The sequence below is a fragment of the Kineococcus rugosus genome (genome assembly GCF_050871975.1).
Classification (GTDB): Bacteria; Actinomycetota; Actinomycetes; order Actinomycetales; family Kineococcaceae; genus Kineococcus.
Genome location: NZ_JBJLSJ010000001.1, coordinates 1 through 205,462, shown reverse-complemented (window position 1 = coordinate 205,462; position 205,462 = coordinate 1). Strand labels below are relative to the sequence as shown.

Genomic DNA, 205,462 nt, shown 5'->3' with positions numbered 1-205,462 from the left:
ACGCGAGCTGGGTTTAGAACGTCGTGAGACAGTTCGGTCCCTATCCGCTGCGCGCGTTGGAAACTTGAGAAGGGCTGTCCCTAGTACGAGAGGACCGGGACGGACGAACCTCTGGTGTGCCAGTTGTTCTGCCAAGGGCATGGCTGGTTGGCTACGTTCGGAAGGGATAACCGCTGAAGGCATCTAAGCGGGAAGCCTGCTTCGAGATGAGGTTTCCGTGCCCCGTGAGGGGTGGGAGGCTCCCTGGAGATGACGGGGTTGATAGGCCGGGTGTGGAAGCAACGACTAGCGAGTTGTGGAGCTGACCGGTACTAATAGGCCGATCACTTGTCTACCACGCACCAGTCACCACCAGCTTGCTGGCTGGGAGATGGGTGTGGGAGTGCAACGAGTACGAACGAGTGTGAACGAGTGAAGACACTTCACTGCTGTGAGTGTTCGCGTCCATTGTGTGGTTCTCGGGAGAGAACCCGCGCCGCCGTCGTCTGCGCCTTCGGGTGGCAGGGGGTGGGTGGTGTGTTCGATCCTGGCCTGTGTGGTCCGGTGGTCATAGCGGTGGGGAAACGCCCGGTCTCATTCCGAACCCGGAAGCTAAGCCCACCAGCGCCGATGGTACTGCCCGGGAGACTGGGTGGGAGAGTAGGTCACCGCCGGCCACTCACTCTTGCAGTGAGAAAAGAGAAGGGGAGATCCCTCTTGCGTGCGTGAGCGCGCAGGACGGGGTCTCCCCTTCTCTGCGTCTGCCTACGGTCCAGACGACCCCGGCGTCCTCGCGGTCCAGCGCCCTCAACGCAGCCTCAGCACCGTGCCTGCAAGAGGCTTCGGGCGGAACGACGTCGTCTTGCGGCCCATCACGTGACCGTCCTGAACCGCTTGCAGCAGGGCGGAGAACGACGGCCGTGGGAGGAGCACCGCCGCTCCGGGATCCACCGACGTCCAGACGCCGTCGAGGTCGTACTGGTAGCGCACCGCTTCGGATGCGGTACCACCCGCGCGGATGATCGCGTCGACCCACGCGCCGCTGCCGAGGGCTCGACCGGACCCGTTGAGCGCCCCTTCGACGACGACGGCGCGGCTGGGCAGCAGGACCAGGGCCTGGTCACCGCCCAGGCCGTCGGTGATCCGACGGGCTGCCTCGAGGCTGGTCACCGTCACTCCTCGCCGTCGGGGAGCGTGCTCGACGACCTCCTGAGCGGCGACCGCGGGCAGCACCCGGTGCAGGGGCTGCAGGTCCACCGGCTCCAGGCGCTGGTCCACGACGGCCACGAGAAGACCTGCGGGACGCTCGGTCCGCCGGGCGATGCGCTGGACCGCGGCGAACCGGTGGTGCCCGTCAGCGATGAGGAAGCGGTGGTGGGCCGAGGCGGCCGTCAGGGCCTGCACCGTCGCGGCGTCGCGCAGGCGCCAGACCTCCAGTCCCGGGGCCCCGTCGTCGTGCGGGGTGGTGCCCACGAGCCGGCCCAGCTCCTCCGGACGCGTCCACGGGACCGGCCAGGGGGCGTCGTCGACGAGCAGCACGGGTTCGGAGTCGACCCCGGTGGCGTCCAGGCGCTGCACGCGTGCGGCCACGGCCTGGTCGAACACGTCCTCGTGGGGGTGCACCCGCTGGTCGTCCGCGGTCACGGCGAGGCAGGCGAGCAGGAAGTGCTGCGTGCGCCCGTCCCGTCGCTGCCGCACGACGTAGAACGACGACGGGTCCTGGACGAGCACCCCGGTGTCCAGCCACCGGTGCACCTCCGGCCCGGCGCCCGCGCCGTACTCGGGTCGTTCCAGGTGCGTGACCACGTAGGGGGACGACGCCAGGAAGGCCGCCCGGTGCGACCGGTCGAGCTCGGTGTGCGGGGGCGCCACCAGCGAGGACAGGGGGCCGGCGACGGCCGGGTCGTACCGCAGGCCGGGGAAGGGCTCCAGCAGCGGCCCCGGCGGCGGTGGAGCGAGCACGGCGCCGTCGCGCACGTCGACGGAGGCGCGCGCCCCCGTGCGTGCAGCCTCCACCCGTCGCATCCTACGGTCGGGGTCCGCGGCGTCCACGTGACCGGGTGCCGCTCGACCCCCGATCGCACCGGAGGAGGACCGTCCGTGTCAGGAGCCGTCGGCAAGCCGGCCGGGGGACCGTACGAGTGGCTGCAGCGGGGACTCGCGCTGCTCGAGACGGGCGAGGCCGCCGCCGCCGCCACGTTGCTGGCTCGGGCGCACGCCGAGGAGCCGGCCTCGACCGGGGTCCTCGAGGCCCTCGCCCGGGCCCGGTACGACGCCGGCGACGTGGCCGGGGCGGCGGAGGCCTTCCGGGCCCTCGCCTCCGCCCGTCCCGCCGACGACTACGCTCACTTCGGGCTGGGGCTCAGCCTCAGCCGTCTCGGTCAGTTCGGCCTCGCCGCCGAGCACCTGGCCATGGCGCACGCGATGCGCCCGGACAGGCCCGAGTACGCCGACCGCCTGCGACAGGTCCGCGCCACCATCCGGGCGCGGCAGAGCCCGGAGAACCCGTGAGCACGCCGACCACCGCCACCCTGCTCCCGTCCTCCGGGACGCTGCTCGACGAGCACGACGTCCTCCTGCTCGACCTCGACGGCGTCGTCTACGTCGGTGCCGACGCGGTCCCGCACGCCCCGGCGGCGCTGCGCCGGGCCGTCGAGGCCGGTCACCGCCTCGGGTTCATCACCAACAACGCCTCCCGCCCGCCCGAGACCGTCGCCGCGCACCTGCGGGACCTGACCGTCCCCGCCGCCGACGAGGACGTCGTGAACTCGGCGCAGGCCGCCGCCGACCACCTCGCCCTGCGGTTCCCCGCCGGGTCGCCGATCCTCCTGGTCGGCACCACGGGCCTGCGGGTGGCGCTGGAGCAGGTGGGGCTGCGTCCCACCGAGGACCGGCACGAAGCCGTCGCCGTCGTCCAGGGGTTCTCCCCGGACCTGGGGTGGCGGCAGCTGGCCGAGGCGACCCACGCCGTCCGCTCGGGCCTGCCCTGGGTGGCGACCAACCTGGACGCGACGGTGCCGACCCCGGGCGGCCCGGCGCCCGGCAACGGCCTGCTGGTCGACCTCGTGGCGCGTGCCGCGGGCCGCGCGCCCGACGTCGTCTGCGGCAAGCCCGAGCGCGCGCTGTTCGACGCGGCGGTGCAGCGGCTCGGGGCCGAGCGCGCGGTCGTCGTGGGTGACCGCCTCGACACCGACCTGCAGGGCGCGCGGACGGCCGGGCTGCGCGGTCTCCTCGTGCTCACCGGGGTCACCGGGGTCCGGGAGCTGCTCGCGGCGCAGCCGCACGAACGGCCCACCTACGTGGGACAGGACCTCCGCTCGCTCGAGGACGCCCACCCCGAGGTGGTGGTCGAGCTCGCCGACGGGACCGCGACGGCCTCGTGCCGGCGGGCCCGGGTGAGCGCCGGCCCGTCGGGGCTCGACGTGCGCGCCGAGGAGACCGGCCCGGACGGGCTGGACGTCCTGCGCGCGGCCACCGCCGCCGTCTGGGGCGTGCGCGACGCCGGGACCCCGTGGGGGGCCGAGGTCGTCACCGCGGCGGTCACCGTCGTGGAGGGGGCGTTGCGGACGTCCGCCTGAGAGGCCGGACGCGCGGTTGTGGACGGTCTACCGGGCGATGTCCGCGACGGCTTGTAGCGTGACGCCCGTGACCGTTCCCGAGGGCCCGTCGACCCCCGTGCCCGTGCCGCCGCGCGCACCGGCGCCCACGCCCGAGCCGACCGGTGAGCCGGACCGGGTGCTCGACGACGCGCTCGCACGCCTCGACGGGCTCGACGCCCTGGGCGTCCACGAGCACGTCGAGGCCTACGCCGCCGTCGACCGCGCGCTGCGCGAGCGACTGGCCGGCGCGGAGGGCTGACGTGGGCGCACGCCGACTGCGGCTGGACGCCGAGCTGGTGCGCCGCGGGCTGGCGCGCTCGCGCGAGCACGCCGGTCAGCTCGTGACCGCGGGGCGGGTGCGGGTCGCCGGGGCGACGGCCGCCAAGCCCGCGACCCAGGTCGACCTGGCCGCCGCGATCGTCGTCGAGGACTCCGGGGAGCAGGACGAGTACGTCTCGCGCGGAGCGCACAAGCTCGTCGGCGCCCTGGACGCCTTCGGCGTCGACGTGACCGGTCGTCGCTGCCTGGACGCCGGGGCCAGCACGGGCGGGTTCACCGACGTCCTGCTGCGCCGCGGCGCCGGCCACGTCGTGGCGGTCGACGTCGGGTACGGGCAGATCGCGTGGTCGCTGCGCACCGACGACCGGGTCACCGTGCTGGAACGCACGAACGTCCGGACCCTGGAGCCCGAGGCGGTCGCCCCCGCACCCTCCCTCGTGGTCGCCGACCTCTCCTTCATCTCCCTGGGCCTCGTGCTGCCGGCGCTGGTGCGCTGCGTCGCGCCCGACGCCGAGCACGTCCTGATGGTCAAGCCCCAGTTCGAGGTCGGCCGCGAGGCGCTCGGCGCCGGCGGGGTGGTCCGCAGCTCCGAGCTGCGGGCCGAGGCCGTGCGGGGGGTCGCCGCCGCGGCCGCCGCCCTCGGCCTGGGGGTCCGGGGCGTCGCGGCGAGCCCGCTGCCCGGGCCCAGCGGGAACGTCGAGTACTTCCTGCACCTGGCCGCCGGCGCGCCGGGGCTGGAGGAGGGCGACCTCGCCCGGGCCATCGCCGAGGGCCCGCAGGCGGGGCTCGCGTGAGCGGCGCCGGGGGCGCGCCGTCCGCCCGCAGCGTCCTGGTCCTCGCCCACACCGGCCGCCCGCAGGCGCTCAGCGCCCTGACGAAGGTGGTGCACCGCTTCCACGAGGCGGGGATCCGCACCGTCATGACCCGCGAGGAGGCCGCCGCCCTCAGCGTGGCCGACCGCGCCCTCGTCGAGGAGTGCGAGCTCGAGGGCGCCCTCGACGGCGCGGAGATGGTCATCGTCCTGGGCGGGGACGGGACGATCCTGCGCGCGGCCGAGCTCGTCCGCGGCACCGACACCCCGCTGCTGGGGGTGAACCTCGGGCACGTCGGGTTCCTCGCCGAGGCCGAGCGGGAGGAGATCGTGGGCACCGTGGCCCGCGTCGTGGCCGGCGACTACCGCGTCGAGGAGCGCATGACCCTCGACGTGCGGGTCAGCGTCGAGGGCCGCGTCGTCGCCTCCTCGTGGGCGGTCAACGAGGTGTCGGTCGAGAAGGCCAACCGCGAGCGGCTGCTCGAGCTCGTCGTCGACGTCGACGGCCGGCCGCTGAGCACCTTCGGCGGTGACGGCGTCATCGCCGCCACGCCGACCGGGTCGACGGCCTACGCGTTCTCCGCGGGCGGTCCCGTGGTCTGGCCCGAGGTGGAGGCCCTGCTCGTGGTGCCGATCAGCGCCCACGCCCTGTTCGCCCGTCCGCTGGTGATCGCCCCGACCTCGGTCGTCGGGGTCGAGGTCCTGTCCGGGACCGGTGGGGGAGGCGTCCTGTGGTGCGACGGGCGCCGCACCTTCGCCGCCCCCGCCGGAGCGCGCGTGGAGGTGCGCCGCTCGGCCCTGAGCGTGCGGCTGGCCCGACTGAGCACCGGCGTCTTCACCGACCGCCTCGTCGCCAAGTTCGGCCTCCCGGTGGTCGGCTGGCGCGGGCCGCGCTCGACGGACGGGGGCTGACCGTGATCGAGGAGATGCGCATCCGCTCGCTCGGCGTCATCCGCGACGCCCGGCTGCCCCTGGGCCCGGGGCTGACCGTCATCACCGGTGAGACCGGTGCGGGCAAGACGATGGTCGTCACCGGGCTCGGGCTGCTCATGGGCGAGCGCGCCGACGCCGGGGCCGTCCGCGCCGGGGAGGACAGCGCCGTCGTGGAGGGCCGTCTCCAGGTCGCCGACGACGGCCCCGTCGCGGCCCGCACCCGCGAGGCCGGGGGCGAGGTCGACCACGGCGAGCTGCTTATCGCCCGCACGCTGTCGGCCACCGGCCGCAGCCGGGCGCACGTCGGCGGCCGCAGCGCCCCCGTCGGGGTGCTCGCCGAGATCTCCGAGCACCTCATCGCCGTGCACGGCCAGACCGACCAGCTCCGGCTGCGGTCGGGCACCCAGCAGCTGCGCGTCCTCGACGCCTTCGCCGGGGCCGGGCTGACCGACGACCTCGCCACCTACCAGCGCCTCCACGCCCGCTGGCGCGCGGTCGGCGCCGAGCACGACCACGTCGCGGCGCACACCGTCGAACGGGCCCGCGAGGCCGAGCTGCTGCGCCTGGGCCTGGAGGAGGTCGAACGGGTGGACCCCCAGCCGGGGGAGGACGGCGCGCTGCGGGAGGAGGCCGAGCGCCTCGCCCACGTCGAGGTCCTGCGCGCCGCCGCCGCGACCGCCCACGAGGCCTTCAGCGGTGAGGGCGCCGACGGGGTTCCCGAGGGCGGCGCGGACAGCCGGGTCGACGCCGCCCGCCGGGCCCTGGAGCAGGCCGGGGACCACGACCCGGCGCTGGCGGCCCTCGCCGCCCGGGCGCAGGAGATCTCCTACCTCCTGGCCGACCTCGCGACCGACGTCGCCGCCTACGCGCAGTCCCTGGACGCCGACCCCCTGCGGCTGGAGGTCGTCCAGGAGCGGCGGGCCCAGCTGGGCGCCCTCGTCCGCCGGTACGCCGCCGACCCGTCCGAGGGGGTCGCCGGGGTGCTCGCCTGGACCCAGGACGCCTCCCGGCGCCTGCTCGACCTCGACGACGACGGCCGGCTGGAGGCGCTGGCGAAGGAGCGCGACGAGCTCGAGGCGGAGCTGCGCGCGCTCGCGGGCCGGCTGAGCGCCGTGCGCCGCTCGGCCGCGGCCGACCTCGAGGAGCGGGTCGCGACCGAGCTGGTGGCCCTGGCGATGCCCAGCGCGCGCCTGCAGGTCGCGGTGCGCACCGGGCAGGACCTCGGGCCGGCCGGCTGCGACGGCGTCGAGCTGCTGCTGGCGGCGCACTCCGGCGCCGCGCCGCGGCCGCTGTCCCGCGGGGCCTCCGGCGGTGAGCTGTCCCGCGTCATGCTCGCCCTGGAGGTCGTCCTGGCGGGCGCCGACCCGGTGCCCACCATGGTCTTCGACGAGGTCGACGCGGGGGTCGGTGGGCGCGCCGCGGTGGAGATCGGCCGGCGCCTGGCGCGGCTGGCCCGCAGCACCCAGGTCGTCGTCGTCACCCACCTCGCCCAGGTCGCCGCGTTCGCCGACGCGCACCTGACCGTGGTTAAGACCGACGACGGCAGCGTCACCGAGTCCGGGGTCGTCCGGCTCGACGACGACGGCCGGGTCGCGGAGCTGGCGCGCATGCTCTCGGGCCGGGGTTCGGGCACCGAACGCGCCCACGCCGAGGAGCTCCTGCGCTCCAGCCGTGCCGAAGCGGTGCAGGACGAGCCCACCGGGCGGCCCACCCGCGCGCGCGGCAGCAGGGGCGCGCGGTCGGGCGGCCCGCGCGTGGGACGATCGGGGGCGTCCCCGGGCACGGGCGGGGGACGACGGGCACAGGGGTGAGGGGGAACGGACCGGTGGCGAGACGTCGGCGGGGGCACGGTGCCGGCGCGTCGGGAGCGGCGGCCGGTTCGGCCACCGACGCCGACGGGGCCCGCGGCACCGTCCGCGTGGACCGCCGGACCAAGCGCCTGACCAAGCGGCTGCGCCCCGGCGACATCGCCGTCATCGACCACCTCGACCTCGACCGGGTGTCGGCCGAGGCGCTCGTCGCCTGCGCCCCGGCCGCCGTCGTGAACGCCTCGCGCAGCACCTCCGGCCGCTACCCCAACCTGGGCCCCGGCATCCTCGTCGAGGCGGGCATCCCCGTCCTCGACGACGTCGGTGCCGACGTCATGACCGAGCTGTCCGAGGGGGCGACCGGCACCCTCACCGAGGACACCCTGCTCGTCGACCAGCGCGTCGCGGCCCGCGGCCGCCGCCTCAGCGCCGACGTCGTCGCCGCCGACATGGAGACCGCCCGCGCCGGGCTGTCCCTGCAGCTGGAGGCCTTCGCGGCCAACACCATGGAGTACCTGCGCCGCGAGCGCGAGCTCCTGCTCGACGGGGTCGGGGTCCCCGACATCCGCACCGACCTCGACGGCCGGCACGTCCTCATCGTGGTCCGCGGGTACCACTACAAGGAGGACCTCGTCACGTTGCGGCCCTACATCCGCGAGTACAAGCCGGTCCTCATCGGCGTCGACGGCGGCGCGGACGCGATCCTCGAGGCCGGGTACAAGCCGCAGCTGATCGTCGGGGACATGGACTCGGTGTCCGACAGCGCGTTGCGCTGCGGCGCGGAGGTCGTCGTGCACGCCTACCGGGACGGGCGCGCACCCGGCCTGGAGCGGGTGCGCTCGCTGGGCATCGACGCCGTCGTCTTCCCCGCGACCGGCACCAGCGAGGACGTCGCGATGCTGCTGGCCGACGACAAGGGCGCCACCCTCATCGCCGCAGTCGGCACGCACGTCACCCTGGTGGAGTTCCTCGACAAGGGCCGCGCCGGGATGGCCAGCACGTTCCTCACCCGGTTGCGGGTGGGCGGCAAGCTCGTCGACGCCAAGGGCGTCTCGCGGCTCTACCGCTCCCGGGTCTCCGACGCGCAGGTCCTCGTCCTCGTCCTGGCCGGGGTCCTGGCCCTCGTGGCGGCGCTGCTCGTGACCCCCACCGGGCAGGCGATCCTCGCGGTGACCGGCGCGCGGCTGGAGGACGCCTGGGCCTGGGTCGCGGGGCTGTGGCCGGGGCAGGGCCCGTGACCGGGCCCGGCCACCCCCGCACCCGCACCAGCCCCGACCGACAGGACACGCAGTGATCGACTTCCGGTACCACGTGGTCTCGCTGGTGTCGGTGTTCCTCGCCCTCGCGGTCGGCATCGTGCTCGGCGCGGGCCCGCTCAACGAGGGCATCTCCACCGGCATCACCGACCAGGTCAGGCAGCTGACCGAGGAGAAGAACACCCTGCGCACCGAGCGGGACGACGCGCTGCGCACCGCCGAGCAGCAGGACGCCTGGGCGCAGGCCGTCGCCCCGGCCCTGGTGGCCCGCCAGCTCGGCGGCCGCAGCGTCGCCATCGTCGAGCTGCCCGGCGCCGACTCCAGCCAGGTCGACGCCACCGTCGACGTCCTGGAGGCCGCGGGAGCCTCGGTGTCCTCGCGGGTCACGGTGCAGGACAAGTGGTTCGACGCGTCCTCGACCGCGGTGGCCGACCGTCGCGCGACGGCGGCGGGCCTGTCCGGGCAGCCCGCGCCGACCCCGACCGACGACGGCGGCACCGACGGCAGCACCGACGGCGCCTCCGACGGCACCGGCACCGCCGGGGTCGACGCGCTGCTGGCCACCGAGCTCGCCCGGTCGCTGGTCAGCACCGAGCTCGCGCAGGCCGGTCCGCCCGACCAGGCCGCGCAGACGGCGCTGAGCACCCTGGTGGACGCCGGGCTCGTGGAGGTGAGCGGCGGGGCCGACTCCGCCGCGGCCCGCGGCACCCTGGCCCTCCTCGTCGGCGGGGCGGCCGACACCGACGCCACCAGCGCCGCGCAGGAGTCGACCGCCGACGCCCTGACCGCGCTGGCCCGCGAGCTCGACGCGGCCAGCGCCGGCGCGGTGCTCGCCGGTCCCGTCGAGGCCGCCGCCGACGGCGGTCCCGTCGCGGTCCTGCGCGCCGACGGGGACCTGAGCGCCGCCGTCAGCAGCGTCGACGACCTCGACTCCCCGATCGGGCAGGTCAACGTCGTCCTGGCCCTGCGCCAGCAGCTGTCCGGCGGCGCGGGGCAGTACGGCACGTCCGACTCGGCCACGGCCGTCAGCCCGCCGCTGCCGGCGGCCGCGCCGTGAGCCCGCTGCTGCGCACCGCCGCCGCCGCCGCCGCGGCGCGCGGGGCGGGCCGGCGGGCCGGGGAGCTGCTGCGGCGGCGACCGCCCGGCGGCGCCGCGCGCTGGGACCGCACGAACCACGCCGGGCGGACCGTGACGCTCCTGGAGGGGCCGACGGCCGCGCTCGCCGTCACCACCGGGACCCTCGCCGCGACCTCGCCCTGGGGGGCCGCCGGGGCGCTCGCCGCGGTGGGCGCCGCCGGCTTCGGCGCCCTCGACGACCTCACCGAACGCGCCGGCGACCGGGCCGGTGGCGCCCGCGGGCTGGCCGGTCACCTCGCCGCGCTGCGCCGCGGCCGGCTGACGACCGGCGCCTGGAAGGTCCTGGGCATCGGGGTCACCGGCCTGGTGGCCGCCGCCGTGGCCGAACGTCCCCGCACGCCGGTCGCCGTCGCCGACACCGTGCTCGGCGGCGCGCTCGTCGCGGGCTCGGCGAACCTGCTCAACCTCTTCGACCTGCGGCCGGGACGGGCCGCGAAGGTCGCCGCCGTCGCCGCCCTGTCGCTGTGCCCGGGGCGGGCCGCCGGCCCCGCCCGTCCCCTGGCCGGGGCCGTCGCGGGCGCCTGCACCGCCGTCCTGGCCGACGACCTCGCCGGTCGCAGCATGCTCGGCGACACCGGCGCCAACGCGCTGGGCGCCGTGCTCGGCGTCGCCGCCCTGGCCCGCTGGCGCCGTCCGGGCCGGGTCGCGGCCCTGGCCGTCGTCGTCGGGCTCACCCTGGCCTCGGAGAAGGTGAGCTTCAGCCGGGTCATCGAGGCGCAGCCGCTGCTGCGCGAGCTCGACCGGCTCGGGCGCCCGTGACGGCACGGACCCGGTCCGTGGCGGCCGCCGCGGCGTCCGTCGCGATCCTCACGGTCTTCGCCCGTCTCGCCGGGTTCGGCCGGGTCCTCGCCTTCAGCCAGACCGTCGGCGAGACGTGCCTGGGCACCGCCTACACGACCGCCAACCTCGTCCCGAACGTCCTGTTCGAGGTCGTCGCCGGGGGAGCGCTGGCCGGGGTCCTGGTGCCGCTGCTGTCCTCCCGGCTGGCCTCGGCCGACCCCGCCGACCGGGCCGCCGCCTCCCGCACCGCCTCGGCCGCGCTCACCTGGAGCGTGCTGGTCCTCCTGGTCGTCGCCGCGCTCACGGCGGCCCTGGCCCGGCCGGTCATGGCGCTGCTGCTGCAGGACGGGGCCTCCGGCGGCTGCGGGGACTCCCTGCTGAGCACCGGGACGGTCATGCTGTGGGTGTTCCTGCCCCAGGTCCCGCTCTACGCGGTCGCCGTGGTCTTCGCCGGGGTGCTGCAGGCGCAGCAGCGGTTCACCGCCCCGGCCGCCGCCCCCCTCGTCTCCAGCCTCGTCGTCGGCGCCAGCTACCTCCTCGTCGGCGCGCTCGTCCCGGCGGCCGTCGTGCGCGCCGGGCTCGCCGACGTCCCCGCGGCGGGGGTGGCCGTGCTGGCCGGCGGCACCACCCTGGGCGTCCTGGCGATGGCGCTGACCCAGGTGTCGGCGCTGCGCGGGCCCGTCCGCTGGCGCCCCGCGCTGCGCCCGGCCCCCGGTGACGGTCCCCGGCTGCGGACGCTGGCGCTGTCCGGCCTGGCCGTCCTGCTGGCCCAGCAGGTCGTCACGGTCGCGGTCGCCGTCGTGTCCAACGACGCCGGCGAGGGTGCGCTGAACCGGTGGAACTACGCCTGGACGTTGTTCCTGCTGCCGTACGCCGTCCTCGCCGTCCCCGTCGCGACCGCCGTCTTCCCCCGCCTGGCCCGGGCCGCCGACGCCGGCCGCGCCGAGCTGGCCGGCCTGCTGGCGCCCTCGGTGCGGGTGGTGCTGCTGGTCAGCTCCCTGGGGGCGGCCGCGCTGGCCGCCGTGGCCGTCCCGGTGGCCGTCGTCTTCGTCGGCGGGGCCGTCGGGTCCGGCCGCACGGGCGACCTCTCCCTCGCGCTGGTCCTGTTCGCCCCCGCCCTGCTCGGCTACGGCCTCGTCGCCCTGCTGACCCGGGCGCTGTACACCCTCGGCGCCGGCCGCAGCGCCGCCACCGGGGCGGTCGCCGGCTGGGCGGTGGTCCTCGCCGGCCTGGTCGCGCTGCCGCCGCTGCTGCCCGACGACCGCGTCGTGGCGGCCCTCGCGCTGGCCCACACCCTCGGCCTGAGCACCGCCGGGGCGCTGCTGCTGCGGTCGGTGCACCGCGCGGTGCCGGGGGCGCTGCGGGGCGTGGGCCGCACCCTGGCCGCGGGGCTGCTGTGCGCGGCCGCCGGCGGCGCCGTCGGGGTCGCGCTCACCGCCCGGTGGCACCTCGGGCACCCCGTGGCGGCCGTCGGGCAGGGCGTCCTGGCCGCCGTCGTCGCCACCGTCGTCTGGGTCGGCGTGGCCCGGCTGAGCGCCCCCCGCGAGCTGACGGCGCTCGCGGGCAACCTCCGGCGGGTCGTCCGCCGGTGAACCCGGGAGGCACCGTGGGACCGGTCGTGTTCGTGCTCGGCAGCAGCGCCGGCGGGGTCGGGCGGCACGTCGCGGCGCTGTGCGCCGGGCTGCGCGCCGACGGCACCGACGTGCGCGTGGCCGCCCCCACGCAGACGTTGCGGCGCTTCGCCTTCGGCGTCCCCGCGACCGCCGTGGAGATCGGCGCCAGCATCGACCCCGTCCGCGACCTGCGGGCCGCGCGGGACCTGCGCCGGGCGGTCCGCGCGGCGCCGGGGGCGCTCGTGCACGCCCACGGCGTCCGCGCCGGCTTCGTGGCGGCGCTCGCGCTGGGCCGCCGCACCCCGTTCGTGGTGACGCTGCACAACGCCGTCCTCGGCTCGGGGCCGCGGGCGCGGCTGGGCGCGGCGGTGCTGGGCGTGGTGTGCCGCCGCGCCGACGTCGTCCTGGCCGTCTCCGGGGACCTGCTCGCCCGGGCCCGCCGGGCCGGCGCGGGCGTCGCCGACCGGGCCCTGGTCCCGGCGCCGCCGCTGCCGGCCGGGGACGCCGCCCGGGGCCGGGCCGTCCTGGGCGCGGGGCCCGTCGCGCTGGCCGTGGCGCGGCTGGCGCCGCAGAAGGGCCTGGGGACGCTGTTGGAGGCCGCGGGCCGCAGCGGTGTCCCGGTCGCCGTGGCCGGGGACGGCCCGCTGCGCGCGCAGCTGGCCGCGACGATCCGCGCGCAGGGCCTGCCGGTGCGGCTGCTGGGGCGCCGCGACGACGTCGCGGACCTGCTGGCCGCCGCCGACGTCGCCGTGAGCGCGAGCGTCTGGGAGGGCCAGCCCGTCTTCGTCCAGGAGGCCCTGCGGGCCGGGGTGCCGCTGGTGGCGACCGACGCCGGGGGGACCCGCGAGGTGACCGGCGAGGCCGCCGTCCTGGTGCCGGTGGGCGACGCGGCGGGCCTGGCCGGCGCCCTGCGGCGCCTGGCCGGGGACCCGGCGGAGCGGGCGGTGCGGGCCCAGCGCTCGGCCCAGCGCGCCGCGGAGCTGCCCACCGGGGAGGCCGCGCTGGAGCAGGTCCGGCGGGTCCACCGCGCCGCGCGCGGCTGAACCGGTCGTCGCGGTGTCGGCGGCAGGGGCCGTCGGGTACGATCGAACCCCGTGGCGAACCGCAGCACCCCCGAGTCCCAGACCCAGCACGTCTTCGTCACCGGGGGGGTGGCCAGCTCCCTCGGGAAGGGTTTGACGGCCTCCAGCCTCGGTCGCCTGCTCCGCGCCCGCGGTCTCCGCGTGGCCATGCAGAAGCTCGACCCGTACCTGAACGTCGACCCCGGCACGATGAACCCGTTCCAGCACGGTGAGGTCTTCGTCACCGACGACGGGGCCGAGACCGACCTCGACATCGGCCACTACGAGCGCTTCCTCGACGTGCGCTTCGACGCCTCGGCGAACGTCACGACCGGGCAGGTGTACTCGTCGGTCATCGCCAAGGAGCGGCGCGGGGAGTACCTCGGCGACACCGTCCAGGTCATCCCGCACATCACCAACGAGATCGTCGACCGGATGCGCGCCCAGGCCCGCGACGACATCGACATCATCATCACCGAGGTCGGCGGGACCGTCGGCGACATCGAGTCGCTGCCGTTCCTCGAGGCCGCCCGCCAGGTGCGCCAGCGCCTCGGGCGCGACAACGTGTTCTTCGTCCACGTCTCCCTGGTGCCCTACATCGGGCCCAGCGGGGAGCTGAAGACCAAGCCGACCCAGCACTCGGTCGCCCAGCTGCGCAACATCGGCATCCAGCCCGACGCGATCGTCTGCCGCGCCGACCGGGAGATCCCCGAGGGCGTGAAGCGCAAGATCGCCTCGATGTGCGACGTCGACGACGAGGCCGTGGTCGCCGCCATCGACGCGCCGTCGATCTACGACATCCCCAAGGTCCTGCACCGCGAGGGCCTGGACGCCTACCTCGTGCGCAAGCTCGGCCTGAGCTTCCGCGACGTGGACTGGTCGACCTGGGACGACCTGCTGCGCCGCGTGCACAACCCGCGCCGCCGTGTCGAGATCGCGCTGGTCGGCAAGTACATCGACCTGCCCGACGCGTACCTGTCGGTCACCGAGGCGCTGCGCGCCGGTGGTTTCGCCGAGGACGCCAAGGTGGACATCCGCTGGGTCCCCGCCGACGAGTGCGCCACCCCCGAAGGGGCGCACAAGCAGCTGCACGGCGTCGACGCGGTCTGCGTGCCGGGTGGTTTCGGTGTCCGCGGGATCGAGGGCAAGCTCGGCGCGCTGCGGTGGTCGCGCGAGAACGGCGTCCCGACGCTGGGCCTGTGCCTGGGCCTGCAGTGCATGGTGATCGAGTACGCCCGCAACGTCGCGGGTCTGGAGGACGCCAGTTCCACCGAGTTCGAACCGGACGCGCAGTACCCGGTCATCGCGACGATGGCCGAGCAGCGCGAGATCGTCTCCGGTGAGGGCGACATGGGTGGCACGATGCGCCTGGGGTCCTACGAAGCGTTGCTGCAGAAGGGGTCCGTCGTCGCAGCGACCTACGGCAGCGAGCGGATCTCCGAGCGGCACCGGCACCGCTACGAGGTGAACAACTCCTACCGCGACGAGCTGTCGGCGAAGGGGCTGGTGTTCTCCGGCACCTCCCCGGACCGCGAGCTGGTCGAGTTCGTCGAACTGCCCGCCGAGGTGCACCCGTACTACGTGGGCACCCAGGCGCACCCGGAGTTCAAGTCGCGCCCGACCCGCTCGCACCCGCTGTTCTCCGGCCTGGTGGCCGCGGCCCTGGACCGCCAGCGCGAGGGGCAGCTCCTCGACGTCGAGCCCGAGCCGGTCGCCGAGGTCGGCGAGGAACTGACGGAGGCGAACGCGTGAGCTTCCCGGCCGAGCTGGAGGTCCCCGTCGTCGACGGGGCGGACCTGTCCGACGCGCCCGTCGAGCGGCGGCTGGCCGGGTCGGACGTGGTGTTCACCGGCCGCGTCTGGGACGTCGTGCGCGAGGAGGTCGAGCTCCCGGGGGGGAAGACCGTCGTGCGGGACCTGCAGCGCCACCCCGGCGCGGTGACGGTCCTGGCCCTCGACGACGACGAGAACGTCCTGTTCATCCAGCAGTACCGGCACCCCGTGCGGCGGGAGCTGTGGGAACTGCCCGCGGGCCTGCTCGACGTCGACGGCGAGTCGCCGCTGCTGGCCGCCCAGCGCGAACTGGCCGAGGAGGCCGACCTGGTCGCCTCGGACTGGGCGGTCCTGACGGACTGGTTCAACTCCCCGGGCGGGTCGAGCGAGGCGAACCGGATCTACCTGGCGCGGGGCCTGTCGGCCGTGCCCGAGGCGGACCGGCACGTGCGCGAGGACGAGGAGAAGGACCTCGTCCCCGTGCGGGTGCCGCTGGCGCAGGCCGTGAGGGCGGTGCTGGAGGGGCGGCTGGCCAACCCCGGCACCGTCATCGGCGTCCTCGCGCTGCACGCGGCCCGGGCCACCGGGCTGGACGCCCTGCGCCCGGCCGACGCCCCGTGGCCGACCGGGCTGAGCACGCCCTCGCGCTGAGGCTCAGGACCCCCGGACCGTCGCGACGAAGCCGGTCACCTGCTGCTGCAGGAGACCGGCGACCTCCGACAGCCCGGTGGTCCCGGAGCCGCCGGAGACGGCGTCGGTGATGGCGCCCACCTCGGCGTCCATCCCCTCGATGCTGCGGGCCACGCCCTCGATGACGCCCACCGCCTCCTCGGTCGCCCGCTGGGAGGCGGCGACCTGCGCGGCGATGACGGCGTTGGTCTGCGCGGCCTGGTCGGCCAGGCGCTTGACCTCCTCGGCCACGACGGCGAACCCGCGCCCGGCCTCACCGGCGCGCTCGGCCTCGATGGTGGCGTTGAGCGAGAGCAGCCGCGTCTGGGCCGCGACCTTCTCGATGAGCTTGACCGCTTCCTCGATGCGGGCCGAGGCCTCGCGCAGCGACCCCACGGTGTGCACGGCGCGCTGCGCTTGCTCCACGGCGTCGCGGGCGGTGCGGGCCAGCTCGGCCGCCCCCGACCCGGCGCTGGTGGCGCCGGCGCTGACCTGCTCGGAGGCCGAGAGCACGGTGCTCTCCAGCTCGTCGGCCAGCGCCAGCCGGGCCGCGGTGGCCCGGTCGAGCTCGGCGCCGGCGTTGGCGCTGGCCTGCCGGGCCGCGTCCAGGACCCGGGCGCCGTTGCGGAACGCCCCGCGGGTCCCGCCGAGCAGGAACCGGCGGTGGAAGCGGCCCTCGCTGGCGGCCGTCAGCGTCGCGGAGGCGTCGCGGACGAAGGCGTCGGTCATGTCGAGCTGGTGGTTGAACGCCGTCCGCAGCTCCACCAGCAGCGGGTCGTCGCCCAGGTGCGGGACGCGGGCCTCCAGGTCGCCGTCGGCGGCCCGGGAGGCGACGGCGACGACGGCGCGGACGGCCTGTCCGTAATCGGTGCCCCGGGCGGTGGCGTTGCGGCGCAGGCGGTTCACGCGGCGTCCCCCAGCGGGATGAGCGACCAGACGAACTCGTCGTAGGTCTGGCCGGCCAGTCGTTCGGTCAGCAGCGCGCGGGAGGCGGCGACGGCGTCGGCGGGGCGGGCGTGGCCGGCCTCGACGGCCAGCAGCTCCTCGTAGAGGCGGCGGACCGGGGCGACGGCCGCCGGGGCCGGGGCGCGGCGGCTGGAGTGGTAGCCGAGCAGCCGGCCCGTGGCGTCGAGGCTGGGGGTGACGTGCGCCAGGACCCAGTAGTGCGCGCCGTCGGCGGCCAGGTTGACGACGTAGGCGAAGATCTCCTGGCCGTCGCGCAGCGTCTCCCACAGCAGGTCGAAGATCGCGCGGGGCATCGCGGGGTGGCGGATGAGGTTGTGCGGCTGTCCGACGGCCTCGGCCTCGGTGAGGGCGGAGACGCGCAGGAAGACGTCGTTGGCGTAGGTGATGACGCCCCGGGAGTCGGTCTTGGTGACGATGAGCTCGTCGTCGCCGAAGCGGCGTTCGACCCCGGACGGTGACGTTCTGGACGGGCGCATGCCGCTGTTCTCGGCCGGACGGGTGACGGCCTTGAAGGGACCTGCGACCCTGGTCCCCGCGTGGGGCCCGGCCCCGGACCGGGTCGGTCCCCTAGGGTCGTCCACGTGTCCGCACCGTCCCTCGCCACGCGCCCGGGTCCGCCCGAGGGGGAGGAGCCGGCAGCGCTGCACCGGGCGGTCCGCGACTACCTCGGGCACCTGCAGGTGGAGCGCGGCCTGTCGGCGAACACCCTGGGCGCCTACCGGCGGGACCTGGCCCGCTACGTGCGCTTCCTCACCGCCCGCGGGGTGCTGGACCCGGCCGCCGTCGACGAGGCCGCGGTCAGCGCCTTCGTCGTGGCGCTGCGCTCCGGCGGTGACGGCGGCGCGGCGCTGACGGCGAGCTCGGCGGCGCGCGCGGCCTCGGCGGTGCGCGGCTGGCACCGCTTCCTGCACGCCGAGGGGCGCAGCGAGGGCGACCCGGCGGTGGGCGTGCGCCCGCCCACGCCGCCGCGGCGGCTGCCGACGGCGCTGACGCTGGAGGAGGTCGAGCGGCTGCTGGCGACGGCCGGCCTGGGCGGGGACGGGGCGCTGTCGGCGGTGCCGCTGCGGGACCGGGCGCTGCTGGAGGTCCTGTACGGCTGCGGCGCGCGCATCAGCGAGGCCGTGGGCCTGGACGTCGACGACGTCTCGGCCGAGGTGCTGGGGGAGACCGGGGTGGTCCGGCTGCGGGGCAAGGGGTCCAAGGAGCGGGTGGTCCCGGTGGGGTCGTACGCGCAGCGGGCCCTGGAGCAGTACCTGGTCCGGTCCCGGCCGCAGCTGGTCGGTGCCGGCCGGGGGACGCCGGCGCTGTTCGTGAACACCCGCGGCGGGCGGTTGTCGCGGCAGAGCGCGTGGGCCGTGCTGCAGTCGGCGGCGCGGCGGGCGGGCATCACGCGGGCGGTCTCCCCGCACACGCTGCGGCACTCCTTCGCCACGCACCTGCTGCGCGGCGGGGCCGACGTGCGCGTGGTGCAGGAGCTGCTGGGGCACGCCTCGGTGACCACGACGCAGGTGTACACGCTCGTCACCGCCGACGACCTGCGCGAGGTGCACACCGGGTCGCACCCGCGGGCGACCGGGACGGACGGTCCGCGCTCGGATCCTCACGACCCGTCGACCCCGGTCGGCCGGACGGACGACTAAGGTCACCGCAGACCGTCCTGACCGCAGTACGCCCCCGACGACCGCCCGAGGAAGTGCCACCTCCCGTGACCAGCGAGTTCCCGCCGCCCGCCACCGCCTCCCCGTCCGTCTTCGGGCCCGGCGTCGACGCGTTCCGTGAACGGGCGTCGCAGCCGCCGGTGCCGCGTCCGGTCGCTCCCGGGCAGCTCGCGCCGGAGCCGGTGGTCGCCTCGGCGGGGCCGCCCGCGTCGCCGCCCGCGGAGCCCGCCGAGCCCGCGCCGCCGGCCCCGGTGGCCCCGGTGGCCCCGGAGGCGGGTGCGTCCGGCGGTGAGGCGCGGGCCGTGCAGTCGCAGATCGAGCTCGGGCCGCAGGACGGTCCCACCGGGCGGCCGCTGCCCTCGTTCCCGGTGCCGGCCCGGCTGGAGCACCACGGCCCGGCCCGGGTGATCTCGATGTGCAACCAGAAGGGCGGGGTCGGCAAGACGACGACCACCATCAACCTGGGGGCGGCGCTGGCCGAGTACGGCCGCCGGGTGCTGCTGGTCGACTTCGACCCGCAGGGGGCGCTGTCGGCCGGGTTGGGCATCAACCCGCACGAGCTGGACAAGACGGTCTACCAGCTCCTCATGGAGCGCGGCACGGACGTGCGCGAGGTGATCCGCGAGACGTCGGTGGAGGGGCTGGACCTGCTGCCGGCGAACATCGACCTGTCGGCCGCCGAGGTGCAGCTGGTGGGGGAGGTGGCGCGCGAGTCGGTGCTGGCCCGGGCGCTGCGGCCGGCGCTGGCCGACTACGACGTCGTGCTCATCGACTGCCAGCCGTCCCTCGGGTTGCTGACGGTGAACGCGCTGACGGCCTCGCACGGCGTCCTCATCCCGCTGGAGTGCGAGTTCTTCGCCCTGCGCGGGGTGGCGCTGCTGGTCGAGACGATCGAGAAGGTCCGGGAGCGGCTGAACCCGGCGCTGGAGATCGACGGGATCCTGGCCACGATGTACGACGGCCGGACGCTGCACAGCCGGGAGGTCGTGACGCGCGTCGTGGACGCCTTCGGCGACGACGTGTTCCACACCGTCATCGGCCGCACGGTGAAGTTCCCCGACGCGACCGTGGCCGCCGAGCCGATCACGACGTACGCCGGGTCGCACCCGGGGGCGGAGGCCTACCGGCAGCTGGCGCGCGAACTCGTGGCCCGCGGCGACGCGGCCTGAAACCTGCCACCACGGAAGGGTTCTCGGCGTTCCCGACCCGTGTTCCGCCACTCCTCGTGGCCCCCGAAGAACCCTGGGTAGCAGATCATCGACCAGTCGGAGAGATCTGACCCGGAACGGTTCCACTCGGCCGAACGACGGCCCCGGTTCGGGCTATGGTTCGGCCACACGAGACCGGATCTTGCGCCGGTCGGGGGAGGGGGCTCACCCGTGGGGGGCAACGCAACGAGGGGCGTCGTGGACGAGGGGTTCACGAGGTTCTCCGAGGAACACGCGCAGGGTCAGCTGGTCCCGCGCATCGTCGACGTGGCCCTGGCCCGCGCCGACCAGGTCGTCGCCGCGGACGGCACGACGCGCCTGCGGGGAGCGGACCTGCTGGTCCGGGCCGCGCGGGTGCGCGAGGCCGTGCTGGCCCACCACGCCGGGACCGGCGCGCCGGCCCAGGACCTGCCCGTCGCCGTGCTGCGCGGCCACGACGTCGGTGCCGTCGCCGCCGTCGTGGGCGTCATCGCCGCCGGCCACCCCGTCGTCGTGCTCGACCCGACGACGCCCGCGGCCCGCCTGCGGCACTACGTGCAGGCGGCCGGCGCCACGCTCTGCGTGAGCGACGCCGACCGCCGCCCCACCGCCGCCCAGGTCGCCGGCACGGTCGTCGACCCCGACGGCGCGGCGGTCGCCGGCGCCGACCACCTCGCCGCGGCCGCCGCCCTGCTGGGGACCACCGCCTCGCCCGACGACGTCGCCGTCATCGTCTACACCTCCGGGTCCACCGGGGCGCCCAAGGGCGTCGCCTGCGACCACCGCTCGATCCTGCACGACACCTGGGTCAACTCCGAGGGCACCGGCGCCTACCGCGCCGGGAGCGTCGTGGCGCACCTGCTGCCGATGGCCTTCAGCGCCGGCACCACCCCCACCCTGGCCGGCCTGCTGGCCGGGGCCCGCCTGGAGCTGTTCGACCCCCGCCGCCGCCCCGTCACCGACCTGCCCGGCTTCCTCGCCGAGGTCGGCGCCGACGTCCTGCTCGCCTCCCCGGCCATCCTGCGCGGCCTGGTCACCGCCCTGGGGCCCGCGGGCCGCCTCGACGGGTTGCGCACCGTCACCATGGCCGGCGAGACCGTCCACGGGGCCGAGCTGGCCGCCGTGCGCCGTGCCGTCGGGCCCGAGTGCGTGCTGCGCAACCGGTACGGCTCCACCGAGACGTGGCTGATGACCGAGTACGCCATCACCGGCGACGACGAGGCGCCCGAGGGCGCCACCCCCGTCGGCTGGGCGGTGCCGGGGGCGCGGCTGCAGGTCGAGCTGGAGGACGGCACGCTGGCCGACACCGGCAGCGGCCGCATCGTGGTCACCTCCCGCTGGCTCGGGGCCCGCTACTGGCGGAACCCGGAGAAGACGGCCGAGGTGTTCACCGACAACCCGGACGGCTCGCGCAGCTTCCGCACCAGCGACGTCGGCACCCTCGGGGCCGACGGGTGCCTGCGCCTGCTCGGCCGCCGCGACCACAGCGTCAAGATCCGCGGCCTGCTCGTCGAGCCGGGGGAGGTCGACGCGCTGCTGTTCGCCCAGCCGGAGGTCCGCGAGGCCCTCGTCGTGGGCCGGGAGAACCCGCGGACCGGGCGGATGGCGCTGGTCGCCTACGTCGTGCCCGAGGGCCCCCGGCCGCAGGCCTCGGCGATCCGCGCCACCGTCCGCGAGAACCTGCCCTCGCACATGGTCCCCGAGCACGTCGTCTTCCTCGACGCCCTGCCCCGCACCGAGCGCGGCAAGCTCGACCGGTCCCTGCTGCCCGAACCGCCCCGCAGCAGCGCCCCGTTCGAGATCCCCCGCTCCAGCTGGGAGGAGGTCGTCCACGAGCAGTTCTGCGCCGTCCTCGAGCTCGACGACGTCTCCGTCCACGACGACTTCTTCGAGCTCGGCGGCGACTCCCTGGCCGCCGAGGCGCTCGTCAGCCGCATCGAGGCCCTCGGCGACGCCCAGGTGAGCACCCGCGGGGGGACGTCCCTGCTCGCGCAGGCCCCCACGGTCGCCTCGTTCGCCGCGGCCGTGCGGTCCACCACCCGCAGCGCCCGGCCGACGCTGGTCCCGCTGCGCGCCGACGGCTCCGAGCGGCCGCTGTTCCTCGTCGCCGGGGCCGGGGGAGCCGCGCTCGCCCTGCGCACCCTGGCCCGCCGGATCACCCCCGGCATCCCCGTCCTGGGGCTGCAGGCCAACGGCCTGGAGAACCGGGCCCTGCCGGACTGGTCGGTCGAGCGGATCGCCCGGCGGCACGTCGCCACCGTCCGCGAGCAGCAGCCGGCCGGCCCCTACCGGCTCGCCGGGCACTCCCTCGGCGGGCTCGTCGCCCTGGAGATGGCCCACCAGCTGCGCCGCGCGGGGCAGGAGGTCGAGCTCCTGGCCGTCCTGGACTCCTTCCCGCCGGACCCCGCCCTCATGCCCGTCCCGCAGTACCCCAGCACCCTCGCCAGGGTGAAGGAGGGGATCTCGCTGGCGCTGACCGGCGTCAAGGCCCACGCCGGCCTCGGGCACTACGTCCGGTTCTTCCGGCAGGGGAACTTCCTGCAGCGCAGGTACACCACGGACGTCTACGACGGCCGGACGCTCGTCCTGGTCGCCGCCGACGACGTCGACGCCCGCGCCCGCCGGCAGTGGGAGCCGCACCTGTCCGGGTCGTTCCAGGTCGTCCCCGTGCCCGGTGAGCACATGTCGATCCTGCGCGAGCCGCGGGTCGGCCTGGTCGCCGACCTGCTCTCGCAGTGGCTGCGGCCCGAGGTCGTCGACCTGCGCGGCACCCGTCCCGCGCCGGGGCACGCCCACCGCTGACCCACCGCTCGACCACGGGGGTCCCGCCGGTACCGGCGGGACTCACCCGATGCGACCACGCAGCGCGACGGCGGCCTGCGCGAACCGGGTGACAGGGGGACCCCGGACGGCGCAACGGCGACTGCGGGGAGCAGCGACCCGCCGCCCGCGGCTGGCACGGTCGTCGCCATGCCCACCGCTGCCCCGGCGACGCGACGCGCCCCGAAACCCGTACCGACCGCCCCCGGCGCGCGGCTGCCCGGGCCCGTGCGCGAACGGCGTCCCGCCCTCGTCGCGTTCGGCCTCGTCCTCGTCGTGGGGGGCGCCCTCGGCAGCGCCCTGGTGGTGCACCGCAGCGGCGACCGCGTCGACGTCCTCGTCGCCCGGCACGACATCGCCCCCGGCGACCTGCTCACCGCCGACGACCTCGGCACCGCCCGCGTCGCCGCCGAGGGCGCCGCGACCGTGCCCGCCTCGGCGCTGGGCAACTTCGTCGGCACCTACGCCACGACCCGCATCCCCGCCGACACCCTCGTCAACCGCACGATGTTCCTCGCCGGCGACACCGTGCCCGCCGAGGCCGCCGTCGTCGGTGTCGTCCTGGGCCCCGAGCAGCGCCCCACGGCCGCCCTGGCCGCCGGGGACGTCGTGCGCGCCTACCTCGTCTCGGCCGACGGGGCGACCACCGTCACCGGCCAGCCCGCCGGGACGGTGCTGCTGGGGGCCGCCCGCGTCGTCGCGGCCGGCGGGACGTCCGGCGGGGCCGTCACGGGTCCGGTCACCAGCGACTCCGGCACCGTCTCGCTGCTCGTCCCGACGGCCGACGCCGCCGGTGTCGTGGCCGCGGCCGCCGCCGGCCAGATCGCCCTCGTCCGGCTCGCCGACGCCACCACCCCGCCCGTCGACCTGGTCCGGGAGTGAGTCGTGGCCGTCGTGACCTTCCTGTCCGCCAAGGGTTCCCCGGGCGTGACGACCACCGCCCTGCTCGCCGCCGCGCTGTGGCCGCGCCCGGCCGTCCTCGTGGAGGCCGACCCCGCCGGCGGTGACCTCGCCGCCCGCGTCCCGGGCCCCGACGGCGCGCCGCTGGACGCCGACCGCGGTCTGCTGCCGCTGCTGACCACCGCCCGCCGCGGCCTGCGCGCCGCCCAGGTCCTCGACCAGGCCCAGGTCGTCGCGGGTGGCTCGCGCGTCGTCGTCGGCGTGGGCGGGCCCGAGCAGTCCGCCGCCGCCGGGCCGGTGTGGTCCGCGCTCGGGGGCGCGCTGCGGGAGCTGGGCCAGGGCCCCTCCCACGACTCCGCCGGGCCCTTCGACGTCCTCGTCGACGCCGGGCGGGTCGGGGCCGACCCGGTCCACCTGGACCTGCTGCGCGCCAGCGACGTCGTCGTCGCGCTGGTCCGCTCCGAGGTCGCCGCGGTGCTGCACGCCCGTGAACGGCTGCGGGTCCTGGGCGGTGCGCTGCGCCGCCCGGACGGGTCGTCGCCGCGCACCGGCGTCGTCGTGGTCGGCGACCTGCGCCGGGCCGCGCGCCGCGCCGACGACTGCGCCGGGGTCCTGGTGGGCCCGGCGGTCGAGGACCTCGGGCGGCTGCCGCTGGACCCGGCCGGGGCCGCGGTGTTCGCCGGCGCCGGGACCGCCCGCCCCGAGCGGACCGCGCTGGTCCGCGCCGGGCGCACCGTGGTGGCGACGCTCGCCGCCGCCGCGGAGGCCACCGCCACCACCGCCGGGCGCGTCCCGGCCGGGGCGGGCGCCGCGTGAGCACCACCACCGCCACCCCCACCCACCGCGAGCGCGTCGACCACGACCTCGTCCGCCGCCTGCGCGGCGCGGTCGCCGAGCGCCTCAGCGCCCAGCGCCGTCGCGACGACGACGCCGGCCGGCGGCCCATGTCCGGCGCCGACGAGCGCCAGTTCGCCCGCTCCCTGGTCGTGCAGGTCCTGGAGGACCACGCCCGCGCCGAGCTGGAGGCCGGCCGCACGCCCCCGTCGGCCGCCGCGGAGGAGGCCGTCGCCGCGGCGATCGTCGCCGCCCTGTTCGGGGTGGGCCGGTTGCAGCCGCTGCTGGAGGACCCCGACGTGGAGAACGTCGACGTCAACGGTTTCGACCGGGTCTTCGTCAGCTACGCCGACGGCCGCGAGGAGCTGCACGGCCCGGTGGCCGAGTCCGACGAGGACCTCGTCGAGCTCGTCCAGGTCCTCGCCTCGACGGTGGGGCTGACCAGCCGCCCCTTCGACGCCGCGAACCCGCAGCTGGACCTGCGGCTGCCCGACGGGTCCCGCCTGTCGGCGGTGATGGGTGTGTGCCAGCGCCCCGCGCTGAGCATCCGGCGCGCCCGGCTGTCCAGCGCGTCGCTGGCCGACCTGGTGCGTTCGGGGTCGATGACCGAGGACCTCGCGCAGTTCCTGCGCGCCGCGGTCCGCGCCCGCAAGAACATCATGATCGCCGGGTCGACGAACTCGGGGAAGACGACGCTGCTGCGCGCCCTGGCCGCCGAGATCCCCCCGCACGAGCGGATCATCACCGTCGAGCGCGCGCTGGAACTGGGGCTCGACACCCAGCCCGAGCACCCCAACGCCGTCGCGTTCGAGGAGCGCCTGCCGAACTCCGAGGGCGTCGGCGGGGTGACGATGGCCGAGCTCGTGCGCCGGTCGCTGCGCATGAACCCCAGCCGGGTCATCGTCGGGGAGGTCCTGGGCGACGAGATCGTCACCATGCTCAACGCGATGAGCCAGGGCAACGACGGGTCGCTGTCCACGATCCACGCGAACTCCTCCGCGGAGGTGTTCAACCGCATCGCCACGTACGCGCTGCAGGCCGAGGAGCACCTGCCCGTGGAGGCCAGCCACATGCTCGTCGCCGGGGCCGTCGACTTCGTCGTGTTCCTGGACAAGCAGAACACCTACCACCTCGGCGGCGGGCTGCGCCGCGTCGTCGCCAGCGTCCGCGAGGTGACCGGCGTCGACGGCCGGGTGCTGAGCTCGGAGGTGTTCGTGGCCGGGGCCGACGGCGTGGCCCGGGCGCACGCGCCGCTGCAGTGCGCCGACGACCTCGAGGCCGCCGGGTACGTCGCCCCCGTCGTGGAGCGGTGGGGCGCGTGAACCCCGGGAACCCCGTGAACCCCCTGGCCGCGGTGGCCCCGGAGGTCCTCGTCGCGCTGACCGCGGCGGCCGCCGGGCTCGGGGTCGTCGTCACCGTCCTCGGTGTCCGCGGCCGGGTCCCGGGTCCCAGCGGCCGGCCCGGCCGCCGGGGCAGCGCCGGGCTGGGCCGGCAGGCGCTGTTCGGCCTCGGCGCGGGGCTGCTCACCCTCGTCCTGACCCGCTGGGTGGTGGCCGGGATCGGGATCGGGCTGCTCGTGGCCGGCTGGCAGCGACTGCTCGGCGGCAACGCCGAGGAGAACCGCGGCATCGCGCGGCTGGACGCCCTGGCGAACTGGACGGAGTCGTTGCGGGACACCATCGCCGGGGCCATCGGCCTGGAACAGGCGATCCCGGCGACGGCGGGCACGTCCGCGCCCGCGCTGCGCCCGGCGCTGAACCTGCTGGTGGACCGGCTGCGCATCCGCGAACCCCTCCCGGAGGCGCTGCAGCGGTTCGCCGACGACGTCGACGACCCCAGCGCCGACGTCGTGGTCGCCGCGCTCGTCCTGAACGCCCGCCTGCGCGGGCCCGGGCTGCGCGACGTCCTCACCGCGCTGGCGACGTCCACCCGCGAGGAGCTCGACGTCCGCCGCCGCATCGAGGCCAGCCGGCGCAGCATCCGGCGCAGCGTCCAGATCGTGCTGCTCATCGTGCTGGGCGTCATGGGCCTGCTGGCGGTGTTCAACCGCGACTACGTCGCGCCGTACTCGACGTTCTCCGGCCAGCTGGCCCTCGTCCTCGTCGCGGCGCTCATGGTCGCCGGGCTCACGTGGCTGCGGCGCCTGGCCCGGGTGGAGACCCACGAGCGGTTCCTGCTCGGGGCGGGGGGTGCGCGGTGAGCGACCTGCAGCTGGCGCTCGGGACGGGCGCCGCGGCCGCGGCAGGACTGGCCGTGCTGTGCGGTGCGCTGGTGCGCCCGCGCCCCTCGGTGCCGGTGCAGGTGGCCCGCTACGACGGGGCGCGCCGCTCGAACCAGCGCACCGTGCTGTCCGCGGCCGAGGCCGCCGCCTCGGCGGCCCCCGACCGCGGGTTGTTCGGGATCTCCGCCGCGTTCGGGCGCGGCATGGCCCGGGTCGCCGACCGGCTGGAGGTGCTGGCCGCCGAGCGGGGCTGGCGGCTGCGCCGCACCCGCGCCGACCTGGCCGTCCTGGGCCGGCGCACCGGTGAGTTCCTGGCCACGAAGGTGGTGGCCGGTCTCGTCCTGCTCCTGCTGGCCCCGGTGTGCTGGTTCGTGCTGCGCGCGTTCGGCGTCCCGCTGCCCGGCGGGGTGCCGCTGTCGCTGGCGATCGTGCTGGGCGGTGCCGGTTTCCTCGTGCCCGACCTGGCCCTGCGCGGCGAGGCCGCCCGCCGGCGCAAGGACTTCCGGCGGGTCGTCGGGGTGTTCTCCGACCTCGTCGCGATGAACCTCGCCGGCGGTCGCGGTCTGCCGGAGGCGCTGCTGAGCTCGGCCTCGGTCAGCGACTACTGGGCCCTCGTCCGGATCCGGCAGGCGCTGTCGGGGGCCCGGCTGTCCGGGAACACCCCCTGGCAGGCGCTCGGGGAACTCGGCACCGAGCTCGCCGTCACCGAGCTCACCGACATGGCCGGGGCGCTCGCGCTCGCGGCCGACGACGGCGCGAAGATCCGCGCCTCGCTCGCGGCCCGTGCGGCCACGTTGCGGCGCAAGGACATGGCCGACGTCGAGGGGGAGGCGGGGGAGAAGTCGCAGTCCATGCTCGTCGCCCAGCTCGTGCTGTGCACCGCGTTCATGGTGTTCCTCGCGTTCCCCGCCGTCCACAACCTCATGGCCACCTCGTGAACGACCCCTTCGAAGGAGAAACCGATGTCCTCCACGTTCCTCGTCCGCTGCGCGCGGATCCTCTCGGCGCGGGCCCGGCGGGCGGCGGCGACGGGCCGCGACGCGGGCGCCTCGGCGCTGGAGTGGGCGATCATCGCGGCCGTGGTGGTCGTGGCGGCCTCGCTCATCGGCGGCGCGATCTACAAGATCGTGGGGGACAAGAGCAAGGCGCTGGAGAAGTGCGCGGCCGTGGCCGTGGGCACCGCCTGCAGCTGAGCGGGGACCGGGGTTCGGCGGCGCTGGAGATGGCGTTCATCGCCCCCGTGTTCCTGCTCCTGGTGTTTTTCGGGATCCAGGTCGGGTTGTGGGCCTACGGGCGCTCGGTCGCGCTGGCCGCGGCCCGCGAGGGCGTCGCGCAGCTGCGCGTCGTCCCCGACGAGCAGTTCGCCGCCGCCGCCGACCCCGTCGTGCGGGCCCACGTCGAGCAGTTCGCGACGAGCGTCGGCCGGGAGTCGCTGCTGTCCCCGCGGGCCGGCACGAGCTGGAGCGCCGACGGGACCTCGGTGACCGTCCAGGTCACCGGGCACGTCGTCAGCCTCGTCCCGGGCCTGGACCTGACCACGACCCAGCGGGCCACCGGGACGGTCGAGCGGTTCGGGAACACCCGGTGAGGCGGGACGAGGGGTCGCTGGCCCTGGAGTTCACGCTGGTCGCCCCCGCGCTGCTGCTGCTCATCGCGCTGCTGCTGGCCTACGCGCGGGTGTCGACGGTCTCGGCGACCCTCGACACCGGGGTCCGCGACGCCGCCCGGGCCGCCACCACGTCCCGCTCGGCGGACGCCGCGGCTCAGCGCGCGTTCGCCGTCGTGCACGACGCGGTCGGTCCTGGGGACTGCGCCGACAGCCTCGTCGTGGAACCGGTGCCGGAGTTCGCCGCGGGCCGGCCCGTGACGGTCACGGCCCGCTGCACGTACTCGGTGGCCGACCTGGGCCTGCCCGGCCTGCCGGGGCACCTGAGCGTCAGCAGTTCGTTCTCCTCGCCGCTGGACCCGAACCGGGAGCTGTCGTGAACCGCCTGCGCGGCGACGAGGGCTCCATCGCCCCCGCCGTGCCCGTCCTGGCCCTGGTGCTGCTGCTGCTGGCGGGACTGGTCGTCGACGCCTCCCGCCAGCTCACGGCCCGCGGGCGGGCCGTCGCCTACGCCGAGGAGGCCGCCCGGGCCGGGGCCGCGGCCATCGACCTGGACGCCGACGACCTGGAACTGCTGCCCGAGGGGCAGGTCGCCGAGCGGGTCACGGCGTACTGCCGGGCGGCCGCGGCCTCCGGCGCCCCGATCGTCGACCCCGGGAACTGCTTCCGGGGCACCACGGCCACCGGCGACCCGGGAGGTCGTCGCATCGTCGTGCAGACGCACGTCGAGATCGTCCTGGCGCCCACGCTGCTGGGCATCGTGGGCGTGGAGGAACTGCGGGCCGCCGGTGACGGCCGGGCCCGGCCCTTCGAAGGAACCCGAGAGGAGGACGCGCAGTGAGGAACACCGTGAAGGCAGCCTTCGTGCTGCCGCTGCTCACCCTGGCCGCGTGCTCGCGCCCGTCCGACGTCGCGCCCCCCGTCGCCGCCGCGACCCCGGCCCCGGTCACGGCGTCGGCGAGCCCCGCCCCGGCGACGGGCCTCGACGGCGACGCCGCGGTGGTCGCCTTCCGCGGGTACCTGCGCGAGCAGGCCCTCGCGGTGAACGCGGGTTCGGCCGATCCCGCGGCCGTCCCGGGGTTCACCGCCACCCTCACCCCGGCCGCTCGGTCCTGGGCGCTGCCGCTGCTGGCCGACAACCTCGGCGACCGGATGCCGGGGCCGTACCCCTCGGGCGTCCTGGAGTTCCAGCGGCCCGCCGACGACCGCGTCGAACTGCGGGTGTGCCTGCAGGACAGGGGGTGGCAGGTCGACCGCACGAGCGGGCAGCCCCTGAACGCCGAGCACCACGGCACGGCGCGGGCCGTGGTCGTGCGGGTGGACGACCGGTGGCTGGTGGACGACGTCGTCGCCGACGGCGGCGAGTGCACGGCCGCCGACGTCGTGCCGGAGCGGTTCTGATGCGCCGGCTCGGCGCGCTGCTCGGCGCGCTCGCCGTCGTGGCCGCCACCGCGGGGACCGTCCCGGCGCAGGCCGCCGAGGCCGGCGGCGCGCGGCTGCTGTCCGGTGCCGCCGGTGACGGTTTCGGCTCGGTCGGTGCGTGCAGCTACCGCACGAGCGCGACCGGCGGGTACTGGATGCGGTGCTCCGGCGGGGGAACGGCGCGCAGCTACCGCGAACTGCTCGCCGGCGCCCCGGTGCCGACGTGCTGGTTGCTGCCCCGCGGCAGCGAGGCGAACCTGACCCCGAAGGACGCGAAGCCCCCCGCGCCGCCCTCCGCCCGGCCCCTCGTCCGGTCCGCGACCCAGCCCACGCCGACGCCCGACCCCACGGGAACTCCCACGGCGACCCCCACGGGCCAGCCCACGGCACCCGTCCCGCCGACGCCCACCGCAATCCCCACCGCAACCCCCACCGCAACCCCCACCGCAACCCCCACCGCAACCCCCACCGCAACCCCCACCGAGATCCTCACCCCCACGCCCACCGAGACGGTCCCGGTCGAACCCCTCGAGACGTTCCTGGAGGCGTGCCTGACGACGTCGCCGAACCCGGTCACCCTCGCCCCCACGTACGACCTGGGTTTCACGACCCGCGAGGTCGAGTTCCGGCGCAGCGACCCGACCCGGCCGCCGTTCTGGTCCGAGCTGACCACCGGGCAGCGGGCCTACCTCGACCGGGTCGAGCGGCAGGGCAACATCGACCGGGGGACCCTGGTGACCTCCCCGTCGCGCACCCCGCGCATCGGGCAGACCGTCGCGTTCTCCGTCGTGGGGGCGGACGGCCGCCAGATCGAGGCCGGCCTGTCGCGGATGCGCGGCGTCCTGGACCACCTGGAGGTGCGGACGGGCGAACCGGGCCGCCCCTCCGTGCGGTGCACCGGGTCCGGACGGACCCTGGAGGCCGGCGCCACCGACCGCACGGGCGAGGACGTCTGCTCGTTCGCCTACCGCCAGACCTCCGCCGGGCGCAGCACCACGCGCCCCGACACCTACCCCGTCCGCGGGACCGAGCACTGGCGGATCCAGGTCAGCGCCGACGCCGGCGCCACCTGGGACGACGTGCGCGCCGTCGAACGTCCCGTCGAGCTGGACCTGCGGGTCACCGAGATCCAGACCCTCGTCGTCCCCCTCGCCCCCTGAGCACCCGGAAGGCCCCGACGTGAGCACCGCCACCCCGACCCGAACCGGCCGCCGCCCGGCGGCCCGGCTGCCCCGCGCGCCGCTGACCCCCCGTGAGCGCGCCGGGGAGGTCGTGCGCGGTCTGGCGGCCGCCGCCGTCCTGCTCGCCGTCCTGGCCGGGGTCCCGTGGGCCCTGGCGGTGCTCGTGGGGAACCCGCTGCCGGGCACGCTGCCCGAGCGCGGGTGGCTGGACGCCGAGCTGTCCGCGACCGCCGTCCTCGACGTCCTCGCGGTCGTGCTGTGGGGGGCGTGGGTGCACTTCGCCGTGTGCGTCGCGGCCGAGTTCCGCGCCTGGGCCGTCGGCGCCCGCGCCGCCGCCGTGCCGTTCGGCGGGGGCAGCCAGCTGCTCGCGCAGCGGCTGGTGGGCGCGGTGCTGCTGCTGGCCGCCGGCGCGGTGTGGGTACCGGGCACCGCGACCGTGATCGACGCGGTCGCGGTCAGCGCGTCCACGTCCGCCACCACGTCCGCCACCGCGGGCGCCACCGGCGCCGAGGCCGGCGCGGCCCGGGCGGCCGCCGCACCCGACGTGTCCTGGTCCGCGGCACCGTCCGCCGCCGACGCGGCCGCCCCCGTGGTGTACGTGGTGCAGCCCCCGCACGGGCGCCACCACGACTGCCTGTGGGACATCGCCGAGCGCACCCTCGGCGACCCGCTGCGGTACCCCGAGATCTTCGAGCTGAACCGGGACCGCGTGCAGCCCGACGGCGCCCGCCTCGTCGACGCCGACCTCGTCCGGCCCGGCTGGACGCTCCTGCTGCCGGCCGACGCGACCGGCGCCACGGCGGCCCTGCCCGCCCCGGCCGCCGCCCCGGCCCCTGCACCCGCCCCCGCACCGGCCCCCGCCCCGGCGCCGGACCAGGACGCGCCGGAGTCGCCGGGCGTCCTCGAACGCGGCGCCCTGTCCGGGGGGCTGGTCGCCGTCGGCCTGCTCGCCGCGACCCGCCGCACCCGCCGCGACCAGGTGGCCGCCCCCGCCGAGCGCGGGCTGGACGACCCCGACCGCGCGGCGTTCCTCGACCGCGCGCTGCGCCACCTCGCGGCCGCCGCCGACGCGCAGCGCGCGGTGCTGCCCGAGCTGCTCGCGGCCCGCCTCGGGGCCCGGGCCCTGCACCTGCACTTCGCCGCCGTCCCCGCGCTGCCCGCCCCGCCCCCGTTCACGGCTCGGGGGACGACCTGGACGGTGCAGCGGCAGGAGCTGGAGGCGGCCGCCCCGGTCGCCGGGCGTCCCGCGGCGCCCTACCCCGCGCTCGTCGACGTCGCCCGCGCCGGCGAGGAGGACCTGCTCGTCGACCTGGAGGCCGCACCGGGCCTGGTCGCCCTCGGCGGCGACGACGCGACCGCCCACGGGCTGGCGCTGTCGGCCGCGGCCGAGCTGGCCGTCAACGCCTGGTCCGACGGCGTGCAGGTGCACCTGGTGGGCTTCGCCGACCCGCACGCCGACCTCGCGCCCGGCCACCTGCGGGACGTGCCCGCGCTGGCCGGCCTGCTGCACGAGCTGGAGCAGGTCGCCGCCGAGCACGAGCGCACCGCCCGCGCCCTGGGCCTGGACGGCGTCCTGCTCGGCCGCCGGTCGCGGGAGGCCACCCGCCCGCGCCCGCACGTCGTGGTCCTGTCCGGCCCGCCCTCACCGGCCGACGCCGCACGGCTGGACGCGCTGGTCGCCGCCGGGCGCACGCCGTTCGCGGTGCTCGTCGTCGGTGACGTGCCCGCCGCGCGCTGGCGGTTCGGCTGCGGCGCCGACGGGTCGGTCGACCTCGGCGTCCTGGGCGTGCGCGGCCGCGCGTTCACCCTGACCGAGGCCGACTACGCGCAGCTGGGCCGGCTCGGGGACTGACCGCGGTCCCCGCCGGCCGCGTCAGCCGTCCGCGCGCGGCGCACCTGCGACCGGCCGTCCCGGACCCGCGCGACAGGACCGGCCGCGGTCGGCTCCTCGTCGACCGCCCACCGAGCCGCGACCTGCCCGGCGCCGTTCCCGGTCGCGCTCCGCCGCCGCGGCAGCCGCCGGGACGCAGCAGGACGAGGTCGCGGCCGTCGCGGGAGGCCGCGTCCACCTCCCGGCCCACTCCAGCGCCGCCCTCGGCAGCGTCACCCCGCCGACCAGGACGGCCGGCCCGGCGCGCGACGACCGCACCCGGGACGGGTCCACGACCCGACCCCGGAGCGGCCGCCCCGGGAACGCGACGGTCAGGGCAGCAGGACCTGCACGCCCTCCCCGGACCCGCCGCGCACCAGGAAGCCCCGGCCCGGTGGGCCACCGAGCACGCTGCGGGACAACCGCATCCCGAACAGGTCGCCGTCGTTGACCGACCGCGGCGTCAGCAGGATCCCCGAACGGCCCCGCTTCAGCGCCGTCACCGGCCCCCGGTACATCGCCTGCAGCTCCTCCAGGCCACCGGCCCCCACCACGAGGCACCCGGTGTCCCGCAACGAGTCGAGGTGCGCGCTCACCGCGTCGGCCAGCACGCCGTCCTGCCCCAGCAGCTCCAGGTCGTCGACCAGCAGCACCGACGGCGCGAGCCCCGCCCCGGGCGCCAGCGCCGCCGTCGCCGCCGCGACGGCCTCCCGGTCGGACTCCGTCGTCAGGCACGCCAGGACCCCGGCGCGGTCGGCGAGCCCGCGCAGCGGCGAGCGCCGGGCGGTCACCACGCCCACGCGGAACCCCCGCTCCAGCGCCTGCTCGGCCAGCGCCAGCAGCACCGTGCTGCGCCCCGACCGGCGCGGGCCGGCCACCAGCAGGCCCGGGCCGTCCTCCAGCGGGTCGAAACCCCGCAGCCCCAGCGCGTCCCCGCCGACCGCCACCTCCAGCCGGTCCGGGCCGCCCGCGGCGAACTCCGCCCGGGCCCGCGGCAGTGTCAGCCGCGTCGGCAGCACGTCGACCCGGAACGGTCGCAGCGCGGCGGGCAGGTCCCCCGCCCGGGCGCTCGCGTCCCGTCCGAGCCGTTGCAGCGCAGCGACCTGCTCGGTGCCCGCGGGGTCCTCCACGAGGAGGTGGACCTGCGTCTCGACGGGGTGCTCGGCGGTGGGGGAGGCCCGGAAACCCCGGCCGGCGGGCACGGTCGCGGGCACCTGGCGGCTCGGCAGCCCGATGGCGCCGTAGTCGCCCGGGTCGGTCAGGCGCAGGACCAGCTTGTCGTCCAGCAGCGTCGAGACGCGCCCCACCAGGCCGGTCCGGTCGACGGTCGCCACGACGCTGACGCCCATCGCGCCGCCCTCGGCGAGGACCTGCAGCCAGGCGTCGACGAGGCGGCCGCCGTCCAGCGGCTCGAAGGCGGCGACGAAACCCTCCCACCGGTCCAGCAGGACGAGCAGGTGCGGCAGCCGGTCGTCGGGGTCGGCGGCCGCGCGCTGCTCGGTCACCGAGGCGAAACCCAGGTCGGCCAGCAGCGCCTGCCGGCGCGCGATCTCCGCGCGCACCCGGTCGGTGAGCCGCGCGACCCGGTCGACCTGGTCGCGGGTGACGACGGCCCCGGTGTGCGGCAGCGCCGTCAGGGGCAGCAGGGCTCCGCTGCCGCAGTCGATCGCGTGCACGTGGACGTCGGCCGGGTGGCAGGTCGACGCGACGGCGCCGGCCAGGGCCCGCAGCACCGAGGAGCGCCCGGACCGGGAGGCGCCCACGACCCCCAGGTGCGAGCCGGAGGTCAGCGAGAACACCGCGTCGTCGCGGCGCTGGTCGGCCGGCAGGTCGACCGTGCCGAACCGCAGCCCCGGCACGGTGCCCCGCACGACCTCGCCGCCGGGCAGGACCGAGCGCTCGGGCAGCGCGGGCAGCCACGGGCTGCGCCGGGGGCCCAGGCCCAGCGAGCCCGCGGCGGTGCGTACCCCGCTCACCAGCCGGGCCAGGTCGGTCGGGCCCTCCTCGGCGTCGGGGTCCGGCGCGTCGCCGGGGTCCGCCGGGCCGGCCGCCAGCGCCAGCGCGCCGACGCGCGTGCGGGCCCCCGCCCCGGCCCGGCCCCCGACGCGGGCGGCCTGGAACGCCGTCAGCGACGACGTGCCGGACCGCGAGTACGCCCGGCCCGGGGTGGTGCGGGGGATGCGCGCCGCCTCCGGCCCGTCCAGCACGTCCTGGCTGTCCTGGACGTCGGTGACGCGCAGCGCGATCCGCAGCGCCGTGTTCGACCGGATCTCGGCGCTGACGACGCCCGCGGGCCGCTGGGTGGCCAGCAGCAGGTGCACCCCCAGCGAGCGGCCCCGCCGGGCGATGTCGACCAGGCCGGTGACGAAGTCGGGCAGCTCGGCGGCGAGCGCGGCGAACTCGTCGATGACGATGAGCAGCCGCGGCACCGCCTCCAGGTCCCCGTCGCGGTCGCGGGCCGCGGTGTAGTCCTCGACGTCCTTGGCGCCGGCGGCGGCGAGCAGGTGCTCGCGGCGGCGCAGCTCGGCGCCCAGGCTCACCAGCGCCCGGGTCGTCAGGTGCCCGTCGAGGTCGGTGACCAGGCCGACGGTGTGCGGCAGGTCCCGGCAGTCCTCGAACGCCGCCCCGCCCTTGTAGTCGACGAGCACGAACGTGAACTCGTCGGGCCGGTTCCCCACCGCGAGCGAGGCGATGATCGTCTGCAGCAGCTCCGACTTGCCCGACCCGGTGGTGCCCGCGACCAGGCCGTGCGGGCCGTCGGCGCGCAGGTCCAGCACGTGCACGCCGTCGGGGCCGTGCCCCACGGGGGCCAGCGTCGTGCGCCCGCCGGCGCCCCAGCGGCGCACCAGCTCCCCGGGCAGGGCGTCGGCGCCCAGGTCGAGGCCGAGCAGGTCCAGCAGCCGGGAGGACGTCGGCAGGTTCGCCGCGAGGTCCTCGCGGGAGGAGTCCCGCAGCGGCGCCAGGGCCCGCGCGACCCGCTCGCACCACCCCGGCGCGACCTCGTCGAGCCGGACGTCCTCGACGACCTCGGCCCCCGTCACGGTGACGGTGGCCGCCCCGCCGGCGGCGAACTCCACGACGGCCGCGCACTCCTGGGGCAGGGCGCGGACGTCGTCGTCCAGGCACAGCAGCCGCACGCCGACCGCCGGGCCGTCCTGCAGCAGGGTGATGACGCCGGGCAGCGCCCGCAGCCGGTGCGCCCCGTCGAGGACGACGAGGACGTCCGGGCCGGCCGGGGCGGCGTCGCGGTGGCGGCCGCGCACCGCCTGCCGGGCCCCGACGAGGTCGGTCAGCTCGGACACCCGCGCCGCCCAGGACGCCTCGTCGACGCCGGCGGCGACGCCCGCGCCGGGTCCGGCGTCCTCGCGGTGGGCGTGCGGGAGCCAGCGCACCCAGTCCCACCCGCGGGTGTCGGCGGCGGTGCTCAGCAGCACCACCCGCAGGTCCGCCGGGCTCGTCAGCACCGCGTGCTGGGCCAGCACCCAGCCGGCCACGGCGCCGCGCCGGCCGGCGGGACCGGCCAGGCCCAGGACCCCGGCGGTGGCCAGGTCCACCACGACGGGCACGTCGGGGGCGCTCCAGCGCAGCGGGCCCTCGTGGGCGGCGCGCGCCGGGTCGGCCAGGGTGACCTCGCTGGGCTGGTCGGCGGTCCCGAGGCGGGTCGCGAGCCGGTCGGGGTCCTCGCGGCGGCGTTCCCACAGCCGCGCCCGCGGCCCGACGGCCGTCAGCAGCACCGTCGCGGGGTCCGGGGCCGCGGCGTGCCGGGCGCGCTGCTCGGCCAGCAGCGCGGCGTGCGCGTCGGCCCGGACGGCGGCGGAGCGGGTGCGGTGCGCGGCCAGCTCCCGCCGGTACCGCCGCGACGCCTGCCGGCGGGAGGTGGTGACGTTCCCGATCGCCATCACGGGGGACAGGACGGCGAAGGCGAGCGTGTAGGGCGAGCGGGTCGCGGCGTACAGCGCCAGCGACAGCACCAGCGGCGCCAGGACGGTGAGCCACCCGATCGCCTGCTTGTCGGGGCGGGCGGGGACGGGCGGCAGGGCGAACCCGCTGGGGCGGGCCGGCGGCAGCAGCCGCGGCGGCCGGTTGACGTCGACCGTCGCGCCGCGGGGGGACGGGCCGAGCACCGCGTCGGGGGTGCTGTCCGCGGCCCGCAGCTCCAGCACGGTGCCGGGGCCGTCCTGCCCGCCGACGACGAGCTGGGCGCCGGGCGGCCACGGCTGGGACGGGGTGAGCGGGCGACGCTCGAGGCTGAGCAGGGGGCGCCCGGCGTCCGGGTCGAGGGTCTGCACGGGGTCGGCGGGGCCGGTGCGCGCGGCCCGCCGCCGCCCGCGGCGACCGGTGGGGGCGAGGGCCGGGGCGGGCACGACCAGCGGACCGGGCAGCCGTCGCCGCCGCGCGGGGGCCGGGCGCAGCGCCGCGGTCAGGGCGGTGTCGGCCTCGACGCGCACGGCGCCGTCGGCGGCGACGGTCAGCCGCACCGCCCGCGGCGGCCCGGCGCCGAGGACGACGTCGGCGGCCGGGTCGGACCCGACGTGCACGGTCCCGGTGCGCAGCCGGTGGACCCGCCCGGCGCCGGGGCCGGAGACGACGCGCAGCTCCACCACCCCGTCGGGTTCGGTGAGCACGTCGGGGACGGCGGCGCCGGTCCCCAGGACGACGCCGCTGCGGACCCGGCTGAGCCGCAGCGGCTCGGCCGGGTCGAGGGCGTCGGCCCCCAGGAACAGGGGGGCGTCCTGCACGCCGAGCGCGCGGGCCAGGTCGCCCACCGCGGCGTCCTCGCCCACCTCCACCGCGACGTCGCGCGGTGCGCGCCCGGCGGGCGGCAGCAGGGTCAGCAGGAGACGCACCCACCCATGCTGGGCGCCGCCGGGGCGCCCGGCGCCGGGCCCGGCGGCCGGACCACCCGGACGCACGCACCGACGGTGACCGGCTTCACCCGTCCGGTCGCTACCGTGGGGGCCGTGAGCGCACCGCCCCGGACCCCCGCCGCCCCCGGGCCGGACGCGCCGGCGACGACGGGCGGCGCGGCCCCGCCGGAGGACTCGGGCGGGCGGCGCGGCTTCACCGTCACCCTCCCGAACTTCACCGGCCCCTTCGACCTGCTGCTGGGCCTGATCACCAAGCACCAGCTCGACGTCACCGAGGTCGCGCTGGCCGGCGTGACCGACGAGTTCATCGCGCACATCCGCGCCGCGCAGGAGGCCGCCCGGCAGGGCGGGGCCGACTGGGACCTGGACGAGGCCAGCGAGTTCCTGCTGGTGGCCGCGACCCTGCTCGACCTCAAGGCGGCCCGGCTGCTGCCGGCGGCGGAGGTGGAGGACCCCGAGGACCTCGCCCTCCTGGAGGCGCGGGACCTGCTGTTCGCCCGGCTGCTGCAGTACCGCGCCTACAAGCAGGTCGCGCAGCTGCTGGCGGACCGCTTCGCGCAGGCCTCCCGGCGGGTGCCGCGGGCGGTGGCGGTGGAACCGCACTTCGAGAAGCTGCTGCCCGAGCTGGTGCTGCGGGTCAGCCCCGAGCAGTTCGCCGCGCTCGCCGCCCGCGCGCTGACCCCCCGGCCCGTCCCGGCCGTCGCGCTCGACCACCTGCACGCCAGCTCGGTGAGCATCCGCGAGCAGGCGCTGCTGGTGGTGGACCGCTTGCGGCGCAGCGGGACCGCGTCGTTCGCCGACCTCGTCGCCGATGCCGGGGACGGGGAGCTGGGCACGCTGGTCGTCGTGGCGCGGTTCCTGGCCGTGCTGGAGCTGTTCCGCGAGCGGCGGGTGCGGCTGGAGCAGGACGAGGCGCTGGGGGAGCTGACCGTCCGCTGGGACGGGGACGCGGCGGCCGGGCCGGACGCCGCGGCGGCCCTGCCGGCCGGGCTGGACGAGTTCGAGGGCAGTCCCGCCGGGACGGCCGGCGGGGGACGGACGGAGGGGGGCGCACCGTGAGCGACGTCGACGACGCAGACGCAGGCGCAGGCGCAGGCGCAGGCGCGGGGCGGGGGAGCGGCGCCGCGGCGCCGCCGGAGCACGACGACCCGGGCCGGCGCGTGCGCGGCGCCCTGGAGGCGGTGCTGATGGTCGCCGACGAGCCGGTGACCGCGGCGGCGCTGGCCCGGGCGACCGGTGAGCAGCCCGACGAGGTGGACCTGCTGCTGCGCGAGCTGGCCGGGGAGTACGACGAGCAGGGCCGCGGGTTCGAGCTGCGCGAGGTCGGCGGGGGGTGGCGGGTGTACTCGCGCGCCGACCACGCCGACGTCGTCGAGGCGTTCCTGCTGGACGGGCAGACCGCGAAGCTGACCCAGGCGGCGCTGGAGACGCTGGCGATCGTCGCCTACCGCCAGCCGGTCAGCCGGGCCCGCGTCTCGGCCGTGCGCGGCGTCAGCGTCGACGGCGTCATGCGCACCCTGCTGACCCGCGGGCTGGTCTGCGAGGCCGGGGTGGAGGCCACCTCCGGGGCGACGCTCTACCGCACCACGGAGGAGTTCCTGCAGCGCATGGGCCTGGACTCCCTGGAGGACCTGCCGCCGCTGGCGCCGTTCCTGCCCGACGAGGTGTCGGTGGAGGACCTGGAACCGGCCGAGGTGCTGGCCGGGTCCGCGCCCGCCGGGGCCGGGGAGGCGGCGGCCGGGGACGGACCGGTCGAGCAGGCCCCGGAGCTGAGCGACAATGGTGGGTCGGACCCGGCGCACCCGCCGTCCGACCCGCAGCAGAACCCCCAGCAGACGGAGGACCAGTCATGAGCCCGCAGGCACCCCGCGCAGGCGGCGGCCGAGGGCAGGGCCGCCCCCAGCGACCCGCGACCGGCCGCGGCCAGTCCCCGAAGAGCCAGTCCCCGAAGGGCCAGTCCCCCAAGGGGCAGGGCACCCGCGGGGGCGCGCCCAAGGGCGCGGCCAAGCCCGGTCAGCGCCGCGGCGCGGCCCAGCGGATGACGGACCGGATCGCGCCGGCGCCGCAGCCGCCCCGCCGCGGTCCCGCCCAGCCCAAGGCCCGCCCGGGCGTCGACGTGCACGACCCCGAGGGCGTGCGCCTGCAGAAGGTCCTCGCCCAGGCCGGGGCCGGGTCGCGCCGGGCGTGCGAGGAGATGATCGCCGCCGGTCGCGTCACCGTCGACGGCGAGGTCGTCACCGAGCTCGGCGTCCGCATCGACCCCGCCCGCCAGGTCGTCCACGTCGACGGCATGCGGTTCAGCATCGACGACGAGCTCGTCTACATCATGGTGAACAAGCCCAAGGGCGTCGTCTCGACCATGTACGACGAGCAGGACCGGCTGAACCTCGCCGACATGGTGGGCCCGCGCGAGCAGCGCCTGTTCCACGTCGGCCGCCTCGACCTCGACACCGAGGGGCTCATCCTGCTGACCAACGACGGGGCCCTGACGCACCGCCTGCAGCACCCGTCCTTCGGGGTGAAGAAGACGTACCTCGCCGAGGTCCGCGGCCCGGTCAAGCGCGACCTGGGCAAGAACCTGCGCGCCGGGGTGGAGCTGGAGGACGGGCCCGTCGCGGTCGACTCCTTCCGCCTCGTCGACTCCAAGCCGGGCTACGCGCTCGTCGAGGTCGTCCTGCACGAGGGCCGCAAGCACGTCGTCCGCCGCCTGCTGGAGGCCGAGGGGTACCCCGTCCTCAAGCTCGTCCGCGTCCAGATGGGCCCGATCGTGCTGGGTGACCTCAAGCCCGGCAAGAACCGGCGCCTGACCCGCGGCGAGGTCCAGCAGCTCATGGCGGTCGCGGGTCTGTGACCGGGCCGGTGGGGGCAGCCGGTACCCTTCGGCCCGTGTCGGTGCGGGCGGTTCGTGGTGCGGTGCAGGTCGACGTGGACGAGCGCGAGGAGGTGCTGGCGCGGACCCGGGAGCTCGTCTCGGAGGTCATCCGGGTCAACGACCTGACGCTCGACGACTTCATCAGCGTCATCTTCACCTCCACCGCCGACCTGAACTCCGAGTTCCCCGCCGTCGCCGCCCGTGAGCTCGGCATGGGGGACGTGCCCCTGATGTGCGCCCGCGAGCTGGAGATCACCGGGTCGATGCCCCGGGTGATCCGCCTGATGGCGCACGTGGAGACCACCCGCCCGCGCAGCGAGGTCCGGCACGTCTACCTGGGTGGTGCGCAGGCCCTGCGGCGCGACATCGCGCAGTGACCGACCGGTGATCGCGCAGTGACCCTCGACGCGGCCGCCCCGCCCCGCACCGCCGGCACCGTCCGGGTGGTCGGGACGGGGCTGCTGGGCACCTCCGCGGCCCTGGCGCTGTCCCTGCGCGGCGTCGACGTCGTGCTCACCGACCCCTCCCCGACGGCCGTGGCGATCGCCCGGGACCTGGGCGCCGGGCGCTTCGCCGCCGACGGCGACGACCCGGCGCTGGTCCTGGTGGCCTGCCCGCCGGACGTCGTCGCCGACGTCGTGGCCGACGAGCTGGACCGGTTCCCCGCCGCCGTCGTCACCGACGTCGCGAGCGTCAAGGGCGGCCCCCTGGCGGCGCTGCGGGCCATGGGGGCGGACCTGTCGCGGTACGTCGGCTCGCACCCGATGGCCGGCCGGGAGCGGTCCGGCGCGGTGGCCGCCCGGACCGACCTGTTCGCCGGCCGGCCGTGGGTCGTGGCGGCCACCGGGGACTCCCGGCCCGCTGCGGTGCAGGCGGTCCACGACCTCGCCGTCGACTGCGGGGGCGTGCCGGTGACGATGGCCGCCGACGCCCACGACGAGGCCGTCGCCCTCGTCTCGCACGCCCCGCAGGTCGCCTCCAGCCTGGTCGCGGCGAGGCTGCGCGAGGCCTCCGAACCGGCCGTCGGGCTCGCCGGGCAGGGCCTGCGCGACGTCACCCGGGTCGCCGGCAGCGACCCGGCGCTGTGGGCGCAGATCCTCGCCGGCAACGCCGGTCCCGTCGCCGACGTGCTGGAGGCGCTGCGCCGGGACCTCGACGACGTGATCGGCGCCCTGCGGGCCCTGGCCGCCGACCCCGCGGCCCCCGGGGCCCGCATCCGGCTGGCGCGGGCGATCGCCGACGGCGGCGCCGGCCGCGACCGCATCCCCGGCAAGCACGGCTCGGCCCCCGCGCTGTACACCGCGGTCGTGGTCGTCGTCCCCGACCGCCCGGGGGCGCTGGGGCGCCTGCTGACCGACGTGGGGGAGGCCGGGGTGAACCTGGAGGACCTGCGCCTGGAGCACTCCGAGGGGCAGGCCGTGGCGCTGGCCAGCATCGACGTGCTGCCCGCGGCGGCCGACCCGCTGACCGAGGCGCTGCGCGCGCGGGGCTGGACCGTCCCGGGCTGACCGGCGGCGGGTTCCCGGGGAGGGGGCCGCGTCGACTAACCTCGTCCGGTGTCCTCCACCCCCACGCCCAGCGGTCCCGTCGCGTCCCCGGACGCCACCGACGAGGTGCCCGTCGTGACCGGCGCGCTCGTCGTCGCCGTCGACGGCCCGTCCGGCAGCGGGAAGTCCAGCGTCAGCCGGGCCGTGGCGCGGGCCCTGCGGGTCGGGTTCCTGGACACCGGGGCGATGTACCGCGCCGTGACGTGGTCGGCCCTGCGGGCCGGCGTCGACCTGGACGACGCCGCGGCCGTCGCCGCGCACGTGCGCACCGTGGCCCTCGCGGTGGGCACCGACCCGGACGCCCCGACCGTCGCGGTCGTGGTCGACGGGGTGGAGACCGACCTGACCGAGGCCGTCCGCACGGCGGAGGTGACCGGGCACGTCAGCGCCGTCGCCTCCGTCCCGGCGGTGCGGCAGGACCTCGTCCTGCGCCAGCGCGCGCTCATCGAGTCCGCCTGCCTGGCCCCGGCCGCCGGGCGCGCGCCGGGCGTGGTGGCCGAGGGGCGCGACATCACGACGGTGGTGGCCCCCGAGGCGGACGTGCGCGTGCTGCTGACGGCCGAGGAGTCCGTGCGGCTGGCCCGCCGCGCCCAGCAGGACCTCGGGACGGCCGACGAGGCGGCCCTGGCCGCGACCCGCCGCGGGGTCGTGGACCGCGACCGGCTCGACTCCCGCACGACCGCGTTCACCACGGCCGCCGACGGCGTCGTGACCGTCGACTCCACCCACCTCGACTTCGAGGGCACCGTCGCGGCGGTCCTCGAGGTCGTCGCGCGCGGGCGGGGGGCGGGCGCGTGAGGCTGCGACCCAACCGCGCCCCGGCCGACGGCGGCGTGCCCGGCGCCCCGTTCGCGTGGACCCGCCTGGTCGGCAAGGTGCTCGCGCACGGCGCCTGGGACTCGACGGTGCTGGGGGCGCAGAACGTCCCGGCGACCGGCCCGGTCCTGTTCGCCGCGAACCACGCCTCGATCATGGACGGCCCGCTGCTGTACGGGGTGACGCCCCGCCCGGCGCACTTCCTGGTCAAGCGGGAGATGTTCGAGGGGCCGCCGCTGAAGCGGTTCGTCGGGTGGGCCCTGCTGCAGGCCGGCCAGATCCCGATCGACCGCAGCCGCGGCGACCGCGACGCCCTGCAGTCGGTGCTGGCGGTGCTGGCCGCCGGGGGCGCCGCCGGGGTGTTCCCCGAGGGCACCCGGGGCCGCGGGGACGCGGCCAGCGTCCGGTCGGGCATCGCCTGGATCGCCCTGCAGTCGGGGGCTCCGGTGGTGCCCGTGGCGTGCCTGGGCGCGCACCTGCCCGGCGAGCCCCGCCGGTCGGTGCCGCCGGTGCGCCGAAAGCTCACGTTCTGCTTCGGCGAGCCGTTCACGGTCGTGCGCGCCCCCGGCGTCCCGGGCCGCGTCGCCCTCGCCGAGGCCGTGGAGCAGGTCCGCGTGAAGCTCTCCGGTCACGTGCTGGAGTCCTTGCAGCGCACCGGGATCGCTCTTCCCGATGACGAAGCCGCCGACGAGCTCGGGCTCGGCGAGATGGCGTCCGACGACGTGCCAGGAGGCACCCGGTGAGTTCCACCGACGACACCCCCCAGAACACCACCCAGAACACCACCCAGGACGGCCCGCAGGACGACCCCCGGGACCCCGGTGCGGTCCCCGACGAGAACGTCGAGCAGGCGCTGCGCGTCGGCCTGCAGGAGTACGACCTGTCCGAGGAGGACGTCGCGCTCCTGGACGCCGACGGCGCCCCGGACGAGGAGGACGCCCCCACCGGCCCGCTGCCGGTGCTGGCCGTGGTCGGCCGCCCCAACGTGGGCAAGTCGACGCTCGTGAACCGCATCATCGGCCGCCGCGAGGCCGTCGTCGAGGACGTCCCCGGCGTCACCCGCGACCGCGTGGCGTACCCGGCGAACTGGGCCGGGCGCGACTTCACCCTCGTCGACACCGGCGGCTGGGAGGCCAAGGCCGAGGGGCTGAACCTGGCCGTGGCCGACCAGGCGGAGCTGGCCATCGAGCTGGCCGACGCCGTGATGTTCGTCGTCGACGGGACCGTCGGCGCGACCGCCGGGGACGAGCAGGTCGTGCGCCTGCTGCGCCGCTCCGGGCGTCCCGTCGTCCTGGTCGCGAACAAGGTCGACGGCCCCAGGCAGGAGGCCGACGCCGCCGAGCTGTGGTCCCTGGGGCTGGGGGAGCCGTTCCCCGTCTCGGCCCTGCACGGGCGCGGCACCGGGGACGCGCTCGACGCGGCCGTGAAGGTGCTGCCCGCGGTGTCCGCGGTCGGTGGCGGGCTGCTGCCCGAGGGCGGCCCGCGGCGCGTGGCCCTGCTGGGCCGGCCCAACGTCGGCAAGAGCTCGATGCTCAACCAGCTCGCCGGCTCCGAGCGCGTCGTGGTCCACCCCACGGCCGGCACGACCCGCGACCCGGTCGACGAGCTCATCGAGCTGGGCGGGCGCACCTGGCGCTTCGTCGACACCGCCGGCATCCGCCGCCGCGTGCACCTGACCAGGGGCGCGGACTTCTACGCCTCGCTGCGCACGCAGACGGCGCTGGAGAAGGCCGAGGTGGCCGTCGTGCTCGTCGACGCCAGCGTGCCGATCGCCGAGCAGGACATCCGGATCATCTCCACCGTCGTGGAGTCCGGTCGCGCGCTCGTCGTCGCCTACAACAAGTGGGACCTGACCGACGAGGAGCGCCGGCACTACCTCGAGCGCGAGATCGAGAAGGAGCTCGTCCAGATCCCGTGGGCCCCGCGGGTGAACGTGTCGGCGCAGACGGGCCGGCACATGGAGAAGCTGGTGCCGGCCATCGACCAGGCCCTGGAGTCCTGGGAGACGCGCATCCCCACCGGCCGGCTCAACGCCTTCCTCGGGCAGATCGTGGCGGCGCACCCGCACCCGGTCCGCGGCGGCAAGCAGCCCCGCATCCTGTTCGGGACGCAGGCCTCGACCCGCCCGCCGCGGTTCGTCGTCTTCGCCAGCGGCTTCCTGGAGGCCGGGTACCGCCGGTTCATCGAGCGCCGGTTGCGCGAGGAGTTCGGTTTCGTCGGCACGCCGATCGAGCTGAGCGTGCGGGTGCGGGAGAAGCGCAAGCGATGAGGTAAGGTTCTACCCGGCTCGCAAGACGGGGGCCGGGTAGTACCAGCACCATCGATTCGGGCTGTGGCGCAGCTTGGTAGCGCACTTGACTGGGGGTCAAGGGGTCGCAGGTTCAAATCCTGTCAGCCCGACCGGATCGCAGCGGGTGTCCACCTCACGGGGTGGGCACCCGCTTCGTCGTTCCCCCTCCCGGCGCCGCCTCAGGCGCTCAGCGGCCACCAGGACGGCACGAGCCGCGCGAAGGCCACCAGGAAGTCGTCCGCGTCGCGCACCTCGCGGGTCAGCCACACCGACAGCGCCCCGGCCGTGCCCTCGGCCACGTACCGGGCCACCAGGTCGACGTCGGCGACGGGGGAGCGCAGGGCGCCGCGCTCGGCGAGCAGCAGGATGGAGGCGTGGAAGTGCTCCGACAGCAGCGTGCGCAGCGTGCCGTCGGTGGGGCTGCCCAGGCTGCGCAGGTAGACGGCGCGGTGCCGTTCGAGGTGGGCCAGGACCTCGAGGGTGGTGGCGCGCACGGCCGCGGCCCAGTCCCGGTCCCCGCCGCCGCCGAGGTGGCGCTCGCGGGCCTCGTCGAGCTCCCCGCGCAGCACGGCCCGCAGCAGCGCGGACGGGGACTCGCTGTGCTCGTAGAACGTCGAGCGGTGCACGCCGGCGGTGCGGGCGACCTCGGCGACGGACAGCGTCTCGGGTGCGCCGTGCGCGGCCAGTTCCAGCACGGCGGCCGACAGGCGCCCGAAGCTCCTCTGCGCCCGTGCGTCCACCCCGGAACCCTACCCACGGCGGCGGCGGCGGTCAGCCGGGACGGGGCGCGTACATGATGAGCGCGATCCCGCCCAGGCACACCAGGGCGCCGGCGACGTCGTACCGGTCGGGCCGGTAGCCGTCGACGAGCGCGGCCCAGGCCAGGGACCCGGCGACGAACACGCCGCCGTAGGCGGCCAGGACGCGCCCGAAGGAGGCCTCGGGCTGGAAGGTGGCGACGACGCCGTACAGGCCCAGGGCGATGACGCCGGCCCCGACCCACACCAGGCCGCGGTGCTCGCGCAGGCCCTGCCACACCAGCCACGCGCCGCCGATCTCCAGCACGGCGGCCAGCGCGAAGAGCACGATCGAGCGCACGGTGTCCACCCCGGGACGGTAGCGGCGGCCGTCCGGGTGACCCTGCTGCTTCAACCTTCAAGCAGGACGGGGGTCGGGCCCCGACCGGCCCCCGCGCCCGGATAGGGTCGCGCCATGCCCAGCGAGCAGCCGTCCGACCTGCCCTTCGTGGCCGTCAGCGACGCCTGCAAGACCTACGGCAGCGGCCAGCGCGCCGTCCAAGCCCTCGCCCACGTCGACCTGCAGGTCCCGCGGGGCCGGTTCGTCAGCGTCATCGGCCCCTCCGGCTGCGGCAAGTCCACCCTGCTGCGGATGATCGCCGGCCTGGAGGAACCCGACCGCGGGACCGTGCGCATCTGCGGGCGCACCACCGCCCAGGCCCGCGCCGCGAAGGTCGTCGGGTTCGTCCCGCAGGCCCCGGCGCTGCTGCCCTGGCTGGACGTCCTGGGCAACGTCCGGGTGCTGGAGAAGGTCAACCGGCGGGCCGGGCGCGGCCGCGAGCCCCAGCGCGGCCTGGCCTCGGACCCGGTGGCGCTGCTGACCCGGCTGGGGCTGGGCGACGTCCTGCACCGCCGCCCCGGGCAGCTGTCCGGCGGCATGCAGCAGCGCACCGCGATCGCGCGGGCCTTCGCCCTCGAACCCGACGTCCTGCTCATGGACGAGCCGTTCTCGGCGCTGGACGAGTTCACCCGCGAGTCCGCGCAGCTGCAGCTGCTCGACGTCTGGCAGGAGCTGCGGACCACCGTCGTGTTCGTCACCCACTCCATCGCCGAGGCCGTCCTGCTCTCGGACACGGTCGTCGTCATGGCCGCCGCCCCCGGCCGGGTCGCCGGGGTCGTCGAGGTCGACCTCGACCGGCCGCGCCACCACGGCCTGCTGGACTCCACCGCCATGCACGACCACGAGCACCGCGTCCGGCAGATCCTCGAGACGGCCTGGAACCCGCTGGCCGGTTCCGGGCGGGACGTGGCGTGAGCGGCGCCCTGCGCGGGGCCCACCCGAGGTTCTGGCTCCCCACCGTCGTCGCGCTGCTGGCCGCCGCGGCCGCCTGGACCTGGGTGGCGCGCGAGAACCCGTACGTGCTGCCGACCCTGCCCAGCGTCGGGCGGCAGTTCCTCGACCAGCCCGAGCTGTACCTGTCGAACGCCTGGACGACGCTGCAGGAGGCCCTGCTGGGGCTGCTGACCGGTGGGGTCGCGGCCGCGCTGCTCGCGGTGCTGGTCTGCGAGTCGACGATCTTCCGGCGCGGGCTGATCCCGCTGGCCGTCATCCTCAACGTCACCCCCGTGGTGGCGATCGCCCCCGCGCTCGTCGTGGCCTTCGGGTTCGGCGTGCTGCCCAAGGTCATCGTCACCGGGCTCATCACGTTCTTCCCGGTGCTGATGAACACCGTCACGGGACTGCGCTCGGTCGACCGCCACGTCCTGCAGGTGTTCCGGACCGTGGACGCCTCCCGCCTGGACGTCCTGCTGCGGCTGCGGTTCCCCAGCGCCCTGCCGTACCTCTTCTCGGCCCTGCGCGTGGTGTTCCCGCTGTCCCTGGTCGGGGCCATCGTCGCGGAGTTCTCCGCCGCCGGTGCCCAGGCCGGCCTCGGGACGCTCATCAGCGTCGCCAGCTCGAACTCCCAGCTGGACCGGGTGTTCGCCGCGATCGCCTGCCTGGCCGCGATGGGGTCGCTCATGCTGCTGGTCGTCACCACCGTCGAGCGTCGTGCGCTGTCGTGGCACGAGTCCCAGCACCGCTGACCGTCGAGCACCAGGAGAGACCCGTGAACCGCCTCCGCACCGCCGTCACCGCCGGCGCGACCGCCGCGCTGCTCCTCACCGCCTGCGGCGGCCCCGACGAACCCGCGGGGGGTTCCACCCCCACCGGCAGCCGCGGGTCGGCGGTCACCCAGGAGCGGTGCCGGGACAACGAGGCCGCCGGGACGATCACCTACGTCACGGGGTTCCAGTACCAGGCCTCGGCCAGCATCCTCGACCCGATCGCGGCGCGCGCCCTGGGCTACTTCGACGACCTCTGCCTCGACGTCGAGATCCAGCCCGGCACGGGGGAGACCGCGCAGAACGCGCAGCTGGTCGCCGCCGGCACCGCGCAGGTCTCCTCCATCGCCGGCAACGGCGACGTGCTGGTGAACGTCGCCAACGGCGTCGACGTGCGGGCCGTCGCGATGTTCGGTCACGTCCCCGTCGCCACCCTCATGACCGAGCCCACCACCACCGACCTGAAGCAGCTGGAGGGCACCACGCTGGGCCAGAAGGGCGCCCTGCCGGTGACCATCGAGGCCATGCTGCGCACGGCCGGCGTCGACCTCGCGCAGGTCACCCAGGTCGTCGTCGGCTACGACCCCACCGTCCTGGTCCGCGGCCAGGTGCAGTCGCTCACCGGGTACAAGTCCAACGAACCCCTCACCCTGGCCGCCAAGGGCGAGGAGGTCACCCAGTGGAACCCCGAGGACTACGGCGTCCCCGGCTCGATGGCCACCACCATCGTCAACCCGCGGTTCCTCACCGAGCACCGCGGCGCCGTCGAGGACTTCCTGCGCGCCCAGCTCAAGGCCTACGCCTACTGCGAGGAGCACGCCGACGAGTGCGTCGCCGACGCCGCGGAGCTGTCCCAGGCCGGGTACGACACCGACCACAACGTCCAGGTCTGGCAGACCGAGGACCGGCTCGTGCGGGACTCCCTGCCCGCCGGGCAGGTGCTCGGGCAGATCGACGAGGCCGCCGTCCGCACCGAGGGCGACTTCCTCGTCCGGATGGGGCAGATCCCCGCCGTGCCCGACCTGTCGACGGTCGTCGTGCCCGACCTCGTGCCCTCCCTGTACGACGGCGACCGGCTCGTCTGGCCCGTCCCCTGAGCGCCTCCGCCCGGCGGCGGGCCGAGCCTCAGGCCACCGGCGCGGGGAAGCGGTACGGCACCCAGGTCGACCCGCTGTCGGTCCCCAGGACGGTGCCGTCGAACGCGTGCCGCTGCGAGCTGAAGCGGGTCACGAGGTAGCGGTGGAAACCGGCCTGCTGGCCCGGCGCGCACGCCTTCTCCCGCAGCAGCCCGGCGCGGTCGAGCAGCACGTTCTTCAGCACGACCGGCGCGGAGACCGACGTGGCGCCGGCGGGGGCGACCGCGTCGACGAGGTAGCCGTTGTTGTACCAGGGGGCCCCGCCGAGGTCGCCGGTGGCGACCCACCCGGCGTCGGTGCCGGTGCCGGGCACCACCTGGCCGCCGGCGAAGCAGGCCACGGACAGCCGGCCCCCCAGCCGCGACTCGACGTAGGTGTTCCCCGGCAGCGCGGCCAGCGCGCTGCGGACGCTGAGGGCACCGCCGTGCAGGACGACGGAACTGCTCACCCCGGAGCTGCCGGCGGTGGCGTGCGCCGTCTGGGCGCCCGCGGCGGCCAGCCCGGTGCCCAGGGCCAGCGCGGCGGCGGCGCCCAGCGCCCGCCGGGCGACGGTGCGGGTGCGTGCGTGGACGACCATGGTGTCTTCCCCCCAGAAGATCGTGATGTCGTCACCCCCCGTGACGACGGGACGCAGCTTGGCCCGTCCGGGGGAGGCCGCACAAGCGGAATGACCGGATCGGACCCGCGAGAACCGCACGGAGGGTGAGGGACTGGTCCGAACGGGTGGGGCCGGCGCCCGGGCGCCTAGACTCGACGGGCCATGTCCTCATCCTCCTCGTCGTCCCCGGCCTCGTCCTCCCCCCGTTCCCGTTCGCGGTCCCGCAAGCGCCCCTCCCGCGACGTGGCCCCCCGCCGCGGGGCACCGGCGCGGGCCCTGCCCGACGACCCCCGCGCGCTCGACCTGGCCCAGCGCCTCGGTGCGGTCTCGCTGCGCGAGGAGGACCGCGTCCGGCGCCGGCTGGCCGGGCTCGCCCGCCGGCCCCGGGAGGCGTTCGAGGCCGAGCTGCCCGCCCTGGAGGAGCTCACCGCGGCCGCCGAGGCGCGCACCGCCCGCCGGGCCGCGTCGGTGCCCGCGGTCGACTACCCCGAGCAGCTGCCCGTCAGCCAGGAGAAGGACCGGATCGCCGCCGCGCTGCGCGAGCACCAGGTCATCGTGGTGGCGGGGGAGACCGGGTCGGGCAAGACGACCCAGCTGCCGAAGATCTGCCTGGAGATCGGCCGCGGGGTCCGCGGCCGCATCGGGCACACCCAGCCCCGGCGCATCGCCGCCCGCGCCGTCGCCGAGCGCGTCGCCGAGGAACTGCGCACCGACCTCGGCGGGACCGTCGGGTACGCGGTCCGGTTCACCGACACCGTCGGCGAGGACAGCCTCGTCAAGGTCATGACCGACGGCATCCTGCTGGCCGAGATCCAGCGCGATCCCGAACTCCTGCAGTACGACACGCTCATCGTCGACGAGGCGCACGAGCGCAGCCTCACGATCGACTTCCTGCTGGGCTACCTGGCGCGGCTGCTGCCGACCCGGCCCGACCTGAAGCTGGTCATCACCTCCGCCACGATCGACCCCGAGCGGTTCTCCCGGCACTTCGGCGGGGCGCCGATCCTGGAGGTCTCCGGGCGCACCTACCCCGTCGAGGTCCGGTACCGGCCGCTGCTGGCGGCCGAGCTGGCCGAGGAGCTCCTGGGGACCGACCTCGACGAGGCCGGCGACTCCCTCGACTCCGACGACGCGCTGGAGCAGCTCGTCGGCGACGACCGCGACCAGACCGGGGCGATCCTCGACGCCGTCCGCGAACTCGGCGCCGAGGGACCCGGCGACGTCCTGGTGTTCCTGCCCGGTGAGCGCGAGATCCGCGACACCGCCGACGCGCTGGCCGACCTGGTGCGGGAACGGGAGTTCCGCGGCACCGAGATCCTGCCGCTGTTCGCGCGGCTGTCGGCCGAGGAGCAGCACCGGGTGTTCCGGCCGCACGGGAACCGGCGCATCGTGCTGGCCACGAACGTCGCCGAGACGTCCCTGACGGTCCCCGGGATCCGGTACGTCGTCGACGCCGGGACCGCCCGCATCTCGCGGTACTCGCACCGCACGAAGGTGCAGCGCCTGCCGGTGGAGCGCATCTCGCAGGCGTCGGCGAACCAGCGCGCCGGGCGGTGCGGCCGCGTCGCCGACGGCATCTGCATCCGGCTGTACTCCCAAGCCGACTTCGAGTCGCGGCCGGAGTTCACCGACCCGGAGATCCTGCGGACCAACCTGGCCGCGGTCATCCTGCAGATGGCCTCCCTGGGGCTGGGCGACATCGCCGCGTTCCCCTTCGTCGAACCCCCCGAGCAGCGCGCGATCACCGACGGCCTGGGGCTGCTGGCCGAGCTCGGCGCGCTGGAGGAGGCGCGCCCGGCCGACCGCGGGGTGCCGCGGCTGACCCGGACCGGCCGGGACCTGGCCCGGTTGCCGATCGACCCGCGGCTGGGGCGGATGGTGCTGGAGGCCCAGCGCAACGGCTGCCTGCGCGACGTCCTGGTCGTCGTCGCGGCGCTGTCGGTGCAGGACCCGCGCGAACGTCCCCTGGAGCAGCGCGACCGGGCCGCGCAGCTGCACGCTCGGTTCCGCAACGAGACGTCGGACTTCCTGACGTACCTGAACCTGTGGTCCTACCTGCAGCACCTGCAGCGGGACCTGTCCAGCTCGGCGTTCCGGCGCCGGGTCAAGAGCGAGATGCTGCACTTCCTGCGCATCCGCGAGTGGCAGGACACCTACGCCCAGCTGCGCCGCGTCGTGCGGGACCTGGGGTTCGAGGTGGAACGGCCCGAACCGGCCGAGCCGGGCGAGGACGAGCTGTTCCCCGACCCCGGGTACGACGCCGACGCCGTCCACCGGTCCCTGCTGGCGGGGCTGCTGGGGAACATCGGGCTCAAGGACGTCCGGGAGGAGCAGAAGGGCCGGCGCGAGCAGCGCCGGCCGCAGGTGGAGTACAACGGCGCGCGCGGGGCGAAGTTCGCCGTGTCGCCCGGTTCGGCGCTGGGCCGCAAGAACCCCGACTGGGTCGTGGCCGCCGAGCTCGTCGAGACGTCGCGGTTGTGGGCGCGCGTGGTCGCCGGGATCGACCCGCGCTGGATCGAGCCGCTGGCCGCGCACGTCGTCAAGCGCACGTACTCCGAGCCGCGCTGGTCGCGCAAGCGGGCCGCGGTCGTGGCCGACGAGCGGGTCACCCTGTACGGCGTCCCGGTCGTGGCGAGCCGGACCGTCCCCTACGGCGCGATCGACCCGGAACTGTCCCGCGACCTGTTCCTGCGCAACGCCCTGGTCGAGGGCGACTTCGAGACGCGGCACGCGTTCTTCCACCGCAACCGCGAACTGCTGGCCGAGGCCGAGGAGCTGGAGCACCGCGCCCGCCGCCGCGACATCGTCGTCGACGACGAGGTGCTGTTCGCGTTCTACGACGCGCGGATCCCCGCCGACGTCGTCTCCGGGCGGCACTTCGACGCCTGGTGGAAGGACGCCCGCCGTCGCGACCCCGACCTGCTGACCTTCGACCCGGCGATGCTCGTCACCGAGGAGGACGCGGTCAGCGAGGAGCAGTTCCCGCTGTCCTGGCGCCAGGGGGACCTCGACCTGCGGCTGGAGTACGTGTTCGACCCCGGGTCGGCCGCCGACGGGCTGACCGTCGACGTGCCCGTCGAGGTCGTCAACCGCTTCGACGACCGGGACCTGCTGTGGCAGGTCCCGGGGTTTCGGCACGACCTGGTGACGGCGATGATCCGCTCCCTGCCCAAGGAGCTGCGCCGCAACCTCGCCCCGGCCCCGGACAAGGCGGCCCGGTTCCTCGAGCGGGTCCGCCCGCACGAGGAGGGGTTCTGGCCCGCGTTCGAGCGGGAACTGCCGCGGCTGGGGGACGGCACCGAGATCTACGAGCAGGACGTCGACTGGTCGAAGGTCCCCGCGCACCTGCGGCCCACGTTCCGGGTGCGCGGCGCCGACGGGCAGGTCCTGGCCGCCGGCAAGGACTTCGCCCGGTTGCGCGCGCAGCTGGAGCAGACGGTGGAGCAGACCCTCACCGAGGCCGCCGACGAGGTGCAGCGCACCGGGGAGACGTCCTGGGCGAACCTGCCGGCGGAGATCCCGCCGACCCACACCAGCGTCGTGCGGGGCACCGACGTGACCTCGTTCCCGGCGCTGGTCGACGAGGGGGCGACCGTGGGCCTGCGGACGTTCCCGACCGCCGCGCAGGCCGCGGTCGCGCACCGCGAGGGGGTGCTGCGGCTGCTGTCGCTGGCGCTGCCGTCCCCGGCGAAGGCCGTGCTGGACGGCCTGGCCAACGACGCGCGCCTGCTGCTGGCCCGCGCCCCGCACGGCGACGCGAACGCCGTCGTCGCCGACGCGGCCCGCGCCGCGGCGGCGCACCTGCTCGACGAGGCCGGCGGGGCGGACGTCCGGACGGCCGCGGGGTTCGCCCGGCTGGTCGAGGCGGTGCGGCCCCGGTTCACCGCGCTGACCGCGACGACCGTCGACCGGACGTTGCGGGTCCTGCGCACCGCCGCCGCGGTGGAGAAGAACATCTCCCGGACCGGCAGCCTGGCGCTGGTGCCCTCGCTGGCCGACGTGCGCGAGCAGTTCACCGGCCTCGTGCACGCCGGTTTCGTCGCCGAGACCGGCGTCGACCGCCTCCCGGACCTGCTGCGGTACCTGCAGGGCATCGACCGCCGGCTGGCGACGATGCCCGACAACCCGCAGCGGGACCGGGTGCGGATGGCCGAGTTCACCCGCGTCCGCGACGCGTGGGCGCAGCGGGTGCGCCGGGCGGGGACCCCGGTGCCCCCGGACCTCGCGCGGATCCGGTGGACGCTGGAGGAACTGCGGTTGCAGAAGTTCGCCCCGGGGATCCCGACGGCGCACCCGGTCAGCGACGAGCGCGTCCTGAAGGCGCTGGCCGCGTCCTGAGCGCCTCCGGTCAGCGGGCCGCGTAGCCGCCGTCGACGAGGTGGTACGACCCGGTGACGAAGCTCGCGGCGTCGCTGGCCAGGAACGCGGTCAGCGCGGCGACCTCCTCGGGGGTCCCGAGCCGGCCGGTGGCGTGCTGGGCGGCCAGGGCGGCCTGGGCCTCCTCGGGCAGGTTGGCCTCCAGCAGCGGGGTGCTGATGAACCCCGGGCCGATCGCGTTGACCCGCACGCCCCGGGCGGAGTACTCCAGCGCCGCGTTCTTCGTGAGGCCGACCACGGCGTGCTTGGAGGTGACGTACGCGCTGGAGCCGGCGATGCCGACGCCGCCGAGCACGGAGGCCATGTTCACGATCGAACCGCCCCCGGCGGCGACCACCGCGGGGATCTGGGCCTTGAGGCCGTAGAACACCGCGTTGAGGTTGACGTCGATGACCCTGCGCCAGGACTCCAGGGAGTAGTCGGCGACGGGCACGGCCTCCCCGCCGATGCCGGCGTTGTTGACGGCGACGCGCAGCGGGGCCAGCTCGCCCGCCGCGGCGACCATCGCGACGTTCGCGTCGTAGTCGGTCACGTCCCCGGCGAACGCCCGCGCGGTGCCGCCGGCGGCGGTTATCTCGGCGGTGACCGCCTCGGCGGCCGCCCCCGACAGGTCGGCGACGAGGACGGCGGCGCCGTTGCGGGCCAGTTCGAGGGCGACGGCGCGGCCGATGCCGGAGCCGGCGCCGGTGACGACGGCGGAGCGGTCGGCGAGGTCGTAGGTGGGCACGGTGGTCTCCTCCGGGAGTTCTCTTCGACAGGTGTCGGACTGCATGGCGACTGTACGCCTGGCGGACGGCCCCCGGGCCCCGGGCCGTAGGCTGAGCCGTCCGACGGGGTCCGGACGGGTGAACGGGGGCGGGCGGCGTGACGACGGCGGACGGTCAGGTCGTCAGCGACCGGGTCCTCACGCTGCCCAACGCGCTGAGCTCCCTGCGCCTGCTGCTCGTCCCCGTCTTCGCGGTTCTCATCGTGGCCGGCCACGACGGCTGGGCCCTGGCGGTGCTCGCGGTGAGCGGGGCCAGCGACTACCTCGACGGCCACCTCGCGCGGCGCTGGAACCAGGTCACGCGGCTGGGGCAGGTGCTCGACCCCTTCGCCGACCGGCTCTACATCCTCACCACGCTGCTGGGGCTGGCCTACCGCGGGCTCATCCCCTGGTGGCTCGTGGCCGTGCTCGTGGCCCGCGACGCGACGATGCTGGCCACCCTGCCGGTGCTGGCCCGGCTCGGGCACAGCGCGCTGCCCGTGCACCTCCTCGGCAAGGCCGGGACGTTCTGCCTGCTCTACGCCTTCCCGCTGCTGCTGCTCGGGGAGGTCTCCCGCACCCTGTCCCTGGTCGCCGGGGCGCTCGGCTGGGCGTTCGCCCTGTGGGGCACCGGGTTGTACTGGTGGGCCGGGGTCCTCTACCTGCGGCAGGTCGCCCAGCTGCGGCGCGAGCACCGGCGGGAGCAGGGGCGGTGAGGCGGCCGAGGCTGCCGGCGCTGCCCGTCCACCCCGACCCGCACCGCGACCCCGCGGCCAGCACCCGGCTGCTGACCGAGGTCATGACCCGGCCGCTGGACCCCGGGTACGCCGCCGCCGCCGAGCACCGGGCCCGGACGGGCGCCGGCCGCTCCGCCCCGGCGCGGGCCGGGACGGTCCTGGCGCTGCTGGCCGTCGGCGCGCTGTTCGCCGTCGCCGGGGTGCGGGCGGCGGCCGCCGAGCCCGCCGCCGACCGCGGGCGCGCCGCGCTGGCCGAGCGCATCGAGGACAGCACCGCCCGCGCCGACGCCCTCGGGGCCCGGGCCGCGGAGCTGCAGGCGGGCAACGCGGAGCTGGCCGCCCGGCTCGGGGGCGCGCCGGCCGCCTCGGCCGACGCCGAGTCCGCCGCGCTGTCGGTCGCCGCGGCCGGGACGGCCGTGACGGGCCCGGGGCTGGAGGTCGTCCTCGACGACGCACCGGCCACCGACGGGACCACGGGCACCTCGGGGCGGGTCGTGGACCGCGACGTGCAGCTCGTGGTGAACGGCCTGTGGGCCGCCGGCGCCGAGGCGGTCGCGGTCAACGGGCAGCGGCTGGGGGCGCTGTCCTCGATCCGGGCCGCCGGGGAGGCCGTGCTCGTCGACTACCGCCCGCTGACGCCGCCGTACACGATCTCCGCCGTGGGTGACCCCGCGGCGATGCAGACGGCGTTCGCGACCTCCGTCGCGGGCCGCTACCTGCAGGTGCTGCGGGACAACTACGGCGTCCGCGCCCGGGTCGGCGCGGCCGACGACCTGACCCTGCCCGCCGCGCGGCTGGACCTGCGCTCGGCCCGCAGCGCGGACGGGGCCCCGGGGCCGGGACAGTAGGGTCTGCCGTCGTGATCGCCGCCGTCGGACTCCTGGTGGGCATCGTCGCCGGGGTGCTGCTGCACCCCGAGGTGCCGGTGTTCCTGCAGCCCTACCTGCCGATCGCGGTGGTGGCCGCGCTCGACGCGGTCTTCGGGGGCCTGCGCGCGGTGCTCGACGGGATCTTCGACGACAAGGTGTTCGTCGTCTCGTTCCTGTCCAACGCCGTCGTGGCCGCCGTCATCGTCTACCTCGGCGACCAGCTCGGCGTCGGGTCGCAGCTGTCCACCGGCGTCGTCGTCGTGCTGGGGGTGCGCATCTTCTCCAACGTCGCCGCCATCCGCCGGCACCTGTTCCGCGCGTGAGCGAGCAGCCCCCGGCCCCGCCCGCCCCGACCGGCGCGCCGCGACCCCGGCCGTGGCGCCGGCTGTGGCGGGCCGCGTCCCCCCGCGCGACCCGCGGGCAGGTCCTGGCCGGGGTCCTGTGCGCCGCGCTGGGCTTCGGCTTCGCCGTCCAGGTCCGGCAGACGTCGACGTCCGGGCTGGCCGACCTGCGCGAGAGCGACCTGGTGCGCATCCTCGACGACACCACCGAGCGCGGGGACCGGCTGGCCGGGGAGGTGCAGGAGCTCGAGGCCACCCGCCGCGAGCTCACCGAGGGCTCGGACCAGGCCGAGGCCGCCGCGCAGGCCGCGGCCGCGCGGGCCCGCGAGTTCGGCCTGCTGGCCGGGACGCTGCCGGCGCGCGGGCCGGGGATCGTGGCGACCGTCACCGACCCGGCGGCCTCGCTGCGCTCGACGAACTTCATCCAGCTCGTCCAGGAGCTGCGCGACTCGGGGGCCGAGGGCATCCAGGTCGGCCGGACCCGGGTGGTGGCCCAGACGGCGTTCACCGACGCCCCGGCCGGCTCCGGCGGCGTGCTGGTCGACGGGGTGCTGGAGCGCTCCCCGTACGTCGTCACGGTCATCGGGGACCCGCCCACCCTGGCCACGGCCCTGGACATCCCCGGCGGGGTGCGCGAGACGCTGCGCTCGGCCGGCGCCGACCTCGACGTGCAGCAGGCACCGGGGGAGGACGGCGTGACGATCACCGCCTTGCACGCCGTCTCGGCCCCTCAGTACGCTCGCCCGGCACCGCCGCAGCAGTGACCCGGCGGCGCGTCCCGTCTCCCGAGGAGCCCCCCGCCCCATGTCGAACGTCCCCGCCGACCTGCGGTACACCAGCGAGCACGAGTGGGTGCGCGTCGAGGCCGACGGCACCGTCCGGGTCGGGATCACCGACTTCGCCCAGGACCAGCTCGGCGACGTGGTCTACGTCTCGCTGCCGGCCGAGGGCGAGGCCGTGACCGCGGGCTCGGCGGTCGGGGAGGTCGAGTCGACCAAGAGCGTCAGCGAGATCACCGCGCCGGTCTCGGGCACCGTCTCGGGCCACAACCCCGGGCTGGAGACGCGCCCGGACCTGGTCAACACCGACCCCTACGGCGACGGCTGGATGTTCACCCTCACCCCGGCCGACCCCGCCGAGGCCGCCGCGCTGCTCGACGCCGCGGCGTACACCCAGCACGTCGGCTGAGGCTGCCGCCCACGACGTCCGGTGGGCGGGCTGACCTGCGCGGTCGGTCCCGGCTACTGTTGTCCACGAAGATCCGAGCGTGACCGCTCGCCTGCAGGGAGTGGTCACGTGCTGTGCCAGCGAGAGGTGGTGTCGATGTCTGCGCCGGGCTCCGGGCCGACTCAAGGGCCGACGGGTGGTCAGGACGAGGGGACGGGCCCGGAGCGCCCCTCCGCCGAGCGTCCCGTCGACTCCACGATGTCCTTCGCGGGACTGGCCGTCCCCGAGGTCCACGAGAGCGCCGACCGGGGGCTGACCCCGGACGACACCGAGGCGATCGAGGCCCTGCCCGCGGGGTCGGCGCTGCTGGTGGTGCGCCGCGGGCCCAACGCCGGGTCGCGCTTCCTGCTCGACGCCGAGCGCACCTCCGCCGGCCGGCACCAGACCAGCGACATCTTCCTCGACGACGTCACCGTCTCGCGCCGGCACGCCGAGTTCCTGCGCGCCCCGGACCCCGTGACCGGTCCCGGTTTCCGCGTGCGCGACGTCGGCAGCCTCAACGGCACCTACGTCAACCGCGAGCGCATCGACGACGTGGTCCTGCGCACCGGCGACGAGGTGCAGATCGGCAAGTACCGGCTGGAGTTCCACCCGAGCCCGCGGGTGCAGGGGGAGGCGTGAGCGCCGCGAGCGCCCGGGCGCTGGACCCCGCCGCGCCGCGGATGACCATCGGGGAGGTCATGGCGATCCTGTCGCCGGAGTTCTCCGACCTGACGATCTCCAAGATCCGCTTCCTGGAGGAGCAGGGCCTGGTCGAGCCCGGGCGGACGGCGGCGGGGTACCGCAAGTTCTCCTCCGACGACGTGGACCGGTTGCGGTACGTCCTGGCCGCCCAGCGCGACCACTACCTGCCGCTGAAGGTCATCCGGGAGAACCTCGAGGCCCTGGACCGCGGCCTGGAGCTGCCCGACCCGGCCGAGGCCGCGCCCCGGGTGCCCGGGCACGCGGTGGCGGTGGGCGTGCCGGGCACCGACCGCTTCGACGGCCACGCCGCCAACCTGCGGCTGACCCGCGGTGAGCTGCTGCGCGAGTCCGGCGTCGAGGCCGCGCTGCTCGACGCGCTGGAGGGGTACGGGGTGCTGTCGCCGGCTCCCGGCGGTCCCTGGTACGACGGCGAGGCGCTGGAGGTGCTGCGGGCCGCCGCGGCCCTGGCCGCCCACGGCATCGAGGCCCGGCACCTGCGGGTGTTCCGCACGGCCGCCGACCGGGAGGTCGCGCTGGCCGAGCAGGTCGCGGCGCCGCTGCAGCGCTCGGGCCGGGCGGGGTCGGCCGAGCAGGCCGCCCGCGCCGACCAGGTCGCCCGCGAGATCGCCGCGGCGTGCCTGCGGCTGCACACCGCCCTGGTCGCCGGCGCCCTCGGGAGGACCGGCCGCTGAGCGCGTCGGCGGGCCGACCGGCCCGCCGACCCGTTCCGGGGGTACGGTGAACCCGTGCGAGCGCTCGATGTCATCGGCGTCAGGGTCGAGATGCCTTCCAACAACCCGATCGTGCTGCTGCGCGAGCGGGACGGCGACCGGTACCTGCCCATCTGGATCGGCGCGCCCGAGGCCAGCGCGATCGCCTTCGCCCAGCAGGGCGTCGTGCCGCCGCGGCCGCTGACCCACGACCTGCTCAAGGACGTCATCGAGGCCGTCGGCCGGCGTCTGGAGGAGGTCCGCATCGTGGCGGTCAAGGACAACGTGTACTTCGCGGAACTGGCCTTCGACGGGGGGCTGACGGTCAGCTCCCGGACCTCCGACGCCATCGCGCTGGCGCTGCGCGTCGGGTGCCCGATCGTCGGTGCCGAGGGCGTCCTGGACTCCAGCGGGGTGCCCGTGCCGGACGAGGACGAGGACGAGGTGGAGAAGTTCCGCGAGTTCCTCGACCACATCACCCCGGAGGACTTCGAGTCCGGTTCGGGCGACCGGTAGGGCCTCCGGGTCCGGGGGGATGTCACAGGATGGTCACGAGGAACGCCACGCCGCGCGCCTCGTTGACGCTCCGGGGGCGCTCTTCTACGGTCAGTACAGGGAACGCTCCGGTCGAAACCTCGACGGGTGGCGATGACGAGGAGGCCGGCGTGAGCAGTGGCGACGCAGTCGCAGGGTCGTCGCAGAAGGTGTCCCCCCCTGCGCGCGCCCAGGGCGTGCTGTTCGCGGAGGACCTCCCCGTGCTCGACGACGAGGTCGGCTACCGCGGGCAGACCGCGTGCAAGGCCGCCGGGATCACCTACCGCCAGCTCGACTACTGGGCCCGCACCGACCTGGTCGCCCCCAGCGTGCGGGGGGCCTCGGGGTCGGGGTCGCAGCGCCTCTACGGGTTCCGCGACATCCTCGTCCTGAAGGTCGTCAAGCGGCTCCTGGACACCGGGGTGTCCCTGCACCAGATCCGCACCGCCGTCATGCACCTGCGCGAGCGGGGGATCGACGACCTCGCCCAGATCACGCTGATGTCCGACGGGGCCAGCGTCTACGAGTGCACCTCGGCGGACGAGGTCATAGACCTCGTCCAGGGTGGTCAGGGCGTCTTCGGGATCGCCGTCGGCCGCGTGTGGCGCGAGGTCGAGGGCGAGCTGGCCTCGCTGCCCAGCGAGCGCCCCGCCGACCGCGCCCAGGGCGACAGCGCCATGGTGCTGGCCGACGAGCTGTCCCGCCGCCGGGCCGCCCGCGAAGCCGGCTGACCCGCCCCCCGACGCACCCCCGACGCACGACGACCCCCGCACCGCCAGGCGGTGCAGGGGTCGTCGCGCGTGCGGTCAGTCGAGCAGCTCGGCGCGGGGGAGCGCCTGGAGGGCGAACGGGTCGGTGACCCAGTCGTGCGCGTCCGGCAGCCAGATCACCGCCGCCAGCAGCGCGTCGGCCCAGGTGCTGAGCAGCTCGTCCAGCCCCACCCGCCAGGAGTGCTGGTAGCTCTCCTTGTCCTCGGACAGCACGAGCTGCTCCACCACGGCCCGGCTGGAGCCCAGCCGGACGGCGATCAGCTCCTCGTCCCGCGCGAACACCGGCAGCAGCGCCGGCGGCGCGGCCAGGCCCGGGCCCTGACCCGTGGCGCGCTGCACGGCCTCCTCCAGGCCCAGCGGCACCCAGCCGCCGGGACCGACGGTCGGCGCGCTGGTCCGGAAGGTCGTGCGGACCGGGTCGACCCCGTCGGCGGCGCGCCACCAGGCCCGCGCGCCCCGGGGCAGCAGCAGGCCCATCTGGCGCTCCACGGCGTCCAGCCGGGCGTCGTCGACGCCCGGGCGCAGCCGGGTCGCGATGTCGGCGCCGGTGCGCGTCCAGTGCGACCGCAGCCGCTGCACGAGACCGGCGATGCGGTCGGCCTCGGGATCGGCGACCGCGACGCGCGCGGGGGGCGGGACCGGCGGGACCGGCGCGACGGTCCGGGCGGCGCGCACGACGCGGGCCTGGTCGGCGCGCTCGGCGCGCCCGGCCTCGAGGGGGGTGTTCGACGACGTCACGGAACCTCCTAGGACCCGCAGCGGAGCGGGGAGAGCGGGGCGGTGACCACAGGGGGACGATCCCGGGCACGCACCGTCCTCAGACGCTAGACGCTCGGCGATCATCCCGCACGTCGGACGCCGGCGGAACCCGTCCGGTTCCCTCAGCGGCGCAGCAGGACCCGGTCCAGGACGTCGTCGAACTGCCCGGCGAGGGCCTTGGCGGTGCGGGTCCGCACCGAGTGCAGCGGCACGCCCGCGCCCTGCGACTGCGGCACCGAGGCGCGGTCGGGCAACGGCTCCAGGACGAGGTCGCCGAACAGCGCCCGCAGCTCCTCGTACCGGAACCGCTGCTCGCCCGAGCGCTGGGTGAACCGGTTGACGAGGATCCCCACCACGCGCGGGCCCGAGCGCAGCGCGTGGACCTCGCGCAGGGTCCGGTCGACCGCGGCCACCGAGAACCGGCTGGCGTCGGAGACGACGAGGACGGCGTCCGCCGCCTGCCACGCCGAGCGGGTCAGGCCCCCCAGCGACGGCGGGGTGTCGATCAGCGCGAGCTCGTGGTCGTCGAGCTTCTTCAGCGCCCGCCGCAGCGCCCGCAGCTCCTCCGCCCCGGCCTCGGGGGTGTCCAGCCGGGCCGAGGACGCCGACCCCGACAGCACGTCCAGCAGGCCGGGGTGGTCGTCGACCCAGCCGCTGGGGGCCACGGCCTCCTCGGCCACCCGGCGCTTGGGCGCCTGCAGCACCGCGGCGACGTCGTGCGGGCGCTGGGCGGTCACGTCCAGACCGGACGTGGCGTCGGCCTGGGGGTCCAGGTCCACGACGAGGGTGCTGGTGCCGCGGTGGAGGGCCGCGGACGCGAGCCCGAGGACGACGGAGGTCTTGCCCACCCCACCTTTGGCGCTGCTGACGGCGAGGCTGATCACGGCGGGCAGGATACCGGCGCCCTGGACCCCCTAGACTCCACGCAGGCCGTTCACCTCGTGTGGGAGAGACCTCGATCCGTGCGGACCGGGGCGCCGAAGGGGCAACATCCCCGGAACCTCTCAGGCGGAAGGACCACACGGGGCAGGGCCGCTCTGGAGCCGGTCCCGTGCGGGCCGGTGACAGACGGGGAGGTCCACCCGGTTCCCGCGACCCCCGGAGCGTCATGACCTCGCTGTCCGTCCCCACCGCCCCGTCCACCGAGCCGTCCGCCGACGCGCCGGCCGAGGCACCCACCACCCCCGCCGCCGAACCCGGCGCCCTGCCGTTCAGCGCCCGGCACATCGGCCCCGACGCCGCCGCCGTCGCCCGCATGCTGGACGTCGTCGGGCTCACCGGCCTCGACGAGCTCGTCGACCGGGCCGTCCCGGCCGGCATCCGCGACGGCGCCCTCGACCTGCCCGCGGCCCTGGACGAGACGTCGGTGACGGCCGCGCTGCGGGCGCTGGCCACGAAGAACCGCGTCGTGCCCTCGATGATCGGCCTGGGCTACCACGGCACCCGGACCCCGGCCGTGGTGCGCCGCAACGTCCTGGAGGACCCCGCCTGGTACACGGCCTACACGCCGTACCAGCCGGAGATCTCCCAGGGCCGCCTGGAGGCGCTGCTGAACTTCCAGACCGCCGTCACCGACCTCACCGGCCTGGACGTCGCCAACGCCTCGCTGCTCGACGAGGGCACCGCCGCAGCCGAGGCGATGACGCTGGCCCGCCGCACCTCCAAGGCCCCCGCCGGCGCGGCGTTCGCCGTCGACGCCGACGTCCTGCCCCAGACCCTGGCGGTCCTGCGCACCCGGGCCGTCCCGCTGGGCCTGCGCCTGGAGGTCGTCGACCTCGACGCCCCCGACCCCCTCGCCGGGGTCGGCGACGTGTTCGGGCTGCTCGTGCAGTACCCCGGCGCCTCCGGCCGCGTCCGCGACCTCGCCGGCGTCGTCGCCGACGCCCGCGCCCGCGGCGCGGTCACCGTGGCCGCCGCCGACCTGCTGGCCCTGACGCTGCTCGTGCCGCCGGGGGAGTTCGGCGTCGACGTCGCCGTCGGCTCCAGCCAGCGCTTCGGCGTCCCGATGGGCGCCGGCGGCCCGCACGCCGCGTACATGGCCGTCCGCAAGGGGCTGGAGCGCTCGCTGCCCGGCCGGCTGGTCGGGGTCTCCGTCGACGCCGACGGCAACCCCGCCTACCGGCTGGCGCTGCAGACCCGCGAGCAGCACATCCGCCGCGACAAGGCCACGTCGAACATCTGCACCGCCCAGGTCCTGCTGGCCGTGATGGCCGGCTGCTACGCCGTCTGGCACGGGCCCGACGGGCTGCGGGCCATCGGCACGCAGGTGGCGCGGCGGGCCGCGGCGCTGGCCGGGGCGCTGCGCGCCGGGGGCGTCGAGGTCGTCCACGACGAGTTCTTCGACACTGTCCTGGCCCGGGTCCCGGGCCGGGCCCGGGAGGTCGTGGCCGCCGCGCTGGCGGCGGGCGTGAACCTGCGCCTCGTCGACGCCGACCACGTCGGGCTCACCGTCGACGAGACCACCTCCGAGGCGCACGTCGCCGCCGCCCTCGCCGGGTTCGGCCTCCAGGCGCCCGAGGCCCCCGAAGCCCCCGCGGCGCCCGCCGAGCCCGCGCTGCCGCCCGCGCTGCGCCGCACGTCGGGGTTCTGCACCCACCCGGTCTTCTCCCGGCACCGCTCCGAGACGGCGATGCTGCGCTACCTGGCCCGGCTGTCCGACGCCGACTACGCCCTCGACCGCGGTGCGATCCCGCTGGGCTCGTGCACGATGAAGCTCAACGCGACGACCGAGCTGGAGCCGGTCTCCTGGCCCGAGTTCGCCGACCTGCACCCCTACGCCCCGGCCGACCAGCTCGCCGGGACCGCCGAGCTCGTCGCCGACCTCGAGCGCTGGCTGGCCGAGGTCACCGGGTACGACGCGGTCTCCCTGCAACCCAACGCCGGGTCCCAGGGCGAGTTCGCCGGGCTGCTGGCCATCCGCGCCCACCACCTGGCCCAGGGCCACGGGGAGCGCACGACCTGCCTCATCCCGAGCTCCGCGCACGGCACGAACGCCGCCAGCGCCGTCATGGCCGGGCTGAAGGTCGTCGTGGTGGCCTGCGACGAGGCCGGGAACGTCGACCTGGACGACCTGCGCGCCAAGGTCGCCGAGCACGCCGACGACCTCGCCGCGCTGATGGTGACCTACCCCTCGACCCACGGGGTCTACGAGGAGTCCATCCGCGAGGTGTGCGCCCTCGTCCACGACGCCGGGGGCCAGGTCTACGTCGACGGGGCCAACCTCAACGCCCTCGTCGGGCTGGCCCGGCCCGGCCGGTTCGGTGCCGACGTCTCGCACCTGAACCTGCACAAGACGTTCTGCATCCCGCACGGCGGGGGCGGTCCGGGGGTCGGGCCCGTCGCGGTCCGCTCCCACCTCGCCCCGTTCCTGCCGTCGACCGCCCCCGACGCCGGCGGCGTCGGGATGGTGTCGGCGGCCCCGTTCGGCTCCGCCGGGATCCTGCCGATCCCGTGGGCGTACCTGCGGCTCATGGGCCCCGACGGCCTGCGCGCCGCCACCGTCCAGGCGGTGCTGTCGGCGAACTACGTCGCAGCACGGCTGCAGGACGCGTTCCCCGTCCTGTACCGGGGCCCGGGCGGGCTCGTCGCCCACGAGTGCGTCCTCGACCTGCGCCCGATGACCAAGGCCACCGGCGTCACGGTCGACGACGTCGCCAAGCGGCTCATCGACCACGGTTTCCACGCCCCGACGATGTCCTTCCCGGTGGCCGGCACCCTCATGGTCGAGCCCACCGAGAGCGAGGACCTCGCCGAGCTCGACCGGTTCTGCGACGCGATGCTCGCCATCGCCGCGGAGGTGCGGGAGATCGCGGACGGCCGCTGGGCCGTCGCGGACTCCCCGCTGCGGCACGCCCCGCACACCGCGGCCTGCCTCGTGGGCGAGTGGGACCACCCGTACACGCGCGCCGAGGCCGTCTACCCGAACGGCATGGACCCGCGCACCAAGTACTGGCCGCCGGTGCGCCGCATCGACGGGGCCGCGGGGGACCGCAACCTCGTCTGCTCCTGCCCGCCCCTGAGCGCCTACTGAGGACGGCGCGGCCCCCTGGGTAGGATCCGGCCCAGGGGGTGATCACCGTGGAGTTCCTGGACGCGCTGCTGGACCGCAGCTGGCTGCTGTGGATCGCCACGGCCCTGGTCCTGGGGATCCTCGAGATCACCGCGATCGACCTCGTGTTCGCGATGCTGGCCGGCGGGGCGCTCGCGGGCGCCGCCGCCGACGCCCTGGGCCTGGGGTTCGTGGGGCAGGTGCTCGTGGCGGCCGCCGTCGCCGGGCTGCTCATCGGCACGATCCGGCCGGTGCTGCTGCGCCGGCTGCGGATGCCCCCGGTCGGGACCACCAACACCGCCGCCCTCGTCGGGCGGCCGGCGCTGGTCCTGGCCGAGGTCACGATCCGCGGCGGGCAGGTCAAGCTCGTGGGGGAGACGTGGTCGGCCCGCTCGGCCGGGCCGTCCTTCGCCGTGGGCGACGACGTCGTGGTCACCGCCATCGACGGCGCCACCGCCGTCGTCGGGCCCCTGCCCGCCCCACCGCTGGAGGAGAAGCCCTGATGGACAACGTCGTGACCCTCGTCGTGCTGCTCCTGGTCGTCCTGTTCGTGGTGACCGTCATCATCCGGACGATCCGGATCGTGCCGCAGGCCACCGCCGTCATCGTCGAACGGCTCGGCCGGTACTCCCGGACCCTGGACGCCGGGCTGCACTTCCTGGTGCCGTTCATCGACAAGGTCCGCGCGAACGTCGACCTGCGCGAGCAGGTCGTCTCGTTCCCCCCGCAGCCGGTCATCACCTCCGACAACCTCGTCGTGAGCATCGACACCGTCATCTACTACCAGCCGACCGACCCGAAGTCGGCGACCTACGAGATCGCGAACTACATCCAGGGCATCGAGCAGCTGACCGTCACCACGCTGCGCAACGTCATCGGCTCCCTGGACCTGGAGCAGACCCTGACCAGCCGCGACCAGATCAACGGCCAGCTGCGCGGGGTGCTCGACGAGGCCACCGGCCGCTGGGGGATCCGCGTGAACCGCGTGGAGCTCAAGGCGATCGACCCGCCGGCCAGCGTGCAGGACTCGATGGAGAAGCAGATGCGCGCCGAGCGCGACCGGCGCGCGGCCATCCTCAACGCCGAGGGGCTCAAGCAGTCCCAGATCCTCACCGCCGAGGGCGAGAAGCAGTCCTCGATCCTGCGGGCCGAGGGGGCGGCGCAGGCGGCGATCCTGCGCTCGCAGGGGGAGGCGAAGGCCATCACGCAGGTGTTCGACGCGATCCACCGCGGGGACCCCGACCCCAAGCTGCTGGCCTACCAGTACCTGCAGACGCTGCCGCAGATCGCCAAGGGCGACGCGAACAAGGTGTGGATCGTGCCGAGCGAGCTCAACGACGCGCTCAAGGGTTTCGGCTCGATGTTCGCCGCGCACGGGGGGACCGGGCCGGGCTCGGGCGCAGCTCCCCGCCCGCCCCGGGAGGAGCCGCAGACGCACTTCGAGGAGGTCGTCCTGGAGGACCCGGACGAGGCGCTGCGGCGGGCCCGGGCCGAGGCCGAGGGCGCGACCCGCGACGCCGAGGGCGCGACCCGGCTCGGCAGGGACGGCTGACCCGAGCGGTCCGGGCGCCGTCCCGGGGTGCCGAACGGCCACCGGCTGGTCACAGTGGGACCGTGCCGGAACCAGACGCGTCGCCCCGGACCCGGCGGTGGCTGTTCGCCGACCAGCTCGGACCGCACTTCCTGGACACCCCGCGCCAGTCCGTCCTGCTCGTCGAGTCGAAGGACGTGTTCCGGCGCAGGCGGTTCCACCGGCGCAAGGCGCACCTGCTGCTGTCGGCGCTGCGGCACCGGGCCGCCGAGCTCGGTGACCGCGCGGTGTTCGTCCGGGCCGGGACCTACCGCGAGGGGCTGGCCCGCTACCGGGAGGAGCACCACGAGCCGCTGAGCGTGTGCGACCCCACGTCGTACGGGGCGCGCCGCTTCGTGCGCGCCCTGCCGGACGTCGAGGTCCTGCCGTCGCGCGGTTTCGTGGTCTCCGAGGAGCAGTTCGCCGGGTGGGCCGCGCGCCGCGGGGACCGGCGCCTGCTCATGGAGGACTTCTACCGCGACGTCCGGCGGCACCACCGGCTGCTCATGGACGGCGACGAACCCGTGGGCGGGACCTGGAACTACGACCACGACAACCGCCAGGGCCCGCCGAAGCGCGACCGCCTCGACGTCCGCGAACCCTGGTGGCCCACCGAGGACGAGATCGACGAGGAGGTCCGCGCCGACCTCGACCGCTGGGCCCGCGACGACGGGATCGAGTTCACCGGGACCGACGGCCCGCGCCGGTTCGCGGTGACCCGCCGCGAGGCCCTCACCGCGCTGCGGCACTTCCTGCGGCACCGGCTGGAGCAGTTCGGCGTGTACGAGGACGCCATGCTCACCGGGGACCAGTGGATGTCGCACTCGCTGCTGTCGGCCCCGCAGAACCTGGGCCTGCTGGACCCCGTGGAGGTGGCCCGCCGCGCCGAGGAGCACGGCCGCGAGCACGGTGTCCGGCTGGCGTCGGTCGAGGGTTTCGTCCGGCAGGTCGTCGGCTGGCGGTCCTACACGTGGCACCTGTACTGGCACCTGGGCGAGGACTACCGGCAGCGCAACGCGCTGGGGGCGCGGAACCGGCTGCCGCGCTGGTTCAGCGACCTCGACGCCGACGCCGTCGAGGCGAACTGCCTGCACCAGGTCCTGGCCGGGGTGCGCGACGAGGGGTGGGTCCACCACATCCCGCGCCTCATGGTCCTGGGGAACTGGGGGCTGCAACGCGGCTACGACCCCGCGGAGCTGGCCGACTGGTTCTGGACGAACTTCGTCGACGGCTACGACTGGGTGATGACGACGAACGTCGTGGGGATGTCCCAGCACGCCGACCACGGGGTGCTGGCCACGAAGCCGTACGCCTCCGGCGGGGCCTACATCGACCGGATGAGCGACTTCTGCGGGGGCTGTCGCTACGATCCGAAGGTGCGGGTCGGCGAGGACGCCTGCCCGTTCACCGCCGGGTACTGGAACTTCCTCGCCGGGCACCGTGAGGAACTGGCCGGGAACCGGCGCATGGCCCAGGCCCTGCGAGGCCTGGACCGGCTGCGCGACCTCGACGGCGTGCTGCACCAGGAGTCCGAGAGAGGGAGTGGGCCACCGTGACCGACGTCGACCGCGCGCGGGAACTGCTGGGGCGGACGTCCTTCGTCCTGCTGACGACGTTCCGCCGGGACGGGCGGCTCGTGCCGACCCCGGTGTGGGTCGCCCCCCTGGACGACGGGCGGATCGTGCTCGTCACGCAGGACACCACGGGGAAGGTGAAGCGGCTGCGCCGCGAGCCCCGGGTCCTGCTCGCCCCCTGCGGGCGGCGCGGCAAGCCCCTGGGGCGTCCCGTCGACGGCCGCGCCGTCGTCCTGGACGACCGGGAACTGCCCGAGGCCGAGCGCGTCCTGGCCGCCAAGTACGGCCTGCAGTTCCAGGTCCTGAACGCGGTCGAGGGGCTGGCGCAGCGGCGGGGGCGGATGACCGGGCGCCGGGTGGCGGTCGCGCTGACCGTCACCGGGTGAGACAGGTGAGCGACCGGTGAGCGAGGTCGTCCTCTTCCACCACGCCCAGGGCCTCACCGCCGGGGTCCGGTCCCTGGCCGAGCGGCTGCGCGACGCCGGGCACCGCGTCCACACCCCCGACCTGTACGACGGGCGGACGTTCGCGACGCTGGACGACGGGATCGCCTTCGCCCGCGCGACCGGTTTCGAGGAGGTCGCCGCGCGCGGGGTGCGGGCCGTCGAGGGCCTGCCGGGCGACCTGGTGCTCGTCGGCGTCTCGCTGGGGGCGGTGCCGGCCGAGGGGATCGCGGTGACCCGTCCCGGCGTCAGCGGCGTCGTGCTGATCAGCGGGGTCGTCCCGCCGGCCGCGCTCGGCCGGCCCTGGCCCGACGACCTGGCCGTGCAGGTCCACGCGATGCGCGACGACCCCGACGGCGACGTCGAGGAGGCGCGGCAGCTCGTCGCCGGCCTGGGGTCCGCCGAGCTGTTCCTCTACGACGGCGACGCGCACCTGTTCGTCGACGACAGCCTGCCCGGCCACGACCCCGCCGCCACGCAGGTCCTGCTCGAGCGGGTGCTGGCCTTCACCGCCGACCACTGAGCCGGGCCCGGAGCGGGACGCCCCGCCCGTCAGCCGACGCCCGGCAGCCGGTGGCCCATCCGGTCCCGCTTGGTCCGCAGGTACCGCAGGTTGTCGCTCGTCTGCGCCACCGGCAGGTCCCGGCGGCGCAGCACCGGCAGGCCGTGCGCCTCCAGCGCCCGCACCTTCACCGGGTTGTGCGTCATGAGCTCGACGTCGCGGACCCCCAGGTCGCGCAGGACGGCCGCGGCGCCGGTGTAGTCGCGCGCGTCGACGGGCAGCCCGAGGTCGAGGTTCGCCTCGACCGTGTCGCGCCCGGCCTCCTGCAGGGCGTAGGCGGCGATCTTCTCCGCCAGGCCGATGCCCCGCCCCTCCTGGCCGCGCAGGTACAGCACCACGCCCCGCCCCTGCGCGGTGATCGCGTCCAGGGCCGCGTGCAGCTGCGGACCGCAGTCGCAGCGCAACGACCCCAGCACGTCGCCGGTCAGGCACTCCGAGTGCAGCCGGACCAGGACGTCGTGCCCGTCCCCGACCTCCCCGGTGACCAGGGCCAGGTGCTCCACCCCGTCGGCCTGCCGGTAGGCCACGGCGCGGAAGGTCCCGGAGGTCGTGGGCAGCACGGCCTCCCCGACCCGGGTCACCGGCAGTTGCGGGTGCCCGGCGGGCACGTCGGCCTCGACCCCGGCGGGGTCCGTCACGGGGTCCTCCGCCCGGTCAGGCCGCCGTGGCGACGCGCACCTGGCGCTTCACCCGGGCGAGCATCCCGGTCATGCCCCGCATCCGCAGCGGGCTCACGGCCTGCTCCAGGCCCAGGCGGTGGCACACGTCGGCGGGCAGGTCCAGCACGACGTCGGCGGGCAGGCCCTCCAGGCCGTCCTGCAGCACGCCGGCGAACCCGCGCGTGGTCGGCGCCTCCGGGGGAGCGGCGACGTGCAGGTGCACGGCGTTGGCGTCGTCCACCTCCACGGCGATGAACACCGGCGACTGGCACTCGTCGACGCGCTCCATCTTCTCCAGGTTCCCCTCCAGCTCCGGCGGCAGCGGCCGCAGGCCCTGGCTGAACTCCAGCAGCAGCTGCAGCCGCTCGCGCTCGCCGAGGGCCTGGAAGTCCTCGACGATCTCGGCCATCGCCGGCGGCAGCCCGCTGGTCGGGTCGTCCTCCAGCCCGGTCGTCACCTGATCGAGCCCTTCTCCTCGCCGCGGGCGATGGGGACGCGCACGGCGTTGCCCCACTCGGTCCACGAGCCGTCGTAGTTGCGGACCTTCTCGAAGCCCAGCAGCTGGGACAGCACGAACCACGTGTGGCTGGACCGTTCCCCGATGCGGCAGTAGGCGATCACGTCGTCGTCGGGGGACAGGCCCTTCTCGTCCTGGTAGATCGCCTCCAGCTCGGCCCGGCTGCGGAAGGTGCCGTCCTCGGCGGCCGCCCGCGCCCACGGCACCGAGTCCGCACCGGGGATGTGCCCGCCGCGGACCGTGCCCTCGTCGGGGTAGTCGGGCATGTGGGTGCGCTCGCCGGTGTACTCCGGCAGCGAGCGGACGTCGACGAGCCTGCCGCCCAGGTGCGCCAGGACGTCCTCCTTGAACGCGCGGACGGCCTCGTCCCGGCGCTCCACCACCGGGTAGTCCGTCGCCGCGCGCCCGGGCGCCTCGGTGGTCATCTCCCGGCCCTCGGCGACCCACTTCGCGCGGCCGCCGTCGAGCAGCCGCACGTCCGGGTGGCCGAACAGGGTGAAGACCCACAGCGCGTACGCCGCCCACCAGTTGTTCTTGTCCCCGTAGATCACCACGGTGTCCTCGCGGGAGATGCCCTTGGCCGACATCAGCCGGGCGAAGCCCTCGCCGTCGACGTAGTCGCGGGTCACCGGGTCGTTCAGCTCGGTGTGCCAGTCGACCTTCACCGACCCCGGCACGTGGCCGGTGTCCCACAGCAGCACGTCCTCGTCGCTCTCGACGACGACCAGCCCGGGCTCACCCAGGTGCTGCGCCAGCCAGCCGGTCGTGACCAGCTTCTCGGGGTGTGCGTAGGCGGCGAGCTTGGCGTCGGTGTCCAGCGGGGTGCTCACGTGCGTCCTCCAGCGACTCGGTCGGCTACGAGAACGTCCTGGGCTGCCCGACCGTTCCCGCCGCCCGCGATCCTGCCAGACCCGTCCGGCGCGACCGCCGTCCGCTCACTAGGCTGGGCCGTCGTGACCGGCTCTCAGATGCGACTGGACTCCCTGGCCGACCGCAACCCCCGCGTGCCCCCGCAGCAGCTGGTCGCCGAGCTCGTCCCGCCGCCCCGGTTCTCCGACGTCCGGTTCGCCACGTACGTGCCCGCCCCCGAGCACCCCTCCCAGGCCGAGGCCGTCGCCGGGATGAGCGCCTTCGGCGAGCGCGTCCTGGCCGGCCCCCCGCGCCGCCGGCTCTTCGGCCGCCGCGCCGCCCCCGCGGGAGCGCCCGGCATCTACCTCGACGGCGGGTTCGGCGTCGGCAAGACCCACCTGCTGTCCTCGCTGTTCCACCAGGTCGTCACCGAGGGCGGCCGCACCGCCGCGTACGGCACCTTCGTCGAGTACACCAACCTCGTCGGGGCCCTCGGCTTCCTGCCCGCCGTGGAGGCGCTGGCCCCGCACCAGCTGGTGTGCATCGACGAGTTCGAGCTCGACGACCCCGGCGACACCGTCCTGATGTCGCGCCTCATGCGCGAGCTCGTCGACCGCGGCGTCAAGCTCGCCGCCACCTCGAACACCCTGCCCGGGGCGCTGGGGGAGGGCCGGTTCGCCGCCCAGGACTTCCAGCGCGAGATCCAGGCCCTCGCCGGGCAGTTCGCCGTGCAGCGCGTCGACGGGGAGGACTACCGCCACCGCGGCCTGCCCGCCGCGCCCGCGCCGCTGTCCGACGCCGACGTCGAGCGCGTCGCCACCGGCCGCGAGGGCGCCACGTTCGACGAGTTCGCGACCGTGCTGGCCCACCTCGCCGAGGTCCACCCCAGCCGCTACGGCGCCATGGTCGGCTCCACGACCGCGGTCTGCTTCCGCGACGTGCGCACCGTGACCGACCAGATGGTCGGGCTGCGCCTCGTCGTCCTCGCCGACCGGCTCTACGACCGGAACATCCCCGTGGTCGCCTCCGGCGTCCCGTTCGACGCCGTGTTCACCGATGAGCTGATCAACGGCGGCTACCGCAAGAAGTACCTGCGCGCGGTGTCGCGGCTGTCGGCGCTGGCCCGGGACGGGGCGGCGCTCGCCTGAGGCGCCCTCACAGCACGAACAGCACCGCCGCCAGCGCCCAGGTCCGGCGCCAGCTCCCGACCAGCAGGTGCACCGCGCCCAGCACGAGCGCCACGGCCACGGCGTACGCCCCGGCCGCGGGGCCCTGCAGCAGGACGTGGACCGCACCCCAGGTGAGCGCGGCGCCGATCCCGCCCCACGGCACCCCGGGCCGGCCGCCGCGCAGCTCCCCGGCCCGCTGCGCGAACGCGACGAGCAGGGACACCACCCCCGCCTCGGCGACGTAGTACCCGACCTGCGCCGTCGTCAGGAGCCCGGCCGGGCCCCCGGACCGGGCGAACCCCGCGTGCTCGGCGACCAGCTGCGAGGACTCCTGCACCCACCAGCGCACGGCCACGCACCCGGCCACCAGGACCGCCGCCAGGACCGCCGCCGGGAGCGACCGCCGCAGCGGGGGCCGGCCGCGCCCGGTCAGCAGCGCCCGCCCCCGCGCCCGCAGCAGGAGCGTCCCCGCCAGCCAGCCGCCGGCCGTCAGCAGCTGGTGGGCCAGCACCGCCGGCCACCCCCGCAGCGCCAGCACGGCGTCCAGCAGCAGGACCAACAGCTCCCAGCCCACGACCGCGAAGGCGAGGGACGCGAGGACGGCCGCCGCCCCGGCGTCGGGACGGTGGGTCGTGGTGCTCACGGCACCGACGCTAGGACGGCCGGACGACGCTCACGAGGGTCTTCGGTCCCGGCCCTCTAGTCCCACTCCGTCGGCAGCGACGGGTCCCGGTGGTGGGCCAGCAGCCGCTCCAGCTCCCAGCGGCTGATGCGCCGCTCGCTCAGCTCCGGCAGCTCCTCCAGCCCGAACCAGCCCACCTCCAGCGTCTCCAGCTCGCTCGGCGGGACCCGCTCGCCGACGACCCGGCACAGGAAGTACAGGTGGAACACGCTGACCGGCATCGGCGGCTGCTTGCCGCGCGCGTCCCGCTCCCACACCCCGACGACCTTGACGACCTCCACGGGCCAGCCGGTCTCCTCCAGCACCTCCCGGACGGCGGCCGGGCCGGGCCGGTCGCCGGGGTCGGCCCAGCCGCCGGGCAGCGACCACAGCCCGTCGCTGCGCTCGCGCAGCAGCAGGAACCGCTCGTGCTCGTCCACGACCCCGGCCCGGACGTCGACCTTCGGGGTGGCGTACCCCGTGTCGGCGTCCAGGACCGCGCGCAGCACCTCCCGCGGCGTCGTGGACACCGCGGCCAGCAGGTCGGCGGCCAGCTCGGTCAGCTCGCGGTACCGGGCCGCGTCGTAGTCCTTCGCCGGGTCGCCGACGGCGTACGTCAGCCCGTCCTGGGCCAGCGCGGCGATGCGCACCGCGGCCCGGCGGACGAGGTCGCCGGGCTCGCGGGGTCCCGCGGGCTCGCTCACGCGACCCGCACGACGACGACACCCTCCGAGGCCGTCCGCACGCCCTCGCCGAGAAGTTCGGGGTCGGCCCCGTCGGTCCACGCCGCGACGACCTCCACCGGCGTGCCCTCGACGTCGACGTCCGCACCGCCGCCCAGGGTGACGACGACCCGGTGGTCGCCGCGGTGCAGGACGAGGGCGTTGCCCCGCACGTCCACGCGGACGGCGCGCAGGTCGGCGTCGGCCAGGGCGGGGACCGAGCGGCGCAGACCCGTCAGCGTCCGGTACCAGGCCAGCATCCGGGCGTGCCCGTCGCGGTCCAGCTCGTCCCAGCGCAGCACCGAGGCCTCGCGCGTGGCCGGGTCCTGCGGGTCGGGCACGTCCTCGGCGTCCCAGCCGTGCTGCCCGAACTCCCCGCGGCGGCCCTCGCTGACGGCCTTGCCGAGCTCGGGGTCGGGGAAGCTGGTGAAGAACTGCCACTTCGTCGACGCGTTCCACTCCTCGCCCATGAACACCATCGGCGTGAACGGGCCGAGCAGGTACAGCGCCGCGCCGGCGGCCTGGCGGGCGGGGGACAGCAGGTGCCCGATGCGGTCGCCGACCGCGCGGTTGCCGACCTGGTCGTGCGTCTGCAGGTACCCCAGGAACGCGGTGCCGGGCACGGCGGCCCGGTCGACCTTCTTCCCCCACACCTCCCCGCGGAAGGAGGAGAACCGCTCGGCGTGGAAGAACGCCTCCTGGAACGTCGTGGCGACGACCTCCGGCTCGCCGAAGTCGGCGTAGTACCCCTGGCGCTCACCGGTCAGCCAGGCGTGCAGGGCGTGGTGGACGTCGTCGTCCCACTGGGCGTCCATGCCGCGACCACCCCGGGCGGTGGGGGTCACCATGACGGCGTCGTTGAGGTCGGACTCGGCGACCAGGCCGAGCGGGCGGCCGAGCTGCGCGGACAGTTCCGCGGTCTCGTCCGCGAGCTGCTGGAGCACGTGCCGGTCGGAGTCGTCGACGAGGGCGTGCACGGCGTCCAGGCGCAGCGCGTCGACGTGGAAGTCGCGGAACCAGCGCAGGGCGTTGTCGACGATCCAGCGGCGGACCTCGACCGACCCGGTGTCGTCGAGGTTCACCGCGGCACCCCAGGGGGTGTCGTGCTTGTCGGTGAAGTACGGCCCGAACTCGGCCAGGTAGTTCCCGCTGGGCCCCAGGTGGTTGTAGACGCAGTCCAGGGCGATGGCCAGGCCACGCGCGTGGCAGGCGTCCACGAACGCCGCGAAACCCTCGGGCCCGCCGTACTCGTGCTGCACGGCGTACGGGGCGACCCCGTCGTACCCCCAGTTCCACGGGCCGTCCCACGCCGAGACGGGCAGCACCTCGACGACGTCCACGCCCAGGTCGACGAGGTGGTCCAGGCGCCCGGCCGCCGCGGCGAAGGTGCCCTCGGGGGTGAAGGTCCCCACGTGCAGCTCGTAGAACACCGCACCCCGCACGTCGCGGCCGGCCCACCCGCCGTCGGTCCAGGGGAACCGCTGCGGGTCCACGACCGCGCTGGCCCCGTGGACCCCGTCGGGCTGCCACCCGCTGCGCGGGTCGGGCCGGGGGTCACCGCCGTCGACGGAGAACGCGTAGCGGGTCCCGTGCGAACCCTCGCCCTCCGCCGTCCACCAGCCGTCCCGCGGGGACCCGGTGCGCCGCATGGGCACCGGCTCCCCGTCGAGGACCAGGTCAACCTGCTGCGCCTGCGGCGCCCACACCCCGAACTCCATGGGCACAGAGTGTCGGACGAGCGCCGCGCGTGCGACTTCTAGGCGCGCACCAGCAACGCCACCGGCAGGTCCGCCAGCACGTCGGCGATGCGCGTCGCCCCACCGGGCAGGTCGGCACCGGTGAACGCGTTGCGCCACGTGCCCTCCGGCAGGGTCAGCGTGTGCTCGCCCCAGCCGCCGAGGCGTTCCAGCGCGACCGGCAACCGCGTCGCGACGGCCACGACCCCCGGGTTCTCCAGCGGGCCCCGCGCGAACGCGACGGCGTTGCCGTTCGTCGAGGGCACGGGGGAGTAGCCCGCGTCGGGACCGGTGAACGCCTCCGGGTGGTCCCGGCGGGCGCGCAGCGTCCGCGAGACGACGAGGAGCTTCTCGTCGTCCAGGTCGGCCGGCGCCGACCCCGCGTCCAGCGCCGCCAGGCGACGGGACCGGTCGGCGTAGTCGACCGCGCGCCGGTTGTCCGGGTCGACCAGGGAGAGGTCCACGACCTCGCTGCCCTGGTAGACGTCGGGCACCCCCGGCATCGTCAGCTGGACGAACTTCTGCCCCAGCACCGCCGTCCGCGCGGCGGGCGCGATGAGCTCGACGAACTCGCCCACGGCCGCCAGCACGTCCGCGTCCCCGAGCACCCCGGTGGCGAAGCGTTCCACCGCCGCCTCGTAGGCCTCGTCCGGCGCGGTCCACGTGGTGTGGTCCTTCGCCTCCCGGGTCGCCTTCTGCAGGTAGGCCAGCAGCCGGTCCGCCGCGATCGGTCCCGACCGGCCCCAGGTGCCGACCAGGGTCTGCCAGATCAGCGACTCGGTGCGGGCGTCGAGCTCGCTCGCCCGGTGGGTCGCGGCCAGCTCCCGCCACGAGCTCACCGCGCCGGCCCACTCGTCGGTGAACTCCGACAGCGTCGACAACCGGGCCCGGACGTCCTCGCTGCGCTTGGTGTCGTGGGTCGAGAGCGTCGTCATGGTGGCCGGCCACTCCCGCGACAGCTTCGCGGCGAAGGAGTGGAACTCCTCCGGGGAGGTGCCGAAGCGGGTGGGGTCACCACCCACCTCGTTCAGCGAGCTCAACCGGAACCAGCGGTAGAACGCGGTGTCCTCGATGCCCTTGGCCATCACCGGCCCGCACGTCTGCTGGAAGCGGACCACGAACTCCGCGCTGCGCGGGTCCTCGGTCGCCACCCGTCCCAGCGCGAGGTCCACGACGACGGCCAGGGTGTCGTGGCGCTCGGCGGGCAGCCGGTGCCGGGCGTGCTCGGCGGCCTCGTCGAGGACCTCGACCGCCGAGGCCGGGGCGGGTTCCCCCGGTACGACGTAGGCGCGGTACTGCTCCACGGCCACCAGCAGCTCCACGACGCTCTCGTGGAAGCCCCGGCGGGTGTGGTCGCGCAGGTCGACGTGGTCGTGGCAGATGCCCGCGAGCAGCTCCACCAGGCGGTGGACCTCGGCGTACAGCCCGTTCTCCACGACCTCGCGCTTGGCCTCGTCGACGATCGCGGAGAACGGGCGGGTCTCCCCGGTCACCGCGGCGTACTGCGCCGAGAGGGGCTCGGCGCCGGCGGGGTCCAGGAACAGACCGCCGATGCGCTGCAGGGCGTCGTAGCCGGTGGTGCCGGCGCACTCCCAGTCTTCCGGCAGCGCCTCGTCGCCCTCGAGGATCTTCTCGACGACGACCCAGGCGCTGCTGCCGCCGTCCTCGTCCCGCGTGGCCGCGGCGAGCCGGCGCAGGTACCCGCGCGGGTCGGCGAGACCGTCGGGGTGGTCGATGCGCAGGCCCTGCAGCTCGCCCGCGCGCAGCAGCTCCAGCAGCAGGGCGTGCGAGGCGTCGAAGACCTCCGGGTCCTCGACGCGGATCGCGGCGAGGGTGTCGACGTCGAAGAAGCGCCGGTAGTTCAGCTCCTCGTCGGCCACCCGCCAGTGCGCCAGCCGGTACCACTGCCGGTCCACCAGCTGCGCCAGCGGCAGGTCCTCGGTGCCCGGGCGGACCGGGAAGACGTGGTCGTAGTAGCGCAGCACGAGCTCGTCCCCGGAGTCGTCCAGGGCGAGCTCGCCGGCGGCGAGGACCTGCCCGATGCGCTGACCGAGCACGGCCATGAGGATCGCGCGGTCCGGCACCGACCAGTCGACGTCGAACCAGGACGCGAACGGGGAGTCCGGTCCCTCCTTCAGCACCGACCACAGCTGGGCGTTGTCGGAGGCGGGCGTGGGGACGGCCATGTGGTTGGGGACGACGTCGGCCACCGCGGCGAGCCCCGCCGCGCGCAGCGCCGCCACCAGGCGCTCGAACCCCTCCCGGCCACCGGCCTCGGGGTTCAGTCGGGAGTGGTCGACGACGTCGTAGCCGTGCTGCGACCCCTTCGCGGGGGCCAGCACGGGGGACAGGTAGGCGTGCGAGACGCCCAGCGAGGCCAGGTAGTCCGCCTGCGCGGCGGCGTCGTCGAAGGTGAAGGCGGGCTGGATCTGGAAGCGGTAGGTGCCGGTCGGCACCACCGCGGGCCGGTAGCTCACTTGTCCCCCAGCGGTTCACGGGCCAGCACGAGGATGGAACGGGCCGCCACCGGCAGCCGGGAGCCGGGGGAGAAGGCCGACTCCTCGGTGAAGATGGAGACGATGCCGACCTGGTCGTCGGCGGTGTCGATGCGCGGGCGCCACCCGTCGCCGTAGGCCTGCTCGGGCAGGGTGAACTCGACCTGCTCGTGCCAGGGGTTGTACAGCACGAGGAACGAGTCGCCGACGATGCGCTCCCCGCGCCGGTCCGGCTCGGGGATGGACTCGCCGTTGAGGAACACCATGACGGTCCGGTTGGAGTGGTCGGCCCAGTCGGCGTCGGTCATCTCGTGGCCCTCGTTGGAGAACCACTCGATGTCGCCGACCTCGCTCTCACCGCCGCGCTCGGCCTCGCCGGCGAAGAACCGGCGCCGCTGGAACACCGCCTCGGACCGGCGCAGTGCGACGATCCGGCGGCTGAACTCCAGCAGCTCGCGCTGGGCGTCGGACAGGTCCCAGTGGACCCAGGACAGCTCGTTGTCCTGGCAGTAGACGTTGTTGTTGCCGCGCTGGGTGCGGCCCAGCTCGTCGCCGTGCAGGATCATCGGCACGCCCTGCGACAGCAGCAGCGTCGTCAGCAGGTTCCGGTGCTGGCGCGCGCGCAGCGCGATGATCTCCTCGTCGTCCGTCTCGCCCTCGACGCCGCAGTTCCAGGACCGGTTGTGCGACTCGCCGTCGTTGCCGCCCTCGCCGTTGGCGTCGTTGTGCTTGTCGTTGTAGGAGACCAGGTCCCGCATCGTGAAGCCGTCGTGGGCGGTGACGAAGTTGATGCTCGCGATGGGCTTGCGGCCGGAGTGCTCGTACAGGTCCGAGGACCCGCTGATGCGGCTGGCGAACTCGCCCAGCGTCTTGGGCTCACCGCGCCAGAAGTCGCGGACGGTGTCGCGGTACTGCCCGTTCCACTCGGTCCACAGCGGGGGGAACCCGCCGACCTGGTACCCGCCGTCGCCGACGTCCCAGGGCTCGGCGATGAGCTTGACCTGGGAGACGATCGGGTCCTGCTGCACGAGGTCGAAGAACGCGCTGAGCCGGTCCACCTCGTGGAACTGGCGGGCCAGCGTCGCAGCGAGGTCGAAGCGGAAGCCGTCGACGTGCATCTCCGTCACCCAGTACCGCAGCGAGTCCATGATGAGCTGCAGGACGTGCGGGGAGCGCATGAGCAGGCTGTTGCCGGTGCCCGTGGTGTCGAAGTAGTGCTTCTTGTCGTCGTCGACCAGGCGGTAGTACGCCTGGTTGTCGATCCCGCGGAAGCACAGCGTCGGGCCCATGTGGTTGCCCTCGGCGGTGTGGTTGTAGACGACGTCGAGGATGACCTCGATGTTCGCCTCGTGCAGCGCCCGCACCATCGACTTGAACTCCTGCACCTGCTGACCGCGCTGACCGGTCGAGGAGTAGGCGTTGTGCGGGGCGAAGAAGCCGATGGTGTTGTAGCCCCAGTAGTTGGACAGGCCCTTGTCCACGAGGTGGGTGTCCTGGACGAACTGGTGCACGGGCATCAGCTCGACGGCCGTGATCCCCAGCGAGGTCAGGTGCTCGATGACCGCCGGGTGCGCCATCGCCGCGTAGGTGCCGCGGATCTCCTCCGGCACGTCCGGGTGCAGCATCGTCAGGCCCTTGACGTGCGCCTCGTAGATCACCGACTCGTGGTACTCGTGCCCCGGGCGGCGGTCGTTGCCCCAGTCGAAGAACGGGTTGACCACGACCGAGAGCATCGTGTGCCCCAGGCTGTCCTCGACGTTCACCTCGTCGGGGCGGTCGAAGTAGTAGGAGAAGAGCGACTCGTCGCCGTCGACCTGCCCCTCGATGGCCTTCGCGTACGGGTCGAGCAGCAGCTTCTCCGGCTGGCAGCGCGCCCCGCTCTCGGGGTGGAAGCGACCGTGGACGCGGTAGCCGTAGCGCTGGCCGGGCATCACCGAGGGCAGGTAGGCGTGCCACACGAAGCCGTCGACCTCGGGGAGGTCGAGGCGCTGCTCGGTCCCGTCGTCGGCGATGAGGCACAGCTCGACCCGTTCGGCGACCTCGGAGAACAGGGCGAAGTTCGTCCCGGCCCCGTCGTAGGTGGCGCCCAGGGGGTAGGGCCGTCCGGGCCAGATCTGCATCGGGGGGGATCCTCCAGCGGTGAGGGCGGTCGTGCGGTGAGCGGTGGAGCGGGTGGTGCCCCGACATCATGTCGGTAGACGCCCCCGAGCACCTCCCGAGCGCCTCCCCGGGCCGCTGCCGGGCCGCTGCCGGGCGGCGCCGGAGTGGCGGCGGACCCCGGGCCGGTGGCCCGGCTACGGTGTCCCGGTGCCCGTGGAGCCCTCCCGTCCGGGTGCCCACCGCCCCGACCGCGGCGAGCGGGACCACCCGGAGGAGGAGGTGAGCATGCACGAGGCCCTGCCCGGCCAGGAGGCCCCCGCGCCGGCGCAGCCGGCCCCGCGGCGCGCCGGACCCGCGCGCGCCCCGCTGCCGCTGCGGGCGTGGCGGGACCTGCGGGCGCTGGCCGTCGGCACCGTCGAGGCCTGCATGCGCTTCCGCGTGACGGGGCTGGCGGCCGAGGGGGGCTTCTTCGCCCTGCTGTCGCTGCCCCCGCTGGTCTTCGGGCTCGTCGCGAGCCTGGGGTACCTGGGGCGCTGGCTGGGGGAGGAGGACGTCACCGCCGCCCGCACCGAGCTCACCCGGGTCACCGAGTCGCTGTTCACGTCCCAGGCCATCGCCGACGTCATCCTGCCCACCTTCGACTCGGTGACGACCGCCGGGCGCGCGGACCTGACCCTGCTGGCCTTCGCGGTGAGCGTCTGGTCGGGGTCGCGGGCGCTCAACGTCCACGTCGACACGATCGCCATCATGTACGGCCTCGGCGGGCACCGCGGCATCGTCCGGACCCGGCTGCTGTCCCTGTCGACGTACCTGGTGGCCCTGCTCGTCGGGGTCGTCGTGGTGCCCCTGGTCCTCATCGGGCCGCGGCTGCTCGGCCACTGGCTGCCCGACGACCTGGGCTGGCTGACGGCGCTGTACTGGCCCGTCGTGCTCGTCCTGTCGGTGTTCTGCCTGGCGACGCTCTACCACCTGTCGACGCCCGTGCGCTCGCGGTGGTGGCGCGACGTGCCCGGTGCGCTGCTGGCCCTGGTGGGCTGGCTGGGGATCTCCTGGGTCCTGCGCTGGGCCCTGTCGTTCTCGGTGGCCGGGCCGTCCACGTCGATCTACGGCCCGCTGGCCGCCCCGATCGTCGTCCTCATCTGGTTCTACTTCCTGACGATCACGGTGCTCGTCGGGGCGGCGCTGAACTCCGCCGTCGACCGGGTCTGGCCCGACCCGACCCGGGCCGCCGCCCGCGAGGCCGCCCGGGTGCAGGCGGCCGAGCGGCGGCGGTGGGTCCCCTGAGCGGTCAGCGGCGCGCCAGGGCCACCCGCGAGTAGCGGTAGCCGACCATGCGCTGGAAGTGCCGCAGGCCGTTCGACAGCTGCGGCGGCGGGGTGGAGTCGGTCAGGTAGCGGACGCCGCGCTCGGCGAGGGCCTGCACGAGCACCGGCATGAGCAGGTAGCGGGCGTCGCTGTGCGCGGGGGAGGCGCCCAGCGTGCGGAAGTACCGCAGCAGCGCCCACTCGCCGTCGACCGGGGTGACCGACAGCATGATCGGCTCGTCGTCGGCGTCGGTGGCCACGATCCACAGGTCGTGCTGGAGCAGGTCGGAGTTGTCCGGGGCGGCGTTGCGGTACTGCGCGTCGGCGTGGACCTGCTCGGCGGCGTTGGCCCGCGCGACCAGGGCCCGGCGCTCGGCCGGGTCGTCGACGAAGCGGTACCCGACGCCCTTCTTCTGCGCCGCGCGCACCTTGCGGCGCAGCGTCTGGCGGTTGGCGCCGACGACGTAGTCCGCCCCGTCGGCCGGGACGTCGAGCACCGCGACCCCCGTGGAGGCCACGGTCAGGCCGCCCAGGTGCCGGGTGAGCAGCGTCGAGCGCAGCACCTGCCCGGCCGGGCCGTCACCCAGCGCCGCCGGGATCCGCGGCAGCCGCAGCACCGCCCCGACCGCGGCGGCGGTCGTCAGCGGGTTGCGGGCGGCGAACCGCAGGGCGTGCCCGCTGCCGTCGGCCGCCTTCTCCTCCCGGTCGGCGACGTAGTCGGTCAGGAAGCCCGCCAGGGAGGCCTCGGAGGTGCGCTCGGCGAGCTGCCGGGGCAGGTCCTCCCGCACGAACCGGGCGGCCGCGCCCAGGCGGGCCCGGACCCGCGCGGGGCGCGGGGCGCCGTCCTCGGGGCCGTGGCGGTGCGTGGCACCGGTGGAGACGAGACGGACCAGGTCGAGCGCGCGCACGGCAGGGGACTCCTCGGGTCGGGATCGGTGGGGTGCGGTGTCGGTCGGCGGGGTGCGGTCGCGGTCGGCCGCGGGTGGCCCCGGCGGCGCGGGAGCCGTCGCCGGCGGGAGCGTGGTCACGGGTCCAGGCTGCGCCGCCGACCTGGGAGCGGGCTCGGACCCGGGGTGCGGGTGCCGTGTGACTCCCGAGCGGTCCTGGGCTGGGGAGAGGAACGGCATGGACGTCACAGTACGTACTCAGCGTCGCGCCCACGTCCTTGTTACGGATTCGTTAACCCGTTGAGCCGCAACCGGATCGGCCAGATGAGTGACGATGCGTCACCTTCCGTGATCTCACGTTGGGTGAGGGTGCGATGAGTCGGCACCGTGCGTGGCGTGAGACCCCCGGGAACGACGAGAGGGCCGGGTCCGATGTCGGACCCGGCCCTCTCGGGGGGTGGTGGGCGATACTGGGATCGAACCAGTGACCTCTTCCGTGTCAGGGAAGCGCGCTACCGCTGCGCCAATCGCCCTCGTCCTCCGTCCTGGGAGCTACCCAGGACCGAGTGGAGGTGGAGACGGGATTCGAACCCGTGTGGACGGCTTTGCAGGCCGCTGCCTAACCTCTCGGCCACTCCACCGTGAAGCTCGCGCCCGGCAAGCCGAACCCCCGAGCGGACGACCGGACTCGAACCGGCGACCCTAACCTTGGCAAGGTTATGCGCTACCAACTGCGCTACGTCCGCGTGCCCCGCGTTTCCCCGCCGTTCCCGGCCGGTTCCCCGTGGCGTTGAAAACATTAGCCGACATCCGGGGCACGGCCAAATCCCTTCGGGGCCGGACCCGCCAGCTCGCGGGGAACCGTTGTGCCGCAACGGTTCAGCTGCAGCGGCGCGGGAGCCGGGGCGCACGCGCCGGCCGCACGACGACGGGCCCGCCCCGGCGTCGGTGCCGGGACGGGCCCGTCGGGGAGCGCGTCGTGTCGTCGATCAGGACACCAGGCGGGCGATCAGCTCGTCCAGGTCCAGGTGGCGGGTCTCCCGGCCGGGGGGCACCAGGGCGTCGGCGCGGCGCAGGAAGCGCCGCACGTCGGCCTCGTCGGCCTCCAGCTCCGCGTTGCCGTCCGGGGACGACAGGCGCAGGAGGACGCGCGGGCGACCGTCGGGGGACTCGGGGCACGGCCGCACCTGCACGTCTCCGGTGCCGGCGGGTGCGGTCAGCCCCTCCCTCAACAGGTCCCTCGCGAAGACCCACTCCACGTCGGCGTCGCCCCCGCGGAAGACCGCGTGGATGGCGTACGGGTCGTCAGCTCCGTAGTGGAGGCTGGCGGGGACGGGGAGTCCCGGACCGCTGGTGGTCCGGAGCCGCAAGGACACGTCGACGTCGACCTCGGTCTTGCGGTGCGGCAGTGCAGGCACGTCGACCTCCGTGTGCTCATGGCCGCTGACGGGCTCCAGCGACCGTGCTGTCGAGTTTCCCACCGAAGCGGCTCTTGAAACACTCGAACGACGCAACTCGGACGTCGGTGCGTCGCCGCCGGTTCCCCCGGCGTTCGGCGGGGTGTGCCGGGCGGGCGCGCCGCCCCCCGCGGCGTCCCCGAAACCTGCACATCCACCGGGAGCGTCCGGCCCCCTCCGCGCGTTGGACCACCGACGACGAGGACGGCGGGACGGGGACCGGTGGGCGGTCGCCGCGCCCGCGGTGGACGGGAGCACGGGGTGCGAGCGGTGCACGACACTCACCACGCGAAGGACGCCGGGGACGCCGGGGACGCCGGGAGCGCCGGGGAGCGGCCCGGCGGGGAGCCCGTGCTGCCCACCGGCGCGGTGGGTGGCGCGCTGCCCGATCCCCCCGCGGCCCCGGAGCGGGTGCGCGGCGAGGTGACCGACGAGGCGGTGGGGGACGCGGCCGGGGACGCGGCCGGGGACGCGGCCGGGGAGCCGGCCCGCGGCACCGCCGCGCTCACCCCCCACCAGCACCGCGTGCGCCGGGCCCGGGCGGCGCTGCGCGCCCGGCGCGAGCGCATCCGCGCCGACGCCCACCGCAACCGCGTGTACCGCGCGGTCGTCGGCGCCCTGGGGACGCTCGTCGTCGTCGTCGGGCTGGCGCTGGTCCCGCTGCCCGGCCCGGGCTGGCTGGTGGTGTTCATGGGGCTGGCGGTCCTGGGCACGGAGTTCTCCTCGGCCCAGCGCCTCAAGCACTTCGGGGAGCGCCAGGTGCACCGGTGGACCCGGTGGATCGCGCGGCGGTCCCTGGCGACCCGCGCCGCCCTGGGCACGGGGGCCGCCGCGGGCGCGGCCGCGCTGGCCTGGGGGTACCTCGCCTGGCAGGGGCTGCCGGGCTGGACGCCGGAGGTCGTCACGGCCCAGCTGCAGTGGGTCCCGGGCCTGTGACCGGCCCGCGCGCGCCGCGGTCGTGAGCACGGCCCCGGGTCCGGTATGGTTCTCAGGCCGGTCGCGTTCAGCGCGACGACCGGGCGATTAGCTCAGTGGTAGAGCACTTCGTTCACACCGAAGGGGTCACTGGTTCGAACCCAGTATCGCCCACCCAGCACAATCGCGGGGTGTCCGTCACCGGAACCCTGCGCGAGATCGGCCTCTTCCCCGTGAAGTCCACCCGGGGGCTCTTCCCCCCGGCGGTGACCGTGGGCCCCGACGGCCTCGACGGGGATCGCGCCTTCGCCGTCCTCGACACCGCGGGTGACGTCCTCGCCGCCAAGCGGCACCCGGCCCTGGCCCGGCTCACCCCGGTGCCCACCCCGGCCGGGCCGCGGCTCCTCGTCCCCGGCGACGTCCCCCTCGCCGACTTCCTCGCCGTCCCCGGGGCCGCGGTGGGACCCGTCCCCGGCGGCGCCCGGCAGGTCGCCCCCGTCCACGTCGTCACCGTCCGGCAACGGGCGGCCCCCGGGGCCGGGGACACCTCGCGGGCCAACCTCGTCCTCGACCTGCCCGGCGCCGACGAGCCGCCGGCCGCGGACTGGGTCGGGCGCGGCCTGCGGGTCGGGGCCGTCCACCTCGAGGTCGTGGCCGTGCCCCGGCACTGCGGGGGAGCGTTCGCCCGCGTGCTGACGCCCGGCCCCGTCCGGGTCGGGGACGTCGCCGAACTCCTGGCCGCCGGGCACGGCTAGAGTCGTCCGGTCGACCCGTCCGACCAACCCCGGAGGCCCGCGGTGCCCGCCCAGCTGTCCATCACCCGTTCCGGCGAACCGCAGCAGGTCGCCGCCGGCACGACGGCGGGCGAGCTGTTCACCGAGGACCGGGACGTCGTCGTCGCCCGCGTCAACGGCGAGCTGCGCGACCTGTCGCACGTCCTGGCCGACGGGGACGTCGTCGAGGGCGTCCCGGTGTCCTCCGACGAGGGCCTGGCCGTCCTGCGGCACTCCACCGCGCACGTGATGGCCCAGGCCGTCCAGCAGCACTTCCCCGAGGCCAGGCTCGGCATCGGACCGCCGATCCGCGACGGCTTCTACTTCGACTTCGACGTCGACCGCCCGTTCACCCCCGAGGACCTCAAGGTCGTCGAGAAGACGATGCAGCGCATCGTCAAGGAGGGGCAGCGCTTCGTCCGCCGCGAGGTCTCCGACGACCAGGCGCGCGAGGCGATGGCCGCCGAGCCGTACAAGCTCGAGCTCATCGGCCTCAAGTCCAGCGCCGGCGAGGCCGCCGAGGGGGCCTCGGCCGAGGTCGGCGAGGGCGGCCTGTCGATCTACGACAACGTCCGGCGCGACGACACCGTCGCCTTCAGCGACCTGTGCCGCGGCCCGCACGTCCCCACCACCCGCCTGGTCGGCAACGGCTTCAGCCTGCTGCGCAGCGCCGCCGCCTACTGGCGCGGCAGCGAGAAGAACCCGCAGCTGCAGCGCATCTACGGCACCGCCTGGCCCTCCAAGGACGAGCTGAAGGCCTACCAGGAGCGCGTCGCCGAGGCCGAGCGCCGCGACCACCGGCGCCTGGGCGCGGAGCTGGACCTGTTCTCCTTCCCCGACGAGATCGGCTCCGGCCTCGTCGTCTTCCACCCCAAGGGCGGGGTGGTCAAGCGGGAGATGGAGGACTACGTCCGCCGCCGCCACATCGAGGAGGGCTTCTCCTACGTCGGGACGCCGCACATCTCCAAGGGCGGGCTCTTCGAGACCTCCGGGCACCTGCCGTACTACGAGGACACGATGTTCCCCGGCATGGAGCTGGAGAACTCGACGTACTACCTCAAGGCCATGAACTGCCCGATGCACAACCTGATCTTCCGCTCGCGCGGGCGGTCCTACCGTGAGCTGCCGCTGCGGTTCTTCGAGTTCGGGTCCGTCTACCGCTACGAGAAGTCCGGCGTCGTGCACGGCCTGACGCGGGTCCGCGGCCTGACCCAGGACGACTCGCACAGCTACGTCACGCCCGAGCAGGCGCCGGCGGAGATCAAGCACCTGCTCGACTTCGTCCTCGGGCTGCTGCGCGACTTCGGCCTCGACGACTACTACCTCGAGCTGTCCACCCGCGGGGACTCCGACAAGTTCATCGGCTCGGACGAGGAGTGGGCCAGGGCCACCGAGGTCCTGGAGACCGCGGCCCGCGAGACCGGTCTGGAACTGGTCGCCGACCCCGGCGGCGCCGCGTTCTACGGCCCGAAGATCTCCGTGCAGGCCAAGGACGCCATCGGCCGCACCTGGCAGATGTCGACCATCCAGTACGACTTCAACCAGCCCGCCCGGTTCGAGCTGGAGTACACCGCCACCGACGGCTCCAAGCAGCAGCCGGTGATGATCCACTCGGCCAAGTTCGGCTCGCTGGAACGGTTCTTCGGGGTGCTCGTCGAGCACTACGCCGGCGCGTTCCCCCCGTGGCTGGCCCCCGTCCAGGTCGTCGGCATCCCCGTCGCCGACGCGCACGTCCCGCACCTGCTCGAGGTCGCCGACCGGCTGCGGGCCGCGGGCGTGCGCGTCGAGGTCGACGACACCGACGACCGGATGCCGAAGAAGATCCGCACCTGGACCAAGCAGAAGATCCCCTTCCTGCTCATCGCCGGGGCCGAGGACGTCGAGAACGGCGCGGTGTCCTTCCGCTTCCGCGACGGCAGCCAGGAGAACGGCGTGCCCGTCGCCGACGCCGTCGAGCGCATCGCCGCGGCGGTGCGCGACCGGGTGCAGGTCTGAGGTGGGGACCGAACCCGCGGAGGACTTCGCGGGCGAACCCGACGGCTTCGGCCGGCTGTGGACGCCGCACCGGATGGCGTACATCCAGGGCGAGCACAAGCCCGCCGACGCCGAGGCCGGGAGCTGCCCGTTCTGCCGGGCCCCCGGCCGCTCCGACGCCGAGGGGCTGGTCGTGCACCGCGGGGAGCACGTCTACGCCGTGCTCAACCTGTTCCCCTACAACCCCGGTCACCTGATGGTGTGCCCGTACCGGCACGTCTCGGCCTACGTCGACCTCGACGCCGCCGAGCTCGCCGAGTTCACGGCGTTCACCCGCTCCGCCGTCCTGACCCTGCAGGCCGCCTCGAACCCCGCCGGGTTCAACCTCGGCGTCAACCAGGGCGCCGTCGCCGGAGCGGGCATCGCCGCGCACCTGCACCAGCACGTCGTCCCCCGCTGGCAGGGCGACGCCAACTTCCTGCCCGTCGTCGGCCGGACCAAGGCGCTGCCCGAACTGCTCGAGGACACCCGCGCACGACTCGCCGAGGCGTGGGTCACCGACCCCCTCGCCTGAGCCCTACCCTTCGAGACGATGCTCAACAAGTACGCACGCGCGTTCGCCACGAAGATCTTCACCCCCCTCGCGCGCCTCCTGCTGCGGCTGGGGGTCACCCCCGACGCGGTCACGATCGTCGGCACCCTCGGGGTGGTCGCCTGCGCGCTCGTGCTGTACCCCACCGGGCACCTGTTCTGGGGGTCGCTGGGCATCACCGTCTTCGTCCTGTCCGACACGATCGACGGGACGATGGCCCGCATCCTGGGGCGCTCGGGCCGCTGGGGGGCCTACCTGGACTCCTGCCTCGACCGCTTCGCCGACGGCGCGATCTTCGCCGGCCTCGTCCTGTGGTTCACCCGCGGCGGCGACAGCGACCTGACGGCCGGGCTGGCCCTGGCCTGCCTCGTCCTGGGCAGCATCGTGTCCTACGTCAAGGCCCGCGCCGAGGGGCTGGGCCACACCGCGAACGTCGGCATCGCCGAGCGCGGCGAGCGGATCGTCGCCGTCCTCGTGGGCGCCGGGCTCGTCGGCCTCGGGGTCCCGCTGCCGTTCCTGCAGGTCGTCCTCGGCCTGCTCGCGCTCGCCAGCCTCGTCACCATCGCCCAGCGCATGACGACCGTGCGGCGCCAGGCGCTGGCCGCCCCCGCCGCCGACGCGTGAGCGCGCGCGAGCGCCTCACCGCCGCCGGGTTCCGGCTCGGCTGGCGCCTGACCCGCGCCCTGCCCGAACCCCTCGCCGTCCGGGCCACCACCCGCCTCGCCGACGCCGTCGCCGCCCGCGGCGGCCCCCGGGTGCGCCAGCTGCGCCGCAACCTGTCCCTCGCCCGCCCGCAGGCCACGGCCGCCGAGCTCGACACCCTCGTCCGGGACGGGCTGCGCAGCTACGCGCGGTACTGGCTGGACGTCTTCCGGCTGCCGTCGTGGTCGCCGCAGCGCATCACCGGGACCGTCCGCGCCGAGGGCACCGCCCCCCTGCGCGCCGCGCTCGCCTCCGGCCGCGGGGTCGTCTGCTTCCTGGGGCACACGGGCAACTGGGACCACGCCGCGGCCTGGTCGGCCCTCGACCTCGCCCCCGTCGTCACCGTCGCCGAGCGGCTCGAACCCGAGGCGGTCTACCAGGAGTTCCTCGCCTTCCGCCGATCCCTCGGCATGGAGGTCCTGCCCCTGGGCGACCCCGCCACCTTCCCGGCGCTGCTGCGCCGGCTGCGCGCGGGGGCGTTCGTGCCGCTGCTGGCCGACCGCGACCTGGCCGCCACCGGGGTGCCCGTCGACTTCCTCGGCGAGCGCGTGCGGATGGCCGCCGGGCCCGCCACCCTCGCCCTCGCCACCGGGGCCGCGCTCGTCCCCGTCAGCGTCCACCACGAGGTCCGCGGCGGCGAGCGGGTGCTCGTCGTCGACTTCCGCCCCGAGGTCCCCGTCCCCGCCCCCGCGCCGGGGGAGAGCGCGCGCGGGCACCGGCGGCGGGCCGTGGCCACCATGACCCAGCGCTGCGCCGACGAGGTCGCCGCCGCCGTGCGGGCCCACCCCGACGAGTGGCACGTCCTGCAGCCCCTCGTCCCCGCCGGCCCGGAGCGCTGACGGTGCGCATCGGCATCGTCTGCCCCTACGCCTTCGACGTCCCCGGGGGCGTGCAGTTCCACGTCCGCGACCTCGCCGAGCACCTCATCGGCCTGGGCCACCACGTCCGCGTGCTGGCCCCCGCCGACGACGAGTCGACGCTGCCGCCGTTCGCCGACCCCGGCGGCAGCGTCGTCGCCGTGCCCTACAACGGGTCCGTGGCCCGGCTCTCGTTCGGCCCGGTGACCGCGGCCAGGGTGCGCCGCTGGCTCACCGACGGCGCGTTCGACGTCCTGCACGTCCACGAACCGCTCTCGCCCAGCACCTCGCTGCTGGCGCTGTGGGCCGCCACCCCCGAGCTCACCGGGCCCCTCGTCGCCACGTTCCACACCGCCAACCTGCGCTCGCGGGCCATGCAGGCGGCGTTCCCGCTGCTGCGGCCCAGCCTGGAGAAGATCTCCGCGCGCATCGCCGTCAGCGAGGACGCCCGGCGCACCGTCGTCGAGCACGTCGGCGGCGACGCCGTCGTCATCCCCAACGGGGTGTTCACCGCCGACTTCGCCCGCGCCCCCCGGCGATCGGGGTGGACCGGCACCCCCACGGCGCCCGTCGTCGCCTTCGTCGGGCGCCTCGACGAGCCCCGCAAGGGCCTGCCGCTGCTGTGCGAGGTCGTCCCCCGGGTGCGGGCCGCCCTGCCCGGCACCCGCTTCCTGGTGGCCGGCCGCGGTGACGTCGAGGCGGCGCGCGCGCTGCTGCCCGACCCCGGCGACCGGCGGGCCGTGGAGTTCCTCGGCCCGGTCGACGACCGCGCCAAGCAGTCGCTGCTGGCCGGCGCCGACGTCTACCTCGCCCCGCACACCGGCGGGGAGAGCTTCGGCATCGTGCTCGTGGAGGCCATGGCCGCCGGGGCCGCCGTCGCCGCCGCCGACCTGGGCGCCTTCCGCCGCGTCCTGGGCGAGGGGGCGCACGGGGCCCTGTTCGAGGCGGGGAACGCCGAGGCCGCCGCCGCGACGGTCCTGGCGCTGCTGCGCGACCGGCCCGCCCGCGACCGCCTCGCCCGGGCCGGGCAGGCCGCCGCCGGCCGCTACGACTGGTCGGTCGTGGCCGCGGAGGTCCTGGCCGTCTACGAGACCGTCGCGGCCGGGACCCGGTGAGGCCCCGGTGACGGCCCTCGTCTGGACCCTGGCCGGGCTGCTGGTGCTGGCCGCGCTGGCGGGGTGGCTGTCGGCGACCGCCCAGCGCGTGGACCGGCTGCACCGGCGCGTGGAGACCAGCCGCGCCGCCCTCGACGCCGAGCTGACCCGGCGGGCCGCCGCGGCCCTGGAGTACGCCACCTCCGGGGAGCTGGACCCCGCCTCCGCCCTCGTGCTGGCCGACGCCGCCGCGGCCGCGCTCGACGCCCCCCGCACCCCCGCCGCGCTGCGCGAGGCCAGCGACGCCGACGACGCCCAGCGCTGGCGCGCCGAGAGCGACCTGACCCGCGCGCTGACCGCGGCGCTGCCCCCCAGCGACGGGCCGGGGCTGGTCCGGGTGGCCGACGCGGCCCGCCGCGCGCAGCTCGCGCGCCGCTTCCACAACGACGCCGTCGTGCAGACGCGCCGGTTGCGGGGCAAGCGGATCGTGCGCTGGGCGCACCTCGCCGGGCGGGCCCGGGTGCCGGAAACGGCCGACTTCCTCGACGAGTTCCGCGGTGGGGGCGGCGGTGCCGCCGGGTCGTAGGATGACGCCCCCTGAACCGTCCGAACGATCGCGAGGCGACGACCCGGTGAGCACCGACAGCACGAGCAACGGCCCCAGCGTCGGGACCAGCCGCGTCAAGCGCGGGATGGCCGAGATGCTCAAGGGCGGCGTCATCATGGACGTCGTCACCGCCGAGCAGGCCAGGATCGCCGCCGACGCCGGGGCTGTCGCCGTCATGGCCCTCGAACGCGTCCCCGCCGACATCCGCGCCGAGGGCGGGGTGTCCCGGATGTCCGACCCCGACATGATCGAGCAGATCATCGACGCGGTGTCCATCCCCGTCATGGCCAAGGCCCGCATCGGGCACTTCGTCGAGGCGCAGGTGCTGCAGTCCCTCGGCGTGGACTACGTCGACGAGTCCGAGGTCCTCACCCCCGCCGACTACGCGCACCACATCGACAAGCACGCCTTCACCGTCCCGTTCGTGTGCGGGGCCACGAACCTCGGCGAGGCGCTGCGGCGCATCACCGAGGGCGCGGCGATGATCCGCTCCAAGGGCGAGGCCGGCACCGGTGACGTCTCGAACGCCGTGACGCACATGCGGACCATCCGCGCCGAGCTGAACCGGCTGCGCTCGATGTCCCCCGACGAGGTGTACGTCGCGGCCAAGGAGATGGCCGCGCCGTACGACCTGGTGAAGGAGGTCGCCGAGACCGGCAAGCTGCCCGTCGTCCTGTTCACCGCCGGGGGCATCGCGACGCCCGCCGACGCGGCGATGATGATGCAGCTGGGCGCCGACGGGGTCTTCGTCGGCTCCGGCATCTTCAAGTCCGGCAACCCCGCCCAGCGCGCCGAGGCCATCGTCAAGGCCACCACGTTCCACGACGACCCCGACGTCGTCGCCAAGGTCTCCCGCGGCCTGGGCGAGGCCATGGTCGGGCTGAACGTCGAGGCCATCCCCGAACCGCACCGGCTGGCCACCCGCGGCTGGTGACCGACCCCCTGGGGCCGGAGTGGGGCCACGGCCCCGACGGCCGCCGCACCCGCAGCGCGTCCCGCGTCGTCCTGCTCGACGACGCCGGGCGCGTCCTGCTGCTGCGGGGGACCGACCCCGCCCGCCCCGGCACCGACTGGTGGTTCACCGTGGGCGGTGGCCGCGCGCCGGGGGAGGACTCCCGCGATGCCGCCGCCCGGGAGCTGCGCGAGGAGACCGGGCTGGTCGTCGACCCCGCCGCCCTCGACGGCCCGGTGTGGGTCCGCAGCGCCGACTTCGACTTCCTCGGAGCGGCGTGCCGCCAGGACGAGGAGTTCTTCGTCCTGCGCGTCGCGGAGGGTTTCGAGGTGGACCGCTCCGGATGGACGGACCTCGAGCGCGCCTCCGTCAGCGAGTCGCGCTGGTGGGCACCGACCGAGCTCACCGCAGCCGGGGTCACGCACTACCCGCCCGACCTCGCCGGGCTCCTGGCGCGGCTGCCGCCCGCCTGGGCCGGGGACCCGCTCACCATCGAGTGAACCCCGGCCCGTCGCCGGTCAGCCGCGCCGCACCAGCCGCTCCAGGACGTCCACGGCCACCACGAGGCAGTCCTCGTCGACGTCGAACTCGGCGTGGTGGTGCGGGCCGGGGTTCCCCCCGCCCACCAGGACGTAGGCGGCCGTCCCGCCGGCGTCCTGCACGTGCCGCATGAACAGCGTCGCGTCGTCGCTGCCGGACATGGTGTGCGTGCGGCGGAACTCCAGCGCGTGCCCGGCCGTCTCCGGCACGTCCTTCACGGCCAGTTCCACCAGGTCGATCACCGCGTCGTCGGGGACGGTGCCCGCCGCCGCGCCCGTGACCTCCACCGCCACCTCCACGCCGTAGGTCGCCGCCGCCCCGCGCACGGCCCGCAGCGCCATGTCCCGCAGGTCCTCGTGGGCGCGGTCGGTGCTGCCGCGGACCTCGAAGGTCAGCCGGGCGCTCGCGGGCACGATGTTCGCCCCGCCACCGGCGTGGAGGGTGCCGACGTTCACGCGGGTCTCCCCGGCGCTGTGCCGCGGCAGGCCCAGCAGGGTCAGCGTCGCGCTCGCGGCGGCGGCCAGGGCGTTGCGCCCCCGTTCCGGAGCAGCCGCGGCGTGAGCGGCCTCCCCGGTGAACTCCACGGCGAACTTCGTCGTCGCCAGCGCCCCGGTCGCCCCACCGACGACGGTGCCCACCGGCAGGTCCAGGCCGACGTGGACGGCGAGCATCCTCTCGACACCGGCCACGACGCCCGCGGCGACCATCGGCCGGGCGCCGCGCACCCCCTCCTCGGCGGGCTGGAACACCAGGCGCAGCGTCCCGGGGAAGTCGCGGTCGGCCAGCCGGTGCAGCAGGCCCACCCCGATCGCGGTGTGCGCGTCGTGGCCGCAGGCGTGCATCTGGCCCGTCGTGGACCTGAACCCCTCCCGCTGCGGGGCGTGGTGCGCGGCGGTGGACTCGGTGACGCCCAGGGCGTCCACGTCGCAGCGCAGCCCCCACACCGGGCCGGGCCGGTCCCCGGTGATCTCCGCGACGAGGGCGGTGCCGTGGTCGCGGAAGAACGCGGCCCGGTCGGCGGGGGTCCCGGCGGCCACGGCCCGCTCGGCCCAGGCGGCGCGCTCGGCGGCGTCGGGGTAGCCGGACACGTCACGCAGGTCCATCGCCCCGGCGCCGGTGCGCAGCGTCAGCGGCAGCCCGGCGAGCTCGGTCTCGACCCGCCACGCGGTGCGGATCTCGCAGAAGCCCGGTTCGGCGTGGCGGTGCAGGTCGCGGCGCAACCGCACGAGGTCGTCGCGGTTCACGGTGGTCTCCAGAGGGGTCGGGGTGGTCACTCGGGCAGGCGGATCGAGCCGCCGGGGCCCAGGGGCAGGTCGAAGGCGAAGAACAGGCCGAGGATCACCAGCCACACGACGAGGAAGGGCAGCACGAACACCGCCATGCGCGACATCACCGTCCCCAGCTTCGCCCCGGGTTCCCAGCGCTGGACGAGGGTCAGCAGGATGACCAGGTAGGGGTTGAGCGGGCTCAACGGGGAGGACGCCGAGTCGCCGATGCGGAACGCGGCCTGGGTTAGCGCCGGGTCGTAGCCGAGCAGCATGAACGCGGGCACGAACACCGGGGCGACCAGCGACCACAGCGCCGACCCGGACGTGATGACGAGGTTCAGCGTGAACACCAGCAGCACGAACAGCACGACGGCGGTGAACCCCGTCAGCCCCACCGACTCCAGCAGCGCGGCCCCCTCGACGGCGAGCCAGGACCCGAGGTTGGACCAGCTGAAGAGGGCGATGGCCTGGGCGATGACGAAGATGAGGACGACGTACCCGGCCATGGTCTTCACCGATTCGGCCATGACCGCCGGCAGGGCGTCGCGCCCGGGCAGCGTCCTGGCGACCACCCCGTAGACGGTCCCGGCGAGCAGGAACGCGCCGAAGATCACCGGGATGACCCCGCTGAGCAGCGGTGAGGGCACCAGGGTGCCGCCCTCGCCCTGGAGGGGACTGCCCGGCCACAGCCACGCGAGCGCCAGGCCGCCGAGGTAGACGACGAGGACGGCGACGCTCGCCAGCAGGCCGCGGCGCTGCGCCGGTTCCAGGTGCAGGCTGCCGAGGTCGTCGGTGGCCGCGCTCGAGGCGGCCGCGTCGAAGGCGCCCAGGCGCGGTTCGAGGACGCGGTCGATGAGGAAGCCGCCCAGCAGACCCAGCACGATCCCCGAGGTGGCGGTGAAGGCGATGTTCATGAGGACGTTCAGGTCGGACACGTCCGCGCCGGGCAGCACCGAGGCGGCCTCGACGGTGATGCCGTGCAGGAGCGTGTCCAGGACGCCGACCAGGACGCCGCCGGAGTACCCGGCCACGACGCAGGCGAAGGTGCCGATCATCCCGGCCACCGGGTGCCGGCCCGCCTTCAGGAACACCAGGGCGGCCAGCGGGGGCAGCACGATCGTGGCGACGTCGCTCATGACGTGCCCCTGGCAGGCGACCAGCGCGACGGCGTAGGGCACGACGCGGCGGGGGGCGCGGCCGAAGACCGCGGTCACCGCCGCCCCGAGCAGCCCGGACCGCTCCGCCACGCCGACCGCCATCAGCATCATCAGCACGGTGCCGAACGGCGGGAAGGAGGAGAAGTTGGTCGCGAAGCTCGACAGCAGCCACAGGACGCCCTCGGTGGACAGGAACCCCTGCACGGGCAGGACCTCGTCGCTGCCGGGCACGGTGACGGTGGCTCCCGCCCACGCCATCGCGCTGGAGGCCAGCGCGATCGCGACGAACAGGTAGCAGAACAGGAAGAACGGGTGCGGCAAGGCGTTGCCGGCCCGCTCGATGCCGAGCAGGACGCGGTCGAAGGCGCGTGCGGCGGGCGAGGGACGCGCGGTCGTGGACGCGGACACGAGGCTCCTCGGGGTCGGGACGCGGGAGGGCCGCGGGCGGGGCGCCCCGGCGGCTGGTGACGACCCACCCTGCGGGTCGTGGCAGTCTCGTGGCCCGAAGTGGCGGATAGTGCCACGCAACGGCAGTCAGGAGGCGGATCCGGTCGTGTTGAGCGAAGCGGACCTGGAGCTGGTGGAGGCGCTGCAGATCGCCCCGCGCGCCAGTTGGGTGCAGCTGGGGGAGGTGCTGGACCGTTCCCCGGCCTCGCTGGCCCGCCGCTGGCAGCGGCTGGAGTCCACCGGCCGGGCGTGGACGGCCCTGGTTCCCTCGGCGCGGGCGCTGGAGGAGATGGCCCTGACGCACGTGCAGGTCCGCTGCCGGCCCGGGCAGGTCCAGCGGGTCGCGCGCGACCTCGCCGAGGACCAGCAGGTGCTCACCGTCCACTCGATCACCGGCGACTACGACGTCCTGCTGCTGCTGCGCACCGACGGGGCGGCCTCCCTGGAGCGCTACCTCGGCGAACGGATCGGCTCGCTGCCCGGGGTCGTGCGGCAGCGGGCGCTGCCGGTGCTGCGACCCGTCCGGCACGGCAGCACGTGGCGGCTGGGGACCCTGGACCCGCAGCAGCGCAGGCGACTGCGCGAGGCGGCCCCGCCGCCCCCGGCCCCGGGGGCGCGTCCGGCCCCGTTCGACGAGCGGGTGGTGGCGGCGCTGACCGTGGACGGGCGCGTCACCGCGACCGAGCTGCAGGAGCGCCTGCGCGACGAGGGGGACGGGGCGCGTTCCAGCCTGAGCACCGTCCGCCGCGACCTGGCGCGCGTCCTGCGCTCACCGGCTGTGACCGTCCGCTGCGAGGTCTCCGCCCCGGAGGCGGGCTGGCCGATGGCCGGGGTCCTGTGGTGCCGGCTGCCCGCGGCCCGGCTGAGCGAGCTGGCCGCCGGGGCGTGGGACGACGGGACGGAGTTCGGCGCCGGGCTGCCCGAGGCCCGCTCGTGCACCGTCGTGGCGGGCAGCGTCAACCTCCACCTCACCGTGTGGCTGCGCGGCATGTCCCACCTGCAGGCCATCGAGCACCGGCTCGCCGCGCTCGAACCGGCGCTGGAGGTGGTCGACCGCTCCGTCGTGCTGTCCAGCCTCAAGCGGATGGGGGCCCTGCTGGAGGACGGGCGGCGCGTGCGGGCGGTCCCCACGGCCCTGCTGGGCGGGGGGAGCTGGTGAGGACCCGCCCACCCCCTACGCTGCCGCGGTGACCGCACCGCACCCCACCGTCGGCGTCCTGGCCCTGCAGGGCGACGTGCGCGAGCACGTGGCCGCGCTGGAGGCCGGCGGGGCGCGCGCGGTGCGCGTGCGGCGGCGCTCGGAGCTGGAGGACGTGGACGGGCTGGTCCTGCCCGGCGGGGAGTCCACCACGATCGACCGGCTGCTGCGCGTCTTCGAGCTGCGCGACGCCCTGCGCGCCCGGATCGCCGACGGGCTGCCGGTGTACGGCTCGTGCGCGGGGATGATCCTGCTGGCCGACCGCCTGCTGGACGGCGCGCGCGACCAGCAGACACTCGGCGGCCTCGACGTCACGGTGCGCCGCAACGCCTTCGGCCGCCAGGTGGACTCCTGGGAGGAGGACCTGGAGCTGACCGGGATCACCGGCGACGGGCCGCCCGTGGACGCCGTCTTCATCCGGGCGCCGTGGGTCGAGGAGGCCGGGCCGGACGTCGAGGTGGTCGGCCGACTGGGCTCCGGGCCCGCCGCGGGTAGGATCGTCGCCGTGCGGCAGGGCGCCCTGCTGGCCACGTCGTTCCACCCGGAGATCACCGGGGACGACCGGGTGCACCGCCACTTCGTGGCGATGGTGCGGCAGCGCCTCTGAGCGGGCACACACGTTTTTCGAACGGCCAGGTTTCAGCGAGGCGGAGGGAAGCACATGTCCGGCCACTCCAAGTGGGCGACGACCAAGCACAAGAAGGCCGTCGTCGACGCCAAGCGCGCCAAGAGCTTCGCTCGGCTCATCAAGAACATCGAGGTCGCGGCCCGCACCGGCGGCGGCGACCCGGCCGGCAACCCGACGCTCTACGACGCCATCCAGAAGGCGAAGAAGACCTCGGTGCCGGCCGACAACATCGACCGCGCCGTCAAGCGCGGCTCGGGGGCCGAGGCCGGTGGCGCCGACTGGCAGACGATCACGTACGAGGGCTACGGCCCCAACGGCGTCGCCCTGCTGGTCGAGTGCCTGACCGACAACAAGAACCGGGCCGCCATGGAGGTCCGCACCGCGATGACCCGCAACGGCGGCTCGCTGGCCGACCCCGGCTCGGTGGCCTACATGTTCAGCCGCAAGGGCGTCGTCGTGGTCGGCAAGGAGGGCACCACCCTCACCGAGGACGACGTGCTCACCGCGGTGCTCGAGGCCGGCGCCGAGGAGGTCACCGACCAGGGCGACACCTTCGAGGTCGTCAGCGAGGCCACCGACCTCGGCGCCGTCCGCGACGCGCTGAAGGAGGCCGGGATCGAGTACGACTCGGCCGACAACAGCTTCGTGCCCAGCGTGCAGGTCCCGCTGGACGCCGAGGGCGCGGCCAAGGTGTTCCGGCTCATCGACGCCCTCGACGACTGCGACGACGTGCAGAACGTCTACGCGAACTACGACGTCTCCGACGACGTCCTGGCGGCCCTCGAGGACGCCTGACACCCCGCGCGCGGACCGGTCACGGCCCCCACGCCGGCTTCGTGCCATCGTGGGGGCCGTGCGCGTGCTGGCGGTCGACCCTGGGCTGACCCGTTGCGGGATCGGGGTGGTGGACACCGTCGCGACGGCCCGGCGGGCCGCGATGGTCGGCGTCGGGGTCGTCCGCACCCCCGCGACGGACCCCGTCGAGGCCCGGTTGCTGGCCATCAGCGAGGGGCTGGACGCCTGGCTGGACGAGCACCGCCCCGACGTGGTGGCCGTCGAGCGGGTCTTCGCGCAGTCCAACGTGCGCTCGGTGATGGGGACCGCGCAGGCCGCCGGGCTGGTGCTCGTGGCGGCCGCCCGCCGCGGGCTGCCCGTCGCGATGCACACCCCCAGCGAGGTCAAGGCCGCGGTCACCGGCAACGGGCGCGCCGACAAGGAGCAGGTCACCGTCATGGTCACCCGCATCCTCGGTCTCGACGCGCCCCCGCGACCGGCCGACGCCGCCGACGCCCTCGCCCTGGCGCTGTGCCACCTGTGGCGCGGCGGGGGGACCTCCCGGCTGGAGGCCGCCGCCCGCACCGCCCTGGTGACGGGGCGCCGGAACGCCTACGCCGAGGCCGAGGCGGCCGCGAGGCGCCCGCGCAGGAACGTCGTCGTCCGCTCCCAGGCCAGCTCGGCGGACTCGCGGCGGTAGCTGGGCCGCTCGTCGTTGTAGAAGGCGTGCGGGGCGGGGTACTCGTGCATCGTCACCTCGACCTCCGCCTGCTCGCGGATGCGCTGCGCGGTGGCGCGGACGGCCTCGAGGGGGACGGAGGTGTCCTCCTGCCCGTAGTGGCCCAGCACCGCGGCCCGCAGCCCGGAGTAGTCGGTGCCCGGGCCGGGGACGCCGTACCAGGGGACGGCCGCGCCGACCCGCTCGCCCTGCTGCGCGGCCAGCGTGAGGACGAACGCGCCGCCCATGCAGAAGCCCACGGCGCCGACCGCGGCGGAGGTGGTCTCCGGCCGGTCCAGCAGGTACGTCACGGCGCCGGCGAGGTCGCGGGCCGCGCGCTCGGGCGGCAGCTCGGCGAGGAACCGCGCCGCCTCGGCGGAGTCGTGGGTCGTGCGGCCGCCGTACAGGTCCGGGGCCAGGGCGACGAAGCCCTCGGCGGCGAACCGGTCGACGACGGCGACGACGTGGTCGGTCAGGCCCCACCACTCCTGGATCACGACGACGCCGGGCCCGCGGCCGGAGGCCGGCGTGCGCAGGTAGCCGTGGGCGTGCCCGGTCTCGGTGCCCGGGGCGTCGAAGGTGACGTTCTGGCGCGGGTTGGCGTGCTGCTCGTGGCTCACGGTCGCACTCTGCACCCGGCCCCGCGGCGGCGCGCCTGGGGGGTCGTGTCGGCGGGGGCGTCTAGCCTCTCGTACAAACGTTCGTCCGTCCCTGGAGGTGTGGTGATCGCGTCGGTGCGCGGGCAGGTGCTCGCGGTGCGGCTGGACTCGGCGGTCGTGGAGGTCGGGGGGGTCGGCATGCTCGTCCTGGCCGCCCCGGCGACCCTGGCCGGCCTGCGCGTCGGCGAGGAGGCGCTGCTGCACACCACGCTGGTGGTGCGCGAGGACTCCCTGACGCTGTTCGGGTTCGCCGACGCCGACGAGAAGGAGGTCTTCGAGGTCGTCCAGACCGCCTCCGGCGTCGGGCCGAAGATGGCGCTGGCGATGCTCGCCGTCCACCGCCCCGACGGGATCCGCGCCGCCGTGGCCGCCGAGGACCACGCGGCGCTCGTGCGGGTCCCCGGCATCGGGCGCAAGACCGCGCAGCGCATCTGCCTGGAGCTGGGGGACCGGCTGGGCCCGCCGGTGGGCGCGGCCCCGGCGCCGGCGGCCGTCCCGGCCGGCGACGCCCGCAAGGACCAGGTCGTCGAGGCGCTCGTCGGCCTGGGGTACCCGCTCAAGCAGGCCGGCGACGTCGTCGACGTCGTGCTCGGCGGCCCCGACGGGGACGCCCCGGCCGACCTGGACGTCGCCGCCACCCTGCGCGCGGCCCTGCGCCACCTGTCGGGCCGCTGATGGAGGACCGTCTGGTGACCACGGGGGCCGACGAGCGCGAGCGCGCGGCCGAGTCCGCCCTGCGCCCGCGCGGCCTCGACGAGTTCGTCGGGCAGAAGGTCGTGCGCGAGCAGCTGTCCCTCGTGCTGGACGCGGCCCGCGCCCGGCAGGCCCCGAGCGACCACGTCCTGTTCTCCGGCCCGCCCGGGCTGGGCAAGACGACGCTGGCGATGATCGTCGCGGAGGAGATGGGGGCGCCGCTGCGGCAGTCCAGCGGGCCGGCGATCCAGCACGCCGGGGACCTGGCCGCGGTGCTGAGCTCCCTGGACGAGGGCGAGGTGCTGTTCCTCGACGAGATCCACCGGATGGCGCGCCCGGCCGAGGAGATGCTCTACATCGCGATGGAGGACTTCCGGGTCGACGTCGTCGTCGGCAAGGGCCCGGGCGCGACGGCGATCCCGCTGGAGCTGCCGCGCTTCACGCTGGTGGGGGCCACGACGCGCGTGGGGCTGCTGCCGGCACCGCTGCGCGACCGGTTCGGCTTCACCGGGTACCTCGACTTCTACACCGCCGAGGAGCTCGTGCAGGTGCTGCGCCGCAGCGCCTCCCTGCTGGGGGTGCAGCTGACCGCCGAGGGGGCCGCCGAGATCGGCCGCCGCTCGCGCGGGACGCCGCGCATCGCCAACCGGCTGCTGCGGCGGGTCCGGGACTGGGCCCAGGTGCGGGGGTCCGGGATCGTGGACCGCGCGGCCGCGCGGGCCGCGCTGGCGGTGTACGAGGTCGACGAGCGCGGCCTGGACCGCCTCGACCGCGCCGTCCTGGACGCCCTGTGCCGCCGCTTCGGCGGGGGGCCGGTGGGCCTGTCGACGCTGGCCGTGGTCGTGGGGGAGGAGGCCGAGACCGTCGAGACGGTCGCCGAGCCGTTCCTGGTGCGCGAGGGGCTGCTGGGGCGGACTCCGCGCGGGCGGATCGCCCTGCCGCAGACGTGGGCGCACCTCGGCCTGACCCCGCCGCCGGACGCGGTGGGGGCGGCGTGGCAACCCGCCCTGGACGAGGAGGATCCCCCGGCCCCGACCGGGTGACCCCTAGACTCCTCGGGCGAGTCGGTCCCGCGCGGGTCCTGCGGAACCAGGCAGGTCCTCGCCGCGTTGGGCCGGCCGAGTCGGCACAGGGCCGGCGCAGGCACCGGCGAGCCGTCGATCCCGCCGGTGCGGAGAGGGATTCTCGTGGGTGGTAGCAGCAGCTCGTTGTTCTTCCTGCTGATCATGGCTGCCCTGCTGGTGTTCATGTTCAGCCGGACGCGCAAGCAGCAGAAGGCCCAGCAGCAGATGCAGAACAGCATCGGTCCGGGTTCGGAGGTCATGACGACCTCGGGGATGTTCGGCACCGTGGTGGAGCGGACCGACCAGTACGTCGTCATCGAGATCGCCCCCGGTCTGCGGACCCGGTGGACGCCGCGGGCCGTGGCCCGCGTGGTGACCCCGGCCGAGCAGGTCCCCGACTCGCTGGAGGGGCTGGACCTCACCAAGCGCGACGAGGCCCCCACCCGTGAGCAGGACACGCCGGGTGACGACACCCAGGGCGGTGCTGCCCGTCCCTGACGACTACTGGTAAGACAGCAGTCGTCCACGAGCAGTGACAAGCTTGTGCTGACCGGGTGACACTCCGTCACCCGGTCGGCCCTGTCCCGAGGTATCGAGTGTCCAACGACCGGCCCACCGGGCCCCCACGCGTGCGCCGCGGCGCACCGATCCGTCGACCCCGCCCGGGGCGCACGCTGGCGGCCATGGTGCTCGTCGTCGTCGCCGTCTTCGCCGCGGTGGGAGCCGGGTCGATCTGGAGCGACGCCCGCTGGTCGCCCGGGCTGGCCCTCGACCTCGAGGGCGGCACGCAGGTCGTCCTCACCCCGCGCTCGCTCACCGGCGGCACCGTCCCGACCGAGCAGGTCGAGCGCGCGGCCGAGATCATCCGCCAGCGCGTCGACGCCACCGGCCTGTCCGAGACCGAGGTGCAGGTCCAGGGCGGGCAGAACATCTCCGTCTCCATCCCGGGCCAGGCGACCCGCGAGCAGCTCGACCTGATCTCGCAGTCGGCGCAGCTGCGCATGCGCGTCGTGCTCTACGCCGAGCCGACGCAGGCGCCCGCCGCCGAGCCCGCCCCGACGCCGACCGACGGCGCCACGCCGGCCCCCGAGCCCACCGCCACGGTGACCTCGACGGGCGAGCCCTCGCCGACGCAGAGCGCCGACGGCGCCGCCGCCCCGGCCGCCCTCCAGGCCGCGACCACCCCGCCGGCCGAGGTCCCCGCCGACACCGCGACCACCCCGCCGACGCTGGCCGACATCGCGACCCCGACGCCCACCCCCGGGCCGGGGCAGCCCAGCAGCACCCCGTCCGTCGCGCCGACCGACGCCAGCGACCTGGCCTGGCGGGACCTGCCCGAGGTCGCCCAGCTCTTCTACAACCTCGACTGCGCCGACCCGGCCCAGCGCGAGGGCGGCGTCGTCGACGACCCGGCCAAGCCGCTGGTGACCTGCGAGCAGGACGGATCGGTCAAGTACGTGCTCGGCCCCGCCGAGCTCCAGGGAACCGACCTCGTCAGCGCCGTCTCGGCGCAGGAGACGAACAGCTCCGGCTTCAACACCGGCCGCTGGGTGGTGCGGCTGAAGTTCAACGCCGAGGGCGCGCGGGCCTTCTCCGACCTCACCACGCGCATCTCCACGCTGGAGTCGCCGCGCAACCAGTTCGCCGCCGTCCTCGACGGCCTCGTCGTCACCGCGCCGACGGTGGACCAGCGCTTCGGCGCCGACGTCGACATCACCGGCAACTTCACCCAGGAGTCCTCCGAGGCGCTCGCGCAGCAGCTGCAGTTCGGGGCGCTGCCGGTCTCCTTCCGGGTCGACACCGAGCAGCAGGTCTCGGCCACCCTGGGGTCGGACCAGCTGCGCAACGGCCTCATCGCCGGGCTCGTGGGCCTCGTCCTCGTCGTGGCGTACATGCTGGTGCAGTACCGGGCGCTGGGGCTGGTCACCGTCGCCAGCCTCGTCCTGGCCGCGGCCCTGAACTACGGGGTCATCCTGCTGCTGGGCTGGCTGCAGGGCTTCCGCCTCAGCCTCGCCGGCGTGGCCGGCCTCATCGTCGCCATCGGCGTCACGGCCGACTCCTTCATCCTGTTCTTCGAGCGGGTGCGCGACGAGATCCGGGACGGGCGCATCCTGTCCTCGGCCGTGGAGGCCGGCTGGCACCGGGCGCGGCGCACCATCCTCATCTCCGACGCCGTCAGCCTGCTGTCGGCGGTCGTGCTGTACGTCCTGGCCGTCGGCAACGTCCGCGGCTTCGCGTACACCCTGGGCATCACGACGATCATCGACCTCGTCGTGGTCGTGCTCTTCACCCACCCGGTCGTGGCCCTGCTGGCGAGGACGAAGTTCTTCGGCGGCGGGCACAAGCTGTCCGGCTTCGACCCCGAGCACCTCGGGTCGGTCGTGGCCCGGCACGCGCTGCACCACGGCGAGCACCGCCCGACGGTCGCCGAGCTGCGCCGGGCCGAGCGCGAGGCCGAGCGCGAGAAGGCCCGCAGCGGCGGCGGGACCGAGGCCGGGCACGGCGCGGACGACGAGAACGAGGGCGGTTCCTGATGGGCATGGCGCAGCTGGGCAACCGGCTCTACACCGGTGAGTCCACCTTCGACTTCGTGGGCCGGCGCAAGCTGTGGTTCCTCCTCGCCGCCGCGCTCGTCCTCGTCTCGGCCGTCCTGCTGTGGAAGCCGGGGCTGACGTACGGCATCGAGTTCGAGGGCGGCACGGAGTTCCGCGTCTCGGGCACCTCCGACCAGCAGGCCGCGCGGGAGGCCGTCGAGGCCGTCGTGTCCGGTTCGGTCCCCACGGTCACCACCGCGGGGTCGGGGATCCGCGTCCAGACCGAGACGCTGACCACGCAGCAGCTGGACGCCGTCAGCGCTGAGCTCGCCCAGCGCCTGGACGTCCCGCGGACCGAGGTCGCGACCTCCACGGTCGGGCCGAGCTGGGGTGCCGACGTCACCCGCAAGGCGCTCACCGGCCTCGTCGTGTTCCTGGTGGTCGTCTCGATCGTCATGGCCCTGTACTTCCGGGCCTGGCAGATGGCGGTCGCCTCGCTCGTGGCCCTCTTCCACGACCTGATCATCACCGCGGGGGTCTACGCCCTGACCGGGTTCGAGGTCACGCCGGCGTCGGTCATCGGGTTCCTCACCATCCTGGGGTACTCGCTGTACGACACGGTCGTCGTGTTCGACAAGGTGCGCGAGAACACCGAGGAGGCCTTCCTCCACCGCGACCGCACCTTCGCCGACGCCGCCAACCACGCCGTCAACCAGACCGTCGTGCGGTCGGTCAACACGACCGTGGTCGCGCTGCTGCCCGTCGCGGCCATCCTCTTCATCGGGGACCTGCTGCTGGGGGCCGGGACGCTGCGGGACATCAGCCTGGCCCTGTTCGTCGGGATGCTCGTTGGGGCCTACTCCTCGATCTTCGTAGCGACCCCGCTGCTGGTCACGCTGCGCGCGCGCGAGGGGCGCGTCGCGGCGCTGGACCGGGACGTGCGCGACGGCGTCCGCCCGCAGCAGCCGGCGGCCTCGCAGTGACCCCGACGCCGGACCCCGGCGCCGAGCCGGTCTCGGCGGTCGTGGCCGCGGGGATCCGCGACGTCCCCGACTTCCCCCAGCCGGGGGTGGTGTTCAAGGACATCACCCCGCTGCTGGCCGACCCGGTCGCCCTGGGCCGGGTCACCGCCGCGGTGGTGGAGGTGGCGCAGCGGGTGGGGGCCACCGTGGTCGCCGGGATCGAGGCCCGCGGGTTCATGCTCGCCGCGCCCGCCGCCGAGCGGGCCGGCCTGGGGTTCTGGCCCGTGCGCAAGGCGGGCAAGCTGCCGCCGCCGGTGCTGCGCCGGGACTACGCGCTGGAGTACGGCACCGCCGCGCTGGAGCTGGCGGCGACGGCGGTGCGCCCCGGCGAGCGCGTCCTGCTCGTCGACGACGTGCTCGCCACCGGCGGCACGGCCCGCGCGGCCTGCGAGCTGCTGGAGGAGGCCGGGACCGAGGTCGTGGCCCTCGTGGTGCTCCTGGAGCTGGCGTCCCTGGGCGGCCGCGCGCCGCTGGGGGACCGGCCCGTGGTGGCCCTGCGCACCGAGCCCTGAGGGCCGAGCCCTGGGGGTGGGGCGCCGCCCCACCCGGCGGGGGTCACCCGGTGGTGTCACGTGGCGCCGGGGCGCGACCTAGACTGGACGCCCGGACGACGACGGAGGACGCCATGGCAGACGGTACCCACACCCACGCCGAGCCCCCCGCCACCAGCGCCCCGGCCGAGCCCGTGACGACGACCGGGACGACGACCGGGACGACCCCCGGGGAGACCCCCGCGGCGGGCGGCAGCCGGCCGGCCGCGATCGTCCCGGCACCCGGCCCGGCCCAGCGCCCCGCGAACGGGTCCCGGCCCAACGGCCCCGAGCGCCGCCGCGGCCAGGAGAGCTACACCGGGCCGGTGACCGCGGGGCGGATGCTGTCCCGGCTGGCCCGCTTCGGGCAGCAGCGCCAGCAGACCGTCTCGCCCGTCCTCGAACCGCTGCTGCGGACGGTGCGCACGACCCACCCCAAGGCCGACCTGTCGGTGGTGGAGAAGGCCTTCGAGCGCGCCGAGCGCGCGCACGACGGCCAGCGCCGCAAGAGCGGCGACCCGTACATCACCCACCCCGTCGCGGTCGCCACGATCCTCGCCGAGCTCGGCATGACCCCGCCCACGCTGGCCGCGGCGCTGCTGCACGACACCGTGGAGGACACCGACTACCAGCTCGCGACGCTGCGGCAGGAGTTCGGCGACGAGATCGCGCTGCTCGTCGACGGCGTCACCAAGCTCGACAAGGTCACCTACGGCGACGCCGCGCAGGCCGAGACCGTCCGCAAGATGATCGTCGCGATGGCCAAGGACATCCGCGTCCTGGTCATCAAGCTGGCCGACCGGCTGCACAACGCCCGCACCTGGCGCTACGTCTCGGCCGGCTCGGCGGAGCGGAAGGCCCGCGAGACGCTGGAGATCTACGCCCCGCTGGCGCACCGGCTGGGGATGAACACCATCAAGTGGGAGCTGGAGGACCTGTCGTTCGCGACGGTCTACCCGAAGGTGTTCGACGAGATCGTCCGGCTCGTCGCCGACCGCGCCCCGGCCCGCGAGGAGTACCTGCAGGGCGTGCGGGCCCAGATCGAGGAGGACCTCAAGAGCGCGCGGGTCAAGTCGACCGTCACGGGCCGGCCCAAGCACTACTACTCGATCTACCAGAAGATGATCGTCCGCGGCCGGGACTTCGCCGAGATCTACGACCTCGTCGGCGTGCGCGTCCTGGTCGACTCGGTCCGCGACTGCTACGCCGTCCTGGGCGCGCTGCACGCGCGCTGGAACCCGGTCCCGGGCCGGTTCAAGGACTACATCGCGATGCCCAAGTTCAACATGTACCAGTCGCTGCACACGACGGTCATCGGGCCCGAGGGCAAGCCCGTCGAGATCCAGATCCGCACCTACAACATGCACCAGCGCGCCGAGTACGGCGTCGCGGCGCACTGGAAGTACAAGGACGACCCCAACGCCGTCGGCGGGCAGGCCCGCCCGCAGACGGAGATGGACTGGCTGCGCTCGGTCGTGGAGTGGCAGCGGGAGTCGACCTCGGGCGACTTCCTCGACGACCTGCGCTGGGAGATCGGCGCGAACCAGGTCTTCGTGTTCACGCCCAAGGGCGACGTCCAGCAGCTGCCCGCCGGGTCCACTCCGGTCGACTTCGCCTACGCCGTCCACACCGAGGTCGGGCACCGCACGATGGGGGCCCGGGTCAACGGCCGCCTCGTGCCGCTGGACTCGACCCTCGACAACGGCGACCTCGTGGAGATCTTCACCTCCAAGGCCGACGGCGCGGCCCCCAGCCGCGACTGGCTCAGCTTCGTCAAGAGCCCCCGGGCGCGGAACAAGATCAAGCAGCACTTCTCCAAGGAGCGCCGCGAGGAGGCGATCGAGGAGGGCAAGGACGAGATCGCCCGCGCGATGCGCAAGCAGCACCTGCCGCTGCAGCGGCTGCTCTCGCACGACTCCCTGCTCGTCGTCGCCCGCGAGCTGAACCACCCCGACGTGTCGTCGCTGTACGCGGCGGTGGGGGAGCGGCACGTCTCGGCGCAGCACGTCGTCGACAAGCTCATCGCGGCCGTCGGCGGGGAGGCCGCGGTCGAGGAGGACCTCGCCGAGGCCACCACCCCGGGCCGCAGCCGGCCCAGCCGCAGCAGCGGTGAGGCCGGCGTGGTCGTGGCCGGCGCCGGTGACGTGTGGGTGAAGCTCGCCAAGTGCTGCACCCCGGTGCCCAACGACCCCATCGTCGGTTTCGTCACCCGCGGGGCGGGGGTCTCGGTGCACCGCGGCGACTGCGAGAACGTCGCGAAGCTGCGCGAGGAACCCGAGCGCATCGTCGAGGTCCAGTGGGCCTCGGCGATGCCCAGCGGGCAGGCGCGGCTGTTCCTGGTGCAGATCCAGGTCGAGGCGCTGGACCGGGCCCGGTTGCTCTCCGACGTCACGCGGGTCCTGTCGGACAACCACGTCAACATCCTGTCGGCCACGGTGAGCACGAGCCGGGACCGGGTGGCGCTGTCGAAGTTCTCCTTCGAGATGGCCGAGCCGAGCCACCTGAACCAGGTGCTCGGCGCGGTCCGCCGCGTCGACGGGGTCTTCGACGCCTACCGCGTCATGGCCTCGCGCCCGCAGAAGGGCTGAGCGCCCCGGCCCGGCGGCCGTCGCGGGGCAGGGCCAGGGCGCGCCGCGCGGTGCGGACGTGCGCGCGGCCCCGGGCCAGGTCGCTGGCCCGCTGCACCGCGCTCTCGTCGAGCAGCCCGGCCGCGGTCAGCGCCGCCCGCAGCCGTTCCGCGCGGTGCGGGTGGACGGCGGCGACGTCGAGCAGGCCGCGGGCCGGCACGGTCAGGGTCAGCGGGCCCAGGGTCGTCAGCTCGCTGGGGTCCGGCCGGCGCCGGCTGAGGCTGAACCGCAGCCCCGTCCCTGCCGGGACCGGCGGCAGCCGGCGACCGCACAGCAGGACCTCGGTGGGGCTGGTCAGCGGGTGACCGAGGTGCACCCACAGCGCGGCCGCCCCCAGCACGACGGCGCCGGGCGGCAGCAGCAGGGCCAGCGCCCGGGCGCGCAGCGGGGCGTCGACCTGCACGTCGGCGGCGACGACGACGTCGCCGACCACCCGGCGGAGCACGCCGGCGCGCAGGTCGCGGTCGGTGCCGGCCCGGTCCGGCGCCCGCCAGGGGCGGGTGGGGTCGACGTCGGCGCCGCGGCGCAGGACGGAGGGGAGCCAGCCGGTGTCCACCCCCGCAGTCCAGCAGGTGCGCCGCGACGGCGCACGGCCCCCGCCCACGGGTGTGGACGAGGGCCGTGCGGGGGGCGTGCCGGTGCGCTCAGCGGGCGTCGCGCAGGGTGGCCTGGGCCGCGTCGAGCCAGGCGCGACGGGCGCGCAGCGCCTCCTCGGCGCGGGCCAGGGCCCGGGTGTCGCCGGTGGCGCGGGCCTTCTCGACGTCGGCCTCCAGCTCCCGGATCGCGTTCTCGAGCTGCCCGGCGAGACCACCGGCGCGGGCCTGGGTCTCGGGGTTGGTGCGCGACCAGCGGGCCTGCTCGGCGTCGCGGACGGCGGTCTCCACGGCCCGCAGCCGGCCCTCCACGCGGCCGAGGTCGGCGCGCGGCACCTTGCCCGCGGCCTCCCAGCGGTCCTGGATGCTCCCCAGCGCCTTCTTCGCGGCGTTCAGGTCCTTGATCGGCAGGAGCGCCTCGGCCTCGGCCAGCAGCTGCTCCTTGACGACGAGGTTGTCCTTGAACTCCTCGTCGACGGCCTCGTTGGCGGCCGTGCGGGCGGCGAAGAACACGTCCTGCGCGGCGCGGAAGCGCTCCCACAGCGCGTCGTCGTCCTTGCGGCCGAGCCGGCCGGCGGCCTTCCAGCGGTCCATCAGCGCCCGGTAGGCGTTGGTGGTGCCGCGCCAGTCCGTGGAGGTGGACAGCGCCTCGGCCTCGGCGACGAGCTTCTCCTTGTCGCTGCGGACGGAGTTGCGCTGCTCGCCGAGAGCGGCGAAGTGGTGCCGGCGCATCTTGTCGAAGGCGCTGCGGGCGTGGCTGAAGCGCTTCCACAGGTCGTCCTCGGAGCGCTTGTCGAGCCGGCCCTCGCGCTGGGCGGCCTTCCACTCCTCGAACAGGGTGCGCAGCCGCTCGCCGGAGGCGCGCCACTGGACCTTCTCGGGGTCCTGGGCGGCGATCTGCTCGGCCTCCTCGACGATCTTCAGGCGGCCGGCGCGCAGCTCCTCGCGGTGCGCGGCCCGGGCCCGGTCGGCGGCGGCGCGGGCCTCGTCGGCCACGGTCGCCAGGGCCTCGACCCGGGCGGCGAGGTGGTCGAGGTCGCCCACGGCGCGGGTCTCGGCCAGCGCGGTGCGCAGCGCGCTGACGCCGGCGACGATGTCCTTGCCGCCCAGCTCGGTGCTGCGCAGCCGCTGCTCGAACAGGTCGACCTGGGCCACGACCTCCTCGAACTTGCGCACGTAGTAGGCGATGGCCTCCTCGGGGGTGGCGTCGGGGTAGGCGCCGACCTCGTGCTCGCCGTCGGCGCGGCGCACCCAGACGGTCCCGTTCTCGTCCACGCGCCCGAAGGCCGCCGCCGCCTCGCGGTCGACGGTCGTGGTGTGCCCGACCTCGGCGGGCGCCTCGGCCGCACCACCGGCGGCCGCGGCGGCCGGGACGACGGCGGCGGGCGCCGGGCGCGGGGTCGGGCGCGCGGAGCCGGGGGTGGGGCGGGGCCGGGGACCGGCCGCGGTCGCCTGCGACGGCTCGCCGCCCTCCTGCGGCTCCGGCTGCTCCTGCGGCTCGGGCTGCGCCCCGGCCTCCTCGGCCGGCTGCTCGGCCACCGGGGCGGCCGTCTCCTGGACGGTCTCCTCGTCGGTGGTCACGGGGGTCTGGGGGGTGTCCGCCACGTCCTGGGGGGACGCCGGCTCCTGGGGCTGCTCGGTCACCTGCCTCATCCTAGGTCCCAGGCCCTCGAACGGCGCAGCCCGTGACCGCGCGCCGCCGGTCGCAGCGCGTCGTCAGTACGCTCCCGTCCGTGCTCATCGACCGCGTCGAGGCGTCCGTGTTCGGGACGAACTGCTACGTGCTGGCCCCGCAGGCCGGCGCCGAGTGCGTCGTCGTCGACCCCGGCGTCGACGTCGCCGACCGGCTCGCCGAGGTCCTGCGTCGGCACCGCCTCAAGCCGGTCGCGGTGCTGCTGACGCACGGCCACGTCGACCACACCTACTCGGTGACGCCGGTGTGCGGGGCGCACGGGATCGCCGCGACCATCCACCACGACGACGCGTACCGGCTGCGCGACCCGCTGGCCGGCCTGGGTGAGCCGCTGCGGGCGGCCCTGGAGGCCACGACGGGCACCGTCCGCTGGCGCGAGCCGGAGGACGTCGTCACGGTGGGCGACGCCCAGCGGCTGGCGCCGGCCGGGCTGGAGCTCACCGTCTCCCACGCCCCCGGGCACACCGAGGGGTCGGTGCTGTTCTCCCTGGACCCCTCGGCCGGGCGCGGGCAGGACGTGCCGCTGCTGCTGTCCGGGGACGTGCTGTTCGCCGGTTCGGTCGGGCGCACCGACCTGCCCGGCGGGGACCCCCTGGCCATGCGGCGCAGCCTGGCGACCCGGGTCCTGCCGCTGGCGGACGCGACGGTGGTCCTGCCCGGGCACGGGCCGGCGACGACCGTGGGCCGCGAGCGCGCCGCGAACCCGTACCTGCGGGGCCTGTGACCCCCCGGTTCAGCGGGGGGAGGCGACCTGCGGCGCGGGCGCGTCGGCGGCCCGGTGCGCGCCGCGGTGCAGCTCGCCGCCGGGGGCGTGGGCCGCGACCAGGAGCACGGCCAGGCCGGCGAGGGTGAGCAGGCCGCCGGCCCACAGCGGGGAGGTGTAGCCGAGCCCGGCGGCGATGGTCACCCCGCCGATCCAGGCGCCCAGGGCGTTGCCGACGTTGAAGGCGGCGATGTTCGCCCCCGAGGCCAGCGTGGGGGCCGAGCGGGCGTGGCTCAGGGTGCGCATCTGCAGCCCGGGCACGGTCGCGAACCCGAACCCGCCCATGAGCGGCAGGGCGACCAGGGTGGCGACCTGGTGGCCGGCGACCAGGGAGAAGACGACGAGCACGACCGCGAGCACGCTCAGGACGGTGACGAGGGTCGCGGTCAGGTGGGCGTCGGCCGCCCGGCCGCCGGCGAGGTTGCCGGCGAACAGCCCGACGCCGAAGAGCACCAGCAGCCAGGGCACGGTGGTCGCGGAGAAGCCGGAGACCCCGGTGAGGGTGAAGGCGATGTAGCTGAAGGCGCCGAACATGCCGCCGTAGCCCAGGACGGTGACGGCGATCGAGGCCCACACCTGCCCCGAGCGGAAGACGGCGAACTCGCGCAGGAGGCCGCCCCCGCGCGCGGGGGCGGGGCCGGCGGGGACGAGGACGGCGATGCCGGCCAGGGCGACGACGCCGATGAGGCTGATGGCCCAGAACGTGGAGCGCCAGCCGGCGGCCTGCCCCAGGAACGTCCCGAGCGGGACGCCCAGCACGTTGGCGGTGGTGAGGCCGGCGAACATCAGGGAGATGGCGGCGGCGGCGCGGTGGGCGGGGACGAGGCCGGCGGCGACGACCGCGCCGATGCCGAAGAAGGCGCCGTGGCACAGGGCGGCGAGGACCCGGCCGGTCATCGCCACCGCGTACGTGGGGGCGAGGGCGGACAGCACGTTGCCGGCGATGAACAGCACCATCAGCGCCAGGAGGGCGCGCTTGCGCGCCACCCGGGACAGCGCGACGGTCAGGCCGACGGCGCCGACGGCGACGGCGAGGGCGTAGCCGGAGATCAGGTAGCCGGCCCGGGCCTCGGTGATCGAGAAGTCGGTGGCGACCTCGGGCAGCAGGCCCATGATCACGAACTCGGTCAGGCCGATCCCGAACCCGCCCAGGGCGAGGGCGAGCAGAGCGGTGGGCATGGTGGTCCTTCCACGGGGAGCGGTCGCTCGACCCGATGACGACGACGGTAGAACGCGTCTGCAGTAGTTGCAGACGCAGCGAAAATGCTTGCACACGCGTTCTACCGGCGCAAGTGAGGTACGCTGGGACCCCACCGAGGAGGTCGCCATGGGCATCGCCGACGACGCGGTCGAGATCCGCGCCAGCGGGTGGCGCACGCTCGCCGCGCTGCACTCGCTCATCGAGACCGAGCTGGAGCGCTCGCTGCAGCGCGAGCACCGGCTCTCGGTCGTCGAGTTCACCGTGCTCGACGCCCTCAGCCGCCAGGACGGCTGGCACATGCGGATGCGTCAGCTGGCGCGCGCCGCGGCGCTGTCCAGCAGCGCCACCACCCGGCTGGTGACCCGCCTGGAGGAGCGGGGCCTGCTCACCCGCGTCCTGTGCGACGACGACCGCCGCGGCATCTACACCGAGCTGACCGCCGCCGGGCAGCGGTTGCTGCTCGCCGCGCGCCCGGCTCACGACGCCGTCCTCGAGGAGTGCCTGGCCCGCGCCGGTGACGTGCCGGAGCTGGCCGCCCTCGTCCGGGCCCTGCACGCCGGCGCGCCCGCCACCACCTGAGCCCCGCACGTCCGGCGGGGCCGAGGGTGGCGCCTAGACGACTTCCAGCCCGAGGTGCTCGGCGAGCAGCGGCGCGAGCTGGGCCAGCTGCACCGCGCTGACCCGCGCCCCGCGCAGGCCCCCCACCCCGGACAGGCCCGCCAGCTCGCTGGAGGTCAGGTCCACCGCCGACAGCGTGGCCGAGCCGACGTCGAGGTGCCCGATCCGGCAGCCCGCGAAGCGCACCCGCGTCAGGCGGGCCCCGCTGAGGTCGACGTCGCGCAGGTCCACGTCCGTGAACGTGACGTCCACCAGCTCGGCCCCGCGCAGGTTCACGAAGTCGTAGCGGCCGCCGCGGACCTCCACGCGGTCCCAGACCGCCGCCGACAGGTCCAGGGCGCCGACGCGGACCCCCGACAGCACCGCGTCGCGCCAGGTCCCCGCGCGCCAGGGCGCCTCGGTCGCGGCCAGGTCGGCGACCAGGCAGTCCACGACGCGGGCCCCGACGAGCACGAGGCCGTCGGCCCGCACCGGCCGCAGCACGCAACCCAGGAAGCGGGCGTCGCGGGCGTCGGCGCCGGACAGGTCCAGCTCGGGACCGAACCGCTGCCCGTCGTAGGAGCCGCCCGCGCGCGGCGCGGCGACCGCCGGGAGCAGGTCGGCCTCGTCGGCGGGCAGGTCGGGGTCCGGCGGGGCGGGGCGCGGGTCCGGCTTCCTCGGCACGGGCCGACCCTGGCACGGACCGGGGCGGGTGTCAGCCCGCGCCGGCGTCCTCGGCCGCGAACCCCAGGACCCGCACCCCGCCGCCGGGCCCGGTCAGCACCCGGCCGCGGGCCAGGACCACCGCGCGCCCCGGTGGCGCGACCCGGAACCGCACGTCGTACGGCCGTCCCGTCGCGGCCGAGGACCGCAGGGCCGCGGCGACCAGCGACCGGTCCTGCTCGTGCACGCCGCGGCGCAGCCACTCCGGCAGGGCGGCGACCCCGGGGTGGTCACCGAGGCCGCACAGCGCGCCGCCGCGCGCGTCCCAGGAGACGGTGCCCTCCCGGGCGTCGTACTCCCAGGCGCCGGTCGCCTCGCTCGGCAGGGCGACCTCACCCGTCGCGCGCAGGTCGACCACCCGCTCCGCGGCGGGCCGCAGCCCGGCGAGCCGGGCCCGCAGGTCGGGCGGGACGAGGGCCGGGGTCGCGCTCGAGCGCGCGTCGGCCAGGACGGCGGCCAGCGCCTGCAGGCTCAGGCCGTCGCCCTGCACGACGAGCTGGTCCTGCACCCCGTGCTGGTCGTCGACGGCGACGGTGTCGACCAGGACCGTCAGGACGGGGTCGGGGGCGTCGGGCAGCTGGTCGCCCCACAGCGCCTCCAGCACGACCCTGACCCGTTCGGCCCGCCGCCGCAGGTGGTGCTCCCGGCTGAGCGCGTCCGGCACGACCGACCTCCCCTCCCGCCGCGCACCGACGCGGTCGTCGCGGACCACCCAGCGCCTCGCGACACGACGTCGGGGCGAGGTACCAGGAGTGAACCCCCGCGCCCGGGGAGGAGACAACTCGAACGCGGCGGCGCCGCGCCCGCCCGGCGCCGCGCGGGTCCCCGGCCCCGTCCGGAGCAACCTGCCCTCCCGTCCTTGACGAAGGGATCAGCCTGTGCAGCAGGGGTTCTCACCCGTTCGTCGCAACGAGGATCACCCGTTGAGACCGGCTCGGGCCGTTCAGCCGCCGGGCGGAACGACCGAACTAGTAGGGGACAGCCTCGGAACGCGGATCGGCCGCGGTCCGCCCCACGAACCGGAAGGACCAGACGTGACCAACGTCGACGCCACCCTCAAGGCCGCCCTCGAGATCGACGGCGCCACCGCCGCCGCCCTCGTCGACTACGAGTCGGGCATGTCCCTCGGCCAGGCCGGGGGCGGCGCGCTCGACCTCGACGTCGCCGCCGCCGGCAACACCGACGTCGTCCGCGCCAAGCTGCGCACGATGCAGCGCCTGGGCCTGAACGAGCCGATCGAGGACATCCTCATCACCCTCGGCTCGCAGATCCACCTGATCCGCCTCATCCAGTCGCAGTCCGGCCAGGGCCTGTTCCTGTACCTGGTGCTGAAGAAGGACTCCTCGAACCTCGCCATGGCCCGCCGCCAGCTGACGATCCTCGAGCGCGACCTGGCGATCTGACGAGCCCCGCACGACCACCCAGCACCACCCGCTCCACCGCACGCCGGCAGCACCCGCCACCGCCCGCCACCGCTCACCGGGAGCCCCGTGACCACGCCAGTCCGCAAGATCGTCGTCACCGGCCCCTTCGGGGCGGGCAAGACGACCTTCGCCGCGACCGTCACCGCGGGCCTGGACGGCACCCTGACCACCACCGAGACCGGCGTCAGCGACGAGACCGCGGCGCTGAAGACGTCGACGACGGTCGCGCTCGACCACACCAGCGTCGTCGTCCCGCCCGCGCCCACCAGCGCCTGGGGCGCCACCCGCGTCACCCTGTTCGGCACCCCCGGGCAGGAGCGCTTCGCCTTCACGTGGGAGGTGCTGGCGCAGAACATGGACGGCTACGTCGTCCTGGTCGACGCCAGCCGCCCGGAGAGCATCGCCCAGGCCGCCGGGATCGTCGCCGCCTTCGCCCGCACCGCCCCGGCCTGCCCGCGCCTGGTCGCGGTGAGCCGCTGGGCCGACCCCGCCGGCACTCGGGCCCACCTGGCCCAGCTGCTGGGCACCTCGCCCACCGCCCTGGTGCCGTGCGACCCCCGGGACCCGGACCAGAGCCTCGCGGTCCTGCGCCTGCTCCTGGACGCCGCGCACACGCTGGAGAGCCGTCGCCGGGCCGTCACCGATGGAGTGAACGCATGATCGTCAAGCAGCACGCCCTGCGCGTGTCCGGCGCCCTCAAGCGCGACATCGACGGCGTCCGCCGCGTCCTGGTCGCCCGCACCGACGGTCTGGCCTTCCACGACGACGGCCCCGAGCGCGACCACGAGTCCGCCGCCGCGATCGTCGCGACCGTCCTGGGCATCGCCCAGCGCGCCGCGTCCGCGGGCGCCCTCGGCGAGTTCGTGCAGACCACCGTCAAGGGGACCGACGGGAACCTCGTGGTCTACGGGATCGGCAGCACCCACATCCTGGCCGTCGTCGCCGACCCGTCCGTCAACCTCGTCCTGCTCGACCGCCTCGCCCTGCGGCTGGTCGGGGAGCTCGCCGGCGCCGAGTCCGGGGCCGTGCCGGCGGCCCGGGCCCGCTCCTGACGACCCGCCCGCCCGGTTCCGTAGGATCGTCCGTGCGCAAGCCAGCGCACTGACGATCGAAGGGACTCCCCGTGCTCCGCACCCACGAGGCCGGCAGCCTGCGCGCCGGTCACGCCGGACAGACCGTGACGCTCACCGGGTGGGTGGCTCGTCGTCGCGATCACGGGGGCGTGGCGTTCCTGGACCTGCGCGACGCCTCGGGCGTCGTCCAGGTCGTCGCCCGCGACGAGATCCTCGACGCCGGCGGCGCCCACGACCTGCGCAACGAGTACTGCGTCCGGATCACCGGCGACGTCCGGCTGCGCCCGGAGGGCAACGAGAACCCCGGCATCGCCACCGGCGCGGTCGAGGTCGACACCACCGCGCTGGAGGTCCTGTCCGAGGCGGCGCCGCTGCCGTTCCAGATCGACGACAACCTCAACGTCGGCGAGGAGGCGCGGCTGAAGCACCGCTACCTCGACCTGCGCCGGACCGGCCCGGCCAACGCGCTGAAGCTGCGCTCGGCCGCGAACAAGGCCGCCCGCGAGGTGCTCGAGGCGCACGCCTTCACCGAGGTCGAGACCCCGACGCTGACCCGCTCCACGCCCGAGGGGGCCCGGGACTTCCTCGTCCCCGCCCGCCTGGCCCCGGGGTCCTGGTACGCCCTGCCGCAGAGCCCGCAGCTGTTCAAGCAGCTGCTCATGGTCGCCGGCCTGGAGCGCTACTACCAGATCGCCCGCTGCTACCGCGACGAGGACTTCCGCGCCGACCGGCAGCCGGAGTTCACCCAGCTCGACATCGAGATGAGCTTCGTCGAGCAGGACGACGTCATCGCCCTGGCCGAGCAGATCGTCGCCTCGCTGTGGAAGCTCATCGGCCACGACGTGCAGCTCCCGCTGCCCCGCATGACCTTCGAGGAGGCCATGCGCCGCTACGGCAGCGACAAGCCCGACCTGCGGTTCGGCATCGAGCTCGTCGAGTGCGCCCCGTTCTTCGCCGACACCACGTTCCGGGTGTTCCAGGCGCCCTACGTCGGTGCCGTCGTCATGCCCGGCGGGGCCTCCCAGCCGCGCAAGACCCTCGACGCCTGGCAGGAGTGGGCCAAGCAGCGCGGCGCGCGCGGGCTGGCCTACGTCCTCGTCGGCGAGGACGGGGAACTGTCCGGTCCGGTCGCCAAGAACCTCTCGGACACCGAGAGGGCCGGCCTCGCCGCGCACGTCGGCGCGAACCCGGGCGACTGCATCTTCTTCGCCGCCGGCGCGGTGAACCCCTCCCGCGCGCTGCTGGGCGCGGCCCGCGCCGAGATCGCGAAGCGGATCGGGGCGATCGACGAGGACGCGTGGTCGTTCCTGTGGGTCGTCGACGCGCCGATGTTCAAGTCCGCGGCCGAGGACGACGACGTGTCGATCGGCGGCGGCGCCTGGAACGCGGTGCACCACGCGTTCACCGCACCCAAGCCCGAGCACCTCGACACGTTCGACACCGACCCCGGTGCGGCGCTGACCAACGCCTACGACATCGTCTGCAACGGCAACGAGATCGGCGGCGGCTCGATCCGCATCCACCGCCGCGACGTCCAGGAGCGCGTGTTCGCGGTCATGGGCATCTCCGAGGCCGACGCCCGGGAGAAGTTCGGGTTCCTGCTCGACGCGTTCTCCTTCGGCGCCCCGCCGCACGGCGGCATCGCCTTCGGCTGGGACCGCATCGTCGCCCTGCTGGCCGGTGCGGACTCCATCCGCGAGGTCATCGCCTTCCCCAAGTCCGGCGGCGGGTACGACCCGCTGACCGCGGCGCCCGCGCCCATCACCGCGCAGCAGCGCAAGGAGGCCGGCGTCGACGCCACGCCGGAGGCGAAGCCCGAGAAGAAGGCCGCCGAGCAGGGGTGATCCGGCTCGCCCTGGTCTGCGCGCTCGGGTTCGTCGCCCTCACCGTCGCCGTGACGGCGGGGGCGACGGCCGGGCTGGACGCGCTGTCGGCGCCCGCCGTGCAGACCGCGCAGGCCAGCCCCGCCACGACCCGCGTGGCGCAGGTCGTCGAGGCCGTCACCCAGCCGGTGTGGGTCTACCTGGTGGGCCTGGCCGGCGTCGTCGTCACGTACCGCGGCGGCCGCCGGCGCCCCGCGGTGGCGGCGCTGGCCGCCGGGGCCGTCGCGGCGGTGGCCTCGCCGGCGGTCAAGGCGCTCACCGACCGCGCCCGCCCCGCCCTGGAGGCCGGGCTGACCACGGCCCACGGCGGCTCGTTCCCCTCCGGGCACGTGCTGGCCTCCACGACCGTGGTGCTGACCTTCGTGCTGCTGCTCGCCCCGCCGGACCGGCGCGGCGTCGTGGCCGTCGTGGGGGCGGTGGAGCTGGTGGTCGTCGCGGTCGACCGGGTCTGGCTGGGCGCGCACTGGCCCACCGACGTCCTCGGCGGCTGGCTGCTGGCCGGGGCGCTGGTGGGGACCGCGTCGTGGTGGGCGGGCCGTTCAGAGGGTGATCGTCACCTGGGTGGTGCGCCGGGTGGTGCCCGCCTCGACGGTGGCCGGTAGCGCGGTGGGGGAGACGGGCGCCACCTGGACCTCCCGGCGGGTGCCGGTGCTCACCGTCGTCGCCTGAGCGGCCGAGGCCAGGCCGACGGTGGTGATGCCGGCGACGAGGCCGGCGGCGAGGAGGCGGTGCTGCAGTCGCTGCGTCATGTCCCCCAGGGTGGGCCGGTGGGCTGTTCGGGCCGTGGGCGCTCGCTGTGCGGTCCCTGTCCACCCCCCTCCGGGGCCCGGCGCACCACCGCGACCGGGGACCCGCAGGTCCTCGGTCGCGGCGGGGTGGGCGGGGGCCTCAGGAGGTCGCGGTGCCCGCCGCCCGGCTGGTCAGGTCGTGCACGGTGGTGCCGTCGACGTCGAGGGCGGTGAAGTTCTCCGCGACCCACGCGGCGATCTGCGCCGAGGCGTCGCTGCCGCCGGTGTCGGTCGAGGCCGTCGACGAGCTCTCGACGTAGTAGTGGATCTGCCCGGCCGCCACGTACGCCTGGAACTGCGCCAGCGTCGGGGCGGGGTCGGTGCCGTTGAACCCGCCCACGGCCATCACCGGTTCCTGCGTGGCGAGCTGGTACCCGGCCGCGTTGTTCGACCCCGTCGTGGCGGCGACCCAGGTGTAGGAGTCGGCATCGGCCGCCAGCAGCGCCGTCAGCGCGGCGCTCGGCGTCGTCGCGTTCAGCAGCCCCGCCGCCCCGCCCCCGCGGCCCGTCCCCGGGGTGGCGCCGGGGAACCCGCCGGTGGTCCCGCCGGTGGTCCCGCCGGTGGACGGCAACTGCCCCGGCGCGGGCCGGCCCCCACCGAACTGCCCGCCGCCGAACTGCCCACCACCCCCGCCGCCGGCCGGGGAACCCCCGGTCGACCCCGGCCCGGCCGAGACGATGGCCCCCGTGTGCGCGGTCGAGGCCGTCTGGAGCGAGTAGGCGAGGGGGCCGGCCAGGACCGCGATCGCGGCGGCCACCGCACCGGCCTGCTGCAGCGAGCGCAGCAGCGGGCCGCGGACGGACCCGGCGGCCGCGAGCAGCCCGGTGCCCAGGACCCCGGCGACCAGGACGACCCAGCGCAGCCACGGCGCGAAGTCGCCGCTGCGGCCCAGCAGGACGAAGGCCCACCCGGCGCTGACCGCGACCACGGCGGCCAGGACGGGCAGCGCGGGCCGCCGGTCGCGCACCCTCCACAGGTCGACCGTCCCCATCGCCACGAGCGCGGCGACGGCCGGGGCCAGGGCGACGGAGTAGTAGGCGTGGATGATCCCGGACATGGCGCTGAACGCGGCGAACGTCACCACCAGCCAGCCCGCCCACGCCAGGTACCCCGCCCGGCGGACGTCGGTGCGCGGCGCCCGCCGGGTCAGGACGAACCCGGCGACGGCGAGCGCGGAGGCGGCCGGCAGCAACCAGGAGACGTTCCCGCCGAACTCGGCGTTGAACATCCGCCCGAGGCCGGTCTCGCCCCACCCGCCGGAGCCGCCGACGCTGCCGGTCTCCTCGCCGGTGAGGCGGCCGAACCCGTTGTAGTCGAACGTCAGTTCCAGGAACGAGTCGGTCTGCGAGCCGCCGACGTAGGGCCGCCAGGACTCCGGGACCAGTTCGACGACGGCGACCCACCAGCCGCCGGCGAGCACCGCCGCGCCCGCCGCCAGCAGCAGGTGCCGGACGCGCCGGGTCAGGTCGTGCGGCGCCGCCCACAGGTAGGCCAGGCCCAGGCCCGGCAGCACGAGGAACACCTGCAGCTGCTTGGTGAGGAACCCCAGGCCGAGGAACACCCCGGCCCAGCACAGGAACCGCGCGCGGCCGGTGTCGACGGCCTTCAGCACGCCCCAGGTCGCCGCGGTCATCAGCAGCACCAGCAGCGCGTCGGGGTTGTTGAACCGGAACATCAGGACCGCGACGGGCGTCGTGGCGAGCAGGAACCCGGCGATCAACCCGGCGGCGGGGGTGCTGCGGCGGCGGACGGTCGCGTACAGCACCCCGACGGCGGCGACCCCCTCCAGCGCCTGCGGGACGAGGATCGACCACGACGAGAGCCCGAAGAGGCGCACCGACAAGCCGGTGACCCACAGCGCCGCCGGGGGTTTGTCGACCGTGATGGCGTTCGCGGCGTCGGAGGAGCCGTAGAACCACGCCTCCCACGACTGCGAACCCGCCTGCGCCGCAGCGGAGTAGAAGGGGTTCGCCCACCCCGAGACGGACAGCCCCACCAGGTACAGGGCTGCGGTGGCGACCAGCAGCGCGCACAGCGCGGGACGGACCCAGCGGGGGTCCCCGGCGCGACCGCGCCACGCGGCCACCGCGGTGCGGCGCCACCGGTCCGGGGCGGACCCGGTGGTGCGCGACCAGCTCCCGGCGGGAACGTCGGACGTCGTGCTCACGACTCCTCCGCCGCCGCGGCGCCCGGGCGGTGGTGGCGCCGGTCGGCGAACACCCAGGTCCGCAGCAGCAGGAACCGCACGACCGTCGCGGCGAGGTTCGCCACCGTCAGCACGGCCAGTTCCGCGCCGCGGTGGGCGCCGGGTTCGGCGGAGTGCAGCAGCCACAGGCTGCCGGAGGTGATGGCCCAGCCGAGCAGGAACACGAACAGCCCCTGCGCCTGGTGGCGCGCCGCGCCCCGCGCGCCGCGCACCCCGAAGGTCAGGCGCCGGTTCAGCGCGGTGTTCCCGACGGCCGTCACGAGCAGGGCGAGGAAGTTCGCGGCCTGCGCTCCGGTGAACTCCTGGAACAGCAGGTACAGCACCGCGTAGGCGACGGTGCTGGTGATCCCGACGCCGACGAAGCGGGTCAGCTGCCCGGCCAGGGACGTGGGGACGCCGGCGACCTGCGCGGGCTGCGGCCCGCGGCCCAGGTCGGCCCGGACCTGCTTCAGGGGCAGCCGGCCGGTGGCGATGGCCCCGGCCAGGCGCCGGATGCCGCGCAGGTCCGCCAGCGCGGTGGCGACGACGTCGACGCGGCTGTCCGGGTCGTCGACCCAGTCCACCGGGATCTCCTGGATGCGCAGGCCTGACCGTTCGGCCAGGACGAGGACCTCGGTGTCGAAGAACCACCCGGTGTCCTCCACCAGCGGCAGGATCCGCGCGGCCACGTCCGCGCGGATCGCCTTGAACCCGCACTGGGCGTCGGTGAACCGCACCCGCAGCGTCCCGTGCAGGATCAGGTTGTAGCAGCGGGAGATGACCTCCCGCTTGGCCCCGCGCACGACGTGCGCGCCCTTCGCCAGCCGCGAGCCGATCGCCACGTCGGAGTGCCCGGACAGCAACCCGGCGACCAGCGGCAGCAGGGCGGCCAGGTCGGTCGACAGGTCGACGTCGGTGTAGGCCAGCACCTGCGCGTCGGACGTGCTCCAGACGTGCTTGAGGGCCCGGCCGCGGCCCTTCTCCTCCAGGCGGACGTGGTGGACGTCGGGCAGCTCGGCGGCCAGCGCCGCGGCGACCGCCGGGGTCGCGTCGGTGGAGGCGTTGTCGGCCACGGTGATGCGGGTGCGGAAGGGGAACGTGGCGACGTGGGCGTGCAGCCGGCGCACGCAGGGTTCGAGGTCGACCTCCTCGTTGAACACCGGGACCACGACGTCCAGGACCGGGGCGGCGCGGGGGGAGCCCCACGTCGCGGCGTCCGCGGCCGGACGCGGCCGGGGGGTGGCCCCCGGCGCGGTGCCCGGGGTGCTGGCGGTGGTCGCTGTCATGCCCCCACCTTCGGGACGCCACCTCCGCGGGGCGTGAGGTGCGACTGTGGTCACCCTGTGGACGAGGGCTCAGGCCGTCGGCAGGGTCACCCGGAACGCCGTGCGGCCCGGGACGCTGTCCACGGTGACCGTCCCGTGGTGGGAGGCGACGACGGCCTGCACGATCGCCAGGCCCAGCCCGGTGCTGCCGGCCGCGCGCGAGCGCGAGGAGTCGCCGCGGGCGAACCGCTCGAAGACGCGCGGCCGCAGGTCCTCGGGGATGCCGGGGCCGTCGTCGACGACGTCGACGTGGGTGCGGTCGCCGTCGGGCACCAGGCCCACGGTGACCGTCGTGCCCGGTGGGGTGTGGGTGCGGGCGTTGGCCAGCAGGTTCACCAGGACCTGGTGCAGCCGGCCGGGGTCGCCCACGACCTCCACGGCCTCCCCGGGCAGGTCCAGCCGCCAGGTGTGGTCACCGCCGGCGACCCGGGCGTCGCTGACGGCGTCCAGCACGGTCATGGTGAGGTCCACCGGTTCGCGGTCCAGGGGGCGGCCGGAGTCCAGGCGGGCCAGCAGCAGCAGGTCCTCCACCAGCCCCGTCATGCGGACCGCCTCGGACTCCACCCGGCCCAGGGCGTGCCGCACGTCGTCGGGCACGGGTTCGCGGCTGCGCCGGGTCAGCTCGGCGTACCCGCGGATCGCGGCCAGCGGGGTGCGCAGCTCGTGGGAGGCGTCGGCGACGAACTGCCGCACCCGCTGCTCGGACTCGTGCCGCGCCTCCAGCGCGGAGCCGACGTTGTCGAGCATCCGGTTCAGGGCGACGCCCACCTTGCCGACCTCGGTGCCCTCGTCGGTGTCGGCGTCCGGGACGCGCAGCGACAGGTCGACCTCGCCGCGGTCCAGCTCCAGCTCCGAGACCCGCGCGGCGGTCGCGGCGACCCGGCGCAGGGGGGCGAGGTCGCGGCGCACCAGGAGGGAGCCGGCGACGGCGGCCAGGGCCACCCCGCCGAGGACGACCGCGGCCTCGACCCCCACGACGGTCAGCAGCGTGCGGTCGACGTCGGCCAGCGGCACGCCCGTCACCTGCAGGGAGCCGTCGCGGAGGGTGTCCCCGCGGATGAGGTAGGACCCCAGGTCCGGCAGGTCCACGCGCGAGGTCTCGCCGTCGGTGACGGCGCGCAGCTCGTCGCTCTGGGCGGCGGTGAGCGCGCGCACGCAGGGGTCGGTGCCGGTGCTGCTCGCGGCGTCGTCGAAGACCCCGGACTGGCCGGTGACGAGCCGCCCGTCCGCGAACCGGGCGTACAGGGTGCCGTCGCCCTGGCCGGGGCCGACGAAGGAGGGCGTGGTGCCGTCGACGCAGCTGGCGGCGACCTCCGGCGGCGGGAACCGGGTCCGGTCGCCGGGCTCGGAGCCGCCGGGGTCGCCGACGAAGCGCTGGGACCGCTGGGCGGTGGTGCCCAGCTGGTCCTCGGCCCGCCCCATCAGCGAGGCGTAGAGGGCGAGCGTGGTCACCACCCCGATGACCAGCCCGACCGCGACGAGCAGGGCGCTGGTGGTCAGGACCAGCCGGCTGCGCAGCGAGCGGCTGCGCAGCCGCGGCAGCGGCGGGGGCACCGGGGGATCAGCTCCTGGGGCGGCTCCGGGGCGGGTCAGCTCGCGGCGGCCGCGACGGCGCCGTCGGCGGGCTTGAGCACGTACCCGGCCCCGCGGACGGTGTGGATCATCGGGTTGCGCCCGGCGTCGATCTTGCGGCGCAGGTAGGAGATGTACAGCTCGACGATGTTGGCCTGGCCGCCGAAGTCGTAGTTCCAGACGCGGTCGAGGATCTGCGCCTTCGACAGCACGCGGCGGGGGTTGCGCATGAGGTAGCGCAGCAGCTCGAACTCGGTGGCGGTCAGGCGGATCTCCTCGCCGGCGCGGGTGACCTCGTGGCTGTCCTCGTCCAGCACCAGGTCCCCGACGCACAGCACCGGCTCGGCCTTGGCGGCGGCCAGGCCCGAGCGGCGCAGCAGGCTGCGCAGGCGGGCCACGACCTCCTCCAGGCTGAACGGCTTCGTGACGTAGTCGTCCCCGCCGGCGGTCAGGCCCGCGACGCGGTCCTCCACGGCGTCCTTGGCGGTGAGGAAGAGCACCGGGACGTCGGTCGCGTCGGCCCGCAGCCGGCGCAGGACCTCCAGGCCGTCGATGTCGGGCAGCATGATGTCGAGGATCACGGCGTCGGGGCGGAAGGTGCGGGCGGCGCGGACCGCGTCGAGGCCGTTGGCGGCGGTCTGGACCTCCCACCCCTCGTACCGCAGGGTCATGCTCAGCAGCTCGGACAGCGTCGACTCGTCGTCGACGACGAGCACCCGCAGGGCGGTGCCGTCGGGGCGGGTCAGGTCCGAACGCCGGTGGGAGGTCGCGGTCATGCCTCCATGGTCGACCCCGTACCTGCCAGGTGTCCTGGGAAAGCCTGGGTTGCACCTGTGCGTCTCACCGGGATGGAGCAGCGGGACCGGTGCGTTCCCCGGGGTTTCCACCTGCACTCATAACCGGTGTCGATGGGTGCCGGTGCCGAAAGTCATGACGTGGTGAGGGGGGCGCCGGGCACCGCGCGGGCCAGGTCCAGGACGCGGGTCACGACCGGGCGGGCCGCCGACGTCGTGCACCCCGCCCCGCGGCCGGCGCACGCGGCGCGCACGGCCTCCACGAAGCGCAGCGCCCCCGCGTCCAGGGCCCGCACCTCCCGCACGTCCAGGTGCACCCGGGCCCGCGGGTGCCGCGCGCAGTGCTCGTCCACCCGCTCCAGCGCCGCCGCCAGCTGCGGCGCCAGGGTCAGGTCGACGTCGCCGCGCAGGACCACCTCGAACCGGTCCCCGTCGCGGCGCGTCGTCACCGACGACGCCTCCGGCGCCTCGGGCGGGTCCGCGGCGAGGGGCCGCGGGGAGGCGGTGGGCAGCTCCGCGCCGTGCGGGTCCGCGGGCGCGGTGGTCAGGCGGTACGCGACGACGGGGACGACGCCGGGGGTGACGGGGACGGCGGGGCCGGGGCTGCGGGTCACGCCCCCCACCGTCGGTGCCGCGGGTGGGAACCGGTCCGGAGACGGCTGTGGAACACCTGCGACCGGCGGGCCCGTCCGGGGCAGGCCGTACCGTGCCGTGCGTGTCGGACCTGTTCTCCACCGAACCCGAGGAGGGCTCCGGGCGGCCCTCCGTGCTGGCCGGGGCCCCGCTCGCCGTGCGGATGCGGCCCCGCTCCCTCGACGAGGTCGTCGGCCAGCAGCACCTCCTGGGGCCCGGATCCCCGCTGCGGCGGCTGGCCTCCGATGGCGACCTCGGCCGCGCCGGGCCCGCCTCGGTGATCCTGTGGGGCCCGCCGGGCACGGGGAAGACGACGCTGGCCACGGTGCTGGCGTCCTCCGGCGGCCGGCGGTTCACCGAGCTGTCCGCCGTCACCGCCGGCGTCAAGGACGTCCGCACCGTGATGGAGACCGCCCGCACCGACCGCGACCTCTACGGCCGCCAGACCGTCCTGTTCCTCGACGAGATCCACCGCTTCACCAAGGCCCAGCAGGACGCGCTGCTGCCCGGGGTGGAGAACCGCTGGGTCGTGCTGGTCGCGGCGACCACCGAGAACCCCAACTTCTCCGTCGTCACGCCGCTGCTGTCCCGCTCGCTGCTGCTGACGCTGCGGCCCCTGACCGCCGACGACGTGCGCGACCTGGTCCGCCGCGCGGTCGCCGACCCCCGCGGCCTGGCCGGTGAGGTGCGCGTCGAGGACGACGCCCTCGACCACCTCGTGCGCGTCGCCGACGGCGACGCCCGCCGGGCCCTGACCGCGCTGGAGGCCGCGGCGGGCACCGCCCTGGACGGCGAGGGCGAGCCCGTCGTCACCCTCGCCGACGCCGAGCGCGCGCTGGACCGGGCCGCCGTGCGCTACGACCGGCAGGGCGACCAGCACTACGACGTGGCCAGCGCGTTCATCAAGTCGATGCGCGGCTCCGACGTCGACGCCGCCCTGCACTACCTGGCCCGGATGGTCGAGGCGGGGGAGGACCCGCGGTTCATCGCCCGGCGCATCGTCATCTCCGCCAGCGAGGACGTCGGGATGGCCGACCCCTCGGCGCTGCAGACCGCGGTCGCCGCCATGCACGCCGTCGCGCAGATCGGGATGCCGGAGGCGCGGATCGTGCTGGCCCAGGCCGTCGTGCACAACGCCACCGCACCGAAGTCGAACGCGGCGTACAACGGCGTCAACGCCGCCATCGCCGACGTCCGCGCCGGGCTGGGCGGGCCCGTCCCGGCGCACCTGCGCGACGCCCACTACGCCGGGGCGGGGAAACTGGGGCACGGCGCCGGGTACGTGTACACCCACGACGTGCCCAGCGGTGTGGCACCGCAGCAGTACGCCCCGGACGCGCTGGTGGGCAAGGACTACTACGTCCCCACCGACCGGGGCTTCGAGGCCGCCGTGCGGGAACGGCTCGCGCGGCTGCGCAGGATCGTCAGGGGGCGTTGATGTTCGGTCGGATCGTGCGGGTGCTGCTGCGCGAGGTGGAGCGCCAGCTCGCCGTCCCCCGCAGCGCACCGCCCACCCCCGAGGCCGCCCCGGCGCGCCCGGCCCCGCGCCGCGGGCGCGGCGCCCGCGACCTCGGCGGCGCCGCGCGCGTCGTGCTCGACTACGCCCCCCGCGCCGACGGCCGGCCCGACCCCGGCGAGGTCGTCTGGGCCTGGGTGCCGTTCGAGGAGGGCGACGGCCGCGGCAAGGACCGGCCCGTGCTGGTCGCCGGCCGCCGCGGCGACGAGCTCGTCGGCTTCATGATGACCAGCAAGGACCACGACTCCCGCCCCGGCGACGGCCGCGTCTGGGTCGACGTGGGGGCCGGGGCCTGGGACCGGCGGGGCCGTCCCAGCGAGGTCCGCCTCGACCGGGTCCTGACCGTCGCCCCGCGCGACGTGCGCCGCGAGGGCGCCGCCCTGGACCGGGCCCGGTTCGAGGAGGTCGCGGCCCGGGCGCGGAGGCTGCACGGCTGGTGAGCGCCGGTCAGCGGCGCCGCCGCGGCTCCAGGTGCCGCGGCTGCCGCGGCCGGGTCAGGCCCTCGTCGGCCGCCGGCGGGACCGCCAGCACGACGGGGGCCGACCCGTCCACGGTGAACGGCTCCCCGTGGTGCGCGGCCTGCACCGGGCCGCCCTCCACGACCGCGTAGCGCACGTCCGCCGCGCCCACCGACACCTCCAGGCACGACCCGCGGTGGCGGGTGCGGAACCGCAGCCCCCGCAGGTTCTCCGGCAGCCGCGGCGCGAACGACAGGCCGCCGTCGGCGTCCCGCATCCCGCCGTACCCGGCGACCAGCGCCGTCCACGCCCCGGCGAGGGAGGCGATGTGCAGGCCGTCGGCCGTCTTGCCCCGCAGGTCGTGCAGGTCGACGAACGCGGCCTCGTGCACGTAGTCCGCGGCCAGCCCCAGGTGCCCCACCTCGGCGGCCACGACGGCCTGCACCGACGCCGACAGCGAGGAGTCGCGCACCGTCAGGCCCTCGTAGTACTCGAACGCGGCCCGCTTCTCCTCCCGGGTGAAGGCCTCCGGCCGCAGGTACATCGCCAGCACCAGGTCGGCCTGCTTGACGACCTGCCGCCGGTAGATGCTGAAGTAGGGGAAGGAGTCCTGCAGCGGGTACTGCTCGGCGGCGGTGCTCTCGAAGTCCCAGCGCTGCCGCTGCGTGGCGCCCTCGTCCTGGGCGTGCAGCCCCGTCTCGGGGTCGCGGGGGACGTGCACGGCGTCGGCCAGCCGCGTGAACGTCGCCACCTCCTCGTCGTCCACCCCCAGCGCCGCGGCCCGCTCGGGGAACCTCTCCACCAGGTCCACGGCCGCCCGCAGGTTCGCCTGCGCCATGAGGTTGGTGTAGGCGTTGTCGTCGACGAGCGCGCTGTACTCGTCGGGGCCGGTGACCCCGTCGACGTGGAACCGGCCCGCGGAGTCCTCCCGGCCCAGCACCACCCACGACCGCGCGGTCTCCACCACGAGGTCGACCAGCGCCTCCTGGGCCAGGTCGTCGTCGCCGGTGGCGTGCAGGTGCCGCACGGCCGCGTCGGCGATGTCGGCGTTCAGGTGCACCGCGGCCGTCCCCGCCGGCCAGTACCCCGAGCTCTCCCGGCCGGTGATCGTGCGCCAAGGGAACGTCGCGCCGGCCAGCCCCAGCTCCCGGGCCCGGTCGCGGGCCGCCGGCAGCATCCGGTGCCGCCAGCGCAGCGCGTCCGCCGCGGCCTGCGGCCACACGTGGTTCAGCACCGGCAGCACGAACACCTCGGTGTCCCAGAAGGTGTGGCCGTCGTACCCGGTCCCGGTCAGCCCCTTCGCCGGGATGCCCCGGTCGGTGCCCTGCGCGGCGGCCTGGAACACGTGGAACAGCGCGAACCGCACCGCCTGCTGCAGGTCGTCGTCGCCCTCGACGTGGACGTCGGCGTGGGACCAGAAGTCGTCCAGCACCGCCCGCTGCTGGGCGCGCAACCGCTCCCAGCCCTCGCGGACCCCCTCGGCCAGCAGCTCGTCCAGCCGCGCGCCGAGGTCGTCGCGCTCGGCCTGCGGGGCCCAGCCCAGGGCCACGACCTTCGTCACCCGCAGCGCCTCCCCGGCCCCCAGCCGCACCCGGGCCGAGGTCACCAGCCGGTCGCCGGTGGCGTGGGTGCGCACGTCGGTCGGGGCCGGCCCCACCACGTCGTGCTCGACGTGCACGGCCACCGCCAGGCCGCTGCCGTCGGTGCGCTGGCGCAGCACCCCGCCGCGGTGCCGGGTGGCGGTGACCGCCTCGTGCAGCTGCTGGGAGGCCACGACGGACGACCGCACCTCCACCTCGACGGCCTCGGAGTCGGCGCGCACCCGGTAGTCGAGGGCGAACAGCCCTGGCCGCTCCAGCGGGACGAGCCGCTCGGCGTCGACGACGACCCGGTGCCCGGCGGGGGAGGTCCACCGCAGGTGCCGCTGCAGGGTGCCGCTGCGCAGGTCCAGCACGCGCTGGTGGTCGGTGAGGTCACCGGTGCGCACGTCGAGGCGCTCACCGGCCACGAACAGCTCCACGCGCGTCGGGTCGGGCACCTCGACCAGCCGCTCCTGCACGGTGGGGTAGCCGTAGGCGTACTCCGGGTAGCTCAGCGGCCACAGTTCGTAGGCGCCGCTGAGGTAGGTGCCCGGAGTCCCCGCGGGCGCGCCCTCCTCCAGCGAGCCGCGCACCCCGACCCGGCCGTTCGACAGCGCGAACAGCGACTCCACCTGCGCCAGCCGCTCCAGGTCCAGCGGGCCCTCCCGCACGGCCCACGGGTGGGCGGCGGCGAGCTGGTGCACGGCGTCCTCGACGCGGTCCGGCACGGGAGCGGCGGCGGGGTCGGCGGCGGGGTCGGTGGCGGGGTCGGCGGCGGGGGCGGTCGGCATGGGAGCGGGGTCCTCCACAGGTGTCGGACGGGCGGCGGTGCCCACATCCGAACAGCCCCCGCGACCTCCCGCACCCCCAGCCCGCCCGCACCGGCCGTGCACCCCGCTCCGGCGCCCGGCCGGACGGGTAGGGTCGAGGGCTGTACATCCCGGCACCCTCGTGGTGAGACGCACAGCAGGAGGCACGTCCGATGCAGACGGCAGAGATCCGTCGCCGGTGGCTCGACTTCTTCGAGCGCAAGGGGCACACCGTCGTCCCCAGCGCCTCGCTGGTCTCGACCGACCCCAGCCTCATGTTCACCGTCGCCGGGATGGTCCCCTTCATCCCGTACCTCACCGCCCAGGTGCCTGCGCCCTACAAGCGCGCCACCAGCGTCCAGAAGTGCCTGCGGACCCTCGACATCGAGGAGGTCGGCAAGACCACCCGCCACGGCACGTTCTTCCAGATGAACGGCAACTTCTCCTTCGGCGACTACTTCAAGCGCGAGGCCGTCACCTTCGCCTGGGAGCTGCTGACCACCCCCGAGGCCGACGGCGGCCTCGGCTTCGACCCCGAGCGGCTGTGGACGACCGTCTACCTCGACGACGACGAGGCGTTCCAGCTGTGGCGCGAGCAGGGGGTGCCCGCCGAGCGCATCCAGCGCCGCGGCAAGAAGGACAACTACTGGAACACGGGCCAGCCCGGCCCCGGCGGCCCCTGCTCGGAGATCTACTTCGACCGCGGCCCCGAGTTCGGCGCCGAGGGCGGCCCCGAGGCCGACGAGGACCGCTACATCGAGATCTGGAACCTCGTCTTCATGCAGTACCAGCTCTCCGCGGTGCGCTCGAAAACCGACTTCGACGTCGCCGGCGAGCTGCCCGCCAAGAACATCGACACCGGCATGGGCCTGGAGCGCGTCGCGTTCCTCAAGCAGGGCGTCGACAACATGTACGAGATCGACGAGGTCCGCCCCGTCCTGGACTACGCGGCGCTCGCGGCCGAGAAGGAGTACGGCGCGAACCACGAGGACGACGTCCGCATGCGGGTCGTCGCCGACCACGTCCGCAGCGCCCTCATGCTCATCGGCGACGGCGTCACCCCCGGCAACGAGGGGGCCGGCTACGTCCTGCGCCGCCTCATCCGCCGCGCGGTCCGCGCGATGCGCCTGCTCGGCTTCGAGGACGAGGCGCTGCCGATCCTGCTGCCGGCCTCCATGGAGGTCATGAGCGCCTCCTACCCCGAGCTGCGGACCGACTTCGAGCGCATCTCCCGGGTCGCCTACGCCGAGGAGCAGGCCTTCCGCCGCACCCTCGTCTCCGGGACGGCGATCTTCGAGACCGCTGTCGCGCAGGCGAAGTCCGCCGGCGCGACGACCCTGTCGGGGGAGCGCGCGTTCGCGCTGCACGACACCTACGGGTTCCCGATCGACCTCACGCTGGAGATGGCCTCCGAGGCCGGCGTCAGCGTCGACGAGGCGGGGTTCCGCACGCTGATGGCCGAGCAGGTCGGCCGCGCCAAGGCCGACGCGCGGGCGAAGAAGACCGGCGGGGTCGACCTGACCGTCTACCGCTCCGCGCTGGAGACCCTCCCGGCGCCGGTCGAGTTCACCGGGTACGTCGAGGCGCAGAACGAGGCCCGCGTCCAGGTCGTCCTGCAGGGCGGGGTCAGCACCCCGTCGGCGCCCGTCGGCACCGACGTCGAGGTCGTCCTGGACCGCACGCCCTTCTACGCCGAGGGCGGGGGGCAGCTCGCCGACCACGGCACCGTCACCACCGCCTCGGGCGCGGTCGTCACCGTCACCGACGTGCAGCAGCCCGTCCGCGGCCTGATCGTCCACAAGGGCACGGTCACCAGCGGCGAGCTGGTCGCCGGCGACGCGGCGCACGCCGTCGTCGACGCCGCCCGCCGCCGCTCGATCAGCCGCGCGCACACCGCCACCCACCTGGTCCACCAGGTCCTGCGCGAGCACCTCGGCGACACCGCCACCCAGGCTGGGTCGCAGAACGCCCCCGGGCGGCTGCGGTTCGACTACTCCTCCACCGCGCAGGTCGGCACGCAGGTCGTGCGCGACATCGAGGGCGTCGTCAACGAGCGCGTCCACGACGACCTGCCCGTCTCGGCCGAGGTCATGGACCGCGACGCCGCGCTGAACTCCGGGGCGATGGCCCTGTTCGGGGAGAAGTACGGCGACCGCGTCCGCGTGGTCTCCATCGGCGGGGACTGGTCCAAGGAGCTGTGCGGGGGCACCCACACCCTGACCTCGCAGCAGGTCGGGATGGTCTCGATCCTGTCCGAGAGCTCCATCGGCTCCGGCGCGCGCCGCATCGAGGCGCTCGTGGGCGCCGACGCGTTCGACTTCCTGACCCGCGAGCACCTGCTCGTCAACCAGCTCACCGACGTCGTCAAGGCGCGGCCGGAGGAGCTGCCCGACCGCATCGGCTCGCTGCTGACGCGCCTGTCGGAGGCGGAGAAGGAGATCGCCAAGCTCAAGGCCGGTCAGGTCCTGGCCCTGGCCCCGACCATCGCGGCCAGTCCCATCGACACCTTCGGCGTCCAGGTCGTGGCCCACGACGCCGGGGCCGCCTCGGCCGACGACGTCCGCACCCTGGTCCTCGACGTCCGGGCCCGGCTCGGGGAGGCGCGGCCCGCCGTGGTCGCGATCGCCGGGGTCGCCAAGGACCGCCCGGTCGTCGTCGTGGCGACCAACGCCGAGGCCCGCACCTGGGGCGTCAAGGCCGGTGAGCTGGTCCGCACCGCGGCCCAGACCCTCGGCGGCGGCGGCGGCGGCAAGGACGACCTCGCCCAGGGCGGCGGGCAGGACGCCTCGAAGGTCGGCGCGGCGCTCACCGCGATCGTCGACTTCGTCGGCGCCCGCGTCACGGGCTCGGTGTGACCCGTCCGTGAGGCCGGGTGTGCGACTCGCCGTCGACGTCGGCAGCGTCCGGGTCGGCCTCGCGGCGTGCGACCCTGCTGGCGTGATCGCCTCACCGGTGCGGACCCTCGTCCGCGACGCCGAGCACGACGCCGACGTCGCCGAGATCGCCGGGGAGGCCCGGCAGCGGGCCGCGGTGGAGATCGTGCTCGGCCTGCCGCTGTCGATGGACGGGACGCAGGGCCCGGCGGCCTTGCGCGCGCTGGACTACGCCGACAAGATCAGGCGGGCCGTGCCCGAGGTGCCCGTCCGGCTGGTCGACGAGCGGCTCAGCACGGTGGACGCGCACCGCGCCCTGCACGCCGCGGGGAAGCGGGAGAAGCAGTTCCGGGCGGTCGTCGACCAGGCGGCCGCGGTGGTGCTCCTGCAGGCAGCGCTCGACGCGGAGCGTGCGGGGCACCCCGCCGGACGGGTGGTCGAGGGGCCGAAGGTGCGTCGCAAGGCCCGGCACCGCGCGCAGGGTGGGGCAGGGAACGCGCAGGCACGGACGTCGGGACCCGACGCCACGGAGGGCAGGGGCTGATGATGGACCTGATGGACCTACCGGACACCCAGGACGCGGGCGCCCGCCGGCGCCGGAAGGTGAAGCGCCGTCGCGCGCTCGTCGCGATCGTGGCCTCCCTGGCCGTCCTCGGCGGCGGCACGGCCGCCGCCTGGGGCACCCTGGGCCCGGTCGTGGCCCGGTTCACCGAGAGCGACGACTGGGACGGCGCCGGCACCGGCACCGTCGACGTCAAGATCGTCGCCGGGGACACCGGCCGTGCGATCGGGCGCACCCTCACCGAGGCCGGCGTCGTGAAGACCAGCAGCGCCTTCGTCTCGGCCGCCGCCGCGCAGCCGAAGATGGCCGGCATCCAGCCCGGCACCTACCGCCTCAAGCAGGGCATGTCCTCGGCCGCCGCGGTCGCGCTGCTGCTCGACCCCGCCTCCAAGGTGACCACGCGGCTCACCGTCCCCGAGGGGCTGACGGTGAAGCAGGTCGTGGCGCTGGTGGAGAAGACGACCGGCATGAGCGCCGACGCCCTGAACGCCGCCCTGGCCGACCCGGTGGCCCTGGGGCTGCCCGCGGCGGCGAACGGCAACGCCGAGGGCTACCTGTTCCCCGCCACGTACGAGGTGAACCCCGACGAGACCCCCGCGCAGGTGCTGGCGGCGATGGTGACCCAGACCACGACGGTCCTGACGTCGCTGGGGGTGGCCCCCGAGCAGGTGCACGACGTCGTGGTGAAGGCGAGCATCGCGCAGAAGGAGGCGCGCAGCGCCGAGGACATGACCCGCGTCGTGCGGGTCCTGGAGAACCGGCTCGCGATCGGCATGCCGCTGCAGCTGGACTCGACCGTCAGCTACGGCGCCGGGTCGACCGGGACCGTCACCACGACGGCCGCGCAGCGCGCCACCGACACGCCCTGGAACACCTACCTGCACCCCGGGCTGCCCGCCGGCCCCATCAGCAACCCCGGTGAGGACGCGCTGCGGGCCGCGCTGGCGCCCGCGGACGGCCCGTGGCTGTTCTTCGTCACCGTGGACCTGGCCACGGGGGAGACCCGGTTCGCCACGACGGCCGCCGAGCACGACGCCAACGTCAAGCTGTTCCAGCAGTACCTGCGCGACCACCCCGACGCGAAGTAGCCCCCGTGAGAGCAGCGGTCTGCGGTTCGCCCATCGCCCACTCCCTGTCCCCGGCGCTGCACCGCGCCGCGTACCGGGCGCTGGGGCTGACCGGCTGGGACTACGACCTCCTGGAGGTCGACGAGGAGCGGCTGCCCTCCGTGGTGGGGGCCCTGGACTCCACCTGGGCCGGGCTGAGCCTGACGATGCCGTTGAAGCAGGCGATCGTCCCGCTGGTCGACGAGGTCAGCGACTTCGCCCGCGCGGTCGGGTCGGTGAACACCGTCGTGGTGACCCCGCGGCTGGACCGCCGCAACACCCCCGGTCGCCGGGGGGTGCGGCTGCGGGCGGAGAACACCGACGTCATCGGCCTGGTGACGGCGCTGGCCGAGGCCGGGGCCGCGCGGATCCGGCACGGGGTCGTCCTCGGCGGGGGGGCCACGGCCCGCTCGGCGGTGGTGGCGCTGCTGCAGGCCGGGTGCCCGCGCCCGGTCGCGGTCGTCCGCTCGCCCGACCGCGCCGCCGAGCTGCGCGGTGTCGCGGCCCGCCTGGGCGGCGAGGTCGAGATCCGCGACTGGTCCGAGCTGCCCGTCGCCCTCACCGCCGACGTCGTCGTCTCCACCGTGCCGATCGGCGGCTCGCAGGCCATGACCGACGCGGTGCTCGGCGCCTTCCGGCCCACCTGGTGGCCGCTGCTGCTGGACGTCGTGTACGCGCCCTGGCCCACGCCGCTGGCGCAGCGGTGGGGCGGGACGGTCGTCAACGGCTTCGAGATGCTGCTGCACCAGGCCGTCGCGCAGGTCGAGCTCATGACCGGCCGCGAGGGGCCGGTGGCGGCGATGCGCGAGGCGGGGCTGGCGGTGCTGGCCGAACGGGCTCGCGCCTGAGGCCTCAGGCTCAGGCTCCGCCGGACCCCGCCGCGGCCAGGTCCACCACGAACGTCACGGCCGGGTCGGCGTCGCTCGCGCCGTCCGCCGCGGGCTGCGCGGTGAGCCGCGTCGGCCCGGCGCCCCACGCGCCGTCGCGCGGGAACTCCTGCCAGTCCTGCACCGACGCGCCCGGCGCGACGTCCGCGGCGGCCGGCGCGTCGCGCCCGCACCGCGAGGCGGTGGCCCCGGCGGCGGCCCCGGGCACCTCGACGGACGCGCTGCGCCACGTCCGCAGCTCCACCGGTCCCGGGCACGACCACGGCTGCGCCCGGTCGGCGGTGTTCGTCCACGTGAACAGCACCCGCACCCGGTCCGGGCCGACCTGCGCCTGCGTCGCGGTCAGCCGCCACAGCTCCGACGGCTCCTGCGTCAGGTCCGGCCCCCGCAGCGCGTACGACCCGACGGCCGGCAGGTTCCGCCCGGCCTCCTCCACGGCGCGGGACTCGCGCGCCGACCCCACGAGCAGCGTGGCGACGTACACCAGCACCGCGACGGCCCCGACCCCCACGACCGCCGCGACCCAGCCCAGCCAGCCACCCCTCGGGGGCTGCGGGGCGGGGGCGAGCGGGCTGGTGAGGTGCTGGTCGTCCACGCCGACCACTGTCCTCCGGGCGTCCGCGGCCGCGTCCGGCGGGGTCGCCGGTCGTCCCGGTCAGCGGTCCGGGCGCGGGCGGGTGCGCTTGTGGGCGTACATCCGCACGTCCGCGACGTGCAGCGCCGGGGGCAGCCCGTCGGCGCCGACGGCCGCGGTCCCGGTGGACAGCCCCACCGCGGCCGCGACGCCCGACGGCAGCGGCACGGGGGCGGTGACCTCGGTCTGCAGCCGGTGCAGCAGCCCGCTCAGGCCCGGCTCGTCCGCGGCCTGGACCAGCAGCACGAACTCGTCGCCCCCCAGGCGGGCCACGACGCCGTGACCCTCGGCGACCGCGGCCAGCCGGGACGCGACGACCCGCAGCACCTCGTCGCCGGCCGCGTGCCCGTGGGTGTCGTTGACGGCCTTGAAGCCGTCGAGGTCGGCCAGGACGACGTGCCAGCCGTCCGTGCGGGGGGAGCGCGGCCGCGGCAGGAGCCCCGCCGGCTCGGCGGCCAGGACCTGCGCGGCGAGGTCGCGCAGCCCCCGGCGGGTGTACGCCCCGGTCAGGTCGTCGCGGCGGGCCGACGCGGCGGCGTGCTCGTCGCGGTGCGCGTCGCGCACCCGCAGCCCCGCCAGGACCAGCGCCAGCACCAGACCGGTGCCCACGGTGCCGAGCGTGGCGGCCCCGGGTGCCTCCGCGCCGCCCGGGGCGAGCCGGTGAGCGGCGATCGCGGCGGTCGCGGCGGGCGCCAGGTACTGCGTCAGCAGCGTCCCCGCGACGACGAGCACCTCCGGGGCCCGGACCGGGACGGGGGGCAGGGCGCTGGGGGTGGGGTGCTCGTCGGGCGGGCACCACAGGTGGGTCAGGACGAGCAGCACCACGCCGGCCAGGGCCGTGCACAGCCCCGCGACCCAGGCCGGGCCCGAGCCGACGGTCTGGCCGACGACCGTGCCCGCGTCCCCGAGCACCAGCGCCGCGACCCCGGCGGTGGTCAGCAGGACGGGTGCGCGGGCGGCGCGCGGACGTCCCCGGCCGGCCGGCCGCCGCCAGGCGACCGCGGCGGCGTTGGTCAGGACGAGCAGGTCGAACGTGCAGAACAGCGCCCACGGGGTCCCGTCGTCGATGGCCCGGCCCAGCGGCGTCAGGAGCAGGAGCAACGCGGCGGCGGTCGCGGTGAGGTGCAGGTGGACGACGGTGGAGCGGCCGCGGAACAGCCGCCGCCACGCCGGCCCGCCGGTGGTGGCGGTGGGCACCTGGTCGGCGAGCACGGCCAGCAGCGCCAGGTAGCGCAGGAGCCCCAGCGTCACGGTGGGGCCCGGTTCGGACTGCCCGTCGACGTAGCGCAGGCCCTCGACGGCGGACGTGGCGAGCCAGTAGGTGTCGCCGAGGGCCGTGGCGGCCAGGTAGACCCCGACCAGGCGCAGCGCGTACCGGCCGGCCCGGGTGGGGGACAGGGCGGCGCCCGCGAGGGCGGCCCCCGCCGCGGTGACCTCGACGGCGACGACGGCGGCGGTCACGGTGGCGGCCGGTCCCAGCAGCACCCACAGCCAGGCCAGGACCAGGGGGAGCAGGACGGCGCTGCTCAGCAGCCGGCCGGTCCGGGCGCTCCGGTGCCTCAGCACGCCGTCCTCCACGCATCAGGGTCATCGACTGATCACTGTCCGCTCAGATCATGGGGTGCTCGTGGGGAGCGCCGCGCCGCGTTCCGGGACATTGGCCCCCGCAAGGGGGCCACCGGCCGGGCCGTCCGCCACCCGAACGGCCCACGCCCGTGATCGTCGTCCTCAAGCGCCTCCCGGGGCGGGCCGATGAGCACAGGAGAGCGACGGCACTCCGCCGTCCGTTCCGTCGTGCCGTGTGGGGAGCGAGATGGACAACGCTGGTCAGGGTGGTCAGCCCGTGGAGCCGTACGTCCCGACGAACCTGCGCCCGGGCGCCGACGGCGTCCCCTCGGCGCGGCCGAACATCAGCGCGTTGCTCAAGCAGCTCGAGCAGGACCAGGCGGACCTGACCGCCGCCGCACCCGCGCCCCAGCCCGCGCCCCAGCCCGTGCCGCAGCCGCGCGCCGTCCACCTGGCCCCCGAGGTCCCGACCGCCCCGCCGCTGGTGGCGCAGCTGGCCCCCGAGCACGGCGACCTCGCCCACGAACCGCTCGTCACGACCGGCGACCCCCGCCAGGCGACGAAGCTGCGCGTCAACGACGTCCTCATCCGGGCCCTGGAGCTCGGCGCGTCCGACATCCACCTCACCACCGGCACCCACCCCACCGGCCGCGTCTCCGGCGAGATGACCGCCATGGACGAGTTCCCCCGGCTCACCCCGAACGTGCTGCAGGAAGCCGTCTACGCCATCCTCACCCAGAAGCAGCGGGAGACGTTCGAGGCGAACCTGGAACTCGACTTCGCCTACCAGGTCCCCGGCCACTCCCGGTTCCGCGTGAACGTGTACCGCCAGCGTGAGTCCGTCGGCGCGGCGTTCCGGCAGATCCCCTTCGACATCCGGCCCTTGGAGGACCTCGGCGTCCCGCCCGTCGTCGGGTCCTTCGCCGGCCTGCAGCGCGGGTTCGTGCTCGTCACCGGGCCCACCGGTTCGGGGAAGTCGACGACGCTCGCCTCGATCGTCGACCTCGCCAACCGCACCCGCAAGGACCACATCATGACGGTCGAGGACCCCATCGAGTTCCTCCACCGCCACAAGAGCTGCATCGTCAACCAGCGCGAGGTCGGCGAGGACACCAAGAGCTTCGCCAACGCCCTCAAGCACGTCCTGCGCCAGGACCCCGACATCATCCTCGTCGGCGAGATGCGCGACCTCGAGACCATCTCCGTCGCGCTCACCGCCGCCGAGACCGGTCACCTCGTCTTCGGCACCCTGCACACCCAGAGCGCCGCCTCCACCATCGACCGCGTCATCGACGTGTTCCCCCCGCACCAGCAGACCCAGATCCGCGTCCAGCTCGCCGGCGCCATCCAGGGCGTCGTCTGCCAGACCCTGTGCAAGCGCGCCGACGGCCGCGGCCGCGTCGTCGCCACCGAGGTCATGGTCGCCACCCCCGCCATCCGCAATCTCATCCGCGAGGGCAAGACCCACCAGATCGGCTCCGCCATGCAGGCCGGCGCCCAGTACGGGATGCACACCCTCGACCAGCACCTCGCCGAGCTGGTCCGCACCCGTCAGATCACGTTCGAACACGGCCTGGAGAAGTGCTCCGCCGCCGACGAGTTCCGTCGCCTGACCGGGCGCTGAGGAAGGACAGAGCGATGGCCACCGCCACCAAGGCACCGGCGCGTCCCGGGCAGCGCACGTTCGACTACGCCGTGCGCGACCGGACCGGCAAGCTCATCAAGGGTTCCCTCGAGGCCAGCGACGCGCAGGCCGTCGTGGCCCGCCTCAAGAGCCAGGGCATGGCCCCGGTCTCGGTGGAGGAGTCCAGGGTCGGCAAGGGCATGCAGATGGAGATCAGCCTGCCCGGCGGCAACCGGGTCAAGCTGAAGGACCTCGCCCTGATGTCGCGGCAGTTCGCGACGATGGTGAGCTCCGGGTTGTCGCTGCTGAAGGCGCTCTCCATCCTCGCGGACCAGACGGAGAGCAAGAAGCTGGCGGCCACCCTGCAGGAGTGCCGCAGCGAGGTGGAGAGCGGCACGTCCCTGTCGACCGCCCTCACCAAGCACCGCGACGTGTTCCCGCCCCTCATGGTCAACATGGTGCGGGCGGGCGAGGTCGGAGGTTTCCTCGACCAGGTCCTCGTGCAGATCGCCGACAACTTCGAGGCCGAGGTCAAGCTCAAGGCCAAGGTGAAGTCAGCCATGACCTACCCGGTCGTGGTGTTCGTCATCGCCATCCTCGCCGTGGTCGGCATGCTGCTGTTCATCGTCCCGATCTTCGCGCAGATGTTCGCCGACATGGGCGGCACGCTGCCCCTGCCCACGCAGATCCTCGTCACCTTGTCGCACGGGATGCAGTACGCCGCACCGATCGGGGTCGTCCTGGCGATCGCGCTGCCCGTGGTGTGGCGGAAGGTCAAGAACAACCCGGGGGTGCGTGACGTCGTCGATCCCTTGAAGCTGAAGGTGCCGATCTTCGGCCTCCTCGCGCAGAAGATCGCGTTGAGCCGCTTCACCCGCAACCTCGGCACCATGCTCCGCTCGGGCGTCCCGATCCTGCAGAGCCTGGAGATCGTGGGTGACGCCAGCGGGAACGTCGTCATCGAGCGCGCCGCGAAGGACGTCATGGAGAGCGTCCGCTCCGGGCGCTCCCTGGCTGGCCCGCTGGCCGAGCACGCCGTGTTCCCGGCGATGGTCGTGCAGATGATGAGCGTCGGTGAGGACACGGGTGCCCTCGACGCCATGCTGTACAAGATCTCCGACTTCTACGACCAGGAGGTCGAGGCGACGACCGAGGCCCTCACGAGCCTCATCGAACCCCTGATGATCGCCTTCCTGGGCGGCATCGTCGGCTCGATGATCGTGGCCATGTACATGCCCATCTTCAAGGTTATGGACCTCGTCCAGGGCTGATCCCGACCCGCCCGAGGGCCCGTGCGCGACCGCGCACGGGCCCTCGGCGTTGCTGCTCCCCGTTCCCGGTCCGCGCCGCCGGCCGGCGCTGGGAGCGCGGGGACCCGCGGAACGCAGCGACGACGCCCGAGCCGGGGGAACGGCCGCTGAACCGTTCGGGTGACGGCGTGAAGTCGGTGCTCAAGGCTCCGCGGCGGGCACCGATACATACATCAGAGCCGCACACCAGCCGGTGCGCGAGACGCGAGCGGCTCCGGGACTCACTCACGAAGGAGAGCGTCGAATGCTCGCTCGCATCCGCAAGTCGATGGAGAACAAGGACCAGGGCTTCACCCTGATCGAGCTCCTCGTCGTCATGATCATCATCGGGATCCTGGCCGCTATCGCCATCCCGACGTTCCTCAACCAGCGCAACAAGGGGTACGACAGCCAGGCCAAGTCCGACGCGCGCTCCATCCAGAGCGAGGCCGAGACCTTCTACACCGACGCTCAGGCCTACCCGACCACCATCAGCCTCAGCGCGCAGCCGGCCACCCCCGCTGCGGACACCATCTACGTGAAGCAGTCGGCGAACTCGACCATCACGACGACCATCACCACGAACACCGCCAAGACGAAGTTCTGCGCCCAGGTCACCTCCAAGTCGGGCACCGTCTTCAAGGTGTCGAGCGCCGCCGCCGGTGTGGCCACCGGTGCTTGCGGCACGACCGACGTCGCCTGATCCACGACAACGAGATCGACGAGTGGTGCCCGAACCTCGGGCACCACTCGTTCGCGTATCAGCACACCTTTCGAAGGTCAGGAGTGACGGCATGAACCCGCGAGCTCACCCCGGGCGGCGAGATGACGGGTTCACCCTCGTCGAACTCCTCGTCGTCATGATCATCATCGGCATCCTGGCGGCTATCGCGATCCCCAGCTTCCTGTCCCAGCGGACCAACGCCTACGACAGTCAGGCCCGGGCCGACGTGCGCGCCGCCCAGGCCGAGCTCGAGGCGTACTACAGCACGGCCTTTGCCTACCCGGATGCCGTCGTCTGGTCAGACACCTCACCCATCCCGGCGAACGCTGCCACGGTCAAGCGGTCCAAAGACGTGGCAGTGGGAACGTCCTCCTTGGTGTACCAGCACGGCGGGGACGACTACTGCCTCTCGGTCCAGTCCCGTTCCGGTGCTTGGGTCGTCATCCAGAGCGGCCGCGCCGGCGCTGCCGTGCAGAACAACGCCTGCACGGGGCCGCTCGGGTGAATCGCGCCCATCCGTCGGTCACGCCGCGTCGCTGAGGCTCAAGGCGCCGTCCGGGCTCGCCGATCACCACCACGAAGCCTCGCGGTCAAACCGTGGTGCACCGATCGCCCGCAAGGGCGGAACGACGTCAGGAGGGCCGGAGATGCAGGGCCTGCACCGCAGCGACGACCGTGACGAGGGCTTCTCCCTCATCGAGGTCGTCGTCGCTCTCGTGCTGCTCGGGGCGGTCGCCGCCGCCAGCGCGGTCTTCTTCACCCGGGCCGCGGTCGCGGCCAGCGAGCAGCAGCGCCGCCAGGCCGCGACCTCGCTCGTCCAAGGCGCGCTCGACGACGCGCGGGCCGTCGACCCGGACGCCCTACTCGACGGACGTTCCCAGGCCGCGGCGACGGCGCAGTGGAACGCGTCGCAGGCTCCCGACAAGGCGGCGGCGGTCGTCAAGGGGGGCGACGGCACCAAGCCCCTCACCGTGCCGTGGACGTCGACCGTGACGCTCGGCAACGAGACCTACACGGTGAACACCCTCGTCGGTATCTGCTACCGCACCAACGGCAGCAACCAAACGCCCGGCGGTGGATGCACGGCAACGAAGCCGAGCAACTCCCTGGAGCTCTACCGCGTCATCGTCGAGGTCAGCTGGACCCCGGGGGGGCTCGCGCGGGCCTGCGGTGGCGCGTGCATCACACGCTCCTCCACCGTCATCGACCCCAGCGACGACACGCCCTGGAGCGTGCTGTCCGCCCCGACGGCGTTCAGCAGCACCGAAACCTTCGACGCCCGCACGAGCGCCGCCACGCTGTCGCTGCGCACGCTGGTCGACGCGGGGAACACCGACGCCGCGTCGAAGTTCGTGGTCGCGTCGGCCGACGCAGGCAGTGCGTTCTTCGTCGACAACGCCGCTTACTCCAGTACCAACACCACCGGGGGGACGCTGACCTACCGTCTCCCCGCGCAGGTGGCCGGTTCCTTCAAGGCGCGCTACTTCATCCGCAACTCCGACGGGCAGGTGTCCAAGACGGTGGCCAAGACCGTGGTGGTGCGTCCGGTGGTGGCCGACGACAGCGCCAGCATCGTGCTGAAGAACCTCGCCTCACCGACCACTCCGACGATGGTGCCGGTCCGGAACAACGACATCCCGTCCACCGGTGACTCGGTCGTCATTTCCGACCTGACCCGCACCGCAGGTACGTGCACCGCCACCGCCCAGGGCGACGGCCGGCTCGCCATCGTCAAGGGTGGCAGCGCCGCGGAGACCTGCAGGTGGACCTACACCCTGCGGGTCACCGATGACACCACCGTCGTTTCGGCCACGTCGGCGACGCTCACCGTGACGGTGGCCCTGTGATGCGCCGACCTGAACCCGACGAGCACGACGCCGGCGTGACCGTCGTCGAGGTCACGGTGGCCATGTTCATCTTCAGCCTCTGCATGGCCGTCTTCATCTCGGCGCTGCTTCAGATGACTAGAACCACCGTTCGCGCTCAGAATGTCGTGGACAACGCGGACCAGCTCCGCAAAGGCGTCACCCGTCTGGAGAGCGAGGTCCGCTACGCCGAAGCGGTCAACGCCCCGGGCGTCGTGGGCCAGTCGTGGTTCCTGGAGTTCCGCACCCTCGGGTTCGACGGGGCGGCCTCCAGCTGCACCCAGTGGCGCTACTCGGTGGCCCAGGGGGTGCTGGAGGAACGCACCTGGGACGATACCCAGGCCCCCGTGGACCAGTGGACCCCAGTGGCCAGCCGACTGTCCCGGGATCCTGCGGTGCTCACAACGGCCGCCCGGTTCCCGTTCAAGCTCACCCCAGCGACGTCCACCCGTGAGCGCCAATCCGTGACGGTCCTGCTGGAGAGTCCCCGGGACGGGACGAGGACCGGCGCGGGCGCCGGACCCACCGGTGAACAGCTCCGCACGGTCCTCACCGCCGTCAACAGCAGCGCCTCGTCCAAGAGCAACGAGCTCCTGGCCTCGGGGCAGAGCAAGAGCCCTGTCTGCTCACCCTCCACCTCGCGAACGGAGTGACCCCGACGTGTTCACGTTCTTCTCGGCCGCGCGGGCGCGCTTGAGGTCTCGGGGTGCCGGGGACGAGGGCGCAGCCCTCGTCGTCGTCATGATCTCCATCCTCCTCGTCGGCGCGCTGAGCGTTCTCATCCTCGGTGTCGTCACCGCGCAGGTGCTGCCGACCGCCTCCGCGCAGAAGCGGGTCACGACGTTGTCCGCCGCCCAAGCAGGGGTCGACGCGGCGGTCTCCGAGCTGCGGTCGGTGACCCTCTCGCTCACGGCCGACGGCCAGACCTCCGTCGCCACGACCGGCAGCAAGAAGGACCTCCCGTGCGCGCTGAGCGGCACGGTGGGCTCCAGCTCGAACGTGGCCGCCACCTCGAACGTCGGTTACCAGGTCACGATCGGCTACTACGACGCCGACCCCACGAGCATGTCGCTGGCGGAGCAGAAGCTGCACGAGATCCCCTGCACCACCGGTGGCTCCACCCCCGGTCCGAAGTTCATCCCCGCCTTCGCGCTGGTCGACTCCCTCGGGACCTCGACGCAGACGCTCCCGGGGGAGACCGCCGCCGTCGGTGACCGCCGGGTCAAGTCCCTGTACACCTTCAAGCTCGACAACAACAACACCCCCGGTGGCCGCATGCTCAGCCTGGGCCTGGGTTTCTGCCTGGCTGCTGACACGGCCACGGCCGGCTCGTCGATCACGTACGTCAAGAAGTCCTCCGGGTGCGTGTCGACGGCGGCCACCGACAAGCTGCAGAAGTGGTTCTACGCGACCGACTACACGATCAAGCTGGCCTCCACGCTGCCGCAGGTCGCCGGTGCGGCCGCGACGACCCTCTGCATCGAGGGCAGCACCGGAGGGAACGTCGAAGCCAAGTTGCGTCCCTGCGACAAGACGAACCCGGCGCAGTTGTGGAGCTACGAGGGCGGTGCCCGGTTCCGGGGCCAGAACGCGAACAACACCAACTACGGCAACGCCTGCCTGTGGTCCGGAGCCTCGGACAACGCCGACAGCTCCATCCAGGGCAAGAAGCTCCTCTCCGGCAGCGGTGGCTGCTCCATCGGCGACCAGGCCCGCGGGTCCTTCGCGCCGGAACCCACGGTCGGGGCTGGAGCGGCCAGCGTGGACACCAAGCAGATCGTGAACTACTACGAGTTCGGCCGCTGCATGGACGTCACCAACCAGACGTTCGCCTCGACGCAGATGATCGTCTACCCGTGCAAGCAGGACCCGTCCGGCGGCAGCAAGCTGGCCTGGAACCACAAGTGGTACTACACGGAGGACTCCGAGGCGCCGCAGGTCATCTACGTCGTCAACGGCAACGACAAGCGCTGCCTGACCGCCTCCGGGGCGGCGGTGGTCGACGGAGACGTCGTCTTCAAGACGTGCGACGGCAGCGCCGCCCAGCAGTTCGTCCGGTACAACGACAAGCCGGACTACACCGACAGCTTCACCTTCCGGGACTTCGCCGGACGCTGCCTGGCGATCGGGCCGAAGTGGGGGAGCACTGACTTCTCGACGATCGTCTCGAGGACGTGCAACGGCGGCGCAGCCCAGAAGTGGAACGCCAAGAACGACGTTGTCATCCCCGGGGTGAGCAACACCCGCGAGGTGAACCGGGTGAGCACCCCGTGACCGGGGTCGTCCTGGCCGCCGGCCTGCTCGGGGTTCTGGTGGGCTCCTTCCTCAACGTGGTCGTCCACCGTGTCCCCCTCGGGCTCTCGGTCGTCCGGCCCGCCAGCCGCTGCCCGGGCTGCGGCCACGAGGTGCGGCGTCGGGACAACGTGCCGGTCCTCTCCTGGCTCCTGCTGCGCGGGCGGTGCCGCGACTGCGCAGCGCCGATCAGCGTCCGCTATCCACTGGTGGAGCTCACGACGGGACTCCTGTTCGCCGCGGTGACCGCGCACGTGGGCCTCACGTGGGCGCTACCCGCGTACCTCTACCTGGTGGGCATCACCGTACCGCTGACGCTCATCGACCTCGACGTGCGCCGGCTGCCGGACGCCATCGTGCTGCCGTCATACGGGGCCGCGCTGGTGCTGCTCACGGTCGCCAGCGCCGGCACGGGGGACTGGGGCGCCCTGCTGCGCGCGGTCGTCGGCGGCATGGCCCTGTTCTTCCTCTACGTCGTCATCGTCGTCGTGAAACCCGGTGGGATGGGGCTGGGGGACGTGAAGCTGGCCGGCGTCCTCGGCCTGTACCTGGCGTGGTGGGGCTGGGACGCCCTCGCCGTCGGCGCGTTCCTGGCGTTCCTCCTGGGCGGCTTCGTCGCCGTGCCGATGGTGTTGTTCACCTCGGCGGGCCGGAAGTCCAAGATGCCGTTCGGCCCGTCGATGCTCGCCGGCGCGCTCCTGGCCCTCTTCGTGGCCCAGCCGATCGCCGGCTGGTACCTCGGCCTCGTCGGCCTTCCCGCCTGAACCTCCGAGCTCCCCGGGGCTCGGCCCTCAAGTGCCGCCCGTCCCATCCCGATCACCAAACAGGGTCCGCACCGGAACCCGCCCACACTCACGAAGGAGGCGTCGTGCCCGGACGGAACGCCGTCGGTCTCGACATCGGCACCTCGGGCGTCCGCGCCGCCGAGCTGTCCTACGGCCGCGACGGCATCACGCTCGAGAAGTTCGGGCAGGTCGCCCTTCCCGAGGGTGCCGTCCGCGACGGTGAGGTCATCGACCAGGCCGTCGTCGTCGACGCGCTCAAGGCGCTCTGGAAGGGCAGCGGTTTCCGCGAGAAGCGGGTCGCCCTCGGGGTCGCGAACCAGCGGGTGGTCGTCCGACAGCTCGACCTCCCGTGGATGACGCGCTCGGAGCTCAAGGTCTCCCTGCCGCTCCAGGTCCAGGAGTTCCTGCCCATGGCGGTCGAGGACGCGGTCCTCGACTTCCACGTGACCGAGGAGCTGCAGGGCCCTGAGGGGCGTCAGCTGCGCGGCCTCCTGGTGGCCGCGGCCAAGGACACCGTCATGTCGAACGTGACGGCCGTCCAGGCCGCCGGGCTGCGGGTGACCTCCGTCGACCTCACCTCCTTCGCCGTGCTGCGCGGGACCGGCCGGCCGCACAGCGATGTCGGGACCGAGGCCCTCCTCGACATCGGGGCCCGCGTCTCCAACCTGGTCATCCACTCCGGCGGGGTCCCGCGCTTCGTCCGCGTCCTGCTGTCCGGTGGGCAGGACGTCACCGACGCGATCGCGGAACGCCTCGGGGTGCCCGCCGCCCTGGCCGAGGCCGTGAAGCGCGGTACCGATGAGCAGCTGACCCCCGAGGAGCGCGAGCTCGCCACCTCGGCGCTCCAGCTCATGCGCGAGGTCTTCGTCGACGAGGTCCGCAGCTCGCTGGACTACTACGGCGCCTCGAACCCGCAGTTCCCCGTCGAGCGCATCCTCGTCTCCGGTGGCGGCTCGCTGCTCGACGGCATCGCCCCCCACCTGCAGCAGGTGACGCGCAAACCCGTCGACACCGGCGACGTCCTGGGCCGGGTCCGGCTCGGGCGCACCGGCCTGGACGAGGACCAGCTCGCCGCGATCCAACCGCTGGCGGCAGTCCCCGTCGGCCTCGCCCTCGGAGTGATCTCATGAGCCTCGACACCCAGCACGTCCTGTCGACGCGGAACGTCGTGGCCCGGGTGGACCTGCTGCCCGCCGAGGCCGGCCAGGCCCGCGACGGCCGCGTCCTCAAGGTGGGCCTGGCGGCCGGGCTGCTCGGCGTCCTCGCCGTCGCGGGAGCGGCGTGCGTCCTCACCGCCGGTCACGTCGACGCCGCCACCGAGGCGCTGGCTGACGAGCAGCAGCGCACGCTGCAGCTCCAGACCGAGCAGCGCGCGTACGCCGAGGTCCCGACCGTCCTCGCCCAGCTGCAGAGCGCGCAGGAGGTCCAGCGCGAGGTCACCGCCTCCGACGTGCCGGTGTACGCGCTGCTGGACCGGCTGGCGGGCACCGCGCCGGCGGGGACCACGTTCACCGCGCTGCAGACGACGGTGGCCGGGACGGAATCGTCGACCACCACCACCACCGACGGCGCCGCGGCGACCGCGGCGACGGCGGACCCCTTGGCGGTCGCGGGGATCGGCGCGGTCTCGCTCACGGGCCAGACCCGGGACCAGGGCGAGGTGGCGACCTGGATGGACCAGGCGGCGGCGCTGCCCGAGCTGGCCGACGTGCGGCTGACGACCTCCGCGCTCGACCCCGCCACCGGGATCGTGACGTTCTCGGCCACCGCCACCCTCACCGACGACGCGCTGCTCTCGGCGCAGTGACCCGCGAGACGACAGGAGGTTCGACGAGATGACCCGTTCACCCAACACCGTCTGGATCGGCGGCGCCGGCGTCCTCGCGGTGCTCGTCCTGATCGCCAGCTACTTCCTGGTGATCGCGCCGCAGCGCGCCGAAGCCGCCGACCTGGCGACGCAGGCCGCGCAGGTCGCGCAGCAGAACGAGCAGATCGCGCTGAAGACCGAGCAGCTGGAGGCCGACTTCGCCACGCTCGACGAGCGCAAGGCCGAACTCGCCGCCATCACGGCCACCCTGCCGGCGGAGGCGGAGGTGCCGCAGTTGCTGCGTCAGTTCACGGCGTCCGCGGCCAGCGCCGGCGTCACCCTGACGTCCGTCACGCCCGGGACGCCCGCGCTGCACGGCGGTGCCGAGGCGACGGCCGACACGACGGCGTCCGGCCCCACGGTCGTCGACATCCCCGTCACGATCGGCATCCAGGGCTCCTTCGCCGCGACGGAACTGTTCGTCAAGCAGATCCAGACCGACCTGGACCGGTTCCTGCTGCTCGACGACGTGACTCTCTCCACGGGCGCGACGACCGCTGGTACCGGCCTCACGACGCAGATCGAGGGCGTCATCTACGTCGTGCGCGACCAGACCACCACCGACACCACGAGCGGGGACGCGAGCTGATGAGCAGCCTGTTCTCTCAAGAACCCGAGGACGGCCTGGGCGCGGACCTCCCCGTCTTCGACGACCTCACGACCGCCGGTCGTCGTCCCGTCCGGAGCCTGCTCTTCGCCGCGGCGGGCGTCGCGGTCATCGCCGGTGGCGCCGCGGGTTTCCTGTGGCTCGGCAGCGCACCGTCCGCCGACGCGTCGGCGCTGGGGGCGTCGGGCAGCACCTCGAGGTCCAGCAGTTCCCCGCAGGTGACGTCCGACCCGGCCGTCCTCGACGCCCTGAGCGGCCGCGAGGTCTTCGCCGCTGCGTCCGGTGCCGCGGAAGCAGTGGTGGACACCACCGCCACGTCCGAAGCGGCGACCACCGCGGCGACGTCCGCGTCGGCGGTCAGCACCGGCGCCGTGTCCAGCGGAGGGGGCAGGAGCGGGTCCACCGGCACCGCGACCAGCTCGGCCGCAGTCCCCACGACGAAGGCGCCGTCCGGCTCGGGCGGGGCCAAGGCACCCGTCGCGACCTCGACGACGCCCCCGGCTCCCGTGACCCCGACGCCGTCGCGGTCCACCGCGCCCGCGTGGGACATGTCCGTCTACACCTACACGGGCACCGACGCCGAGCACCCGTCCGACGGGAACTTCACCATGGCGCCGTCGGCGGTCGGTCAGTCCTACGGCGTCCAGATCGACGAAGGTGACGTGCTGTACCCCGCGGACATCACGTTCCAGCGTGAGGTCACCGGCGGAGCCTGGATCACCTCCAACCGCGGGGTGCCGCAGGGGTGGGTGGTGCCCGCCGGCAGCGCCGTCCCCGATGCTGCCATGGGCCGCACCACGGGAACTGTGCGCGTCGTGGGGGTCGTCAACTCCAAGCAGGTCTACGTCCAGGTCAACCGCGGGCCGTCGATCCTGCTGAAGATCGGCGAGGCGGTCGAGGGCACTCCCCTCACCTTCGTCGGGTTCCAGGCCGCGGGCCTGCCGGAAGGCCCGGCCTACTTCACCGACGCCAAGAACGTCACCTACTACGGAGCGGTCGGCTCGGCCGAGACCGACGGCGTCACGTTCTGACGTCAGCGCCACACCGCCACCGTCCTCGACCGACCCTGCCCTGGAGGCACCAGATGTCCCGTTCGACCCGCCGTTCGCGGTGGAGCCGGGCCGCTGCGGCGGCGCTCACGGCCTCGGCCGTCGTCGCGGTCGCGGCGCCGGCGGTGGCCACCCCGATCCGTGCCCACCAGACCTTCGGCACCGACCGCTACCTCACGTCGCTGGTCCTGGAGGACTCCCCGCGCGATGCGGGCCGCGCGTACCTGGTCACGGGCGAGAACTTCCCCGACGGCCTCACGGCCGCGGCCGTCGCCGGCGCGGGGTACGACAACATCTACCTCGTGCCCAAGGGGCAGATCACCGCGGAGGTGCGCGACCGCCTCACGTACCACGAGGAGATCGTCGTCGTGGGCGGGGAGAACTCGGTGAGCGCCGAGGCCATGACGTGGCTGCAGCAGAACACCCGGGCGCGCCTGCAGCGCGTCCAGGGCGCGGACCGCTTCGAGACCGCTGCGGCGCTGGCCCGCTTCGCGTACCCCTCGGGGGCCGCGCACATCGTCATCGCCACCGGCGACAACTACCCCGACGCCCTCGCCGGCTCGGCCGCCGCGGCCAAGGTCCACGCCCCGATGCTGCTGACCGGCCGCGACGGGCTGCCCGCCGCCACGGTGCAGGCGCTGAAGGACCTCGTCCCCCTCGCGGGCGGCTACGACGTCACCGTCCTCGGTTCCGACAAGGCCGTCTCGGCGGCCGTCCTGGAGCAGGTCCGCGCCGCCGCGCCGGCCGGTACCTCGGTGCGCCGCATCGAGGGAGCCGACCGCTACGAGACGTCCGCCGCCGTGGCCCGGGCGTACTTCACCGCGCGGGACACCGACCGCGCGGTGATGGTCTCCGGTCTCGCCTGGGCCGACGCCATCACCGGTGGCGCCTACGCCGGCCGGCACGGAGCTCCCGTCCTCCTGACCCCGCCCACGTGCGTCCCGCAGTCGGTCAACCTCACCATCGAGGCCCTCAACGTGCACGTGCTCGAGGCGGTCGGCGGACCCACCACGCTGTCCGACGACGCCCGCCTGCGGACCTCCTGCGGGGTCAGCCCGCGGACCTACCTGGACCAGCTGCCCTGGCCCACGGGCAACGCCCGGTTCCTGTCCGACCACGCCACGATCGACGGCGTCTTCTACCCCCGGGCGGCGTCCTTCGACACCGACCCGCGCAACTCCGAGTACCGGACCTGGCGGCTGCAGGGCAAGTTCACGCAGTTCACCGCGACCGCCGGGCTGCTGGACGGCAACGCCTCGGGGCTGCGGGTCACGATCGACGTCTACGGCGACGAGAAGCTGCTGTCCTCCCGCACGGTCACGGCGGGTTCCTCGGCCGTGTTCGACGTGCCCGTCGCCGGCGTGGACAACCTCAAGGTCGTGTCGACCTCCTCGGCGCGCAACGCCCTGAACAGCACCGACAACGTCGTCTACCTCGGTGACGCCGCCGTCCGCTGACGCGGACCCGCCCAGCCCCTCAGACCCCGAACCGGCCCTGGTGCCGGTCCGCGAGACACCGGAGCAAGAGTGACCAGTCGCAAGACGTTCGCCCGCGCCGTGGCGTTCCTCAGCGTGGGCGTGGCCGCCGTGAGCGGCCCGCTCGCGGTGGGCGCGAACGCCGCCGACACCACCACGGCCCAGACCGAGAAGGCGTCCTACGACGTCCTGCGCCGCGCCATCGACGGCACGTTGTCGGTCACGGTGCAGACCGCGGCCGCCGCCACCGAGACCGTGACGCAGGAGGCCCAGAACGAGGCCCTGCTGGCCGGCATCCGGGCCGACTCCCGGGTGGTCACCTACTCGGTGCCGCGCACCCGGACCCCGGCCGGCGACCCGACCGTGCCGCGCACCAACGACCCGCTCCTCGCCCAGGCCACCCACCTCCGCACCACGGGGGCGTTCACCGCCTGGAACCGCACCCGCGGGCAGGGGCAGGTCGTCGCGGTGCTGGACACCGGGGTCGCCGCCGGGTACCCCGAGCTGCGCGGGCACGTGCTCGCTCAGGTCGACGTCGCCGCGGGCAAGGAGATCGGCACCCACGGCACCAGCGTCGCCAGCCTCATCGCGGGTGGCCTGAACAACGGGGTCGCCGCAGCCGGTGTCGCACCGGAGGCCAGCATCCTCCCGGTCCGCGTCTGCGGAGACGACGCGGTGTGCACGACGTCGTCGATCGCCAACGGCCTCATCGCCGCCGTCGACCGGGGCGCCGACGTCGTCAACGTCTCGGTGAGCGGGACAGGGGCCAGCGCCGTCGAGCAGGCGGCCGTGCAGTACGCCACCAGCCGGGGGGTGACGGTCGTCGCCGCCGCGGGCAACAGCAACGTCGCCTGCGACACCGGCCAGGTTCCCGAGGTCGCCAACTGCGACGACATGACCAACTACCCGGCGGCCTACCCCGACGCGATCGCGGTCACGAGCACGGCGACCGGGGACGTCCTCGCCGCCACCACGGGGAACCACGTCGACCTCAACGCGCCCGGTTCGAAGCTGCGCGCCGGGGTCAGCGCCTCCGGGGCCGACCTGTCCCTGGTCACCGGGTCCTCCTTCGCAGCGGCTCAGGTCAGCGGTGCGGTGGCCCTGATCACCTCGATCGTCCCGACGGCGAGCCCGGCGCAGGTGCAGCAGGTGCTGCGGTCCACCTCCCGCACCGCCTACGCGGGCTCCGGTCGCGGTAGCGGACTGCTCGACGTGGCCGCCGCGGTCGCGGCGGTGAGCGACGCCGACAGCGTCAGCCGCGTGCCGGGTTTCGTGACCTACACGCGTGACGGCGCCAGGGTGGTCGTCGGTGGTTCCATCCTCGCTCGTTACGACGCCCTGGGGGCGGAGAAGGGCACCCTCGGCTGGCCGCTGACGAACGAGCTCAAGACCATCGACCGCCTGCCCGCGGCTGGCGGTGCCGTGAGCCGCTTCGAGCGCGGCACCGTCTTCTGGAGCCCGACCACCGGCGCGCAGGTCGTCGCGGGCGCGATCGGCGCGGAGTTCGACGCCATGATCGCCGCGGAGAACACGGCCGCCGCGCTGGACTCCCGCACCCGCGCCGACGTCTTCCTCGGCTACCCGACCACCGAGGAGATCCCGCTGCGCGGGGGCGTCCTCCAGCGCTTCCAGAACGGGTCGATGTACTGGTCGCCGGCCACCGGGGCGCACGCGCTGCGCGGCGCCATCCTCGAGGCGTACGGCCGCACGGGCTGGGAGAACGGTCGCCTCGGGTACCCGGTCACGAACGAGGTACGCCTCCCCGGTGGGGCCTTCGCCGCGTTCGAACGTGGCGCGATCTACTGGAGCCCGACCACCGGAGCCCACGTCGTGGAGGGCGCGATCCGCGACGCCTGGGCGTCCACCGGCTGGGAGTTCGGGTACCTCGGGTACCCGACCAGCGACGAGTACGCCGTCCCCGGGGGTGTCCGCCAGAACTTCCAGGGACGCACCCTGGACTTCCGCTGGGCGACCGGACGCGTCACCGAGGTGCGCTGACGATCGTCCCGGCACAGGCCCGCACCCGTCGAGGGTGCGGGCCTTCGTCGTGAGCGGGGCACCTACGATCGCAGGGTGCCTGTCGTCGACCGAGGAGCCCGCCCGTGATCGTCCTCGTCGGGTTCATGGGCGCGGGGAAGACGACCACCGGTCGTCAACTAGCTCACCACCTGGGGACGGCCTTCGTCGACGCCGACGAGGAGATCGTCCACGCCGCAGGCCGTTCCATCGCGGAAGTCTTCAGCACCGACGGTGAAGCGGCCTTTCGCGACCTCGAGGAAGACGTCGTCGCCCGCCTCCTCGACGGACCGGAACGGGTCGTCTCCCTGGGGGGTGGGGCGTGCGGGCGAGCTCGCACGCGCGAACGCCTCGCGGGGCACACCGTCGTCCACCTGGACGTCTCCTACGCCGAGTTCCGGCGCAGGACCGCCGGGGACGTCGATCGCCCGCTGCTCGCGCGCCCCGACCTGGAGGACCTCCACGGGGCGCGGCGCGCGGTCTTCACCGACGTGGCGACGACGACCCTCCCAGTGGACGGGCGGACCGTGGACGAGGTGGTCCGTGACATCCTCGAGGCCGTGCCGGCGGTGAGCCAGACCGACGGCGGACCGCTCGAGCCGGAGGACCGATGAGCACCGACACCGTCCGCATCACCGTCGAGGGCGACGCCCCGTACGACGTCCTCATCGGCCGCGGCCTGCTGGGGGAGCTGCGCGACCTGCTGGGCCCGAAGGTCGCCAAGGTCCTCGTGGTGCACCCGCGGGCGCTGCGCTCCACCGGCGAGGCCGTGCGCGACGACCTCGTCGCGCAGGGGCTGCAGGCGATCCTCGCCGAGGTCCCCGACGGCGAGGAGGCCAAGTCCGCGGAGGTCGCGGCGTTCTGCTGGACGGTCCTGGGCCAGTCCGACTTCACCCGTTCCGACGCCGTCGTCGGGGTCGGCGGGGGAGCGGTGACCGACCTGGCGGGGTTCGTCGCCGCGACCTGGCTGCGAGGGGTCCGCGTCGTCCACGTCCCCACGACGCTGCTGGCGATGGTCGACGCCGCGGTCGGGGGCAAGACGGGCATCAACACCGCCGAGGGGAAGAACCTCGTGGGGTCCTTCCACCCGCCGGCGGGGGTGCTGTGCGACCTGGACGCCCTGGACACCCTGCCGCCGCACGACCTGCGCGCCGGGCTGGCCGAGGTCGTGAAGTGCGGGTTCATCGCCGACCCCCGCATCCTCGAGCTCGTCGAGACCGACGTGGAGGCGGCGACCGACCCGCGCTCGCCGGTGCTGTCCGAGCTCGTCGAGCGCGCCGTGCGGGTCAAGGCGCGTGTCGTGGGGGAGGACCTCAAGGAGTCCGACCTGCGGGAGATCCTGAACTACGGGCACACCTTCGCCCACGCCGTGGAGCTGGTCGAGAAGTACCAGTGGCGCCACGGCGCGGCCGTCAGCGTCGGCCTCGTGTACGTCGCCGAGCTCGCGCGGATGGCGGGCCGGCTCTCCGACGCCGACGCCGACCGGCACCGCGCCGTGCTGGAGTCCCTGGGGCTGCCGACGACGTACCGCGGGGACCGCTGGCCGCAGCTGCTCGACGCGATGAAGCGGGACAAGAAGTCCCGCGGCGCGCTGCTGCGGTTCGTGGTCCTCGACGGCATCGGGCGCCCGTCCCGGCTGGAGGGCCCGGACCCGGCGATGCTGCAGGCCGCCTACGCGGAGATCAGCCGGGACTGAGCGGCGGCCTCACCCGCAGGGCCGGTCGCCGACCTCCCGGCCGGTCGACAGGTAGAGCACGACGCCGCCGGTGAGGGCGGTCCCCTTCAGGCAGTACGTCGTCGCGGTGGCCGAGACCACGGTGACGGCGTTGACCGTCTTCGGCATGCTGAGGGCGGCGAAGTCGGTGCCGTAGACGCCGTTGAGCTTCCGGTAGGACTCCTGGCCCGCCGCGACGTTCCGCAGGTCCTGGGTCACCGCCTCGATCTCCTTCGCGTGCAGGAGGTCCTGGGCCACCGGGTAGCCGTGCTTGACGCCGATGGCGCCGACCACGAGCACCGTCGCCCACGTCAGGAGCGTCCTGACCGGGTTGCGGCCCGCGCGCCGCGGGACGGCCTCGGTGCGCGGGACGTGGAACGGGCTGGCGTTGCCCGGGTTGAAGGCGGGGCGCGCGGCGGAGGGCCCGTAGAAGCTCTCGGGCGCCGGCGCGGCCGGCCGCGGGCGGGGCGGCGCGACGGCGGGGACCTCAGCGGCGGGGGCCTCGGGGGCCGGCCGGGGCGCGGGCGGCGGCGCGACCCGGGGCTCGACCCGGGGCTCGACCCGGGGCTCGGGCGCCAGGCCGGGCGTCGGCGCGGCGGGCAGCAGGTACTCGGCGGGCTCGGGCCCGGGGTCCTCGACCCGGTGCCGGCCGCGGGGCACCGCGGACTCGAGGTACCCGCCGCCGAGCGTCGGGGCGGTCTGGGGTCGGCGCTGCGCCGCGTCGTCGGTCACGCTGTCCTCCTGAGTCGTCCTGCGGGGCATCGGCGCCCCCGCGCCCGTGGTCCAGTCGTCCCACCCGGTCGGACCACCGACCGCGCGGCCCCGGCGGTCACGAGCAGGCCCGCGGGCTGAACCCGCCGGCCGGGGAGTAGAACAGCGCCGTCCGGGTCCGCCCGTCGTAGGCGCCGGCGCAGTACCCGTCGGGCCCGGCGCTGACGATCGCCAGCTCCGCGCGCGCCCCGGTGACCCCGAGCTCGTCCAGCGAGGCGGAGAAGGAGCCGTGGGCCTCGGCGAACGCGGCCTCGGCCGCGACGACGCGTCCCAGCTGCTCCCGCAACCGGTCGGTGGCGTGGTCGGCGCGCGCGTCCCGGGCGGCGGGGACGGCCAGGAGCGCCAGGACCGCCGCGAGGCCGGCGCCGAGGGCCGCGACGCGCCGGGGGCGGCGGTGCGACGCCCGGTGGGGGCGGTGCTCGGGCATCCACGACCTCCTTCGCGTCCGGTGGGCCTGCTGCTGTCCAGTGCTGTCCACGGGGGCATCGGACCGCGCGCGCCCGCCGCTGAGCGTCCCGGCGCAGGGCCACCCGTGTGCGCGCCGCTCTCCACCGTCCGGCGCAACGCAGCGGTCCCGCGTCCCCGTGCGCCGCCCCTGCGCACGGCCGCGCCGCCGCTGCGCCGGTAAGATGAGGTCGCCCTACCCGCGTCCGGTCCCGGTCGGCGGGTGACTGACGCACCGAGACGGACTGAGAGACGACGTGGCATCGACGAACGACCTGAAGAACGGCACCGTGCTGAACCTCGACGGCAACCTCTGGTCGGTGGTCGAGTTCCAGCACGTGAAGCCCGGCAAGGGCGGTGCCTTCGTCCGGACGAAGCTGAAGAACGTCCTGTCCGGCAAGGTCGTCGACCGGACGTTCAACGCCGGCAGCAAGGTCGACACCGCGACGGTCGACAAGCGCGACATGCAGTTCCTGTACAAGGACGGCGAGGACTTCGTCTTCATGGACTCCGCCACCTACGACCAGATCCACATCAGCGCCGCGACCGTCGGCGACGCGGCCAACTACATGCTCGAGAGCACCGAGGCCATCGTCGCCACCCACGAGGGCACGCCGCTGTACGTGGAGCTGCCGACCTCGGTCGTGCTGGAGATCACGTACACCGAGCCGGGCCTGCAGGGCGACCGCTCCACCGGCGGCACCAAGCCGGCGACGGTCGAGACGGGCTACGAGATCCAGGTCCCGCTCTTCCTCGAGACCGGCACGAAGGTCAAGGTGGACACCCGCACGGGCGACTACCTCGGTCGCGTCAACGACTGATGGCCGCCCGCCGCAAGGCGCGCAAGCGCGCGCTGGAGGTCCTCTTCGAGGCCGACCAGCGCGGCCTCGCCCCGCTCGACGTCCTGCGGGACAAGATCCAGCGCGCCGACCCGCCCGTGGGTGAGTACGCCGTCACCCTCGTCGAGGGGGTCGTCGCGCACGTGGAGCGCATCGACGAGGTGCTCTCGACGTACTCGATGGGCTGGACCGTGGACCGCATGCCGGCCGTCGACCGCGCGATCCTGCGCATCGGCGTGTGGGAGGTCCTGCACGCCGCGGACGTGCCCGACCACGTGGCCGTCAGCGAGGCCGTGGAGATCGCCCAGGAGCTGTCGACCGACGAGTCGCCCAAGTTCGTCAACGGGCTCCTCGCCCGGATCGCGGAGCTCAAGGAGACCCTCTCCGCCTGAGCCCGCGCGCCGCGTGCCCCCGCCGGCCCCCCGCCCCCTCCCCGGGGACGGGGGGCCGGCGCGTTCCCGGCGGCCGCCGCCGGTGCCAGGCAGCAGAACGGCCCGGCCCCGCGAGGGGGACCGGGCCGTGGTGACGGTCGGGGGTCAGCCGTGCTCGACGGCGCGGCGGGCGTCGGCGTTCAGCACGCCCCAGGCGATGAACTCGTCGCACAGCGTCGTCGCGGGGACGTCGTAGATGACGGCGAGGGTGCGCAGGTCGTCGGCGCGGATCGACAGGACCCGGCCGTTGTAGTCGCCGCGCTGGGACTGGATGGTCTTGGCGTAGCGGTCGAGGGGGCCGGCCTTCTCGGCGGGCACCTCCTGGAGGCGCTCGAGGTCGAGCACGAGCCGCGGCGGCGGCTCGGAGCTGCCCTGCGGGGCGCCTTCGGGGAGCAGGGCGGAGACGGGGACCCCGTAGAAGTCCGCCAGTTCAGCCAGTCGCTGGACGGTCACCGCACGGTCGCCGCGTTCGTAGGACCCGACGACGACGGCCTTCCACCGTCCCTCGGACTTCTCTTCGACGCCGTGCAGGGACAGCCCCTGTTGGGTACGGATGGCGCGAAGACGCGATCCGAGTGCGCGGGAGTAGTCCGATGCCATACGAGAATCGTCACGGAGCGTGAACGTCTTCGTCAAGCTGACCTGCCGTTTCACACCCCGTTCTCTGGAATCACCACTCTCTCGGCACGATCGCCGTTACTCCGTGTGAGCGTTTGATCTCACAACGACAGCGCTGCGGGCGGCGTCCGACCCGCGGCGGTCGGCCCAGCGTGCTCCTGTAGGGTCGCCGGTGGCCACCGACCCGCGGGCGCGTCCCGCGGGGAGCTGGTGAAGACGTCCTTTAAGGATCCGTCCCGTGAGGCGGGGAAGGAGGTCCGCAGTGAACGCTGCCCCGGACCAGTCCGCGAGGGTGCTCCTCGAGGGTGCCGACATCGCCCGCGCCGTGACGCGCATCGCGCACGAGCTGCTGGAGTCCAACAAGGGCCCGCAGGACCTCGTCCTGCTGGGCGTCCCCACCCGCGGGGTCCCGCTGGCCCGGCGCCTGGCCGCTCGGCTCGCCGAGGTCGAGGGCACGAGCGTGCCCACCGGTTCGCTCGACGTCACGATGTACCGCGACGACCTGCGCCGGCACCCCACCCGCGAGCTGCTGCCCACGACGCTGCCGGCCGGCGGCATCGACGACAAGGTCGTGGTCCTGGTCGACGACGTCCTGTACTCCGGGCGCACCATCCGCGCCGCCCTCGACGCCCTGAGCGACCTGGGCCGCCCCCGCGCGGTGCGGCTGGCCGTCCTGGTCGACCGCGGCCACCGCGAGCTGCCCATCCGCGCCGACCACGTCGGCAAGAACCTGCCCACCTCCAGCGCCGAGCGCGTCAGCGTCCTGCTCGAGGAGCTCGACGGCCGCGACGCCGTCCTCATCACCCAGCCGACCGCGGGGGGCGCCGCGTGATGCGCCACCTGCTCTCGGCCGCCGACCTCGACCGCGACGGCGCCGTGCGCGTCCTCGACGTCGCCGAGGAGATGGCCGCCACCCAGCGCCGGGAGATCAAGAAGCTGCCGACCCTGCGCGGGCGCACGGTCGTCAACCTCTTCTTCGAGGACTCCACCCGCACCCGCACGTCCTTCGAGGCCGCCGCCAAGCGGCTGTCGGCCGACGTCATCAACTTCTCCGCCAAGGGCTCCAGCGTCTCCAAGGGCGAGAGCCTGAAGGACACCGCGCTGACCCTGGAGGCCATGGGCGCCGACGCCGTCGTCGTGCGGCACGGCTCCTCCGGGGCCCCGCACCGGCTCGCGCACGCCGGCTGGACGCGCGGCGCCGTCGTCAACGCCGGCGACGGCACCCACGAGCACCCCACCCAGGCGCTCCTGGACGCCTACACGATGCGCCGCCACCTCAAGGGGGGGACGGGGGACCTGCGCGGCGCGAAGGTCGTCGTCGTCGGCGACGTCCTGCACTCGCGGGTCGCGCGCTCCAACGTCCTGCTGCTGCACACCCTCGGCGCGCAGGTCACCCTCGTCGCCCCGCCGACGCTGCTGCCCGTCGGGGTCGGGGACTGGCCGTGCGCGTCCTCCCACGACCTCGACGCGACCCTCGCGGCGGTCGCGCCGGACGCGGTGATGATGCTGCGCGTGCAGGCCGAGCGGATGGACGCCTCCAAGGGCTCCTTCTTCCCCTCCGCGCGCGAGTACAGCCGCCGGTACGGCCTGGGCCGCGAGCGGCTGGGGCTCCTGCCCGACCACGCGATCGTCATGCACCCCGGCCCGATGAACCGCGGCCTGGAGATCTCCGCCGACGCCGCCGACTCGGCCCGCTCGACCATCGTCGAGCAGGTCGGCAACGGCGTCGCGGTGCGGATGGCGGTCCTGTACCTGTTGCTGGCCGGCGAGCTCCCGGGAGGGGACGCGTGAACACCACCGCGAACACCACGATCGTCCGGAACGTCAGGCCGCTCGGCGGCGAGGCCACCGACCTGCTGCTGCGCGACGGCGTCATCGCCGCGGTGGGCCCGGGGCTGAGCGCCGAGGGCGCCACCGTCCACGACGGGCGCGGCCTGCACGCCCTGCCGGGCCTGGTCGACCTGCACACCCACCTGCGCGAACCCGGCCGCGAGGACGCCGAGACCGTCGAGTCCGGCACCCGCTCGGCCGCCCGCGGCGGCTACACCGCGGTGTTCGCCATGGCCAACACCTTCCCCGTCGCCGACACCGCCGGCGTCGTCGAGCAGGTCCAGCGCCTGGGCGAGGAGGCCGGCTGGGCCGACGTGCGGCCCGTCGGCGCCGTCACCGTGGGCCTGGCCGGTCAGCAGCTCGCCGAGCTCGGCGCGATGGCCGACTCCCGGGCCGGCGTGCGCGTCTTCTCCGACGACGGGCACTGCGTGTCCGACGCCGTGCTGATGCGCCGGGCGCTGGAGTACGTCAAGGCGTTCGACGGCGTCATCGCCCAGCACGCCCAGGAACCGCGCCTGACCGAGGGGGCGCAGATGAACGAGGGCACCGTGAGCGCGGTCCTCGGCCTGCGGGGCTGGCCCAGCGTGGCCGAGGAGGCGATCATCGCCCGCGACGTGCTGCTGGCCGACCACGTCGGGTCCCGGCTGCACGTGTGCCACCTGTCCACCCGCGGCTCGGTCGAGATCGTCCGCTGGGCCAAGGCCCGCGGCGTCCAGGTCACCGCCGAGGTCACCCCCCACCACCTGCTGCTCACCGACGAGCTCGTCCGCGGCTACGACCCCGTCTACAAGGTCAACCCGCCGCTGCGGACGCAGGCCGACGTCGAGGCCGTCCGCGAGGGCCTGGCCGACGGGACGATCGACGTCGTCGCCACCGACCACGCCCCGCACCCGGTCGAGGCCAAGGACTGCGAGTGGTCCGCCGCGGCGATGGGCATGACCGGGCTGGAGACCGCGCTGAGCGTCGTGCAGCACACCATGGTCGACACCGGCCTCATCGGCTGGGACGTCCTCGCCGACCGCATGTCGCACGCCCCGGCCCGCATCGGCCGCCTCGCCGGGCACGGCGAGCCGCTGGCCGTGGGCTCGGCGGCGAACCTCGTGCTCGTCGACCCCGCCGCCCGCTGGACGGTCGACCCCGAGGCCATGGCCACGGCGGGGCGCAACTCCCCGTTCCGCGGGACGGAACTGCCCGGCAGGGTCGTCGCGACGTTCCTGCGCGGCCGGCCCACCGTGCTCGACTCGGGACTGGTGAGCGCATGAGGTGGATCGCCGTCGCCCTGCTGGTGATCGCCCTGCTGGTGGTCTGGCGGATGATGTTCATGGGCTACCGCGGCCGGGCGCTGCGGCAGAAGCAGGAGTTCCCCCGGCCCGTCGGGTCGAAGGACTGGAAGCGCCTGCGGGACGCCGTCGAGGGCACGTACGTGTCCACGACGGACGCCGAGAACGCCCTCGACCGCATCGCCGCCCACGGCCTGGGGACCCGCAGCGCCGTCGCGCTGGGCTTCCTCGACGAGGGCGTGGGGCTGCTGCGCGAGGGGGCCCGGTCGTTCGTGATCCCGACCGCCGACATCGTCGGCGTCGGCCACGGGCCGGGCATGGTCGGCAAGTGGATGGGCAAGGAGAAGGGCCTGCTGGTCCTGCGCTGGAAGCTCGGCGAGCGCATCGTCGACACGGGAGTCAAACCGCGCCACCCCGAGCAGGGGGCGAGGTTCGCGGAGCAGGTGGAGGAACTCGTGCGGAACCACAAGAACAAGAACACCGGAGGTGCCCAGTGAGCGCGCGCGTTCCCGCAGTGCTCGTCCTCGAGGACGGTCGCACGTTCCCCGGCCAGGCCTACGGCCACGTCGGGCAGACCGTCGGCGAGGCCGTGTTCTCCACCGGGATGACCGGCTACCAGGAGACCCTCACCGACCCCAGCTACCACCGCCAGGTCGTCGTCATGACCGCCCCGCACGTGGGCAACACCGGCTGGAACGACGAGGACGACGAGTCGGGCCGGATCTGGGTCGCCGGGTACGTCGTGCGCGACCCCGCCCGCATCCCCTCGAACTGGCGCTCGCGGCGCTCCCTGGCCGACGAGCTCGACGCCCAGGGCGTCGTCGGGATCAGCGGGGTCGACACCCGCGCCCTGACCCGCCACCTGCGCGAGCGCGGCGCCATGAAGGTCGGCGTGTTCTCCGGCGAGGCCGCCGCCCGGCCCGCCGAGGAGCTGCTGGCCGTCGTCCGCGACGCCCCCGACATGGTCGGCACCGACCTCGCCTCGCTCGTCAGCACCGAGGAGCGGTACGTCGTCCCGGCCGTGGGGGAGCGGCGGTTCTCCGTGACCGCCGTCGACCTGGGCATCAAGTCGATGACGCCGCAGCGCCTGGCCGAGCGCGGCATCGAGGTCACCGTCGTGCCCTCCACCTCGACGCTGGAGGAGGTGCTCACCTCCGGCCCGGACGGCGCCGCCCCCGACGGGGTGTTCTTCTCCAACGGCCCCGGCGACCCGGCCGCCGCGACCCACGAGATCGAGGTCCTGCAGGGCGTGCTGGAGCGGAAGATCCCCTTCTTCGGCATCTGCTACGGCAACCAGCTGCTCGGCCGGGCCCTGGGCTACGGCACGTACAAGCTGAAGTACGGCCACCGCGGCATCAACCAGCCCGTCATGGACCTGGCCACCCGCAAGGTCGAGGTCACCGCCCACAACCACGGGTTCGCCGTCGACGGCGCGGCCGGGGAGGTCCGCGACACCCCCTACGGCCGGGCCGAGGTCAGCCACGTCGGCCTCAACGACGGCGTCGTGGAGGGCCTGCGCTGCCTGGACACGCCGGCGTTCTCCGTGCAGTACCACCCCGAGGCGGCGGCCGGTCCGCACGACGCCTCCTACCTGTTCGACCGGTTCCTCGACCTCATGGGCGGCACGCCCGCCGCGCAGCTCGTCGACGACCAGGGCGAGACCGACACGACCGAGAAGGACGCCTGATGCCCCGCCGCTCCGACCTGAAGTCGGTCCTCGTCATCGGCTCCGGCCCCATCGTCATCGGCCAGGCCGCCGAGTTCGACTACTCCGGCACCCAGGCCTGCCGCGTGCTCAAGGCCGAGGGCCTGCGCGTGGTCCTGGTGAACTCCAACCCCGCGACGATCATGACCGACCCGGAGATGGCCGACGCCACCTACGTCGAGCCGATCACCCCGGCCACGGTCGAGGCCATCATCGCCAAGGAGCGCCCCGACGCGGTCCTGGCGACCCTGGGCGGGCAGACCGCGCTGAACACCGCGATCGCCCTGTACGAGAGCGGCGCGCTGGCCAGGTACGGCACCGAGCTCATCGGCGCCGACGTCGACGCCATCAAGCTCGGCGAGGACCGCCTGCTGTTCAAGGGCGTCGTCGAGCGCTGCGGCGCGGAGTCGGCCAGGTCGCACCTGTGCCACTCGATGGACGAGGTCCTCGCCGCCGCCGGGGACCTCGGGTACCCCGTCGTCGTGCGCCCCAGCTTCACCATGGGCGGGCTCGGGTCCGGGTTCGCCTACGACGAGACCGACCTGCGCCGCATCGCCGGCCAGGGGCTGCACCACTCCCCGGTCACCGAGGTGCTGCTGGAGGAGTCCATCCTCGGCTGGAAGGAGTACGAGCTCGAGCTCATGCGCGACCGCGCCGACAACGTCGTGGTCGTCTGCTCGATCGAGAACTTCGACCCGATGGGCGTCCACACCGGCGACTCGATCACCGTCGCGCCGGCCATGACGCTCACCGACCGCGAGTACCAGCGGATGCGCGACATCGGCATCGCCGTCATCCGCGAGGTCGGCGTGGACACCGGCGGCTGCAACATCCAGTTCGCGGTGAACCCGGTCGACGGCCGCATCATCGTCATCGAGATGAACCCGCGCGTGTCGCGGTCCTCGGCGCTGGCCTCGAAGGCGACGGGTTTCCCCATCGCCAAGATCGCCGCGCGCCTGGCCGTCGGGTACACCCTCGACGAGATCCGCAACGACATCACCGAGGTCACCCCGGCCAGCTTCGAGCCCACGCTCGACTACGTCGTGGTCAAGGTGCCGCGGTTCGCGTTCGAGAAGTTCCCGGCCGCCGACCCGACCCTCACCACGACGATGAAGAGCGTCGGCGAGGCGATGGCGCTGGGCCGCAACTTCACCGAGGCCCTGCAGAAGGCGCTGCGCAGCACCGAGAAGCGCGGTGCGCAGTTCAGCTGGGCCGGGCCGGTGGGCGACCGCGAGGACCTGCTGCGCCGCGCCCAGCAGCCGACCGACGAGCGCATCGGCCTGGTCATGCAGGCCATCCGCGCCGGCGCGACCCCGGCCGAGCTGTTCGAGTCCACGAGGATCGACCCCTGGTTCCTCGACCAGCTGTTCCTCATCGACGAGATCGCGGTCGAGGTGCGCGAGAGCGACGACCTGACCCCGGAGCTGCTGCGGCACGCCAAGCGGCACGGGTTCTCCGACGCCCAGATCGGGGAGCTGCGGCACCTGCCGGAGGCCGTGGTCCGCGGCGTCCGGCACGCCCTCGGCGTCCGCCCGGTCTACAAGACGGTCGACACCTGCGCGGCGGAGTTCGCGGCCAGCACGCCGTACCACTACTCCTCCTACGACTCCGAGGACGAGACCCGGGGGCGCGAGAAGCCGGCGATCATCATCCTGGGGTCCGGCCCCAACCGCATCGGCCAGGGCGTCGAGTTCGACTACTCCTGCGTGCACGCCAGCTTCGCGCTGGCCGAGGCCGGGTTCGAGACCGTCATGGTCAACTGCAACCCCGAGACCGTCTCCACCGACTACGACACCTCCGACCGGCTGTACTTCGAGCCGCTCACCCTCGAGGACGTCCTGGAGGTCGTGCACGCCGAGACGCGCTGCGGCCCGGTGGCCGGCGTCATCGTCCAGCTCGGCGGGCAGACGCCGCTGGGCCTGGCGGCCGCGCTGGAGCAGGCGGGCGTCCCGATCATCGGGACCTCGCCGCAGGCCATCGACCTGGCCGAGGAGCGCGGCGCCTTCGGGCAGGTGCTCGAGCGCGCCGGCCTGATCGCCCCCAAGCACGGGACGGCCTCCAGCTTCGAGCGGGCCCGCGCCATCGCCTCCGAGATCGGCTACCCCGTCCTGGTCCGCCCCAGCTACGTCCTCGGCGGGCGCGGCATGCAGATCGTCTACGACGAGGCCACCCTCGAGCAGTACATGGCGACCGCGACCGAGGTCTCGGCCGAGCGTCCCGTGCTCGTCGACAAGTTCCTCGACAACGGCCTGGAGATCGACGTCGACGCGCTGTTCGACGGCGAGGAGATGTACCTGGGCGGGATCATGGAGCACATCGAGGAGGCCGGGATCCACTCCGGCGACTCGGCCTGCGTCATCCCCCCGCCCACCCTGGGCGCCTCCGAGCTGCAGCGGGTGCGGGAGGCCACCGAGGCCATCGCCCGCGGGGTCGGGGTGCGCGGGCTGCTGAACGTCCAGTTCGCCCTCGCCGCCGACATCCTCTACGTGCTGGAGGCGAACCCGCGCGCCTCGCGGACCGTCCCGTTCGTCTCCAAGGCGACCGGGGTGCCGCTGGCCAAGGCCGCGGCGCGGCTCATGGCCGGCACCTCCATCCGCGACCTGCGCGCCGAGGGCCTGCTGCCCGCGCGCGGCGACGGCGGGGCGCTGCCGGCCGACGCGCCGGTGTCGGTCAAGGAGGCGGTCCTGCCGTTCGCGCGGTTCCGCACCGCCGAGGGCGTGGTCGTCGACTCCCTGCTCGGGCCGGAGATGCGCTCCACCGGTGAGGTCATGGGCATCGACGTCGACTTCCCGACGGCGTTCGGCAAGTCGCAGACCGCCGCCTACGGGGGCCTGCCCACCACGGGGACGGCGTTCATCTCCGTCGCCGACCGCGACAAGCGGGCGATGATCTTCCCGATCAAGCGCCTGGCCGACCTCGGGTTCACCCTGCTGGCCACCGAGGGCACCGCGCAGGTCCTGCGCCGCAACGGCATCGCGTCCACGGTGGTGCGCAAGCACTCCGAGGGCACCAGCGAGGACGGCGAGCTGACGATCGTCGGCCGCATCGCGGCCGGGGAGGTCGCGATGGTGGTCAACACCCCCTCGGGCAACCAGGCCCGCGCCGACGGCTACGAGATCCGCGCCGCGGCGACCTCGGTGGGCTCGCCCATCATCACGACGATCCAGGAACTGGCCGCGGCGGTCCAGGCCATCGAGGCCTACCGCAACGGGCAGGGCCTGAACGTCGCCCCGCTGCAGGAGCACACGGCCCGCCTGGAGGCGGCCTGGGACGGCTTCCGGGCATGACGACGGCGACGGGGACGGCGACGGGGCCCGCGACGGGGCGCTTCGGGCGGCGGCTGGCGGCGGCGACGGCCGCCCACGGCCCGCTGTGCGCGGGCATCGACCCGCACACCCCGCTGCTGGCCGCCTGGGGCCTGGGCGACGACGCCGCCGGCGTCGAGAGGTTCGGGCGCACCGTCGTCGAGGCCCTCGCCGGGCACGTGGCCTGCGTCAAGCCGCAGGCCGCGTTCTTCGAGCGGCACGGCTCGCGCGGCGTCGCGGCGCTCGAACGGGTCGTCGCCGACGCCCGCGAGGCCGGGCTGCTCACGATCGTCGACGCCAAGCGCGGCGACATCGGCTCCACGATGGCCGGGTACGCCGACGCGTTCGTCGGGGACTCCCCGCTGGCCGGGGACGCGGTGACGGTCTCGCCGTACCTGGGGTTCGGCTCGCTGCAGCCCGTGCTGGACCTCGCGGCCCGGCACGGGCGGGGCGTCTTCGTCCTGGCGCTGACCTCGAACCCCGAGGGCGCCTCGGTGCAGCACGCCGTCGGCGCCGACGGGCGGCCGGTGGCGCGCGCGGTCGCCGAGGCCGCCGCGCAGCGCAACGCCGGCGCGGCGCCGCTCGGCGACGTCGGCCTCGTGGTGGGGGCCACCGTCGGCAGCGCCGTCACCGACCTCGGGATCGACCTGGACGCCGTCAACGGCCCGCTGCTGGCCCCGGGGGTCGGGGCGCAGGGCGCCACGGCCGCGGACCTGCAGCGCGTGTTCGGGTCCGCGCGCCGGCTGGTCCTGGCCGCCAGCTCCCGCGAGATCCTCGCCGCCGGCCCGGACCCGGTGGCGCTGCGCGACGCGGCCCGGCGCTCGGCGGACGCCGTCCGGGTGGCCCTGGCCGTCCAGGACGGGCCGGTGTCGGAGGCACCTGACACAGTGGTCCGGTGACGAGCAGGCAGCAGTTGAGCGCCGAACTCGGCAGCGGCATCGCGGCGCTCGTCGTGACCGCCGTCGAGGTCGGCCACGGGGAACTGGAGGCCCGCCGGCAGGTGGCGGGTTTCCTGCGCGGGCTGCGGCTGGACCCCGGTGCGGTGCTGCACGCGGCCGTGGCCGGTGTCCCGGGCCTGGCCCCGGCCGAGACCGTCGACCCCGGCGAGGGACCCGGGGTGGAGGACCAGCTCCTGGCCGCCCTCGAGGCGAGGGAGTGGCTGGAGCGCATGGCCTCCGACGTCTCGGCCGGCCGGGAGCTGTGGCCCTCGCCCTGACCGGCGCCCGCACCGCCCCGCGGTGAGCGCGGCAGCGCTCCGCGGAGCCACCCGCTCGGCCGCGGTGCGACCGGGCGGATTGCCCACCCGCCGGGGTTCTGGGTAGGCAGTCCTCACCCGGGAGGTCCTGAGTTACAACTGCGTGTCGTCCGCGAGGCGAGTTGAGTGGACAGGGGTGATCCCCTAGCGTCAGCCTCCGCACAGCCGAGCAGGACCCGTCAGGACCACCGCCGGAACGAGGACGTCGATGTCAGTGCAGGCCCCCACCGAGAACCACCCGCCCCGCGACCCCGCCCACCCCACCCGCCGGGCGTTCACGGTCGCCTCCGTCGCGACCGCGGGCCTGGCCACGCTGTCCGCCTGCGCGGAGAGCGAGCGCGACCCCGAGGGCGGGGGCGAGAGCTCGGGCAGCGGGCGGGACACCTTCGTCTTCGGCGGGTCGGCCGACCCCGACTCGCTGGACCCGGTGTTCGCCTCCGACGGCGAGACCTTCCGCGTCACCCGGCAGATCTTCGAGGGGCTCGTCTCCACGAAACCCGGCACGACCGAGCTCGCGCCGTCGCTGGCCACGGAGTGGGAGACGTCCGAGGACGGCCTCAGCTACACGTTCACCCTCCAGGAGGGGGTGACGTTCTCCAACGGCAAGCCCTTCGACGCCGCGGCCGTCGTCGCGAACTTCGAGCGCTGGTACAACCTGCGGGGCCTGGCCCAGGGCGAGGACCTCGCGTACTACTACCGCTCCATCTTCCGCGGGTTCAAGACCAACGACGACCCCGCGCTGGGGACCTCCCTGTACGCCGGGTCGACGGCGAACCCCGACGGCACCGTCACCGTCACCCTCACCACCCCCTTCGCCGGGTTCCTGGCCTCGCTGACCCTGCCCGCGTTCGCGATGCAGGAGACCGGGGCCGTCGAGGCCGCCGGCGGCAACGGCGTCGACGGCGCCGACCCGCGCCAGAGCGAGTACGCGACGTCCGGTCCCGTCGGCACCGGGCCGTTCACCTTCTCCGGCTGGGAACGCGGCCAGCAGGTCACCCTCAAGCGCAACGACGACTACTGGGGCGAGAAGGCCAAGGTCGCCACCGCCGTCGTCCGCGTCATCGGCGACGGCACCGCCCGCCGGCAGGCGCTGCAGAACGGCGACATCGACGGGTACGACCTCGTCGCCCCGGCCGACGTGGAGACGCTGAAGTCGGCGGACTTCCAGGTGCAGAACCGGCCCGCGTTCAACATCCTCTACCTCGGCATCAACCAGGCGTACCCCCCGCTGGGGGACCTGAAGGTCCGGCAGGCCATCGCCCACGCCATCGACAAGGACGCCGTCATCAAGAACGCGCTGCCGGAGGGCACGAAGCCGGCGACGCAGTTCATGCCGGAGAACGTCATCGGCTGGAACGAGGGCGTCACCACCTACGAGTACGACGTGGCCAGGGCCAAGCAGCTGCTCACCGAAGCGGGGCAGGCGAACCTGACCATCCCCTTCAACTACCCCACGGGCGTCTCGCGGCCCTACATGCCCAACCCGGAGACGATCTACTCCGCCATCAACCAGCAGCTCACCGCGGCGGGCATCACCACCACGCCCGTCGCCGAGCAGTGGACCCCGAACTACCTGGGCACCGTGCAGGGCGGGACCAACCACGGGCTGCACCTGCTGGGCTGGACCGGCGACTACAACGACCCGGACAACTTCATCGGCGTGTTCTTCGGCGCCGCCACGAACGAGTGGGGCTTCTCCGACCCCGGCCTGTTCGAGGCGCTGGCGGCGGCCCGCACCGTGACCACGGAGGCCGAGCAGGAGAGCACCTACCAGGACATCAACGAGCAGATCATGACGTTGCTGCCGGGGATCCCGATCGCCAGCCCCGTCCCGTCGCTGGCGTTCGCGCCCGGCGTCGAGGGCTACGTCGCCAGCCCCGTGCAGGACGAGGTGTGGAACACCGTCACGGTCGCCGACGCCTGATGCTCCCTGCTCGCAGCGAGGAGGCGGCGTGCTGACGCTCGTCGTGCGCCGCCTCGGCCTGCTCGTGATCGTCCTGTTCGGGTTGTCGGTGCTGCTGTTCGCGTGGGTGCGGGCGCTGCCCGGCGACCCGGCGCGGGCCCTGCTGGGGGAGAAGGCCACCCCGGCGGGCATCGCGGCGGTCACCGAGCGGTACGGGTTCGACCAGCCCGTGTGGCAGCAGTACGTGACGTACCTGGGCCGGCTCCTGCACGGCGACCTCGGGGCGTCCATCAACACCGGTGAACCCGTCGTGCAGACGTTCACCGAGCGCTTCCCCGCGACCGTCGAGCTGGCCGTCGCCGCGCTGGTCCTGGCCGTCGTCGTGGGGATCCCGCTGGGCTACCTCGCGGCCCGGCGCCGCGGCGGGTGGCTCGACCACGCGGTGGTGGGCGGCTCGCTGCTCGGCGTCGTCGTGCCCGTGTTCTTCCTCGCGGTCCTGCTGAAGTACCTGCTGGCGATCCAGCTGGGCTGGTTCCCCACCTCGGGGCGCCAGGACGCGCGGATCGACGCGACGCACGTCACGAACTTCTACGTCCTCGACGGGCTGCTGACCCGGGAGTGGGACGCGAGCTGGGACGCCCTGGTCCACCTGGTCCTGCCCGCGCTGGCGCTGGGGTCCATCCCGCTGGCCATCATCGTCCGCATCACCCGCGCCTCGGTCCTGGACGTCCTGGGCGACGACCACGTCCGCACGGCGCAGGCCAAGGGCCTGCCGCGCGGGATCGTCAGCCGCCGCCACGTCCTGCGCAACGCCCTGCTCCCGGTCTCCACGACCCTGGGCCTGCAGGCCGGTGCGCTGCTGTCGGGCGCCGTGCTCACCGAGACGGTGTTCTCCATCAACGGCATCGGCAGCTACCTGTTCGACGCCGTCACGCAACTGGACTACCCCGTGCTGCAGGGCTTCATCCTGTTCATCGCCGTCGTGTACGCGCTGGTGAACCTCGCGGTGGACGTCAGCTACGGGTTCATCGATCCGAGGGTGAGGGTCTCGTGAGCGCCCCCGTGGTGGAACCGACGGTCGCCGAGGCGACCGGGGCCGACGGCGTCGGCCCCTGGCACGCGGCTTGGCGGCGGCTGCGCCGCAACCCCGCCGGCGTCGTCGGCGCCGTGATCGTGCTGGCCTTCGTCGTCGTCGCGGCCGCCGCGCCGCTGCTGGCGCCGCACCGGCCCGCCAGCGCGGAGTGGTTCGCGCAGGTGACCCCGACGACGGTGCCCGGCCCCAGCGCCGGGCACCCCCTGGGGCTGGACTCCTTCGGCTCCGACCTGCTGACCCAGCTGCTGTACGGCGCCCGCTCCTCCCTGGTCATCGGGGTCGTCTCGACGGCCGTGGGCCTGGCCGTCGGCTCGTTCCTGGGGATCCTCGCCGGGGGGCTGGGCGGCAAGGTCGACACGGTGGTCATGCGCGTCGTCGACGTCCTGCTGTCCATCCCGTCGCTGCTGCTGGCGGTGTCCGTGGCGGCGCTGCTGGGCCGCAGCTCGCTGTCGGTCATGCTCGCCATCTCCGCCGCCCAGGTCCCGATCTTCGCCCGGCTGCTGCGGGCCTCGCTGCTGGCCCAGCGCGGGCAGGACTACGTCGTGGCGCTGCGCTCGCTGGGCCTGCGGCGGCGCCGGATCGTCGTCGGGCACATGCTGCCGAACTCCCTGGGGCCGGTGCTGGTGCAGGCGACGCTGACGCTGGCGACGGCCGTCATCGAGGTCGCCGCGCTCAGCTTCCTGGGGCTGGGGGACCCGAACCCGGCCGTCGCGGAGTGGGGACGCATGCTCGTCACCGCCCAGGCGCGGCTGGACCAGGCGCCCTGGCTGGCGATCTACCCCGGCCTGGCCATCGCCGTCACCGCGCTGGGGTTCACCCTGCTCGGCGAGGCGCTGCGCGAGGCCCTGGACCCCCGGAGCGGGCGGTGAGCCTCCTGCAGGTCGAGGACCTGCGCGTCACGTTCACCCGCAAGGGGTCCGCGCCCACCACGGCCGTCGACGGGGTGTCGTTCGACGTCGCCGCCGGCGAGGTCGTGGGACTGGTGGGGGAGTCCGGCTGCGGCAAGTCCGTCACCTCCCTGGCCGTCATGGGGCTGCTGCCGGCGCGCGGCACCCGCGTCAGCGGGTCGGTGCGGTTCGACGGCGACGAGCTGCTCACCGCCTCCCCGCAGCGGATGGCGGCCCGGCGCGGCAAGGACCTCGCCATGGTCTTCCAGGACCCCATGACGTCGCTGAACCCCGTCCTGACCCTGGGGCGGCAGCTCACCGAGGTCCTGCGCGCCCACACCGACCTGAGCCGGGCCGCGGCCCGGCGCGAGGCCGTGGAGCTGCTGGGCCGCGTCGGCATCCCCGACCCGCGCCGCCGGGTGGGGGAGTACCCCCACCAGCTCTCCGGGGGCATGCGCCAGCGCGTGCTCATCGCCATCGCCCTGGCCTGCTCGCCGCGGCTGATCATCGCCGACGAGCCGACCACCGCCCTCGACGTGACGATCCAGGCGCAGGTCCTGGACCTGCTCACCGGGCTGGTCCGCGAGTCCGGCGCGGCGATGGTGCTCATCACCCACGACCTGGGCGTGGTCGCCGGGACCTGCGACCGCGTCAACGTCCTGTACGCCGGCCGCGTCGTGGAGCAGGCCGCGCGGGGGGAGCTGTTCGCCGCCCCCCGCCACCGGTACACCACGGGGCTGCTGGCCGCCGTCCCCCGCGTCGACGCCCCCGAGGGCACGGCCCTGCGGCCGGTCCCCGGGTCCGTGCGGGACCTGCTGCCGTGGGCGCAGGGCTGCGCGTTCGCCCCCCGCTGCGCGTTCGCCGACGCCGCCTGCCGCTCGGGGGAGATCCCCGTCGACCCCGGCGCGCACCCCGTCCGGTGCGTCCACCCCGCCGACCACCCCGCCGACCTGGAGGCCCCCCGGTGACCGAGGCCCTGCTGTCCGTGCGCGACCTGCAGGTCCACTACCCGATCCGCTCGGGCCTGCTGCAGCGCACCGTCGGGACGGTCAAGGCCGTCGACGGCGTCTCCTTCGACGTCGAGCGCGGCACCACCTTCGGGCTCGTGGGGGAGTCCGGGTGCGGCAAGTCGACCCTGGGCCGCGCCGTGCTGCGGCTGTCCGAGCCCACCGGGGGGCAGGTGCACCTGGACGGCCGCGACGTCCTGGCCCTGGGGCCGGAGGAGCTGCGCCGCGAGCGGCGGCGCATGCAGATGGTGTTCCAGGACCCGCTGGCCAGCCTCGACCCGCGCCAGAGCGTCGAGAGCGCGCTCGTGGAGCCCCTGGCGGTGCACGCGGCCCCCGGCGGGCCCGCGGCGTGGCGCTCGCGGGTGCGCGGGCTGCTGGACCGGGTGGGCCTGCCCGCCGGCGCGGGCCGCAAGTACCCCCACGAGTTCTCCGGCGGCCAGCGCCAGCGCGTGGGGATCGCCCGGGCCCTCGTGCTGGACCCCGACCTGCTGGTCGCCGACGAGCCCGTCTCGGCCCTCGACGTCTCCGTGCAGGCCCAGGTCCTGGTGCTGCTGGAGGAGCTGCAGCGCGACCTGGGCCTGACGTACCTCGTCATCGCGCACGACCTCGCCGTCGTCCGGCACGTCTCCACGACCGTGGGGGTCATGTACCTGGGCGGGCTGGTCGAGCGGGGACCCAGCGCCGCGGTGTACGCCCGGCCCCTGCACCCGTACACCCGGGCGCTGCTGTCCGCCGCGCCGGTGCCCGACCCCGTCGCCGAGGCCACCCGCGAGCGGATCCTGCTCACCGGGGACCTGCCCAGCCCGGCCGACCCGCCCTCGGGCTGCCGCTTCCGCACCCGCTGCCCCTGGGTGCAGCCCACGCGCTGCCACGACGAGCGCCCGCAGCTGCGGGTCGTGCCGGGGCACCCGCAGGACCAGCAGGTGGCCTGCCACTGGGCCGAGGAGGTCGAGAGCGGGGCGCTCGCGCCGCGCGGGGGCTCCCGCGCGGTGGCCTGACCGTCCCCGTCCACCCCCGCCGTTGCCGCCCCCTGACCAGGGTGGATAGGTTCACCGGGACCTGCCGCCCCCCGAGCACGACGACCCGAGGTGATGAAGTGGCCCTGCCTCCCCTGACCGCCGAACAGCGCGCTGCCGCACTGGAGAAGGCGGCCGCGGCGCGCCGCGAGCGGGCCGAGGTCAAGCACCGCCTGAAGTACACCGGCGGCAGCCTGGAGGAGGTCATCAAGGAGGGCCAGGAGAACGAGGTCCTCGGCAAGATGAAGGTCTCCGCGCTGCTGGAGTCCCTGCCCAACGTCGGCAAGGTCCGCGCCAAGCAGATCATGGAGGAGATCGGCATCTCGGAGTCGCGCCGCGTGCGGGGCCTGGGCGCCCACCAGATCGCCGCGCTCGTGGACCGCTTCGGCACCCCGGCCGGGAGCGAGTCCTGAACGTCACGCCCGCTCGCCTCACCGTCCTGGCCGGGCCCACCGCGGTCGGCAAGGGCACCGTCTCGGCCGACCTGCGCGCCCGCTACCCCGACATCTGGATCTCCGTCTCCTGCACCACCCGGGCCCAGCGCCCGGGGGAGGTCGACGGCGTGCACTACCACTTCGTCTCCGAGGAGACCTTCGACCGGTACGTCCGCGACGGCGAGCTGCTGGAGTGGGCCCGCGTGCACGGCCGGCACCGCTACGGCACCCCCCGCGGGCCGGTCGAGCAGGTCCTGGCCTCGGGCCGCCCCGCGCTGCTGGAGATCGACCTGGCCGGCGCCCGGCAGGTCCGCGAGGCCACCCGGGCCGCCGGCGTCGACGCCGGGTTCGTCTTCCTGGCCCCGCCGAGCTGGGAGGAGCTGGTGCGCCGCCTCGTCGGCCGCGGCACCGAGACCGAGGAGGAGCGCGAGCGCCGGCTGGCGACGGCGAAGGTCGAGCTGGCGGCCGAGCCGGAGTTCGACGTGACCATCTACAACGACGACGTGCAGCGCGCGACCGACGAGCTCGTAAGATGGATGGGTCTGCCGGTCAGCTGACCTGCGTCTTTCGACACCGAGGAGAAACCATCGTGGCTGGAACCGTCGCGGCGCCCGAGGGCATCACCAACCCGCCCATCGACGACCTGCTGACGGTCGCCGACTCCAAGTACGCCCTGGTGATCTACGCGGCCAAGCGCGCGCGTCAGATCAACGCGTACTACTCCCAGCTGGGCGAGGGCCTGCTGGAGTACGTCGGTCCGCTCGTCGAGACCCACGTGCAGGAGAAGTCGCTGTCCGTCGCGATGCGCGAGATCAACGAGGGTCTGCTGACCTCCGAGCCCATCGAGCAGTGAGCACGCCTCCTGCCCGGGGCCCCCGGGTGGTCCTGGGGGTCGCGGGCGGGATCGCCGCCTACAAGGCGGCGACGCTGCTGCGCGAGCTGACCGAGTCCGGGCACGACGTCACGGTCGTGCCCACCGCCTCCTCCGAGCACTTCGTCGGGCGCGCCACCTGGGAGGCCCTGTCCGGCAAGCCCGTCGCCACCGACGTCTGGACCGGCGCCGACGCCGTCCCGCACGTGCGGCTGGGCCGGCACGCCGACCTCGTCGTCGTCGCTCCCGCCACCGCGGACCTGCTGGCCCGCGCCGCGCACGGGCTGGCCGACGACCTGCTCACCAACGTCCTGCTCACGGCGACCTGCCCGGTGCTGCTGGCCCCGGCCATGCACACCGAGATGTGGCTCAACCCCGCCGTGCAGGCCAACGTCGCCCTGCTGCGCTCGCGCGGGGTCACCGTGCTCGAACCCGCCTCCGGGCGCCTGACCGGCGCCGACACCGGCCCGGGCCGGCTGCCCGAGCCCGCCGACATCGCCGCCGCCTGCCGCCGCCTGCTGGGGTCCGGCGCGCGCGGGCAGGACCTCGCCGGCCGCCGGGTCGTCGTCTCGGCCGGCGGCACCCGCGAGCCGCTGGACCCCGTGCGCTTCCTGGGCAACCGCTCCTCCGGGCGCCAGGGCGTGGCCGTCGCCGCGGCCGCCGTCGCCCGCGGGGCGCGGGTGACGCTCGTGACCGCCCACGTCGAGGTCCCGGCCCCGGCCGCGGTGGACGTCGTGCCGGTGCAGACCGCCGCCCAGCTCGCCGAGGCCGTGACCGCCGCCGCCGCGGACGCCGACGTCGTCGTCATGGCCGCCGCCGTCGCCGACTTCCGGCCCGCCACGCGCGCCGGGGCCAAGATCAAGAAGTCCGAGGACCCCGCCCGCGACCCCGTCGTCGTGCTCGAGCGCACCCCCGACGTCCTGGCCGGGCTGGTGCGCGCCCGCTCGGGCCCTTCGCCGGTGATCGTCGGCTTCGCCGCCGAGACCGGCGACGAGAGCGGCTCCGTGCTCGAGCACGGCCGCGCGAAGCTGGTGCGCAAGGGGTGCGACCTGCTGGTGCTCAACGAGGTCGGCGAGACCCGGGGGTTCGCCACGGCCACGAACGCGGTGACGCTCCTGGGCCGGGACGGCACCGAGCGCGAGGTGCCCGAGTCCAGCAAGGACGTCGTGGCCGACGCGGTGTGGGACGCCGTGGTGCCTATGCTTCCCCCGAGCCCCGCAGCCCCCTCCGGTGCCGCTGCCGAACCGTCGAAGTCTGGAGCCTGAGTGACCACCCCGTTGCGACTGTTCACCTCCGAGTCGGTCACCGAGGGGCACCCGGACAAGATCTGCGACCAGATCTCCGACGGGATCCTCGACGCGCTGCTCGCCCAGGACCCCCGCAGCCGCGTCGCTGTCGAGACGATGGTCACGACCGGCCTGGTCCACGTCGCCGGCGAGGTGACCACCGAGGCGTACGCCGACATCCCGACCATCGTGCGGCGCACGCTGCTCGACATCGGCTACGACTCCTCCGCCAAGGGCTTCGACGGCCGCACCTGCGGCGTCGAGGTGTCCATCGGCTCGCAGTCCCCGGACATCGCCCAGGGCGTCGACGCGGCCTACGAGAACCGCGTGGACGGCGGCGCCGACCCGCTGGACCTGCAGGGCGCCGGCGACCAGGGCCTCATGTTCGGCTACGCCTGCGACGAGACGCCCGAGCTCATGCCGCTGCCGATCCACCTGGCCCACCAGCTGTCCCAGCGGCTGTCGGAGGTCCGCAAGAAGGGCGAGATCCCCTACCTGCGCCCCGACGGCAAGACCCAGGTCACCATCGGCTACGAGGGCGACCGGGCCGTCCGCCTCGACACCGTGGTCCTGTCCACCCAGCACGAGCCCGACGTGGACCTCATCAAGACGCTGACCCCGGACGTGCGCCGGCACGTCATCGAGCCGGTGCTGGAGGGGCTGGACCTCGACACCTCGGACATCCGGCTGCTGGTGAACCCGACCGGCCGCTTCGAGATCGGCGGCCCGATGGGCGACGCCGGCCTGACCGGCCGCAAGATCATCGTCGACACCTACGGCGGGATGTCCCGGCACGGCGGTGGCGCCTTCTCCGGCAAGGACCCCTCGAAGGTGGACCGCTCGGCCGCCTACGCGATGCGCTGGGTCGCCAAGAACGTCGTGGCCGCCGGGCTCGCCGGCCGCTGCGAGGTCCAGGTCGCCTACGCCATCGGCAAGGCCCAGCCCGTCGGCCTGTACGTCGAGACCTTCGGCACCGAGAAGGTCGCCCGCGGCCGCATCGAGGCCGCGATCCGCGACGTCTTCGACCTGCGCCCCGCGGCGATCGTGCGCGACCTCGACCTGCTCCAGCCGATCTACGCGCCGACCGCGGCCTACGGTCACTTCGGCCGGGAACTGCCCGGGTTCACCTGGGAGCGCACCGACCGGGTCGACGCGCTGCGCGCCGCGACCGGGTCCTGAGCGCCCCGGAGCAGCCTCAGCCCGAGCTCGCCGGGCTGAGCCTGCCCACCCCGCCGAAGAAGCCGGCGCGCCGGAAGAAGGCGCCGGAGGACGTCACCACGACCGACCCGGTCGCGCGGGTGCTGGTCAGCTCCCAGCTGCCGCACCTGGACCGGCCCTTCGACTACCTCGTCCCGGCCTCGATGGAGCACACCGCCGAACCGGGCCGGCTGGTCCGCGTCCCCTTCGCCGGGACCGACGCCGAGGGCTACGTCCTGGAGCGGCTCGCCGCCAGCGACCACACCGGGCGCCTCGCCCGGCTGCGGCGGGTCGTCTCCGGGCTGCCCGTCCTGACGCCCTCGACCCTCCAGCTGTGCCGGCTCGTGGCCGCCGAGTACGGCGGGACGCTGTCCGACGTCGTCCGCCTCGCCGTGCCCGGCCGGCACGCCGGCGCCGAGGAGTCGGTGCTGCGGGCCGACCCGGCCGTCCACGAGCCCGTCGACCTCGGGCCGGACCTGCACGGCTGGGAGCGGCACAGCGCCGGCCCGGCCTTCCTCGGGCACGTGCGCGAGGGGTCCTCCCCGCGGGCGGTGGCCACCTTCGCCCCCGGCACCGACCCCTCCGCCCTGCTGGCCCTCGCCGCCCGCGCCACCCTCGCGTCGGGGCGCACGGCGCTGCTCGTCGTGCCCGACCACCGCGACCTCGACCGGCTCTCGGCCGCCCTGGACCGGCTGGTCCCCTCCGGGCACGTCCGGCTGGAGGCCGACGTCGGGCCCGCCGCGCGGTACCGCGCCTTCCTGGAGGCGCTCACCGGCCGGGCCCGCGTGGTGGCCGGGACGCGCGCGGCCGTGTTCGCCCCGCTGCCGAACCTCGGGCTGATCGCCGTCCTGGAGGACGGCGACGACTCCCACGCCGACCAGCGCGCCCCGTACCCGCACGTGCGCGAGGTCGCGGTGCTGCGCGCCGAGCAGACCGGGGCGGCGGCGCTGTTCGCGGGCTGGACCCGCACGGCCGAGACGCAGCTGCTGCTGGAGTCGGGGTGGGCGCGGCCGGTGCTGGCCACCCGCGACGTCGTGCGCGCGACCGCGCCGCGCATCGCGATCGCCGGCACCTCCGGGCCCGACGCCCAGGACCCGCTGGCCGCCGCGGCGCGCCTGCCCAGCGACGGCTGGCGGGTGCTGCGCCAGGCCCTGGGGCGCGGACCGGTCCTCGTGCAGGTCCCGCGCACCGGGTACGTGCCCACGCTGGCGTGCCAGACGTGCCGCGAACCGGCCCGCTGCCCCTCCTGCCACGGGCCGCTGGCCGTCCCCGACGCCGGCGAGCGCGCCACCTGCCGCTGGTGCGGGCGGCCCGCCACCGACTGGTCCTGCCCGAACTGCCACGACACCCGGCTGCGGGCCGTGGTCACCGGCGCCCGCCGCACCGCCGAGGAGCTGGGCCGCGCCTTCCCCGGCGTCGACGTCCGCACCTCCGGCGGCTCGCACGTGCTGGACGCCGTGGGCCCGGGCCCGGCCCTGGTCATCGCCACCCCCGGCGCCGAACCGGTCGCCGCGTCCGGGTACGCCGCGGCGCTGCTGCTGGACGGGTGGGCGCTGCTGGCCCGCCCGGACCTGCGGGCGGCCGAGGAGGCGTACCGCCGCTGGACCGCCGCGGCGGCCCTGGTGCGGCCCGCCGCGGACGGGGGGTCGGTGTTCCTCGTCGCCGACCCGCAGGCCGCCCCCGCCCAGGCCCTGGTCCGCTGGGACCCCGCCGGGTTCGCCGAGCGCGAGCTCGCCCAGCGCCGCGAGCTGGACCTGCCCCCGGCGGCCCGCTTCGCCGGGCTCATCGGGGTCGCCGCCGACGTCGAGGAGTTCGTGGCCGCGCTGCCGCCGCTGCCCGGCGCGCGGGTCCTGGGGCCGCTGCCGGTGCCCGACCAGCCGGGCCGGGCGCCGATGGTCCGCAGCGTCGTCCGGGTCCCGCGCAGCGAGTCCGCCGCCCTGGCCCTGGCCGTCAAGAACGTCACCGCCGGGCGCAGCGTGCGCAAGCTGCCGCTCGTGCGGGTCCGCGTGGACCCCCTCCAGATCGGCTGACGCGGCTCCGCGGGGGGAGGTCAGGACTCCCGGGCCGGGCGGGGGACGGGCCGGAACTCGCGGGTGTCCCACGGGGCGAGGGACGGGGAGACGCGCGCCGGCGCCACGCGGGCGGGGGCGGGCTGCGCCGTGGACCGGGCCCGCAGCGCGCGGTCGCGGGCGCGCCGGCCGGCGACGTCGAGCAGGGTCGCCGCCACCGCCACGAGCATGAGGATCCAGCCGACGGTCCCCAGGTCGACGACGTCCAGGTCGACGTGGACGGCGAAGGCCAGGACGGCGCCGGCGGTGAACAGGAGGCGGTGGTTCGCGAGGGGCACGGGCCGAGCCTCCGCCGCGCCGCCGCGGCCGCGGGAGCCGGTTCACCCGGGCGTCCGAGCCGGCTCCTCCGCCCGGGTCAGCGTCGGGACGGTGCGCGAGCAGTCGTGACGGACGGTGGCTGCCGTCCGGCGGGGAGGTCCCCGCCGGTGGATCGCCGCGACGGGGCCGCGGGCTCCCGGACGTAGGATCGAGGGCGCACACCGCCCACCACCAGCAGGGAGCACCGTGGCGATCCAGCCGATCCGACTCTTCGGGGACCCCGTGCTGCGCCAGCGCGCGGCGGAGGTCACGACCTTCGACAAGGAGCTGCGCCAGCTCGTCAAGGACCTCGAGGACACGATGCTCGCCGCGCCCGGCGCCGGTCTGGCCGCCCCCCAGCTCGGGGTCTCCCTGCGCGTGTTCACCTACCACGCCGACGGTGAGCTCGGGCACCTCGTCAACCCCGTCCTGGACCTGTCCGAGGAGTGCCAGGAGGGCGACGAGGGCTGCCTGTCGTTCCCCGGCATCGTCGCCGACACCCGCCGGTCCCTGCACGTGGTGGCCAAGGGGTTCGACATGCACGGCGAACCGGTCACCATCAGCGGGTCGGAGTTCAAGGCGCGCGCGATCCAGCACGAGACCGACCACCTCGACGGGGTGCTGTTCATCGACCGGCTCGACAAGGCCCAGCGCAAGCTCGCGCTGAAGGCCGTCCGCGAGGCGGAGTGGCTCGGGCTGGACACCCCGCAGGTCAAGGTCTCCCCGCACGCCACCTTCGGTCAGGCGAGGTAGTGCGCCTCGTCGTCGCCGGCACCCCCGACGTCGCCGTCGCCTCGCTGGACGCGCTGCTGGCCAGCCGGCACGAGGTCGTCGCCGTCCTGACCCGCCCCGACGCCGCCGCCGGGCGCGGCCGCCGCAGCACCGCCTCACCCGTCGCGCAGCGCGCCCGGGAGGCCGGCCTGCCGGTGCTGCAGCCGGCGAGGCCGCGGGGGGAGGACTTCCTCGCGGCCCTGCGGGCGCTGGAACCGGACGCCTGCCCCGTCGTGGCCTACGGCGCGCTGGTGCCCCGCGAGGCCCTGGCCGTCCCGCGGTTCGGCTGGCTCAACCTGCACTTCTCGCTGCTGCCCGCCTGGCGCGGTGCCGCGCCCGTGCAGCGGGCCGTCATGAACGGCGACGACGTCACCGGCGCGTGCGTCTTCGAGCTTGAGGAGGGCCTGGACACCGGGCCCGTCTACGCCCGCCTCACCGAGCCGGTCGGCCCGGCCGACACCGCCGGCGACCTGCTCGGCCGGCTGGCCGCGTCCGGGGCCGACCTGCTGGTCTCGGTCCTGGACGCGCTGGAGGACGGCACGGCGGTCAAGACCGCCCAGCCCGCCGAGGGGGTCAGCCTGGCCCCGAAGATCACCGTCGAGGAGGCCCGGGTCGACTGGACCGCGACGGCCCGCGAGGTCGACCGGCGGGTGCGCGGCTGCACGCCGGACCCGGGGGCGTGGACCACGTTCCGCGGCGAGCGCTTCAAGCTCGCCCCGGTGACCCCCGTCGAGGAGGACCTGCCCGCGGGCCGGATCGTGGTGGGCAGGAAGCGCGTGCTGGTCGGGACCGGTGCCGGCTCGGTCGAGCTCGGCCGGGTCCAGCCCGCGGGCAAGAAGCTGATGGGCGCGACCGACTGGGCGCGCGGGACCCGGCCGGAGCCGGGGGAGGAGTTCTCGTGACGGGCCGCAACATCCCCGGGCAGACAACGGCGCGCCGCGGGGTGAAGCAGGACCGCTTCACCCGCGTCGACGAGTCCCGCAAGACCGCCTACGAGGTGCTGCGCGCGGTGTCCACCGAGGACGCCTACGCCAACCTCGTGCTGCCGAAGCTGTTGCGGACCAAGCGGCTGAACGGCCGCGACGCCGGGTTCGCGACGGAACTGGCCTACGGCGTCCTGCGCGGGCGGGGCACCTACGACGCGCTGCTGGCCACCCTGGTCGACCGGCCGCTGGCCGACCTCGACGCCGGGGTCGCCGACGTCCTGCGCATGGGCCTGCACCAGCTCCTGGCGATGCGGGTGCCCGACCACGCGGCCGTCGCGACGAGCGTGGCGCTGGCCCGCAACGTCCTCGGCGGGGGCCCGTCGGGCCTGGTCAACGCGGTCCTGCGCAAGGCCTCCGGCCGCGACCTCGACACCTGGGTCGCCGAGGTGGCGCCGGGCGAGGGCGACGACGACCTCGCCGTGCGCTTCTCCCACCCGCAGTGGGTGATCCGCAGCCTGCGGGAGGCCCTGCGCGCCCACGGGCACGACCCGGCCGAGCTGCCCGACCTGCTGCGCGCCGACAACACCCCCGCGCACGTCGCGCTCACCGCGCTGCCCGGCCTCGCCGCGGTCGAGGACCTCCTCGGCCGCGACGCCCACCTCGAGATCGGCACCGGGCGCTGGGCGCCGACCGCCGCCCACGTCGTGCACGGCGACCCCGGCAAGCTCGCCGCCGTCCGCGAGGGTCGGGTCCGCGTCCAGGACGAGGGCTCGCAGGTCGTCGCGCTGCTGCTGGCCGCCGCCGACGTCGAGGGCCGCGACGAGCGCTGGCTGGACCTGTGCGCCGGGCCGGGCGGCAAGGCCGCGCTGCTGGCCGCCACCGGCGCCGGTCGCGGGGCGCGGCTGACGGCCGTCGAGGTGGCCGCCCACCGCGCCGAGCTGGTCCGGCAGTCCCTGTCCGCCGTCCCCGGCGGCGTCGACGTCCGCGTCGGCGACGGCCGCGAGGTCGGCGCCGCCGAGCCCGCGGCCTACGACCGCGTCCTGGTCGACGCGCCGTGCACCGGCCTGGGCGCGCTGCGCCGCCGGCCCGAGGCGCGCTGGCGGCGGACCCCGGCCGACCTGGGCGGCCTGGCCCCGTTGCAGCGCGAGCTGCTGGGCTCGGCCCTGAGCGCCGTGCGCCCCGGCGGCGTCGTCGCCTACGCCACGTGCTCCCCGGTCCTGTCCGAGACCCGCCTGGTCGTGGACGACGCCGTGAAGGCCGCCGCCCGGGCCGGGGTGGGCGTCGAGCGCCTCGACACCCCCGCGGTCCTGGAGCGGGTCGTGCCGGGGATGCCCGCGGCCGCCGCCGGCACGGCCGTGCAGCTGTGGCCGCACACCCACGGCACCGACGCGATGCACGTGGCCCTGCTGCGCCGCACCAGCTGACCCGCCACCGGGGACCGGCGTCGCGGGGGCGGTGGCAGCGGGGCGGCGGTGACAGCGGGGGGCGGGCGTGAGAGGTTCACCCCCGTGAACTCCGCTGAGAAGGCCGCACGCCTGCGGCAGCTGCACGCCGACCCCGAGCTGCTCGTCCTCGTCAACGTCTGGGACGCCGTGTCGGCGACCGTCGTGGCCGGTGAGCCGCAGACGAAGGCGCTGGCGACCGCCGGGCACTCCATCGCCGCCACCTTCGGCTACGGCGACGGCGAGCAGGTCCCGCTCGACCTGGCCCTGTCGCTGGTCGGGCGCATCGTCGTCGCCGCCGGGGACCTGCCCGTCAGCGCCGACCTCGACGGCGGCTTCGGCGACGCCGGCGAGACCGTGCGCAAGGCCATCGGCGTCGGCGTCGTGGGCGCCAACGTCGAGGACCAGCTGCGGCCGCTGGCCGAGTCCGTGGCCCGCGTCGAGGCGATCGTCGCCGCCGGGGAGGCCGAGGGCGTCCCGTTCGTCCTCAACGCCCGCACCGACGCCTTCGTGCGCGGCGGCGACCGGCCCCGCGACGTGGTCCTCGCCGACGCCGTCGAGCGCGGGAAGGCCTACCTGGACGCCGGGGCGACCAGCGTGTTCGTGCCCGGCCCCCTCGACGAGGACGCCGTGCAGCAGCTCGTGGCCGCGTTCGGCCCGCAGAAGCTGTCCGTCATCGGGTTCCCGGGGGTCCCGGCGCAGAGCCGGCTCGCCGAGCTCGGCGTCGCGCGCATCACCTACGGCCCGCTCACCCAGCGCGTGGCCCTCACCGCGCTGCAGGACGCCGCCCGCGGGATCTACGCCGGTGGCGGGATCCCGGAGGGCACCCGGCCGCTGAACTGACGCGGCCACCCCGGACCTTGGTCCCGACGGGGGACGAAGGGGCCCGGGGGAGCCGGCCGGTGGGCGAGGATGAGGTCCGTGACCTGGATCGAGGACCTCGCCCGCCGCGCCGACGCCGAACTGCCGGACTACGTGTCCGCCTACTACCACTCCTCCGCCGGTGACGGCTCCTGCGACCGCGAGGGCATCGCGGACTGGAACGCCTACCGGATGCGCCCGACCGTGCTGCGCGACGCCTCGGCCCAGGACCTCACCACCGAGGTGCTCGGCACCACCGTCGCCGCGCCGGTGCTCGTGGCGCCGATGGCCCAGCAGGTCGGCGCCCGCCCCGAGGGGGAGGTGCTCACCGCGCAGGGCGCGGCCAAGGCGGGCACCCTGCTCGGCGTCTCCACCAACACCGGCGCCCGGTTCGAGGACATCGCGGCCCAGGGCGCGCCCTGGTGGTACCAGGTGTACGTCGCCCGCGACCGGGAGGCCACCCGCCTGCTCGTCGAGCGGGCCGCCTCGGCCGGGGCCCGGGCGCTGATCCTGACCGTGGACACCACCCCGCTGGGCCGGGAGGTCCCGGCGATCGACCCGCGCAACTGGCCCGCCGGGCCCCGCAAGAACCGCACCGCCAACCTCACCGCCGCCGAGCTGGAGCGCTTCGGCACCGACACCGACATGGCGCTGGACCTGACGCCGGACACGATCGGCTGGCTCGCGGAGGTCTCCGGCCTGCCCGTGCTGTGCAAGGGCGTCCTGACCGCCCGCGACGCCCGCCGCTGCGTCGACGCCGGCGCCGAGGGGATCATCGTCTCCACCCACGGCGGCCGCCGCCTCGGCAACTCCGTGACGTCGGCGTTCGCGCTGCCGGAGATCGTCGCCGAGGTCGGCGGGGAGGTCGAGGTGCACGTCGACTCCGGTGTCCGCGGCGGGGCCCAGGCCGCGGTGGCGCTGGCGCTGGGGGCCAAGGCCGTCCACGTCGGCCGGCCCGTGATGTGGGGGCTGGCCGCCGACGGCGCCGAGGGGGTCGCGGCCGTCCTGGACACCTACCAGGCCGAGCTGGTCACCACGCTGCGGCAGATGGGCCTGGGGTCGGTCCGGGACCTGCGCCCGAGCGACGTCGTCGCCCGCCGCTGAGCCCTCAGTCCCCGCCCAGGCCCCGGTCGACCAGGGCCAGCAACCGGGCCGCGATCTCCGGGACGTCGTCCAGGGAACCCTGCGCGACGTCCCGGGTCAGCGCCAGCCCCGCGCGCGGGGACGTCGCCCCCACCCCGGTCCCGTTGAGGTGCAGCATCGCGAGCGCCGCCAGCAGGGCCGTGCGCTCGTTGCCGTCGACGAGCGGGCGCGTGCGCACGATGGAGTGCAGCAGCGCCGCGGCCTTGCGCGGCAGGTCGGGGTAGGCGTCCGCGCCGAGGACCTGCAGCTGCGGCCGCTGGACCGCCAGCGCCAGCAGCCCGGCGTCGCGGACGTCGTAGGGGCCGTCGGGGAAGATCCGGGTGAACCGGACGACGTCGCCGACCGTCAGGTAGCGGGTCGGGAGGATCACGCGCCCTGGGCCGTGACGTCCTCGACGGCGGGCCAGTCCTCCACGAGGGAGTCGAACAGGTCGCGGTTCTCCGCGTAGATGGCGCGCGCGATGTCCTGCACGTCGGCGCGGTCGGCCTCGTCGGCCTTCTCCAGCAGCCCCTCGAACAGCCGTTGCCGCGAGACCCCCGGGTTCCGCGACTGCAGCCGTTCCAGCATCGAGCGGTGCTCGGGGTCCAGGCGGAGGGTGAACGCGGAGACCTGGGACATGACGTCACCGTACACCAGTGGTTCGCCGTGACGTCAGAACCCGGGGGGACGGTACTGTCACCGCGTGCCGCACCCTCGTGAACCCCGCGTCAACCCCAGCATCCTGTCCGCCGACTTCGCCAACCTCCAGGCCGAGCTCGCCCGGATCGCCACCGCCGACGCCGCCCACGTCGACGTCATGGACGGGCACTTCGTGCCCAACCTCACCCTCGGGCTGCCCGTCGTCGAGGCCCTGCAGAAGGTCTCCCCGGTGCCGCTGGACTGCCACCTCATGATCGAGGACCCCGACCGCTGGGCCCCGGCGTACGCCGAGGCCGGGGCCGCCGGCGTCACCTTCCACGCCGAGGCCGCCGCCGCCCCCGTCAAGCTCGCCCGCGAGATCCGCGCCGCCGGCGGCCGCGCCGGGATCGCGCTGCGGCCCGCCACCCCCGTCGAGCCCTACGTCGACCTGCTCGCCGAGTTCGACATGGTCCTCGTCATGACCGTCGAGCCCGGGTTCGGCGGCCAGAGCTTCCTCGACGTCACCCTCCCCAAGATCCGCCGCACCCGCGCCGCCATCGGCGACCTCGACATCCGCCTGCAGGTCGACGGCGGCGTCTCGGTCGACACCGTCGAGCGCGCCGCCGCCGCCGGCGCCGACGTCTTCGTCGCCGGGTCGGCCGTCTACGGCGCGCAGGACGCCGCCGCGGCCATCGAGGAGCTGCGGACGCTGGCGGGACGGGCCTGCGGCCACTGAGCCCGCCCACCGGCCCGCGTGGCACACTGGCCGGTACAGCAAGACCGCACGACACGCGTGCTCCGGGGTCGGTGCAATTCCGAACCGGCGGTGACAGTCCGCGAGCCCCCACCTCGGTGGGCGGTTGATCCGGTGGAACTCCGGGGCCGACGGTGAGAGTCCGGATGGGAGGCAGCGCGCGGCGTCGTCGTCGTGCGCCGTCGTCGTCCCCGCCGCGGGACGCGGCCGGCTCCCGTCGTCGACGCCCGGGTCGACGGTCCCGCCGTGGTGCGCCCACCTGCGCGTGGGCGACCCGCCGGGCCCGTCGCCGACGCCTCCCCGCACGTCTCCCCGGAGCCCGCTGACCCAGCGTCGGCACCGTTCGAGGAGGCAGTTCGTGTTCACCGGGATCGTCGAGGAGATCGGCGAGATCGTCGCCGTGGAGCCGGGGGCGGAGTCGGCCCGCCTGACCGTGCGGGGGCCCGTCGTCGTCTCCGACGCCGTGCACGGGGCCTCCATCGCCGTCGACGGGGTCTGCCTGACCGTCGTCGACCAGCCCGCACCGGGCACCTTCACCGTCGACGTCATGCAGGAGTCGCTGCGGCGCAGCTCCCTGCGCGACGTGGCCGTCGGGCGGCGGGTCAACCTCGAACGCGCGCTGCCCGCCGGCGGCCGCCTCGGCGGGCACGTCGTCCAGGGCCACGTCGACGGCACCGGGACGCTGCTGACCCGCACGCCGGGGGACGCGTGGGAGGTGGTGCGCTTCGCCGTGCCCGCCGACCTGGCCCGCTACGTCGTGGAGAAGGGCTCCATCACGATCGACGGGACCTCCCTGACCGTCTCGGCCGTCAGCGCCCCCGCCGACCCCGAGCCCTGGCTGGAGGTCTCCCTCATCCCCACGACCCTCGAGCTGACCGTCCTGGGCACCAAGCAGCCGGGCGCCACGGTGAACCTGGAGGTCGACGTCCTGGCCAAGTACGTCGAGCGGCTGCAGGCCTTCGCCGTGCCGGCGGCCCCCGCCGGGCAGGGGGTGCGGGCGTGAGCGTCGCCACCGCGCGCACCGTCGAGGCGGCGCTCGCGGCGCTGCGGGCCGGGCGGCCGGTCCTGGTCACCGACGCCGCCGACCGCGAGAACGAGGGCGACGCCGTCCTCGCCGCCGAGCTGGCCACCCCCGAGTGGATCGGCTGGACCGTGCGGCACACCTCCGGGATGCTCTGCGCCCCGATGCCCGCCGACCGCGCCGACGCCCTGCAGCTGCCGCGGATGGTCGAGCGCAACGAGGACACCCTGCGCACCGACTACACCGTCAGCTGCGACGCCGCGGCGGGCGTGACGACCGGCATCTCCGCCGCCGACCGCGCCCGCACCGCCCGGGTCCTGGCCGACCCGGCCTCCGCGCCCGCCGACCTGGTCCGCCCCGGGCACGTCTTCCCGCTGCGCGCGCGGCCCGGCGGCGTCCTGGAACGCCCCGGCCACACCGAGGCCGCCGTCGACCTGTGCCGGCTCGCCGGGCTGGCTCCCGTCGCGATCATCGCCGAGCTCGTCGAGGACGAGGGATCGATGTCACGCTGGGACCAGGTCGTCGCCCTGGGTGAGCGCTACGACCTGCCCGTGCTGACGATCGAGGACCTGCGGGCGCACCTGTCCGCACCGGCTGGAGGAGGTAACGCGTGAGCGGGGACGGAAGCCCGGAGATCAGCGTCGACGGCACGGGGCTGCGCGTCGCGGTCGTCGCGGCGCGCTGGCACGCCGAGGTCATGGACGGCCTGCTCGAGGGGGCCCGGCGGGCGCTGGCCGCCTCCGGGGTCACCGACGTCGTGGAGGTGCGGGTCCCGGGGGCCTTCGAGCTGCCGGTCGCCGCCGCGCGGCTCGCCGCCGCCGGCTTCGACGCCGTCGTGACGCTGGCCGTCGTGATCCGCGGTGGCACGCCGCACTTCGAGTACGTCTGCGACGCCGCGACCTCCGGCCTGACCCAGGTCGCCGTCGGCACCGGGGTCCCGATCGGCTTCGGGGTGCTGACCGTCGACAACGAGGCGCAGGCCCTGCACCGCGCCGGGCTGCGCGGCTCGCGCGAGGACAAGGGCGCCGAGGCGGTGCTGGCCGCGCTGGAGACCGTGGTGGCGCTGCGCGAGGTCGCCCCCCGCCGCGGCTGAGCGCGGCCGAGCCCGCGGAGGCGGTGGTCGGGCCGGCCGGCCCGACCGCCTAGACTCCGTGCCCGTGAAGACCTTCGACGCCCTGTTCGCCGAACTGAGCGACAAGGCGCTGACCCGGCCCACGGGCTCGCGGACGGTGCTGGAACTGGACGCCGGCGTCCATGCCATCGGCAAGAAGGTCGTCGAGGAGGCCGCCGAGGTGTGGATGGCCGCCGAGCACGAGTCGGGGGAGCGGACCGCCGAGGAGATCTCGCAACTGCTGTACCACCTGCAGGTGCTGATGATCTCCCGCGGTCTGACCCTCGACGACGTGTACTCCCACCTCTGAGCCCCGGAGCCCCGACGTGCCCACCCCGCAGATCCGCATCGCCGTCCCCAACAAGGGGTCCCTGTCCGAGGCCGCGTCCGCCATGCTGCGCGAGGCCGGGTACAACCAGCGCCGCGAGGCCAAGGAACTCATCCTCGACGACCCGGCCAACTCCGCCCAGTTCGTCTTCCTGCGCCCGCGCGACATCGCCCTGTACGTCGGCTCGGGCACCCTCGACGCCGGCATCACCGGCCGCGACCTGCTGCTGGACTCCCGCGCCCCGGCCGACGAGATCCTGCCGCTCGGCTTCGCGCGCAGCACCTTCCGCTTCGCCGGCCGCCCCGGCGTCGCGGGCGGCGTGACCGACCTCGAGGGCCGCCGCATCGCCACCAGCTACTCCGGGCTGCTGGCCAAGCACCTCGCCGACCACGGCGTGACCGCCGACATCGTCCACCTCGACGGGGCCGTGGAGACCGCCGTGGCGCTGGGCATCGCCGACGTCATCGCCGACGTCGTCGAGACCGGCACGACGCTGCGCGCGGCCGGGCTGGAGATCTTCGGCGAGCCGATCATGACGTCCGAGGCGACGCTGGTGCGCCGCGCCGGCGCCGAGCCCGACCCGGCCGTCGACGTCCTCGTGCGCCGGCTGCAGGGCGTGCTGGTCGCCCGCCAGTACGTGATCGTCGACTACGACTGCCCCCGCGCGCTCGTCGAGCGGGCCTTCGCGATCACCCCGGGGCTGGAGTCCCCGACGGTCTCCCCGCTGGCCAACGAGGACTGGGTCGCCGTGCGGGCCATGGTCCGCAGCGCCGAGACCAACCGCGTCATGGACGAGCTCTACGACCTCGGCGCCCGCGGGATCCTCGTCACCAGCATCCACGCCTGCCGCCTGTGAACGCCGTCCAGGACGCGGACTTCCGTCCCCGGCGCGCGCGCGTCGTCGGCTTCGGCTTCGCGATCGGCATCACCGTGGTCATGGTCGGCATGTCGATCGGGCTCTCCCTCGCCCCCGACTCGGGGTGGGGTGGGCAGGACACCGTCTCGGCCGTGCTGTTCACCGCCCTGCTCGTCGGGGTGCTCCTGCGGATCGTGACGGTGCACGCCAGGGTCACCGAGGCGGGCCTGGTGGTCCGCAACGTGGTCTTCACCCGCACCGTCGAGTGGGGCGAGGTCGTCGCCGTCCGCTTCGGCGGGGCCGACCCCTGGCTGACCCTCGACCTCGACGACGGGGAGAACCTCGCCGTCATGGCCGTGCAGCGCGCCGACGGCGACCGCGCCCGCGCCGAGGCGCTGCGGCTGGCCCGGCTCGTCGAGGACCGTTCCCGCCGCTAGGACCAGGCGGGCTCGGTGCCCACCGCCGTCCCGGAGGTGAACCGCACGTCGGGCCGCACCGGGCAGCGGGCGAACAGCCGGTCCTCCTGCGCGGCCCAGTCGTCCCAGTGCGGGGCGAAGGTCGCCCCGTCGCGGGTCAGGGCGCGGTCGCGGCGCACGTCCGGGTCGGCGACCAGCTCCACGAGCAGGTCGACCGGTCCGGCGCAGCCCGCGCCGACCCCCTCGACCACGACGAGCCCGGTGGTCGGCAGCGGCACCCAGCGGGTGTAGGCGCCCCGGTCCCAGTCCCAGACGGGCTGCGTCGCGGGCCGGCCGGTGCGCAACCGCGCCAGCAGCCCGCGCAGCAGGTCGACCGCCGCGTCCAGCCCGGACCAGCCGGGGTAGAGGTCGTCCAGGTGCACGACCGTCGCGCCCGTCCGCGCGGCCAGCGCCGCCGCCAGCTCCGTCTTGCCCGACCCCGACCGCCCCTCGACCGCGACGACCGCGGGACCGGCCGCCGGGGCCGGAACGGCCGCCAGCAGGGCCAGGACCTCCTCGACGACGCCCGTGGTGGTGCTCAGAACCACGTGGGGCACCACGGCTGCTCGGGGGTCGCCATCAGCGCGGTGAGCGCGAAGGCCGCCGCGGCGGTGCCCCGCAGGCGCCCGGCCGCGTGCAGCGCCACGGCCGAGGTCCCGCCCAGCAGCAGCGACGACAGGTCGCCCACCGGCAGCACGACGTCCGGGACGTCGCCGGTCGCGGTGACCTCCGCGCGCGCCCACCCGTCGGCGTCGCGGTGCTGCGCCGCGACGTCCAGCCGGACCGTCGCCGCGGCCAGGCCCAGGGGGTCGACGACCTCCAGGACGAGCGTCCCGGAGCCCAGGTAGCGGCGGGCGGTCAGCGCCGCGGGGACGTCCAGCACCCGCAGCCACAGGAAGTCGTCGACCGGGCCGGTCTGCACCGCGCGCGGGTCCACCAGCAGGTGCGGCAGCAGGTCGTCGACGGGACGGTCCCGGGCCCGGGTCGTGCGCACCAGGTCCAGGGACGTCAGGAACCCCCACAGCGCCCGGTAGGCCGCCGGGTCCGTCGCGCACAGGTCCCGGACGTGGACCGTGCCGTTCGGCACCCGCCCCACCGACTCGTCGACGACGTCGTAGGCGACGTACCCGTCGGGCGCGCCCCGCTCGTCGCGGTGCAGCACGACCTGCCCGCGCGGGCCCACCCAGCGGCCCTCGCCGCGGCGGCCGGCGGCCTCCCACCACGCCGCGTCGCGGTCCAGGCCCCCCGGGCGCCGGCGGCGGGCCTCGTCGTGGACCGCGGCGAGCTCGGCGGTCCGCCCGGCCGGCACGAACTCGAGGGAGCCCGCCGCGACCGGGGCGTCGGGCCGGAACGCGACCCGGGAGTTCTCCACGACCAGGCTCGTCGCCCGGGTCGCCGGGCCGAAGCCGAAGCGGCCGTAGATGGGCGCCTCGGCCGCGATGAGCGCGGCGAGGGCGTGCCCCTCGCGCCGGGCCCGCTCCAGGTCGGCCGTCAGCATCCGCGACAGCAGCCCGCGGCGGCGGTGCGTCGGCAGGACGGTCGCGGTGGACACCGCGTCGACGCCGACGGGCCCCGCGCCGGGCACGGTGACCTCGGCGTCGAAGGTGCGCAGCGTCGCCACCACGCGCTCCTGCCCGCCGACGGTGTCGTGCACGGCCGTCAGCCGGTGCCCGGCCAGCGCCCGCTGCCGCTCCTCGAGGAACTCGTCGGTGGGGGCGGCCTCGAGGAAGGAGGCCCGGCTCGGCACGGACCAGGCCCGCAGCGCCTCCCGGTCCTGCGGGTCGACCCGCCCCACGCGCAGCCCGGTGTCAGAGGTCCCCACGCCGCCGACGGTACCGTTCACCCGTGAGCGTCGCCGTCCGTGTCATCCCCTGCCTCGACGTCGACGCCGGCCGCGTCGTCAAGGGCGTGAACTTCACCGACCTGCGCGACGCGGGCGACCCCGTCGAGCTGGCCCGCCGCTACGACGCCGAGGGCGCCGATGAGCTGACCTTCCTCGACGTGACCGCGTCCTCGGGCTCGCGGGAGACCACGTACGACGTGGTGCGCCGCACGGCCGAGCAGGTGTTCATCCCGCTGACCGTCGGCGGCGGCGTCCGCAGCGTCGCGGACGTGGAGAAACTGCTGCGCGCCGGCGCGGACAAGGTCGGCGTGAACACCGCCGCGATCGCCCGGCCCGAGCTGATCGCCGAGATCGCCGGCCGGTTCGGCGCCCAGGTCCTGGTCCTGTCCGTCGACGCCCGGCGCACGCTGCCGGGCGAGCCGACCACGGCGTCGGGGTACGAGGTGACCACCCACGGCGGGCGCCGGGGGACGGGCCTGGACGCCGTCGAGTGGGCGGCCCGGGCCGCCGAGCTGGGGGCGGGGGAGATCCTGCTGAACTCCATGGACGCCGACGGCACCAAGCGGGGCTTCGACCTGGAGATGCTGCGCGAGGTGCGCGCCCGGGTCGGGGTGCCCCTGGTGGCCAGCGGCGGGGCCGGGGCCGTGGAGCACTTCCCCCCGGCCGTCGCCGCCGGCGCCGACGCCGTCCTCGCCGCGAGCGTCTTCCACTTCGGGCAGCTGACGATCGGCGAGGTCAAGGACGCCCTGCGCGCGCAGGGCGCCCCGGTCCGCTAGGCGGTCCCCTGGACGGGGAAGGTCTCCCGGAAGCGGGCCAGCGCGGCGTCGGTGCCGTCGACCTCGACGAGCGCCCGGCTGCGGCGCCCGAAGGCGTGCAGCAGCAGCTCGGCGGGGTCACCGGTCAGGGCGACGGACTCCTCGCCCGCGCGGACCACCGCGCGCGGGCCGGCCGGGGTGACCAGCACCACGCCCACGCCGGCGCGGCGGTAGGCGACGCGGCCCACCACCTTCACCGTCCGCCACAGTGCCGCGTCCTGGGCCCGGGGCAGCTCGCGCGGGGCCCAGCCGGGCTGCGCGCGCAGGACGTCCTCGTGGTGGACGAAGAACTCGGCGCTGTTGGCCAGGCCGTCCAGGGCCGGCAGCTTCAGCGGGCCGTGCGGGCCGTTGCGCACCCGCTCGACGAGGTCGGCGAACGGCTGCTCGCGCAGACCGGCCACGACCCGGTCGCGGTGGCCGCGCAGCGGGGCGACGGCCTCCCCGAGCAGGACGTCGGGCCGGTTGTCGCGGACCGCGAGGTGGACCAGCAGGTCGCGCACGTCCCAGCCGGCGCACAGCGTCGGGGCCTGCGGGCCGACCCGCAACGCGCTGTCGCACAACCCGTCCCGTTCACGGCGGGCGTCGCTGGAGGGCCTGGTGGGGGTGACCATGCGCCGATGCTCCCACCCGCGCCCGACGGCGCGGCTCCCGGGCGGTGAGACGATGGCCCGCGTGTCGTCCCCAGTCCTCGACCCCCGCATCGCCGAGCGCCTCAAGCGCGACCCGAACGGCCTCGTCTGCGCCGTCGCGCAGCAGCACGACACCCGGGAGGTGCTCATGGTCGCGTGGATGAACGACGAGGCGTTGGCCACCACCCTGGCCACCGGCCGGGCGACGTACTGGTCGCGCAGCCGCTCGCAGCTGTGGCGCAAGGGCGACACCTCCGGCCACGTGCAGCGGGTGCTCAAGGTCTCCCTGGACTGCGACGGCGACGCCCTGCTGCTGGAGGTCGAGCAGGTCGGCGCCGCCTGCCACACCGGGGACCGCACCTGCTTCGAGGCGACGACCCTGCCCGTCGCCGCGCCGACCGCGTGAGCGCCCGTCCCCGCGACCGCCGGGGGCCGCTGCTGCTGCTGGCCGCCGCGGCGGCCGTGCTGGCGCTGGCCGCCGGGGCCCCGACCTGGGTGTCGGGCCAGGTGGTCACGGTCACCGGGGACACCGCGGTCGCCGCCACCGGCCGGCAGGCCGCGCCCGTCGCGACCGCCCTGGCCCTGGTCGCCCTCGCCGCGGTCGTGGCCTCCACGCTGGGCCGCCGCGCGGCGCGCGCGGTCGCGGCGCTGGTGCTCGTCCTCGCCGGGGCGGGGGTGGTCGCCGCCAGCGCCGGGGTCCTGACCTCGCCGCCGGCCGCGCTGGCCGCCCCGGCGCGCGCGGCGAGCGGGACCACGCAGGCCGAGCTGGTCGGCGACCCGGACGTGCGGCCCTGGCCGGTGGTCTCGGCCGCCGGCGGGGTGCTGGTCGCGCTCGCCGGGCTCGGCGTCCTGGCCGGTGCCCGGCAGGGGCGGGCGGCCACGACCTCGGCGCGGCACGAGCGCGACGCCCGGCGCGAGGTCGCCAGCCCCCGCGAGGACCCCGCGGCGGCCTGGGACTCGCTGTCGCACGGCGAGGACCCCACCGCCCGCTGAGGGCGGCCGCGCCCGTCCGACCCCCAGGCCCCGGAGTCGGTACGGTGTGCGTAGTACCGCCGCGGGGCGCCCGCCGTCCCGGCGCGGCCACCCCGTCTCGACCCGCCCCACGAGGAGCCCAGCGTGAGCACCCAGCCGAACCCCACCGCCCACGGGGACGCCGACATCGCCGACGAGCACGGCCACGGGCACAGCATCGCCGCCTGGGCCGGGGTGGCGGTCTGCCTGCTCGGCTTCCTCATCCTCTCGCTCGCGATCGTCTTCCCGAGCTGGACGTGGGGGATCGTCGGCGGTGTCGTCATCCTCGCCTCGCTCGTGGTGGCGGCGGGGCTGGCCAAGGCCGGCTACGGGGTCAAGGGCGCGGACGGCAAGCCCGTCGGCGCCGGCCGCCCCAAGCGCTGAGCCACCCCGGCCCGGCACGCCGGTGCGCGGGGATACCCTCGTCGCGTGACAGTCCTCGACGACATCCTGGCCGGCGTCCGCGAGGACCTGGCGGCGCGCAAGGCGCTCACCACGCTCGACGAGCTGAAGGAACGCGCGCACCGGCAGGTCCCGGCCAAGGACGCCCAGGGCCTGCTGAAGCCGCGCGACGCCGCCCAGCGCGGGGTGAAGGTCATCGCCGAGGTCAAGCGCAAGAGCCCCTCCAAGGGGGCGCTGGCCCCCATCGCCGACCCGGCCGCGCTGGCCGGTCAGTACGAGGCCGGTGGCGCCAGCGTCATCAGCGTCCTGACCGAGCAGCGCCGCTTCGGCGGCAGCCTCGACGACCTGCGGGCCGTGCGGTGCGCCGTGGACGTCCCGGTGCTGCGCAAGGACTTCGTCGTGGAGTCCTACCAGTTGTGGGAGGCCCGCGCCTGGGGCGCCGACGTGGTGCTCCTCATCGTCGCCGCCCTCGAGCAGGAAGCCCTGGTGTCCCTCATCGAACGCACGCACTCCCTGGGCATGACCGCGCTGGTGGAGGTGCACACGGCCGAGGAGGTCGCCCGCGCTCTCGACGCCGACGCACGGGTCATCGGGGTGAACAACCGCGACCTCAAGACCCTCGAGGTCGACAACGGCACGTTCGCCGACCTGGCGCCCCTCATCCCCGACGCGAAGGTCAAGGTCGCCGAGTCCGGCGTCTCGGGCCCGCGCGACGTGGTGGAGTTCGCCCGCGCCGGCGCCGACGCCGTCCTGGTGGGCGAGACGCTGGTCAAGGGCGACGACCCGCGCCGGGCCGTGGCCGACCTCGTGGCCGCCGGCGCGCACCCGGCCGTGCAGGCGGTGCGCCCGTGACGACGTCGCAGACCCCCCCGACCACGCCGGGCCGCGCCCTCGCCGAGGAGCGCGGGCCGTACTTCGGCGCCTTCGGGGGCCGCTTCGTGCCCGAGGCGCTGGTCGCCGCCCTCGACGAGATCGCAGCGGCGCACGAGGCCGCGATGGCCGACCCCGGCTACCTCGCCGAGCTCGCCGAGCTGCACCGCAGCTACACCGGCCGCCCGAGCATCCTCACCGAGGTGCCCCGCTTCGCGGCCCACGCCGGCGGCGCCCGCGTCATCCTCAAGCGCGAGGACCTCAACCACACCGGCTCGCACAAGATCAACAACGTGCTCGGCCAGGCGCTGCTGACCAAGCGCATGGGCAAGAAGCGCGTGATCGCCGAGACCGGCGCCGGTCAGCACGGCGTGGCCACCGCCACCGCGGCCGCCTTGATGGGCCTGGAGTGCACGATCTACATGGGCGAGGAGGACACGAAGCGCCAGGCGCTGAACGTCGCCCGCATGCGCCTGCTGGGCGCCGAGGTCGTGCCCGTGACGGCCGGCAGCCGGACCCTCAAGGACGCCGTCAACGAGGCCTTCCGCGACTGGGTCGCCTCGGTCGACAGCACGCACTACGCGTTCGGCACCGTCGCGGGCCCGCACCCGTTCCCCGTCCTGGTCCGCGACCTGCAGCGCATCGTCGGGATCGAGGCGCGCCAGCAGGTCCAGGACCTCGTGGGCCGGCTGCCCGACGTCGTCGCGGCCTGCGTCGGCGGCGGCTCCAACGCCATCGGCATCTTCCACGCCTTCCTCGACGACCCGTCGGTGGCGCTGCACGGCTTCGAGGCCGGCGGCGACGGCGTCGAGACCGGCCGGCACGCCGCCCCGATCTCCGCGGGCGCCACCGGGGTGTTCCAGGGCGCCCGCCAGTTCGTCATGCAGGACGAGGACGGCCAGACGGTGGAGTCGCACTCCATCTCGGCGGGCCTGGACTACCCCGGCGTGGGGCCCGAGCACTCCTGGCTGGCCGCCAGCGGCCGGGCCACCTACTCCCCGGTCACCGACGCCGAGGCCATGGACGCCTTCCGGCTGCTGTGCCGCACCGAGGGGATCATCCCCGCCATCGAGAGCTCGCACGCCCTCGCCGGCGCCCTGCAGCTGGGCCGCCGGCTCGGCCCGGAGGCCGTCCTCCTCGTCAGCCTGTCCGGGCGCGGGGACAAGGACGTGGACACCGCGGCCCGCTGGTTCGGGCTCGTCAGCGACGCCGACCTCGTCGCCTCGGAGGCCGAGCGGGTCTCCGAGACCCCCGAGAACACCGAAGGATCCGGCTGGTGAACACCCCCGTGCAGACCCGCACCGGCCAGGCCGCGGCGGCCGTGGACCGCGCGAAGGCCGAGGACCGGGCGGCCCTGGTGGCCTACCTGCCCGTCGGCTTCCCCGACGTCGACACCTCGATCGAGGCCGCGAAGGCGGCGGTGGCCGGGGGCGCCGACGTCGTCGAGCTCGGGCTGCCGTACTCCGACCCGACGATGGACGGCCCGACGATCCAGCGCGCCGCCGAGGTCTGCCTGGCCAACCGGACGCGTCCGGCGGACGTGCTGCGCGCGGTGGAGGCCGTCGCCGCCACCGGTGCCGCGGTGCTCGTCATGACCTACTGGCCCCCGGTCGACCGGTACGGCGTGGACCGCTGGGCGGCGGACCTGGCCGCCGCCGGGGGAGCCGGGCTCATCACGCCCGACCTCATCCCCGACGAGGCCGGCGCCTGGGTGGCGGCCAGCGACGCGCACGACCTCGAACGGGTCTTCCTCGTCGCCCCCAGCTCCACCGACGCCCGGCTGGCGACGACCGCCGCGGCCTGCCGCGGGTTCGTCTACGCCGCCTCGCTGATGGGCGTCACGGGGACGCGCGCCACCGTGGGGGCGGGGGCCTCCGAGCTCGTCCGCCGCACCCGCGCCGCCGGCGCCGAGCGCGTCTGCGTCGGCCTGGGGGTCTCCACCCCGGCCCAGGCCACCGAGGTCGCCGGGTACGCCGACGGGGTCATCGTCGGGTCGGCCTTCGTCCAGCGGATGCTGGACGCCGACTCGACCGCGTCCGGTGTCCGGGCCGTCGGCGAGCTGGCCGAGGCCCTGGCCGCGGGCGTCCGCACCCGCCCCTGAACCACGAGGAGATCGACGACGTGAGCACCAGGAAGCCCGGGGGTCACCCGGCCCGCGCCGCGCAGGCCGAGGACGCCCGGGAGGCCCGTCGCGCCAAGGCGGCCGCGATGCGGCAGCGGGAGCTGGCCAAGGAGCGCAGCCGCCGGGTGCTGCTCATCAGCATCGCCGTGGTCGTGGTGCTCGCGGTCGTCGCCGTCGTCGCGGTCGTCATCGACCGCTCGCGGGAGGACGACGTCCCGCTGGCCGCGCAGGTCGTCCCGCCGAGCGCGGGCGCCCGGGGCGCCGGGTACGTGCTGCCGGGCACCCCCGCCGCGGGTGCTCCGAGGCTCGACGTGTGGCTGGACTACCAGTGCCCGTACTGCGAGCAGTTCGAGACCCGGGCCGGCGACGCGGTGGTCGAGCTGGCCAGCAGCGGGCGGGCGGAGGTCGTCGTCCACACGCTGACGTTCCTGGACGGCAACCTCGGCAACGACTCCTCCCAGCGGGCGGCGGAGGCGGCGGCCGCCGCGGACGCGCAGGGCCGGTTCGTCGAGTTCAACCGGACCGTCTTCGCCAACCAGCCCGAGCAGGAGGGCACGGGGTACACCGACGACCAGCTGCGGCGGTTCGCGCAGGACGCCGGCATCACCGGGGACGCGCTCGAGCAGTGGCAGGCGGCCTACGACGGGCACGCCTACCGCGACTACGTGCAGTCGGTCGCCGACTCCATGCAGGAGAACGGCGTGACCGGGACCCCGACCGTCACGGTGACCCCTGCCGGTGGCCAGGCGCAGGAGGTCCCCACCGAGGACGTCCTGGGGTCGGACCCGGTGGCGGCGCTGCAGCAGGCCGTCGCGGCCGCCACCACGACGCCGTGACCGCGTCCTTCCCGGCCGTGCTGCCGAGCCCGACCGTCGCGGTGTGGCACCTGGGCCCGGTCCCGGTCCGCGCGTACGCGCTGTGCATCGTCGCCGGGATCGTCCTCGGCGTCCTGATCGCCGAGCGGCGCTGGCGCGCCCGGGGCGGGCGGCCCGACTTCGTCCTGGACGTGGCCGTGTGGGCCGTCCCGCTGGGGGTCGTGGGCGCGCGGGTCTACCACGTGATCACGTCCCCGCAGGCCTACTTCGGCGCCGGCGGCGACCCCGTCCGGGCGCTGCACGTCTGGGAGGGCGGGCTCGGCATCTGGGGGGCCGTCGCGGGGGGTGCCCTCGGGGCCTGGATCGCCTGCCGCCGCGCCGGGTACCGGTTCCTGCCGCTGGCCGACGCGATGGCGCCGGGGCTGCTCGTCGCGCAGGCCCTGGGTCGGTGGGGGAACTGGTTCAACAACGAGCTGTACGGCCGGGCGACCGACGTGCCGTGGGCCCTGACGATCCACGAGTGGGACGAGGCGGCCGGCCGCGCGGTCCTCGGCGCCGACGGCGCCCCCGTCGTGACGGGCACGTACCACCCGACGTTCCTGTACGAGTCGCTGTGGTGCCTGCTCGTCGCGCTGGTCATCGTGCTGGCCGACCGCCGCTGGGGGTGGCGGCACGGGCAGTCCTTCGCCGCCTACGTGGCGCTGTACTGCTTGGGTCGGAGCGTGTTCGAGGCCCTGCGGATCGACGACGCCAACGAGGTGCTGGGCCTGCGGGTCAACCAGTGGGTCGCCGCGATCGTCTTCCTGATCGCACTCATCGCGTTCATCCGCTCACGCAGAGTCAATGCTGGTCGGGATGAGGTCCTGGAGCGGGTACATTCCTCCGAGTCGCCGACGGCCACCAGCCCGGACGGCGACCCAGGGAGCCCGTCCGGCGGACAGACCGTCACCGCAGCGGGGGACCGCACCTCACCCGACCGCGACGAGCGGCCGGGCGCGCAGGATTCGTGACCGTTTCTGGATCCTCGTGTGATGTCCGAGTGCACGTGAGCACGGCATCGCGCGCGTTACAGTGAGGTGAACGCGGGCCAGTGCCGTCCCCCGTTCGTGGATCGCGCCCCCCAGGCGCGAGCCTCATCTCGAAGAGACTGACCCGGCTCACCGAGATCCGCCCCCGCGGCGAACGCTCGAGGAGACCCGTCGAGACCCCCTGTCCACCGAGGTCCGTCCCGGCCTCTCTCTTCAGGACGGTGCACTGCATGTCGCTTTCCCCTCAGCACCAGAGCGCACAGCAGACCGGGCCGCAGGTCCGCCCGCTGCCCTTCACGAGCTTCCCGGCGGACGCCGGGCTGTACGACCGTGACAACGAGAAGGACGCCTGCGGCGTCGCCTTCGTGGCGACCATGCGCGGTGAGCCCGGTCACGACATCGTCGAGCACGCCCTCACGGCGCTGCGCAACCTCGACCACCGCGGCGCCGTCGGCGCCGAGACCAACACCGGCGACGGCGCCGGCATCCTGACCCAGGTCCCCGACGAGTTCCTGCGCGCCGTCATGGCCGAGCAGGGCGTCGAGCTGCCCGCCAAGGGCGCCTACGCCGTCGGCAACGTCTTCCTGCCCGTCGAGGAGACCGCGCGCGCCGGGGCCGTGCGCCGCATCGAGGAGATCGCGCGCGCCGAGGGCCTCGACGTCCTCGGCTGGCGCGACGTCCCGGTGACCGCCGACCTCGTGGGTCAGCAGGCCCGCGCGGCCATGCCGCACTTCGCCCAGCTGTTCCTGGCCTCGGCCACGAACGGCCTGTCGGCGATGGAGACCGGCCTCGACCTCGACCGCCGCGTCTACCCGGTCCGCAAGCTCGCCGAGCGCGAGCTGGCCGTCTACTTCCCGTCGCTGTCGGCGCGGACCATGGTCTACAAGGGCATGCTGACCACCGGGCAGCTGGAGCCGTTCTTCCCCGACCTGTCCGACCGCCGGTTCACCTCCGAGCTGGGCCTGGTCCACTCTCGCTTCTCGACGAACACCTTCCCGAGCTGGCCGCTGGCCCACCCCTTCCGGACGATCGCGCACAACGGCGAGATCAACACCGTCAAGGGCAACCGCAACTGGACCGCGGCGCGCGAGTCCACGATGAGCACCCCGCTCATCCCCGGCGACGTCCAGCGCCTCGGGCCCGTCTGCGCCACCGAGGGCTCCGACTCCGCCTCCTTCGACGAGGTCCTGGAGCTGCTGCACCTGGCCGGCCGGTCGTTGCCGCACGCGGTGCTGATGATGATCCCCGAGGCGTGGGAGAACAACACCGAGATGGACCCGGCCCGCCGGGCCTTCTACGAGTTCCACTCCATGTTCTCCGAGCCGTGGGACGGTCCCGCGAACCTCACCTTCACCGACGGCACCGTCATCGGCTGCGTCCTGGACCGCAACGGGCTGCGCCCCTCGCGGTACTGGGTCACCGACGACGGCCTCGTGGTGCTGGCCTCCGAGACGGGCGTCCTGGAGCTGGACCCCAGCTCCATCGTGTCCCGGGGCCGCGTCGCGCCCGGCAAGATGTTCCTCGTCGACACGGCCAGGGGCCGCATCGTCGACGACGAGGAGGTCAAGGCGGAGCTCGCGGCGGCGCAGCCGTACGCCGAGTGGCTCAAGAACGTCGTGCGCCTGGGCGACCTGCCCCCGCGCGAGCACATCGTGCACTCGCACGCCTCGGTGACCCGCCGTCAGCAGACGTTCGGCTACACCGAGGAGGAGCTGCGGCTCATCCTGGCCCCGATGGCCCGCGCCGGCGCCGAGCCGATCGGGTCGATGGGGTCGGACACGCCGCTGGCCGTGCTGTCCACCCGGCCGCGGATGCTCTTCGACTACTTCACCCAGCTCTTCGCGCAGGTCACCAACCCGCCGCTGGACGCGATCCGCGAGGAGCTCGTCACCTCGCTGATCAGCGTCACCGGCCCGCAGAAGAACCCGCTGGCGGAGTCGGCCGCGCACTGCCACCAGCTCGTGCTGCCGTTCCCGGTGATCGACAACGACGAGCTGGCCAAGATCGTCCACATCGACCGCGACCGCCGCAACCCCGGCCGCACGACCCACATCGTCAAGGGCCTGTACCGGGTCGCGGGCGGCGGGGCCGAGCTGGCCCGCCGGATCGAGGAGATCCGCGCGGAGGTCTCGCGCGCCATCGCCGACGGCGCCGTCTTCGTCGTGCTCTCCGACCGCGACTCCAACGCCGAGTACGCGCCGATCCCGTCGCTGCTGCTGACCTCGGCCGTGCACCACCACCTCGTGCGGCAGAAGCTGCGCACGCAGGTCGGCCTGGTCGTCGAGGCCGGTGACGTGCGCGAGGTGCACCACGTCGCGCTCCTCATCGGCTACGGCGCGGCCGCGATCAACCCGTACCTGGCGATGGAGACCGTCGAGGACCTCGTCCGCAACGGCGTCATCACCACCGTCGACGCCCAGACCGCGGTCCGGAACCTCATCAAGGCGCTCGGCAAGGGCGTCCTGAAGGTCATGTCCAAGATGGGCATCTCGACCGTCGCCTCCTACCGCGGCGCGCAGGTCTTCGAGGCCCTGGGCCTGTCCCAGACCCTCGTCGACGAGTACTTCACCGCCACCACCTCCCGCCTCGGCGGCGTCGGGCTCGACGTGCTCGCCGAGGAGGTCGCGATGCGGCACCGCCTCGCCTACCCGGTGGAGGGGCAGGAGCGCGCGCACCGCCGCCTGGAGACCGGCGGGGAGTACCAGTGGCGCCGCGAGGGCGAACCGCACCTGTTCGACCCCGAGACGGTCTTCCAGCTGCAGCACTCCACCCGGCAGCGCAACGAGGCCCTCTTCCGCAAGTACACCTCCCGCGTGGACGAGCAGTCCGAGCGCCTGATGACGCTGCGCGGGCTGCTGCAGCTGAAGAAGGGCGCCCGCGAGCCGATCCCGTTGGAGGAGGTCGAGCCGGTCTCCGAGATCGTCAAGCGGTTCTCCACCGGCGCGATGAGCTACGGCTCCATCTCGCAGGAGGCCCACGAGGTCCTCGCCATCGCGATGAACCGCCTCGGCGGCCGCTCGAACTCGGGGGAGGGCGGCGAGGACGTCGACCGCCTGTACGACCCCGAGCGCACCTCGAAGGTCAAGCAGATCGCCTCGGGCCGCTTCGGCGTGACGAGCAACTACCTGACCTCGGCCACCGACCTGCAGATCAAGGTCGCCCAGGGCGCCAAGCCCGGTGAGGGCGGGCAGCTGCCCGGCCACAAGGTGTACCCGAACATCGCCAGGACCCGGCACTCCACGCCGGGCGTCGGGCTGATCTCGCCGCCGCCGCACCACGACATCTACTCGATCGAGGACATCGCCCAGCTCATCCACGACCTGAAGAACGCGAACCCGGCCGCCCGGGTCCACGTGAAGCTGGTCTCGGAGGTCGGGGTCGGCACCGTCGCGACGGGCGTCTCGAAGGCCAAGGCCGACGTGGTGCTCATCTCCGGCGCCGACGGCGGGACGGGTGCCGCCCCGCTGACGAGCCTGAAGCACGCCGGCGGCCCCTGGGAGCTCGGCCTGGCCGAGACCCAGCAGACGCTGGTGGTCAACGGGCTGCGCGACCGGATCGTCGTGCAGGTCGACGGGCAGTTCAAGACCGGCCGCGACGTCGTCATCGCCGCCCTGCTCGGGGCGGAGGAGTTCGGCTTCGCGACCGCACCCCTGGTCGTCTCGGGCTGCATCATGATGCGCGTCTGCCAGCTGGACACCTGCCCGGTCGGCGTCGCCACGCAGAACCCCGAGCTGCGCGCCCGGTTCACCGGCAAGGCCGAGTACGTCGTGAACTTCTTCGAGTTCGTGGCGAACGAGGTCCGCGAGCTGCTGGCCTCCCTCGGCTTCCGCTCCATCCGGGAGGCCGTCGGCCACGTGGAGGTCCTCGACACCCGCCGCGCCGTCGCGCACTGGAAGGCGTCCGGCCTGGACCTCGCGCCGATCCTGCACGCCCCGACGGCCCCGGAAGGCTCGACGCTGCACAACTCCACGACCCAGGACCACGGCCTGGAGAAGGCGCTGGACCACGTGCTCATCGAGCGCGCCGCCGACGCCCTGTCCTCCGGCACGCCGGTGCGGGTGGAGCTGCCCGTCCGCAACGTCAACCGCACCGTCGGCACCCTGCTGGGCCACGAGCTGACGAAGCGGTGGGGCGAGGAGGGGCTGCCCGAGGGCACGATCGACGTCACCCTCACGGGGTCGGCCGGTCAGTCGCTGGGCGCGTTCCTGCCCCGGGGCATCACCCTGCGGCTGTTCGGGGACGCCAACGACTACGTCGGCAAGGGCCTGTCCGGCGGCACCGTCGTGGTGCGCCCGGACAGGGCGTCGGGGTCGCGCGACCGCGACATCATCGCCGGCAACGTCATCGCCTACGGCGCCACGACGGGGACCCTGTTCCTGCGCGGCGAGGTCGGTGAGCGGTTCTGCGTCCGCAACTCCGGGGCCACGGCCGTCGTGGAGGGGGTGGGCGACCACGCGCTGGAGTACATGACCGGCGGTGAGGTCGTCGTCCTGGGCCGCACGGGCCGCAACGTCGCCGCGGGCATGTCCGGCGGCTTCGCCCACGTGCTCGACCTCAAGGAGCACCGGGTCAACCGCGACATGGTCGACGTCGTCCCGCTGGACGACGAGGCCGCCGCCCGGGTCCACGACCTGCTCGTGGCCCACCGGGAGAACACCGACTCCACCATCGCCGCCAAGCTGCTGTCCGACTGGGGCAGCGCCCGGCAGCGTTTCTCGACGATCGTCCCGCGGGACTTCGCCCGCGTGCTCGAGGTCAAGGCCAAGGCCGTCTCCGACGGCCTGGAGCCCGACTCCGAGGCCGTGCTCACCCGCATCATGGAGGCTTCGCATGGTTGACCCCCGGGGGTTCCTCAAGGTCCGCGAGCGCGAGCTGCCGCCTCGCCGGCCGGTCCCGCTGCGCCTGATGGACTGGCGCGAGGTCTACGAGAAGCAGGACCGCGCCCAGCTCGAGCGGCAGGCCGGTCGCTGCATGGACTGCGGCATCCCGTTCTGCCACAACGCCTGCCCGCTGGGGAACCTCATCCCCGAGTGGAACGACCTGGTCAGCCGGGGCGACATGCGCGAGGCCATCGAGCGGCTGCACGCGACGAACAACTTCCCCGAGTTCACCGGGAAGCTGTGCCCGGCCCCGTGCGAGTCGGCCTGCGTGCTGGGCATCAACCAGCCGCCGGTGACCATCAAGCAGGTCGAGGTGATGATCGCCGAGAACGCCGCCGAGGCGGGCTGGATCACCCCGCAGGTGCCCGAGCGCCTGACCGGCAAGACCGTGGCCGTCATCGGCTCCGGTCCGGCGGGTCTGGCGGCGGCCCAGCAGCTGACGCGGTCGGGGCACACGGTCGTCGTCTACGAGCGCGACGACGCCGTCGGCGGGCTGATGCGCTACGGCATCCCCGAGTTCAAGATGGAGCGCGCGGTCCTGGACCGCCGGCTGGCCCAGATGGAGGCCGAGGGCACCCGGTTCCGCCCGGGCGTCGAGATCGGCGTCGACATCACCGGCGAGCAGCTGCGCGACCGCTTCGACGCCGTGGTCGTGGCGACCGGGGCGACGCAGTGGCGCGAGGTCGACCTGCCCGGTCGCGACCTGGCCGGCATCCACCAGGCGATGGAGTACCTGCCGCCGACCAACCGCGTCGCGGTGGGCCAGGAGCGCCCGGCCGACTACATCGACGCCGCGGGCCTGGACGTCGTCGTCATCGGCGGCGGGGACACCGGGTCGGACTGCTACGGCACCGCGCTGCGCCAGGGCGCGAAGTCGGTGACGCAGCTGGACATCTACCCGGTCGCCCCGGAGGAGCGCGGCGCGCACGAGCCGTGGCCGACGGTCCCGAAGGTGTTCTCCGTCTCCAGCTCCCACGAGGAGGGCGGGACCCGCAAGTTCTCCGCCTCGACGCGGGAGTTCGTCGGCGAGGACGGCCGGGTCACGGGGCTGCGCCTGGTGGAGGTCACCAAGGTCGACGGCGTCTGGACGCCGGTCGAGGGCACCGAGCACGACCTCCCGGCGCAGCTGGTGCTGCTGGCCATCGGGTTCGCCGGTCCCGAGCACGGCGACCTCGTGGGTCAGCTCGGCCTCGGGGCCGACTCGCGCACCCGGTTCACCCGGACCCCCGGCTACGCCACCGGCACGCCGGGCGTGTTCGTCGCCGGGGACGCTGGCCGCGGCCAGTCGCTCATCGTGTGGGCCATCGCGGAGGGCCGGGCGTGCGCGGCCGCCGTCGACGAGTTCCTCATGGGCGACACCGCGCTCCCGTCGCCGATCCGGGCCGACGCGGCGCCGCTGACGGCCTGACCGGGCGCCTCGCGCACGGTCGAGGGGGGGGGGGGGGGGGCCGGGGCGCCCCCCCCGCCCGCCCCGCCCCCCCCCCCCCGCGGCGGGGCGGATGTCCGCCGCCCCCGCGG

195 protein-coding genes, 5 tRNA genes, 2 rRNA genes, 2 pseudogenes and 2 riboswitches are annotated in these 205,462 nt (G+C 75.1%); of the genes and pseudogenes, 155 read left to right on the top strand and 49 right to left on the bottom strand.

The window, feature by feature from the left end:
• Positions 1-335 (top strand): 23S ribosomal RNA (locus ACRYM6_RS01020); the annotation flags it as partial.
• Positions 336-539: 204 nt separating this feature from the next.
• Positions 540-656: ribosomal RNA gene (rrf, locus tag ACRYM6_RS01015) — 5S ribosomal RNA — on the top strand.
• Positions 657-786: 130 nt separating this feature from the next.
• Here the strand turns inward: rrf and ACRYM6_RS01010 are convergent.
• Positions 787-1,995 (bottom strand): DUF1015 family protein, encoded by a 1,209-nt coding sequence (locus ACRYM6_RS01010; protein WP_432540518.1) that lies wholly within the window; start codon positions 1,993-1,995, stop codon positions 787-789.
• A gap of 84 nt (positions 1,996-2,079) precedes the next feature.
• Between ACRYM6_RS01010 and ACRYM6_RS01005 the strand changes: the two genes are divergently transcribed.
• The 13 genes from ACRYM6_RS01005 to ACRYM6_RS00945 all read left to right on the top strand — a co-directional run bounded on the left by ACRYM6_RS01005 (position 2,080) and on the right by ACRYM6_RS00945 (position 15,679).
• Positions 2,080-2,490 (top strand): tetratricopeptide repeat protein, encoded by a 411-nt coding sequence (locus ACRYM6_RS01005; protein ID WP_432540517.1) that lies wholly within the window; start codon positions 2,080-2,082, stop codon positions 2,488-2,490.
• Positions 2,487-3,557, top strand: a complete 1,071-nt coding sequence (locus ACRYM6_RS01000) for an HAD-IIA family hydrolase (protein WP_432540516.1) — start codon at positions 2,487-2,489, stop codon at positions 3,555-3,557. The genes ACRYM6_RS01005 and ACRYM6_RS01000 overlap by 4 nt, the downstream gene beginning before the upstream one ends.
• Before the next feature lie 67 nt (positions 3,558-3,624).
• Positions 3,625-3,837, top strand: a complete 213-nt coding sequence (locus ACRYM6_RS00995; RefSeq protein ID WP_432540515.1) for a hypothetical protein — start codon at positions 3,625-3,627, stop codon at positions 3,835-3,837.
• A 1-nt stretch (position 3,838) separates the two neighbouring features.
• Positions 3,839-4,651 carry a TlyA family RNA methyltransferase gene (locus ACRYM6_RS00990; RefSeq protein WP_432540514.1) on the top strand — a complete coding sequence of 271 codons (813 nt, stop codon included), beginning with the start codon at positions 3,839-3,841 and terminating at the stop codon, positions 4,649-4,651.
• Positions 4,648-5,580 (top strand): NAD kinase, encoded by a 933-nt coding sequence (locus tag ACRYM6_RS00985; RefSeq protein ID WP_432540513.1) that lies wholly within the window; start codon positions 4,648-4,650, stop codon positions 5,578-5,580. Before ACRYM6_RS00990 ends, ACRYM6_RS00985 begins: the two co-directional genes overlap by 4 nt.
• A 14-nt stretch (positions 5,581-5,594) precedes the next feature.
• Positions 5,595-7,412 carry a DNA repair protein RecN gene (gene recN, locus ACRYM6_RS00980; protein WP_432540527.1) on the top strand — a complete coding sequence of 606 codons (1,818 nt, stop codon included), beginning with the start codon at positions 5,595-5,597 and terminating at the stop codon, positions 7,410-7,412.
• Between the two features lie 14 nt (positions 7,413-7,426).
• On the top strand, positions 7,427-8,647 hold the full coding sequence (steA, locus tag ACRYM6_RS00975) for a putative cytokinetic ring protein SteA (RefSeq protein ID WP_432540512.1): 1,221 nt from the start codon (positions 7,427-7,429) through the stop codon (positions 8,645-8,647).
• Positions 8,648-8,699: 52 nt separating this feature from the next.
• A complete protein-coding gene (locus ACRYM6_RS00970) occupies positions 8,700-9,722 on the top strand; it encodes a copper transporter (RefSeq protein ID WP_432540511.1) in 1,023 nt (340 codons plus the stop codon).
• Positions 9,719-10,561 carry a hypothetical protein gene (locus ACRYM6_RS00965; RefSeq protein WP_432540510.1) on the top strand — a complete coding sequence of 281 codons (843 nt, stop codon included), beginning with the start codon at positions 9,719-9,721 and terminating at the stop codon, positions 10,559-10,561. Before ACRYM6_RS00970 ends, ACRYM6_RS00965 begins: the two co-directional genes overlap by 4 nt.
• A 17-nt stretch (positions 10,562-10,578) precedes the next feature.
• Entirely contained in the window at positions 10,579-12,174 is a 1,596-nt protein-coding gene (gene murJ / locus ACRYM6_RS00960; RefSeq protein ID WP_432540509.1) for a murein biosynthesis integral membrane protein MurJ, read from the top strand.
• A 14-nt stretch (positions 12,175-12,188) separates the two neighbouring features.
• On the top strand, positions 12,189-13,238 hold the full coding sequence (locus tag ACRYM6_RS00955; protein ID WP_432540508.1) for a glycosyltransferase family 4 protein: 1,050 nt from the start codon (positions 12,189-12,191) through the stop codon (positions 13,236-13,238).
• A 51-nt stretch (positions 13,239-13,289) separates the two neighbouring features.
• On the top strand, positions 13,290-15,008 hold the full coding sequence (locus tag ACRYM6_RS00950; RefSeq protein ID WP_432540507.1) for a CTP synthase: 1,719 nt from the start codon (positions 13,290-13,292) through the stop codon (positions 15,006-15,008).
• Positions 15,005-15,679 (top strand): NUDIX domain-containing protein, encoded by a 675-nt coding sequence (locus ACRYM6_RS00945; protein ID WP_432540506.1) that lies wholly within the window; start codon positions 15,005-15,007, stop codon positions 15,677-15,679. The genes ACRYM6_RS00950 and ACRYM6_RS00945 overlap by 4 nt, the downstream gene beginning before the upstream one ends.
• Before the next feature lie 3 nt (positions 15,680-15,682).
• Here ACRYM6_RS00945 and ACRYM6_RS00940 read toward each other — a convergent pair whose 3' ends face one another.
• Positions 15,683-16,603: a methyl-accepting chemotaxis protein gene (locus ACRYM6_RS00940; RefSeq protein WP_432540505.1), complete on the bottom strand. Its 921-nt coding sequence runs from the start codon at positions 16,601-16,603 to the stop codon at positions 15,683-15,685.
• Complete coding sequence (locus ACRYM6_RS00935) at positions 16,600-17,139, bottom strand: PAS domain-containing protein (protein WP_432540503.1); 540 nt, start codon at positions 17,137-17,139, stop codon at positions 16,600-16,602. Before ACRYM6_RS00935 ends, ACRYM6_RS00940 begins: the two co-directional genes overlap by 4 nt.
• Before the next feature lie 105 nt (positions 17,140-17,244).
• Here ACRYM6_RS00935 and ACRYM6_RS00930 point away from each other — a divergent pair, with 105 nt between their 5' ends.
• The 15 genes from ACRYM6_RS00930 to ACRYM6_RS00860 all read left to right on the top strand — a co-directional run bounded on the left by ACRYM6_RS00930 (position 17,245) and on the right by ACRYM6_RS00860 (position 32,344).
• Positions 17,245-18,303: a site-specific tyrosine recombinase XerD gene (locus tag ACRYM6_RS00930; protein ID WP_432540502.1), complete on the top strand. Its 1,059-nt coding sequence runs from the start codon at positions 17,245-17,247 to the stop codon at positions 18,301-18,303.
• A 320-nt stretch (positions 18,304-18,623) separates the two neighbouring features.
• Positions 18,624-19,490: a ParA family protein gene (locus tag ACRYM6_RS00925; protein ID WP_432540526.1), complete on the top strand. Its 867-nt coding sequence runs from the start codon at positions 18,624-18,626 to the stop codon at positions 19,488-19,490.
• Positions 19,491-19,727: 237 nt separating this feature from the next.
• The gene (locus ACRYM6_RS00920; protein WP_432540501.1) at positions 19,728-22,310 is read left to right on the top strand and encodes an AMP-binding protein; all 2,583 of its coding nucleotides are present in this window, start codon (positions 19,728-19,730) and stop codon (positions 22,308-22,310) included.
• A 168-nt stretch (positions 22,311-22,478) separates the two neighbouring features.
• Entirely contained in the window at positions 22,479-23,210 is a 732-nt protein-coding gene (locus ACRYM6_RS00915) for an SAF domain-containing protein (RefSeq protein WP_432540500.1), read from the top strand.
• A 3-nt stretch (positions 23,211-23,213) separates the two neighbouring features.
• Complete coding sequence (locus tag ACRYM6_RS00910; protein WP_432540499.1) at positions 23,214-24,044, top strand: hypothetical protein; 831 nt, start codon at positions 23,214-23,216, stop codon at positions 24,042-24,044.
• Positions 24,041-25,384 carry a CpaF family protein gene (locus ACRYM6_RS00905; RefSeq protein ID WP_432540498.1) on the top strand — a complete coding sequence of 448 codons (1,344 nt, stop codon included), beginning with the start codon at positions 24,041-24,043 and terminating at the stop codon, positions 25,382-25,384. Before ACRYM6_RS00910 ends, ACRYM6_RS00905 begins: the two co-directional genes overlap by 4 nt.
• Positions 25,381-26,262 (top strand): type II secretion system F family protein, encoded by an 882-nt coding sequence (locus tag ACRYM6_RS00900; RefSeq protein ID WP_432540497.1) that lies wholly within the window; start codon positions 25,381-25,383, stop codon positions 26,260-26,262. Before ACRYM6_RS00905 ends, ACRYM6_RS00900 begins: the two co-directional genes overlap by 4 nt.
• Positions 26,259-27,221 carry a type II secretion system protein gene (locus tag ACRYM6_RS00895; protein WP_432540496.1) on the top strand — a complete coding sequence of 321 codons (963 nt, stop codon included), beginning with the start codon at positions 26,259-26,261 and terminating at the stop codon, positions 27,219-27,221. The genes ACRYM6_RS00900 and ACRYM6_RS00895 overlap by 4 nt, the downstream gene beginning before the upstream one ends.
• 24 nt (positions 27,222-27,245) lie before the next feature.
• Positions 27,246-27,476 (top strand): hypothetical protein, encoded by a 231-nt coding sequence (locus ACRYM6_RS00890; RefSeq protein ID WP_432540495.1) that lies wholly within the window; start codon positions 27,246-27,248, stop codon positions 27,474-27,476.
• On the top strand, positions 27,440-27,871 hold the full coding sequence (locus ACRYM6_RS00885) for a TadE/TadG family type IV pilus assembly protein (RefSeq protein ID WP_432540493.1): 432 nt from the start codon (positions 27,440-27,442) through the stop codon (positions 27,869-27,871). Before ACRYM6_RS00890 ends, ACRYM6_RS00885 begins: the two co-directional genes overlap by 37 nt.
• The gene (locus ACRYM6_RS00880) at positions 27,868-28,269 is read left to right on the top strand and encodes a TadE/TadG family type IV pilus assembly protein (protein WP_432540492.1); all 402 of its coding nucleotides are present in this window, start codon (positions 27,868-27,870) and stop codon (positions 28,267-28,269) included. Before ACRYM6_RS00885 ends, ACRYM6_RS00880 begins: the two co-directional genes overlap by 4 nt.
• Positions 28,266-28,730 carry a pilus assembly protein TadG-related protein gene (locus ACRYM6_RS00875; RefSeq protein WP_432540491.1) on the top strand — a complete coding sequence of 155 codons (465 nt, stop codon included), beginning with the start codon at positions 28,266-28,268 and terminating at the stop codon, positions 28,728-28,730. Before ACRYM6_RS00880 ends, ACRYM6_RS00875 begins: the two co-directional genes overlap by 4 nt.
• Positions 28,731-28,738: 8 nt before the next feature.
• The gene (locus ACRYM6_RS00870; protein ID WP_432540490.1) at positions 28,739-29,290 is read left to right on the top strand and encodes a hypothetical protein; all 552 of its coding nucleotides are present in this window, start codon (positions 28,739-28,741) and stop codon (positions 29,288-29,290) included.
• Positions 29,290-30,471 (top strand): hypothetical protein, encoded by a 1,182-nt coding sequence (locus ACRYM6_RS00865; RefSeq protein ID WP_432540489.1) that lies wholly within the window; start codon positions 29,290-29,292, stop codon positions 30,469-30,471. Before ACRYM6_RS00870 ends, ACRYM6_RS00865 begins: the two co-directional genes overlap by 1 nt.
• A 19-nt stretch (positions 30,472-30,490) precedes the next feature.
• Positions 30,491-32,344: a LysM peptidoglycan-binding domain-containing protein gene (locus ACRYM6_RS00860; RefSeq protein ID WP_432540488.1), complete on the top strand. Its 1,854-nt coding sequence runs from the start codon at positions 30,491-30,493 to the stop codon at positions 32,342-32,344.
• Positions 32,345-32,694: 350 nt separating this feature from the next.
• Here ACRYM6_RS00860 and ACRYM6_RS00855 read toward each other — a convergent pair whose 3' ends face one another.
• Positions 32,695-37,209 (bottom strand): FtsK/SpoIIIE domain-containing protein, encoded by a 4,515-nt coding sequence (locus tag ACRYM6_RS00855; RefSeq protein WP_432540487.1) that lies wholly within the window; start codon positions 37,207-37,209, stop codon positions 32,695-32,697.
• A 114-nt stretch (positions 37,210-37,323) separates the two neighbouring features.
• On the opposite strand from ACRYM6_RS00855, the gene ACRYM6_RS00850 reads away from it, so the two are divergent.
• From ACRYM6_RS00850 to ACRYM6_RS00810, 9 genes are all read left to right on the top strand, one after another.
• Positions 37,324-38,289, top strand: coding sequence for a segregation and condensation protein A (locus ACRYM6_RS00850; protein WP_432540486.1), 966 nt, complete (start codon positions 37,324-37,326; stop codon positions 38,287-38,289).
• 101 nt (positions 38,290-38,390) lie between these two features.
• The gene (gene scpB, locus ACRYM6_RS00845; protein WP_432540485.1) at positions 38,391-39,083 is read left to right on the top strand and encodes an SMC-Scp complex subunit ScpB; all 693 of its coding nucleotides are present in this window, start codon (positions 38,391-38,393) and stop codon (positions 39,081-39,083) included.
• Entirely contained in the window at positions 39,080-40,081 is a 1,002-nt protein-coding gene (locus tag ACRYM6_RS00840; RefSeq protein ID WP_432540484.1) for a pseudouridine synthase, read from the top strand. Before scpB ends, ACRYM6_RS00840 begins: the two co-directional genes overlap by 4 nt.
• 35 nt (positions 40,082-40,116) lie before the next feature.
• Positions 40,117-40,479 carry a chorismate mutase gene (aroH, locus tag ACRYM6_RS00835; protein ID WP_432540483.1) on the top strand — a complete coding sequence of 121 codons (363 nt, stop codon included), beginning with the start codon at positions 40,117-40,119 and terminating at the stop codon, positions 40,477-40,479.
• An 18-nt stretch (positions 40,480-40,497) separates the two neighbouring features.
• Positions 40,498-41,610: a prephenate dehydrogenase gene (locus tag ACRYM6_RS00830; RefSeq protein ID WP_432540482.1), complete on the top strand. Its 1,113-nt coding sequence runs from the start codon at positions 40,498-40,500 to the stop codon at positions 41,608-41,610.
• A gap of 48 nt (positions 41,611-41,658) precedes the next feature.
• A complete protein-coding gene (gene cmk, locus ACRYM6_RS00825) occupies positions 41,659-42,447 on the top strand; it encodes a (d)CMP kinase (protein WP_432540481.1) in 789 nt (262 codons plus the stop codon).
• On the top strand, positions 42,444-43,208 hold the full coding sequence (locus tag ACRYM6_RS00820) for a lysophospholipid acyltransferase family protein (protein ID WP_432540480.1): 765 nt from the start codon (positions 42,444-42,446) through the stop codon (positions 43,206-43,208). Before cmk ends, ACRYM6_RS00820 begins: the two co-directional genes overlap by 4 nt.
• Positions 43,205-44,734, top strand: coding sequence for a ribosome biogenesis GTPase Der (gene der, locus ACRYM6_RS00815; protein WP_432540479.1), 1,530 nt, complete (start codon positions 43,205-43,207; stop codon positions 44,732-44,734). The genes ACRYM6_RS00820 and der overlap by 4 nt, the downstream gene beginning before the upstream one ends.
• Positions 44,735-44,791: 57 nt before the next feature.
• A tRNA-Pro gene (locus ACRYM6_RS00810) sits at positions 44,792-44,865 on the top strand.
• A 69-nt stretch (positions 44,866-44,934) separates the two neighbouring features.
• Here the strand turns inward: ACRYM6_RS00810 and ACRYM6_RS00805 are convergent.
• Both ACRYM6_RS00805 and ACRYM6_RS00800 read right to left on the bottom strand, forming a co-directional pair.
• Complete coding sequence (locus ACRYM6_RS00805) at positions 44,935-45,495, bottom strand: TetR/AcrR family transcriptional regulator (protein ID WP_432540478.1); 561 nt, start codon at positions 45,493-45,495, stop codon at positions 44,935-44,937.
• A gap of 31 nt (positions 45,496-45,526) precedes the next feature.
• Complete coding sequence (locus ACRYM6_RS00800; RefSeq protein ID WP_432540477.1) at positions 45,527-45,862, bottom strand: YnfA family protein; 336 nt, start codon at positions 45,860-45,862, stop codon at positions 45,527-45,529.
• A gap of 105 nt (positions 45,863-45,967) precedes the next feature.
• Between ACRYM6_RS00800 and ACRYM6_RS00795 the strand changes: the two genes are divergently transcribed.
• The 3 genes from ACRYM6_RS00795 to ACRYM6_RS00785 are packed head-to-tail and all read left to right on the top strand — an operon-like array spanning position 45,968 to position 48,692.
• Positions 45,968-46,807, top strand: a complete 840-nt coding sequence (locus ACRYM6_RS00795) for an ABC transporter ATP-binding protein (RefSeq protein WP_432540476.1) — start codon at positions 45,968-45,970, stop codon at positions 46,805-46,807.
• Positions 46,804-47,577 carry an ABC transporter permease gene (locus ACRYM6_RS00790; RefSeq protein ID WP_432540475.1) on the top strand — a complete coding sequence of 258 codons (774 nt, stop codon included), beginning with the start codon at positions 46,804-46,806 and terminating at the stop codon, positions 47,575-47,577. The genes ACRYM6_RS00795 and ACRYM6_RS00790 overlap by 4 nt, the downstream gene beginning before the upstream one ends.
• A 23-nt stretch (positions 47,578-47,600) precedes the next feature.
• Entirely contained in the window at positions 47,601-48,692 is a 1,092-nt protein-coding gene (locus ACRYM6_RS00785; protein ID WP_432540474.1) for an ABC transporter substrate-binding protein, read from the top strand.
• 28 nt (positions 48,693-48,720) lie between these two features.
• Here the strand turns inward: ACRYM6_RS00785 and ACRYM6_RS00780 are convergent, their stop codons facing one another.
• Entirely contained in the window at positions 48,721-49,308 is a 588-nt protein-coding gene (locus tag ACRYM6_RS00780; protein ID WP_432540473.1) for a hypothetical protein, read from the bottom strand.
• Between the two features lie 183 nt (positions 49,309-49,491).
• On the opposite strand from ACRYM6_RS00780, the gene hrpA reads away from it, so the two are divergent.
• Positions 49,492-53,667, top strand: a complete 4,176-nt coding sequence (hrpA, locus tag ACRYM6_RS00775) for an ATP-dependent RNA helicase HrpA (protein ID WP_432540472.1) — start codon at positions 49,492-49,494, stop codon at positions 53,665-53,667.
• 10 nt (positions 53,668-53,677) lie between these two features.
• On the opposite strand, the gene ACRYM6_RS00770 is transcribed toward hrpA, so the two are convergent.
• Entirely contained in the window at positions 53,678-54,433 is a 756-nt protein-coding gene (locus ACRYM6_RS00770) for an SDR family NAD(P)-dependent oxidoreductase (protein ID WP_432540471.1), read from the bottom strand.
• Positions 54,434-54,570: 137 nt separating this feature from the next.
• Between ACRYM6_RS00770 and ACRYM6_RS00765 the strand changes: the two genes are divergently transcribed.
• From ACRYM6_RS00765 to ACRYM6_RS00725, 9 genes are all read left to right on the top strand, one after another.
• On the top strand, positions 54,571-55,167 hold the full coding sequence (locus ACRYM6_RS00765; protein ID WP_432540470.1) for a CDP-alcohol phosphatidyltransferase family protein: 597 nt from the start codon (positions 54,571-54,573) through the stop codon (positions 55,165-55,167).
• On the top strand, positions 55,164-56,036 hold the full coding sequence (locus ACRYM6_RS00760; protein ID WP_432540469.1) for a DUF881 domain-containing protein: 873 nt from the start codon (positions 55,164-55,166) through the stop codon (positions 56,034-56,036). The genes ACRYM6_RS00765 and ACRYM6_RS00760 overlap by 4 nt, the downstream gene beginning before the upstream one ends.
• Before the next feature lie 11 nt (positions 56,037-56,047).
• Positions 56,048-56,380: a small basic family protein gene (locus ACRYM6_RS00755; protein WP_432540468.1), complete on the top strand. Its 333-nt coding sequence runs from the start codon at positions 56,048-56,050 to the stop codon at positions 56,378-56,380.
• The gene (locus ACRYM6_RS00750) at positions 56,377-57,162 is read left to right on the top strand and encodes a DUF881 domain-containing protein (protein WP_432540467.1); all 786 of its coding nucleotides are present in this window, start codon (positions 56,377-56,379) and stop codon (positions 57,160-57,162) included. Before ACRYM6_RS00755 ends, ACRYM6_RS00750 begins: the two co-directional genes overlap by 4 nt.
• A gap of 40 nt (positions 57,163-57,202) precedes the next feature.
• A complete protein-coding gene (gcvH, locus tag ACRYM6_RS00745; protein ID WP_432540466.1) occupies positions 57,203-57,586 on the top strand; it encodes a glycine cleavage system protein GcvH in 384 nt (127 codons plus the stop codon).
• 135 nt (positions 57,587-57,721) lie between these two features.
• Positions 57,722-58,246 carry an FHA domain-containing protein gene (locus tag ACRYM6_RS00740; RefSeq protein WP_432540465.1) on the top strand — a complete coding sequence of 175 codons (525 nt, stop codon included), beginning with the start codon at positions 57,722-57,724 and terminating at the stop codon, positions 58,244-58,246.
• A gap of 41 nt (positions 58,247-58,287) precedes the next feature.
• Positions 58,288-59,001, top strand: a complete 714-nt coding sequence (gene ftsR, locus ACRYM6_RS00735; RefSeq protein ID WP_432540524.1) for a transcriptional regulator FtsR — start codon at positions 58,288-58,290, stop codon at positions 58,999-59,001.
• Between the two features lie 54 nt (positions 59,002-59,055).
• Positions 59,056-59,535 (top strand): bifunctional nuclease family protein, encoded by a 480-nt coding sequence (locus ACRYM6_RS00730; protein WP_432540464.1) that lies wholly within the window; start codon positions 59,056-59,058, stop codon positions 59,533-59,535.
• Between the two features lie 149 nt (positions 59,536-59,684).
• Positions 59,685-60,284, top strand: a complete 600-nt coding sequence (locus ACRYM6_RS00725; protein ID WP_432511168.1) for a MerR family transcriptional regulator — start codon at positions 59,685-59,687, stop codon at positions 60,282-60,284.
• 75 nt (positions 60,285-60,359) lie between these two features.
• Here the strand turns inward: ACRYM6_RS00725 and ACRYM6_RS00720 are convergent, their stop codons facing one another.
• Positions 60,360-61,061 (bottom strand): SMI1/KNR4 family protein, encoded by a 702-nt coding sequence (locus ACRYM6_RS00720; protein WP_432540463.1) that lies wholly within the window; start codon positions 61,059-61,061, stop codon positions 60,360-60,362.
• Between the two features lie 143 nt (positions 61,062-61,204).
• Entirely contained in the window at positions 61,205-61,966 is a 762-nt protein-coding gene (locus tag ACRYM6_RS00715; protein WP_432540462.1) for a ParA family protein, read from the bottom strand.
• Positions 61,967-62,016: 50 nt separating this feature from the next.
• Positions 62,017-62,112, top strand: a riboswitch (glycine riboswitch).
• 78 nt (positions 62,113-62,190) lie between these two features.
• Between ACRYM6_RS00715 and gcvP the strand changes: the two genes are divergently transcribed.
• The 6 genes from gcvP (at position 62,191) to ACRYM6_RS00685 (ending at position 69,240) form a co-directional block, all read left to right on the top strand.
• A complete protein-coding gene (gene gcvP, locus ACRYM6_RS00710) occupies positions 62,191-65,112 on the top strand; it encodes an aminomethyl-transferring glycine dehydrogenase (RefSeq protein ID WP_432540461.1) in 2,922 nt (973 codons plus the stop codon).
• A gap of 38 nt (positions 65,113-65,150) precedes the next feature.
• Complete coding sequence (locus ACRYM6_RS00705) at positions 65,151-65,633, top strand: NfeD family protein (protein ID WP_432540460.1); 483 nt, start codon at positions 65,151-65,153, stop codon at positions 65,631-65,633.
• Positions 65,633-66,682 (top strand): SPFH domain-containing protein, encoded by a 1,050-nt coding sequence (locus ACRYM6_RS00700; RefSeq protein ID WP_432540459.1) that lies wholly within the window; start codon positions 65,633-65,635, stop codon positions 66,680-66,682. Before ACRYM6_RS00705 ends, ACRYM6_RS00700 begins: the two co-directional genes overlap by 1 nt.
• A 62-nt stretch (positions 66,683-66,744) precedes the next feature.
• Positions 66,745-68,256, top strand: a complete 1,512-nt coding sequence (locus ACRYM6_RS00695) for a cryptochrome/photolyase family protein (RefSeq protein ID WP_432540458.1) — start codon at positions 66,745-66,747, stop codon at positions 68,254-68,256.
• Positions 68,253-68,660 carry a PPOX class F420-dependent oxidoreductase gene (locus ACRYM6_RS00690; RefSeq protein WP_432540457.1) on the top strand — a complete coding sequence of 136 codons (408 nt, stop codon included), beginning with the start codon at positions 68,253-68,255 and terminating at the stop codon, positions 68,658-68,660. The genes ACRYM6_RS00695 and ACRYM6_RS00690 overlap by 4 nt, the downstream gene beginning before the upstream one ends.
• Before the next feature lie 16 nt (positions 68,661-68,676).
• A complete protein-coding gene (locus ACRYM6_RS00685) occupies positions 68,677-69,240 on the top strand; it encodes a dienelactone hydrolase family protein (protein WP_432540456.1) in 564 nt (187 codons plus the stop codon).
• A gap of 29 nt (positions 69,241-69,269) precedes the next feature.
• Here ACRYM6_RS00685 and ribA read toward each other — a convergent pair.
• From ribA to ACRYM6_RS00670, 3 genes and pseudogenes are all read right to left on the bottom strand, one after another.
• Positions 69,270-69,860, bottom strand: a pseudogene (gene ribA, locus ACRYM6_RS00680) (GTP cyclohydrolase II); the annotation flags it as partial.
• Positions 69,861-69,933: 73 nt separating this feature from the next.
• Positions 69,934-70,347, bottom strand: coding sequence for a SufE family protein (locus ACRYM6_RS00675; protein WP_432540523.1), 414 nt, complete (start codon positions 70,345-70,347; stop codon positions 69,934-69,936).
• Positions 70,348-70,391: 44 nt separating this feature from the next.
• Positions 70,392-71,285, bottom strand: coding sequence for a sulfurtransferase (locus ACRYM6_RS00670; RefSeq protein ID WP_432540455.1), 894 nt, complete (start codon positions 71,283-71,285; stop codon positions 70,392-70,394).
• A 138-nt stretch (positions 71,286-71,423) separates the two neighbouring features.
• Between ACRYM6_RS00670 and zapE the strand changes: the two genes are divergently transcribed.
• A complete protein-coding gene (gene zapE, locus ACRYM6_RS00665) occupies positions 71,424-72,452 on the top strand; it encodes a cell division protein ZapE (protein WP_432540521.1) in 1,029 nt (342 codons plus the stop codon).
• Between the two features lie 7 nt (positions 72,453-72,459).
• Here the strand turns inward: zapE and ACRYM6_RS00660 are convergent, their stop codons facing one another.
• The 5 genes from ACRYM6_RS00660 to glgX are packed head-to-tail and all read right to left on the bottom strand — an operon-like array spanning position 72,460 to position 80,207.
• Positions 72,460-73,116: a hypothetical protein gene (locus ACRYM6_RS00660; protein WP_432540454.1), complete on the bottom strand. Its 657-nt coding sequence runs from the start codon at positions 73,114-73,116 to the stop codon at positions 72,460-72,462.
• A 56-nt stretch (positions 73,117-73,172) separates the two neighbouring features.
• Positions 73,173-73,838 (bottom strand): NUDIX hydrolase, encoded by a 666-nt coding sequence (locus ACRYM6_RS00655; RefSeq protein WP_432540453.1) that lies wholly within the window; start codon positions 73,836-73,838, stop codon positions 73,173-73,175.
• The gene (gene treZ / locus ACRYM6_RS00650; RefSeq protein ID WP_432540452.1) at positions 73,835-75,574 is read right to left on the bottom strand and encodes a malto-oligosyltrehalose trehalohydrolase; all 1,740 of its coding nucleotides are present in this window, start codon (positions 75,572-75,574) and stop codon (positions 73,835-73,837) included. Before treZ ends, ACRYM6_RS00655 begins: the two co-directional genes overlap by 4 nt.
• 38 nt (positions 75,575-75,612) lie before the next feature.
• On the bottom strand, positions 75,613-78,069 hold the full coding sequence (gene treY / locus ACRYM6_RS00645) for a malto-oligosyltrehalose synthase (protein WP_432540451.1): 2,457 nt from the start codon (positions 78,067-78,069) through the stop codon (positions 75,613-75,615).
• The gene (gene glgX, locus ACRYM6_RS00640) at positions 78,066-80,207 is read right to left on the bottom strand and encodes a glycogen debranching protein GlgX (RefSeq protein ID WP_432540450.1); all 2,142 of its coding nucleotides are present in this window, start codon (positions 80,205-80,207) and stop codon (positions 78,066-78,068) included. The genes treY and glgX overlap by 4 nt, the downstream gene beginning before the upstream one ends.
• 187 nt (positions 80,208-80,394) lie before the next feature.
• Between glgX and ACRYM6_RS00635 the strand changes: the two genes are divergently transcribed.
• Entirely contained in the window at positions 80,395-81,471 is a 1,077-nt protein-coding gene (locus ACRYM6_RS00635; RefSeq protein WP_432540449.1) for a YihY/virulence factor BrkB family protein, read from the top strand.
• A gap of 4 nt (positions 81,472-81,475) precedes the next feature.
• Here the strand turns inward: ACRYM6_RS00635 and ACRYM6_RS00630 are convergent, their stop codons facing one another.
• The 5 genes from ACRYM6_RS00630 to ACRYM6_RS00610 all read right to left on the bottom strand — a co-directional run bounded on the left by ACRYM6_RS00630 (position 81,476) and on the right by ACRYM6_RS00610 (position 83,796).
• A complete protein-coding gene (locus tag ACRYM6_RS00630) occupies positions 81,476-82,399 on the bottom strand; it encodes a hypothetical protein (protein ID WP_432540448.1) in 924 nt (307 codons plus the stop codon).
• A 437-nt stretch (positions 82,400-82,836) separates the two neighbouring features.
• A tRNA-Val gene (locus ACRYM6_RS00625) sits at positions 82,837-82,911 on the bottom strand.
• 34 nt (positions 82,912-82,945) lie between these two features.
• Positions 82,946-83,019: transfer RNA gene (locus tag ACRYM6_RS00620), tRNA-Cys, on the bottom strand.
• A 32-nt stretch (positions 83,020-83,051) separates the two neighbouring features.
• Positions 83,052-83,124 (bottom strand) — tRNA-Gly (locus tag ACRYM6_RS00615).
• A 243-nt stretch (positions 83,125-83,367) separates the two neighbouring features.
• On the bottom strand, positions 83,368-83,796 hold the full coding sequence (locus tag ACRYM6_RS00610) for an SsgA family sporulation/cell division regulator (RefSeq protein ID WP_432540447.1): 429 nt from the start codon (positions 83,794-83,796) through the stop codon (positions 83,368-83,370).
• Positions 83,797-84,105: 309 nt separating this feature from the next.
• On the opposite strand from ACRYM6_RS00610, the gene ACRYM6_RS00605 reads away from it, so the two are divergent.
• The 11 genes from ACRYM6_RS00605 to ACRYM6_RS00555 all read left to right on the top strand — a co-directional run bounded on the left by ACRYM6_RS00605 (position 84,106) and on the right by ACRYM6_RS00555 (position 92,801).
• Complete coding sequence (locus ACRYM6_RS00605) at positions 84,106-84,771, top strand: TIGR02611 family protein (RefSeq protein ID WP_432540446.1); 666 nt, start codon at positions 84,106-84,108, stop codon at positions 84,769-84,771.
• Positions 84,772-84,852: 81 nt separating this feature from the next.
• A tRNA-Val gene (locus ACRYM6_RS00600) sits at positions 84,853-84,924 on the top strand.
• A 17-nt stretch (positions 84,925-84,941) separates the two neighbouring features.
• Entirely contained in the window at positions 84,942-85,505 is a 564-nt protein-coding gene (locus ACRYM6_RS00595; RefSeq protein WP_432540445.1) for an MOSC N-terminal beta barrel domain-containing protein, read from the top strand.
• A gap of 42 nt (positions 85,506-85,547) precedes the next feature.
• Entirely contained in the window at positions 85,548-87,518 is a 1,971-nt protein-coding gene (gene thrS / locus ACRYM6_RS00590; RefSeq protein ID WP_432540444.1) for a threonine--tRNA ligase, read from the top strand.
• 1 nt (position 87,519) lies between these two features.
• Entirely contained in the window at positions 87,520-88,071 is a 552-nt protein-coding gene (locus ACRYM6_RS00585) for an HIT family protein (protein ID WP_432540443.1), read from the top strand.
• Positions 88,072-88,089: 18 nt separating this feature from the next.
• Positions 88,090-88,713, top strand: coding sequence for a phosphatidylinositol phosphate synthase (gene pgsA, locus ACRYM6_RS00580; protein WP_432540442.1), 624 nt, complete (start codon positions 88,090-88,092; stop codon positions 88,711-88,713).
• Entirely contained in the window at positions 88,710-89,630 is a 921-nt protein-coding gene (locus ACRYM6_RS00575) for a phosphatidylinositol mannoside acyltransferase (protein ID WP_432540441.1), read from the top strand. Before pgsA ends, ACRYM6_RS00575 begins: the two co-directional genes overlap by 4 nt.
• Before the next feature lie 2 nt (positions 89,631-89,632).
• Positions 89,633-90,763 (top strand): glycosyltransferase family 4 protein, encoded by a 1,131-nt coding sequence (locus ACRYM6_RS00570; protein ID WP_432540440.1) that lies wholly within the window; start codon positions 89,633-89,635, stop codon positions 90,761-90,763.
• Between the two features lie 7 nt (positions 90,764-90,770).
• Entirely contained in the window at positions 90,771-91,328 is a 558-nt protein-coding gene (locus ACRYM6_RS00565) for a hypothetical protein (protein ID WP_432540439.1), read from the top strand.
• 46 nt (positions 91,329-91,374) lie between these two features.
• Positions 91,375-92,283, top strand: a complete 909-nt coding sequence (gene pdxS, locus ACRYM6_RS00560; protein ID WP_432540438.1) for a pyridoxal 5'-phosphate synthase lyase subunit PdxS — start codon at positions 91,375-91,377, stop codon at positions 92,281-92,283.
• Positions 92,280-92,801: an NUDIX hydrolase gene (locus tag ACRYM6_RS00555; RefSeq protein WP_432540437.1), complete on the top strand. Its 522-nt coding sequence runs from the start codon at positions 92,280-92,282 to the stop codon at positions 92,799-92,801. The genes pdxS and ACRYM6_RS00555 overlap by 4 nt, the downstream gene beginning before the upstream one ends.
• Before the next feature lie 18 nt (positions 92,802-92,819).
• Here the strand turns inward: ACRYM6_RS00555 and ACRYM6_RS00550 are convergent, their stop codons facing one another.
• Both ACRYM6_RS00550 and ACRYM6_RS00545 read right to left on the bottom strand, forming a co-directional pair.
• Complete coding sequence (locus tag ACRYM6_RS00550; protein WP_432540436.1) at positions 92,820-94,085, bottom strand: amidohydrolase; 1,266 nt, start codon at positions 94,083-94,085, stop codon at positions 92,820-92,822.
• A gap of 26 nt (positions 94,086-94,111) precedes the next feature.
• Complete coding sequence (locus tag ACRYM6_RS00545; RefSeq protein WP_432540435.1) at positions 94,112-95,674, bottom strand: AbgT family transporter; 1,563 nt, start codon at positions 95,672-95,674, stop codon at positions 94,112-94,114.
• 145 nt (positions 95,675-95,819) lie between these two features.
• Here ACRYM6_RS00545 and ACRYM6_RS00540 point away from each other — a divergent pair, with 145 nt between their 5' ends.
• The 4 genes from ACRYM6_RS00540 to ruvC are packed head-to-tail and all read left to right on the top strand — an operon-like array spanning position 95,820 to position 99,013.
• Positions 95,820-96,872 (top strand): Lrp/AsnC ligand binding domain-containing protein, encoded by a 1,053-nt coding sequence (locus tag ACRYM6_RS00540; protein ID WP_432540434.1) that lies wholly within the window; start codon positions 95,820-95,822, stop codon positions 96,870-96,872.
• A gap of 28 nt (positions 96,873-96,900) precedes the next feature.
• A complete protein-coding gene (gene pdxT / locus ACRYM6_RS00535) occupies positions 96,901-97,518 on the top strand; it encodes a pyridoxal 5'-phosphate synthase glutaminase subunit PdxT (RefSeq protein WP_432540433.1) in 618 nt (205 codons plus the stop codon).
• 54 nt (positions 97,519-97,572) lie between these two features.
• Positions 97,573-98,334 (top strand): YebC/PmpR family DNA-binding transcriptional regulator, encoded by a 762-nt coding sequence (locus ACRYM6_RS00530; RefSeq protein WP_432540432.1) that lies wholly within the window; start codon positions 97,573-97,575, stop codon positions 98,332-98,334.
• 58 nt (positions 98,335-98,392) lie between these two features.
• Positions 98,393-99,013, top strand: coding sequence for a crossover junction endodeoxyribonuclease RuvC (ruvC, locus tag ACRYM6_RS00525; protein WP_432540431.1), 621 nt, complete (start codon positions 98,393-98,395; stop codon positions 99,011-99,013).
• Here ruvC and ACRYM6_RS00520 read toward each other — a convergent pair.
• The gene (locus ACRYM6_RS00520) at positions 98,926-99,651 is read right to left on the bottom strand and encodes a dienelactone hydrolase family protein (RefSeq protein ID WP_432540430.1); all 726 of its coding nucleotides are present in this window, start codon (positions 99,649-99,651) and stop codon (positions 98,926-98,928) included. The two genes, ruvC and ACRYM6_RS00520, sit on opposite strands and share 88 nt — an antisense overlap.
• A gap of 102 nt (positions 99,652-99,753) precedes the next feature.
• Here ACRYM6_RS00520 and ruvA point away from each other — a divergent pair, with 102 nt between their 5' ends.
• The 7 genes from ruvA (at position 99,754) to ACRYM6_RS00485 (ending at position 108,121) form a co-directional block, all read left to right on the top strand.
• Positions 99,754-100,365, top strand: coding sequence for a Holliday junction branch migration protein RuvA (gene ruvA, locus ACRYM6_RS00515; RefSeq protein ID WP_432540429.1), 612 nt, complete (start codon positions 99,754-99,756; stop codon positions 100,363-100,365).
• Positions 100,365-101,426 (top strand): Holliday junction branch migration DNA helicase RuvB, encoded by a 1,062-nt coding sequence (ruvB, locus tag ACRYM6_RS00510; protein WP_432540428.1) that lies wholly within the window; start codon positions 100,365-100,367, stop codon positions 101,424-101,426. The genes ruvA and ruvB overlap by 1 nt, the downstream gene beginning before the upstream one ends.
• A gap of 144 nt (positions 101,427-101,570) precedes the next feature.
• Complete coding sequence (gene yajC / locus ACRYM6_RS00505) at positions 101,571-101,945, top strand: preprotein translocase subunit YajC (protein WP_432540427.1); 375 nt, start codon at positions 101,571-101,573, stop codon at positions 101,943-101,945.
• Positions 101,946-102,130: 185 nt separating this feature from the next.
• Positions 102,131-103,981 carry a protein translocase subunit SecD gene (gene secD / locus ACRYM6_RS00500; RefSeq protein WP_432540426.1) on the top strand — a complete coding sequence of 617 codons (1,851 nt, stop codon included), beginning with the start codon at positions 102,131-102,133 and terminating at the stop codon, positions 103,979-103,981.
• Positions 103,981-104,964, top strand: a complete 984-nt coding sequence (gene secF / locus ACRYM6_RS00495; RefSeq protein ID WP_432540425.1) for a protein translocase subunit SecF — start codon at positions 103,981-103,983, stop codon at positions 104,962-104,964. The genes secD and secF overlap by 1 nt, the downstream gene beginning before the upstream one ends.
• Complete coding sequence (locus ACRYM6_RS00490) at positions 104,961-105,515, top strand: adenine phosphoribosyltransferase (protein ID WP_432540424.1); 555 nt, start codon at positions 104,961-104,963, stop codon at positions 105,513-105,515. The genes secF and ACRYM6_RS00490 overlap by 4 nt, the downstream gene beginning before the upstream one ends.
• Before the next feature lie 113 nt (positions 105,516-105,628).
• The gene (locus ACRYM6_RS00485) at positions 105,629-108,121 is read left to right on the top strand and encodes a RelA/SpoT family protein (RefSeq protein ID WP_432540423.1); all 2,493 of its coding nucleotides are present in this window, start codon (positions 105,629-105,631) and stop codon (positions 108,119-108,121) included.
• Here ACRYM6_RS00485 and ACRYM6_RS00480 read toward each other — a convergent pair.
• Positions 108,093-108,716: a hypothetical protein gene (locus ACRYM6_RS00480; protein ID WP_432540422.1), complete on the bottom strand. Its 624-nt coding sequence runs from the start codon at positions 108,714-108,716 to the stop codon at positions 108,093-108,095. The two genes, ACRYM6_RS00485 and ACRYM6_RS00480, sit on opposite strands and share 29 nt — an antisense overlap.
• Before the next feature lie 88 nt (positions 108,717-108,804).
• Entirely contained in the window at positions 108,805-110,397 is a 1,593-nt protein-coding gene (locus tag ACRYM6_RS00475) for a DUF349 domain-containing protein (RefSeq protein WP_432540421.1), read from the bottom strand.
• Between the two features lie 89 nt (positions 110,398-110,486).
• Between ACRYM6_RS00475 and ACRYM6_RS00470 the strand changes: the two genes are divergently transcribed.
• The gene (locus ACRYM6_RS00470) at positions 110,487-111,170 is read left to right on the top strand and encodes an MBL fold metallo-hydrolase (protein WP_432540420.1); all 684 of its coding nucleotides are present in this window, start codon (positions 110,487-110,489) and stop codon (positions 111,168-111,170) included.
• Between the two features lie 9 nt (positions 111,171-111,179).
• Here the strand turns inward: ACRYM6_RS00470 and ACRYM6_RS00465 are convergent, their stop codons facing one another.
• On the bottom strand, positions 111,180-112,388 hold the full coding sequence (locus ACRYM6_RS00465) for an MFS transporter (RefSeq protein ID WP_432540419.1): 1,209 nt from the start codon (positions 112,386-112,388) through the stop codon (positions 111,180-111,182).
• A 148-nt stretch (positions 112,389-112,536) separates the two neighbouring features.
• Between ACRYM6_RS00465 and ACRYM6_RS00460 the strand changes: the two genes are divergently transcribed.
• A complete protein-coding gene (locus ACRYM6_RS00460; RefSeq protein WP_432540418.1) occupies positions 112,537-112,989 on the top strand; it encodes a MarR family winged helix-turn-helix transcriptional regulator in 453 nt (150 codons plus the stop codon).
• Positions 112,990-113,022: 33 nt separating this feature from the next.
• On the opposite strand, the gene ACRYM6_RS00455 is transcribed toward ACRYM6_RS00460, so the two are convergent.
• Positions 113,023-113,691, bottom strand: coding sequence for a pentapeptide repeat-containing protein (locus ACRYM6_RS00455; protein ID WP_432540417.1), 669 nt, complete (start codon positions 113,689-113,691; stop codon positions 113,023-113,025).
• 31 nt (positions 113,692-113,722) lie between these two features.
• Positions 113,723-114,394 (bottom strand): hypothetical protein, encoded by a 672-nt coding sequence (locus ACRYM6_RS00450; protein ID WP_432540416.1) that lies wholly within the window; start codon positions 114,392-114,394, stop codon positions 113,723-113,725.
• Positions 114,395-114,764: 370 nt separating this feature from the next.
• Here ACRYM6_RS00450 and ACRYM6_RS00445 point away from each other — a divergent pair, with 370 nt between their 5' ends.
• The 5 genes from ACRYM6_RS00445 to ACRYM6_RS00425 all read left to right on the top strand — a co-directional run bounded on the left by ACRYM6_RS00445 (position 114,765) and on the right by ACRYM6_RS00425 (position 118,712).
• Positions 114,765-115,133 (top strand): hypothetical protein, encoded by a 369-nt coding sequence (locus tag ACRYM6_RS00445; protein WP_432540415.1) that lies wholly within the window; start codon positions 114,765-114,767, stop codon positions 115,131-115,133.
• Between the two features lie 87 nt (positions 115,134-115,220).
• Positions 115,221-115,814, top strand: a complete 594-nt coding sequence (locus tag ACRYM6_RS00440; protein ID WP_432540414.1) for a GTP-binding protein — start codon at positions 115,221-115,223, stop codon at positions 115,812-115,814.
• Entirely contained in the window at positions 115,811-116,206 is a 396-nt protein-coding gene (locus ACRYM6_RS00435) for a roadblock/LC7 domain-containing protein (protein WP_432540413.1), read from the top strand. The genes ACRYM6_RS00440 and ACRYM6_RS00435 overlap by 4 nt, the downstream gene beginning before the upstream one ends.
• 71 nt (positions 116,207-116,277) lie before the next feature.
• Positions 116,278-118,071 carry an aspartate--tRNA ligase gene (gene aspS / locus ACRYM6_RS00430; protein WP_432540412.1) on the top strand — a complete coding sequence of 598 codons (1,794 nt, stop codon included), beginning with the start codon at positions 116,278-116,280 and terminating at the stop codon, positions 118,069-118,071.
• A complete protein-coding gene (locus tag ACRYM6_RS00425) occupies positions 118,068-118,712 on the top strand; it encodes a phosphatase PAP2 family protein (protein ID WP_432540411.1) in 645 nt (214 codons plus the stop codon). The genes aspS and ACRYM6_RS00425 overlap by 4 nt, the downstream gene beginning before the upstream one ends.
• On the opposite strand, the gene ACRYM6_RS00420 is transcribed toward ACRYM6_RS00425, so the two are convergent.
• The 6 genes from ACRYM6_RS00420 to ACRYM6_RS00395 form a co-directional block, all read right to left on the bottom strand.
• A complete protein-coding gene (locus ACRYM6_RS00420; RefSeq protein WP_432540410.1) occupies positions 118,650-118,859 on the bottom strand; it encodes a hypothetical protein in 210 nt (69 codons plus the stop codon). The genes ACRYM6_RS00425 and ACRYM6_RS00420 overlap by 63 nt on opposite strands.
• Before the next feature lie 139 nt (positions 118,860-118,998).
• Positions 118,999-121,065, bottom strand: coding sequence for an ArnT family glycosyltransferase (locus ACRYM6_RS00415; RefSeq protein WP_432540409.1), 2,067 nt, complete (start codon positions 121,063-121,065; stop codon positions 118,999-119,001).
• Positions 121,062-122,369: a bifunctional glycosyltransferase family 2/GtrA family protein gene (locus ACRYM6_RS00410; RefSeq protein ID WP_432540408.1), complete on the bottom strand. Its 1,308-nt coding sequence runs from the start codon at positions 122,367-122,369 to the stop codon at positions 121,062-121,064. Before ACRYM6_RS00410 ends, ACRYM6_RS00415 begins: the two co-directional genes overlap by 4 nt.
• A gap of 69 nt (positions 122,370-122,438) precedes the next feature.
• Positions 122,439-123,962 (bottom strand): sensor histidine kinase, encoded by a 1,524-nt coding sequence (locus tag ACRYM6_RS00405; RefSeq protein WP_432540407.1) that lies wholly within the window; start codon positions 123,960-123,962, stop codon positions 122,439-122,441.
• Positions 123,963-123,997: 35 nt separating this feature from the next.
• On the bottom strand, positions 123,998-124,756 hold the full coding sequence (locus ACRYM6_RS00400; RefSeq protein WP_432540406.1) for a response regulator transcription factor: 759 nt from the start codon (positions 124,754-124,756) through the stop codon (positions 123,998-124,000).
• A 152-nt stretch (positions 124,757-124,908) separates the two neighbouring features.
• Positions 124,909-125,388 carry an STAS domain-containing protein gene (locus ACRYM6_RS00395; RefSeq protein WP_432540405.1) on the bottom strand — a complete coding sequence of 160 codons (480 nt, stop codon included), beginning with the start codon at positions 125,386-125,388 and terminating at the stop codon, positions 124,909-124,911.
• Between the two features lie 101 nt (positions 125,389-125,489).
• On the opposite strand from ACRYM6_RS00395, the gene ACRYM6_RS00390 reads away from it, so the two are divergent.
• On the top strand, positions 125,490-126,845 hold the full coding sequence (locus ACRYM6_RS00390) for a replication-associated recombination protein A (protein ID WP_432540404.1): 1,356 nt from the start codon (positions 125,490-125,492) through the stop codon (positions 126,843-126,845).
• A complete protein-coding gene (locus ACRYM6_RS00385; RefSeq protein WP_432540403.1) occupies positions 126,845-127,363 on the top strand; it encodes a type II toxin-antitoxin system PemK/MazF family toxin in 519 nt (172 codons plus the stop codon). The genes ACRYM6_RS00390 and ACRYM6_RS00385 overlap by 1 nt, the downstream gene beginning before the upstream one ends.
• 7 nt (positions 127,364-127,370) lie before the next feature.
• On the opposite strand, the gene ACRYM6_RS00380 is transcribed toward ACRYM6_RS00385, so the two are convergent.
• Positions 127,371-129,752, bottom strand: a complete 2,382-nt coding sequence (locus tag ACRYM6_RS00380; RefSeq protein ID WP_432540402.1) for a glycoside hydrolase family 65 protein — start codon at positions 129,750-129,752, stop codon at positions 127,371-127,373.
• A gap of 191 nt (positions 129,753-129,943) precedes the next feature.
• On the opposite strand from ACRYM6_RS00380, the gene alaS reads away from it, so the two are divergent.
• The 4 genes from alaS to ACRYM6_RS00360 are packed head-to-tail and all read left to right on the top strand — an operon-like array spanning position 129,944 to position 135,159.
• Positions 129,944-132,625 carry an alanine--tRNA ligase gene (alaS, locus tag ACRYM6_RS00375; RefSeq protein WP_432540401.1) on the top strand — a complete coding sequence of 894 codons (2,682 nt, stop codon included), beginning with the start codon at positions 129,944-129,946 and terminating at the stop codon, positions 132,623-132,625.
• A gap of 7 nt (positions 132,626-132,632) precedes the next feature.
• Positions 132,633-133,187, top strand: coding sequence for a Holliday junction resolvase RuvX (gene ruvX, locus ACRYM6_RS00370; protein ID WP_432540400.1), 555 nt, complete (start codon positions 132,633-132,635; stop codon positions 133,185-133,187).
• Positions 133,188-133,198: 11 nt separating this feature from the next.
• Positions 133,199-134,293: an endolytic transglycosylase MltG gene (gene mltG / locus ACRYM6_RS00365; RefSeq protein WP_432540399.1), complete on the top strand. Its 1,095-nt coding sequence runs from the start codon at positions 133,199-133,201 to the stop codon at positions 134,291-134,293.
• Positions 134,294-134,298: 5 nt separating this feature from the next.
• Positions 134,299-135,159, top strand: coding sequence for a shikimate dehydrogenase (locus ACRYM6_RS00360; protein WP_432540398.1), 861 nt, complete (start codon positions 134,299-134,301; stop codon positions 135,157-135,159).
• Between the two features lie 10 nt (positions 135,160-135,169).
• On the opposite strand, the gene ACRYM6_RS00355 is transcribed toward ACRYM6_RS00360, so the two are convergent.
• Positions 135,170-135,793: a hypothetical protein gene (locus ACRYM6_RS00355; protein WP_432540397.1), complete on the bottom strand. Its 624-nt coding sequence runs from the start codon at positions 135,791-135,793 to the stop codon at positions 135,170-135,172.
• Between the two features lie 60 nt (positions 135,794-135,853).
• Entirely contained in the window at positions 135,854-137,398 is a 1,545-nt protein-coding gene (locus ACRYM6_RS00350) for a GGDEF domain-containing protein (RefSeq protein WP_432540396.1), read from the bottom strand.
• Between the two features lie 277 nt (positions 137,399-137,675).
• Between ACRYM6_RS00350 and ACRYM6_RS00345 the strand changes: the two genes are divergently transcribed.
• The 16 genes from ACRYM6_RS00345 (at position 137,676) to aroB (ending at position 154,687) form a co-directional block, all read left to right on the top strand.
• The gene (locus ACRYM6_RS00345) at positions 137,676-139,022 is read left to right on the top strand and encodes a type IV pilus twitching motility protein PilT (protein WP_432540395.1); all 1,347 of its coding nucleotides are present in this window, start codon (positions 137,676-137,678) and stop codon (positions 139,020-139,022) included.
• A 14-nt stretch (positions 139,023-139,036) separates the two neighbouring features.
• Positions 139,037-140,293: a type II secretion system F family protein gene (locus ACRYM6_RS00340; protein WP_432540394.1), complete on the top strand. Its 1,257-nt coding sequence runs from the start codon at positions 139,037-139,039 to the stop codon at positions 140,291-140,293.
• A gap of 283 nt (positions 140,294-140,576) precedes the next feature.
• Positions 140,577-141,014 (top strand): type IV pilin protein, encoded by a 438-nt coding sequence (locus tag ACRYM6_RS00335; protein WP_432540393.1) that lies wholly within the window; start codon positions 140,577-140,579, stop codon positions 141,012-141,014.
• A gap of 91 nt (positions 141,015-141,105) precedes the next feature.
• Positions 141,106-141,540: a type IV pilin protein gene (locus ACRYM6_RS00330; RefSeq protein WP_432540392.1), complete on the top strand. Its 435-nt coding sequence runs from the start codon at positions 141,106-141,108 to the stop codon at positions 141,538-141,540.
• 142 nt (positions 141,541-141,682) lie between these two features.
• Positions 141,683-142,882 carry a type IV pilus modification PilV family protein gene (locus tag ACRYM6_RS00325; protein ID WP_432540391.1) on the top strand — a complete coding sequence of 400 codons (1,200 nt, stop codon included), beginning with the start codon at positions 141,683-141,685 and terminating at the stop codon, positions 142,880-142,882.
• A gap of 35 nt (positions 142,883-142,917) precedes the next feature.
• Positions 142,918-143,553, top strand: a complete 636-nt coding sequence (locus tag ACRYM6_RS00320; RefSeq protein WP_432540390.1) for a PulJ/GspJ family protein — start codon at positions 142,918-142,920, stop codon at positions 143,551-143,553.
• Between the two features lie 7 nt (positions 143,554-143,560).
• Positions 143,561-145,174: a ricin-type beta-trefoil lectin domain protein gene (locus tag ACRYM6_RS00315; protein WP_432540389.1), complete on the top strand. Its 1,614-nt coding sequence runs from the start codon at positions 143,561-143,563 to the stop codon at positions 145,172-145,174.
• Positions 145,171-145,956, top strand: coding sequence for a prepilin peptidase (locus ACRYM6_RS00310; RefSeq protein ID WP_432540388.1), 786 nt, complete (start codon positions 145,171-145,173; stop codon positions 145,954-145,956). Before ACRYM6_RS00315 ends, ACRYM6_RS00310 begins: the two co-directional genes overlap by 4 nt.
• A gap of 104 nt (positions 145,957-146,060) precedes the next feature.
• Positions 146,061-147,107: a type IV pilus assembly protein PilM gene (pilM, locus tag ACRYM6_RS00305; RefSeq protein WP_432540387.1), complete on the top strand. Its 1,047-nt coding sequence runs from the start codon at positions 146,061-146,063 to the stop codon at positions 147,105-147,107.
• Entirely contained in the window at positions 147,104-147,784 is a 681-nt protein-coding gene (locus ACRYM6_RS00300; RefSeq protein ID WP_432540386.1) for a PilN domain-containing protein, read from the top strand. The genes pilM and ACRYM6_RS00300 overlap by 4 nt, the downstream gene beginning before the upstream one ends.
• Positions 147,785-147,812: 28 nt before the next feature.
• The gene (pilO, locus tag ACRYM6_RS00295) at positions 147,813-148,433 is read left to right on the top strand and encodes a type 4a pilus biogenesis protein PilO (protein WP_432540385.1); all 621 of its coding nucleotides are present in this window, start codon (positions 147,813-147,815) and stop codon (positions 148,431-148,433) included.
• Positions 148,433-149,482: a hypothetical protein gene (locus ACRYM6_RS00290; RefSeq protein ID WP_432540384.1), complete on the top strand. Its 1,050-nt coding sequence runs from the start codon at positions 148,433-148,435 to the stop codon at positions 149,480-149,482. The genes pilO and ACRYM6_RS00290 overlap by 1 nt, the downstream gene beginning before the upstream one ends.
• Positions 149,483-149,535: 53 nt before the next feature.
• Entirely contained in the window at positions 149,536-150,957 is a 1,422-nt protein-coding gene (locus tag ACRYM6_RS00285; RefSeq protein ID WP_432540383.1) for a cell wall-binding repeat-containing protein, read from the top strand.
• A gap of 69 nt (positions 150,958-151,026) precedes the next feature.
• Positions 151,027-152,973: a S8 family serine peptidase gene (locus tag ACRYM6_RS00280; protein WP_432540382.1), complete on the top strand. Its 1,947-nt coding sequence runs from the start codon at positions 151,027-151,029 to the stop codon at positions 152,971-152,973.
• A 104-nt stretch (positions 152,974-153,077) separates the two neighbouring features.
• Positions 153,078-153,605, top strand: coding sequence for a shikimate kinase (locus ACRYM6_RS00275; protein ID WP_432540381.1), 528 nt, complete (start codon positions 153,078-153,080; stop codon positions 153,603-153,605).
• The gene (aroB, locus tag ACRYM6_RS00270) at positions 153,602-154,687 is read left to right on the top strand and encodes a 3-dehydroquinate synthase (RefSeq protein WP_432540380.1); all 1,086 of its coding nucleotides are present in this window, start codon (positions 153,602-153,604) and stop codon (positions 154,685-154,687) included. The genes ACRYM6_RS00275 and aroB overlap by 4 nt, the downstream gene beginning before the upstream one ends.
• A gap of 9 nt (positions 154,688-154,696) precedes the next feature.
• On the opposite strand, the gene ACRYM6_RS00265 is transcribed toward aroB, so the two are convergent.
• Together ACRYM6_RS00265 and ACRYM6_RS00260 are read right to left on the bottom strand one after the other, a co-directional pair.
• The gene (locus ACRYM6_RS00265; protein ID WP_432540379.1) at positions 154,697-155,437 is read right to left on the bottom strand and encodes a cupin domain-containing protein; all 741 of its coding nucleotides are present in this window, start codon (positions 155,435-155,437) and stop codon (positions 154,697-154,699) included.
• Between the two features lie 97 nt (positions 155,438-155,534).
• A complete protein-coding gene (locus tag ACRYM6_RS00260) occupies positions 155,535-155,903 on the bottom strand; it encodes a hypothetical protein (RefSeq protein ID WP_432540378.1) in 369 nt (122 codons plus the stop codon).
• Positions 155,904-156,177: 274 nt separating this feature from the next.
• On the opposite strand from ACRYM6_RS00260, the gene efp reads away from it, so the two are divergent.
• Together efp and nusB are read left to right on the top strand one after the other, a co-directional pair.
• Positions 156,178-156,741 carry an elongation factor P gene (gene efp, locus ACRYM6_RS00255; RefSeq protein WP_432540377.1) on the top strand — a complete coding sequence of 188 codons (564 nt, stop codon included), beginning with the start codon at positions 156,178-156,180 and terminating at the stop codon, positions 156,739-156,741.
• Positions 156,741-157,151, top strand: a complete 411-nt coding sequence (gene nusB, locus ACRYM6_RS00250; protein ID WP_432540376.1) for a transcription antitermination factor NusB — start codon at positions 156,741-156,743, stop codon at positions 157,149-157,151. The genes efp and nusB overlap by 1 nt, the downstream gene beginning before the upstream one ends.
• A 144-nt stretch (positions 157,152-157,295) precedes the next feature.
• Here the strand turns inward: nusB and bldD are convergent, their stop codons facing one another.
• Positions 157,296-157,790 (bottom strand): transcriptional regulator BldD, encoded by a 495-nt coding sequence (gene bldD / locus ACRYM6_RS00245; RefSeq protein ID WP_106206055.1) that lies wholly within the window; start codon positions 157,788-157,790, stop codon positions 157,296-157,298.
• Between the two features lie 280 nt (positions 157,791-158,070).
• Here bldD and pyrR point away from each other — a divergent pair, with 280 nt between their 5' ends.
• The 19 genes from pyrR (at position 158,071) to ACRYM6_RS00150 (ending at position 178,907) form a co-directional block, all read left to right on the top strand.
• Positions 158,071-158,640 (top strand): bifunctional pyr operon transcriptional regulator/uracil phosphoribosyltransferase PyrR, encoded by a 570-nt coding sequence (gene pyrR, locus ACRYM6_RS00240; RefSeq protein WP_432540375.1) that lies wholly within the window; start codon positions 158,071-158,073, stop codon positions 158,638-158,640.
• Positions 158,640-159,599 carry an aspartate carbamoyltransferase catalytic subunit gene (locus ACRYM6_RS00235; protein ID WP_432540520.1) on the top strand — a complete coding sequence of 320 codons (960 nt, stop codon included), beginning with the start codon at positions 158,640-158,642 and terminating at the stop codon, positions 159,597-159,599. The genes pyrR and ACRYM6_RS00235 overlap by 1 nt, the downstream gene beginning before the upstream one ends.
• Complete coding sequence (locus ACRYM6_RS00230; RefSeq protein ID WP_432540374.1) at positions 159,596-160,900, top strand: dihydroorotase; 1,305 nt, start codon at positions 159,596-159,598, stop codon at positions 160,898-160,900. Before ACRYM6_RS00235 ends, ACRYM6_RS00230 begins: the two co-directional genes overlap by 4 nt.
• On the top strand, positions 160,897-161,415 hold the full coding sequence (locus tag ACRYM6_RS00225) for a PH-like domain-containing protein (RefSeq protein WP_432540373.1): 519 nt from the start codon (positions 160,897-160,899) through the stop codon (positions 161,413-161,415). The genes ACRYM6_RS00230 and ACRYM6_RS00225 overlap by 4 nt, the downstream gene beginning before the upstream one ends.
• Complete coding sequence (gene carA / locus ACRYM6_RS00220; RefSeq protein WP_432540372.1) at positions 161,412-162,605, top strand: glutamine-hydrolyzing carbamoyl-phosphate synthase small subunit; 1,194 nt, start codon at positions 161,412-161,414, stop codon at positions 162,603-162,605. The genes ACRYM6_RS00225 and carA overlap by 4 nt, the downstream gene beginning before the upstream one ends.
• Positions 162,605-165,910: a carbamoyl-phosphate synthase large subunit gene (carB, locus tag ACRYM6_RS00215; protein WP_432540371.1), complete on the top strand. Its 3,306-nt coding sequence runs from the start codon at positions 162,605-162,607 to the stop codon at positions 165,908-165,910. Before carA ends, carB begins: the two co-directional genes overlap by 1 nt.
• Positions 165,907-166,827, top strand: a complete 921-nt coding sequence (pyrF, locus tag ACRYM6_RS00210; protein ID WP_432540370.1) for an orotidine-5'-phosphate decarboxylase — start codon at positions 165,907-165,909, stop codon at positions 166,825-166,827. The genes carB and pyrF overlap by 4 nt, the downstream gene beginning before the upstream one ends.
• The gene (locus ACRYM6_RS00205) at positions 166,824-167,144 is read left to right on the top strand and encodes a hypothetical protein (protein WP_432540369.1); all 321 of its coding nucleotides are present in this window, start codon (positions 166,824-166,826) and stop codon (positions 167,142-167,144) included. The genes pyrF and ACRYM6_RS00205 overlap by 4 nt, the downstream gene beginning before the upstream one ends.
• 247 nt (positions 167,145-167,391) lie before the next feature.
• Positions 167,392-169,107, top strand: a complete 1,716-nt coding sequence (locus tag ACRYM6_RS00200) for an ABC transporter substrate-binding protein (RefSeq protein WP_432540368.1) — start codon at positions 167,392-167,394, stop codon at positions 169,105-169,107.
• Positions 169,108-169,135: 28 nt separating this feature from the next.
• Positions 169,136-170,140: an ABC transporter permease gene (locus tag ACRYM6_RS00195; protein ID WP_432540367.1), complete on the top strand. Its 1,005-nt coding sequence runs from the start codon at positions 169,136-169,138 to the stop codon at positions 170,138-170,140.
• Positions 170,137-171,048 carry an ABC transporter permease gene (locus tag ACRYM6_RS00190; RefSeq protein WP_432540366.1) on the top strand — a complete coding sequence of 304 codons (912 nt, stop codon included), beginning with the start codon at positions 170,137-170,139 and terminating at the stop codon, positions 171,046-171,048. Before ACRYM6_RS00195 ends, ACRYM6_RS00190 begins: the two co-directional genes overlap by 4 nt.
• A complete protein-coding gene (locus tag ACRYM6_RS00185; protein WP_432540365.1) occupies positions 171,045-172,034 on the top strand; it encodes an ABC transporter ATP-binding protein in 990 nt (329 codons plus the stop codon). Before ACRYM6_RS00190 ends, ACRYM6_RS00185 begins: the two co-directional genes overlap by 4 nt.
• Positions 172,031-173,071, top strand: coding sequence for an ABC transporter ATP-binding protein (locus ACRYM6_RS00180; RefSeq protein ID WP_432540364.1), 1,041 nt, complete (start codon positions 172,031-172,033; stop codon positions 173,069-173,071). The genes ACRYM6_RS00185 and ACRYM6_RS00180 overlap by 4 nt, the downstream gene beginning before the upstream one ends.
• A 98-nt stretch (positions 173,072-173,169) precedes the next feature.
• Positions 173,170-173,502, top strand: coding sequence for an integration host factor, actinobacterial type (mihF, locus tag ACRYM6_RS00175; protein ID WP_432511068.1), 333 nt, complete (start codon positions 173,170-173,172; stop codon positions 173,500-173,502).
• Positions 173,499-174,080, top strand: coding sequence for a guanylate kinase (gmk, locus tag ACRYM6_RS00170; protein WP_432540519.1), 582 nt, complete (start codon positions 173,499-173,501; stop codon positions 174,078-174,080). Before mihF ends, gmk begins: the two co-directional genes overlap by 4 nt.
• 32 nt (positions 174,081-174,112) lie before the next feature.
• Positions 174,113-174,376, top strand: coding sequence for a DNA-directed RNA polymerase subunit omega (rpoZ, locus tag ACRYM6_RS00165; protein ID WP_106206095.1), 264 nt, complete (start codon positions 174,113-174,115; stop codon positions 174,374-174,376).
• Positions 174,373-175,659, top strand: coding sequence for a bifunctional phosphopantothenoylcysteine decarboxylase/phosphopantothenate--cysteine ligase CoaBC (gene coaBC, locus ACRYM6_RS00160; protein WP_432540363.1), 1,287 nt, complete (start codon positions 174,373-174,375; stop codon positions 175,657-175,659). The genes rpoZ and coaBC overlap by 4 nt, the downstream gene beginning before the upstream one ends.
• Positions 175,660-176,859 (top strand): methionine adenosyltransferase, encoded by a 1,200-nt coding sequence (gene metK, locus ACRYM6_RS00155; protein WP_432540362.1) that lies wholly within the window; start codon positions 175,660-175,662, stop codon positions 176,857-176,859.
• A gap of 119 nt (positions 176,860-176,978) precedes the next feature.
• Complete coding sequence (locus tag ACRYM6_RS00150) at positions 176,979-178,907, top strand: primosomal protein N' (RefSeq protein WP_432540361.1); 1,929 nt, start codon at positions 176,979-176,981, stop codon at positions 178,905-178,907.
• Between the two features lie 20 nt (positions 178,908-178,927).
• Here the strand turns inward: ACRYM6_RS00150 and ACRYM6_RS00145 are convergent, their stop codons facing one another.
• On the bottom strand, positions 178,928-179,224 hold the full coding sequence (locus ACRYM6_RS00145; RefSeq protein WP_432540360.1) for a DUF6458 family protein: 297 nt from the start codon (positions 179,222-179,224) through the stop codon (positions 178,928-178,930).
• Between the two features lie 226 nt (positions 179,225-179,450).
• On the opposite strand from ACRYM6_RS00145, the gene def reads away from it, so the two are divergent.
• The 5 genes from def to ACRYM6_RS00120 all read left to right on the top strand — a co-directional run bounded on the left by def (position 179,451) and on the right by ACRYM6_RS00120 (position 184,347).
• Positions 179,451-179,996: a peptide deformylase gene (def, locus tag ACRYM6_RS00140; protein ID WP_432540359.1), complete on the top strand. Its 546-nt coding sequence runs from the start codon at positions 179,451-179,453 to the stop codon at positions 179,994-179,996.
• Entirely contained in the window at positions 179,996-180,916 is a 921-nt protein-coding gene (gene fmt, locus ACRYM6_RS00135) for a methionyl-tRNA formyltransferase (protein WP_432540358.1), read from the top strand. The genes def and fmt overlap by 1 nt, the downstream gene beginning before the upstream one ends.
• Positions 180,913-182,364 (top strand): RsmB/NOP family class I SAM-dependent RNA methyltransferase, encoded by a 1,452-nt coding sequence (locus tag ACRYM6_RS00130; RefSeq protein ID WP_432540357.1) that lies wholly within the window; start codon positions 180,913-180,915, stop codon positions 182,362-182,364. Before fmt ends, ACRYM6_RS00130 begins: the two co-directional genes overlap by 4 nt.
• Before the next feature lie 84 nt (positions 182,365-182,448).
• The gene (locus ACRYM6_RS00125) at positions 182,449-183,225 is read left to right on the top strand and encodes an isocitrate lyase/PEP mutase family protein (protein WP_432540356.1); all 777 of its coding nucleotides are present in this window, start codon (positions 182,449-182,451) and stop codon (positions 183,223-183,225) included.
• A 78-nt stretch (positions 183,226-183,303) separates the two neighbouring features.
• Positions 183,304-184,347, top strand: coding sequence for an alpha-hydroxy acid oxidase (locus ACRYM6_RS00120; RefSeq protein WP_432540355.1), 1,044 nt, complete (start codon positions 183,304-183,306; stop codon positions 184,345-184,347).
• Between the two features lie 4 nt (positions 184,348-184,351).
• Here the strand turns inward: ACRYM6_RS00120 and ACRYM6_RS00115 are convergent, their stop codons facing one another.
• Positions 184,352-184,756 (bottom strand): type II toxin-antitoxin system death-on-curing family toxin, encoded by a 405-nt coding sequence (locus tag ACRYM6_RS00115; protein WP_432540354.1) that lies wholly within the window; start codon positions 184,754-184,756, stop codon positions 184,352-184,354.
• Positions 184,753-185,004, bottom strand: a complete 252-nt coding sequence (locus tag ACRYM6_RS00110; RefSeq protein WP_432540353.1) for a hypothetical protein — start codon at positions 185,002-185,004, stop codon at positions 184,753-184,755. Before ACRYM6_RS00110 ends, ACRYM6_RS00115 begins: the two co-directional genes overlap by 4 nt.
• Before the next feature lie 64 nt (positions 185,005-185,068).
• Here ACRYM6_RS00110 and rpe point away from each other — a divergent pair, with 64 nt between their 5' ends.
• The 7 genes and pseudogenes from rpe to ACRYM6_RS00075 all read left to right on the top strand — a co-directional run bounded on the left by rpe (position 185,069) and on the right by ACRYM6_RS00075 (position 189,511).
• A complete protein-coding gene (gene rpe / locus ACRYM6_RS00105) occupies positions 185,069-185,740 on the top strand; it encodes a ribulose-phosphate 3-epimerase (protein ID WP_432540352.1) in 672 nt (223 codons plus the stop codon).
• Between the two features lie 53 nt (positions 185,741-185,793).
• A riboswitch (FMN riboswitch) is annotated at positions 185,794-185,920 on the top strand.
• A 196-nt stretch (positions 185,921-186,116) separates the two neighbouring features.
• Entirely contained in the window at positions 186,117-186,761 is a 645-nt protein-coding gene (locus tag ACRYM6_RS00100; RefSeq protein ID WP_432540351.1) for a riboflavin synthase, read from the top strand.
• Positions 186,758-187,357, top strand: a pseudogene (gene ribB / locus ACRYM6_RS00095) (3,4-dihydroxy-2-butanone-4-phosphate synthase); the annotation flags it as partial. The gene ACRYM6_RS00100 and the pseudogene ribB, both read left to right, overlap by 4 nt.
• A gap of 32 nt (positions 187,358-187,389) precedes the next feature.
• The gene (gene ribH, locus ACRYM6_RS00090; protein ID WP_432540350.1) at positions 187,390-187,872 is read left to right on the top strand and encodes a 6,7-dimethyl-8-ribityllumazine synthase; all 483 of its coding nucleotides are present in this window, start codon (positions 187,390-187,392) and stop codon (positions 187,870-187,872) included.
• 64 nt (positions 187,873-187,936) lie between these two features.
• The gene (locus ACRYM6_RS00085; RefSeq protein WP_432515297.1) at positions 187,937-188,200 is read left to right on the top strand and encodes a phosphoribosyl-ATP diphosphatase; all 264 of its coding nucleotides are present in this window, start codon (positions 187,937-187,939) and stop codon (positions 188,198-188,200) included.
• Between the two features lie 16 nt (positions 188,201-188,216).
• The gene (hisG, locus tag ACRYM6_RS00080; protein WP_432540349.1) at positions 188,217-189,074 is read left to right on the top strand and encodes an ATP phosphoribosyltransferase; all 858 of its coding nucleotides are present in this window, start codon (positions 188,217-188,219) and stop codon (positions 189,072-189,074) included.
• Positions 189,071-189,511: a PH domain-containing protein gene (locus ACRYM6_RS00075; RefSeq protein WP_432540348.1), complete on the top strand. Its 441-nt coding sequence runs from the start codon at positions 189,071-189,073 to the stop codon at positions 189,509-189,511. Before hisG ends, ACRYM6_RS00075 begins: the two co-directional genes overlap by 4 nt.
• Here ACRYM6_RS00075 and ACRYM6_RS00070 read toward each other — a convergent pair.
• A complete protein-coding gene (locus ACRYM6_RS00070; RefSeq protein WP_432540347.1) occupies positions 189,508-190,077 on the bottom strand; it encodes a nucleoside/nucleotide kinase family protein in 570 nt (189 codons plus the stop codon). The genes ACRYM6_RS00075 and ACRYM6_RS00070 overlap by 4 nt on opposite strands.
• Positions 190,068-191,351 carry a GNAT family N-acetyltransferase gene (locus tag ACRYM6_RS00065; protein ID WP_432540346.1) on the bottom strand — a complete coding sequence of 428 codons (1,284 nt, stop codon included), beginning with the start codon at positions 191,349-191,351 and terminating at the stop codon, positions 190,068-190,070. Before ACRYM6_RS00065 ends, ACRYM6_RS00070 begins: the two co-directional genes overlap by 10 nt.
• A gap of 23 nt (positions 191,352-191,374) precedes the next feature.
• Between ACRYM6_RS00065 and hisF the strand changes: the two genes are divergently transcribed.
• On the top strand, positions 191,375-192,148 hold the full coding sequence (gene hisF / locus ACRYM6_RS00060; RefSeq protein WP_432540345.1) for an imidazole glycerol phosphate synthase subunit HisF: 774 nt from the start codon (positions 191,375-191,377) through the stop codon (positions 192,146-192,148).
• Here the strand turns inward: hisF and ACRYM6_RS00055 are convergent.
• Entirely contained in the window at positions 192,145-192,798 is a 654-nt protein-coding gene (locus ACRYM6_RS00055) for a TIGR03085 family metal-binding protein (RefSeq protein ID WP_432540344.1), read from the bottom strand. The two genes, hisF and ACRYM6_RS00055, sit on opposite strands and share 4 nt — an antisense overlap.
• Positions 192,799-192,850: 52 nt before the next feature.
• Between ACRYM6_RS00055 and hisI the strand changes: the two genes are divergently transcribed.
• The 10 genes from hisI (at position 192,851) to ACRYM6_RS00005 (ending at position 205,352) form a co-directional block, all read left to right on the top strand.
• Entirely contained in the window at positions 192,851-193,222 is a 372-nt protein-coding gene (gene hisI / locus ACRYM6_RS00050; protein WP_432540343.1) for a phosphoribosyl-AMP cyclohydrolase, read from the top strand.
• Positions 193,219-193,809: a Trp biosynthesis-associated membrane protein gene (locus ACRYM6_RS00045; RefSeq protein ID WP_432540342.1), complete on the top strand. Its 591-nt coding sequence runs from the start codon at positions 193,219-193,221 to the stop codon at positions 193,807-193,809. The genes hisI and ACRYM6_RS00045 overlap by 4 nt, the downstream gene beginning before the upstream one ends.
• A gap of 123 nt (positions 193,810-193,932) precedes the next feature.
• Positions 193,933-194,211 (top strand): HGxxPAAW family protein, encoded by a 279-nt coding sequence (locus ACRYM6_RS00040; protein ID WP_432540341.1) that lies wholly within the window; start codon positions 193,933-193,935, stop codon positions 194,209-194,211.
• A 45-nt stretch (positions 194,212-194,256) separates the two neighbouring features.
• Positions 194,257-195,081 (top strand): indole-3-glycerol phosphate synthase TrpC, encoded by an 825-nt coding sequence (gene trpC, locus ACRYM6_RS00035; protein ID WP_432540340.1) that lies wholly within the window; start codon positions 194,257-194,259, stop codon positions 195,079-195,081.
• Positions 195,078-196,379: a tryptophan synthase subunit beta gene (trpB, locus tag ACRYM6_RS00030; RefSeq protein WP_432540339.1), complete on the top strand. Its 1,302-nt coding sequence runs from the start codon at positions 195,078-195,080 to the stop codon at positions 196,377-196,379. The genes trpC and trpB overlap by 4 nt, the downstream gene beginning before the upstream one ends.
• Positions 196,376-197,200: a tryptophan synthase subunit alpha gene (gene trpA / locus ACRYM6_RS00025; protein WP_432540338.1), complete on the top strand. Its 825-nt coding sequence runs from the start codon at positions 196,376-196,378 to the stop codon at positions 197,198-197,200. The genes trpB and trpA overlap by 4 nt, the downstream gene beginning before the upstream one ends.
• Positions 197,201-197,220: 20 nt before the next feature.
• The gene (locus ACRYM6_RS00020; RefSeq protein WP_432540337.1) at positions 197,221-198,057 is read left to right on the top strand and encodes a DsbA family protein; all 837 of its coding nucleotides are present in this window, start codon (positions 197,221-197,223) and stop codon (positions 198,055-198,057) included.
• Complete coding sequence (gene lgt / locus ACRYM6_RS00015) at positions 198,054-199,046, top strand: prolipoprotein diacylglyceryl transferase (protein ID WP_432540336.1); 993 nt, start codon at positions 198,054-198,056, stop codon at positions 199,044-199,046. The genes ACRYM6_RS00020 and lgt overlap by 4 nt, the downstream gene beginning before the upstream one ends.
• 248 nt (positions 199,047-199,294) lie before the next feature.
• Positions 199,295-203,902, top strand: coding sequence for a glutamate synthase large subunit (gene gltB, locus ACRYM6_RS00010; protein ID WP_432540335.1), 4,608 nt, complete (start codon positions 199,295-199,297; stop codon positions 203,900-203,902).
• On the top strand, positions 203,895-205,352 hold the full coding sequence (locus tag ACRYM6_RS00005) for a glutamate synthase subunit beta (RefSeq protein WP_432540334.1): 1,458 nt from the start codon (positions 203,895-203,897) through the stop codon (positions 205,350-205,352). The genes gltB and ACRYM6_RS00005 overlap by 8 nt, the downstream gene beginning before the upstream one ends.
• Positions 205,353-205,462 lie beyond the last annotated feature (110 nt).

Coding starts and splice junctions, on each gene's coding strand:
- ACRYM6_RS00300 (WP_432540386.1), top strand. CDS start 147,104: ATGAGCCTCGACACCCAGCACGTCCTGTCGACGCGGAACGTCGTGGCC.
- ACRYM6_RS00325 (WP_432540391.1), top strand. CDS start 141,683: ATGCAGGGCCTGCACCGCAGCGACGACCGTGACGAGGGCTTCTCCCTC.
- ACRYM6_RS00340 (WP_432540394.1), top strand. CDS start 139,037: ATGGCCACCGCCACCAAGGCACCGGCGCGTCCCGGGCAGCGCACGTTC.
- zapE (WP_432540521.1), top strand. CDS start 71,424: ATGCGACTGGACTCCCTGGCCGACCGCAACCCCCGCGTGCCCCCGCAG.
- ruvB (WP_432540428.1), top strand. CDS start 100,365: ATGGAGGACCGTCTGGTGACCACGGGGGCCGACGAGCGCGAGCGCGCG.
- ACRYM6_RS00235 (WP_432540520.1), top strand. CDS start 158,640: ATGCGCCACCTGCTCTCGGCCGCCGACCTCGACCGCGACGGCGCCGTG.
- glgX (WP_432540450.1), bottom strand. CDS start 80,207: ATGCAGATCTGGCCCGGACGGCCCTACCCCCTGGGCGCCACCTACGAC.
- hrpA (WP_432540472.1), top strand. CDS start 49,492: ATGTCCTCATCCTCCTCGTCGTCCCCGGCCTCGTCCTCCCCCCGTTCC.
- ACRYM6_RS00385 (WP_432540403.1), top strand. CDS start 126,845: ATGTTCGGTCGGATCGTGCGGGTGCTGCTGCGCGAGGTGGAGCGCCAG.
- hisI (WP_432540343.1), top strand. CDS start 192,851: ATGGCCCGCGTGTCGTCCCCAGTCCTCGACCCCCGCATCGCCGAGCGC.
- ACRYM6_RS00935 (WP_432540503.1), bottom strand. CDS start 17,139: ATGCGCCCGTCCAGAACGTCACCGTCCGGGGTCGAACGCCGCTTCGGC.
- gltB (WP_432540335.1), top strand. CDS start 199,295: ATGTCGCTTTCCCCTCAGCACCAGAGCGCACAGCAGACCGGGCCGCAG.
- ACRYM6_RS00780 (WP_432540473.1), bottom strand. CDS start 49,308: ATGGTCGTCCACGCACGCACCCGCACCGTCGCCCGGCGGGCGCTGGGC.
- ACRYM6_RS00865 (WP_432540489.1), top strand. CDS start 29,290: ATGCGCCGGCTCGGCGCGCTGCTCGGCGCGCTCGCCGTCGTGGCCGCC.
- gcvH (WP_432540466.1), top strand. CDS start 57,203: ATGTCGAACGTCCCCGCCGACCTGCGGTACACCAGCGAGCACGAGTGG.
- ACRYM6_RS00200 (WP_432540368.1), top strand. CDS start 167,392: ATGTCAGTGCAGGCCCCCACCGAGAACCACCCGCCCCGCGACCCCGCC.
- ACRYM6_RS00485 (WP_432540423.1), top strand. CDS start 105,629: ATGGCAGACGGTACCCACACCCACGCCGAGCCCCCCGCCACCAGCGCC.
- ACRYM6_RS00435 (WP_432540413.1), top strand. CDS start 115,811: ATGATCGTCAAGCAGCACGCCCTGCGCGTGTCCGGCGCCCTCAAGCGC.
- ACRYM6_RS00740 (WP_432540465.1), top strand. CDS start 57,722: ATGTCTGCGCCGGGCTCCGGGCCGACTCAAGGGCCGACGGGTGGTCAG.
- pgsA (WP_432540442.1), top strand. CDS start 88,090: ATGCTCAACAAGTACGCACGCGCGTTCGCCACGAAGATCTTCACCCCC.
- recN (WP_432540527.1), top strand. CDS start 5,595: ATGCGCATCCGCTCGCTCGGCGTCATCCGCGACGCCCGGCTGCCCCTG.
- ACRYM6_RS00675 (WP_432540523.1), bottom strand. CDS start 70,347: ATGGCCGAGATCGTCGAGGACTTCCAGGCCCTCGGCGAGCGCGAGCGG.
- ACRYM6_RS00840 (WP_432540484.1), top strand. CDS start 39,080: ATGAGCCCGCAGGCACCCCGCGCAGGCGGCGGCCGAGGGCAGGGCCGC.
- ACRYM6_RS00110 (WP_432540353.1), bottom strand. CDS start 185,004: ATGTCCCAGGTCTCCGCGTTCACCCTCCGCCTGGACCCCGAGCACCGC.
- ACRYM6_RS00890 (WP_432540495.1), top strand. CDS start 27,246: ATGTCCTCCACGTTCCTCGTCCGCTGCGCGCGGATCCTCTCGGCGCGG.
- treZ (WP_432540452.1), bottom strand. CDS start 75,574: ATGGAGTTCGGGGTGTGGGCGCCGCAGGCGCAGCAGGTTGACCTGGTC.
- ACRYM6_RS00915 (WP_432540500.1), top strand. CDS start 22,479: ATGCCCACCGCTGCCCCGGCGACGCGACGCGCCCCGAAACCCGTACCG.
- ACRYM6_RS00260 (WP_432540378.1), bottom strand. CDS start 155,903: ATGCCCGAGCACCGCCCCCACCGGGCGTCGCACCGCCGCCCCCGGCGC.
- gcvP (WP_432540461.1), top strand. CDS start 62,191: ATGACCTCGCTGTCCGTCCCCACCGCCCCGTCCACCGAGCCGTCCGCC.
- pilO (WP_432540385.1), top strand. CDS start 147,813: ATGACCCGTTCACCCAACACCGTCTGGATCGGCGGCGCCGGCGTCCTC.
- ACRYM6_RS00225 (WP_432540373.1), top strand. CDS start 160,897: ATGAGGTGGATCGCCGTCGCCCTGCTGGTGATCGCCCTGCTGGTGGTC.
- ACRYM6_RS00335 (WP_432540393.1), top strand. CDS start 140,577: ATGCTCGCTCGCATCCGCAAGTCGATGGAGAACAAGGACCAGGGCTTC.
- ACRYM6_RS00460 (WP_432540418.1), top strand. CDS start 112,537: ATGGGCATCGCCGACGACGCGGTCGAGATCCGCGCCAGCGGGTGGCGC.
- ACRYM6_RS00530 (WP_432540432.1), top strand. CDS start 97,573: ATGTCCGGCCACTCCAAGTGGGCGACGACCAAGCACAAGAAGGCCGTC.
- ACRYM6_RS00700 (WP_432540459.1), top strand. CDS start 65,633: ATGGACAACGTCGTGACCCTCGTCGTGCTGCTCCTGGTCGTCCTGTTC.
- ACRYM6_RS00410 (WP_432540408.1), bottom strand. CDS start 122,369: ATGACAGCGACCACCGCCAGCACCCCGGGCACCGCGCCGGGGGCCACC.
- secD (WP_432540426.1), top strand. CDS start 102,131: ATGGTGCTCGTCGTCGTCGCCGTCTTCGCCGCGGTGGGAGCCGGGTCG.
- ACRYM6_RS00285 (WP_432540383.1), top strand. CDS start 149,536: ATGTCCCGTTCGACCCGCCGTTCGCGGTGGAGCCGGGCCGCTGCGGCG.
- ACRYM6_RS00005 (WP_432540334.1), top strand. CDS start 203,895: ATGGTTGACCCCCGGGGGTTCCTCAAGGTCCGCGAGCGCGAGCTGCCG.
- alaS (WP_432540401.1), top strand. CDS start 129,944: ATGCAGACGGCAGAGATCCGTCGCCGGTGGCTCGACTTCTTCGAGCGC.
- ACRYM6_RS00055 (WP_432540344.1), bottom strand. CDS start 192,798: ATGGTCACCCCCACCAGGCCCTCCAGCGACGCCCGCCGTGAACGGGAC.
- ACRYM6_RS00795 (WP_432540476.1), top strand. CDS start 45,968: ATGCCCAGCGAGCAGCCGTCCGACCTGCCCTTCGTGGCCGTCAGCGAC.
- secF (WP_432540425.1), top strand. CDS start 103,981: ATGGGCATGGCGCAGCTGGGCAACCGGCTCTACACCGGTGAGTCCACC.
- mltG (WP_432540399.1), top strand. CDS start 133,199: ATGGACCTACCGGACACCCAGGACGCGGGCGCCCGCCGGCGCCGGAAG.
- ACRYM6_RS00330 (WP_432540392.1), top strand. CDS start 141,106: ATGAACCCGCGAGCTCACCCCGGGCGGCGAGATGACGGGTTCACCCTC.
- pyrF (WP_432540370.1), top strand. CDS start 165,907: ATGACGACGGCGACGGGGACGGCGACGGGGCCCGCGACGGGGCGCTTC.
- ftsR (WP_432540524.1), top strand. CDS start 58,288: ATGACCATCGGGGAGGTCATGGCGATCCTGTCGCCGGAGTTCTCCGAC.
- bldD (WP_106206055.1), bottom strand. CDS start 157,790: ATGGCATCGGACTACTCCCGCGCACTCGGATCGCGTCTTCGCGCCATC.
- ACRYM6_RS00380 (WP_432540402.1), bottom strand. CDS start 129,752: ATGCCGACCGCCCCCGCCGCCGACCCCGCCACCGACCCCGCCGCCGAC.
- ACRYM6_RS00420 (WP_432540410.1), bottom strand. CDS start 118,859: ATGACGCAGCGACTGCAGCACCGCCTCCTCGCCGCCGGCCTCGTCGCC.
- ACRYM6_RS00400 (WP_432540406.1), bottom strand. CDS start 124,756: ATGACCGCGACCTCCCACCGGCGTTCGGACCTGACCCGCCCCGACGGC.
- ACRYM6_RS00465 (WP_432540419.1), bottom strand. CDS start 112,388: ATGCCCACCGCTCTGCTCGCCCTCGCCCTGGGCGGGTTCGGGATCGGC.
- aroB (WP_432540380.1), top strand. CDS start 153,602: ATGAGCACCGACACCGTCCGCATCACCGTCGAGGGCGACGCCCCGTAC.
- ACRYM6_RS00290 (WP_432540384.1), top strand. CDS start 148,433: ATGAGCAGCCTGTTCTCTCAAGAACCCGAGGACGGCCTGGGCGCGGAC.
- nusB (WP_432540376.1), top strand. CDS start 156,741: ATGGCCGCCCGCCGCAAGGCGCGCAAGCGCGCGCTGGAGGTCCTCTTC.
- carB (WP_432540371.1), top strand. CDS start 162,605: ATGCCCCGCCGCTCCGACCTGAAGTCGGTCCTCGTCATCGGCTCCGGC.